Source organism: Microbacterium sp. RU1D, assembly GCF_900156435.1.
Taxonomy (GTDB): Bacteria; Actinomycetota; Actinomycetes; order Actinomycetales; family Microbacteriaceae; genus Microbacterium.
This window is the reverse complement of the sequence record NZ_FTPQ01000002.1, coordinates 512,437-724,189: the sequence shown is the minus strand read 5'-3', so window position 1 is coordinate 724,189 and position 211,753 is coordinate 512,437. Positions and strand designations below refer to the sequence as shown.

General features: G+C 71.2%; 195 protein-coding genes, 4 tRNA genes, 1 other RNA gene and 1 riboswitch (1 of these 201 cut by a window edge). Of the genes, 118 read left to right on the top strand and 82 right to left on the bottom strand.

Annotated features, from left to right (window positions below):
* Positions 1-574 precede the first annotated feature (574 nt).
* Positions 575-3,247, bottom strand: a complete 2,673-nt coding sequence (locus B0B15_RS12195; RefSeq protein WP_076676400.1) for a phosphoenolpyruvate carboxylase — start codon at positions 3,245-3,247, stop codon at positions 575-577.
* A 363-nt stretch (positions 3,248-3,610) separates the two neighbouring features.
* Between B0B15_RS12195 and B0B15_RS12190 the strand changes: the two genes are divergently transcribed.
* Both B0B15_RS12190 and hisS read left to right on the top strand, forming a co-directional pair.
* Complete coding sequence (locus B0B15_RS12190) at positions 3,611-4,228, top strand: MazG nucleotide pyrophosphohydrolase domain-containing protein (protein WP_256334294.1); 618 nt, start codon at positions 3,611-3,613, stop codon at positions 4,226-4,228.
* Positions 4,229-4,379: 151 nt separating this feature from the next.
* Positions 4,380-5,627 (top strand): histidine--tRNA ligase, encoded by a 1,248-nt coding sequence (gene hisS / locus B0B15_RS12185; RefSeq protein WP_218123567.1) that lies wholly within the window; start codon positions 4,380-4,382, stop codon positions 5,625-5,627.
* Between the two features lie 32 nt (positions 5,628-5,659).
* On the opposite strand, the gene B0B15_RS12180 is transcribed toward hisS, so the two are convergent.
* On the bottom strand, positions 5,660-6,517 hold the full coding sequence (locus B0B15_RS12180; RefSeq protein ID WP_076676397.1) for a helix-turn-helix transcriptional regulator: 858 nt from the start codon (positions 6,515-6,517) through the stop codon (positions 5,660-5,662).
* Between the two features lie 122 nt (positions 6,518-6,639).
* On the opposite strand from B0B15_RS12180, the gene B0B15_RS12175 reads away from it, so the two are divergent.
* From B0B15_RS12175 to B0B15_RS12125, 11 genes are all read left to right on the top strand, one after another.
* A complete protein-coding gene (locus tag B0B15_RS12175; RefSeq protein ID WP_076676395.1) occupies positions 6,640-8,082 on the top strand; it encodes an MFS transporter in 1,443 nt (480 codons plus the stop codon).
* A 127-nt stretch (positions 8,083-8,209) separates the two neighbouring features.
* Positions 8,210-9,013, top strand: coding sequence for an SGNH/GDSL hydrolase family protein (locus tag B0B15_RS12170; protein WP_306169555.1), 804 nt, complete (start codon positions 8,210-8,212; stop codon positions 9,011-9,013).
* A gap of 167 nt (positions 9,014-9,180) precedes the next feature.
* A complete protein-coding gene (locus B0B15_RS12165) occupies positions 9,181-9,972 on the top strand; it encodes a cytochrome c oxidase assembly protein (protein ID WP_256334290.1) in 792 nt (263 codons plus the stop codon).
* Positions 9,973-10,003: 31 nt separating this feature from the next.
* Positions 10,004-10,675, top strand: a complete 672-nt coding sequence (locus B0B15_RS12160; protein ID WP_076676391.1) for an O-methyltransferase — start codon at positions 10,004-10,006, stop codon at positions 10,673-10,675.
* 175 nt (positions 10,676-10,850) lie between these two features.
* Positions 10,851-12,131, top strand: coding sequence for a phosphopyruvate hydratase (gene eno, locus B0B15_RS12155; protein ID WP_076676389.1), 1,281 nt, complete (start codon positions 10,851-10,853; stop codon positions 12,129-12,131).
* Between the two features lie 221 nt (positions 12,132-12,352).
* Positions 12,353-12,964 (top strand): FtsB family cell division protein, encoded by a 612-nt coding sequence (locus tag B0B15_RS12150; protein WP_256714475.1) that lies wholly within the window; start codon positions 12,353-12,355, stop codon positions 12,962-12,964.
* Positions 12,965-13,065: 101 nt separating this feature from the next.
* Positions 13,066-13,584, top strand: coding sequence for a DUF501 domain-containing protein (locus B0B15_RS12145; RefSeq protein WP_076676387.1), 519 nt, complete (start codon positions 13,066-13,068; stop codon positions 13,582-13,584).
* A complete protein-coding gene (locus B0B15_RS12140) occupies positions 13,581-14,900 on the top strand; it encodes a S8 family serine peptidase (RefSeq protein ID WP_076676519.1) in 1,320 nt (439 codons plus the stop codon). The genes B0B15_RS12145 and B0B15_RS12140 overlap by 4 nt, the downstream gene beginning before the upstream one ends.
* 8 nt (positions 14,901-14,908) lie before the next feature.
* Entirely contained in the window at positions 14,909-16,291 is a 1,383-nt protein-coding gene (locus B0B15_RS12135; protein ID WP_076676517.1) for an NAD(P)/FAD-dependent oxidoreductase, read from the top strand.
* Between the two features lie 235 nt (positions 16,292-16,526).
* Positions 16,527-16,599 (top strand) — tRNA-Leu (locus tag B0B15_RS12130).
* Between the two features lie 102 nt (positions 16,600-16,701).
* Entirely contained in the window at positions 16,702-17,271 is a 570-nt protein-coding gene (locus B0B15_RS12125) for a LemA family protein (RefSeq protein WP_076676385.1), read from the top strand.
* A gap of 42 nt (positions 17,272-17,313) precedes the next feature.
* Here B0B15_RS12125 and B0B15_RS12120 read toward each other — a convergent pair whose 3' ends face one another.
* Entirely contained in the window at positions 17,314-18,555 is a 1,242-nt protein-coding gene (locus B0B15_RS12120; RefSeq protein WP_076676383.1) for a winged helix-turn-helix domain-containing protein, read from the bottom strand.
* 69 nt (positions 18,556-18,624) lie between these two features.
* Here B0B15_RS12120 and B0B15_RS12115 point away from each other — a divergent pair, with 69 nt between their 5' ends.
* Together B0B15_RS12115 and ilvA are read left to right on the top strand one after the other, a co-directional pair.
* Complete coding sequence (locus B0B15_RS12115) at positions 18,625-19,815, top strand: AI-2E family transporter (protein WP_076676381.1); 1,191 nt, start codon at positions 18,625-18,627, stop codon at positions 19,813-19,815.
* The gene (ilvA, locus tag B0B15_RS12110; protein ID WP_076676379.1) at positions 19,812-21,041 is read left to right on the top strand and encodes a threonine ammonia-lyase; all 1,230 of its coding nucleotides are present in this window, start codon (positions 19,812-19,814) and stop codon (positions 21,039-21,041) included. Before B0B15_RS12115 ends, ilvA begins: the two co-directional genes overlap by 4 nt.
* A 451-nt stretch (positions 21,042-21,492) precedes the next feature.
* Here ilvA and greA read toward each other — a convergent pair whose 3' ends face one another.
* Together greA and B0B15_RS12100 are read right to left on the bottom strand one after the other, a co-directional pair.
* Positions 21,493-21,984: a transcription elongation factor GreA gene (greA, locus tag B0B15_RS12105; protein WP_076676377.1), complete on the bottom strand. Its 492-nt coding sequence runs from the start codon at positions 21,982-21,984 to the stop codon at positions 21,493-21,495.
* A 106-nt stretch (positions 21,985-22,090) separates the two neighbouring features.
* The gene (locus tag B0B15_RS12100; RefSeq protein WP_076676375.1) at positions 22,091-22,486 is read right to left on the bottom strand and encodes a DUF4307 domain-containing protein; all 396 of its coding nucleotides are present in this window, start codon (positions 22,484-22,486) and stop codon (positions 22,091-22,093) included.
* Positions 22,487-22,554: 68 nt separating this feature from the next.
* Between B0B15_RS12100 and B0B15_RS12095 the strand changes: the two genes are divergently transcribed.
* The gene (locus B0B15_RS12095; protein WP_076676373.1) at positions 22,555-22,830 is read left to right on the top strand and encodes a hypothetical protein; all 276 of its coding nucleotides are present in this window, start codon (positions 22,555-22,557) and stop codon (positions 22,828-22,830) included.
* A gap of 101 nt (positions 22,831-22,931) precedes the next feature.
* On the opposite strand, the gene B0B15_RS12090 is transcribed toward B0B15_RS12095, so the two are convergent.
* Positions 22,932-23,624 carry a PAQR family membrane homeostasis protein TrhA gene (locus B0B15_RS12090; RefSeq protein ID WP_076676516.1) on the bottom strand — a complete coding sequence of 231 codons (693 nt, stop codon included), beginning with the start codon at positions 23,622-23,624 and terminating at the stop codon, positions 22,932-22,934.
* 165 nt (positions 23,625-23,789) lie between these two features.
* Between B0B15_RS12090 and B0B15_RS12085 the strand changes: the two genes are divergently transcribed.
* Both B0B15_RS12085 and B0B15_RS12080 read left to right on the top strand, forming a co-directional pair.
* The gene (locus B0B15_RS12085) at positions 23,790-24,563 is read left to right on the top strand and encodes an isoprenyl transferase (protein ID WP_076676514.1); all 774 of its coding nucleotides are present in this window, start codon (positions 23,790-23,792) and stop codon (positions 24,561-24,563) included.
* Between the two features lie 249 nt (positions 24,564-24,812).
* A complete protein-coding gene (locus B0B15_RS12080) occupies positions 24,813-26,174 on the top strand; it encodes an RNA 5'-3' helicase PhoH2 (protein WP_076676371.1) in 1,362 nt (453 codons plus the stop codon).
* A gap of 311 nt (positions 26,175-26,485) precedes the next feature.
* On the opposite strand, the gene B0B15_RS12075 is transcribed toward B0B15_RS12080, so the two are convergent.
* The 7 genes from B0B15_RS12075 to xseA form a co-directional block, all read right to left on the bottom strand.
* Complete coding sequence (locus B0B15_RS12075; RefSeq protein WP_076676369.1) at positions 26,486-27,142, bottom strand: response regulator transcription factor; 657 nt, start codon at positions 27,140-27,142, stop codon at positions 26,486-26,488.
* Entirely contained in the window at positions 27,139-28,554 is a 1,416-nt protein-coding gene (locus tag B0B15_RS12070; protein WP_076676367.1) for a sensor histidine kinase, read from the bottom strand. Before B0B15_RS12070 ends, B0B15_RS12075 begins: the two co-directional genes overlap by 4 nt.
* A gap of 46 nt (positions 28,555-28,600) precedes the next feature.
* Positions 28,601-29,995: a class II fumarate hydratase gene (locus tag B0B15_RS12065; protein WP_076676365.1), complete on the bottom strand. Its 1,395-nt coding sequence runs from the start codon at positions 29,993-29,995 to the stop codon at positions 28,601-28,603.
* A 75-nt stretch (positions 29,996-30,070) separates the two neighbouring features.
* Positions 30,071-30,727, bottom strand: coding sequence for a carbonic anhydrase (locus B0B15_RS12060; RefSeq protein ID WP_083708994.1), 657 nt, complete (start codon positions 30,725-30,727; stop codon positions 30,071-30,073).
* Complete coding sequence (locus B0B15_RS12055; protein WP_076676363.1) at positions 30,724-31,356, bottom strand: DUF4245 family protein; 633 nt, start codon at positions 31,354-31,356, stop codon at positions 30,724-30,726. Before B0B15_RS12055 ends, B0B15_RS12060 begins: the two co-directional genes overlap by 4 nt.
* Positions 31,356-31,583, bottom strand: a complete 228-nt coding sequence (locus B0B15_RS12050; protein WP_176776630.1) for an exodeoxyribonuclease VII small subunit — start codon at positions 31,581-31,583, stop codon at positions 31,356-31,358. The genes B0B15_RS12055 and B0B15_RS12050 overlap by 1 nt, the downstream gene beginning before the upstream one ends.
* Positions 31,584-31,593: 10 nt before the next feature.
* Positions 31,594-32,946, bottom strand: coding sequence for an exodeoxyribonuclease VII large subunit (gene xseA / locus B0B15_RS12045; RefSeq protein WP_076676359.1), 1,353 nt, complete (start codon positions 32,944-32,946; stop codon positions 31,594-31,596).
* A 124-nt stretch (positions 32,947-33,070) separates the two neighbouring features.
* On the opposite strand from xseA, the gene B0B15_RS12040 reads away from it, so the two are divergent.
* From B0B15_RS12040 to B0B15_RS12020, 5 genes are read left to right on the top strand one after another with little or no spacing between them, the layout of a single operon-like run.
* Positions 33,071-34,132: a 4-hydroxy-3-methylbut-2-enyl diphosphate reductase gene (locus tag B0B15_RS12040; RefSeq protein WP_176776629.1), complete on the top strand. Its 1,062-nt coding sequence runs from the start codon at positions 33,071-33,073 to the stop codon at positions 34,130-34,132.
* Entirely contained in the window at positions 34,129-34,719 is a 591-nt protein-coding gene (locus B0B15_RS12035; protein WP_076676357.1) for a DUF6264 family protein, read from the top strand. Before B0B15_RS12040 ends, B0B15_RS12035 begins: the two co-directional genes overlap by 4 nt.
* Before the next feature lie 55 nt (positions 34,720-34,774).
* On the top strand, positions 34,775-35,278 hold the full coding sequence (locus B0B15_RS12030; protein ID WP_076676355.1) for a sigma-70 family RNA polymerase sigma factor: 504 nt from the start codon (positions 34,775-34,777) through the stop codon (positions 35,276-35,278).
* Positions 35,275-35,976 (top strand): zf-HC2 domain-containing protein, encoded by a 702-nt coding sequence (locus tag B0B15_RS12025; protein WP_076676353.1) that lies wholly within the window; start codon positions 35,275-35,277, stop codon positions 35,974-35,976. Before B0B15_RS12030 ends, B0B15_RS12025 begins: the two co-directional genes overlap by 4 nt.
* 40 nt (positions 35,977-36,016) lie before the next feature.
* Positions 36,017-36,562 carry an MOSC domain-containing protein gene (locus B0B15_RS12020; protein WP_076676351.1) on the top strand — a complete coding sequence of 182 codons (546 nt, stop codon included), beginning with the start codon at positions 36,017-36,019 and terminating at the stop codon, positions 36,560-36,562.
* Between the two features lie 196 nt (positions 36,563-36,758).
* On the opposite strand, the gene fbaA is transcribed toward B0B15_RS12020, so the two are convergent.
* Complete coding sequence (fbaA, locus tag B0B15_RS12015; RefSeq protein ID WP_076676349.1) at positions 36,759-37,787, bottom strand: class II fructose-bisphosphate aldolase; 1,029 nt, start codon at positions 37,785-37,787, stop codon at positions 36,759-36,761.
* 178 nt (positions 37,788-37,965) lie between these two features.
* Here fbaA and glpX point away from each other — a divergent pair, with 178 nt between their 5' ends.
* Together glpX and B0B15_RS12005 are read left to right on the top strand one after the other, a co-directional pair.
* Positions 37,966-38,955 carry a class II fructose-bisphosphatase gene (gene glpX, locus B0B15_RS12010; protein ID WP_076676347.1) on the top strand — a complete coding sequence of 330 codons (990 nt, stop codon included), beginning with the start codon at positions 37,966-37,968 and terminating at the stop codon, positions 38,953-38,955.
* Between the two features lie 410 nt (positions 38,956-39,365).
* Entirely contained in the window at positions 39,366-39,578 is a 213-nt protein-coding gene (locus B0B15_RS12005) for a UDP-N-acetylmuramyl pentapeptide phosphotransferase (RefSeq protein ID WP_083708993.1), read from the top strand.
* 144 nt (positions 39,579-39,722) lie between these two features.
* On the opposite strand, the gene B0B15_RS12000 is transcribed toward B0B15_RS12005, so the two are convergent.
* Together B0B15_RS12000 and B0B15_RS11995 are read right to left on the bottom strand one after the other, a co-directional pair.
* A complete protein-coding gene (locus B0B15_RS12000; RefSeq protein ID WP_076676343.1) occupies positions 39,723-41,066 on the bottom strand; it encodes a DNA recombination protein RmuC in 1,344 nt (447 codons plus the stop codon).
* 142 nt (positions 41,067-41,208) lie between these two features.
* The gene (locus B0B15_RS11995; protein ID WP_076676341.1) at positions 41,209-41,802 is read right to left on the bottom strand and encodes a 3'-5' exonuclease; all 594 of its coding nucleotides are present in this window, start codon (positions 41,800-41,802) and stop codon (positions 41,209-41,211) included.
* Positions 41,803-41,945: 143 nt separating this feature from the next.
* On the opposite strand from B0B15_RS11995, the gene B0B15_RS11990 reads away from it, so the two are divergent.
* The 5 genes from B0B15_RS11990 to B0B15_RS11970 all read left to right on the top strand — a co-directional run bounded on the left by B0B15_RS11990 (position 41,946) and on the right by B0B15_RS11970 (position 45,985).
* Positions 41,946-42,695, top strand: coding sequence for a class I SAM-dependent methyltransferase (locus B0B15_RS11990; RefSeq protein WP_076676339.1), 750 nt, complete (start codon positions 41,946-41,948; stop codon positions 42,693-42,695).
* Between the two features lie 40 nt (positions 42,696-42,735).
* On the top strand, positions 42,736-43,809 hold the full coding sequence (ychF, locus tag B0B15_RS11985) for a redox-regulated ATPase YchF (protein WP_076676337.1): 1,074 nt from the start codon (positions 42,736-42,738) through the stop codon (positions 43,807-43,809).
* Positions 43,810-43,957: 148 nt separating this feature from the next.
* Entirely contained in the window at positions 43,958-45,001 is a 1,044-nt protein-coding gene (locus tag B0B15_RS11980; protein WP_076676335.1) for a hypothetical protein, read from the top strand.
* Position 45,002: 1 nt separating this feature from the next.
* A complete protein-coding gene (locus B0B15_RS11975; RefSeq protein WP_076676333.1) occupies positions 45,003-45,452 on the top strand; it encodes a hypothetical protein in 450 nt (149 codons plus the stop codon).
* Positions 45,449-45,985 (top strand): hypothetical protein, encoded by a 537-nt coding sequence (locus B0B15_RS11970; RefSeq protein WP_076676331.1) that lies wholly within the window; start codon positions 45,449-45,451, stop codon positions 45,983-45,985. The genes B0B15_RS11975 and B0B15_RS11970 overlap by 4 nt, the downstream gene beginning before the upstream one ends.
* A gap of 381 nt (positions 45,986-46,366) precedes the next feature.
* On the opposite strand, the gene B0B15_RS11960 is transcribed toward B0B15_RS11970, so the two are convergent.
* Positions 46,367-46,795 (bottom strand): class F sortase, encoded by a 429-nt coding sequence (locus B0B15_RS11960; RefSeq protein WP_256334289.1) that lies wholly within the window; start codon positions 46,793-46,795, stop codon positions 46,367-46,369.
* A 212-nt stretch (positions 46,796-47,007) separates the two neighbouring features.
* Positions 47,008-47,718 carry a CHRD domain-containing protein gene (locus tag B0B15_RS11955; protein ID WP_076676327.1) on the bottom strand — a complete coding sequence of 237 codons (711 nt, stop codon included), beginning with the start codon at positions 47,716-47,718 and terminating at the stop codon, positions 47,008-47,010.
* 179 nt (positions 47,719-47,897) lie between these two features.
* Between B0B15_RS11955 and B0B15_RS11950 the strand changes: the two genes are divergently transcribed.
* Together B0B15_RS11950 and B0B15_RS11945 are read left to right on the top strand one after the other, a co-directional pair.
* Entirely contained in the window at positions 47,898-48,470 is a 573-nt protein-coding gene (locus B0B15_RS11950) for a sigma-70 family RNA polymerase sigma factor (RefSeq protein ID WP_256334288.1), read from the top strand.
* Positions 48,457-49,152 carry an anti-sigma factor gene (locus B0B15_RS11945; RefSeq protein ID WP_076676325.1) on the top strand — a complete coding sequence of 232 codons (696 nt, stop codon included), beginning with the start codon at positions 48,457-48,459 and terminating at the stop codon, positions 49,150-49,152. Before B0B15_RS11950 ends, B0B15_RS11945 begins: the two co-directional genes overlap by 14 nt.
* 33 nt (positions 49,153-49,185) lie before the next feature.
* Here B0B15_RS11945 and B0B15_RS11940 read toward each other — a convergent pair whose 3' ends face one another.
* Complete coding sequence (locus tag B0B15_RS11940; RefSeq protein ID WP_076676323.1) at positions 49,186-50,502, bottom strand: D-alanyl-D-alanine carboxypeptidase family protein; 1,317 nt, start codon at positions 50,500-50,502, stop codon at positions 49,186-49,188.
* 173 nt (positions 50,503-50,675) lie between these two features.
* Here B0B15_RS11940 and B0B15_RS11935 point away from each other — a divergent pair, with 173 nt between their 5' ends.
* Complete coding sequence (locus B0B15_RS11935; RefSeq protein ID WP_076676321.1) at positions 50,676-50,846, top strand: CsbD family protein; 171 nt, start codon at positions 50,676-50,678, stop codon at positions 50,844-50,846.
* 98 nt (positions 50,847-50,944) lie between these two features.
* On the top strand, positions 50,945-51,913 hold the full coding sequence (locus B0B15_RS11930) for an aldose 1-epimerase family protein (RefSeq protein WP_076676319.1): 969 nt from the start codon (positions 50,945-50,947) through the stop codon (positions 51,911-51,913).
* A gap of 63 nt (positions 51,914-51,976) precedes the next feature.
* On the opposite strand, the gene B0B15_RS11925 is transcribed toward B0B15_RS11930, so the two are convergent.
* Complete coding sequence (locus tag B0B15_RS11925) at positions 51,977-52,387, bottom strand: glucose-6-phosphate dehydrogenase (protein ID WP_076676317.1); 411 nt, start codon at positions 52,385-52,387, stop codon at positions 51,977-51,979.
* Between the two features lie 176 nt (positions 52,388-52,563).
* On the opposite strand from B0B15_RS11925, the gene B0B15_RS11920 reads away from it, so the two are divergent.
* Both B0B15_RS11920 and B0B15_RS11915 read left to right on the top strand, forming a co-directional pair.
* On the top strand, positions 52,564-53,982 hold the full coding sequence (locus B0B15_RS11920; RefSeq protein WP_076676315.1) for an SPFH domain-containing protein: 1,419 nt from the start codon (positions 52,564-52,566) through the stop codon (positions 53,980-53,982).
* A gap of 13 nt (positions 53,983-53,995) precedes the next feature.
* Positions 53,996-54,829, top strand: a complete 834-nt coding sequence (locus tag B0B15_RS11915) for an Fpg/Nei family DNA glycosylase (protein WP_076676313.1) — start codon at positions 53,996-53,998, stop codon at positions 54,827-54,829.
* A gap of 61 nt (positions 54,830-54,890) precedes the next feature.
* Here B0B15_RS11915 and B0B15_RS11910 read toward each other — a convergent pair whose 3' ends face one another.
* Positions 54,891-55,439 (bottom strand): type 1 glutamine amidotransferase domain-containing protein, encoded by a 549-nt coding sequence (locus B0B15_RS11910; protein ID WP_076676311.1) that lies wholly within the window; start codon positions 55,437-55,439, stop codon positions 54,891-54,893.
* Between the two features lie 212 nt (positions 55,440-55,651).
* Here B0B15_RS11910 and B0B15_RS16520 point away from each other — a divergent pair, with 212 nt between their 5' ends.
* Positions 55,652-55,789 (top strand): hypothetical protein, encoded by a 138-nt coding sequence (locus B0B15_RS16520; protein WP_176776628.1) that lies wholly within the window; start codon positions 55,652-55,654, stop codon positions 55,787-55,789.
* Between the two features lie 47 nt (positions 55,790-55,836).
* Here B0B15_RS16520 and B0B15_RS11905 read toward each other — a convergent pair whose 3' ends face one another.
* Positions 55,837-57,321: an MDR family MFS transporter gene (locus B0B15_RS11905; RefSeq protein ID WP_091366468.1), complete on the bottom strand. Its 1,485-nt coding sequence runs from the start codon at positions 57,319-57,321 to the stop codon at positions 55,837-55,839.
* A gap of 195 nt (positions 57,322-57,516) precedes the next feature.
* On the opposite strand from B0B15_RS11905, the gene B0B15_RS11900 reads away from it, so the two are divergent.
* The gene (locus B0B15_RS11900; RefSeq protein ID WP_076676309.1) at positions 57,517-59,460 is read left to right on the top strand and encodes an ABC transporter ATP-binding protein; all 1,944 of its coding nucleotides are present in this window, start codon (positions 57,517-57,519) and stop codon (positions 59,458-59,460) included.
* Between the two features lie 135 nt (positions 59,461-59,595).
* Here the strand turns inward: B0B15_RS11900 and B0B15_RS11895 are convergent, their stop codons facing one another.
* The 6 genes from B0B15_RS11895 to B0B15_RS11870 are packed head-to-tail and all read right to left on the bottom strand — an operon-like array spanning position 59,596 to position 66,026.
* On the bottom strand, positions 59,596-60,492 hold the full coding sequence (locus tag B0B15_RS11895; protein ID WP_076676307.1) for a glycosyltransferase family 2 protein: 897 nt from the start codon (positions 60,490-60,492) through the stop codon (positions 59,596-59,598).
* Positions 60,489-61,619: a cysteine desulfurase family protein gene (locus tag B0B15_RS11890; RefSeq protein ID WP_076676305.1), complete on the bottom strand. Its 1,131-nt coding sequence runs from the start codon at positions 61,617-61,619 to the stop codon at positions 60,489-60,491. Before B0B15_RS11890 ends, B0B15_RS11895 begins: the two co-directional genes overlap by 4 nt.
* Positions 61,616-62,473 (bottom strand): carboxylating nicotinate-nucleotide diphosphorylase, encoded by an 858-nt coding sequence (gene nadC, locus B0B15_RS11885; RefSeq protein WP_076676303.1) that lies wholly within the window; start codon positions 62,471-62,473, stop codon positions 61,616-61,618. Before nadC ends, B0B15_RS11890 begins: the two co-directional genes overlap by 4 nt.
* Positions 62,467-63,960: an L-aspartate oxidase gene (gene nadB, locus B0B15_RS11880; protein WP_076676301.1), complete on the bottom strand. Its 1,494-nt coding sequence runs from the start codon at positions 63,958-63,960 to the stop codon at positions 62,467-62,469. The genes nadC and nadB overlap by 7 nt, the downstream gene beginning before the upstream one ends.
* Positions 63,957-65,288 (bottom strand): quinolinate synthase NadA, encoded by a 1,332-nt coding sequence (gene nadA / locus B0B15_RS11875; RefSeq protein ID WP_076676299.1) that lies wholly within the window; start codon positions 65,286-65,288, stop codon positions 63,957-63,959. The genes nadB and nadA overlap by 4 nt, the downstream gene beginning before the upstream one ends.
* A 12-nt stretch (positions 65,289-65,300) precedes the next feature.
* Positions 65,301-66,026, bottom strand: a complete 726-nt coding sequence (locus tag B0B15_RS11870; RefSeq protein ID WP_076676505.1) for an NUDIX hydrolase — start codon at positions 66,024-66,026, stop codon at positions 65,301-65,303.
* 229 nt (positions 66,027-66,255) lie between these two features.
* Between B0B15_RS11870 and B0B15_RS11865 the strand changes: the two genes are divergently transcribed.
* The 5 genes from B0B15_RS11865 to B0B15_RS11845 all read left to right on the top strand — a co-directional run bounded on the left by B0B15_RS11865 (position 66,256) and on the right by B0B15_RS11845 (position 74,293).
* Entirely contained in the window at positions 66,256-67,431 is a 1,176-nt protein-coding gene (locus B0B15_RS11865) for a MarP family serine protease (protein WP_076676297.1), read from the top strand.
* A 225-nt stretch (positions 67,432-67,656) separates the two neighbouring features.
* Positions 67,657-67,751: riboswitch (glycine riboswitch) on the top strand.
* Between the two features lie 157 nt (positions 67,752-67,908).
* A complete protein-coding gene (locus B0B15_RS11860) occupies positions 67,909-69,195 on the top strand; it encodes a glycine cleavage system aminomethyltransferase GcvT (RefSeq protein WP_076676295.1) in 1,287 nt (428 codons plus the stop codon).
* A complete protein-coding gene (gene gcvH, locus B0B15_RS11855) occupies positions 69,192-69,566 on the top strand; it encodes a glycine cleavage system protein GcvH (protein WP_076676293.1) in 375 nt (124 codons plus the stop codon). The genes B0B15_RS11860 and gcvH overlap by 4 nt, the downstream gene beginning before the upstream one ends.
* Positions 69,563-72,442, top strand: coding sequence for an aminomethyl-transferring glycine dehydrogenase (gene gcvP, locus B0B15_RS11850; protein ID WP_076676291.1), 2,880 nt, complete (start codon positions 69,563-69,565; stop codon positions 72,440-72,442). Before gcvH ends, gcvP begins: the two co-directional genes overlap by 4 nt.
* A 168-nt stretch (positions 72,443-72,610) precedes the next feature.
* Entirely contained in the window at positions 72,611-74,293 is a 1,683-nt protein-coding gene (locus B0B15_RS11845) for an ABC transporter substrate-binding protein (RefSeq protein WP_076676289.1), read from the top strand.
* A gap of 52 nt (positions 74,294-74,345) precedes the next feature.
* Here the strand turns inward: B0B15_RS11845 and B0B15_RS11840 are convergent, their stop codons facing one another.
* A complete protein-coding gene (locus B0B15_RS11840) occupies positions 74,346-75,221 on the bottom strand; it encodes a CPBP family intramembrane glutamic endopeptidase (RefSeq protein WP_083708992.1) in 876 nt (291 codons plus the stop codon).
* 164 nt (positions 75,222-75,385) lie between these two features.
* Between B0B15_RS11840 and B0B15_RS11835 the strand changes: the two genes are divergently transcribed.
* The 11 genes from B0B15_RS11835 to B0B15_RS11785 all read left to right on the top strand — a co-directional run bounded on the left by B0B15_RS11835 (position 75,386) and on the right by B0B15_RS11785 (position 90,070).
* Positions 75,386-77,005: a peptide ABC transporter substrate-binding protein gene (locus B0B15_RS11835; protein WP_076676287.1), complete on the top strand. Its 1,620-nt coding sequence runs from the start codon at positions 75,386-75,388 to the stop codon at positions 77,003-77,005.
* 163 nt (positions 77,006-77,168) lie between these two features.
* Positions 77,169-78,098, top strand: a complete 930-nt coding sequence (locus B0B15_RS11830; protein WP_076676285.1) for an ABC transporter permease — start codon at positions 77,169-77,171, stop codon at positions 78,096-78,098.
* Positions 78,088-79,035 carry an ABC transporter permease gene (locus B0B15_RS11825; RefSeq protein ID WP_076676283.1) on the top strand — a complete coding sequence of 316 codons (948 nt, stop codon included), beginning with the start codon at positions 78,088-78,090 and terminating at the stop codon, positions 79,033-79,035. The genes B0B15_RS11830 and B0B15_RS11825 overlap by 11 nt, the downstream gene beginning before the upstream one ends.
* A complete protein-coding gene (locus B0B15_RS11820) occupies positions 79,032-80,696 on the top strand; it encodes an ABC transporter ATP-binding protein (protein WP_076676282.1) in 1,665 nt (554 codons plus the stop codon). Before B0B15_RS11825 ends, B0B15_RS11820 begins: the two co-directional genes overlap by 4 nt.
* 38 nt (positions 80,697-80,734) lie before the next feature.
* Positions 80,735-81,283 carry a hypothetical protein gene (locus tag B0B15_RS11815; protein WP_256714474.1) on the top strand — a complete coding sequence of 183 codons (549 nt, stop codon included), beginning with the start codon at positions 80,735-80,737 and terminating at the stop codon, positions 81,281-81,283.
* Between the two features lie 220 nt (positions 81,284-81,503).
* Positions 81,504-82,484 carry an ABC transporter permease gene (locus tag B0B15_RS11810; RefSeq protein WP_076676278.1) on the top strand — a complete coding sequence of 327 codons (981 nt, stop codon included), beginning with the start codon at positions 81,504-81,506 and terminating at the stop codon, positions 82,482-82,484.
* Between the two features lies 1 nt (position 82,485).
* Positions 82,486-83,409 carry an ABC transporter permease gene (locus tag B0B15_RS11805; protein ID WP_076676276.1) on the top strand — a complete coding sequence of 308 codons (924 nt, stop codon included), beginning with the start codon at positions 82,486-82,488 and terminating at the stop codon, positions 83,407-83,409.
* The gene (locus B0B15_RS11800; RefSeq protein ID WP_083708991.1) at positions 83,402-85,594 is read left to right on the top strand and encodes a dipeptide ABC transporter ATP-binding protein; all 2,193 of its coding nucleotides are present in this window, start codon (positions 83,402-83,404) and stop codon (positions 85,592-85,594) included. The genes B0B15_RS11805 and B0B15_RS11800 overlap by 8 nt, the downstream gene beginning before the upstream one ends.
* Before the next feature lie 4 nt (positions 85,595-85,598).
* Positions 85,599-87,275 (top strand): ABC transporter family substrate-binding protein, encoded by a 1,677-nt coding sequence (locus B0B15_RS11795; protein ID WP_076676274.1) that lies wholly within the window; start codon positions 85,599-85,601, stop codon positions 87,273-87,275.
* 156 nt (positions 87,276-87,431) lie between these two features.
* A complete protein-coding gene (gene typA, locus B0B15_RS11790; RefSeq protein ID WP_076676272.1) occupies positions 87,432-89,345 on the top strand; it encodes a translational GTPase TypA in 1,914 nt (637 codons plus the stop codon).
* On the top strand, positions 89,345-90,070 hold the full coding sequence (locus B0B15_RS11785; RefSeq protein WP_076676270.1) for a creatininase family protein: 726 nt from the start codon (positions 89,345-89,347) through the stop codon (positions 90,068-90,070). The genes typA and B0B15_RS11785 overlap by 1 nt, the downstream gene beginning before the upstream one ends.
* Positions 90,071-90,079: 9 nt before the next feature.
* Here B0B15_RS11785 and B0B15_RS11780 read toward each other — a convergent pair whose 3' ends face one another.
* Together B0B15_RS11780 and B0B15_RS11775 are read right to left on the bottom strand one after the other, a co-directional pair.
* Complete coding sequence (locus B0B15_RS11780; RefSeq protein WP_083708989.1) at positions 90,080-91,483, bottom strand: amidohydrolase; 1,404 nt, start codon at positions 91,481-91,483, stop codon at positions 90,080-90,082.
* Positions 91,480-92,508 (bottom strand): LacI family DNA-binding transcriptional regulator, encoded by a 1,029-nt coding sequence (locus B0B15_RS11775; RefSeq protein WP_076676268.1) that lies wholly within the window; start codon positions 92,506-92,508, stop codon positions 91,480-91,482. The genes B0B15_RS11780 and B0B15_RS11775 overlap by 4 nt, the downstream gene beginning before the upstream one ends.
* A gap of 181 nt (positions 92,509-92,689) precedes the next feature.
* Between B0B15_RS11775 and B0B15_RS11770 the strand changes: the two genes are divergently transcribed.
* From B0B15_RS11770 to B0B15_RS11750, 5 genes are read left to right on the top strand one after another with little or no spacing between them, the layout of a single operon-like run.
* The gene (locus tag B0B15_RS11770) at positions 92,690-93,736 is read left to right on the top strand and encodes a BMP family lipoprotein (protein WP_076676266.1); all 1,047 of its coding nucleotides are present in this window, start codon (positions 92,690-92,692) and stop codon (positions 93,734-93,736) included.
* Entirely contained in the window at positions 93,736-95,268 is a 1,533-nt protein-coding gene (locus tag B0B15_RS11765) for an ABC transporter ATP-binding protein (protein WP_076676264.1), read from the top strand. The genes B0B15_RS11770 and B0B15_RS11765 overlap by 1 nt, the downstream gene beginning before the upstream one ends.
* Positions 95,265-96,353, top strand: a complete 1,089-nt coding sequence (locus B0B15_RS11760) for an ABC transporter permease (RefSeq protein WP_076676262.1) — start codon at positions 95,265-95,267, stop codon at positions 96,351-96,353. Before B0B15_RS11765 ends, B0B15_RS11760 begins: the two co-directional genes overlap by 4 nt.
* The gene (locus tag B0B15_RS11755) at positions 96,350-97,624 is read left to right on the top strand and encodes an ABC transporter permease (RefSeq protein ID WP_076676260.1); all 1,275 of its coding nucleotides are present in this window, start codon (positions 96,350-96,352) and stop codon (positions 97,622-97,624) included. Before B0B15_RS11760 ends, B0B15_RS11755 begins: the two co-directional genes overlap by 4 nt.
* Positions 97,625-97,628: 4 nt before the next feature.
* Positions 97,629-98,828 (top strand): amidohydrolase family protein, encoded by a 1,200-nt coding sequence (locus B0B15_RS11750; protein WP_076676258.1) that lies wholly within the window; start codon positions 97,629-97,631, stop codon positions 98,826-98,828.
* 4 nt (positions 98,829-98,832) lie between these two features.
* Here the strand turns inward: B0B15_RS11750 and B0B15_RS11745 are convergent, their stop codons facing one another.
* Together B0B15_RS11745 and B0B15_RS11740 are read right to left on the bottom strand one after the other, a co-directional pair.
* Entirely contained in the window at positions 98,833-99,201 is a 369-nt protein-coding gene (locus B0B15_RS11745) for a DUF2200 domain-containing protein (protein WP_076676257.1), read from the bottom strand.
* 51 nt (positions 99,202-99,252) lie between these two features.
* Positions 99,253-99,804 (bottom strand): helix-turn-helix domain-containing protein, encoded by a 552-nt coding sequence (locus tag B0B15_RS11740; protein ID WP_076676255.1) that lies wholly within the window; start codon positions 99,802-99,804, stop codon positions 99,253-99,255.
* Positions 99,805-99,870: 66 nt separating this feature from the next.
* Between B0B15_RS11740 and B0B15_RS11735 the strand changes: the two genes are divergently transcribed.
* The 6 genes from B0B15_RS11735 to B0B15_RS11710 all read left to right on the top strand — a co-directional run bounded on the left by B0B15_RS11735 (position 99,871) and on the right by B0B15_RS11710 (position 104,518).
* A complete protein-coding gene (locus B0B15_RS11735) occupies positions 99,871-100,599 on the top strand; it encodes an AzlC family ABC transporter permease (RefSeq protein ID WP_076676498.1) in 729 nt (242 codons plus the stop codon).
* Positions 100,596-100,910, top strand: a complete 315-nt coding sequence (locus B0B15_RS11730) for an AzlD domain-containing protein (protein ID WP_076676253.1) — start codon at positions 100,596-100,598, stop codon at positions 100,908-100,910. The genes B0B15_RS11735 and B0B15_RS11730 overlap by 4 nt, the downstream gene beginning before the upstream one ends.
* 58 nt (positions 100,911-100,968) lie before the next feature.
* Positions 100,969-101,367, top strand: a complete 399-nt coding sequence (locus B0B15_RS11725) for a DUF6113 family protein (RefSeq protein ID WP_076676251.1) — start codon at positions 100,969-100,971, stop codon at positions 101,365-101,367.
* 52 nt (positions 101,368-101,419) lie between these two features.
* Positions 101,420-101,740, top strand: coding sequence for a ferredoxin (fdxA, locus tag B0B15_RS11720; protein WP_076676249.1), 321 nt, complete (start codon positions 101,420-101,422; stop codon positions 101,738-101,740).
* 3 nt (positions 101,741-101,743) lie between these two features.
* Positions 101,744-102,847: a succinyldiaminopimelate transaminase gene (gene dapC / locus B0B15_RS11715; RefSeq protein ID WP_076676247.1), complete on the top strand. Its 1,104-nt coding sequence runs from the start codon at positions 101,744-101,746 to the stop codon at positions 102,845-102,847.
* A gap of 375 nt (positions 102,848-103,222) precedes the next feature.
* Positions 103,223-104,518, top strand: a complete 1,296-nt coding sequence (locus tag B0B15_RS11710) for a citrate synthase (RefSeq protein ID WP_076676497.1) — start codon at positions 103,223-103,225, stop codon at positions 104,516-104,518.
* A gap of 342 nt (positions 104,519-104,860) precedes the next feature.
* Here the strand turns inward: B0B15_RS11710 and dapD are convergent, their stop codons facing one another.
* Entirely contained in the window at positions 104,861-105,781 is a 921-nt protein-coding gene (gene dapD, locus B0B15_RS11705; protein WP_076676245.1) for a 2,3,4,5-tetrahydropyridine-2,6-dicarboxylate N-succinyltransferase, read from the bottom strand.
* Between the two features lie 43 nt (positions 105,782-105,824).
* Between dapD and dapE the strand changes: the two genes are divergently transcribed.
* From dapE to B0B15_RS11690, 3 genes are all read left to right on the top strand, one after another.
* Positions 105,825-106,901, top strand: a complete 1,077-nt coding sequence (gene dapE, locus B0B15_RS11700; protein WP_076676243.1) for a succinyl-diaminopimelate desuccinylase — start codon at positions 105,825-105,827, stop codon at positions 106,899-106,901.
* Entirely contained in the window at positions 106,898-108,121 is a 1,224-nt protein-coding gene (locus B0B15_RS11695; protein ID WP_256334287.1) for a hypothetical protein, read from the top strand. Before dapE ends, B0B15_RS11695 begins: the two co-directional genes overlap by 4 nt.
* A 128-nt stretch (positions 108,122-108,249) precedes the next feature.
* Entirely contained in the window at positions 108,250-108,423 is a 174-nt protein-coding gene (locus B0B15_RS11690) for a DUF3117 domain-containing protein (RefSeq protein WP_076490128.1), read from the top strand.
* Positions 108,424-108,597: 174 nt separating this feature from the next.
* Here the strand turns inward: B0B15_RS11690 and B0B15_RS11685 are convergent, their stop codons facing one another.
* Entirely contained in the window at positions 108,598-109,236 is a 639-nt protein-coding gene (locus B0B15_RS11685; protein ID WP_076676239.1) for an O-methyltransferase, read from the bottom strand.
* Positions 109,237-109,308: 72 nt separating this feature from the next.
* On the opposite strand from B0B15_RS11685, the gene B0B15_RS11680 reads away from it, so the two are divergent.
* The gene (locus B0B15_RS11680; protein ID WP_076676237.1) at positions 109,309-109,680 is read left to right on the top strand and encodes a twin-arginine translocase TatA/TatE family subunit; all 372 of its coding nucleotides are present in this window, start codon (positions 109,309-109,311) and stop codon (positions 109,678-109,680) included.
* Positions 109,681-109,865: 185 nt separating this feature from the next.
* Here the strand turns inward: B0B15_RS11680 and B0B15_RS11675 are convergent, their stop codons facing one another.
* Genes B0B15_RS11675 through B0B15_RS11665 form a run of 3 tightly spaced genes read right to left on the bottom strand, consistent with a single transcriptional unit; the run spans position 109,866 to position 112,884 of the window.
* Positions 109,866-111,014 (bottom strand): P-loop NTPase, encoded by a 1,149-nt coding sequence (locus B0B15_RS11675; RefSeq protein ID WP_076676235.1) that lies wholly within the window; start codon positions 111,012-111,014, stop codon positions 109,866-109,868.
* Positions 111,011-111,565 (bottom strand): DUF1003 domain-containing protein, encoded by a 555-nt coding sequence (locus tag B0B15_RS11670; RefSeq protein ID WP_076676233.1) that lies wholly within the window; start codon positions 111,563-111,565, stop codon positions 111,011-111,013. Before B0B15_RS11670 ends, B0B15_RS11675 begins: the two co-directional genes overlap by 4 nt.
* Positions 111,565-112,884 carry a magnesium transporter MgtE N-terminal domain-containing protein gene (locus tag B0B15_RS11665; RefSeq protein ID WP_076676231.1) on the bottom strand — a complete coding sequence of 440 codons (1,320 nt, stop codon included), beginning with the start codon at positions 112,882-112,884 and terminating at the stop codon, positions 111,565-111,567. Before B0B15_RS11665 ends, B0B15_RS11670 begins: the two co-directional genes overlap by 1 nt.
* Positions 112,885-112,955: 71 nt before the next feature.
* Between B0B15_RS11665 and B0B15_RS11660 the strand changes: the two genes are divergently transcribed.
* Both B0B15_RS11660 and B0B15_RS11655 read left to right on the top strand, forming a co-directional pair.
* Positions 112,956-113,768: a YflT domain-containing protein gene (locus tag B0B15_RS11660; protein WP_076676229.1), complete on the top strand. Its 813-nt coding sequence runs from the start codon at positions 112,956-112,958 to the stop codon at positions 113,766-113,768.
* A complete protein-coding gene (locus tag B0B15_RS11655; RefSeq protein WP_256334286.1) occupies positions 113,765-114,451 on the top strand; it encodes an alpha/beta hydrolase family protein in 687 nt (228 codons plus the stop codon). The genes B0B15_RS11660 and B0B15_RS11655 overlap by 4 nt, the downstream gene beginning before the upstream one ends.
* 196 nt (positions 114,452-114,647) lie before the next feature.
* On the opposite strand, the gene B0B15_RS11650 is transcribed toward B0B15_RS11655, so the two are convergent.
* The 3 genes from B0B15_RS11650 to B0B15_RS11640 form a co-directional block, all read right to left on the bottom strand.
* Positions 114,648-116,429, bottom strand: coding sequence for a gamma-glutamyltransferase family protein (locus B0B15_RS11650; RefSeq protein ID WP_076676494.1), 1,782 nt, complete (start codon positions 116,427-116,429; stop codon positions 114,648-114,650).
* Positions 116,426-117,874: an aminopeptidase P family protein gene (locus tag B0B15_RS11645; RefSeq protein WP_076676227.1), complete on the bottom strand. Its 1,449-nt coding sequence runs from the start codon at positions 117,872-117,874 to the stop codon at positions 116,426-116,428. Before B0B15_RS11645 ends, B0B15_RS11650 begins: the two co-directional genes overlap by 4 nt.
* Before the next feature lie 82 nt (positions 117,875-117,956).
* A complete protein-coding gene (locus B0B15_RS11640; RefSeq protein WP_076676225.1) occupies positions 117,957-118,988 on the bottom strand; it encodes an endonuclease/exonuclease/phosphatase family protein in 1,032 nt (343 codons plus the stop codon).
* 197 nt (positions 118,989-119,185) lie between these two features.
* On the opposite strand from B0B15_RS11640, the gene B0B15_RS11635 reads away from it, so the two are divergent.
* The gene (locus B0B15_RS11635) at positions 119,186-120,046 is read left to right on the top strand and encodes a PHP domain-containing protein (RefSeq protein ID WP_076676223.1); all 861 of its coding nucleotides are present in this window, start codon (positions 119,186-119,188) and stop codon (positions 120,044-120,046) included.
* A 76-nt stretch (positions 120,047-120,122) separates the two neighbouring features.
* On the opposite strand, the gene B0B15_RS11630 is transcribed toward B0B15_RS11635, so the two are convergent.
* Positions 120,123-121,577 (bottom strand): DEAD/DEAH box helicase, encoded by a 1,455-nt coding sequence (locus B0B15_RS11630; RefSeq protein WP_076676221.1) that lies wholly within the window; start codon positions 121,575-121,577, stop codon positions 120,123-120,125.
* Between the two features lie 149 nt (positions 121,578-121,726).
* Between B0B15_RS11630 and B0B15_RS11625 the strand changes: the two genes are divergently transcribed.
* Complete coding sequence (locus tag B0B15_RS11625) at positions 121,727-122,443, top strand: ferritin-like fold-containing protein (protein ID WP_076676219.1); 717 nt, start codon at positions 121,727-121,729, stop codon at positions 122,441-122,443.
* Positions 122,444-122,654: 211 nt separating this feature from the next.
* Here B0B15_RS11625 and B0B15_RS11620 read toward each other — a convergent pair whose 3' ends face one another.
* Both B0B15_RS11620 and B0B15_RS11615 read right to left on the bottom strand, forming a co-directional pair.
* Positions 122,655-122,939, bottom strand: coding sequence for a hypothetical protein (locus tag B0B15_RS11620; protein ID WP_076676217.1), 285 nt, complete (start codon positions 122,937-122,939; stop codon positions 122,655-122,657).
* A 10-nt stretch (positions 122,940-122,949) separates the two neighbouring features.
* Positions 122,950-123,174 carry a DUF3107 domain-containing protein gene (locus tag B0B15_RS11615; RefSeq protein ID WP_076676215.1) on the bottom strand — a complete coding sequence of 75 codons (225 nt, stop codon included), beginning with the start codon at positions 123,172-123,174 and terminating at the stop codon, positions 122,950-122,952.
* A gap of 213 nt (positions 123,175-123,387) precedes the next feature.
* Here B0B15_RS11615 and B0B15_RS11610 point away from each other — a divergent pair, with 213 nt between their 5' ends.
* Positions 123,388-126,531 (top strand): ATP-dependent helicase, encoded by a 3,144-nt coding sequence (locus B0B15_RS11610; protein ID WP_256334285.1) that lies wholly within the window; start codon positions 123,388-123,390, stop codon positions 126,529-126,531.
* On the top strand, positions 126,528-129,818 hold the full coding sequence (locus tag B0B15_RS11605; RefSeq protein ID WP_076676491.1) for an ATP-dependent helicase: 3,291 nt from the start codon (positions 126,528-126,530) through the stop codon (positions 129,816-129,818). The genes B0B15_RS11610 and B0B15_RS11605 overlap by 4 nt, the downstream gene beginning before the upstream one ends.
* 86 nt (positions 129,819-129,904) lie before the next feature.
* On the opposite strand, the gene B0B15_RS11600 is transcribed toward B0B15_RS11605, so the two are convergent.
* A complete protein-coding gene (locus tag B0B15_RS11600; protein ID WP_076676214.1) occupies positions 129,905-131,341 on the bottom strand; it encodes a phosphotransferase in 1,437 nt (478 codons plus the stop codon).
* 110 nt (positions 131,342-131,451) lie between these two features.
* On the opposite strand from B0B15_RS11600, the gene nudC reads away from it, so the two are divergent.
* Positions 131,452-132,375 (top strand): NAD(+) diphosphatase, encoded by a 924-nt coding sequence (gene nudC, locus B0B15_RS11595; protein WP_076676212.1) that lies wholly within the window; start codon positions 131,452-131,454, stop codon positions 132,373-132,375.
* The gene (locus tag B0B15_RS11590; RefSeq protein ID WP_076676210.1) at positions 132,372-134,123 is read left to right on the top strand and encodes an ATP-dependent helicase; all 1,752 of its coding nucleotides are present in this window, start codon (positions 132,372-132,374) and stop codon (positions 134,121-134,123) included. Before nudC ends, B0B15_RS11590 begins: the two co-directional genes overlap by 4 nt.
* 1,015 nt (positions 134,124-135,138) lie before the next feature.
* Here the strand turns inward: B0B15_RS11590 and B0B15_RS11585 are convergent.
* Positions 135,139-136,554: a zinc-dependent metalloprotease gene (locus tag B0B15_RS11585; protein WP_091366485.1), complete on the bottom strand. Its 1,416-nt coding sequence runs from the start codon at positions 136,552-136,554 to the stop codon at positions 135,139-135,141.
* 185 nt (positions 136,555-136,739) lie between these two features.
* Here B0B15_RS11585 and B0B15_RS11580 point away from each other — a divergent pair, with 185 nt between their 5' ends.
* Both B0B15_RS11580 and B0B15_RS11575 read left to right on the top strand, forming a co-directional pair.
* Positions 136,740-137,867, top strand: a complete 1,128-nt coding sequence (locus B0B15_RS11580) for a YlbL family protein (protein ID WP_076676206.1) — start codon at positions 136,740-136,742, stop codon at positions 137,865-137,867.
* Positions 137,868-137,910: 43 nt separating this feature from the next.
* Positions 137,911-140,853: a UPF0182 family membrane protein gene (locus tag B0B15_RS11575; RefSeq protein WP_076676204.1), complete on the top strand. Its 2,943-nt coding sequence runs from the start codon at positions 137,911-137,913 to the stop codon at positions 140,851-140,853.
* 389 nt (positions 140,854-141,242) lie between these two features.
* Here the strand turns inward: B0B15_RS11575 and B0B15_RS11570 are convergent, their stop codons facing one another.
* The 7 genes from B0B15_RS11570 to idi are packed head-to-tail and all read right to left on the bottom strand — an operon-like array spanning position 141,243 to position 146,821.
* Entirely contained in the window at positions 141,243-142,133 is an 891-nt protein-coding gene (locus tag B0B15_RS11570; protein ID WP_076676202.1) for a prenyltransferase, read from the bottom strand.
* Positions 142,130-142,447 carry a lycopene cyclase domain-containing protein gene (locus tag B0B15_RS11565; RefSeq protein ID WP_076676200.1) on the bottom strand — a complete coding sequence of 106 codons (318 nt, stop codon included), beginning with the start codon at positions 142,445-142,447 and terminating at the stop codon, positions 142,130-142,132. Before B0B15_RS11565 ends, B0B15_RS11570 begins: the two co-directional genes overlap by 4 nt.
* Positions 142,444-142,785, bottom strand: a complete 342-nt coding sequence (locus B0B15_RS11560) for a lycopene cyclase domain-containing protein (RefSeq protein WP_076676198.1) — start codon at positions 142,783-142,785, stop codon at positions 142,444-142,446. Before B0B15_RS11560 ends, B0B15_RS11565 begins: the two co-directional genes overlap by 4 nt.
* Before the next feature lies 1 nt (position 142,786).
* Positions 142,787-144,343 carry a phytoene desaturase family protein gene (gene crtI, locus B0B15_RS11555; RefSeq protein WP_076676196.1) on the bottom strand — a complete coding sequence of 519 codons (1,557 nt, stop codon included), beginning with the start codon at positions 144,341-144,343 and terminating at the stop codon, positions 142,787-142,789.
* Positions 144,340-145,209 (bottom strand): phytoene/squalene synthase family protein, encoded by an 870-nt coding sequence (locus B0B15_RS11550; RefSeq protein ID WP_076676194.1) that lies wholly within the window; start codon positions 145,207-145,209, stop codon positions 144,340-144,342. The genes crtI and B0B15_RS11550 overlap by 4 nt, the downstream gene beginning before the upstream one ends.
* Positions 145,206-146,273 carry a polyprenyl synthetase family protein gene (locus B0B15_RS11545; RefSeq protein ID WP_076676192.1) on the bottom strand — a complete coding sequence of 356 codons (1,068 nt, stop codon included), beginning with the start codon at positions 146,271-146,273 and terminating at the stop codon, positions 145,206-145,208. Before B0B15_RS11545 ends, B0B15_RS11550 begins: the two co-directional genes overlap by 4 nt.
* Entirely contained in the window at positions 146,270-146,821 is a 552-nt protein-coding gene (idi, locus tag B0B15_RS11540; protein WP_076676190.1) for an isopentenyl-diphosphate Delta-isomerase, read from the bottom strand. The genes B0B15_RS11545 and idi overlap by 4 nt, the downstream gene beginning before the upstream one ends.
* A 111-nt stretch (positions 146,822-146,932) precedes the next feature.
* Here idi and B0B15_RS11535 point away from each other — a divergent pair, with 111 nt between their 5' ends.
* Entirely contained in the window at positions 146,933-147,364 is a 432-nt protein-coding gene (locus B0B15_RS11535) for a MarR family winged helix-turn-helix transcriptional regulator (RefSeq protein WP_306169554.1), read from the top strand.
* Between the two features lie 76 nt (positions 147,365-147,440).
* Here B0B15_RS11535 and B0B15_RS11530 read toward each other — a convergent pair whose 3' ends face one another.
* The 5 genes from B0B15_RS11530 to B0B15_RS11510 all read right to left on the bottom strand — a co-directional run bounded on the left by B0B15_RS11530 (position 147,441) and on the right by B0B15_RS11510 (position 150,335).
* Positions 147,441-148,082 (bottom strand): formylglycine-generating enzyme family protein, encoded by a 642-nt coding sequence (locus tag B0B15_RS11530; RefSeq protein ID WP_076676188.1) that lies wholly within the window; start codon positions 148,080-148,082, stop codon positions 147,441-147,443.
* Positions 148,079-149,008, bottom strand: coding sequence for an SMP-30/gluconolactonase/LRE family protein (locus B0B15_RS11525; protein WP_076676186.1), 930 nt, complete (start codon positions 149,006-149,008; stop codon positions 148,079-148,081). The genes B0B15_RS11530 and B0B15_RS11525 overlap by 4 nt, the downstream gene beginning before the upstream one ends.
* Before the next feature lie 124 nt (positions 149,009-149,132).
* Positions 149,133-149,621, bottom strand: coding sequence for a cupin domain-containing protein (locus B0B15_RS11520; RefSeq protein ID WP_076676185.1), 489 nt, complete (start codon positions 149,619-149,621; stop codon positions 149,133-149,135).
* A gap of 66 nt (positions 149,622-149,687) precedes the next feature.
* Positions 149,688-150,038: a hypothetical protein gene (locus tag B0B15_RS11515; RefSeq protein WP_076676183.1), complete on the bottom strand. Its 351-nt coding sequence runs from the start codon at positions 150,036-150,038 to the stop codon at positions 149,688-149,690.
* A 223-nt stretch (positions 150,039-150,261) separates the two neighbouring features.
* Positions 150,262-150,335, bottom strand: a tRNA-Met gene (locus tag B0B15_RS11510).
* Between the two features lie 83 nt (positions 150,336-150,418).
* Here B0B15_RS11510 and B0B15_RS11505 point away from each other — a divergent pair.
* The 3 genes from B0B15_RS11505 (at position 150,419) to B0B15_RS11495 (ending at position 152,215) form a co-directional block, all read left to right on the top strand.
* Positions 150,419-150,916: a DUF6328 family protein gene (locus B0B15_RS11505; RefSeq protein WP_256334284.1), complete on the top strand. Its 498-nt coding sequence runs from the start codon at positions 150,419-150,421 to the stop codon at positions 150,914-150,916.
* Positions 150,913-151,719 (top strand): carbon-nitrogen hydrolase family protein, encoded by an 807-nt coding sequence (locus B0B15_RS11500; protein WP_076676181.1) that lies wholly within the window; start codon positions 150,913-150,915, stop codon positions 151,717-151,719. Before B0B15_RS11505 ends, B0B15_RS11500 begins: the two co-directional genes overlap by 4 nt.
* A gap of 73 nt (positions 151,720-151,792) precedes the next feature.
* Complete coding sequence (locus B0B15_RS11495; RefSeq protein WP_076676179.1) at positions 151,793-152,215, top strand: nuclear transport factor 2 family protein; 423 nt, start codon at positions 151,793-151,795, stop codon at positions 152,213-152,215.
* Between the two features lie 7 nt (positions 152,216-152,222).
* Here B0B15_RS11495 and B0B15_RS11490 read toward each other — a convergent pair whose 3' ends face one another.
* The gene (locus B0B15_RS11490; RefSeq protein WP_076676177.1) at positions 152,223-153,428 is read right to left on the bottom strand and encodes an aminotransferase class I/II-fold pyridoxal phosphate-dependent enzyme; all 1,206 of its coding nucleotides are present in this window, start codon (positions 153,426-153,428) and stop codon (positions 152,223-152,225) included.
* A 201-nt stretch (positions 153,429-153,629) separates the two neighbouring features.
* Here B0B15_RS11490 and B0B15_RS11485 point away from each other — a divergent pair, with 201 nt between their 5' ends.
* From B0B15_RS11485 to B0B15_RS11475, 3 genes are read left to right on the top strand one after another with little or no spacing between them, the layout of a single operon-like run.
* Complete coding sequence (locus B0B15_RS11485) at positions 153,630-155,240, top strand: S1C family serine protease (RefSeq protein ID WP_076676175.1); 1,611 nt, start codon at positions 153,630-153,632, stop codon at positions 155,238-155,240.
* 38 nt (positions 155,241-155,278) lie between these two features.
* Positions 155,279-156,658 (top strand): CDP-glycerol glycerophosphotransferase family protein, encoded by a 1,380-nt coding sequence (locus tag B0B15_RS11480; protein WP_083708988.1) that lies wholly within the window; start codon positions 155,279-155,281, stop codon positions 156,656-156,658.
* Positions 156,655-158,115 carry a CDP-glycerol glycerophosphotransferase family protein gene (locus B0B15_RS11475; protein WP_076676173.1) on the top strand — a complete coding sequence of 487 codons (1,461 nt, stop codon included), beginning with the start codon at positions 156,655-156,657 and terminating at the stop codon, positions 158,113-158,115. Before B0B15_RS11480 ends, B0B15_RS11475 begins: the two co-directional genes overlap by 4 nt.
* 48 nt (positions 158,116-158,163) lie before the next feature.
* Here B0B15_RS11475 and B0B15_RS11470 read toward each other — a convergent pair whose 3' ends face one another.
* Positions 158,164-158,505, bottom strand: coding sequence for a DUF7882 family protein (locus B0B15_RS11470; RefSeq protein WP_076676171.1), 342 nt, complete (start codon positions 158,503-158,505; stop codon positions 158,164-158,166).
* Between the two features lie 26 nt (positions 158,506-158,531).
* On the bottom strand, positions 158,532-158,699 hold the full coding sequence (locus B0B15_RS16515; protein WP_176776625.1) for a hypothetical protein: 168 nt from the start codon (positions 158,697-158,699) through the stop codon (positions 158,532-158,534).
* Positions 158,700-158,876: 177 nt separating this feature from the next.
* Between B0B15_RS16515 and B0B15_RS11465 the strand changes: the two genes are divergently transcribed.
* Complete coding sequence (locus B0B15_RS11465; RefSeq protein ID WP_076676169.1) at positions 158,877-159,350, top strand: MarR family winged helix-turn-helix transcriptional regulator; 474 nt, start codon at positions 158,877-158,879, stop codon at positions 159,348-159,350.
* A 55-nt stretch (positions 159,351-159,405) separates the two neighbouring features.
* On the opposite strand, the gene B0B15_RS11460 is transcribed toward B0B15_RS11465, so the two are convergent.
* The gene (locus B0B15_RS11460) at positions 159,406-159,741 is read right to left on the bottom strand and encodes a hypothetical protein (protein ID WP_083708986.1); all 336 of its coding nucleotides are present in this window, start codon (positions 159,739-159,741) and stop codon (positions 159,406-159,408) included.
* Between the two features lie 155 nt (positions 159,742-159,896).
* The gene (locus B0B15_RS11455) at positions 159,897-160,979 is read right to left on the bottom strand and encodes a glycosyltransferase (RefSeq protein ID WP_076676165.1); all 1,083 of its coding nucleotides are present in this window, start codon (positions 160,977-160,979) and stop codon (positions 159,897-159,899) included.
* A 42-nt stretch (positions 160,980-161,021) separates the two neighbouring features.
* Here B0B15_RS11455 and B0B15_RS11450 point away from each other — a divergent pair, with 42 nt between their 5' ends.
* The gene (locus B0B15_RS11450; protein ID WP_076676163.1) at positions 161,022-162,278 is read left to right on the top strand and encodes a CDP-glycerol glycerophosphotransferase family protein; all 1,257 of its coding nucleotides are present in this window, start codon (positions 161,022-161,024) and stop codon (positions 162,276-162,278) included.
* A 21-nt stretch (positions 162,279-162,299) separates the two neighbouring features.
* On the opposite strand, the gene B0B15_RS11445 is transcribed toward B0B15_RS11450, so the two are convergent.
* The 4 genes from B0B15_RS11445 to B0B15_RS16240 form a co-directional block, all read right to left on the bottom strand.
* Positions 162,300-163,652, bottom strand: a complete 1,353-nt coding sequence (locus B0B15_RS11445) for a maltokinase N-terminal cap-like domain-containing protein (protein ID WP_076676161.1) — start codon at positions 163,650-163,652, stop codon at positions 162,300-162,302.
* Positions 163,653-163,787: 135 nt separating this feature from the next.
* Entirely contained in the window at positions 163,788-164,726 is a 939-nt protein-coding gene (locus tag B0B15_RS11440; protein ID WP_076676159.1) for a hypothetical protein, read from the bottom strand.
* Between the two features lie 100 nt (positions 164,727-164,826).
* Positions 164,827-165,519, bottom strand: coding sequence for a phosphocholine cytidylyltransferase family protein (locus B0B15_RS11435; protein WP_076676157.1), 693 nt, complete (start codon positions 165,517-165,519; stop codon positions 164,827-164,829).
* Positions 165,520-165,544: 25 nt separating this feature from the next.
* On the bottom strand, positions 165,545-166,258 hold the full coding sequence (locus B0B15_RS16240; RefSeq protein WP_143016363.1) for a hypothetical protein: 714 nt from the start codon (positions 166,256-166,258) through the stop codon (positions 165,545-165,547).
* Positions 166,259-166,415: 157 nt separating this feature from the next.
* Here B0B15_RS16240 and B0B15_RS16025 point away from each other — a divergent pair, with 157 nt between their 5' ends.
* The 3 genes from B0B15_RS16025 to B0B15_RS11420 are packed head-to-tail and all read left to right on the top strand — an operon-like array spanning position 166,416 to position 169,942.
* Complete coding sequence (locus tag B0B15_RS16025) at positions 166,416-168,086, top strand: ATP-binding cassette domain-containing protein (RefSeq protein WP_256334283.1); 1,671 nt, start codon at positions 166,416-166,418, stop codon at positions 168,084-168,086.
* An 8-nt stretch (positions 168,087-168,094) separates the two neighbouring features.
* A complete protein-coding gene (locus B0B15_RS11425; RefSeq protein ID WP_256714473.1) occupies positions 168,095-169,624 on the top strand; it encodes a hypothetical protein in 1,530 nt (509 codons plus the stop codon).
* A gap of 51 nt (positions 169,625-169,675) precedes the next feature.
* Entirely contained in the window at positions 169,676-169,942 is a 267-nt protein-coding gene (locus tag B0B15_RS11420; protein ID WP_076676153.1) for a DUF3039 domain-containing protein, read from the top strand.
* A gap of 222 nt (positions 169,943-170,164) precedes the next feature.
* On the opposite strand, the gene B0B15_RS11415 is transcribed toward B0B15_RS11420, so the two are convergent.
* A complete protein-coding gene (locus B0B15_RS11415) occupies positions 170,165-171,490 on the bottom strand; it encodes a nicotinate phosphoribosyltransferase (protein ID WP_076676151.1) in 1,326 nt (441 codons plus the stop codon).
* Between the two features lie 260 nt (positions 171,491-171,750).
* Between B0B15_RS11415 and murI the strand changes: the two genes are divergently transcribed.
* The 4 genes from murI to B0B15_RS11395 all read left to right on the top strand — a co-directional run bounded on the left by murI (position 171,751) and on the right by B0B15_RS11395 (position 174,934).
* Entirely contained in the window at positions 171,751-172,569 is an 819-nt protein-coding gene (gene murI / locus B0B15_RS11410; RefSeq protein ID WP_076676149.1) for a glutamate racemase, read from the top strand.
* A gap of 35 nt (positions 172,570-172,604) precedes the next feature.
* Positions 172,605-173,330 (top strand): ribonuclease PH, encoded by a 726-nt coding sequence (gene rph, locus B0B15_RS11405; RefSeq protein WP_076676147.1) that lies wholly within the window; start codon positions 172,605-172,607, stop codon positions 173,328-173,330.
* Position 173,331: 1 nt separating this feature from the next.
* Positions 173,332-173,928 carry an RdgB/HAM1 family non-canonical purine NTP pyrophosphatase gene (gene rdgB, locus B0B15_RS11400; protein ID WP_076676145.1) on the top strand — a complete coding sequence of 199 codons (597 nt, stop codon included), beginning with the start codon at positions 173,332-173,334 and terminating at the stop codon, positions 173,926-173,928.
* An 88-nt stretch (positions 173,929-174,016) separates the two neighbouring features.
* Positions 174,017-174,934, top strand: coding sequence for a cation diffusion facilitator family transporter (locus tag B0B15_RS11395; protein WP_076676143.1), 918 nt, complete (start codon positions 174,017-174,019; stop codon positions 174,932-174,934).
* 79 nt (positions 174,935-175,013) lie between these two features.
* Here the strand turns inward: B0B15_RS11395 and B0B15_RS11390 are convergent, their stop codons facing one another.
* Positions 175,014-177,464, bottom strand: coding sequence for an ATP-dependent DNA ligase (locus B0B15_RS11390; protein WP_076676141.1), 2,451 nt, complete (start codon positions 177,462-177,464; stop codon positions 175,014-175,016).
* Positions 177,465-177,750: 286 nt separating this feature from the next.
* On the opposite strand from B0B15_RS11390, the gene B0B15_RS11385 reads away from it, so the two are divergent.
* Positions 177,751-178,602 (top strand): non-homologous end joining protein Ku, encoded by an 852-nt coding sequence (locus B0B15_RS11385; RefSeq protein WP_076676139.1) that lies wholly within the window; start codon positions 177,751-177,753, stop codon positions 178,600-178,602.
* Positions 178,603-178,773: 171 nt separating this feature from the next.
* Here the strand turns inward: B0B15_RS11385 and B0B15_RS11380 are convergent, their stop codons facing one another.
* Both B0B15_RS11380 and B0B15_RS11375 read right to left on the bottom strand, forming a co-directional pair.
* Positions 178,774-179,523, bottom strand: coding sequence for a DedA family protein (locus tag B0B15_RS11380; protein WP_371113256.1), 750 nt, complete (start codon positions 179,521-179,523; stop codon positions 178,774-178,776).
* Between the two features lie 48 nt (positions 179,524-179,571).
* A tRNA-Leu gene (locus tag B0B15_RS11375) sits at positions 179,572-179,653 on the bottom strand.
* 148 nt (positions 179,654-179,801) lie between these two features.
* Here B0B15_RS11375 and B0B15_RS11370 point away from each other — a divergent pair.
* A complete protein-coding gene (locus tag B0B15_RS11370) occupies positions 179,802-180,827 on the top strand; it encodes an NADPH:quinone reductase (RefSeq protein ID WP_076676137.1) in 1,026 nt (341 codons plus the stop codon).
* 75 nt (positions 180,828-180,902) lie between these two features.
* Here the strand turns inward: B0B15_RS11370 and B0B15_RS11365 are convergent, their stop codons facing one another.
* The 3 genes from B0B15_RS11365 to B0B15_RS11355 all read right to left on the bottom strand — a co-directional run bounded on the left by B0B15_RS11365 (position 180,903) and on the right by B0B15_RS11355 (position 184,873).
* Positions 180,903-182,693 (bottom strand): M20/M25/M40 family metallo-hydrolase, encoded by a 1,791-nt coding sequence (locus B0B15_RS11365; protein ID WP_076676135.1) that lies wholly within the window; start codon positions 182,691-182,693, stop codon positions 180,903-180,905.
* 173 nt (positions 182,694-182,866) lie between these two features.
* The gene (locus tag B0B15_RS11360) at positions 182,867-183,523 is read right to left on the bottom strand and encodes a YoaK family protein (RefSeq protein WP_076676133.1); all 657 of its coding nucleotides are present in this window, start codon (positions 183,521-183,523) and stop codon (positions 182,867-182,869) included.
* Between the two features lie 117 nt (positions 183,524-183,640).
* Entirely contained in the window at positions 183,641-184,873 is a 1,233-nt protein-coding gene (locus B0B15_RS11355; RefSeq protein WP_076676483.1) for an MFS transporter, read from the bottom strand.
* Positions 184,874-184,944: 71 nt separating this feature from the next.
* Between B0B15_RS11355 and prfB the strand changes: the two genes are divergently transcribed.
* The 4 genes from prfB to smpB all read left to right on the top strand — a co-directional run bounded on the left by prfB (position 184,945) and on the right by smpB (position 188,695).
* On the top strand, positions 184,945-186,054 hold the full coding sequence (gene prfB / locus B0B15_RS11350) for a peptide chain release factor 2 (protein WP_076676132.1): 1,110 nt from the start codon (positions 184,945-184,947) through the stop codon (positions 186,052-186,054).
* Positions 186,055-186,177: 123 nt separating this feature from the next.
* Entirely contained in the window at positions 186,178-187,215 is a 1,038-nt protein-coding gene (gene ftsE, locus B0B15_RS11345; RefSeq protein WP_076676130.1) for a cell division ATP-binding protein FtsE, read from the top strand.
* A complete protein-coding gene (gene ftsX, locus B0B15_RS11340) occupies positions 187,212-188,129 on the top strand; it encodes a permease-like cell division protein FtsX (protein ID WP_076676128.1) in 918 nt (305 codons plus the stop codon). The genes ftsE and ftsX overlap by 4 nt, the downstream gene beginning before the upstream one ends.
* 89 nt (positions 188,130-188,218) lie before the next feature.
* The gene (smpB, locus tag B0B15_RS11335; RefSeq protein WP_076676126.1) at positions 188,219-188,695 is read left to right on the top strand and encodes an SsrA-binding protein SmpB; all 477 of its coding nucleotides are present in this window, start codon (positions 188,219-188,221) and stop codon (positions 188,693-188,695) included.
* A 118-nt stretch (positions 188,696-188,813) separates the two neighbouring features.
* On the opposite strand, the gene B0B15_RS11330 is transcribed toward smpB, so the two are convergent.
* Positions 188,814-189,437, bottom strand: a complete 624-nt coding sequence (locus tag B0B15_RS11330; protein WP_256334282.1) for an SIMPL domain-containing protein — start codon at positions 189,435-189,437, stop codon at positions 188,814-188,816.
* Between the two features lie 194 nt (positions 189,438-189,631).
* On the opposite strand from B0B15_RS11330, the gene ssrA reads away from it, so the two are divergent.
* Positions 189,632-190,002, top strand: a transfer-messenger RNA (tmRNA) gene (gene ssrA / locus B0B15_RS11325).
* A 217-nt stretch (positions 190,003-190,219) separates the two neighbouring features.
* On the opposite strand, the gene B0B15_RS11320 is transcribed toward ssrA, so the two are convergent.
* On the bottom strand, positions 190,220-190,759 hold the full coding sequence (locus B0B15_RS11320) for a YaeQ family protein (protein ID WP_076676124.1): 540 nt from the start codon (positions 190,757-190,759) through the stop codon (positions 190,220-190,222).
* A gap of 100 nt (positions 190,760-190,859) precedes the next feature.
* On the opposite strand from B0B15_RS11320, the gene B0B15_RS11315 reads away from it, so the two are divergent.
* Positions 190,860-191,156 carry a hypothetical protein gene (locus B0B15_RS11315; RefSeq protein ID WP_076676122.1) on the top strand — a complete coding sequence of 99 codons (297 nt, stop codon included), beginning with the start codon at positions 190,860-190,862 and terminating at the stop codon, positions 191,154-191,156.
* Positions 191,157-191,302: 146 nt separating this feature from the next.
* On the opposite strand, the gene B0B15_RS11310 is transcribed toward B0B15_RS11315, so the two are convergent.
* Complete coding sequence (locus B0B15_RS11310; RefSeq protein WP_076676120.1) at positions 191,303-191,920, bottom strand: hypothetical protein; 618 nt, start codon at positions 191,918-191,920, stop codon at positions 191,303-191,305.
* Complete coding sequence (locus B0B15_RS11305) at positions 191,920-192,744, bottom strand: inositol monophosphatase family protein (protein ID WP_256334281.1); 825 nt, start codon at positions 192,742-192,744, stop codon at positions 191,920-191,922. The genes B0B15_RS11310 and B0B15_RS11305 overlap by 1 nt, the downstream gene beginning before the upstream one ends.
* A gap of 103 nt (positions 192,745-192,847) precedes the next feature.
* Between B0B15_RS11305 and B0B15_RS11300 the strand changes: the two genes are divergently transcribed.
* From B0B15_RS11300 to B0B15_RS11290, 3 genes are all read left to right on the top strand, one after another.
* Positions 192,848-192,923 (top strand) — tRNA-Lys (locus B0B15_RS11300).
* 319 nt (positions 192,924-193,242) lie between these two features.
* On the top strand, positions 193,243-193,776 hold the full coding sequence (locus B0B15_RS11295; protein ID WP_076676118.1) for an NUDIX hydrolase: 534 nt from the start codon (positions 193,243-193,245) through the stop codon (positions 193,774-193,776).
* A gap of 1,164 nt (positions 193,777-194,940) precedes the next feature.
* On the top strand, positions 194,941-195,855 hold the full coding sequence (locus tag B0B15_RS11290; protein ID WP_076676116.1) for an alpha/beta fold hydrolase: 915 nt from the start codon (positions 194,941-194,943) through the stop codon (positions 195,853-195,855).
* 59 nt (positions 195,856-195,914) lie between these two features.
* Here the strand turns inward: B0B15_RS11290 and B0B15_RS11285 are convergent, their stop codons facing one another.
* From B0B15_RS11285 to B0B15_RS11275, 3 genes are all read right to left on the bottom strand, one after another.
* Positions 195,915-197,147: an MFS transporter gene (locus tag B0B15_RS11285; RefSeq protein WP_076676115.1), complete on the bottom strand. Its 1,233-nt coding sequence runs from the start codon at positions 197,145-197,147 to the stop codon at positions 195,915-195,917.
* The gene (locus B0B15_RS11280; RefSeq protein ID WP_076676113.1) at positions 197,144-197,656 is read right to left on the bottom strand and encodes a MarR family winged helix-turn-helix transcriptional regulator; all 513 of its coding nucleotides are present in this window, start codon (positions 197,654-197,656) and stop codon (positions 197,144-197,146) included. Before B0B15_RS11280 ends, B0B15_RS11285 begins: the two co-directional genes overlap by 4 nt.
* Before the next feature lie 65 nt (positions 197,657-197,721).
* A complete protein-coding gene (locus tag B0B15_RS11275; RefSeq protein WP_076676111.1) occupies positions 197,722-198,534 on the bottom strand; it encodes an IclR family transcriptional regulator in 813 nt (270 codons plus the stop codon).
* A gap of 103 nt (positions 198,535-198,637) precedes the next feature.
* Between B0B15_RS11275 and B0B15_RS11270 the strand changes: the two genes are divergently transcribed.
* The 3 genes from B0B15_RS11270 to B0B15_RS11260 are packed head-to-tail and all read left to right on the top strand — an operon-like array spanning position 198,638 to position 201,248.
* A complete protein-coding gene (locus B0B15_RS11270) occupies positions 198,638-199,411 on the top strand; it encodes a CoA transferase subunit A (RefSeq protein WP_076676109.1) in 774 nt (257 codons plus the stop codon).
* Positions 199,411-200,064 (top strand): CoA transferase subunit B, encoded by a 654-nt coding sequence (locus B0B15_RS11265; protein WP_176776624.1) that lies wholly within the window; start codon positions 199,411-199,413, stop codon positions 200,062-200,064. Before B0B15_RS11270 ends, B0B15_RS11265 begins: the two co-directional genes overlap by 1 nt.
* Positions 200,061-201,248: an acetyl-CoA C-acetyltransferase gene (locus B0B15_RS11260; RefSeq protein ID WP_076676107.1), complete on the top strand. Its 1,188-nt coding sequence runs from the start codon at positions 200,061-200,063 to the stop codon at positions 201,246-201,248. The genes B0B15_RS11265 and B0B15_RS11260 overlap by 4 nt, the downstream gene beginning before the upstream one ends.
* Before the next feature lie 64 nt (positions 201,249-201,312).
* Here B0B15_RS11260 and B0B15_RS11255 read toward each other — a convergent pair whose 3' ends face one another.
* Positions 201,313-201,567: a cytochrome c-type biogenesis protein gene (locus tag B0B15_RS11255; protein ID WP_076676105.1), complete on the bottom strand. Its 255-nt coding sequence runs from the start codon at positions 201,565-201,567 to the stop codon at positions 201,313-201,315.
* Positions 201,568-201,781: 214 nt separating this feature from the next.
* Here B0B15_RS11255 and otsA point away from each other — a divergent pair, with 214 nt between their 5' ends.
* From otsA to serA, 9 genes are all read left to right on the top strand, one after another.
* Positions 201,782-203,269, top strand: a complete 1,488-nt coding sequence (gene otsA / locus B0B15_RS11250; RefSeq protein WP_256334280.1) for an alpha,alpha-trehalose-phosphate synthase (UDP-forming) — start codon at positions 201,782-201,784, stop codon at positions 203,267-203,269.
* Between the two features lie 52 nt (positions 203,270-203,321).
* Positions 203,322-204,101: a trehalose-phosphatase gene (otsB, locus tag B0B15_RS11245; protein ID WP_076676103.1), complete on the top strand. Its 780-nt coding sequence runs from the start codon at positions 203,322-203,324 to the stop codon at positions 204,099-204,101.
* Between the two features lie 143 nt (positions 204,102-204,244).
* Positions 204,245-205,963: a dihydroxy-acid dehydratase gene (ilvD, locus tag B0B15_RS11240; protein WP_076676101.1), complete on the top strand. Its 1,719-nt coding sequence runs from the start codon at positions 204,245-204,247 to the stop codon at positions 205,961-205,963.
* 44 nt (positions 205,964-206,007) lie between these two features.
* On the top strand, positions 206,008-207,816 hold the full coding sequence (locus tag B0B15_RS11235; RefSeq protein WP_076676099.1) for an acetolactate synthase large subunit: 1,809 nt from the start codon (positions 206,008-206,010) through the stop codon (positions 207,814-207,816).
* 1 nt (position 207,817) lies between these two features.
* Entirely contained in the window at positions 207,818-208,327 is a 510-nt protein-coding gene (gene ilvN, locus B0B15_RS11230) for an acetolactate synthase small subunit (RefSeq protein WP_076676098.1), read from the top strand.
* A gap of 170 nt (positions 208,328-208,497) precedes the next feature.
* On the top strand, positions 208,498-209,523 hold the full coding sequence (ilvC, locus tag B0B15_RS11225; protein WP_076676096.1) for a ketol-acid reductoisomerase: 1,026 nt from the start codon (positions 208,498-208,500) through the stop codon (positions 209,521-209,523).
* A 140-nt stretch (positions 209,524-209,663) separates the two neighbouring features.
* Positions 209,664-210,227, top strand: a complete 564-nt coding sequence (locus B0B15_RS11220) for a hypothetical protein (RefSeq protein ID WP_076676094.1) — start codon at positions 209,664-209,666, stop codon at positions 210,225-210,227.
* Positions 210,224-210,562, top strand: coding sequence for a bacitracin resistance protein (locus B0B15_RS11215; RefSeq protein WP_076676092.1), 339 nt, complete (start codon positions 210,224-210,226; stop codon positions 210,560-210,562). Before B0B15_RS11220 ends, B0B15_RS11215 begins: the two co-directional genes overlap by 4 nt.
* Positions 210,563-210,964: 402 nt before the next feature.
* Positions 210,965-211,753: the 5' end (the start) of a phosphoglycerate dehydrogenase gene (gene serA / locus B0B15_RS11210; protein ID WP_076676090.1), read on the top strand. Its footprint extends 816 nt past the window's final position; only the first 789 of its 1,605 coding nucleotides appear in the window; it begins with the start codon at positions 210,965-210,967; its stop codon lies beyond the right edge, outside the window.

Sequence of the window (211,753 nt, the reverse complement as noted above, 5' to 3'; positions counted from 1 at the left end):
AGGGGGGACCCTGTGGGAGAGTAGGACACCGCCGGACTTCCTTTAACGAAATGGCCACCCAACGCTGGGTGGCCATTTCGCATTTACGGGCACAATTCCCCGGGCTGAACGCCCGCCTTACGGTGCCGGTACGTCTCCCCGCTGCCGGGAGTGCGTGCCGGCGCTTTTTCGTTTGCGCGCGGATACTTCACCGTGGTGCGTGGAGAACGCGCTCATCCGGTCTAGTTCGGCGCACGCGGTACAGGCGGGGCGGCGTACACATTCTGGTCGGCCCCATGGCGAGCATTGCCGGTGCAGACGTCGGCGAATCGGTATTCCTCGCGACGGTCACGGGTAGCACCGCGGGAACTCGATTCTCCCCGGGTACGTCGTCGGGCTCGACCGCGAGACGCCCGACCTCATGGTGCAGCTCGCCGAGCGGTGCGGCGCAGCCTCTCTCGGCATACCGGTCACCGCGTCCACGGAACAGATCTCCTGATCAGGCGATCAGTAGCCGGCGTCGCGTCCGCCGTGGCCGGGGACGACGATGCGCCGACCCTCGAGAGAGTCGGCGCATCGTCGTGGTGAGGTCGGCTCAGCCGGTGTTCTGCAGACCGGCGGCGACACCGCTCACCGAGAGCAGCAGAAGTCGCTGGTGCTCGGCATCCGGGGTCGGGTTCTCGGCGTCGGCGTCGCGCAGGGCGCGCAGCGCCCGCAGCTGCAGGAGCGACAACGCGTCGACGTAGGGGCTGCGCATCTTGACGGCGCGCTGCAGGATCGGCTTGTTCCCGAGCAGGTCGCCGCCGGTGATGCGCTCGACCCAGGAGCGCGTGAGGAGCATCTCGTCCATGACGAGCTGCGCGAGGTCGTCCCGATCCCCGAGAGCGAGGTAGCGCCGGGCGATGCGTTCGTCGGCCTTCGCGAGGCTCATGGCGACGTTGTCGATCATCGTGCGGAACAGCGGCCACTGCTCGTACGCCTCACGGAGACGCAACTCGTCGCCGACGGCGTCGAGGGCGGTGCCCAGCCCGAACCATCCGGCGAGGTTGATGCGCGCCTGTGTCCACGAGAACACCCACGGGATCGCACGGAGGTCTTCGAGCGATTCCACCGAGAGTCCGCGACGGGCGGGGCGGGAGCCCAGGGCGAGATGCCCGAGCTCCTCCATGGGCGTGACCGTGGCGAACCACGGCGCGAAGCCCGGGGCCTTCACGAGCGCGAAGAACCGCTCGCGGGAGGCGACATCCATCGTCTGCGCGACGTCGGCGAATGCCTCCGCCGCCCCGCGGTTGCGTCGCTCGATGGAGGGCGAGGATGCCGTGAGCACCGCCGCGGCCACCTGATCGATGTGGCGCATCGCGATATCGGGGTCGCCGTACCGGGCGAAGATGACCTCGCCCTGCTCCGTGAGCTTGAAGCGGCCATCGACCGAGTGCGGGGGCTGAGCGAGGATCGCGGAGTTGGCCGGACCGCCGCCGCGACCCAGCGCACCGCCGCGACCGTGGAAGAGCGTGAGCTCGATGCCCTCGGCCTGCGCCCACGTCGAGATCTTGGCCTGCGCCTCGTAGAGGGCCAGGTTGGCGGCGACGGGGCCGACGTCCTTCGAGGAGTCGGAGTAGCCGAGCATGACTTCGAGGCGACGGCCGGTGGCATTCAGTCGGTTGACGAAGGCCGGGTGCGACACGATCTCGTCGAGGATCCCGGGAGCGGCCTGCAGGTCGGCGAACGTCTCGAAGAGAGGAATGACGTCGAGCACGGGCGGCTGCTCGCCGGGGCCCATCGCGTAGGCGGCGAGCTCGTGGACATTGGCGAGGTCCTGCGCGGACTGCGTGAACGACACGATGTATCGGCCGGCCGCGCGCGGTCCGAAGCGCTCCTGTACGTAGGCGATCGAGCGGAAGACCTCGAGCACCTCCTCGGTCAGCTCGCTGCGGGCGCCGCCTGCGCGCAGTTCGTCGAGCACCTTGCGGTGCACGGCCGAGTGCTGGCGCACCTCGAGTTCGGTGAGATGGAAGCCGTACGTCTCGACCTGCCACACCAGACGCTGCAGCGCGCCGTAGGCCTGGCGCGCGGCGCCCGCGGCGACGAGGGAGTCCTGCACGGTGCGCAGGTCCACGAGCAGGTGCTCGGGGTCGCGGTACGCCAGGTCGGCGTTGCGCGTGCGGGTCGCGGCGATCTTGCGGGCGAGCAGCAGCAGGATGCGACGGTGCGGCTCGTCGGGGGAGCGCTCGGCGATCTCGGCGGCGGCGTCCTCGTCGGCTGCGCGCAGGCGGTGCCACAGCGCGACGAGGGCGTCGCTGGGCGGGGTGGTCTCGGCATCCAGGGTCAGTCCCCGGCCTACGCGCTGCGTGGTGCGCTCGAGGCCCAGGAGGACGTGCTCACTCGCGATGGCGGCGGCCTTGCGCGTGACGGATGCGGTGACGAAGGGGTTGCCGTCACGGTCGCCGCCGACCCAGGAGCCCACGCGCACGAACGGCTTCACGATGGGGGCGCGTGCGCCGGCGTTCTCGCCCTGCAGGATGTCGTCGATGCGGCGGTACACGCGCGGGACGGCCGTGTAGAGCGTCTCGTCGAACACCGCCATGACCGAGCGCACCTCGTCGACGGGCGAGGGCTTCTCGCGTCGGAGCGGGGCGGTGCGCCACAGCGTGTCGATCTCCTCCAGCATGCGTCGCTCGGCGCGGCGGCTCTCGCTGTCGTTGCCGGTGGCGTCGTCGTGCTCGGCGAGCAGCTCGGACAGACGGCGGATGCTGGTCGAGATCGCCCGTCGGCGAGCCTCGGTGGGGTGGGCGGTGAATACCGGGTGGAACCGCAGGGCCTGCAGGCGAGCCAGCGCGGTCTCCTCGCCGACCTCGCCGGCGAGGCGCTCAAAGGCCGCGGCGATCGTGTCGGGCGTGCCCGAGCGCGAGGCCCGCTCGCCGCGCTCGCGCAGGACGCGCACCCGCTGGTGCTCCTCGACCAGGTTCACGAGGTGGAAGTAGGCCGTGAAGGCACGGGCCACCTCGTCGGCACGCTCGATCGAGAAGCCGTCGGCGATGGCCGCCGCACGCTCGAACGCCTCGGGCGTCTCGTCGGTGTAGGCCTGGATCGTCGCCGAGCGCAGACGCTCGACGTCGTCGTACAGTCCGGGGGAGCCGCTCTCCTGAAGCACGCGTCCCAGGAGGGATCCGAGCAGGCGCACGTCGGCGCGCATCTGCTCGGGGAGCTCCTGGCCTGCTTCGAAGCGGCCCACGAGGTCGATGGCCTCGGTCGGGGTCAGTTCACGCACACGCCCAAGATTATCGGCGTCCTGTGACGCGGAGATCACGTGTGACGCCGACTGCCCGCCTCGCCGGTCCTACCCCGGATATTCTCCGGCCTCCCGCCGGAACAGCCGCAGGAATTCGTGGTGCAGGCGACCGGCATCCCGATATCTCCGACGGGGGAGGCGCCCGCTTCCGAGCGGGGGACCGGCGCGCACGTTCCGCGGCGTCCGATCTTAGGTGCGGCGTCTCGGGAGGCGAACCGCCGAAGTCCGGCACGGGCCCGCCGCGCACGCGGCTGCCGGGGGATACTCGAGGCGAGCGGCGCGAACCGCGCTGCGAAGGGAGACACCGTGAGCGACGACGCCCTGCGAGAAGCCGCCGAGACCATGCGCGCCGTGCGCGAACGGTGCGTGTGGACGCAGCGGATCGACCACCGCGACCTCGTGCCCTACCTCGTCGAGGAGAGCGCCGAAGTCATCGACGCGGTGGAGGCCGGGACGCGCGCCGATCTGCGCGAGGAGCTCGGCGACCTGCTCTGGCAGGTGCTCTTCCACGCGGAGATCGCGGCAGGCGACCCGGACGACCCGTTCGACATCGACGACGTGGCCCGCGGACTCACCGACAAGATGGTGCGCCGGCATCCGCACGTGTTCGCGGGTGCCGTGGCATCCACCCCCGAAGAAGTCCTCGTGCACTGGAACGCGGCGAAGGCGGCCGAGAAGCGCGAGCGTACGAGCGTGCTCGACGGCGTCAGCGAGCACATGCCCTCGCTCGCGCTCGCGCAGAAGCTGGTCGGCAAGGCAGCGCAGGTCGGCGTGTCCGCCCCGCACCACCGGCTCGCGGATCCCGCGTCCGAGGCGGAGCTCGGCGACGCCCTGCTGGCGCTGGTGCAGCTCGGACGCGAGCGCGGGTGGGATGCCGAGCGCGCCCTGCGCGAGCGCCTGCGCACCGTCCGCGCGGAGGTGCGCGCGGCCGAGGCGAGCGCCGAAACCGCATCCGGTTGACGAAAGCGCACGCTGTTTCCGCCCATCGCCTACGGTTTCATCGATCCCGTACGATCTCGGCGCGAAGCGCGGTCGCTCGAGACCGCGCGCTCGGGGAGCCGCGCGAGCCTGGAACAATGGGAGCGTGGCATCCGTGAACCCGCCGCGCGGAATGCGCGACTTCCTCCCCGCCGACAAGGCCCGTCGCGAGCGTGTGCTCGCCGTCATCCGCGAGCGTTACCGCGCCCACGGCTTCGACGAGATCGAGACCCCGGTCATGGAGGACTACGACCGCCTCCACGCCGGCCTCGGCGGCGACAACGAGAAGCTGTCGTTCAGCATCCTGAAGCGGGGGATGGATGCCGAGGGCATCCGCGCGGCCGCCGACGATCCGGCGTCGCTGGCCGACCTGGGGCTGCGCTACGACCTGACCGTCCCGCTCGCGCGTTTCTACGCCACCCACCGGGCGCAGCTGCCGTCGGTGTTCCGTGCGATCCAGATCGCCCCCGTGTGGCGGGCCGAGCGGCCGCAGAAGGGGCGGTACCGCCAGTTCATGCAGTGCGACATCGACATCATCGGCGACGGCAGCGCCCGCGCCGAGGCCGAGCTCATGACCGCCAGCCTCGACGTGCTCGACGCCCTCGGCCTCGAGGGCGGAACGATCCGGGTGAACGACCGGCGCGCCCTCGACGCCATGCTCGACGCGTTCGGCTTCGCACCCGAGGAGCGACCGGGCGTGCTCATCACGATCGACAAGCTCGACAAGGTCGGCGCCTCGGGCGTGGTCGCGGAACTGCGTGAGCGCGAGGCGAGTCCGGCCGCCGTGGACGCCCTCGCGGCCTACCTGGAACGACCGGCGACCACCCCGTCTTTCGACGACGCCGGCATCCGCGCGGCGCTGCCGGACGGCATCCCGGACGAGGTGATCGCCCACCTCGTGTCGCTCGGCGAGACGGTGGCCGCCGCGCGCGGTGCGGACGCGCCCCTCGTCTTCGATCCGTTCCTCGTGCGCGGCATGGGGTATTACACCGGCACGATCTTCGAGCTCGCCCACCCGAGCGTCGACTACTCCCTCGGCGGCGGTGGTCGCTACGACGGCATGATCGGGCGCTTCCTCGGCCAGCAGGTGCCGGCGGTCGGTTTCTCGATCGGCTTCGAGCGGATCGTCGATCTGCTGCCCGACGACGCAGCCGACGGCGAGCGGTCCGTCGTGCTGGTGCACGACAAGGACGTCCCGTTGGACCGGCTGCTCGCGCTCAAGAGCCGTCTCGTCGCCGATGGCGCGCGCGTGCGCGTGGAGCAGCGGGTGAAGAACATGAAGGCGCTGCTCGAGCGCTCGGCCGCCGACGGCTACACGGCCTTCGCGCCCGTCGGGTCCGACACGACCGTCGACACCCTGGAACTCAAGCCCCTGTCCTGAGGCGGAGCCGAGGTGCCCGCCGGGGTCGCTGTTCAGGCCGCGGCGCTGACCAGGGCTTCGCGCGGGCTCTCGGCGGCGAGCCGCTCGAGACGCTCGGCGGTCGCGGCGTCGCGGGGCGAGAACCACACCATGCGCGAGCCGAGCCCCTCGTCGATCCAGAGGCTCGACATCTCGAGGTGCAGCTCGTCCACACGGGCGTGCACGAGGTGCTTGGGGGCGTTGCGTTCGCCGCCCACGTCTCCCAGCCGCCAGAGCTCGCCGAAGCGCGGCGACATCGCCTCGAGCTCGGCGACGAAACGCTGCCACGACGGTTCCTCGTGGTGCCGGCCGTAGGCGGCGCGAAGGCGTGCGGCGATGCGTCTCTGCGCGTGGTCGAGGTCGACGTGGGCCCGCTGCCACGCCGAGTCGGTGAAGAGGAGCACGGCGCAGTTGCGGCGCTCGGCGGGCATGTCGTCGAGGTCGTCGAACAGGAAGCGGTAGGAACGGTTGTAGGCGCGGATGTCGAACCGCGACGTCTGCACCGCCGCCGGGTAGGGCAGGAGCTTCTCGAGCAGGTCGAGGTGGGTCTGACCGACGCACATGCGGGCCGCGCGGTCGGGGAGGGGCAGGTCGGCCAGGGCGAACAGGTGGTCGCGCTCGTCGTCGCTGAGCAGGAGGGCCCGGGCGATGGCCGTGACCACCTGAGCGGATGCCGCGATCGGGCGCCCCTGCTCGAGCCAGGTGTACCAGGTGAGGCCCACTCCGGCGAGCTGGGCGACCTCTTCGCGCCGCAGGCCCGCAACCCGTCGGCGCGTCCCCTCGGGCAGACCGACGTCGGCGGGGCGAAGGCGCGCGCGGCGGCTGCGTAGGAACCCCGCGAATTCGGCGCGGGCGTCGTCGGACCGGGTCATGGCATCCTCCTCCGGCGATCCTAGAGCTGCGCACATCGTCCGCCGGTTCTCTGGGGAGTGCTGTCGGTACCAGGATGAAACGGCTCCTGGTACCAGGATGCGCGCGTCTCCATGCTGGCACCATGACCACCTCCGCACACCCCGCGACCGGCAGCGCCCCGGTGCCGATCCGTCCCCAGGTCGACGACGTGCCGACCTGGCGCTACCTCGGCTTCCTGCTCGGGCCGGGCGCCGGCACATTCGCCTTCAACGCCGTCACGGTGATCCTCCCCACGCTGCGGGAACAGTTCGGGGCGGGAGACGTCGCCCTCGAACTCGTCATCGCGGCATACGGCATCCCGTTCGCAGTCCTTCTGATCCTCGGCGGGCGGCTGGGGGACCGCTTCGGGCGCCACCGCCTGTACGCGCTCGGCATGGGGTTGTTCCTCGTGTCGGCGATCGCGTGCGCCCTCGCGCCCTCGATCGAGACGCTCATCGCCGCCCGGGTGGTCCAAGGCGTGGGTGCGGCGCTGTGCACGCCGCAGGTGCTCGGCACGATCCAGGCGACCTCGCGCGGGGCGGCACGCACCCGCGCCATCGCTGCGTTCGGGGCGAGCGGGGGAATCGGCGCGGCCGTGGGGCAGGTGGCCGGCGGCGCCCTCGCGGCGCTGTCGTTCGGTCCCGTCGAGGGGTGGCGTGCGGTCTTCGTCGTCGTCGCCCTCATCGCGGTCGCGGCGATCTCCTTCGCCCCTCTCGCACCGCGCTCCCGCTCGCACGAGGTGGTCGCGATCGACCTCATCGGGACCGCGGCCCTGGCCATCGGCATCCTCGCCGCCTCGGTCGCCCTGACCTTCGGGCCGGTGTGGAACTGGTCGTGGCCCGTCGTTGTCGCCCTCGTCGTCGCCGCCGTCGCGCTCGCGGCGATGTGGCGGCACCAGAACGGCATCGAACGGTCGGGACGCGTGCCGTTGCTGCCGCCGAGCGTGCTGCGCCTGCGTCCCCTGCAGCTGGGCCTGCTGGCGGCCGCGCTGTTCTTCGCCGGCTACTCGGCCCTGCTGTACGTCTTCCCGCGCGCCGTCGAGGCCGGGGGCCTGACCTCGCTGCAGGCGGGGCTCGCTCTCCTGCCCTTCGCGGTGGTGTTCGCGGTCATGTCGCTCGCCGTCGCGCGGGTGCAGAGCCGACTCGGCGACGCGACCCTCGTGCTGGGAGTCAGCCTGCAGATCGTCGCCCTCATCGCGATGGCGGCCACGCTCGGCGTCGCCTGGGGCAGCGGGATCGGACTCTGGCTGCAGCCGGCCCTGGTGCTGCTCGGCGCCGGCCAGGCCTTGATCTTCTCGCCGCTTACGCAGCTCGTCGTGCGCGAGGTCCCGGTCGAGGCGGCGGGGCTGTCGGGCGGGATGTTCAGCACCGCCCAACAGCTCGCGCTGTCGTTCGGCGTGATCGTCATCGGGGGTGTGGTGACCTTCACCGGCGCCGCCGGCCGCGACGAACTGATCGCCGGTCTCGCGCTCGACATCGGCCTCGCCGTGGCCGTGTTGGCGCTGGCCCTCGTGCTGCGGGCACGGAGCGCGCGCGCCGCCGGCTGAGCCGTCGGCTCGGGCTCCGGCATCCGGAGAAGACCCAGGATGCCGGGAGCCCGGCGTCGCCACGCCGTCACGGTGCGTCCACCCGGCGTTCACCGCGGGCCGGTCTCATCGGAGGATGCGTCGTCCGGTGACCGTGACCGCCGCCTCCGCCCTCGCGCTGCTGGGTGCCGCAGCGGTGGGGGCGCGCACCCTCGTCACGCGTCAGGCGGCGATCGCGCGGCGCCGCATCGGCAAGCCTCTCGGCGAGCAGGCGCTCGACGCCGATCGGGTCTGGCGCCGGAAGAAGCACCCCGGTCGACCGGTCGACCTGCTGCTGCTCGGGGACTCGATCGCCGCCGGCCTCGGCGCCGGGCACCGGCGCGACACGCTGGGGGCCCGGCTCGCGAAGGGCATCGCCCGTGCCGCGCAGCGACCGGTGCGGCTGCGCACCGCGGCGGTCGTGGGGTCGGAGACCTCGGCCCTCGCGGCCCAGCTCGCCGCGATGCCGGAGGGGTACGTCCCGGATGCCGCGGTCATCGTCGTCGGCGGCAACGACGTGACCCACCGCATCCCGGCATCCCGCGCCGCGCAGCAGCTCGCAGACGTCGTCCGGGAGCTGCGGGGACGTGGCGTGCCCGTCGTGGTGGGAACCTGCCCCGACCTCGGCTCGCTGCGAGCGATCCCGCAGCCGCTTCGCGCGCTGGCCGCCCGGTCGTCGCGGCAGCTCGCGGCGGCCCAAGCCGTCGCCGTCCACCGGGCCGGCGGGCGGGTGGTCGCTCTGGCGCGTGCGGTGGGACCCGTTTTCGCCGAGCGCCCGGATGAGATGTTCAGCGTGGACCGCTTCCACCCGAGCGCCCTCGGCTACCGCCGCACGGCGGAGGCGTTGCTGCCGGCGGTGCTCGCGGCGCTCGAGACAGAGCGGAGCACGTCTCCGCCCGTGCCGAACCCGTGACGACGCACGCGTGACCGATCCCACCGCCCGCTGCACGTCGCGGCGACACGGACGGGGGCCACGCCCGGCTGACCCATAGCTCCCCGCCGTACGGTGTCGCCACGCCTCCCATCGATGTCTTCCTCCGCACCTGGCGCGCCGACCCCCTCACGCTCGGCGTGCTGCTCGTGGCATCCGTGGCGTATCTCCTCGCCGTCCGCCGGGTGCGCGGCCGCGGGCAGTCGTGGCCGCTGCGCCGCACGATCGGGTTCTTCGCCCTCGGGCTGCTGCCGTACGCCGTCATCGAACTCGGCTTCCTGGGCGTGTACGCGGGACAGTTGCGCTGGGCGTTCTCGACCCGCATCGCCCTGCTGATCTTCGCCGTGCCCGCCGGGGTTGCGGCGGGGCGCCCGCTCGACCTCGTCCCTCGCGCAATGCGCGACCGCTTCCTGGCGTCTCGCCCGGCCCGCGTGTTCGGCAACGCGATGGTGGCCACCGTCGTGATCGCCGCCGTGTTCTGCCTCTTCCTCACGCCAGTGGCCGGCATCCTGCGCGTGAACCCTGTCGTCGAGGCGTCGCTCGGCATCGTCGTACCGCTCGTGGGGCTCGCGATGGTGCTGCCGATGATGGCGCTCGGCGCGGTGCACACGGGCACCTTCATCGCGATCGAATTCCTGCTCGCGTTCGTCGAACTGCTCATCGACTCCGTCCCCGGGCTGCTGATGCGCCTGAACGACTCCGTGCTGGATCTCGTCCCGGATGCCGCGCAGGCGGCGCCCTGGTGGCCGTCGCTGCTGCACGACCAGCACCTCGCGGGCGACATGATCTGGTTCATCGCCGAGTTCGCCGACGTGCCGATCCTCGTCATCCTCATGATCCGGTGGATGCGCGCGGATCGCGTCGAGGCGAAGGGGTTCGACGACCTCACCGACGAGGAGTACGACGCGATGACGCGCGCCCACCTCCGTGGCGAGCGTTGACCCGCACCCGACGCCGCGTCAGGCTGGGAGGGTGCCCTCCCACGATGACGTCGATGCGTTCCTGACCGAGACCCTCGTCGGCTCCGACCCCACGCTCGACGCCGCGCTGCGCGCGCAGCACGACGCGGGGCTGCCGGCCATCGAGGTCGCCCCCGTCAACGCCAAGTTCCTCCACCTCCTCACGCGCATCGCGGGCGCTCGCCGCGTGCTCGAGGTCGGCACGCTCGGCGGGTACTCCACGATCTGGTTCGCCCGCGCCGTGGGCACCGGCGGGCGGGTCGTCACGATCGAGGCCGAGCCCGCCAACGCCGACATCGCTCGGGCGAACCTCGAGCGCGCGGGGGTGGCGGGCCGGGTCGAGGTGCGCGTCGGGCGCGGAGCGGACGTGCTGCCCACCCTCGTCGACGAGGAGCCGTTCGACCTGGTCTTCATCGACGCCGACAAGGAATCGAACGAGACCTACCTCGACTGGGCCGCGCGCCTCGGCCGACCCGGCACGGTCGTCGTGCTCGACAACGTCGTGCGCGGGGGAGAGGTCGCCGACGCCGGCACATCCGACAGCAAGGTGCAGGGCGCTCGCCGCGGCATCCTGATGCTCGGCTCCGACCCCCGCTTCGACGCCACCGCCCTCCAGACCCTCGACCGCAAGGGATGGGACGGGGTCGCGGTGGCGATCGTGGTGGACTCATCCCCAGGTCGCTGAGCGTGTCGAAGGGACCGGGCGCCGATGCTCGCTCCGGTCGCTCCGACAGGCTCAGCCGCCTCGCGGCCGGCCCGCGCAGACCCGGCCCCACGCCCGCTGGACGAGATCACTAGACTCGATCACGGACCGACGACGTTCCGCCCTCTTCCACCCAAGAACCAACGAGGAGTCCTTCGTGGCACTTATCGAGGCTGTCAACGCGCGCGAGATCCTGGATTCGCGCGGTAACCCGACCGTCGAGGTGGAGGTGCTCCTCGACGACGGAATCGTGCAGCGGGCCGCCGTCCCCTCCGGCGCGTCCACCGGCGCGTTCGAGGCCTACGAGCTGCGCGACGGCGACAAGGGCCGCTACGGCGGCAAGGGCGTGCTGAAGGCCGTCGCCGCGGTCGTCGACGAGCTCGGCCCCGCCATCGAGGGCGTCGAGGCCAGCGAGCAGCGCATCATCGACGAGATCCTCATCGAGACCGACGGCACCGACAACAAGTCGCGCACCGGCGCCAACGCCATCCTCGGCGTCTCGCTCGCCGTGGCCAAGGCCGCCGCCGACAGCGCCGACCTGCCGCTGTTCCGCTACCTGGGCGGGCCCAACGCGCACCTGCTGCCCGTTCCCCTGTTCAACGTCATCAACGGCGGCGAGCACGCCGACAACGGCATCGACTTCCAGGAGTTCTTCCTCGCCCCCATCGGCGCCGAGACCTACGGAGAGTCGCTCCGCTGGGGCACCGAGGTTTACCACGTCCTCAAGGGCGAGCTGAAGTCGGCCGGCTACAACACCGGTCTCGGCGACGAGGGCGGCTTCGCCCCCGACCTGCCCAGCAACCGCGAGGGCCTGGACTTCCTCATCCGCGCCATCGAGAAGGCCGGTTTCACCCCCGGCAAGGACATCGCCGTCGGCCTCGACGTCGCCGCGACCGAGTTCTACAAGGACGGCGTCTACACCGTCGAGGGCAAGGAGTGGAGCGTCGACACGCTCGTCGACTACTTCGCCGACCTCGTCGCCAACTTCCCGATTGTCACGATCGAGGACGCGCTCGCCGAGGACGACTGGGACGGCTGGAAGAAGCTGACGGATGCCATCGGCTCCAAGGTCCAGCTCGTCGGCGACGACCTGTTCGTCACCAACCCGAAGCGCCTGCAGCAGGGCATCGACCTCGGTGTCGCCAACTCGCTGCTGGTGAAGGTGAACCAGATCGGCACGCTGAGCGAGACGCTCGACGCGATCTCGCTGGCCACCCGCTCGGGCTACACCTCGATGCTGTCGCACCGTTCGGGCGAGACCGAGGACACCACGATCGCCGACCTCGCCGTCGCCGTGAACGCGGGTCAGATCAAGACCGGTGCGCCCGCCCGCAGCGAGCGCGTCGCGAAGTACAACCAGCTGCTGCGCATCGAGGAGGACCTCGGCGACGCCGCGGTCTTCGCGGGCCGCTCGGCGTTCCCCCGTTTCAAGGGCTGAGCGTCCGACACACGAGGAGGGGGAGCCTACGGGCTCGCCCTCCTTCGTCGTCTCCGGGCATGCGGTCGCGTGCGGCGCCGGCGGCGCGTCTTCGCGCGGTCTGCCCCCGGCATCCGCTCGATGGCGGACGCGGCGTGGCCCGCCCGGAACGCCGAGACGCGCGACGTAGACTCGCCTCCGGTCCGGGCACGCGTGCACCGGACGCACGAGAGGGGATGGACGTGGACCGACCGACACTGCCGCCCCGCAAGACGCCCGCCCCCCGCCCGCCCGCGACCGCGAAAGCGCCTCGCCGTCAGCCCGCGGCGAGCCCCGCGCGGCGCTCGCCCGCCGACTCTCGCACCGCCACCCGACCCCGCGTCGACGTCCGCGAGTGGCTCGGCAAGGTGCGCATCTCGGGCTTCGTCGTGATCATGCTGGGCCTGGTCGTGCTGGGCACCTTCGTGCTCGTGCCGACCGTCGGCACCTACATGGACCAGCGTCAGCAGATCCAGGCGCTGCGCAGTGCCGTCGCCCTCAGTCAGTCGGAGGTCGCCGACCTTCAGACGCAGCGCGAGCGGTGGTCGGACCCCGCCTACATCCGCACGCAGGCGCGGGAGCGTCTGGGGTACACCTTCCCGGGCGAGGTCGTGTACCTCATCGACAACGACCTGCCCGCCTCGGCCACGCCGCAGGAGCAGGCCGACGTCAGCGAGGATGTCGGGCAGACCCGCACCGACTGGATGGCGCAGCTCGTGCGCTCGGTCGCCGCCTCCGGGGCCGCGCAGGTGGCCGTTCCCTCTCTCGAGATCGGCGTGCCCGATCCCGCCCCCTCGGACACGCCCGCCGGCTGAGGCGGAGTCGGACGAGCTCCGGGTGCCGCGCGCGCGGCGTCTCCTGACGCCTGCCGTCTCCACCGGGCGCGGTGTCAGACGTGCCGGGTACCCTGGCAGGGATGACTACCGCACCGCTTCCCCCCGCTTCCGACGCCGATCTCGCCGTTCTGCAGGCGCAGCTCGGCCGTGTCCCGCGCGGGGTCATCGGCATCGCCGCGCGGTGCGTGTGCGGCAACCCCACCGTGGTGGCCACGTCGCCGCGGCTCGACGACGGCAGTCCGTTCCCCACGTTCTACTACCTGACCCACCCCGCGGCGACCGCCGCGATGTCGGTGCTCGAGGCCGGGCACGTCATGAAGGAGTTCTCCGACGAACTCGCCGCCGACGAGGACCTGCAGCAGGAGTACCGCCGCGCGCACGAGGCGTATCTGCGCGACCGTGCCGCCTACGGCGAGCCCGAAGAGATCGCCGGTATCTCCGCCGGCGGCATGCCGACGCGCGTGAAGTGCCTCCACGCCCTCGCCGGTCATTCCCTGGCCGCCGGCCCCGGCGTGAACCCGATCGGCGACCGCGCCCTCGAGCGCGGCACGTGGTCGCCCGAGCGCTGCGCGTGCGAGAGCCCCGGGACCGACGGATGAAGCGCGTCGTCGTTGCCGTGGCATCCGTCATCCTGATGGCGGTGCTGACCGGCGCGACGGCTGCTCCGCAAGCGACGCCGGGACCGGTGCCGGAAGACCCCACCGACTCGGTGCGGGCATCGGAGTACTGGCTCGATCAGTACGGCGTGCGCGAGGCGTGGAAGACGACGCGCGGCGCCGGGCAGAAGATCGCCATCATCGATACCGGCATCGGGCGCGGACCCGCGGAGTTCACCGGCGCCGTCGCCGGCGGTACCGACGTCTCGGGCGTGGGCGCCTCGGACGGACGCACGCCGGTGGGGGCAGTGGATGCCAACCACGGCAGTTGGGTCGCCTCGCTCGCCGCGGCGCGGGGGACGGGCAACGGTCGCGGCATGATCGGGGTGGCGCCCGAGGCCGAGCTGCTGTCGATCTCGGTCGGCTTCGGCGCCTCCAGCACGAAGCCCTTCACCGAGCAGATCGCCGAGGCGATGACCTGGGCCGTCGACAACGGCGCGACCATCATCAACCTCTCGTTGACGACGAACACCCTCGACTGGGACACCAGCTGGGACACCGCGTTCGAGTACGCGTTCGACCACGACGTGGTCGTCGTCGTCGCTGCGGGCAACCGGGGGAGCGGCACCGATCGCGTGGGTGCTCCGGCCACCATCCCGGGAGTGCTCGCCGTGGGCGGTGTCGACCCGAACGGCACCGCCAGCAACAGCGCCTCCACCCAGGGCATCACCATCGGGCTCTCGGCCCCCAGCGAGCGGCTCATCGGCGTCTCCGCCGACGGCACCCTGGTGGGCTGGAACGGCACCAGCGGCGCGGCCCCGATCGTCGCGGGTATCGCCGCGCTGGTCCGCTCCGCCCACCCCGATCTCGACGCGAACAACGTCCTCAACCGGCTCATCGAGACCGCGAAGCCCGCGGCCGGGGCGACGAGCGTTCCCGACAAGCTCTACGGGTACGGACTGGTGGATGCCGCCGGCGCGGTGTCGGCGAGGGTCGACACGGTCAGCGAGAACCCTCTGGGCAGCCTGAAGGAGTGGATCCGCCTGTACCGGCGCGCCGATGCCGAGCCGGCACCGGAACCGACCGCGACCCCGGTCGTCATCCCGCCCCTGCCGCCGGTCGCCTCCGCGCCCGAAGCCGGTTCGCCTCTTCTGCCGTCACGCGATAGCGTGCTCTACGGATCGCTGCCGCTCGGGGGTGCCACGCTGGCCGCTATAATGATTGCGCTCGGCGTCAGTGCTGCTGCCCGGCGAATCCGACAGGCGCGCACCTCCCGCGAGCCGAGCCGCACCACAAACGAGGAGTCCCTCCCATCGTGACCACTACCGTGCCCAGAATCCTCATCGTCGGTGGGGGCTACGCAGGTTTCTACACCGCCTGGAAGCTCGAGAAGCTCCTCGGCCGTGGCGAGGCCGAAGTCACGCTCGTCGACCCGCTGCCGTACATGACGTATCAGCCGTTCCTCCCCGAGGTGGCCGCCGGCGAGATCGAGCCGCGCCACGTCGTCGTGGGCCTGCGCCGTCACCTCAAGCGCACCACCGTCATCGCGGGCAAGGTCACGGGCATCTCGCACGCGACCAAGACCGCCACGATCACGCCCATCGCCGGCGACGAGACCTTCGAGCAGGGCTACGACCAGATCGTCGTGACCGCCGGCGCCGTCTCGCGCACGTTCCCGATACCCGGCATCGCCGACAACGCCATCGGTCTGAAGACGATCGAAGAGGCCGTCGCCATCCGCGATCGCCTCACGTCGAACTTCGACAAGGCGTCGGTGCTGCCCGCCGGTGCAGAGCGCGACCGCCTCCTGACCGTCGTCGTGGTCGGTGGCGGCTTCGCCGGCATCGAGGTCTTCGCCGAACTGCGCGCCTACGCGTCGTCGCTGCTCAAGCAGTACCCCACCCTCACGTTCGACGACACGCACTTCCACCTCATCGAGGCCATGGGCCGCATCATGCCCGAGGTGTCGCAGAAGACGAGCGAGTGGGTCCTCGCCGACCTCGCGAAGAAGGGTGCGTTCGTGCACCTCGACACCCAGGTCAAGGGCGCCGTCGACGGTGTCGTCGAGCTGTCCACCGGTGAGCAGCTGCCCACCGACCTCATCATCTGGACCGCCGGCGTCATGGCGAACCCCACGGTGGTGCGCGGCAGCGACCTTCCCGTCGAGGAGCGCGGTCGCATCCGCACCCGTCCCGACCTGCGCGTCGGTACCGACGAGGAGATCGTCGAGGGCGCCTGGGCCGCCGGTGACGTCTCGGCCGTTCCCGACCTGTCGGGCGGTGGCGTGGGCGGCTTCTGCGTGCCCAACGCCCAGCACGCGGTGCGTCAGGGCAAGCTCATGGCGAAGAACCTCGTGGCCGTGCTGCGTGGCGAGGAGCCCAAGCAGTACAACCACAAGAACCTCGGTGCCGTCGCGGGCCTCGGCCTGTACAACGGTGCCTTCCAGTCGGGCAACATCGCCCTGACCGGCCTCATCGCCTGGTTCGCCCACCGCGGCTACCACGGTCTGGCCATGCCCACGTGGGAGCGCAAGTTCCGCGTGATCGGCGACTGGATGCAGAACGTCGTCCACGGGCGCGAGGTCGTGTCGCTCGAGGCCGTGCAGAAGCCGCGTGCGGCGTTCGAAGAGTTCGCCGCGCGCCCGCGCCCGGCAGCCCCCGCCGCTGAGGCCCCGGCCGAGAAGAAGGCCGAGCCCGTCGCGGCGAAGTAACCTCTTCGGTTTCGAGACCCCCGTGCCCCGTGAGGGCGCGGGGGTCTCGTCGTTCTCGGCGGCGAGCCGCTCGTGCGGTGTGGTGCGGTCGCGCCGGGTGCGGGACGGCCACGTCAGGGCGGGGCTTCCGCGCGGCGTCGTTCCACCACGCTGGCGGGGCGGGCATCCGCGCGGCGTCGCTCCACCCCGCGGGCGTCGCGGCGGGGGAGCCGGCCCGCGCTACGGTGGATGCCGGGCCCCCGTAGCCCAATGGCAGAGGCAGGCGACTTAAAATCGCTTCAGTGTGGGTTCGAGTCCCACCGGGGGTACGGCATCCATCGCATCCGCTGAGAGTCGCCGCCCGCCTCCGTAACCCCGCCCGGCCCGCAGTTACACTGAAGGGCAATCTCTCGAACGGAGTGTGGGGACTTATGTGGGAGTGGCTCGTACCGGTCATCGTGATCGTCGGCATCCTGGTCATCGCCGGCATCTACCTGTGGGCCACCTACAACGCCCTCGTCGCCCTCAACGTGCGCGTCGATGAGGCATGGAGCGACATCACGGTGCAGCTCAAGCGTCGCGCCGATCTGCTGCCCAACCTCATCGAGACCGTGAAGGGGTACGCGGCGCACGAGAAGGCCGTGTTCGAGAACGTCACCCGCGCCCGTGCCGAGACGCTGAACGTCGAGAGCCCCGCCGAAGCGGGCATCGCCGAGGGGCACATGCAGCAGGCGCTGAAATCGCTGTTCGCCGTCGCCGAGGCCTACCCGCAGCTGCAGGCGAGCCAGAACTTCCTCAAGCTGCAGCAGGCGATCGTCGACACGGAAGACAAGATCCAGGCGTCGCGCCGGTTCTACAACGGCGGCGTCCGCGAGCTCAACACCAAGATCAAGGTCTTCCCGAACAACCTGTTCGCCCGCCAGCTCGGATTCCACGAGCGCGAGTTCTTCGAGGTCATCGACGGAGCCGCGATCTCCGAGCCACCCCGCGTGCAGTTCTGACCGCGGAATGCGCTCCCTTCGTTCGTCGGAGGGGGCGCATTCTCAGGTGGAGCGCCCGTCGGGGTGGTCGTGCCGTTCCGCCGCGAGCGCTCCGGCGATCTCGTCGGCGGCGTCTCCCCACCGCGCCACCGTCACCCGCTCGAGGCCCTGCCACTGCGCGGCGGTCCGCAGCTCGGTGGCGACGCGCTCGGCGGCATCCGACGGGACACCGTGCTCCCACCACGCCGACTGCACCCGCAACGCGCTTGCGGCGCGATCGGCCTTGAGGTCGAGGCGGCCCACGACGTCGTCGCCGATGAGGACGGGAAGCGAGTAATAGCCGAATCGGCGCTGCGGCGCCGGAGTGTAGATCTCGATGCGGTAGTCGAAGTCGAACAGCCGTTCCGCGCGGTCGCGGAACCACACGACGGGATCGAACGGTGTCAGCAATGCGGAGGCGTCGACCCGGCGAGGGCGTGCGGCGTCGCGATGGAGCCAGGCCTTCGCGGGGCGCCCGGCGATGGTCCACCCCTCGACCTGAACCGGCAGGAGTTCGCCCGCGTCGACGAGGTCGTGGATCGCGGTCATGACCGCCGGCCGGTCGCGGATGCGCCAATAGTCGGCGAGGTCGGACGCCGTCGCGACGCCGTAGGCCACCGCCGCCCGGCGCACGAGCTCCGCGATCGCCTCGGCCCGGGGAACGGTGGTCTCGAGCGCCGAGGCGGGCAGCACATCGGATGCCAGTGCGTAACGGCGCTCGAACCCGCGGCGCCCCGCGATCGCGACCTCGCCGAACAGCCAGAGGCGTTCGAGGCCGTTCTTGACGTCGTCCCAGCCCCACCATGACCCGCGGGAGCTGCTGCGGGCGTCATGGTCGATCTGGGCGGGGCGCAGCGGCCCACGGTCGGCCAGTTCGTCGCGCAGCCACTGCAGCAGGGGCTGGTTCGCCTGCGCCCAGGCATCGTTTCCGTATTTGCGGCGCAGGTCCTCGCGGCGGAAGTGGAGCAGGGGCCAGTCGTCGACGGAGACGAGGGATGCCACATGCGCCCACGACTCGACCCAGCGCGGTCGGCGTGAGAAAGCGAGCGCGTCGAGGTGGGTCGTGTCGTAGGCGCCCAGACGAGCGAACAACGGCATGTAGTGCGATCGGGCGAAGACGTTGACCGAGTCGATCTGCAGGATGCGCATGCGGCGCAGCGCCGCCGTGATCTGGCGCGTGCCGACCGTCTCGGGTCGCGGGCGGGCGAATCCCTGGGCGGCGAGGGCGATGCGGCGCGCGTCGGCGCGACGGAGCGTCGTGGTCATGCCCCTCACCGTATCCACCGCCTCCGACATGCAGCGTTCGCCGGGGGAGTGCGGCGGTAGGCTGACGGGATGAGCGGAACCGATCCCGAACCTCGCGGATCCTTCCTCGACGCCCTCAAGCGTCGGACCGTCTCGAGCGACCTGCAGCCCCCGGTCCCGCCGGCGCTGCGACAGGCCACCGCCTACGCGTGGCGGCTGCTCGTGATCGCCGCCGCGCTCGGCGTCGTGATCTTCCTCGTCATCCAGTTGAAGCTGCTGGTGGTGCCCCTGCTGGTGGCGATCCTGGTGACCGCCCTGGTCTGGCCCGGGTTCTCGTTCCTCCTGCGCCACCGGTGGCCGAAGTGGCTCGCGATCGTCGTCACGGTGCTCGGCACCATCGCCATCATCTCCGGACTCGTGTGGCTGGCCGTCTGGCAGATCACGCGCGAATTCGGGTCCGTGCGCGAGCGCACCGTCGACGCCGTCTCGCAGTTCCGGCAGTACCTGATCGACGGCCCGCTGCACCTGAGCGCGCAGCAGATCGACGACGGTCTGCGCCAGGCCGGCACCTTCCTGCAGCAGCAGGCCGAAGTGCTGTGGACGGGTGCCCTCGCCATTGGAACGACGCTCGGCCATGTCGGCACGGGCGTGCTGCTGACCCTCTTCATCCTGCTGTGCCTGCTCGCCGACGGAGGAGGGATCTGGCGCTGGACCACCCGCCTGTTCCCCCGTGTCGCCCGCCCCGCGGTCGACGGCGCCGGTCGAGCCGGCTGGCGGACCGTGAAGAGCTACGCCCGCACGCAGCTCCTGGTGGCCACGATCGATGCCATCGGTATCGGTCTCGGCGCGTTCCTGCTCGGTGTGCCGCTGTCGATCCCGATCGGGGTCCTCGTCTTCCTCGGCGCCTTCATCCCCTTCGTCGGGGCCGTGGCCACCGGCGCCCTGGCGGTGTTCATCGCCCTGGTCTACAACGGGCCGCTCGTGGCACTCTTCATGCTGATCGTCGTGCTCGGCGTGCAGCAGATCGAGAGCCACGTGCTGCAGCCGATCCTGATGGGCTCCGCGGTCAAGGTGCACCCGCTCGCCGTCGTGCTCGTCGTCGCCGGCGGCGCGATGATCGGCGGCATCGCCGGGGCGCTGTTCGCCGTGCCGCTCGCGGCGTTCGTCAACGTCGTCGCCGTGTACCTCAGCTCGAAGGCCTGGCAGCACGACGGCCAAGTCCTGGCATCCCGAGATCTCATCTGGCAGACCGTCCCGCGAGAGCGCGGAAGGGGATCATGAACGACACTCCCACCCTGGCCGAGTTCGAGGATGCCGCGCAGGCTCTGCGCGGCATCATCACGCGGACGCCCATCGACGAGTCGCTGCACCTGACCGACCTGCTCGGCGTGCCCGTCAGCCTCAAGCTCGAGAACCTGCAGCGCACGGGCTCGTTCAAGATCCGCGGCGCCACCTACCGGCTCTCGCGCCTCACCGCCGAAGAACGGGCGCGCGGTGTCGTCGCCGCCTCCGCCGGCAATCACGCGCAGGGCGTCGCCCTGGCCGCGCAGCAGCTCGGTATCGCCGCGACCATCTTCATGCCGCTCGGTGTGCCCGTGCCGAAGCTGCTGGCGACGCGCGGATACGGTGCCGAGGTCATCCTCGAAGGCGCGACGGTCGAAACGCCCCTGCGGCTGGCCGCGGAGTTCGCCGAGCGCACGGGGGCGGTGCTGATCCACCCCTTCGACCACCGCGACATCGTCGTGGGGCAGGGCACGCTCGGACTGGAGCTCGTGGAGGACCTCCCCGACCTCGAGACCGTGATCGTCGGCATCGGCGGCGGCGGACTGGCCGCGGGTGTCGCAGCGGCGGTCAAGGCCCGCGCGGCCGCCGAGGGGCGCCAGGTTCGGATCATCGGTGTGCAGGCGCACAATTCGGCCGCCTACCCCTCCTCCCTCGCGGCCGGCTACCCGATGCAGGTCGAGACCACGCCGACCATCGCCGACGGCATCGCCGTCGCGCGGCCCGGTGACCTGCCGTTCGAGCTGATCCGGCAGTACGTCGACGAGGTCGTCACGGTCACCGAGGACGACATCGCCCGCGCCCTGCTCGTGCTCCTCGAGCGCGCCAAGCAGGTCGTGGAACCGGCGGGCGCCGTCGGCGTCGCGGCGATCCTCGCGGGCAAGGTGAAAGCCAGCGGTCCGACCGTCACGATCCTCTCGGGCGGGAACATCGACCCCCTGCTGCTGCAGAGGGTCGTGGCGCACGGTCTCTCGGCATCCGGACGCTACATGTCGTTGCGCATCCCGCTGCCCGACCGTCCCGGCCAGCTCGCCCGCGTGTCGGAGCTGCTCGCGCAGGTCGGCGCCAACGTCATCGAGGTGCTGCACACCCGCCACGGGCAGGGGCTGCAGATCAGCGAGGTCATCCTGCAGCTGAGCGTCGAGACCCGCGGTGCGGAGCACCGGGCGCTGGTCATCGAGACCCTGGAGGACGCCGGCTTCGTCGCGACCGTCGTCAGCGACTGACGCCGACGCGGCGGGGCCGCGCCCGTGCGCAGGAGGGCGCTCCGGGCGGAGGCGTCGGTCGCATGCTCGGGGATCTGCATAAGCTCAGTCGGCGGACCGTGGCTCCGGGTGAGGTTGTGCTGATTGCTGAGGTTGTGCGGCGCGCTGAGCGTGGCGGGCGTGGCCGCTCGGGGTCGCATCCTCGGAGATCTGCATAAGCCGCAGTCGGCGGACCGTGGCTCCGGGTGAGGTTGTGCTGATCGCTGAGCTTGCGGCTCGTTGAGCTTCGCGAGCGTGGCGGCCTCGAGGTCTCGTATCCTCCGTGATCCGCGCATCCTCGGTCAGGAAGCAGCAGGCGGCTGAGGCTCCGCGGACTGCTGAGGTCGTGCGGATCGACCGTGCGGATCCGCTGGACCGAAACGCCGCGAGCCGCCACCCCGGCAGCGGGGGAGCGGCTCGCGAACGGACGGGGCTACTGGCCCGAGTAGGTCTCGACCTTGACGATCTCGACCGAGATCTCCTTGCCGTTCGGTGCGGTGTACGAGCCCTTGTCGCCCTCCTTGAGGCCGATGATGGCGGCACCGAGCGGCGAGGCCTCGCTGTAGACGTCGAGCTCGGAGTTGGCGGCGATCTCGCGGTTGCCGAGCAGGAACTTCTCCTCGCCCCCCGCGACGACGGCGGTCACGACCGTGCCGGACTCCACGACGCCGTGGCTCTCGGGGGCCTCGCCGACCTTGGCATCCTTCAGCAGCTGCTGGAGCGTGCGGATGCGCGCCTCCTGCTTGCCCTGCTCGTCTTTGGCGGCGTGGTAACCGCCGTTCTCCTTGAGGTCGCCCTCTTCACGCGCGGCCTCGATGCGCTTGGCGATCTCTTCGCGACCGGTGGTCGAGAGCTGCTCGAGCTCGTTGGCCAGGCGGTCGTAGGCGTCTTGCGTGAGGAACGTCACCTGAGCGTCGTTGGACACGGTTACTCCTTCGTCGAGGCGCTGACGGCGTGCGGTGTCGGGCCGTCGGCGGGGGATATGTCGAACGCCCCGGCATCGAGCCGGGGCGCGTCGTGATTCCGCGAGTTTACGGCACCCAGCAAGCGTTGACAAAACCCGTGGTGGCCAGCGACAGCGTCGGAATCTCCTCCGTGAACGCGCGCGTGTGCTCCTCGGATGCCGGGTATTCGACCACGCGCCAGCCCACCGTGCCGTGCTCCTCGTCGCGGGCCTCGAGGGCGCAGGCGACGGGCCGGCCGATGGGCGCGGTGATCTGGAAGGTGGAGGTGACGGTGCGCTCGTCCACCACCGTGTAGCCCGTGTCTGTCGCCGTCACGGAGTTCAGGCTGCTCGACACCGTCGTCCAGCCCAGGAATCCGATGGCACCGAGGGCCAGGACGCCGACAACGGACCAGCCTACGATGCGTCGCCGCGGGGAGCGCGTGCGCCCGTAGCGTTCATCGAGTTCGGCCTGCGTCGTCATGCTCTCTCCGGGCTTTAGGCTGGACCTCCAGGCTACGCGCTTCCGCCCGGACCGAAGGACTCGACCCCATGCACCCCGTGATCGTCGCTCTCGCGACAACGCCAACTCCGGCCGTCACCCCCGACGAGTCGATCGTCACGCCCGGGCCGCTCGGATTCGCTGCGATCGCCTTCATCGGCATCGCCGTGTTCTTCCTGGTGTGGGACATGCTGCGCCGCATCCGCCGGGGCCGCTACCGCGAAGAGGTCAACGCGGAACTGGATGCCGAGGAGCAGGCGCGCGCAGCGCAGCGCGCCAGCGACATCGACGACGAGGACATCGACCCCGCCGCTCCACGTCGCTGACCGACGGCGCCGCGCCGCGGCATCCGGAGCTCCCTTCGCGTGAGTCGCCGACTCGTCGCTTCGCGAGGGTCGGAAGCGACGAATTTCGGCGACTCGTGCGGTCAGCCGCCGTGGTACGCCGGAGCGAGGGCGATGAGCAGGCACGCGGTCCAGTGGCAGAGGAACGCCAGAACCGTGCAGACATGGAAGATCTCGTGGAAGCCGAAGTGGCCGGGCCAGGGGTTCGGCTTCTTGAGGGCGTAGATGATGGCGCCCGCGGTGTAGAGCAGCCCGCCCACCACGACGAGGACCATCATGGCGACGTTCGCCGCGAGCAGGTCGCCGAGGTACATCACCGCCGCCCACCCCAGGGCGAGGTACAGCGCGACGTAGAGCCACCGCGGGGCGTTGATCCAGAACACGCGGAACAGGATGCCGAGCAGCGCACCGCCCCAGACGATCGACAGCAGCAGCACGGTCTTGGGCGTGGGCAGGGCCAGTACCGCGAGCGGTGTGTAGGTGCCCGCGATGAGCAGCAGGATGTTCGCGTGGTCGATGCGCTTGAGCACCGCGAGCGTCGTGGGCTTCCAGTGGAAGCGGTGGTACAGCGCGGAGTTGCCGAACAACATCATCGACGTCGCCATGAACACCGCCGCCGCCCACTTGCCCGGGGCGCCCTGCGCGAGGGCGATGAGCACGATGCCGGCGGCGATGGCGACCGGGAACGTCCCGGCGTGGATCCACCCGCGCCACGTCGGTTTGAGCTCCGCCTGTGCGCCCACGGCTCCCGCTTCGAGCAGGGGGAGCTGGGGCATCTCGGGGCCGTCGGCCGGGGTTCGGGAGGTCACTCTTCGACAGTACGTCCGCTCCCATGCCCCGGGAGGAACATGGGGACAGTGCTCACCCTTCCCCCAGGAAGCACCACCTGGATCCGATGCGGCCGGAGGCGCCCGACGCGGTAGCGTAGGCGGGTGGCGCACGTGTGGAGGAACGAGGGGCGGGGTCCGCTCTACCGTCTCTACATCTCGCGCCTGCGCCGCCGCATGCCGGCTACGGTGCCGCATCACGTGGCCATGATGATCGACGGCAATCGGCGGTGGGCCCGGCAGCTCGGATACGACAGTGCTGCGCACGGTCATCGGGCCGGAGCGGCGAAGATGCACGAGTTCCTCCGCTGGTGCGACGACCTCGGCATCGAGGTGGTCTCGCTCTACCTGCTCTCGAACGACAACCTCGTCAAGCGCGACAGCAAAGAGCTGCAGGACCTGCTCGAGATCATCGCCGAGCTCGCCGGAGAGCTCTCGCGCGAGCCGGACTGGCGGGTCAAGCACGTCGGGCGCGCCGAGGGGCTGCCGCCCGAGCTCGCCGAGGTGCTGCACGAGGCCACCGAGCGTACGCGCGGCCACAAAGGTCTGCACGTCAACCTCGCGGTCGGTTACGGCGGGCGGAGCGAGATCGTGGATGCCGTCCGCTCGATCATCGTCAAGCACGACGAGTCGGGCGGGTCGCTCGAGGAGCTGGCCGACAGCCTCACCCCCGAGCAGATCGGCGAGCATCTGTACACCGGCGGGCAGGCCGACCCCGACCTCGTGATCCGCACCTCGGGGGAGCAGCGGTTGAGCGACTTCCTACTCTGGCAGTCGGCGCACTCGGAGTTCTACTTCGTCGAGGCGCTCGGTCCGGACCTGCGCGAGGTCGACTTCCTGCGCGCGATCCGCGACTTCGCGGCGCGCGATCGCCGCTTCGGGCAGTGACCCCGTGCCGTGCGCGGCGGCGGGTCACGGCATCCGGGTCCGAACTATCTTCGGACGCGGATCACCGTGTTCGCGGTGTTCACGAACTCGTCATATTCGCGGCGTGTTAACGACCCCGGGCGGTGTCGGGGGGACGTACGGTGATCACATCGGACACGGAGTCCGGTCGAGTCGACCTTCGGATCGCGACTCGTGACCCACAGGTCGACTCGTGACAACCGGGTGCTACACCCGGGTCGGGAGTGGGTTGTGACTGCACGAGCACCGTACGACCAGCGTCACGTCGTCGAGAGCACCGAGTCCGGAACGGCCGTCGATCAGGCGCTGCGCACATACGTCTTGGACACCTCCGTCCTTCTGAGCGACCCGCGGGCGTTCTTCCGTTTCGCGGAGAACTCCGTCGTGATCCCCGTCGTGGTGATCATGGAGCTCGAGGGCAAACGTCACGACCCCGAGATCGGTTACTTCGCCCGGCAGGCCCTGCGCCACCTCGACGAGCTGCGCATCGAGCACGGCCGCCTCGACTTCCCCGTCCCCGTCGGCGACGACGGCACCCTCCGTGTCGAGCTCAACAACACCGACCCCGGCGTCCTCCCCTCCGGCATGCGCACGGGCGGCAACGACAGTCGGATTCTCGCGGTGGCGATGAACATCGCCAAGGACGGCGCCGAGGTCACCGTGGTCTCCAAGGACCTGCCGATGCGTGTGAAGGCGGCATCCCTGGGCTTGGCGACGGAGGAGTACCTCGCCGAGCAGGCGATGGACTCGGGCTGGACCGGAATCGCCTCGATCGACGTCTCGGGCGACGAGATCACCGATCTCTACGAGAGCGAGGTCGCCGTCAGCGACGCCGTGAGGGGAATGCCGGTCAACACCGGTCTCATCATCCACTCGGAGCGCGGGTCGGCCCTCGGACGCGTGACCGGCAAGGGGCAGTACCGTCTCGTGCGCGGCGACCGCGATGCCTTCGGCCTGCACGGGCGTTCGGCCGAGCAGCGGATCGCCCTCGACCTTCTCCTCGACCCCGAGGTCGGCATCGTGTCGCTCGGCGGGCGCGCCGGCACCGGCAAGTCGGCGCTCGCCCTCTGTGCCGCCCTGGAAGCCGTGCTCGAGCGCCAGCAGCAGAAGAAGATCATCGTGTTCCGGCCGCTGTTCGCGGTCGGCGGGCAGGAGCTCGGCTACCTCCCCGGCGATCAGGCCGAGAAGATGGGCCCCTGGGGTCAGGCGGTGTTCGACACGCTCGGTTCGGTGGTGTCGGGCAACGTCCTCGAGGAGGTGCTGGCGCGAGGGCTCCTCGAGGTGCTGCCGTTGACGCACATCCGCGGCCGCTCGCTGCACGACGCGTTCGTGATCGTCGACGAGGCGCAGTCGCTCGAGCGCAACGTGCTGCTCACGGTGCTCAGCCGCATCGGCCAGAACTCGCGCGTGGTGCTCACCCACGATGTCGGGCAGCGCGACAACCTGCGCGTCGGTCGGCACGACGGCGTCGCCTCGGTGATCGAGACGCTGAAGGGGCACGGTCTCTTCGGACACGTCACCCTCACGCGCTCGGAGCGGTCGGCCATCGCGGCGCTGGTGACCGAGCTGCTGGAGGCCGGCGAACTGTCGTAGGGCCTGATTTCTCAGGGCCGGGATGCCATGGCATCCCGGCCCTTCCTCATCTCGGGGGTCGTGAGCCGCCGCGGGCGCGCGCGTCGGAAGATGAGAGGCTTCTCATCCGCGGCTCGCCGCACTCTCACGAACGGCCGCCAGAGTGGAGTCATCGGCGAGGGAGACCTCGTCACCGCCCCGGCGGTTCCCCCAGGAAAATACGAGGTCCGTTCGCGCAGGTCACCGCTCTTCGGGTGAGTCGGAAGACCACCGACGCGATCTCCCCCCAACCCCCGGTCGATCCCCCGCCGGGGGTTTCGGGGGTTTCGGCGTCACTCCCAGCGGTATCCCGCTCCACGGACGGTGACGATGTGGGCGGGGCCGACCTTGGACCGCAGATAACGCACGTACACGTCGACCACGTTCGAGGTGGGGTCGAAGTCCAGGCCCCAAACGCGGCTGAGCAGCTGCTCGCGGGAGAGCACCTGGCCGGCGTGGCGGATGAACTCCTCGGCGAGGGCGAACTCCCGCGCGCTCAGGTCGACCTCCCGCCCGCCCACCGTCGCGCGGCGTGCGAGGACGTCGAGCGACACCTCGCCGTGCGCCACCGTGATGGTGCCGAGCGGGACGGGCTCGCGCAGCCGTGAGCGTACGCGTGCCAGCAGCTCGTCGAACTTGAACGGTTTCGCCACGTAGTCGTTGGCGCCCGCGTCCAAGCCGTCGACGGTGTCGCGCGTGCTCGTGCGCGCGGTCAGCATGATCACGGGCAGGGAGGATCCCTGCCCACGGAGGCTCCGTAGCACCTCGAAGCCGTCGAGGGACGGCAGGCCGACATCGAGCAGCACGAGGTCGACCTCTCCGGACAGGGCCGTGTCGAGCGCCTCGGCACCGTCGTCCACGATGAGCGTCTGGTAGCCGGCGGCCTCCAGGCCCTTCGCGACGAACGCCGAGATGCGCTCTTCGTCCTCGGCGATGAGGATGCGGGTCATTCGGCGGCCTCTCTCTGCATGACCACGTCGCCGGCGCGGACGGGCGTCGGCAGTGCGGGCGGCGACTGCGCTCCGTCGAGCGGGATGTGGAGCGTGAACGTCGCGCCGCCGCCGGGCGTGTCGCCGACGGAGCAGTGACCGTCGTGCGCCTTGGCGATGGCATCCACGATCGACAGGCCGAGGCCCGATCCGTCCACCCCTCGCCGCGTCGACAACCGGTCGAATCGGCGGAAGACCCGGTGCCGCGCGGCGGGAGGGATGCCGGGACCGTGATCGCGGACCCACAGGTGCGCGGCGGTGTCGTCCGCGGTGCTGCCGATCTCGATCGGCGATGCCTCGGGGGTGTACTTCGCGGCGTTGTCGGCCAGCTGCAGCCACGCCTGCACCAGCCGGTCGGCGTCGCCTTCGATGCGCACCCGCGCACGCTGGGCCACGCTCCACGGGTGACCGGGGAGGGCGCCGGCGAGCTCCGCCACCCGGTCGGTGAGGGCGGCGACGTCGATGACCTCGGCCGACAGGGCGTTCGCCTCGACATCGGCGAGGGTGTCGATGTCGTCGACGAGGCGGGTGAGGCGGTCGAGTTCGGCGATGCCGAGCTCTCGTGTCTCCCGGACGTCGTGCGGGTCGGCCGGATTCATCATCTCGAGATGGCCGCGCACGATGGTGATGGGGGTCTTCAGCTCGTGGCGCACGTCATCGAGCAGCTGTCGCTGCGCGTCGACCGACATGGACAGGCGGTCGAGCATCGAGTTGACCGAGGTCGTCAGGTCGGAGATCTCGTCGTTGCCGTGCGCGCGCAGACGCCTGCCCAGGTCGTCGATCGTGATCGAGTCCGCCGTGTCCCGGAGTCGTCTCAGCGGCGAGAACAACCGCCCGGTGACGAACCACCCGATCACACCGACGACGAGCAGCACGAGGAGCGCGGCCGTGGCATAGGTGGCCGAGGAGAGGGCGACCAGTTCCATGCGCTGGTCGACGGAGATGACCTGCACGGCATAGCCCCCGGGCGCCGGAGCGGCGGCGTACAGGACGGGGCCGCGGGCGCTGTCGAGACGCCCCGTGAGCAGACCGGCGGAGATCGCCCGATCGAGAGCGGCCACGAGCTCGGCATCGTCCGCCACGGCGAGTCCGGGCGGCGACGGGGTGGCGGCGAGGATGCGGGTGCCGTCGATGGCGAGCGTGCCGTCGGTGCGGCCGGGGATCGCCGCGGCGACGAGGACGGCTGCCGATTGGCTGCTCGTGGCGACGGTGGAGACGAAACCGTCGAGCTGCCGCTGGGCGTTGGCGAGTACGCGGTCTCGTTGCACCAGGAAGGTGACCCCGCCGGCGACGCTCATGCCGAGAAACACGACGCCGAGGAGCGCCGCGAGGAGTCGCACGCGCGTCGAGACAGGTCTCGTCGCGGGGCTCATCCTTCGATTATGGCGCGCCTCGGCGTCGGGGTCGGTGCGGGAGGGCTCAGCCCGCGTGCGTCATCGACAGCAGATCGAGCTTGGCGTCGAGCACCTCTTCGGTGATCTCGCCGCGCTCGACGTAGCCGAGGTCGATGACAGCCTCGCGGACGGTGATGCCCTTTGCCACCGAGTGCTTGGCGATCTTGGCTGCAGCCTCGTAGCCGATGACCTTGTTCAGCGGCGTGACGATCGACGGCGACATGCCGGCGAACGCCTCGGCGCGGGCGACGTTGGCCTCGAGGCCGTCGATGGTCTTGTCGGCCAGCACGCGCATCGCGTTGGACAGCAGGCGGATCGACTCCAGCAGGGCGGTGCCCATGACCGGGATGGCCACGTTCAGTTCGAACGAGCCCGAAGCGCCGGCCCAGGCGACGGTCGCGTCGTTGCCGATGACCCGCGCGCACACCATGAGCGTCGCCTCGGGGACGACCGGGTTGACCTTGCCGGGCATGATCGAGGACCCGGGCTGCAGGTCGGGGATGTGGAGCTCGCCGAGACCGGTGTTGGGGCCCGAACCCATCCAGCGGATGTCGTTGTTGATCTTCGTGAGCGACACCGCGATGGTGCGGAGGGCTCCGGATGCCTCGACGAGGCCGTCGCGGTTGGCCTGCGCCTCGAAGTGGTCCTTCGCCTCGGTGATGGGCAGTTCGGTCTCGGCCGCGAGCAGCTCGATGACCTTCTGCGGGAAGCCGAGGGGGGTGTTGATGCCCGTGCCGACCGCGGTGCCGCCGAGCGGGACCTCGCCGACGCGGGGGAGCACGGCCTGCACGCGCTCGATGCCCAGACGCATCTGACGGGCGTAGCCGCCGAATTCCTGCCCGAGCGTGACGGGGGTGGCATCCATGAGGTGGGTGCGGCCGGACTTCACGATGCCCTTCCACGCCTCGGCCTTGGCCTCGAGAGCGACCGAGAGGTGCTCGAGCGCGGGAACGAGGTCGGTGATGAGCGCCTGGGTCACGGCGATGTGCACCGAGGTGGGGAAGACGTCGTTCGACGACTGCGAGGCGTTGACGTGATCGTTGGGGTGCACGGTCGACCCCAGGATGCCGGTCGCCAGCGTCGCCAGCACCTCGTTCATGTTCATGTTCGACGACGTGCCGCTGCCGGTCTGGTATGTGTCGACCGGGAAGTGCGCGTCGTGGCGGCCCGTGACGACCTCGTCGGCGGCCTGGGCGATCGCGTCGGCGATGGCGCCGTCGAGGGTGCCGAGATCCTTGTTGGCCAGCGCGGCGGCCTTCTTGATGCGCGCCAGCGCCGCGATCTGCGTCGACTCGAGGCCCTTGCCGGAGATCGGGAAGTTCTCGACCGCGCGCTGGGTCTGCGCGGCGTAGAGGGCGTCCTTGGGCACCCGCACCTCACCCATGGTGTCGTGTTCGATGCGGTACTCGGTGTCGGTCACGTCGTCGTTCCTCCAGGTCGTTCGTTCGGTTCTCGGTGCAAGGCTCGCACGCGCGCGATTCGCGGCGCGCGCTTCTCAGATGCGCGGGTCGTCGACGTCGCCCACGATGACGACGGGGAAGGCTTCCCCCTCGTCGAGACGGTAGTTGGCACCCACGACGGCGGTGCGGCCCTCGGCCACGGCCTCGCTGATCAGCTCCGAGGCGCGCAGCAGGTCGGCCACGGTGTGGCGCAGGTGCTCCCGGCCGACGAGCTCGGGGTCGACGTGGTCGGGGAGGTGCCCGTCGACCGCGTTCTCGCGCTGCACGCGGCGGACGGCCGGCACGATCGGCGCGATCTGACGCCAGATGTAGGCGGGGAGGGTCGGGGCGTCGACGCCCGTGCTGTCGATGGCCGCGCCGACCGCACCGCAGGCGTCGTGGGCGAGGACCACGATGAGGGGCACCTCGAGAACGCCCACGGCGTATTCCAGGCTGCCGATCACGGAGTCGGAGATGACCTGGCCAGCGTTGCGAACGACGAACAGGTCGCCGAGGCCCTCGTCGAAGATGATCTCGGCGGCCAGGCGCGAGTCGGAGCAGCCGAACAGCGCGGCGGTCGGATGCTGAGAGCTCGCGAGCTCGGCGCGGCGCTCGACGTCCTGACGGGGGTGGGCGGGCTCGCCGGCGACGAAGCGCCGGTTGCCCTCTACCATCTGCTGCCACACCTGACGGGGGGTCATGCGCTCGCTCACGGGACCTCTCTCAACTGCTCGATCTGGGATGTGACGGAGGCGGCCGCCAGGGCCGCGGTCTCGGGGGCTGCGTCGCCGTAGACGAGCACGTAGTCGGGGCCGGCCGGGGTGGCCAGGGCGTAGTCGATGTTGCCTGTTCCGGCGGGGTTGGACGGGCGGTAGACGTTCCAGGTGATGCCGTCGATGTCGACGGTCTCGGTGCTGCGGGTGCCGTCGAGCACCTGCCCGACCCAGGCCTCACCGGCGTCGAATCCCTGCGCGACGCGCAGGAAGCCGGACTCGCCGGAGCGCACGTAGACCATGGTCCACGCTTCGGTGCCGCCGACGCCCTCGGTGGTGGCCTGGTTGACCCGCCACCCGTCGCCGAGCGACGGCGAGAGCACAGGGCGCCCGAGGTCCGCCTCGATGTCGGCCGCGAGGGCGGGGACGTCGGGGGCCGGCGGGGGAGTCGGCTCGCCACGGGGGACACCGGCGACGACGACGAACACGACGGCCACCGTGACGAGGAGGGCGGCGACGAGGTTGCGGAAGGTCTTGCTGGAGCGGTAGCGCCGGGAGGCCTCCGCCTTGCGGTCGGCGGTCTCTTGCGGGGTCTCTGGCCGGCCGAGGTGGGCGACGACGCGGGCCATCAGTCGTCCCCTTCGCCGCGCGCGGCGTCGAGGCGGCGCTTGGCGCCCAGAAGCCATTCCTCGCAGCGGGCGTAAAGCTTCTCGCCGCGCTCCCAGAGGGCCAGCGACTCCTCGAGTGTGGGGGCGCCCTGCTCCAGTTCGGCGACCACGCGGACGAGTTCGTCGCGGGCCTGCTCGAACGACAGGGAGGCGACGTCGGCGGCGGAGCCGGGGGTCGTCGCGGTCATGGCATCCATTCTAGGCGGCCCCGTCGGGAGAGCCGGTTCCGGTTGCCTCGTCGTCGAGGGGAGCGGGGGCGGGGGAGGAGCCGTGCGGGACGGCATCCGCGACGACGCCCTCCGAGGTGGCGGCGACCGTGCCCTGCTCGAGCGTCAGACGCAGGACGATGCCCGCCGGCGCGTCGGCCGCGTCGCGCAGCACCGCGCCGTCGGGCAGCTGCGCGATCGCGTATCCGCGGGCGAGGGTCGCGAGTGGCGACAGGGCCCGCAGGCCCGCGCTGAGCTCGCGCGTGCGGCGCCGCTCGCTCTCGAGGCGGCGGTCGACGATGTCGCGGCCGCGGTTGGACAGCATCCACAGCTCCTGCGCGCGCGAGGTGAGCATGGCGTGCGGGGTGCGCAGAGCCGGGCGCGAGCGGATCTGCTCCAGTTGGGCGATGTCGTGCACGACGCGCTGGGTGAGGCGCCCGGTCAGGCGCGCGCGCAGTTGGGCCACGAGCGCGCGCTGCTCGCTCACGTCGGGCACGACGCGCTTGGCGGCGTCGGTGGGCGTCGAGGCGCGCACATCGGCGACCTCGTCGAGCAGCGGACGGTCGTTCTCGTGGCCGATGGCGCTGACGATCGGGGTGGATGCCGCGGCCACCGCGCGCAGAAGGCGTTCGTCGCTGAAGCCGAGCAGCGTCTGCGGGTCGCCGCCGCCGCGGGCGATGACGATCACGTCGACGTCGGGGTCGGCATCCAGCGCCTTGAGCGCGGCGATGGTCTCGGGCACGCATCGATCTCCCTGCACCGCCGCGTGCTTCGTGCGGAAGTGCACGCGCGGCCAGCGCAGTTCGGCATTGCGGTGCACGTCTTTCTCGGCGTCCGAGTTCTCGCCGGTGATGAGGCCGATGCACTGGGGGAGGAAGGGGAGGCGCTTCTTGCGCGCGGGGTCGAAGAGGCCCTCCGACCGCAGCTGCACCCGGAGCCGCTCGAGACGTTCGAGCTGCTCGCCCAGTCCTACGTGGCGCATCGCCGAGATCGCGAACGAGAAGTCCCCGGTTCGGGGGAAATAGTCGGCCTTGACGCACGCCACGACGTGGTCGCCGACCTGCAGGTCCTTCGGCAGTCGCGCGAGCGTGCTGGACCAGATGCGGAACGACACCGTCGACTCGGTGCCGAGGTCTTTCAGGCGTCCGAAGACGTTGCCGCCGCGGCGGTTGAAGGAGGTGATCTCGCCCTCGACCCAGACGGAGCCCCAGCGCTCGATGAAGCCGCGGATGGTGTCGTTCAGGCGCGAGACGGAGGTGGGCGCGTCGGTGCGCGAATCGCGGGGATGGACGCTGTCGGCCGGCGGGGCCTCGCCGGGGACGGTCTCGGGCTGGAAGGAGGTCATGTCGCTCCCTCGGTTGCGCGCCGGCGGCGGGTGGGGCGGGGCGGGGGAAGGGTCATGGTATCCGTGCGGGTCGCAGTGGGGGAGGTTCGGCCGGCGTCCAGGGGCGCCCCGGTAGAATCGAGGGGTGAGCTCACCTGCCGTCCACCTGCCCGTTCCCCGTATCCCGGGTCGACGCGGGCGGCTCCAGGATATCCCCGTCAACGGACAGAAGAAGGTGCTGCTGGCCGCACCCCGCGGTTACTGCGCCGGCGTCGACCGCGCGGTGATCGCCGTCGAGAAGGCCCTCGAGCGCTACGGCGCCCCGGTGTACGTGCGCAAGCAGATCGTGCACAACATCCACGTCGTCACCGAGCTCGAGAAGAAGGGCGCGATCTTCGTCGAAGAGGTCGACGAGGTCCCCTCCGGCGCCCACGTCGTCTTCAGTGCGCACGGCGTATCTCCGGCCGTCGTCTCAGCGGCATCCGATCGAGGACTCCAGGCGATCGATGCGACGTGCCCCCTGGTCACGAAGGTGCACCGCGAGGCCGTCCGCTTCGCGCGCGACGACTTCGAGATCCTGCTGATCGGCCACGAGGGCCACGAAGAGGTCGAGGGCACCGCCGGCGAGGCTCCCGAGCACGTGACGGTCGTCAACTCGCCCGACCACGCCGACACCATCGAGGTGCGCGACCCCTCGAAGGTCGTATGGCTGTCGCAGACCACCCTCTCGGTCGACGAGACGATGGAGACGGTCCGTCGCCTGCGCGAGCGCTTCCCCGAGCTGCAGGACCCGCCCTCCGACGACATCTGCTACGCCACGCAGAACCGGCAGGTCGCGATCAAGAAGGTCGCCGTCGGCGCCGATCTCGTGATCGTCGTGGGCTCGGCCAACTCCTCCAACAGCGTGCGCCTGGTCGAGGTCGCCCTCGAGCACGGCGCCAAGGCCGCCTACCGCGTCGACTACGTCGACGAGGTCAAGCAGGAATGGCTCGAGGGCGTGCAGACCGTCGGCGTCACCAGCGGCGCCTCGGTGCCCGAGGTGCTCGTGACCGAGGTGCTCGAAGAGCTCGCCGGCGCGGGATACCGCGACGTCGAAGAGGTGCGCACCGCCGAGGAGGACCTGATCTTCTCGCTCCCCAAGGAGCTGCGTCAGGATGCCAGCGGCAAGCGCGACAGCCGAGCGCTCGGCGGCCGGGGTCGCGCGTGAGCGACGACTCCCGTCATGCGGCCGAGGGTGGGGCGGAGCGCCCTCGCCCGCAGTTCGGCGAGTACGCCACGGCCGAGGAGCAGCGCGCCCGCATCCAGCGGCCGGAGGTGACCGAGGCTCTCGAGGCGGGGGTCGCCCCGCAGCCGACGGCGCAGCCGCAGGCCGCCCCCGCCGCGGACGCACCCGCGCGCTTGGCCGCACCCGCGACGCGTGGCGCGCGCGTCGACCGCATCGTGACCTTCGGACTGCTGTTCTACGGCCTGTTCTCGGTGGTCACGACGATCGTGCAACTGCTGGACTTCCCCGAGTACGCCGAGCGCGGCGCCCAGATGCTCGGCGTGACGGCGACCTTCACCAACCTCTCGGCCGGATACGTGTGGGGAGCCGCCGCTGCCCTCGTCTACGGCATCGGCTGGCTCCTGACGGCGGTCGTCACCTGGCGACGGCTCCGGCGCGGACGCATCGCGTTCTGGGTCCCGCTCGTCGGGTTCGTCGCAACGGCGCTGATCGCCGGCATCTGCGTGACCATGGCCCTCGTCGGTGACCCGCAGTTCATGACCGCGATCATCGACAGCGTCCCGAACTGAACCACGAGGCCCGGCGTCCCGTGTCCCCTGTGAGCGAGGGAGAGGGGGTGCCGCGGTGAGAGACGATCACGCGCAGCTGACGGCGTTGTACGACGCGCACGCGACCCCTGTCTGGCGCTACGTCGTGAGCCTGACCGGCGATCACGCCGGGGCCGACGACGTCGTGCAGGAGACCCTGCTGCGCGCGTGGCGCACGCCGCGCGTGATGAGCGACGACCCGGCGTCCCTGCGGTCGTGGATGTACACGGTCGCCCGCAACCTCGTCATCGACGAGGCGCGCAGCGCACGGCGGCGGCACGAGCAGCCCGTCGACGAACTGCCCGAGTCGGTACGCGACGACGACACGGATGCCATGTTCGACGCGCTCCTCGTCGAGGAGGCGCTCTCGACCCTCACGCCCGACCACCGGGCGGTGATCGTCAGCGCCTACTACGGAGGGCGCAGCGTCGCCCAGACGGCCGAGGAGCTCGGCATCCCCGCGGGGACCGTCAAGTCGCGACTGCATTACGCGGTGCGAGCGCTGCGGCTCGCCCTGCAGGAGAGAGGGGTGACCCGGTGAACGTCGACCACGAGCGTCTGTCGAGCGGGGACGGCGCTTATGTCCTCGGAGCGTTGTCGGGACCGGACCGCGCGGAGTTCGAGGCCCACCTGGCTGAATGCGCGCAGTGCCGCACCGCCGTCGCCGAGCTCGCCCCGACGGCGGGACTGCTGTCGCGGCTGTCGGCGGAGCGTGCCCGCGCGATCGGCTCGACGACCGGTTCCGTGCCGCTCCCGGCCCCGGGCCCGGCGCTGCGGTCCCGCGTGCTCGACACCGCACGGCGTCGCGGGAGGCGTCGGCGCGTCGGCTGGGTGCTCGCGGCATCCATCGCCCTCGTCGCGATCGCCGTGCCCTCCGCCGTCGCGGTGACCAGCGCCGTGCAGTCCTCGGGCACGGTGTACGCGCTCGACGACGTCGCCGGAGCGCCGCTGGAGGCCTCGGTCAAGCTGACGTCGGCGCCGTGGGGCACGCGCATCGACCTCGTGTGCCAGTACACCGGCGAGGTGCTCGACGCTCCCCCCGGCGGGTGGCCCTACGCCCTCGCGATCACCGACGACTCGGGCACGACGAGCGTGCTGTCGACGTGGCGCGCGGGCCCCGGATCGACGACGGAGCTCAGCGCGGGCACCGACCTCGCGGCCGCCGACATCGGGTCGGTCGAGATCCGCACGCTCGATGGCGACACGGTCGTCATGCGACGCGAATTCCTCTCGCCCTGACGCGCGCGGGCGCACGGCGCCGACGCTCTAGCATCGATCCATGCCCCGTCTCGTCGCCGTCTGCGCCGTCCACGAATTGCACCCGGATGCCGGTTCCGTCGGCGTGACCGCGATCGACAAGCGCCCGCTCGACGGCGCCGTGCGGGTCGGTAAGCTCGGCGTCCGCGCCGACGTGCAGGCGAGCCGCAAGCACCACGGCGGCCCCGAAAAAGCGGTGTACGCCTACGCGGCGGAGGACGCCGCGTTCTGGGAGCGGGAGCTCGATCGCGAGCTGCACGCGGGGTGGTTCGGCGAGAACCTGCGCGTCGAGGGTCTCGACGTCAACAGCGCCCGCATCGGCGAGGTGTGGCGCATCGGCGACACCGTCGAGGTCGAGGTGACGATGCCCCGCACGCCCTGCGCGACCTTCGCGCGCTGGGTCGGTGGTGCGGCGGCGCGCGGTTGGGTCAAGCGGTTCTCCGACGAGGGCCGGCTCGGCGCCTACCTGCGGGTGCGCCGCGCGGGCGAGGTGCGCGCGGGCGATGAGATCAAGGTCGTGTCGTCGCCCGAGGGGGCGCCGACCGTGCTGGAGATGTACCGGAGCTGAGGTGCGCCAGCGGTCCGTCCGGGGCGGCCGGTGCGCGGCGGCGGGACGGATCGACGACGCGCCGTCGTCCGACGAGCGGGAGCGGCGTGTCGCCGTGCGGCTGCGCCGTCGTGCTCGGCGGGGCGGTGGGGCGTGGCATCCGGAAACGGCGAACGCCCCGGCACGGGGGCCGGGGCGTTCGCGGGACGACGGGGCGTCAGCTCTGGGACTGGCCGTAGGAGCCGAGCTGCTTGGTCGCCTCGACCACGCGGACGGCCATGGCCGACTCGGCCACCTTGCCCCAGGCGCGCGGGTCGTACTGCTTCTTGTTGCCGACCTCGCCGTCGAGCTTCAGCACGCCCTCGTAGTTCGAGAACATGTAGCCCGCGATGGATCGCGTGAAGGCGTACTGGGTGTCGGTGTCGATGTTCATCTTCACGACGCCGTTGCGCACGGCCAGGGCGATCTCTTCGTCGGTCGAGCCGCTGCCGCCGTGGAAGACCAGGTCGAGGGGCTTGGGGCCGGTGCCGAACTTCGCGGCGATGCCCTCCTGGATCTCGCCGAGCAGCTCGGGGCGCAGCTTGACGCCGCCGGGCTTGTACACGCCGTGCACGTTGCCGAAGGTGAGGGCCGAGATGTAGCGGCCGTTCTCTCCGAGACCGAGACGCTCGACGGCCTTGGTGACGTCGGCGACGGTGGTGTAAAGCGCCTCGTTGGAGCCCTCGTGCTGGACGCCGTCTTCCTCTCCGCCCACGACGCCGACCTCGATCTCGAGGATGGCGTGAATGTTGTTCAGGCGGGGGAGGAGCTCGGCGGCGATGTCGATGTTCTCGTCGAGGGGAACAGCCGAACCGTCCCACATGTGCGACTGGAAGATCGGGTTGCGACCGGCCTTGACCTCTTCTTCGGAGGCTTCGAGCAGCGGGAGGACGAAGCCGGGCAGGGCGTCCTTGGGGCAGTGGTCGGTGTGGAGCGCGACGGTGATCGGGTAGTTCTTGGCGACCTCGGTGACGTACTTCGCGAAGGCGAGCGCGCCGGTGGCGCGGGCCTTCACGGTGTGGCCGGCGAAGTAGTCGGCGCCGCCGGTGGTGACCTGGAGGATGCCGTCGGAGCCGGCCTCGGTCAGGCCCTGGAGCACCGAGTTGATGGTCTGCGAGCTCGAGACGTTGATCGCGGGGTACGCGAAGCTGCCGGCCTTGGCGCGGTCCAGCATCTCGGCGTACTGCTCAGGGGTGGCGACGGGCATGGAGGTGCTCCTTGGTCGTTGTCGGGACACCGTCACTCTAGCGAAGCCGCCGGATCGTGACGGTTCCCGCGCGACAGGAACCGAGCACTTCTGTCGAACCGTTAAGAATGCCGATTCCTTCGCGCTTGAGCGGCGGAAAACCGGCGATTGTGTCCCACCCGCTGGATACAGTGGGCCCATGGTGAGCCTGACTGCCGACATGAGCCCTCTGCACCCCGACCGCAACCTGGCTCTGGAGTTGGTGAGGGCGACGGAAGCGGCATCCATCCGTGCCGTCCCCTTCATCGGCCGAGGCGACAAGGAGGCCGCCGACGGAGCGGCCGTCGACGCGATGCGCGCGTTCTTCAGCACCGTCAACTTCGACGGGACGATCGTCATCGGCGAGGGTGAGAAGGACAACGCTCCCATGCTCTACAACGGGGAGCGCGTCGGCAGCGGCCGTGGCCCTCGCTGCGACGTCGCCGTGGATCCGATCGACGGCACGTCGCTGACCGCCGCCGGTCGTCAGAACGCGCTGTCGGTCATCGCCGTGTCCGACCAGGGCACGATGCTCGACGCATCGAGCGTGTTCTACATGGACAAGCTCGTCACCGGGCCCGCCGGTGTCGGCGTCGTCGACATCCGCCTGCCGATCGGTGAGAACATCCGCTTGCTGGCCAAAGCGCTCGGCAAGCCGGTCGACGAAATCGTCGTCTCGGTGCTGAACCGTCCCCGGCACGAGCAGCTCATCGCCGACATCCGTGAGGCGGGCGCCGGGACCCGCCTGATGAGCGACGGCGACGTCGCCGGCGGCATCAACGCCGCCCGGCACAACGCCCGCACCGACATGTGCGTCGGCATCGGCGGCAGCCCCGAGGGCATCGTCACCGCGTGCGCCATCAAGGCGCTCGGTGGTCACATCCAGGGCGTACTCGCTCCCCGCACCGACGACGAGAAGCAGAAGGGCCAGGATGCCGGCCTCAAGGTCGACGGCACCGTGTACGAGGCCGATGATCTGGTCACGGGTAAGAACACGATCTTCGTCGCCACCGGCGTGACCGACGGTCAGCTGGTGCAGGGCGTCCGTCGCGACGGCGACTTCATCTACACCGAGAGCGTCGTGCTCCGCGGGGCGTCGGGTACGCTCCGCCGCATCTCGTCGGAGCACCTCACGTCGAAGTGGCTGTGACGCACGGCCGCTGAGGCGGACGTCGGTGAGAGGCGGGTCGTCGCGGATGCGGAAGCGCCAGTCGCGGCAGTGGGCGAGGCGTCGGTCGCGGCGCTCGCTGGGGCCGGTCGCGGCGCCGGGCGGGACGTCGGTCGTAGCGCTGGCTGAGACCCGTCGCGGCGCTCGCTGGGGCCGCGAGACTGCACTCCGCTGACATCTCGGTTGCAGGCTGACAGCGGTTCGTCAGCTGGAAGCGGTTCGCGACGCGGGGAGGGGCATGCGGGGCGGCTGTCACGCGGGTGGCGGGCGTGCAGATACAGCCGGGCGTGTCGTGACGCAAGCGTGACCGGTATGTCCGGGGCGGTCTGGCAGAATCTCTTGAAGTGTCAACGGCGACGCTGTGTTCTTCCGAGACCCGAAGGGGGATCGTCATGGCAACAGCTCCGACGAATCAGACCGCACCTCAGACAGGTGCTCAGGCCGTCATCGCCAGCGCGGTCGACCCCGCTCGACGTCCCGATGTCCTTCTCCGTGTCCGCCGTGACGAGGGGCACGAAGTCAGCGCCTGGTGGATGGTCGGTGCTTTCGTCGCCGTCTCCGCCGCGGTGGTGAGCCTGCTCAGCTGGGTTCCGGGCGGGGCCTGAACCTCACGTCTTCCGAACCGGGTCGATCCGTCTGGGTCGGCCCGGTTTCGTGTGTGCGGACACGCATCGTACGGCACCCGACCGGTGGATGCCGCGGTGTCCGAGCGGTGGGTGCGACGACGCGCTGATCGCTCACGATTGTGCTCACGGGCGCGGCTCGTCGGTGAGTCCTGCGCGTTCGCGAACGCCACCGAGATCGGCGAGGGTCGACGGTGACTCGAGGTCGCTCGCGGCGATGCCCTCGGCGGGGCCGCCGCCGGCGGCGGCATCGATGTCGAGCATCTCCGGTGCCGTCCATCGGCGGGGCGTGGCGTCGAGCGCCGCGGGAGCGGTGACGGCGTCGAGCTTGGTCTCGTCGATGCCGGGGAACTTGCGCGCGGTGACGAGCACCCGCGATTCGAGCGAGCCCGCGAACCGGTTGTAGCTGTCGACCGTCTTCTCGATCGCGCGTCGCAGGTCGTTGGCGTGGCCCGCGAGGACGCCGACGCGCTCGTACAACTCGGTGCCGAGCTGGAACAGCGTGCGGGCCTCGTCGGACACGTCCTGCTGCGTCCACGTGAAGGCCACCGTCTTCAACACCGCCCACAGGTTGACGGGGGAGGCGAGAGCGACGCGGCGGGTGAAGGCGTATTCGAGGAGGGTCGGGTCCTCATCCAGCGCGGAGGCCAGGAGGGACTCGCTCGGCAGGAAGCACACGACGAACTCCGGGCTCGTGGCCAGGCCCGCCCAGTACGCCTTCTTCGCGAGCGCGTCGACGTGCGCGCGCACCGCACGCGCGTGCTTGGACAGCAGCGCGGCACGACGGACGCCCTCGTCGCCGTGCGCGGTGACCGCGATCGCGCTGGCCTGCAGGTAGGCCTCGAGCGGGACCTTGGCATCCACCGCCAGGGCTTTGCCGCCGGGGAGGCGCACCACCATGTCGGGACGACCCGCCCCGGCGTCGCTCGAGATCGACGCCTGCAGGTCGAAGTCGACGTAGCGGGTGAGTCCGGCGGCCTCCACGACGCGCCGCAGCTGCGTCTCGCCCCACACTCCGCGCGTGGTGCCCGAGCGCATGGCCGACGCGAGCGACTCGGTGGTGGCGCGCAGCGCCTCATCGGCCTCGCGGGACAGCCGCAACTGCTCGCCCAGGGCGGAGTACTGCTCGACCCGGTCGCGCTCGAGCCCGTCGACCTTACGCTGCATCGCATCGAGGGTCTCGCGGACCGGATCGAGGGCACGCAGCACGGTCTGCTCGCGGCGCTCGCGTTCTTCGCGCGCGGCCTGATCGGCGCGCGATTGGCCGACGAGTTCGCGGTACATCGCCGCCTGATGCTCGAGCTGCTGTTGCAGCCCGGCTCGGGAGGTCTCGGCGGCGACCGCGCGCGCCTCGAGGTCGCGCTGCGCGATCGCACCCCGCGCGGTCACGCGCGCGCCCCCGACGAACCACCCGCCGACGACGCCGAGCGCCAGGGCGAGGATCACGAGGACGAGGGTGATGGCATCCATGGGGTCAGCATGCACCACACCTCCGACATCGCCGGAAAGCCGGGCCGGGCGGGCACAGGCAGGGCTGCACGTCGGGCTCAGCGGCACTCACGTCCGCGGTCCGGTGCGGGCCGCCCGAGGTCGACGCGACGACTTTAAGGGCTCAGGCGACGGCGCGCTCGACCGGTTCGACGGAGATCTGCGAGATGCGCACGCCGAGGTGGGCCGCGAGGCCCTGCACGTCGTCGACCCCCGCCCGCCGTGCGCAGTCGATCGTGATCTCGGCGCACGCGACGGCGTCGGCGAGGGCGTCGTGGTGGGCGAAGGGGGAGCAGCCCGCCTCCGCGGCGACGAGGGGGAGCCGATATGAATCGAGCGTGTAGGTCTTGCGCGACATCTGCACGCTGCACAGGTAGCGGTACGGCGGGCACTCGTCTCCGGTCGCCGCGCACGCGCGACGCAGCACCGACATGTCGAACCCGGCGTTGTGGGCCACGAGCACGTCGGAACCGGCGAAGGCCGTGAGACGTGCGAGCTGGGCGCTCCATGACGGGGCGTCGACGACGTGGGCCGGCTGGATGCCGTGGATGCCGACGTTGATCGGGGCGAAGTGGTCGTGCCCGGGCGGCGGCTTGATGAGCCACGCCGCGGTGGCGACGACCCGACCGCCGCGGACACGGGCCAGGCCGACGGCGCAGGCGGAGGCGCCGCTGGAGTTCGCCGTCTCGAAGTCGATCGCGGTGAAATCCAGAGCCACGGATCCACCCTGCGCCGCGCGCCCCGCGTCCGAGGGGAGGCGCGCCGGGTTCCGCAACGCATCGGCACGAGGATTCGTTCGCGGAAGCTGTGCCGGCGGTGCCCCGACGTGCCGTGTCGGAGGGGCGGCGTAGGGTCGGGGGCATGACGGGGAGTGAGAAGTCGACGTCGTTCGGGCAGGCGGCATCCGCCTACGAATCGGGCCGCCCCGGGTATCCGGCCGAGGCGGTGGCGTGGCTGCTGGCGCCGGTCCGCGAAGAGGGGCGGGCCCTGCGCGTCGCCGACGTCGGAGCGGGCACGGGCAAGCTCACCCGCGCGGTCGTCGAGCTCGGTGCCGACGTGGTGGCGGTCGACCCGGATGCCGACATGCTCGCCGCCCTGCGCGAATCGGTGCGGGGCGTGCCGACGTTCGCCGGCACGGCGGAGCGCCTTCCGCTGCCCGACGCCGGTCTCGACGCCGTCGTGATGGGGCAGGCGTGGCACTGGGTCGACGTGGACGCGGCCTCGCGGGAGGTCGGCCGAGTGCTGCGCAGCGGCGGGGCTCTCGGGTTGATCTGGAACATCCGCGATGACGCCGTCGACTGGGTGCGACGCCTCACCGCGGCGATGGGCGGCTCGAACGCGGAGGTGCTGCTCGCCACCACCGGTCCGCGCGTCACCGAGCCCTTCGCCGAGCTGGAGCATCGCGAGTGGCGGTGGGAACGGCCGATCACCCTTCCCGTGCTGCGGGAGCTCGTGGCCTCGCGCAGTGACATCATCACGGCCGACGCGGCGACGCGCGCGCGCATCGACGCCGCGGTCGACGGGGTGGTGGCATCCGTCCCGGAGTTGGCCGACGGGGGCTCGGTCGCGCTGCCGTACGTCACCCACGCGTTCCGCGCACGGCGGCCGTGACGCGGGTGCGCACCGCCCGGGCCGGGTAACCTGGACTCCCGTGGCTCTTACCATCGGAATCGTCGGCCTTCCCAACGTCGGAAAGTCGACCCTCTTCAACGCCCTGACCAAGAACTCGGTGCTCGCCGCGAACTACCCGTTCGCCACGATCGAGCCCAACGTCGGGGTCGTGAACCTTCCCGATGCGCGCCTGCAGCAGCTGGCCGGCGTGTTCCAGAGCGAGCGGCTCGTGCCCGCCGCGGTGTCGTTCGTCGACATCGCCGGCATCGTGCGCGGAGCGAGCGAGGGCGAGGGTCTCGGCAATCAGTTCCTCGCGAACATCCGTGAAGCGGATGCCATCGCCCAGGTCGTCCGCGGATTCGCCGACGACGACGTGGTCCACGTCGACGGCGCGGTCAACCCCGCGAGCGACATGGAGACCATCAACGCCGAGCTGCAGCTCGCCGACCTCCAGACCCTCGAGAAGGCGATTACCCGCTACGAGAAGGAGGTCAAGGGCAAGAAGCTCGACCCCTCGGTGCTCGACGCCGCGAAGGCCGCCCAGGACGCGCTGCAGCGCGGCGTGCTGCTCTCGGCATCCGGTCTCGACCTCTCGCCGATCCGCGAGCTGGGTCTGCTGACCGCGAAGCCGTTCATCTTCGTCTTCAACGTCGACGAAGCGGTGCTCACCGACCATGCTCGTAAGGACGAGCTGTCGGCGCTGGTCGCTCCGGCGAAGGCCGTCTTCCTGGATGCCAAGATCGAGTCCGAGCTGATCGACCTCGACCCCGAGGATGCCGCCGAGCTGCTGGCATCCACCGGTCAGGACGAGTCGGGCCTCGACCAGCTCGCGCGCATCGGCTTCGACACCCTCGGCCTGCAGACCTACCTCACGGCCGGGCCCAAGGAGGCGCGCGCCTGGACGATCCCGCAGGGCGCGAAGGCGCCGCAGGCGGCCGGTGTCATCCACACCGACTTCGAAAAGGGCTTCATCAAGGCCGAGGTCATCTCGTTCGCCGATCTCGTCGAGCTCGGCTCGGTCGCCGAGGCCCGCGCCAAGGGCAAGGCACGCCTCGAGGGCAAGGACTACGTCATGCAGGACGGCGACGTGGTGGAGTTCCGGTTCAACAACTGAAGGAACGGATCGGCAACGCCGGCGACGAGCTCGGGAGCGCCGGAGGCCGAAGCTGACGTCATGTGTAGGCTGACGACACGCTTCGGGGGGAGATGCTCATGACGATCCAGGTCGACACATCGGTGGTTCGAGGGGGAGCGAAGCGTGCGTGCAGCTCGCCGACGACGTGAGTCGTGCGCTGCAGTACTTCGACACCCATATCGACAAGGCCCAGTCGTGGGCGGGCGGCACGTTGATCCAATGGCTGCTGTCGGAGCACAGCTCTTTTGCATCGAGGGTGGATTCCGGGCTCGTGCGATCCAAGGCGCTGATGGTCGCTTCCGGTGGGGCGCTGGACGATGTCGCTCGACGCTTCGACGAGAACGAGAACGACGCCCAGCTCAGCGTGGGAGACCTGTTCCATGACCTCGACCCCGACGTGGCGACGACGCCCATCGACGGGAGCACAAATCGCCAGGCCTTCCTCCTCGATTCGCCGGCGGCAGCGCTCGCGGCTCCCGAGTCGTCCGTATCGGACCCGGCGTTCACCGTCGTGTGGGACATCCTGAACTGGCCGGATTACATCTCGCTCTCCTACTGGGGCCGGCAGGTTCTCAACGCGCTGGTCCAACTCGTCGCGCCGTCGCTGACCGGGGGTCAGGACCTGTTCGAGTTCCTCGCCCAGAAGCTCAGCGGCGACTGGGACAAGGTGGCCCTGGCGGGGAGCGCCTTCGGTCACCTGGGGGAGTTCTTCGAGGGGCTCGGCGCCACGGTCCACAACCTCGCCGTCGACGTATTCGCCGGCTGGACGAGTGGAGAGAGCGCCGATCGCGCGGGTGAATACTTCGCGGAACTGACGGCAGCGTTCGCCGCCCAGCCGGAGGTCTACGGCGACCTCGCGTCGAAGTACTCCAGCGCGGCATGGGCGGCCTTCGGGGCGTGTCAGGCCTTGCTCTCGGCGCTCGACGCGGCCGTCGATGCGCTCATCGTCTTCCTGATGGGATTCGCGTCGATCGGCGAGGCCATCGCCGCGCTCTTCAGCGGGGGTGCAACGGCCGTGCCCGCAGTCGTCTCGGCAATCGTCGCGGTCGTGCAGGCGTTCTCGAGCGCGTGGGGCGTCATGATGACCACGCTCTCGGTGACGATCGCGGCCGGAGCGACCATCGGCTCCGCCACCACTGCCATCGAGTTCGTTCCTCTCCCGGAGGCCTGACGTGGAACTTCCCGACGTATCGGCTGCGCTGCTGCGCACCGCCGGCGACGACTTCGCCCGAGCCCTCCAGAAGCGGTTGATCGCGCTGGCGGACGCGACCGACGACGAGGCGTACGCCAGTCGACTCCGACTCATCGCCAGTGGCAAGCGACCGCTGCGGACGCTGTTGCACGATCCCCGATGGAGAGAGTCGATCGACCCTCGCCTCCCCGACCCCGCGGAGCTGCCCGCCGTCGATCCGGACCAGCGTCGCGCGCTCGACGAGGCTGTCGAACAAGCCCGTCGGCGCCTGCGGACACCGACACGGGACGAGGTGGCTTCCGATTTCGCGGATCTCATGCGCCGTGCTGCCGCCACCGCGGACGCGATTCGTGATGACGCGCGCGGCGGTTGGGATGTCGTCCACCACACGGGCGACGACCCGGACGAGTCAGCGATGGGCACGCGATGACCCCTGCGGCGACGGTGGTGGCGCGTTACGACGCGGTCAAGCGGGCTGCCGTTGAGCAGACCCTGCGAAAGGTCGTGCGCGGGCAGGGCGTCGCGGCATTGGCTCTCGCGGTGCTCTGGGGATTCGTCACGCTGCTGCCGATCGTGGCCGTGGCCGCGGACGGACAGGGGGCCGCCGCACTTCTGCTCGCTCTGACGCTTGCGGTCCCCCTCGCCATCGGCGCGCTGGGTGTGCGCCAGCTCCGGCGACGGCCGCGCATGCCCGAGGTCGCGGTCGCGATCACTCCCACGACCGTCCAGTTTCCCGCCCTCGAAAGACCGTCCGCTTTCGCTCCGGCGGTGCGCGCCGAGGAATGGCCCCGCGAGGGCACGCTCGCCGAGATCCGCCCGGCATCCGGCCTGCTTCAGACCGCTCTCGTCGTCTTCACGCGGCAGGACGGACGCAAGCGACGTCGTCGCACGGTCTCCGCCGAGAACCTCGACATCGACCCGCGGAACCTCGTCGATGCGCTCGGGGGGCCGCAGCCCACGTAGCACGTGTTCTGCGGGGGCGTTGCATTACTCGGCCCGACCTGGTCGTAGATGCATCGGCGTGTCAGGGTGCGGATCGCTCCGGCGGGTCGCGTACTGGAACACGTGTGGAGTCACGCCGCGGTCGTGGCCGACACCTCCGACGCCGTCGACGGGGTCGTCGTCGACCGCGTCGATCCGCTCCTCGCCGACGACGGCCCCGGTTTCGATGCGCGGGCGGTGCTCGACGCCCCGGCTGAGGGGCACCTCGGTCTGCGCGTGCTCCGCGATCTCGCCACGGACGCGGGCGCCGAGCGCATCTGGGCAGTGTGTTCCGGCAGATCGGCGTCGCCGACCGGACGAGCGCAGCCCTGTGGGCGCGACCATCTCGGTACGTGCCGGGCTTCAAACCCGCTCCGCATAGACCACGCGGTTGTCGACATAGTGCCCCGAATCGCGGTCGAAGACACCGCCGCACGTGATCAGTCGGAGTTCATCTCGCGCGGTCGCCCCGAAGACGCGCGCGGTGGGGAACGCCGCCTTGGGGTAGTCGGCCGCCTCGGTGACGCGGTAGGCGTGGATCCGGCCATCGGCATCCTGCACCTCGACGAGGTCCCCGACGACGAGATCCTCCAGATTCTGGAAGATCGCGGGCCCGGTGGGGGAGTCGACGTGCGCGGCGATCACCGTCGGGCCCGTGCCCCCGGGAAGTCCTCCGCCGCTGAACCAACCGACCTCGTCATAATCGGCGGGAACCTCCATGGCGCCGTCGCCGTCGATGCCCAGGTTGATCAGCGACTCGTCCAGGTCGATCGCCGGGATCGAGACGCGCACGGGAGGGGATGCAGCGGCAGAGGGAGCCGTCGCGGCCCGAGGGGGTGACGGCACCGGGGGAGACGCGGTCGTCATCTGGGGCGGCGGCTCATCGGCCGCGAGCGGGGAGCTGCAACCGGTGATGGTCATCAGCGCGCCCACGACGAGCACGCACGCGGTGCGCCGCGGCCGTCCCGAAAAGGACGAGCGCCGCGCACCGCGCCGTGCGTCGGTCACTTCGCCGACGACGCGTGACGGCGGCGTAGCGCGAGTGCACCCGCGGCCACGACTCCGAGACCGCCCGCAGCCGCGGCGAGACCCCACCCGCCGGCATCCGCCGTGGCGGAACCACCGGCGCCGGTGTCGACGCCACCGACGGGGATTGCGGACAGCTGCCCGCGGACGACGCCGGCCGCGAAGTCGACGGTGTGCGAGTCGCCGGTGAAGCCGGCGGGGTCGGCCTCGATCTGCTTCAGGGTGAAGCCCTCGCCGGTGTCGGCGCCGTTGGCGACCACGCCCGTGGTGAAGGGGCCCTGCAGGCACCCCGAGGAGGTGCGGGGTCCGTCGCCCACGGGGGTCGGGTTCGGGAAGGCGATCCGAGGCGGTCCGGGCTCGCCCACGGCCGCTTCGTGGATGTGCGTGGCGGTCTTTGCGGGGCTCTGGTAGTCGCCGGTGACGCCCTCGAGGCGGATGTCGTAGCAGATGATGTCGAGGTCGGAATTGATGCGGAACGTGAATGTGCCGGTGGCGCCCTCCTCGCCGGGGGCGGCGACGCCGTCGTTGTTGATCACCTGGTCGGGGGTGGCCATGACCGTGAACGCGCTCGTGAACTCGGCGGGTTCGGCGACCTCGGTCTCGGCGTGCGCCGGGACGCCGACGGCCAGGAGGGCGACGCCGGCCAGGGCGCCGATCGTGAGTGGGCGGGCGTACGTCTTCTTCGTCATCGTCGTGCCTTTCGATCGGGACGCGGAGTGTCCGGTTGCGGGGGAGTACGACCACCGGGGGCCGCGCGTTCACGGCATCCGGAAATTTCTTCCCGCACGTGAACGCCGGGACCGCCACGGGCGTACTCCCTCACGAGGACGTCGGCGGGCGACGGTTACCCTCGGAGAGGACGACACGGGTGACGGAGTCCGACTACACGGGACGCGAGGGGGAGTTGCGGATGCGCGCTTCTCGACGATCGAGCACACGCCCGGCATTCGACCTGCGCCGCGCGTTCGACGACAACGGCCATGCCCTGCTGGGGTTCGCGGTGAACGCCTTACGCGACCGGCCGTTGGCCGAGGACTGCGTGCAGGAGACGTTCCTGCGCGCGTGGCGGGCGCGCGACCGTTTCGACGCGCGGGCCGCATCCGAGCGAACGTGGCTGTTCTCGATCGCGCGCAACGTGATCGTCGACGCCCTCCGCGCTCGGGCGCGCCTGCCGGTGATCGGTGACCAGGGAGAGCTTGAGAGCCGGGCAGCGGAGGCGATCGACCCGCTCGATCGCCTGCGCATGCTCGAGGCGCTGTCGGTGCTCAGCGAGGCGCATCGCACCGCGGTCGTGGCAATTCACCTGCACGGTCGGTCGTATCAGGAGCTCGCGGATGCCACGGGCGTCCCCGTCACGACGTGGCGCACACGCACGTTCCACGGGCTCCGCGCCCTTCGCACGCACCTCGAGGAGATGGAGGAGACCGATGCGCACTCCTGATGATCGCTGGGCCGAACTGGCCGCCGCCGCGCTGGCGGGAGAGCTGACCGCGGCGGAAAAGGCGGAGTTCGACGACCTGCGTCGCTCCGATCCGGCCCGTGCCGAGGAGTACGCCGCACTCGACGGCATCGCCGGGCGGCTGCGTCAGGGCGACGTCGGGTGGGTCGTGCCGCGCGATGACGGAGACCTGTTCGCTCGGATCGAGTCCTCCCTGGGGGCCCCGGTTCCGGTGCCTCCTGTGTCGCCGCGGAAGCGAGAGCGCCGATGGGTGACACCGGTGGCCGCGGCCGCATGCCTGGTAGGGGGCGTCGTGCTCGGCGCCAACGGCGCGGGACTCTCCGACTCCTCGGCGCCGTCGGGCCCGCCTGGCACCCTCGGCGCCCTCGAGCGCGTCGCGGTGAGCGACGATCGCGACGGCGTGGACGTCTCGGCCGAGGTCGTCGCGCACACGTGGGGCACGGAGGCCTACCTCCAAGCGACGGGGCTCGATGCGGGAGCGACCTACGAGCTGGTCTTCGTCGGGGTCAACGGTGCGGAGTTCTCGGCGGGCGAGGTGCTGGGCTCCGAGGTGCCGATCGTCTGCCGTCTGAACGCGGCCGTTCTCCGGGGGGATGCCGTGCGCATGGAGCTGCGCGACACCGGCGAGGCCGTGATCGCGCACGCGGACCTGCCTGCGGTCTGAAGCTCCACGGCCGAAGTCGCGGCGCCCCCGACGTCAGCCCAGCTCGCCCGGATGGGTCAGGCGCCACAGCAGCGTGGGCTCTTCGATGGCGCCGGAGATCTTCACGTCGGCCGAGGTCGATTGCGGTCCGGCCGTCCAGGTGACCGTCCCGACCCTCTCGCCGTCGGCGTAGGTGCGCGGGGAGACGGTGTCGAGGGTCACGGTCACCGGGGTGTCCGACCATGTCCGCAGCTCGGCGTTCCTGGCGAGCACGAGGGAGGCGTTCGACCCCCACGGTGTCGTGATCGTGCCGATGGTGGCGCCCAGCGAGCCGACCGTCACATCGTGGAAACCGTCGCTGACGCTCTGCAGCAGACGCGCCACATCGGCGTCGGTGCTGTCGTGGGTGGCGCCTCCGAGGCGCACACCCGTGATCTTCAGCGGGCTGCCGATGCCGACGTCGAGGGACGCCGTGAACAGTAGGTTGAAAGTGCCGTCGCCGAGATTCCCGGTCTTCAGCCCGTTCACGCCGAGCGTGCCGAGGAGGTCGTTCGTGTTGGTCACGGTCCCCGCGCCGGTCACGCTGATCGAGCGCGTCGCCGTGATCGCGGCGATCGCCGGGTTCGCCGCCGCGATGCGGCCGAGGGCGACGAGGTCGTCGGGTGTGGAGGTGTTGCGCGCGTCGATGCCGGTGGCATCCACGATGCGCGTGTCGTTCAGGCCGTTGCGGCTCAACCACGACCGGGCCGCGTCGACGTAGGCGCCCTCCGACCCGAACCCCCAGCGGGCGATCGCGACCGCGTAGTTGCTGGCCGAAGGCAGCAACATCGTGGCCAGGGCGTCGTGCAGCGGCATGCGCGTACCGTCGGGCATCGCCGCGATCGTGACGCCCTGCACGTAGAAGCGGTCGTACAGGTCGGTGTCTGCCTCGGTGAAGGCGATGGTGGGCCCGGGATCGGAGGCATCACTCAGGGGGTGCGCATCGAGCACAACCAACGCCGTCACGAGCTTGGCGATGCTGGCGATGGGCCGTGCGTCGTCGCCGCCCGACGAGGCGAACACCCCGGCCGCGTCCGGCCCCAGGAACTGCTCACCGCCCTCGACGGCGAGACGCGCGGAGCCCGAGGAGGGCAGGACGAGGGATGCCACGGCCCCGGGGCTCACGGAGGGCGCCTTCGAGGTGACGGTCGGGGCGGGGAGGGCCGCCGCCGAGGCCCACCAGACGTACCCGCCGCCGCCGCCGAGGGTGGCCAGCAGAATCACCAGGAAGACGATCAGCGCGATGCGCCCGCCGCGGCCCGGGGGCGCCGGCTCGCGCGGCGCGTCTTCCAGCAGGCTCGAGAAATCGGCGAGCGTGTCGGGCGCGGTCACGAGGTGTGACCGACCGTCGCGAATGATGCTTCCCCCCGGCGCATTCTTCGAACCTAACCCGTCGACATGCCTCACGCGCACATGAATTTCAAGCCCCCCGGCCTGCTGCGACGGCGGATCTAGCGTTGATGCACATCGGGAGATACCCGGAAACCTATACGGGAGGTGCCGACATGGGACTCGACGACAAGATCAAGAACGCCGCTGAGAACATCGCGGGCAAGGCGAAGGAAGCCACGGGCAAGGCCACCGACAACGAGCGCCTCGAAGCCGAGGGCCACGCGGACCAGACCAAGGCCCACGCCAAGCAGGCCGGCGAGAACGTCAAGGACGCCTTCAAGTAAGTCGCCCTCCCCGAATGCCCCGATCCTCGCGGTCGGGGCATTCGTCGTTTGCGACACGGATGCCGGGGGCGGGCGCCCGCGTTCGCGATAATGGCGGAATGACCGCTGCCGTTCCCACCGAGACCCCCACGCTGGTCTCGGGCACCCCCGTCGTCCTGCGCGCCCACGGCTACGAAGCCGCGATCGCCAGTGTCGGCGCGTCCCTCCGCTCGCTCACCTTCCACGGCCGCGACCTCGTCGTCCCCTTCGAGGCCGACGAACTGCGTCCCGCCTACCGCGGCACGACGCTCGCGCCGTGGCCGAACCGCGTGGTGGACGGCATCCATCGTTTCGACGGCGAGGAGCACCAGCTGCCGCTCACCGAGCCGAACCGCGGCCACGCCCTGCACGGGCTGCTGTCGTGGGTCGACTGGAACGTGCTCGACGCCTCCGACGACGCCGTCACCCTCACCGCGACGGTGAACGCTCAGGCCGGATACCCGTGGTGGCTCGTGGTGTCGACCACGTTCCGCCTAGGCGCGGACGGTCTGACGCAGACCGTCCGGGCGACCAACCTCTCCGACACCCCGGCGCCGTGGGGGACCGGCCCGCACCCGTACCTCGTCGCGGGTCCGGCGTCGCTCGACGAGTGGACGCTCTCGCTTCCGGCCGACACCGTGCTGGAGGTCACGCCCGACCGGCTCGCACCTGTCGCCCTGGCATCCGTCGAGGTCGACGCCGAACGCTTCGACTACCGCCAGGAGCGCGTGCTCGGTGCGGTCGAGATCGACCACGCCTACACCGGATTGATCCGGGATGCCGACGGCCGCGCCACCGTGACGGTCACCGATCCCTCGGGTACGGGGGTCGCGATGAGCTGGGCTGCGGACTGCTCGTGGGTGCAGATCCACACCGCCGACCTGCCCGCCGGGCCCGGGACGCCCGGACATCGGGCCGGACTCGCGGTCGAACCCATGACCTGCGCGCCCGACGCCTTCAACGACGACGCCTACGACTTCGCCACGGGTGTCGTCTCGCTCGACCCCGGGGCCTCGCACGAGGCCGGCTGGACGATCTCGGCCCGCTGAGACTCCGGCAACGGAAGAACCGCCCCGGAGTGATCCGGGGCGGTTCTTCGTGGGGACGGTGGGTCAGACGACCTGCGCTCCGCACATGCCGCAGTCGCCGCCGGCCGAGACCTCGACGAAGCAGTCGGGGCACATCGCCCGCGTCGGCCGGTCCGTGATCGGCGTGGGCTTCGGGGTCGTGCTGCGCCGCTCGGCCTTGGGAGCCGCGGCGCGCGCGCGACGCATCTCGATGGTCGGGGCGGGCGGCGGGGGCGGGGCGGCCGGCTTGTGGGCCTCGCAGTAGAAGCGGACGAATCCGCCGTGGTGCTTCGGGTGGCGGTGCTTGACCGCCCACAGCTCGGTGCGCTCGTACAGCGGGCCGTCGGTGCCGCACGCGACGCAACGGGTGGCTTCGCCCGGTACGACGTCGGCGACGAGGACGGGGGCGTCGAAGCGGATGGCATCCCGCCAGTCCTGCGACGAAACGATCTTCATGGGGGACCCTTCTTCGGCGGTTCGGGCCGCCTCACCCTCAACGGTACGCTCCTCCCCAGCCCGTCGGGGACGCCGATCGTGCGCTGCGGGGCTGGACAGCGCCCGCGGGACCCCGGATAGGTTGGAGGGAATTCCCCCGCGCCGCCGTCCTCGGCGGTGCCTGTCGAAGGAGAACCATGGAATTTGCTGCTCTGGGGGCGATCGGCATCGTCGTGGTCATCGCACTCGTCGTCGTCATCGTCGTCTTCCTTATCATCGCGGGGCTGATCCGCGGCTGGTACCGGGTCGCCAAGGCCGACGAAGCTCTGGTGATCGTCGGTAAGCGTCAGAAGGGCGCGGACGGCGGGTCTTCCCGCATCACCGTCATCACCGGTGGCGGCGCGATCGTCAACCCGCTCACCCAGCGCGGCGAGATGATCTCGCTGCGCGCCCGTCAGATCAAGATGGAGCCGACCGCCCAGTCGTCCAACGGCGTCACCGTGAACGTCAGCGGTGTGGCCCTGGTGAAGATCGGGTCCGACCCCGAGTCGGTGCGCCGCGCGGCCGAGCGCTTCGCCTCGCAGGATAAGGCCATCGAGCAGTTCACGACCGAGCAGCTCGAGGGTGCGTTGCGCGGCGTGGTCGCGACGCTGACCGTCGAAGAGCTCATGCGCGACCGGCAGCGCTTGTCCGATCAGATCGCCGAGGGGATCAAGGGCGACCTGTCGTCGCAGGGTCTCATCCTCGACTCGTTCCAGATCCAGGGCGTCACCGACGGCAACGGCTACATCGCGGCCTTGGGCGCGACCGAGGTCGAGCGCGTCAAGCGCGAGGCGGAGGTCGCCCGCATCAACGCGGTGCGCGAGATCCGCGCGCGCCAGATCGCCACCGACGAGGCGAACCTCATCGAGCAGACGAAGCTCGACAAGAACAGCGCCGCGGCCAAGGCCGAGGTCGGCCGTGCCAACGCCGAAGCCGAGCAGGCCGAGGCCCTGACCCGCGCCGAGCGTCGTCAGGCCGTTCTGCAGCAGGAGGCGCAGAACACGCAGGCCCGCCTGGAGTCCGAGGTCTCGCGCGTCGCTGACGCCGACCTGTACCAGCGCCAGAAGGATGCGGACGCCGAGGCGTACGCGCAGATCAAGGCGGCCGAGGCGCGCGCCCAGATCGCCGAGCAGGAGGCCTCCGCCGTGCGCGTGCGCGCCGAAGCCGACGCACAGGCCGTGCGCCTGGCCGGTGAGGCCCGCGCCGAGGCCATCCGCGCCGAGGCCGAGGCGCTGTCGCACAACCAGGAAGCTCTGCTCGCCCAGCGTGCGCTCGAGGCTCTCGTGCCGATGATGGCCGAGTTCGCCAAGGGCTACGACCGCGTCGGCAACGTCACGGTGCTCGGCGGGGAGGGCGCGAGCGGACACCTCGCGACCGAGTCGGCGACGGGCCTGCGCTCGTCGTTCGAGGCGGTGAAGGCGGCGACCGGCATCGACCTGACGCAGATCATCCAGGGACGCGCCGTGGCCGACGCGTTCGCCGAGTCGGTGCGTCGTCCGGACGCCGACACGTCGTCATCCCCGGCACCCGCCGGTTCCGCCGCGACGCCCACGGCGTCGGAGCCCGGGGCCTGAGCGGTATCCGCCGATGCCCGAAGCCCCGGAGGTCGAGGCGCTTGCGCTGTTCCTGCGCGAGCGCCTGATCGGTCACGAGGTCGTCGGCACCGAGCTCGTCGAGGGGCGGGCGTGGAAGACACGCGCCCGCCCCCTCGACCAGCTGGTGGGTCGCCGGGTGACCGCGGTGGTCCGCTACGGCAAGCACATCGACCTCGACCTGGACGGCGTGCATCTCTCGCTCGGCTTCGGCCGGGCGGGGTGGGCGACGTGGACCGACGACGACGCAGACCCGGGGGAGCAGGCCGCCGAACCCGCGGCATCCCCGGTCGCCGCCGTGATCGCGCGCGTGGTCTTCGACAACGGCGTGCTGGGCATCACCGACGCCGGCGACTGGCTCTCGGCGCAGCTGCACCTCGTCGACGACCCGGCCGAGGTCCCGGCGGTCGCCAAGCTGGGCCCGGATGCCATCGACCCCGCCTTCTCGCGCGAGATGTTGCAGAAGGCGCTCGGCGGGCGACGCAAGCAGCTCAAGGCCCTGCTGCAGGAGCAGGAGACGCTGGCCGGGATCGGCAATGCGTACTCCGACGAGATCCTCTTCGCGGCGCGACTCGCACCGGTCGCTCACGCGTCGTCGCTGAGCTCGGACGAGGTGTCGCGGCTGTTCGCGGCGCTGCACGACACTCTCTCGGCGGCCGTGGCCGCGCGGCGGGGCGTGCCGATCGCCGAGCAGAAGGCCGCGAAGGTCGCCGCGATGCAGGTGCACGGACGCACCGGCGAGCCGTGTCCCGGCTGCGGCGGCGTGATCGAGGACGTCCCGGGGACCAAGGGCGGCGGCCAGTGGTGCCCGTCGTGCCAGGGCGGCTGATCGCGATTCGGGCACGCGAAAGGGCCCCGAACCAGAGTCCGGGACCCTTCGAGAAACGCGCTCAGGCGGTCTGGCCGGAGTGCTTTCCCTCGGCGACCTCTTCGAGGAGCTTCGCGTTGAACGCGGGGAGGTCGTCGGGATTGCGGCTCGAGACGAGGCCCTGGTCGACGTGCACCTCTTCGTCGACCCAGGTGGCGCCGGCGTTGCGGAGGTCGGTCTGCAGCGTCGGGTAGCTGGTCAGCGTGCGGCCCTTCAGCACGTCGGCCTCGGTCAGGATCCACCCGCCGTGGCAGATGACGGCAACGGGCTTCTTCTGGTCGAAGAAGTCGCGGGCGAAGGACACGGCATCCTTCACGATGCGGATGTCGTCGGCGTTCTGCACGCCCCCCGGAAGCACGAGGGCGTCGAAGTCGCCCGCGGAGGCGCCCGAGACGGCGAGGTCGACCTTCTGCTCGTGGCCCTTCTCGCCGCTGATGCTGCCCTCACTCGGAGAGACGAGCACCGCCTCGGCGCCGGCGGAGGTCACGGCCTCCCACGGGCTCGTGAGTTCGCTGTCTTCGTAACCGTCGGTGGCCAGGAATGCGATGCGCTTACCGCTGAGATCGGTCATGGATACGCCTCTCTTCGTTGTCGATGGGGTGCTCCCACGCTAGGAACGCGGCGTCGACCGGGGGCGGGGGTTGCGGATGCCGTGCACAGGGGTTAGCCGGGGTACGCCGAATCGGTAGGGGTTCACACGGGCGCGGGAGACGTAGACGTCGCGCGTTCGGAGCGAGGGACGCGGCGGCCCGCGCCCTCGCGCGCAGGCGTAGCATGGAGCGCATGTCCGGTGACACCACGTCCGACACGAAGCCCGCGTCAACGCCGCTGCTCACGCTGCTGAACGCCCCGGCGGTCGAGACCGACGACGACACCCCCGCCGCCTCGCAGTGCTGCGGCGGCGGTTCCTGCTCACTCTGATCCGAGCCTCCGCTCGCGCGGGCTGCTCTCGCCGCGGGCCGCGGCCGTCAGTGCGCGGCGACGGGAACCTCGGTCTCCTCCGACTCGGCCGGCTTGCGCACGAAGCACGCCAGGATGACGGCGGCGGACGCGATCACCGCGCCGACGAGGAACGACGCGTGGACGCCCGACGCCACCGCAGCGGCCTGGTCCGCGCCATCGGCGAGGGCGGCGCTGGAGAAGACGGTCATGATGGCCACGAAACCGGCCGTGCCGGCCGCGCCGGCGACCTGCTGAGCGGTGCCCACCACGGCACTGCCGTGCGAGTAGAGCCGACGGGGGAGCGAGCCGAGCGCGGAGGTCATCAGCGGCGTGAAGACGAGGCCGAGCCCGAGGTTCAGGGCCAGGTAGACCGTGACGATCCACCACACGGGCGTGCTCTGGCCGAAAGTGAGCGCCATGGTCCACAGCACCGCGGCCGCGATCAGCATCCCGGGGATGACGAGCGGAGTCGGCCCGAAGCGATCGAAGAGGCGGCCGACGATGGGCGCCATGACGCCCATGAGCACACCGCCGGGCAGCAGCATGAGACCCACGGTGAGGCTGCTGAGGCCGAGCGCCTGCTGCAGGAAGATCGGCAGCAGGATGAGCGAGCCGAACAGCGCGGCCATGACGATTGCAACGAGCGGAACGGCGAGCCGGAATGAGCCGCTCTGGAAGACCCGCAGGTCGAGCAGGGCGGAGTTCGCGCGCTGCAGGCGGAGCTGGCGCAGGACGAACGCGGTGACGAACACCGCGCCCACGGCGAGGGGGATCCAGACCGGAACGGAGGCGTGGCCGGACGCCGATTCGCCGATCGCGCTCAGGCCGTAGACCAGGCCGCCGAAGCCCAGGGCCGACAGGACGACGGACAGCACGTCAAAGCGTGCGTCGGGGCGGGTCTCGGTGACGTTTCGGACCCACCGGGCGCCGAGCGCGATGGAGACCAGCGCGATGGGCAGGATGAGCCAGAAGATCGCGTGCCAGGTGAGGGCCGAGAGGATGAGACCGGAGACGGTCGGGCCGACGGCGGGCGCGACGGCGATGACGATGGTGACGACGCCCATGACGCGGCCGCGCTTGTTGGCCGGGACGAGGTTCAGCACGGTGGTGAAGAGCAGGGGCATCATGACGCCGGTCCCCATGGCCTGCACGATGCGGCCTACGAGGAGCACCCCGAACGCCGGCGCGATCGCGGCGACGAGGGTTCCGAGGGCGAAGACGCCCATCGCGCCGAAGAACACGAGGCGGATCGGGAAACGCTCGAGGAGGAAGCCGGTCAGGGGGATCACGACGGCCATCGTCAGCAGGAACGCCGAGGTGAGCCACTGACCGGTGGCGGCGCTCACGCCGAAGTCGGACATGATCGCCGGGAGCGCGACCGACATGGTCGTCTCGTTCAGGATGACGACGAACGCGGCGACCACGAGAAGGGCGATGACCGGACCGGGGCGGTGCGACGGTGCCGACGCGGTCTCAGGTCGGGAGACGGGGATGGTGCCGGTGGCGGCCATGACGAGGTCCTTTACGTGCGGGGGGCTTCGTGGCGCCACGGAGGGCGACTGCGAGGGTCACAACGGGCGCGCGGCCCGGGATATTCCGACACCGAGACGATCGGATGGCAGGCGACCCGGAAGTGACCCTATCGGGCGGTTCCGACATCGCCGGTCCGCGGCTCGATGTCGGTGGGCGGACGTAGGCTGGCCGGCATGAGCATGGGCGGTGGGGGCGGGAGCATGTTCCGCGGCGTGGATGCCGACATGCAGCGCAAACGCAACGCTCAGGCGCCGCGGGTGGCGAACCTGGGCCGCCGGGTGGTCGAGCTCTTCCGTCCCTACCGTGGGCGCATCGCCTTCACGGCCCTGCTGGTGGTCGTCGGCGCGGCGGTCGCCGTCGTCCCCCCGCTTCTCGTGCAGCGCATCTTCGACGACGCACTGTTCCCCGTCGACGGCTCGAACCCCGATCTGCGCCTCCTCGCGATCCTCGTGAGCGTCATGATCGGCCTGTTCCTCGTCTCCGCCGCGCTCAACGTCGGCCAGACCTGGCTCACCGCCACCGTGGGCAACCGGGTCACCGGCGACCTGCGCACCCGTCTGTTCGACCACCTCCAGAACATGGAGCTCGGGTTCTTCACGCGCACGAAGACGGGCGTCATCCAATCGCGACTCCAGAACGACGTGGGCGGCGTCTCGGGCGTGCTCACGAATACCGTCACCAGCATCCTCGGCAACGCGGTCACCGTCATCGCGTCCCTGGTGGCGATGATCCTCATCGATTGGCGTCTCACCCTCATCGCCGTTGCGCTGATGCCGTTCCTCCTTTTCGTCCAGCGGCGCGTCGGCCAGGTGCGCGCGCGCATCGCCGGCGAGACGCAGGAGTCCCTGTCGGAGCTGTCGGCGATCACGCAGGAGACCTTGAGCGTCTCCGGCATCCTGCTGTCGAAGTCGTTCAACCGTCAGCGCACCGAATCGGCGCGCTTCGACGCCGAGAACGACAACCAGGTGCGGCTCCAGGTGCGTCGGGCGATGAGCGGTCAGGGATTCTTCGCCGTCGTGCAGGTGATCATGTCGAGCGTCCCCGCGGTCATCTACCTGGTGTCGGGCTTCCTCATCGGCGGGGGAGCGGGCGCGATCACGGCGGGCACCATCGTCGCCTTCACCACCGTGCAGGCGCGTCTGCTCATGCCGCTGATGGGGCTCATGCGCGTCGCGCTCGACGTACAGACGTCGTCGGCGCTGTTCGCCCGCATCTTCGAGTACCTCGACCTGCGCCCCGCCATCGTCGACGCGCCCGGCGCCCTGCCCGTCGCGGCCGCGCCCGGGCCGCTCGGCCGCATCGAGTTCCGCGACGTGGAGTTCCGCTACCCTGACGCGTCCGCGCAGGCGCGGCCGACGCTCGACGGCGTGTCGTTCACGGTCGAGCCCGGTCAGCACGTCGCGTTCGTGGGTCCGTCGGGGGCGGGGAAGACGACGATCCTCTACCTCACGCCGCGCATGTACGAGGCGACGGGGGGAGCGGTGATGTTCTCGGGGGCCGATGTGCGCTCGCTCGAGCGCGCCTCGATCATCGACGAGATCGGCATCGTGTCGCAGGAGACCTACCTCTTCCACGCCACCGTCCGTGAGAACCTCCGGTACGCGCGCCCCGACGCCACCGACGACGAGATCGAGGCCGCGTGTCGGGCCGCGAACATCCACCACGTGATCGCCGGCTTCGAGGCCGGATACGACACGGTGGTCGGTGAACGCGGATACCGTCTCTCCGGCGGCGAGAAGCAACGCATCGCGATCGCGCGCGTGCTGTTGAAAGACCCGCCCGTGCTGCTGCTCGACGAGGCGACGAGCGCCCTCGACACCGTCTCCGAGCGCATCGTGCAGGAAGCGCTCGAGACCGCCTCGCACGGCCGCACCACCCTCTCGATCGCCCACCGGCTGTCGACCGTGATCGGCGCCGACCAAATTCACGTGGTGGATGCCGGGCGCATCGTCGAATCCGGCACGCACAGCGAGCTGCTCGCCCGCGGCGGCCTGTACGCGAGCCTGGCCGCCGAACAGCTGGCGGCGTCGTTCGTACTCGCCGAGGAGCAGCTCGACGAGGCGGGCCTGGCGCGTGCGGCCCTCCCCGCCCGTCGCGCCGACGAGGCGCCGGCGTAGGTCGACCCGGCCGCGCCCCGGGAACAAGGGTGGCGTTTCGTCTCGACTCGCCGCGTTCCGGCATCCGGTGCCGACGTGTCGAGCCAGCGCTCCGCCGTTGTGCACGGGCCGGCCCGTGGGCGGTCGCCCCCGTCCTCAGCCGGGCAGCGACTCCACGAACGCCTCGAGCGCGATGCGGTACGTCGCGTCCGGATGCGTCTCGGCGATGCGCAGGAGCGGCGGCAGGTCGAGCGTGCGGATCAGTCGCCCCCGTTCCTCGACCGCGGCGTCGGCGCCCGCGGCCCGCAGCACGGCGATCCCTTCGCCGAGGGCCTCGAGGTAGTCGCGTAGCACGTCGACCTCGCCCAGGCGCTGGGTGATCGACCCGCCGTCGCGGCGCTGACGCCACTCGACGATGACGTCGGGGATCGCATCGAACGCCGCCGCAGAGGTGTACATGCGCTGCGCGAGCACCTGGTCCTCGTAATAGCGCCCCTCGGGGAAACGCAGCCCGTGCTCGCGCCAAAAGGCGGTGCGGCTGAGTTTGGACCACGCGACGATGTTCCCGGATGCCGCGGGGTGCTGCGCGAGCGTGGTCCGGGACCGCGCCGGGTCGGTGGCGGCTGCCACCCACGGCTGCACGTCGCCCGCGGTGTACCCGGAGCCCTCGGCATCCGGTCGCAGACGCACGTACGCGCCCACGACGAAGTCGCTGCCGGTGTGGTCGAGGGTGTCGGCGAGGCGGGTGAGGGCGTCCGGGCGGAGGATGTCGTCGGCGTCGAGGAACGCGGTGTACGGCGTCTCGACTCGCGCGAGACCGCTGTTGCGCGCGGCGCCGAGGCCGCGCTGCTCCGCGTGCCGCACGAGGTGGAACCGGGCATCGTCGGCTTCCGCATCGGCGAAGATCCGGGCCGTGTCGTCGTTCGAGGCGTCGTCGACGAGCACCGCCGTCCAGTGCGCGTGCGTCTGCGCACGGAGCGAATCGAGGGCTTCGGCCGCGTACTCGGCGACGTCGAAGCCCGGGACGATGACGGTGACCGGGGTGGAGCTCACCCGCGCGATCCTACGGCCGTCACGGCCGCGGCGACCGCATCGGCGACGGGATCGAGGGATGCCGTGATCCCGTGCGGCAGGGTGAAGCGCACGGCGGTGCGGGCCAGATCGTGGTCGAGGCCGATCGCGAGCAGTACGTGCGATGCTTCGTCGCTGCCGGCGGCGCAGGCCGAACCGCTCGAGGAGACCACCCCGCGGCGCTCGAGCTCGAGCAGGACGGTCTCGCCGTTCGTGCCGGGGAAGACGAAGCTCGCGGTGCCCGGCAGGCGCCGCGTCGGGTGACCGGTGACGCGCCCGTCGGGAACCAGCGCGAGGACGCGGGCGATGAACGCCTCGCGCAGCGCCGTCACCCGGGCGGCCTCTTCCGCTCGCTCCGCCTCGGCGAGGGTGAGGGCGGTGGCGAGGGCGACCGCTCCCGCGACGTCCGGCGTCCCCGAACGCCGCCCGCGCTCCTGCCCGCCGCCGTGCAGCAGGGGCTCGAAGGGCAGTCGCCCGCGCACGGCCAGGATGCCGGTGCCCTTGGGGGCGCCGATCTTGTGTCCGGCGATGGTCACGGCATCCGCTCCGAGCCCCGACAGGGGGAGCCACCCGGCGGCCTGCACGGCATCCAGGTGCAGGGGCACCCCGCGTCCGTGTGCGACGGCGGCGAGGGCGGCGGCATCCTGGACCGTGCCGATCTCGTTGTTGGCGTATCCGACGCTCACGAGCGCGGTGTCGTCGCGCAGGCTCGCGGCGAGGGCGTCGGGGGCGAGCGTTCCGGTGTCGTCGATCGGCGCGTGCGTCACCGCGACCCCGTGCAGGCGGGTGAGGTACTCGGCGGAGGCGAGCACCGACTCGTGCTCGATCGCCGTCGTGACGAGGTGCTTCCTTCCCGACCCCAACGTGATGCCCTTGATCGCCGCGTTGTTGGATTCCGTGCCGCCGGAAGTGAAGGTCACGTCCCCGGTGCGCATGCCGAGGACGGCGGCGACCCGCGCGCGGGCGTCGTCGAGGGCGGATGCCGCCGCCTCGCCGACCTCGTGACGGCTCGACGGGTTGCCGAAGTACCGCGTGAGGTACGGGGCCATCGCCTCGAGCACCTCGGGGCGCACGGGCGTGGTCGCGGCGTTGTCGAGGTAGAGGCTCACGCCGTCTCGATGCGGATGTCGAGGCCGAGGTCGAGGGCGGATGCCGAGTGCGTGAGCGCGCCGACCGAGATGACGTCGACGCCGGTCTCGGCGATGGCGCGCACGGTGTCGAGGGTGACCCCGCCGGAGGCCTCGACCTGTGCCACTCCGGCGATGCGGGCGACGCCGGTGCGCAGGTCGTCGAGCGAGAAGTTGTCGAGCATGATCGTCCCCACGCCCGCGGCCAGCACGGCGTCGATCTGCTCCAGTCGGTCGACCTCGACCTCGACGTGGGTGGTGTGCGGCAGCCGCGCGATCGCGCTCTCGAGGGCTTGGGTGACCGACAGACCGTTCGCGGTGAGAACGGCGAGGTGGTTGTCCTTGGCCATCACGGCATCCGAGAGCGAGAAGCGGTGATTGTGTCCGCCGCCGTCGCGCACCGCCTGCCGTTCGATCGCGCGGAGCCCGGGCGTGGTCTTGCGGGTGTCGACGATGCGGGCGCCGGTGTGCGCGACCTCGGCGACGTAGCGGCTGGTGAGGGTCGCGATGCCCGACATGCGCTGCACGAAGTTCAACCCGATGCGCTCGGCGGTCAGCACCGCCCGGGCGGGGCCCGTGACGACAGCGAGGGTGTCACCGGGGGAGAAGCGCGCGCCGTCGGCGACGCGCTGCTCGACGGTGACCGAGGGATCGGTGAGGGTGAAGGCCGCGGCGAACACCGCGGCCCCGCTGAAGACGCCGTCGACGCGCGCGACGAGCTCGGCGCGCGCGGTGGCGTCCTCGGGGATGAGGGTCTCGCTCGTGAGGTCGCCCCAGGGGGCGTCCTCCTCGAGAGCGGCGGAGACGACGCGGTCGATGGTGGCGCGGGTCAGCATGCGAGGACCTCCGAAGGTGCGGGGATGGATGCCGGTTGGACGGCATCGGAGCGATAGTGGGCGCCGACCGACCCGGTGCGCGCCCGCGCGGCATCCACCACGTGGGTCGCGACGAGGAGGAGGTTGTCGTCCTCCACGGCGGAGAGGCGGCCCGGGGAGCGCCAGGCCGCGAGCGTCGCCGCCGCACGGTCGAGCCCGGCCGCATCGCGAACGAGTCCCGCGTCGTCCCACATGAGCCGCTGCAGAGCCGAACGGGAGAACGCCGGGGCGTCGGTGTCGACCGCCACGGGCGCGGGCCGCGCGGGGACGGCCGGGGCGACGGGCCAGTCCCGGTCGCGGGCGGCGGCATCCCCGGCGCGCGCGCCGAAGACCGCACCCTCGAGCAGGGAGTTGGATGCCAGCCGGTTCGCGCCGTGCACACCCGTCCGCGCCGTCTCACCCACCGCGTACAGTCCCGGCACCGTGGTGCGCCCGTCGAGGTCGGTCACCACACCGCCCATGAGGTAGTGCGCCGCGGGGGTGACGGGGATGGGCACGTGCGCCCAGTCGAGCCCCCGCTCGCGCACGGCGGCGTCGATCGTGGGGAAGCGCCGAGCGAGGCGCTCGGGGCCGAGGGCGGTCGCATCCAGGCGCACCGGGTGGCCGTCCTGAGCGGCCATGGCGCGTGCGTTCGCGCGGGCCACGACGTCGCGGGGGGCCAGCTCCCCATCGGGGTGGGCGTCGAACGCGAAGCGGCGCCCGGCGTCGTCGATCAGGACGGCGCCCTCGCCGCGGACGGCCTCCGATACGAGGAACGGCGCCCCCGCGGCGAGCGCTGTCGGGTGGAACTGCACGAATTCGAGGTCGGCGACGGCGGCACCCGCTCGGATCGCCGCGGCGATGCCGTCGCCGGTGGCGCCGAGGGGGTTGGTGGTGTGGGCGTAGAGCTGACCCGCCCCGCCCGTGGCGAGCACCACGGCGTCGGCGGTGAGCCGCTCGCCGTCGGCGAGCTCGATGCCCGTGACTCGGCCGTCCTCGATGACGAGGTCGCGGAGGAGCGCGTGCTCGCGCACCGGGATCCCCGCCGCGCGGACGGCGTCGCCGAGCGCCGCTTGGATCGCGGCACCCGTCGCATCTCCGCCGGCGTGCAGGACGCGGGCGACGGCGTGCGCCGCCTCGAGGCCGCGGGAGAAGTCGCCGTCCGCCGTCCGGTCGAAGCCCACGCCGCGCGCGACGAGCTCGGCGATGCGCGCCGGGCCCTCGCCGACGAGCACGTCGACGGCGTCGGGGTCGTTCAGACCCGCGCCCGCGGTGATCGTGTCGGCGGCGTGCGAGGCGACGGTGTCGTCGGGGTCGGTGACGGCGGCGATCCCGCCCTGCGCCCAGCGCGTGTTCGTGTCGACGAGGGCGCCTTTGGTGACGACCGTGACCCGGCATCCGGCCTCGTGCGCGTGCAACGCCGCCGTGAGACCGGCGATGCCGCTGCCCACCACGACGACGGTGGTCACTTCACCGCGCCGTTCGGCTTCGCCGCGAGCATGCGCTCCAGCGCCACGGTCGCGGGTTCGGCGACCTCGGCCGGGACCGTGATGCGGTTCACGACCTCGCCCGCGACGAGCGACTCGAGCACCCACGCGAGGTAGCCGGGGTGGATGCGGTACATGGTCGAGCAGGGGCACACGACCGGGTCGAGGCAGAAGATCTCGTGCTGCGGGTACTGCGCGGCCAGGCGCTGCACGAGGTTGATCTCGGTGCCGACGGCGAAGGTCGTGGGCTCGGTGGCCGCGGCGATCGCCTTGCGGATGATGTCGGTGGAACCCGCCTCGTCGGCGGCATCCACCACGTCCATCGGGCACTCGGGGTGCACGATCACGCGCACCCCGGGGTGCTCGGCGCGGGCCTTGTCGATCTGGTCGACGGTGAAACGGCGGTGCACCGAGCAGAAGCCGTGCCACAGGATGACGCGGCTGTCGATCAGCTGCGCGTCGGACGAGCCGCCGAGCGGCTTGCGCGGGTTCCACATCGGCATCTTCTCGAGCGGCACGCCCATGGCCTTCGCGGTGTTGCGGCCGAGGTGCTGGTCGGGGAAGAACAGCACGCGCCGTCCGCGCGAGAACGCCCACTCGAGCACCGTCCGTGCGTTGGAGGAGGTGCAGACGATGCCGCCGTGACGGCCGACGAAGCCCTTGATGGCGGCGCTGGAGTTCATGTACGTCACCGGGACGACGGGGACGAGGCCCTCGGCATCCGGGGTCTCCAGACCGCCCAGCACGTCTTCGAGCTGCTCCCAGCACTCCTCGACCTGGTCGATGTCGGCCATGTCGGCCATCGAGCAGCCGGCGGCGAGATTCGGCAGGATGACCGCCTGCTCGGGACGCGAGAGCAGGTCGGCGGTCTCGGCCATGAAGTGCACACCGCAGAACACGATCGCCTCGGCTTCGGGGCGATCCTTCGCGGCGTTCGCGAGCTGGAACGAGTCGCCCACGTAGTCGGCGTGACGCACCACCTCTTCGCGCTGGTAGAAGTGCCCGAGCACGACGACGCGCTCGCCGAGCGTCGTCTTGGCCGCCCGGATTCGCGCGTCCAGCTCGTCGTCGGGGGCGTCGCGGTACTCCTGCGGCAGCTCGCCCTGGCGCGGGGCGCCGGTGGGGATGACGTCGCCCATCGATGAGCCCGGGCCGTAGCCGGGGCGCGTGTCGAAGTCCCAGGGGCCCACGGCGAGATCCGTCGTGCAGGTGGCATCGGTCGACGCACCCGCGACGATCGCCTGGATGGCGTGGTCGACGCTGGGGTCGATGGCGGGACGGGGCTGCAGGGTGAGGGGGGTGGCGGACATGGGCGTTTCCGATCAGTGACGGGACGGGAGCGGGCCGCGATCGGCGAGCTCCACGTCGCGGTTGTAGCGGTAGAGGCGGGCGGGGCGGTGGCTTCCGGTGCGGAAGCGCTCGGTGGGGATGAGGGTGTCGCTGGTGTCGACCTGCCGACGGAAGTTGGCCGGGTCGAGGCGTCTGCCGAGGATCGTCTCGGTGACCTCGCGCAGGTCGGCGAGGGTGAACTCGTCGGGGAGCAGCCCGTGCGCGATGCGGCTATAGCCGACCTTGTTGCGCAGGCGCCAGAGCGTGTACTCGACGATGTCGTTGTGGTCGAACGCGAGCGTCGGCAGGTCGGTCGCGTCGAACCACTCGACGTTCTCGGGGGCGTCGCCCTCTCTCGCGTGGGCGGCGACCTGCGCGTCGACCTCGTCCGAGCGCAGCAGCGCCCAGTAGACGATCGACACGACGCGCGTGGGGGAGCGGTCCACCGCTCCGAACGCGTACAGCTGCTCGAGATAGCTGGGCGTGAGGCCGGTGGTTTCTGCGAGGGTCCGGGATGCCGCCGCGTCCAGGCCCTCGGTGGCATCCAGCCATCCGCCGGGCAGCGCCCACCGGCCGTCGAACGGGTCGCGGGTGCGGCGGACGAGGGGGAGCGAGAGCACGGGCTCGTCGTCGGCGTCGCGGCGCACGCTGAAGATCACGGTCGACACCGCGACGCGCACGTCGGCGTCGCGGGACTCGGGCTGGGGGGTTCTTGTCATGGTGACCATATCTCCGCGACCGATCTTAGTGTCGTCTCGACCCGAAGGGCGAATCCGCTCATGATTCCGTGACAAACGCTGCTTCTGGCGAAACACGGCGAGACACCGCGTGTGTCGCGCGGAACGCCGTTCCTCGAGCGAGGCGGCCGAGAGACGGCCTGGGTCGCCGCGCGTCGAAAGGGTTCTCCCAGATGCGCCGCCTAGCCTCGAAGCGGACTCAGGAGGTCGGATGGCGATCATCGACATCGTTCTGATCGCCCTTCTGGCGATCGCTCTCATCGTGGGCCTGTCACGCGGTTTCCTCGCCACGATCGGCTTCTTTGCCGGCCTCGCCGCCGGCGCCGTCGCCGCGTACTGGGTGACGCCCTTCGTCGGACAGTGGGTCACGGACCCCGCGTGGCGTGGTCCCGCGATGATCCTCGCCGGCATCCTCCTGCTGATGATCGGCTCGGGCCTCGGCAGCGCCATCGGCGGGTTCTTCCGCCGCGGAGCCGACCGCATCAGACTGCGCGTGCCCGAGCGCCTGCTCGGCGGGGTGGTCAACGTCGCCGCCGCGGCCCTCACGATCTCGTTCCTCGCCGGATCCCTCACCCCCGTGGGCCTGCCCGTGGTCTCTGCGGCTCTCGGCTCGTCGACGGTGGTCCGCACGATCGACGACCTCACTCCCGCCCCGGTGCGCACCGCGCTCGCCGACCTGCGCGGAACGGTCTTCGCGGGCGGCATTCCCAGCTTCGGCTCGCTCATCCAGATCGGCCCCGTGCCCCGCACGCCCGAGATCGCGCTCGACGACCCCGCCCTCACCCAGGCGGCGCAGTCCGTCGCCCGCATTTCCGGCACCGCCTACGCGTGCGGCATCACCTCGAGCGGCTCGGGCTTCGTCGTCGCCGACGACCGCATCCTCACCAACGCCCATGTCGTGGCGGGCGTCGACACTCCTGTGGTCGAGCTCCCCGGCCAGCCCGCGCGCGAGGGCCGCGTCACCTACTTCGACCCGATCGACGACATCGCCGTGATTTCGGTGGACCAACTGGATGCCACGCCCCTGCCCATCGTGTCGGCGCTCGCCGTCGGAGATTCCGCCGTGGTGCAGGGCTACCCGGGCGGTGGTCCCTTCACCTCCGGCAGCGCGCAGATCCTCTCGGAGGGCACGGTGCCCGTTCCCGACATCTACAACGGGTCCTCCGCTCCGCGCGACATCTACGCGATCGCCGGGATCGTGCGCCCCGGCAACTCCGGCGGTCCCCTGCTCTCCACGGCCGGAGAGGTCGCCGGCATCGTCTTCGCCCGCTCCGACACCGACGACAACGTCGGCTACGCGATGACGCCCGCCGAGCTCCTCCCGGTCATGGCGCAGATCGACGCCCTGTCGACGCCCGTGGCATCCGGAAGCTGCACGCGGGGCTGATCCGCGACGACGGCGAGGGGCCGGCGCGAAATCCGGATCGGCGGATGTGGTGGGCCGGTCGAGGGTCTCAGCTTTTCCACGGCCCCCGGCAACTACTACATCGCCGGCGAATCCCTCTGCGTCCCGGGCGACGCCGACGCAATCCGCAAACAGGACAACGGCTGAACATCTCACGACGCCGAGCCGAGCTCCGCTAGGCTGACCCCACAAGTCCACACCGGCCCCATGATCGATGCGGGAGAGCTCCGGCGAACGCAGCCGGGCACCGAAGGAGCAAGCCTCCCCGCCAATCTCTCAGGTACGCGTACCGCGTCGATCGGGCCACTCTGGAAAGTGATCCGGGTGCACCGCGCCGGATCCGCCGACGGTGAAAGCTGCGCGTCCATGACGCGGCAGTGAAACTCTCAGGCCCATGACAGAGGGGGAGTTCTCCAGGCGCCGACCGGCGTCTGTCCGTCATCGCGAACGGCAGAACTCATGACCGAAACCCCCGCTCCACCGCGCACCTCGCCGCTGCATGATCGGCACGAGGCCCTCGGCGCCTCGTTCACCGACTTCGGCGGCTGGAACATGCCCGTGCGCTACACCTCCGACCTGGCCGAGCATCACGCGGTGCGTACCGCCGCGGGGCTGTTCGACATCTCGCACATGGCCGAGTTCCGCGTCGACGGTGCCCGCGCTGCGGCGTTCCTCGACTACGCGCTCGCCGGGCGCCTGTCGACCATGAAGATCGGCAAGGCCAAGTACTCGCTGGTCCTCGCCGCGAGCGGCGGGATCGTCGACGACGTCATCGTCTACCGCACGGGGGAGCAGAGCTTCCTCGTCATCTCGAACGCCGGCAACCGGGATGCCGTGGCGGCGGCGTTCGAGACCGCGCAGGCGACCTGGCGCCCCGCCTCGGACGCTTCGACGGGCTCCGCCGAGGCTGACTCAGGGGCCGAGGCTGGCGCCGCCACCCGTGCGGGCTCCGCGGCGGCTGCCGTCGCCGCAACCGAGGTCCCTGAGCTCGGCGAAGGGACCGGCGCCCGCCCCGTCGCCTTCGTCGCCGGCTCCACCGGCCTCACCGTCGCCGACGTCACCGACGACTACGCCCTCATCGCCCTCCAGGGCCCCGCGGCTCGTGGCATCCTGAACTCCACCCCGGGCGTCGAGGTCACCGGAACCGCCCTCGACGACCTCGGCTACTACGCCTGGACCGAGGGCACGTTCGACGGCGCCCCGCTGTTCATCGCGCGCACCGGGTACACCGGCGAAGACGGGTACGAGCTCATGATCCCGACCGCGCGGGCGGCCGCCCTCTGGGATGCCGCGCTCGCCGCGGGTGCCGACAGCGGTCTCGTCCCGTGCGGACTCGCGTCGCGCGACACCCTGCGTCTCGAAGCCGGGATGCCGTTGTACGGCCACGAGCTCTCGCGCGACATCGTCCCCGCTCAAGCCGGCCTCGGCCGCGTCGTCGCGGTCGACAAGGAGGCCTTCGTCGGAAAGAACGGCCTGTCGTCGGGCCCCGCCGACGCCCCCGTGCTCGTGGGCCTCGTGTCGGAGGGACGACGCGCCGGCCGCGCGGGCTACGCCGTGCTGCACGGTGACGACGTCGTGGGCGAGATCACCAGCGGCGCCCTCAGCCCCACCCTCGGCCACCCCGTCGCGATGGCGTTCGTCGCGCCCGTGGCATCCGAACTCGGAACCGAACTGACCATCGACGTCCGCGGAACGCGCATCCCCGCGACCGTCACCGCCCTTCCCTTCTATCGGAGAAACGCATGACCGACCTCACCGCCCTCAGCTACACGTCCGAGCACGAGTGGATCTCGATCGACGGTGACGTCGCCACCGTGGGCATCACCGACTTCGCCGCCGACAAGCTCGGCGACGTCGTCTTCGTCGAGCTCCCCGGCGCCGACTCCGCGGTGACCGCGGGCGACGTCTGCGGCGAGATCGAGTCGACCAAGTCCGTCGGCGAGCTCTACGCCCCGCTCACCGGCACGGTCGTCGAGATCAACGACGCCGTCGTCGACGATCCCTCGCTGGTCAACGCCGAGCCCTTCGCCGGCGGATGGCTCATCAAGATCCGCGTCGAGGGCGAGCTTCCGGCCGACCTCCTCGACCGCGCCGCCTACGAGGACCTCACCGCATGACCTCCGTCCTTCCTCTTCGCAGCGCCGTCGGCGCACCCGCCGCTTTCACCGACCGCCACATCGGCATCGACGCCGACGCGCAGGCCCGCATGCTCGAGGTCGTCGGCTACGACAGCGTCGAGGCGCTCGTGGAGACCGCGGTGCCGGCATCCATCCATGTCGCCCCGCGCGAGACGAGCGAGATCCCCGTCGCCGCGACCGAGGCGGAGGCTCTGGCGGAGCTGCGCGAACTGGCGACGGCCAACCGCTCGGCCCGTCCCATGATCGGCCTGGGCTACTACGACACGCTCACGCCGTCGGTGATCGCGCGGAACGTCCTCGAGAACCCGTCCTGGTACACCGCCTACACGCCGTACCAGCCCGAGATCTCCCAGGGCCGGCTCGAGGCGCTCATCAACTTCCAGACGATGGTCACCGACCTGACGGGCCTTGCCACGGCGAACGCGTCGATGCTCGACGAGTCCACCGCTGTCGTCGAGGGCATGCTCGTGGCCCGCCGCGCGTCGAAGGCGAAGACCGACGTCTTCCTCGTCGACGCCGACGCCCTCCCGCAGACCACGGCCCTTCTCCGCCACCGTGCAGCGGCCGTCGGGATCCGGATCGTCGAGACGTCATTCGAGGGCGAGCTGCCCGAGGCGTTCGGCGCGTTCGTGCAGTACCCCGGCGCCACCGGGCGTATCTGGGACTTCTCCGCCGTCGCCGAGGCCGTGCACGCCGTCGGCGGGCTCGTCATCGCCGCCGCCGATCTCCTGGCCCTCACGCTGCTGCGTTCGCCCGGCGCCCTCGGCGCCGACGTCGCGGTGGGCACCACGCAGCGCTTCGGCGTTCCGCTCGGCTTCGGTGGACCCCACGCGGGCTACATGGCCGTGCGCGCGGGTTTGGAGCGTCAGCTCCCGGGTCGCCTCGTCGGCGTGTCACAGGATGCCGTCGGCGCCCCCGCCTACCGCCTGTCGCTACAGACACGCGAGCAGCACATCCGCCGCGAGAAGGCCACGTCGAACATCTGCACCGCGCAGGTGCTGCTGGCCGTCATGGCCGCGATGTACGCGGTGTACCACGGGCCCGACGGGCTTCGCGCGATCGCGACGCGGGTGGCGCAGAAGGCCGATGTCCTGGCATCCGCCCTCCGCTCGTACGACCTCACCCTCGTGAGCGACGCGTTCTTCGACACCGTGCGCGTGCACGTGCCGGGGCGCGCGCAGGACGTGGTCGACCGCGCCCGCGAGCGCGGCTACCAGCTGCTCTGGGTCGATGACGCGACCGTGGGCGTCTCGGTGGATGAGACGACGACGGATGCCGACCTCTCGGCCGTCCTGGACGCGTTCGGCCTCGCCGCCGGAGACCTGCCGGAGGGAGAGGCGCTGCGCGATGTCGACGACACCCTGCACCGCGACGACGAGTACCTCACGCACCCCGTCTTCCACGCGCACCGCAGCGAGACGGCGATGATGCGGTACCTGAAGTCGCTCGCCGACCGCGACTACGCCCTCGACCGCGGCATGATCCCGCTGGGCTCGTGCACGATGAAGCTGAACGCGGCGACCGAGATGGCGGCCGTGTCGTGGCCCGAGTTCTCGCGCGTGCACCCCTTCGCGCCCGAGGCCGACGTGCGCGGCTACCTCGAGATGATCGAGCAGCTCGAGCGCTGGCTGGCCGAGGTCACCGGGTACGACGCGGTGTCGCTGCAGCCGAACGCGGGATCCCAGGGCGAGCTTGCCGGACTCCTCGCGATCCGCGGGTACCACCTCGCCAACGGTGACGCCGAGCGCACGGTGTGCCTCATCCCGTCGTCGGCGCACGGCACGAACGCCGCATCGGCGATCCTCGCCGGGATGAAGGTCGTGGTCGTCACGTGCGACGAGGCCGGCAACGTCGACCTCGGCGACCTGCGCGCGAAGATCGCCCAGCACGCGGCCGAGCTGTCGGCCCTGATGATCACGTACCCCTCGACGCACGGGGTGTACGAGCACGACGTGCTCGAGATCACGCAGGCCGTGCACGACGCCGGCGGTCAGGTGTACGTCGACGGCGCCAACCTCAACGCGCTCCTGGGCTTCGCCCGCTTCGGCGACCTCGGCGGCGACGTCTCGCACCTGAACCTCCACAAGACCTTCGCCATCCCGCACGGCGGTGGCGGACCGGGCGTCGGTCCGGTCGCGGCGAAGGCGCACCTCGCGCCGTTCCTTCCCTCGCATCCGTTCTCGCAGCGCGCCGAGCACGCGGGCGGCGTGTTCGACGGCGGCCCCGTGTCGGCCGCCCCGCACGGCTCCGCCGGCATCCTGCCGATCTCGTGGGCGTACGTGCGCATGATGGGCGCCGAGGGGCTGCGTCAGGCCACGGCCGCCGCGGTGCTGTCGGCGAACTACATCGCGGCGCGCCTTCGCGAGCACTACCCGGTGCTCTACGCCGGCGAGGGCGGCCTCGTGGCGCACGAGTGCATCCTCGACCTGCGCCCCCTCAAGGAGCAGACCGGCGTGACCGTCGACGACGTGGCCAAGCGCCTCATCGACTACGGCTTCCACGCCCCGACGATGTCGTTCCCGGTCGCCGGCACCCTCATGGTCGAGCCGACCGAGAGCGAGGACCTCGCCGAGCTCGACCGGTTCGTGGATGCCATGATCGCGATCAAGCAGGAAGCCCTCGCGGTGGCGGCGGGGGAGTGGCCCGCCGACGACAACCCCCTCGTGAACGCCCCGCACACCGCGGAGACCGTGGTGATGGGCGAGTGGGAGCACCCCTACTCGCGCGAGACTGCCGTGTACCCCGTGCGCTCGCTCATCCGCGGCAAGTACTGGCCGCCGGTGCGCCGCATCGACCAGGCCTACGGCGACCGCAACCTCGTGTGCTCGTGCCCTCCTCCGGAGGCGTTCGCCTGAGTACCGCCGCGACGGCGGACCCCGGCATCCGGGTCCGCCGTCGCGTCGTCTCCGCGCCCCACGGTTCCACCGGGGATCCCACAGGTGCCGTTTAGTAAAGTGCCCCCTGTGCACCACGCTGGGCTGAACGACGTTCCTCGACCGACTCGACGACGCGGTGCAGGACGGATGCTGGCGCTGCTCGCGGCCGCCGGTGTCGTGCTGGCCGGCTGTTCGGCGCCGGAGCCCGCCCCGGCACCCGTGGAAGAGGCGCCCACGAGTCTCACCCTCGGTGTCGTCGGCTCGCTCACCAGTTTCAATGCGGCCAGCGCCACGGGGAACACCCCCGCCAACCGGGCGTTGTCCGCGCTTCTCGACGAACGTCTCGGCTCGCTCGACGGCGACCTCCAGGTCGTGCCCAACGACGGTCTGGGGCGGATCACCCGCGTGCAGGGCGACCCGCTCACGGTGAGCTACGAGCTCTTCCCCGACCGCGTGTGGTCGGACGGCACCCCGGTCACCCTCGACGACCTGCTCTTCGGATGGGCCGTCACCTCGCATTACTTCGACGACGCGACCTACGACGCGACCGGCCAGGTCGTCTCGGGGACCCGGTACTTCGACACGGCCATGCCGGCCGACCCGAACGCGCGCACCGCCCGGCCCCGCATCGACCGGGCCGACGACACGCTGACCCTCACCTACGACCAGCCGTTCGCGGACTGGAACCGGCAGTGGCTGCTCGATCGACCGGTGCACGTCGTCGCGCAGCGCGCGGGCGTCAGCGAGAAGGACCTCCTCACCGCCATCCTCACCACTCCGGCCGGCGACCCCGAGGAGCCGCGGACGCCGAACCCCGTCCTGCTCGCCGCGGCGCAGACGTGGAACACCGGCTTCGATGTCGCGGCCGGGTCCACCCCCGACCCCGCGAGCGTCGTCTCGGCCGGACCGTGGACGGTGAGCGAGATCACAGCCGACACCGTGCAGCTCGTGCGCCGCGACTCCTACCAGGGCACCCACTTCCCGGGCCTCGAGGAACTGACCGTGCGGTTCTTCCCCGACCGCGCGGCGCAGCTGTCCGCCGTCGAGGCCGGTGTGGTCGACGTCGCGAACGTCGGCGACATCGACGTCGCCGAGAGCAAGACCCTGGCCGAAGCCGGGTACCAGGTGCAGGTCGGTCCGACCACGCAGACGCTGCACTTGCGTTTCGCCGACGGCACGGCATCCGATGTGCGTCAGGCGATGACGCTGGCCATCGACCGGTCCTCCCTCGTGCAGGACGTGCTGGGGGCCGTGCGCCCCGACGCGCAGCCGTTGCAGTCGTTCCTGTCGTCGCCCGCCGCCGGTTCGCTCTACGCCGACCTCGTCTCCGGCAACGGCGCCCCCGGCACCGGAAGCGACGTCGACGGCGCGCGGAACGCCCTGGGCGACCGGGCTGCGGTGCTGCGCGTGGCCTACGACACCACCGACGACGTCTCAGCGCAGGTGTTCCCGCGGCTGGTGTCGATGGGCGCCCGGGCCGGCATCGCCGTCCGTCTCGCGACCACGCCGGAAGAGGCGGATGCCACGCTGGCCTGGGTCGGCGAGGACGAGAGCCTCTACCGCTCGGCGCGGGACCGACTGGCCGAGGGCGTCGACGGGCCGAACACCGACGAGCTGTTCGAGCAGTTGACCGTGCACACCGACCCGGTCGACGTCCTCTCGGAGGCCAAGGAGATCGACCGCTCCCTGTTCGCGGCTTTCGCGGGCGTGCCCCTGCTCGAGCGCACCGGTGCGGTGGTGACCGCCGAGGGCGTCGGGGGAGTGGCATACACCTCCGAGCCCGACGGCGTGCCGCCGGCGTTCTGGACCTGGTCGCCGCCCCAGCGCTGATCACAGGACCCGGATGCCGCCGAGGCGGCGAGCCGTCCGCTCCGACGACGCCTCAGCCGGCGGGAGTGGGGGTCGCGCTCGGGGTCGGGGTGGACGCGGGCGGGGCGAAGATCCCCGGCCACCACGCCGCCGCCAGCGGATAGCCGACGAAAGCGACGATGTCGATCACGGTGTGGGCCACGACCAGCGGCATGACCCGCCCCCAGCGCTTGTAGCACCACCCGAACACGAGGCCCATCACGACGTTGCCCAGCGCCGACGGCCAGCCCTGGTACAGGTGATAGCTGCCGCGGAGGAGCGCGGTCGAGACGATGATCCCCGTCCACGACCATCCGAGCCGGCGGAGGCGGTCGAAGAGGTATCCGAGGAAGATGACCTCCTCGGTGAGCCCCGCGCGCAGCGCGGCCAGCACGAGCAGGGCGACGACCCACCACGAGGAATCCAGCGGTGCCGGCACGACCGTGATGCTCTGCCCGATCGCGCGCCCGATCGCGTAGACGCCGATGCCGGGTGCACCGATGAGCACGACCAGCAACAGCCCGCGGGCGAGGTCGGAGCCGAAGCGCCGGAAGTCGAGCCCGATGCGCCGCAGCGCGTTCTTCGCCGGCTCCCACAGCAGGTACAACGCCAGGGCGACCAGGGCGAGCGAGAAGAAGATGTCGAGGAACTGGTAGATCGCGTCCCACAGCGGCTCGGCGCTGCGCGAGGGGTTCAGCTGCGTTTGCTGCTGGGAGATCGGAGCACGGGTCGCTGCGCGGATGAACGAGACGATCGAGTAGATCGCCGACTGGCCCACGCTGACCAGCAGGACGAGGACGATCTCCCAGACCAGGCGCGTCCGCGGATACCGTTCGGACGGCCCGAGAATCGGAGGATATGTCCAGTCCGCGAGACCCCCGGGCCGCGACGACTTGTCAGATTGCCACATCTGGAGCCTCTCGAGTAAATCCTCTGTAACGTTTATCCAAGAAGTTTGGGGCACCTGGGTAAACGTGCCTAATGTGTTCTCATCCTGCCCGAACGGATTTCCCCGCGCCTTGTGCTGCGTGAAAACCCTGCACGGGCGATGATCATCCCTTCCCTGGAGGAACTGTGAAGCGCAACAAGATTGCCCTGTCCAGTCTCGCCCTGCTGGGAGCTGTCGGGCTCATGCTCGCCGGCTGCTCGGGCGGAGACAACGGCGGCAGCGGCTCGGCATCGGGCGGCGACGCCTCGGCCATCATCCGCACGAACGGCTCCGAGCCGCAGAACCCGCTCATCCCGACCAACACCAACGAGGTCGGCGGCGGAAAGATCCTCGACTCGATCTTCGCCGGTCTGGTCTACTACGACGCCGACGGCGCCCCGGTGAACGACATGGCCGAGTCCATCGTCACCAACGACGCGCAGAACCTCACCGTGACCCTGAAGCAGGGCCAGAAGTTCACCGACGGCACCGAGGTCAAGGCCGACAACTTCATCAAGGCGTGGAACTACGGCGCGCTGCTGTCGAACAACCAGCTCAACAGCTACTTCTTCGAGGACATCGTCGGCTTCAGCTACGACGAGGACTCGGAACTCACGGGTCTGCAGAAGGTCGACGACTACACCTTCACGATCGCCCTGTCCAAGCCCGCCGCCGACTTCGCGCTGCGCCTGGGTTACTCGGCCTTCTTCCCGCTGCCCGACTCGGCGTTCGACGACATGGCCGCGTTCGGTGAGAACCCGGTCGGCAACGGCCCGTACAAGCTCGCCAGCGACGGCGCGTGGCAGCACAACGTGCAGATCGACCTCGTCAAGAACGACGACTACCAGGGTGGTCGCACGGTCGAGAACGGCGGCCTCACGGTCGTCTTCTACGCATCCCAGGATGCCGCGTACGCCGACCTCCTCGGCGGCAACGTCGACGTGATCGACGCGATCCCGCCGGCATCGCAGGCCACTTTCGAGTCCGACCTGGGCGACCGTGCGGTCAACCAGCCGGCCGCGGTGTTCCAGTCCTTCACCATCCCGGAGCGCCTCGCGCACTTCGGCGGCGAAGAGGGCAAGCTGCGTCGCCAGGCGCTGTCGATGGCCATCAACCGCGACGAGATCACCCAGACGATCTTCCAGAACACTCGTACCCCGGCCAGCGACTTCACCTCGCCGGTCATCGACGGCTGGTCCGACTCGCTCGCCGGTGCTGACGTGCTGGAGTACGACGAGACCAAGGCGAAGGAGCTGTGGGCCCAGGCCGACGCCATCTCGCCGTGGACCGGCACCTTCCAGATCGCGTACAACGCCGACGGTGGACACCAGACCTGGGTCGACGCGGTGACCAACTCGATCAAGAACACCCTCGGCATCGACGCGTCGGGCGCTCCCTACCCGACGTTCAAGGAAGCCCGTTCGGCCATCACCGACCGCAGCATCCAGACCGCCTTCCGCACCGGTTGGCAGGCCGACTACCCCGGTCTGTACAACTTCCTCGGACCGCTCTACGCGACCGACGCCTCGTCGAACGACGGTGACTACTCGAACCCCGAGTTCGACAGCCTGCTCGCCGCCGGCATCGCCGAGACCGAGGTCGACGCGCAGAACGCCGACTTCCAGAAGGCGCAGGAGATCCTGCTCCAGGACCTGCCCGCCATCCCGCTGTGGTACTCCAACGTCACCGGTGGATTCGCCGACGGCGTGAACAACGTCCAGTTCGGGTGGAACTCGGTTCCGCTGTACTACGAGATCACGAAGTAACCCTTCCGATCTCTGGCCGCGAGGCGGTGACGGATTCGTCACCGCCTCGCGGTCTGCCAGCCAGGCCTCATCACGACGTGTGGTAGAACGGCACGGGCTCTTCTGAGCCCTGCCCCCCACGAGACGTCCGATGAGGCGTTTCCCACGTTCGAAAAGAGAGCGGATGCTCGGCTACATCCTCAGACGTCTGCTGCAGGTGCTTCCCGTGTTCTTCGGGGCCACGCTGCTGATCTACTTCATGGTCTTCGCCATGCCCGGAGACCCGATCCTCGGTCTCTTCGGCGACAAGACCCCCGCTCCGCAGGTCGTCGAAGCCCTGCGGGCGCAGTACCACCTCGACCAGCCCTTCATCGTCCAGTACTTCCTGTACCTCGGCGGCATCTTCCAGGGCGACCTGGGTACGACCTTCTCGGGTCAGTCCGTCAACGAGGTGCTCGCGCGCACGCTGCCCGTCACCGGGCGCCTGGCCGTGATGGCCCTCGCCATCGAGTTCATCCTCGCGATCGTCATCGGCACCATCTCGGCGGTCCGCAAGGGCAAGCTGTTCGACAATGTCGCGCTCGTCGTCGCGCTGCTGTTCGTCGCCCTGCCCATCTTCGTGGCCTGCTTCCTCGCGCAGTACTTCCTCGCCGTCCAGCTGGGGTGGTTCCGACCGACCGTGGGCGCGCAGAACGACTGGGGCGATCTGATCCTGCCGGCCCTCGTGCTCGGATTCAGCCTGTTCGCCACGAGCATGCGCCTCATGCGCGGTTCGGTCATCGACACGCTCAACCAGGACTGGGTCCGCACGGCCTACTCCAAGGGCCTCTCGCGTCGTCGCGTCATCCCCGTGCACGTGCTGCGCAACTCGCTCATCCCGGTCATCACCAACTCCGCCACCAACTTCGGTGTGCTGCTGGTCGGTGCCACCGTGACCGAGGGCATCTTCAACATCCCCGGCGTCGGCAACACGCTCTACCAGGCGACCATCCGCGGCGAAGGCCCCACGGTCGTCTCGTTCGTGACCGTCTTCGTCATCATCTACGTGCTGGTCAACCTCGTCGTCGACCTTCTGTACGGTCTCCTTGACCCGAGGATCCGCTATGTCAAGTAATCGATTCCCGGCGCCGCACTACGTCGCCCCCATCAAGACCGAGACCATCTCGGTGGACGCCGTTCGCGTCGCCGCCCGCAAGAGCAACCTCTGGCTCGACGCCTGGCGCGACCTGCGTCGTCGTCCCACGTTCTGGATCGCCCTGGCCGTCATGGCCGTCGTGATCCTCATGGCCGTGTTCCCGACCCTGTTCACGCAGGTGCCGCCGAACAACGACTGCCAGCTGTCGAACAGCAACGGCGGCCCGCAGGCGGGTCACATCCTCGGATTCACGTTCCAGGGCTGCGACACCTTCTCGCGCATCGTGTGGGGAGCCCGCACCTCGCTGTCGGTGGGTCTGCTCGCCACGGCGATCGGCACGATCATCGGCCTCATCATGGGCTCGCTGTCGGGCTTCTACGGCGGATGGCTCGACGCGGTGATCTCCCGCGTCGGCGACATCTTCTTCTCGATCCCCTACATCCTCGCGGCGATCGTCGTCATGAGCGTCTTCTCGCAGTACCGCAACGTGCTCACCCTGGCGTTCGCGATCGGCGGGTTCGCGTGGGCGTCCACGGCGCGTGTCGTGCGCGCCGAGGTCCTGCGCGTGCGTCAGGCCGACTACGTCGCAGCGTCGCAGGCCCTCGGGCAGTCGCGCTTCAAGACGCTGCTCACCCACGTCATCCCCAACGCCATCGCCCCTCTGCTGGTCGTGACGACCATCAGCCTCGCGGCGGCCATCGTGGCCGAGGCGACCCTGTCGTTCCTCGGTGTCGGCCTCGGCGGCGACACCATGTCGTGGGGTAACGACATCAGCCAGGCGCAGCAGTCGCTTCGCGTCGCGCCGGCCGCGCTGATCTGGCCGTCGCTGGCGCTGACCGTGACGGTGCTGGCGTTCATCATGCTGGGCGAGCTCATCCGAGACGCCATCGACCCGAGAGCGAGGGCCCGCCGATGAGCGACGCCACCATGACGCCTCTGCTGTCCGTGCGCGACCTCAAGGTCGCCTTCGAGGGTCAGGGCGGCTCCCGCCAGGTCCTGCACGGCGTGAGCCTCGACGTCTACCCCGGACAGACCGTGGCCATCGTGGGCGAGTCGGGTTCCGGCAAGTCGACCACCGCCTCCGCGGTGATCGGACTGCTGCCCGGCACCGGCCACGTGACCGGAGGCAGCATCACGCTCGACGGGCGTGAGCTGACCGACCTCACCTCGTCGCAGTTCGAGTCGGTGCGCGGCAAGGACATCGGATACGTCCCGCAGGACCCGATGTCCAACCTCAACCCGGTGTGGAGCATCGGCTTCCAGGTCAAGGAGGCGATCCGGGCCAACGGCATCGCCACCGGTCGCAAGGAGGTCGAGAAGCGCGCGATCGAGGTGCTCAAGCAGGCGGGTCTCGCCGACGCCGAGCGCCGTCTGCACCAGTACCCGCACCAGTTCTCCGGCGGCATGCGCCAGCGCGCGCTCATCGGCATCGGCCTCGCAGCCGACCCGAAGCTGCTGATCGCCGACGAGCCGACCTCGGCCCTCGACGTCACGGTGCAGCGCGTGATCCTCGACCACATGGCATCCCTCACCCGGGAGCGCGGCACCTCGGTGCTGCTCATCACGCACGACCTGGGTCTGGCCGCCGAGCGCGCCGACACCATCGTGGTGATGAACCAGGGCGAGATCGTCGAGTCGGGTCCGAGCCGCGAGATCCTCGAGAACCCGCAGCACCCGTACACCCAGCGGCTTGTCGCCGCGGCGCCGAGCATCGCCTCGCAGCGCATCCAGGCGAAGGCGGAGGACCGCGGCATCCTGCGCGAAGCCGACCTCGACGCACCGGCAACCGTGAAGGTGACCGACCTGGTCAAGGAGTACAAGATCCGCCAGGGCGGGTTCCGCAGCGAGCAGTTCCGCGCGGTCGACGGGGTCTCGTTCGAGATCCCTCGCGGCAAGACGCTCGCCCTCGTGGGCGAGTCGGGCTCGGGCAAATCGACGATCGCCAAGATGGTGCTCAAGCTCGAGGAGCCCACCTCGGGCTCGATCGAGGTCGACGGCGTCAACACGGGCAAGCTGAACGCGAAGGACACCTTCAACCTCCGCCGGCGCATGCAGCCGGTGTTCCAGGACCCGTACGGTTCGCTCGACCCGCTGCGCAGCATCGGCAACCTCATCGCCGAGCCGCTCAACATCCACAAGGTGGGCGACGGCGCGTCGCGGCGCGAGCGTGTGGAGGAGCTCCTCGAGCAGGTCGCCCTCCCGCAGGAGCTCGCCTCGCGCTACCCGAACGAGCTGTCCGGCGGTCAGCGTCAGCGCGTCGCGATCGCGCGCGCTCTCGCGCTGAAGCCCGACATCCTCGTGCTCGACGAGGCCGTCTCGGCCCTCGACGTGCTGGTGCAGGCGCAGATCCTCCAGCTTCTGGCGGAACTGCAGTCCGAGCTCGGCCTGACGTACCTGTTCATCACGCACGACCTCGCCGTCGTCCGCGTCGCCGCCGACCTGGTGTGCGTCATGGAGCGCGGCAAGCTCGTCGAGCAGGGCACCGTCGACGAGATCTTCGCGCAGCCGTCGCAGGAGTACACGCGGCGTCTGCTCGACGCGATCCCCGGCGCTTCGCTGCAGCTGGGCGGCGCGTGACGCGCGACGAGCGCTTCCGGGGCGCGGAGCACCCACGGGTGTTCCGCGCCCCGTCGTCGGTCGTCGGGCTCGTGCTCGGCGCCGCGCTCGGGGTCGTCCTGCTGGGGGATGCCGCGCTCCGCGCCGGCGTCGGCGAGATGCTGCTCCTCGCGCCGTGGGTGCTGTTGGCGGTCTGGGCCGTGTACGCCCTGCTGTTCGCGCCTCACGTGCGCGTCGACGCGAGCGGCATCCGGATCCACAATCCGCTGCGCATCACCGACATCGCCTGGGCGCGGGTGACCGACATCGACATGCGCTGGCAGCTCGAGGTGCGCACCGACGAACCGCGTGTCGCGAAGGCGTTCGGCGGCCCGGTGGCGGGCCGGCCCGGGCGTCCCGCGCTGCGGCACGACGACGAACGCGGGCGCCGCGAGCCGCCCGCCATCCGCGATCTGCAACTCATCCAGGACGCGTGGGAATCCGCGCGGGCGACCGCTCCGGCCGACGGGGCCGTTCGTCGTTTCTGGGACATTCCCGCGCTGATTTCCCTGGCGGTTCTCATCGTCTGGGTTATTATCGCTTTGTTCATTTCCGGCGGTGCCCGCTGAGCGCAGTGCTGCGCCAGCTCCCACCGCTCGTGACAAAGCGCCATGTAAGGGCTTTGTTACGGTCGTGAAAAGTGTGTTCCCCCGGCACACGTTCCGCGAGAAGCCGACGTAGGGTCTGTGAAGATCCTTAGCCAGGCGAAAGAATCGGCGGGGATCTCGACGGCGAGAGGACCACCACCATGCAGACCACCGACACGTTCCGGACGGGCTCGCGCGCGTCATGACGCTGTACGTTCTGCGGAGGTTCCTGAACTACGCCGTTCTGAGCCTGCTGGCCACCTGCCTCGCGTACGTTCTCGGCAGTGCCCTGCTGCGTCCCCAGGACCGCTTCTACGGCATGAACCCGCGTCCGCCGGAGGACTCGATCATCGCGAGCCTGAACGCGCTGGGCGCCAACCCCGACGTGCCGATCCTGGTCCGGCTGTGGAACTGGCTGGTCAACCTGTTCACGAAGTTCTCGCTGGGCTCGACCATCGGCGGTCAGGACGTCGTCGCCGAGATCTCGGCCCGCGCCGGCACGAGCCTGCGCCTGCTGCTCATCGGTTCGCTCATCGGCGCCGTCGTCGGCGTGCTCATCGGCGTGTGGGGCGCCGTGCGCCAGTACCGCGCGAGCGACCAGGTGACCACCTACGCCTCGTACCTGGTGTTCGCGACCCCGACGTTCGTCATCGGCGTCCTGCTGATGATCGCGGCGACCGGTTTCAACAACGTCCTCGGCACGCAGGTCATCCGCTTCACCGGCGAGTACACCGCCGGGATCGACGGGTTCTGGCCGGTCGTCGCCGACCGCGCCGTGCACCTGCTGCTGCCCACGATCGCCCTCGTCCTCATCAGCGCCGCCTCGTACTCGCGCTATCAGCGCAGCATGATGCTCGACGTGCTCGGCGCGGACTACATCCGCACCGCCCGCGCCAAGGGACTGCCGCGGACGCAGGCGCTGTTCCGCCACGGTGTGCGCATCGCGCTCATCCCGATGTCGACGTTCTTCGCGTACAGCTTCGGCACCCTGATCGCCGGGTCCACCATGCTCGAGATCGTCTTCTCCTGGCGCGGCATGGGGCAGTTCCAGCTCAACGCCGTCACCCAGCAGGACATCAACGCGGTGGCAGGCTCCACCCTGTTCGTCGCGGTGCTCGTGCTGCTGTCATCCACCCTGTCCGAAGTGCTCTACGCAGCCCTCGACCCGAGAGTGAGGAGCTGACATGACGATGCAGGAAGAGGCCCTCGACGGCACGCTCGTCGCCACCAGCCCGGTCACCCGCGAGCGCAAGCCGCTCTCGCGCGGCGCCCTCGTCCGCGCCCGACTGCGCAAGATGCCCCGGTTCTGGGTGGGCGCGAGCATCCTCGTGTTCATCGTGCTGTGGGCCTTCGTCGGACCGCTGCTGTACCCCTACGGGCCGAGCGAGCGCGACTTCCTCAACGTCGGCCTCGGGCCGACGCAGCTGCACTGGTTCGGCACGAACGGCATCGGCCAGGACATCTACGCCCAGACCCTCGTCGGGCTGCAGAAGTCGCTGATCATCGGCGCCCTCGCCGGCATCGGCGCGACGCTCATCGCCGCCGCGGTGGGATCGGTCGCGGGTTACCTCGGCGGCAAGATCGACGCGGTCATCGGGTGGCTGATCCACCTGCTGCTCGTCATCCCGTCGTTCTTCATCCTCGTGCTGCTGAGCCCGCTGACGCGCGGTCTCTCCTGGCTGGCGCTGACGTTCTTCCTCGCCGCGTTCAGCTGGATGATCCTCGCGCAGGTCGTCCGCAACCAGACCCGGTCGCTGCGCAACCGCGACTTCGTGCGCGCTGCGCGCTACATGGGCATGCCGACGCGCCAGATCCTCGGCCGCCACATCATCCCCAACATCGCGTCGCTGCTCATCATCGACGCGACGCTCGGCATCGTCGCGGCCATCATGGCCGAGACCTCGCTCAGCTACTTCGGTTTCGGCGTCCAGGCCCCCGACGTCTCGCTCGGCACGCTGCTGGCGGCCGGCACGTCGGCCGCGGTGACCCGTCCGTGGCTGTTCGTGTACCCCGCCGGCGTGCTGATCGTGCTGCTCCTGGCCATCAGCCTCATCGGCGACGCTCTGCGCGACGCCATCGACCCCACCTCGGGAGCGAACCGTGACTGACACCCGTTCCGCCACCCTGCTGTCGTCCACCGGGCGCACCCCGCTGCTGTCGGTCCGCGACCTCAGCGTCACCTTCCCGCAGCGCGAGGGCGGCGATGTGCGCGCCGTGCGCGGCATCTCGTACGACGTGCACGAGGGCGAGTTCCTCGGGATCGTCGGCGAGTCGGGCTCCGGCAAGAGCGTCTCGTCGCTCGCGGTCATGGGGCTGCTGCCCTCGAACGCGCGCGTCGAGGGCGACATCCTCTACGACGGACGCTCGCTGCTGTCGATGAACGACGCCCAGCTGTCGAAAATTCGCGGCGCCGAGCTCGCGATGGTCTTCCAGGACCCCCTCTCCGCGCTGACCCCGGTGTACACCGTGGGCGAGCAGATCTCCGAGGGTCTGCGCCTGCACGACCGCGCGCTGTCGGCCCAGGCCGCGCACGCGCGTTCGGTGGAGCTGCTGAAGCTCGTCGGCATCCCGGATGCCGAGCGCCGGGCGCGCGCGTACCCGCACGAGTTCTCGGGCGGCATGCGCCAGCGCGCGATGATCGCCATGGCGATCGCCAACGACCCGCGCGTGATCATCGCCGACGAGCCGACCACGGCCCTGGACGTCACCATCCAGGCGCAGATCCTCGAGGTGCTGCAGAAGGCGCGCGAGGTGACGGGAGCTGCCGTCGTGCTCATCACCCACGACCTCGGCGTCGTCGCCGGTCACGCGGACCGCGTCGCGGTGATGTACGCGGGCACGCTCGTCGAGCGCGGCTCGGTCGACGAGATCTTCCACGACCCGCACATGCCGTACACCGTGGGCCTGCTGCGCTCCGTCCCCAACATGCAGACCGCGGGGTCGCACCGGCTCGTGCCCCTCGAGGGGCGGCCGCCGTCCCTGGCGAAGCTGCCGAAGGGCTGCCCGTTCGCTGCGCGCTGCCCGATCGCGATCGACGCGTGCCTCGAGGTGGAGCCGGAGCTCGTGATGCACGGGTCCGACCCCGACCACGTCGCGGCCTGCATCCGCGCCGACGAGATCTCCTCGGGTGCGCTGTCGCGGCCCGACATCTTCCCGCGCCCCGAGGCGCTGGGCGAGATCCCCCCGCTGCGACCGGACGTCACCCCGGCCGTGGAGGTCACCGATCTCACGAAGCACTTCCCGCTGATGAAGGGCGCCGTCTTCCCGCGGCGCGTGGGGACCGTCCGCGCGGTCGACGGCATCTCGTTCTCGATCCAGCCCGGCCGCACCATGGGGTTGGTGGGGGAGTCCGGGTGCGGCAAGACCACGACGATCCTCGAGATCATGGAGATGGTGGCGCCCCAGAGCGGTAGCATCCGGATCAACGGAACGGATGTCGCCACGGTCAGCCGCAAGGACAAGGCGACGCTGCGCAAGGGCATCCAGATCGTCTTCCAGGACCCGATGGGGGCCATCGACCCGCGCCTGCCGGTCGGCGAGGTCATCACCGAGCCGCTGCTGGTGCAGGGCGTGCCGCGCGCCGAGCGCGACCGCAAGATGCGCGAGCTGCTCGACCTCGTGGGGCTCGACCCGACCATGTCGGACCGCTACCCGCACGAGTTCTCGGGCGGTCAGCGCCAGCGCATCGGCATCGCCCGCGCGCTCGCGACCGACCCCGCCGTCGTCGTTCTCGACGAGCCGGTCTCGGCCCTCGACGTGTCGATCCAGGCCGGCGTCATCAATCTGCTCGAAGACCTGAAGGAGCGGTTGGGGCTGTCCTTCCTCTTCGTCGCCCACGACCTCGCCGTCGTCCGGCAGATCGCCGACGACGTCTCGGTGATGTACCTCGGACGCATCGTCGAGCAGGGCCCCGTCGACGCCGTGTTCGACGACCCGCGGCATCCTTACACGAAGGCCCTCATCTCGGCGGCACCGATCCCGGACCCCCGCATCGAGCGCGCGCGCACCCGCATCCTGCTCGACGGCGACCTGCCGAGCCCCACGCAGGAGATCTCGGGATGCCGCTTCCGCACGCGGTGCCCGTTGTACCGCCTGCTGCCCGACGCCGACCGGCGCCGGTGCGACTCCGACGACCCCGGTCTGCGCCCCTCGGCGCGGTCCGAGGTGGCGTGCCACTACGCCGAACGCTCCGACCTCGTCCTCGAGACGGCGTCGGCCGCGTCCCCCCGAACGTCTGCGCTCGACGGCACCACGTCGTCGCAGACCCTCCCCGATCACCAACGAGAGGACTGATCACATGATCCGCAAAGCGAAGGCTCTCGGCGCACTCGCGCTGCTGAGCGCCGCCGCCCTGGCCGTCGCCGGGTGCGCGCCGGGCAACACCGCTGCACCCTCGGCGAACCCCGACGACCAGAACTCGCTGCCGTCGACCGCGTGGGTGCGTGCCGATGCGGCCGACGTGCAGGACGGCGGCACTCTGACGCTGGCCGTCTCGTCGCTGCCGGTGAACTGGAACATCTACCAGATCGACGGCAACGAGCGCGACACCAACGACATCTACGCCACGATGAGCGGCGGTCCGATCAAGATCAACGAGTCAGGCGAGCCCGTCGTCGACGAGAACTACGCCTCCTCGGCGGAGCTCGTGAGCGAAGACCCGCAGGTCGTCGAGGTCAAGCTCAACCCGGATGCCGTCTGGGAGGACGGCACGCCCATCACCGTCGCCGACTACCAGGGGATGTGGAAGGCCAACAACGGCTCCAACCCCGACTACATCGTCACCTCGACCACCGGGTGGGACCAGGTCTCCTCCGTCGAGCAGGGCGAGGACGAGTTCGACCTCAAGATCACCTTCTCGTCGGTCTTCGCCGACTGGCAGTCGTTGCTCAGCCCCGTGCTGAAGGCCAGCGTCACCGCCGACCCGACGACCTTCAACACCGGATACACGACGCAGGCCGTGCCGTCGTCGGGCCCCTTCAAGGTGAGCTCGATCGACGCCACCGGTGGCGTCGCGACGCTCGAGCGCAACCCCAACTGGTGGGGCGAGACCCCGAAGCTCGAGACCATCGTCTTCCGCGCCGTCAGCCAGGACCAGCAGGGCTCGTCCTTCAGCAACGGTGAGATCGACGCCGTCGAGATCTCGGCCAACGCCGACCTCTACCAGACCGCCCAGAACGTGCAGGGCGCGCAGATCGAGGCCTCGAACGGTCTGACGTGGACGCACATCACCATGCGCGCCTCGGACGGCCCGCTCGCCGACGTCAACGTCCGCAAGGCCGTGGCATCCATCGTCAACCGCGAGCAGATCGCCAACACGGCGAACTCGCCCGTGGGCGTTCCCGCCATCACGCAGGGCAGCTACATCTTCATGCCCGGTCAGGACGGCTACACCGACGAGGCCCTGCCCTACGACACCGACGCCGGAGCGCAGTACCTCGAAGACGCCGGCTACACCAAGGACGGCGACTCCTGGGTGAAGGACGGCACGCCGCTGTCGTTCTCGGTCACGGTTCCCGCCGACACGGCGACGAACATCCAGCGCGCCGAGCAGATCCAGGCCGACCTCAGCGAGTTCGGCATCCCCGTGGAGCTGAACTCGGTGCCCGTGGGCGGCTACTTCAGCGACTACATCATCCCCGGCGATTTCGAGATGGTCACCTTCTCGTGGGTCGGCACGGCCTACCCGATCTCGTCGACGCGTTCGCTGTTCACCCCCGTGGACTCGGAGCAGAACTTCACCGGCATCGCCGATGACCGCCTCGGCCCCCTGTGGGAGCAGGCGAACAACGAGCTCGACCCCGAGGCGCGTCTGGAGACCGCTCAGGAGATCGACAAGGTGCTGTGGGAGTCGGTGCCGATCATCCCGATCGCCCCGCTGCCCAACGTCTGGGCCGTCAAGGAGGGTCTCGTGAACTGGGGCGCCACCCAGTTCGAGACCGTCGACTGGACGATCGTCGGCTTCCAGAACAGCTGACGCACTCGATGAGAGGGGGCGGGGTCCTGCGGGATCCCGCCCCTTTCGCGTGTCCGCACGGTTCCTGAACGTGCGCTGCCGGGAGTGTCGGCGCGGCCCGGTAGACTAGGCGGGCCCGATTCCGGGCGCCACCCCGAATTTTCCTGGAGACCCTCCATGGCGCACGCCCTCCGTCCTGACCTCCGCAACGTCGCGATCGTCGCGCACGTCGACCACGGCAAGACGACCCTCGTCGACGCCATGCTCCGCCAGACCGGCTCGTTCGGCGACCACGCGCACGTCGAGGAGCGCGCGATGGACTCGAACGACCTCGAGCGCGAGAAGGGCATCACGATCCTCGCCAAGAACACGGCGATCACCTACAACGGCATCCACTCCGAGGTGCCCGTGACGATCAACGTCATCGACACCCCCGGTCACGCCGACTTCGGCGGCGAGGTCGAGCGCGGTCTGTCGATGGTCGACGGCGTCGTTCTGCTCGTCGACGCGTCCGAGGGCCCGCTGCCTCAGACCCGCTTCGTGCTGCGCAAGGCCCTCGAGGCCAAGCTCCCCGTCATCCTCCTGGTCAACAAGACCGACCGTCCCGATGCGCGCATCGCCGAGGTCGAGGAGGAGGCCCACGACCTGCTGCTGGGCCTCGCGTCCGACCTCGTCGACGACGTGCCCGACCTCGACGTCGACGCCCTGCTGGACGTGCCGGTCGTCTACGCCTCCGGCCGCGCCGGTGCCGCGTCGCTGAACCGTCCCGACAACGGTGCGCTGCCCGACAACGACGACCTCGAGCCGCTGTTCGCCGCGATCCTCGAGCACGTCCCGGCTCCGTCGTACGACGACGAGGCGCCGCTGCAGGCCTGGGTCACCAACCTCGACTCGAGCCCCTTCCTCGGCCGCCTCGCGCTGCTGCGTGTGTTCAACGGCACCCTCAAGAAGGGCCAGACGGTCGCCTGGGTGCGCTCCGACGGCACCACCAGCAACGCCCGCGTCACCGAGCTGCTCAAGACGCGCGCCCTTGAGCGCTTCCCCGCCGAAGACGCCGGTCCCGGCGACATCGTCGCGATCGCCGGTTTCCCCGACATCACGATCGGCGAGACCATCGCCGATCCGGAAGACGTGCGCCCGCTCAAGGCGATCACGGTCGACGACCCCGCCATCTCGATGACGATCGGCACCAACACCTCGCCCCTGATGGGCAAGGTCAAGGGCCACAAGCTCACGGCGCGCATGGTGAAGGACCGCCTCGACCGCGAGCTCATCGGCAACGTCTCGCTCAAGGTCGTCGACATCGGACGTCCCGACGCCTGGGAGGTCCAGGGCCGTGGTGAGCTCGCCCTCGCGATCCTCGTCGAGAACATGCGGCGCGAAGGCTTCGAGCTCACCGTCGGCAAGCCGCAGGTCGTGACCAAGCGCGGCGAGGACGGCAAGCTCAAGGAGCCCTTCGAGCACCTCACCATCGACGCCCCCGAGGAGCACCTCGGCGCGATCACGCAGCTCATGGCCGCCCGCAAGGGCCGCATGGACAACATGACCAACCACGGCACGGGCTGGGTGCGCATGGAGTTCGTCGTTCCCTCGCGCGGTCTCATCGGCTTCCGCAGCGAGTTCCTCACGATCACGCGCGGCACCGGCATCGCCAACGCCATCTCGCATGGCTACGACGACTGGGCGGGCTCCATCACGACCCGCCAGAACGGCTCGATCGTCGCCGACCGCATGGGCGTCGTCACCCCCTTCGCCATGATCGCCCTGCAGGAGCGCATGAGCTTCTTCGTGCAGCCGACCGAAGAGGTCTACGAGGGCATGGTCATCGGCGAGAATTCGCGCGCCGACGACATGGACGTCAACATCACCAAGGAGAAGAAGCTCACGAACATGCGTTCGTCGACCTCCGACTCCTTCGAGTCGATGACGCCCCCGCGCGTGCTCACGCTCGAGGAGTCGCTGGAGTTCGCCCGCGACGACGAATGCGTCGAGGTCACGCCCGAGAAGGTGCGCATCCGCAAGGTCGTGCTGGATGCGACCGAGCGCGGCCGCGCGGCATCCCGTCTGAAGCGTCAGGATGCCAACGCCTGATGCTCGAACTGGCCGGTGCCTCGTCCGCCGATGTGCGTGAACACGTCGCGGCGGGCGGGTGCCTGGCCGTGCTGGCCGTGGGCGCCCTCGAGGCCCACGGCCCGCACCTGCCCCTGAGCACCGACACGATCGTCGCCGAGCGCATCGCGCGGGCGGTCGCGGAGCGGTGCGACGGTGCGCTCCTCCCGGCGATCGCCTACGGCGAGACGTGGGCGACGTCGGGCTATCCGGGCACCATCTCGCTGTCGCCCGAGACGGTGCGGGCGCTCGCTCTCGACATCGTCCGGGGGGCGGCGGCATCCGGCCTGGATCGCGTCGTCATCGTCAACGGCGATTTCGGCAACCGCCTGCCGCTCGCGGCGGCCGCGCGCGACCTCGCCGCGGAGGGCCTGCGGGTCCTCGTGCTCGATCACCCCGGTCTCGCCGAAGCCGCCGACGCGGTGCGCGAGAGCGAACCCGCCGCGCCGGGGATGAACCACGCCGAGGAGATCGAGACCTCGATGGTGCTGGCATCCGCTCCCGAGCTCGTGCGGATGGAGCGCGCGGAGCCCGAGTACCCCGCGTTCCCGGTCGACTTCGGACTACGGCCCGTGCGTCTGCACGAGATCGGCGCGAGCGCGGTCTTCGGAGATCCCCGCCCGGCGACCGCGGAGAAGGGCGAGCGCCTCTTCGCCGCAGTGATCGACGCCGCCGTCGCGCAGGTCGAGCGCTTCCTCGCGGGCTGAGGCCGAGGCTCAGGGCGCGTAATCCTGGACGCGTCGTCCGTGCGAGCGGTCGGTCAGCGCTGGCAGACGCTCCGAGAGTTCCTCGACAGCCTCCTCGAGATCGATCGTCAGCAGCCGACGATCCCGGACGACGACCCGGCCGTCGACGATCACGGTCGTCACGTCTCCCTGGTGGGCGCTGAGGGCGAGCGAGTGCGCGAGGTCGTGCACGGGCTGCAGGTGCGGGGCGCGGAAGTCCACGAGCACGATGTCGGCGCGGAGCCCCGGCCGCAGGGCGCCGATCTCGCCGGCGAGCCCGAGCACCTCGGCGTTCTGACGCGTCGCAAGGTCGAGCAGGTGCGCAGAGGTCGCCCAGGTGGCATCCCCCGATGCGAACTTCTCGATCATGCCGAGCAGCCGCATGTTCTCCCACACGTCGAGCGTTATGCTGCCCGCGGCTCCGTCGGTGCCGATTCCGACGCTGATCCCGGCGTCGTGCAGCAGCCGCAGGGGAGTGGTGCCCTCCTGCCCGTGGAGCAGGTACGTCTTCGTGCACGAGGCGACGCCCACGCGGTCGGCCCAGGGGGCGAGCAGCCTCGCGTCCTCGGCGACGATGCCCGCGCCGTGGGCGATGAGCGCGCCGGCGGCGAGCACGCCGGTCTCGTGCAGGATGCCGATCGGGGTGCGGCCGTGGCGCGAGCGGCTGGACGCGGTCTGCGTGAGGTTCTCGGCGGCGTGGATGTGGATGCGCACGCCCAGCCGCTCGGCATCCCGGGCCGTCGCCCGCAGGTCGTCGTCGTCGACGGTGTACGGCGCGTGCGGGCCGAGGGCCGTGGTGATGCGTCCGTTCGCCGAGCCCGCGGCGTCGCGCGCGAAGGCCGCGCTGCGCTCGCGACCCGCCGCGCCCTCGGAGGAGAAGAAGGTGTCGGCGAGCAGGGCCCGGATGCCGGAGTCCTCGACCTCCTCCGCGATGGTCGACATGCCGAAGTAGTGGTCGGCGAAGGTGGTGACGCCGCCGAGGAGCAACTCGCCGATCGCGATGCGCGCGCCGAGGCGGATGTCGCGGTCGGTGAGGTTGACCTCCATGGGCCACACGTGGTCGTTGAACCACTCGGCGGTGGGCACGTCGGAGGCCGCGCCGCGGAACATGACCATCGGCGTGTGGGTGTGGCTGTTCACCAGGCCCGGGAGGGCGACGAGGCCGCGCGCGTCGATGACCTCGGCGTCGCTGTGCGACGCGGGGTCGACCTCGTCGTCGGGGACGATCCAGGCGATCCGTCCCGCGCTCACGCCGATGCTGTGGCCGGGAAGATCCCGCAGACCGCCCCTCGAGGCGGTGTCGGCGCGCGGCAGGTCGGGGTACCCCGGAGCAGGGCGGTGGGTCTCAGCGGCGACGCGGGCGTGACGGATGACGAGGTCCACGGGTGCGGTCATGTCTCCTCCTCGGGGGGTCGGGTGCTGGCGCCCACGACGAGGTCGGCGCTCAGTGCGGTGCGTCGCCGCGCGGCGACGCGGGAGCGCTGCGCGTGCTCGAGCATCTCGACGGCCTCGGCGCCCATCTGACGCCAGGGGTGCCGGAGCGAGGTCAGAGGCGTGCCCTGGGCATCGGGATACAGCTGCAGCAGGCTGGCGATCTGCACATCGTCCGGAACCCGGATGCCGCGCGCCCGCAGGACGGTGAGCACGCCGGTGGCCACATCGTCGTTGGCGCACACGAGCGTCTCGCCCCGGGCGACGGTGTCCCACAGCTCCTCCGCCGCGGTCACGCCGGCGAGCAGGTCGCTGCCGCGGTGCACCACGGCGCCTCGCGCGATGCCCCGCGCGGCACAGGCGTCCTCGACCGAGCGGATGCGCGTCGCGTCGGCGGGGGCATCGGGATCCAGACCGATCGTGATGATGCGCTGGGTGCCGGTGCGGGCGAGGTGGGTCGCGAGAAGTGCCGCCGAGGTCGTCTCGTCGAGGCTCACGGCGCTGGGGGTGTCGGGGTCGAGGAAACGACCCACCTGCACCATGGGCAGACCGTGCGACAGGCGCTGGGCGTGGCCCGAGGCTTCGATCGTGGGAGGACACACGATGAGCCCGTCGACCCGGCGGTCGAGCAGGTCGGCGACGCGCTCGTCGTGGTCGGCGCCGTCGGGGGCGACGTAACGGAGCAGGGCCCCGATGCCCTGGGCGTCGAGACTTTCGGTCACCGATTCGATGAGGGCGGACAGGAACACCGTGGCGTAACGGGGGAGGACGATCCCCACGCTCTGCGTGCGGTTCGAGCGGAGCGCGCTGGCGACGGCGTTATGGCGATAGCCGAGGCGCGCGGCGGCGGCGCGCACGCGCTTGAGGGTGTCGGGGGAGACGGGGCGTGATCCCGAGAGCGCGCGCGACACGGTCGCCGTGGAGACCCCTGCCTCGGAGGCCACGTCGGCGAGGGTGGCGAGCTCATCGGGCGGCGCAGAGTCGATCACCCGCTCATCGTACGCAATCGATTACCGGGTCAGCGGTCACGAAATCGAACGGCAACATGACGGAAATCGGCGGCAGCGTCGCCTGTGAGTAGGGTGGCTCTCGGTCGCATCCCCCTCATTCGTCCGACCAGTGTGCAATCGATTACATGACCTGCGCCCCACCCGAACCGAAGGAGTCCCCATGCCTCGCCCCCTCACCCGATCCCTGCTCACGATGGGCGGCGTCCTCACCGTCGCCGCTCTGGCGCTCACCGGCTGCGGGGGGAAGACCGCCGACACCGGCTCGGCCTCGGCCGCGTCCGACGGTCCGACGATCGCGCTGCTGTACGGCACTACCGGCGACTTCTCGTTCATGGACAGCGCCTACAAGGGGTTCACCGAGGCCCAGCAGGAAGAGTCCTTCGCGCCGCTGGAGCTCTCCAGCCCCAACACCGACGACTACCAGGACCGCGTCGACCTCGCGCTGTCGCAGAACGCCGCCCTCGCGATCGGCATCGGCTTCCAGTGGCAGCAGCCGATGTCCGAGACCGCCCACCCCGACACCGCGTTCGTGCAGGTCGACGCCGACACCGGCACGGTCATCGACGACGTCACCACGATCTCCTTCGCCGCCGAGCAGTCGTCGTACCTCGTGGGGGTCGCGGCGGCCCTGGCCTCAACCTCGCAGCACGTCGGCTTCGTCGGCGGAGTGGACCAGCCCAGCATCCAGAACTTCTACACCGGCTTCGAGGCCGGCGCGAAGTCGGTCGACCCGTCGATCGTCGTCGACAAGACCTACCTCGCGCCCCTCGGCGACTTCACCGGCTTCTCCGACCCGACCAAGGGCAAGGAGGCCGCGGCATCCATGTACGCCGGCGGCGCCGACGTCGTCTACGCGGCTGCCGGTGGATCCGGCCAGGGCGTCTACGAGGAGGCGGCCGCCAGCTCGACGGATGCCAAGAAGAACTGGGCCATCGGTGTCGACGCCGACGTCTACCAGACGGTCTCCGACACCATCAAGCCGTTCATCCTGACCTCGGCGATCAAGAACGTCGACGTCGCGGTGAAGACCTCGATCGCGGAGTTCCTGGACGGCTCGCTGGAGCCGGGCGAAGTGCGGTACGACCTGTCGAATGACGGCGTCGGCTACTCGACCTCGGGTGGCTTCCTCGACGCGTACGCCGACCAGCTCGCCGCGATCGAGAAGGACATCGTCGACGGCAAGATCACGGTTCCGACGGCCCTGTGATGACCGACGGGCAGGAGGTGCTGGTGCGCCTGAGCGGCATCGTGAAGCGGTTCGGGACGTTCACCGCGAACGACCGGATCGACCTGACGGTCCGCGCGGGAAGCGTGCACGCCGTGGTGGGTGAGAACGGCGCGGGCAAGTCGACGCTCATGAAGATCCTCTCCGGTGAGGAGAGCCCCGACGAGGGGACGATCGAGATCGACGGCGCTGCCGTGACGTTCCGCTCCCCGCGCGATGCGCAGGCGGCCGGCATCGGCATCGTGCACCAGCACTTCCTGCTCGCTCCCGCCCTGCGGGTCTGGGAGAACGTCGTCCTGGCCGATGAGCCCGGCCCGCCGGTGCTCATCGACGCCGCCCGCGCACGCCGAGAGGTAGGCGAGCTCGCCGAGCGCACCGGCTTCCCGGTCCCCGTCGACGCCGAGACCGAGGATCTCGGCGTCGGTACGCGCCAGCGCGTCGAGATCCTCAAGGTCCTGTACCGCGACGCGCGCATCATCATCCTCGACGAGCCGACGGCGGTGCTCGTCCCCGCCGAGGCCGAGGCCCTCTTCGCGGCGATGCGCGACTTCACGAGCGCCGGCGCGGCGGTCATCTTCATCTCCCACAAGCTCGACGAGGTGCTCTCCTTCGCCGACGACATCACGGTGATCCGCGCCGGTCGGGTGGTCGGCACCGCCGTGCCCGCCGAAACGACCGCGTCGCAGCTGGCGCGGCTGATGGTGGCATCCGAGATGCCCGTCGTGACCCCGCGCGAATCGCCGGTCTCGGAGCGGGTGGTGCTCGAGACGCGCGGGCTGACGGTCGCGGGAACCGAAGCCGTCCCGCTTCTCTCCGACGTCGCCTTCCGCGTGCACGCGGGGGAGATCGTCGGCGTGGCCGGCGTCGAGGGCAACGGACAGTCCGAACTCCTCGCCGCCCTCATCGGACGAGCGGATGCCACCGGCACGGTGCTCCTCGACGGTGACGACGTCAGCGCGGCGACGACCGTGCAGCGGCGCGCCCGCGGCATGGGCTACATCTCTGAGGATCGCCACCGCGACGGGATCGTGCTGCCGTTGTCCCTTCGCGACAACGCCGTGCTCGGCTACCAGCAGCTCGCCCCCGTGCGGCGCGGGCCCTGGTTCTCCCGCGCCGCGGCCGCGAAGGCGGCGGCCGAGATCATCGCGGCCTTCGACGTGCGCGGCGGGGGGCCCGCCACGAGAGCGGCGACCCTGTCGGGCGGGAATCAGCAGAAATTCATCGTGGGCCGCGAACTCCTGCGCTCCCCTCGCCTGCTCCTGGCCGCCCACCCCACGCGCGGCGTCGACATCGGCGCGCAGGCCGCGATCTGGAGCGAGCTCACCTCCGCTCGCGACCGCGGCCTCGCGACATTGCTCGTCTCGGCCGACCTCGACGAGATCCTCGCTCTGTCCGACCGCATCCTGGTGCTGCACCGGGGACGCATCGTGGCCGAGCTCGACGCCCGCGGCGTCGACGCCGGCACCGTCGGCGAGTACATGACCGGTGCGCGCGGCGGGGAGGAGGCCGCATGATCGCCCGCATCCTCCGCACCGCCGCCGGCCCGGTCATCGCGATCGTGCTCGCGCTGGTCGTCACGGCTCTGTTCCTCACCGTGTCCGGATACTCCGCGGCATCCGCCTTCGAGGTCATGTGGACCTACGGCACGACGCCGGAGTCCCTGGCATCCACCGTCAACAACGCCATCCCGCTGTACTTTGCCGGAATCGCGGCGGCCTTCTCGCTGCGCATGGGGCTGTTCAACATCGGCGTCGACGGCCAGTACCGCGTCGCGGCGCTCGTGGGCGCCGTCGTCGCCGCCTCGCTGCCGTTCCCGTTGTGGGTCACCCTCCCGCTGACGCTGCTCGCCAGTGCTGCGGCCGGCGCGGCGTGGGCCCTCGTCCCCGCCCTGCTGAAGGTGTACCGCGGGGTCAACGAGGTCATCACCTCGATCCTCATGAACGCGATCGCCACCACGGTCGTCGCGGTGCTGCTGGCCGACGTCTTCCGCTCCGGCGGGGGACAGAACACCGGCTCGGCGCCGATCGGCGAGAACGGCTCGATGCCCGCGCTCATCGACCTCGGCGGGCGCGTGCAGATCTCCGGCTTCCTCCCGCTCGCCGTGCTGCTCGGCATCGGGTTCTTCCTCCTGCACGAGCGCACCGTGTGGGGGTACACCGTGACGGTGGCGAACCTGTCTCCGGATGCCGCCGAGTCCGCCGGCATCTCGGTCCGGCGCCGCATCGTCACCTCGCTCCTGGCCTCCGGCGCCATCGCGGGCCTCGTGGGCCTGCCGCACGTGCTCGGAACCGCGCACCGGCTGGACGGCACGCTCCCCACCGATCTGATGTTCACCGGCTTGGCCGCCGCCCTGCTCGGCCGCTCCCATCCGATCGGCACGGCGCTGGGCGCCCTGGTGCTGGCGTTCGTGGAGCGCAGCGCCCAGGTGCTCGGCATCGTGAAACTCCCCACCGAGGTCGGAACGCTCTTCCTCGCGGTCGTGCTGCTGAGCTCGGCGCTCGGCTACTGGGTCGTGGAGAACGGCGAGCGTCGCCTGGCGCTCATGGCGGCGATCCGGCGTACCCGCGCCGGTCGTGCGAAGGAGGCGTCGACGAGATGACCGCAGCGACCACTGCCCCCGCGGCGTCCGCCGCCCCCTCCTCGGAGCGCCGGCGCGCGCGCAGCATCCTGTCCTCAGTGCTCCTCGGCTTCGGGCTCCTCCTCATCGCACAGTGGGTGTGCGATGCGCCCGGCCTGTCGTCCTCGTCGACGTGGGGTTCGGCCCTGCGGCTGACCGTCCCCATCGCCGTCGTCGCCGTCGGTGCGCTGTACTCCGAGCGTGCGGGCGTCATCAACGTGGGCCTGGAGGGCATGATGATCGGCGGCACGTGGGGGGCGGGCCTCTTCGGCTGGTTCGGCGGCCCGTGGGTCGCCCTCATCGGCGGTGTCGTCGGCGGGCTGGTCTTCGGGCTGCTCATGGCGGTTCTCTGCCTCGAACTCGGCCTGAACCAGCTCGTCGTCGGCGTCGCGATCAACGTGCTCGCCGCGGCCCTCGCCCGCTTCCTGTCCGACATCGTCTTCAGTGGGCTCGACGGCGGCAGCGTCGCGCGCTCGCCACGCATCGAGGGCAACGTCCCGCGGGTCAGCCTGCCGTTCCTCTCCGGCGGCTTCGGCACGCCCGACCCTCTGCGCGACCTGGAGGCCACCGGCATCCCGGTCCTCTCGCCCCTCGCGGGCATCGTCGGCGGCCTCACCCGTGACGTGTCCCTGGCCGCGATCATCGGCCTCGCCCTGATCCCTCTCACCGCGTTCGTGCTGTGGCGCACACGCTTCGGTCTGCGCATGCGGGCGTCGGGGGAGGAGCCGGCGGCCCTGCAGGCGCTCGGCGGACACGTGCACCGCACGCGCTACTCCGCCGTGCTCGTGGGCAGCGGTATGGCCGGCTTCGCCGGTGGCTATCTCGTCCTCATCTCGCAGGGCTACGTCGAGAACCAGGTCGCCGGTCGCGGCTTCATCGGCCTCGCGACCCTCATCTTCGGCAACTGGATGCCGGGAGGTGTCTTCGCGGGATCGGCCCTGTTCGGCTTCAGCGACGCGGTCGGGCTCGGCCGCCCGGAGACCTTCCGCGGGATGCTCTTCGTCCTCGGGGCCGTGTTCGTGGTCCTCGGCGGGGTGCGTCTGCGTCGCCGTCTCGGGGCCCGCGCGGCCGTCCCGTCGCTGATCCTCGGGGCGGTCCTGCTGGTCGCCGCCCTCGTCCTTCCCCTCCCGAGCGCGCTCGCGACGGCCGCCCCGTACCTCGTCACCCTCGCGGTGCTTGTGGTGGCGGGGACGCGCATGCGTCCGCCGCGCGCCCTCGGGAGATTCTTCCCCCGTCAGAACTCCTCGAGGTGATCGCATGAGCGTCAATGAAGTGTCCCGTGTCCACATCTGGGATGGGAGCGCGCATCGCGGCGTCGGAACGGTGAGCTGGAGCGCGGGCCGCATCTCCTCCGTCGACGTGGCAGACCCCGGCGGCGACGCGGAGCTGACGGTCATCCCCGGGCTGATCGACACGCACGTCCACCTGATCGGCAACGCCTCCGACACCCCGGCCGACTTCCTCTCGTGGCCGTTGACGACGCGCCCCGAGGAGCAGGTGCTGCACGGCCTCGCTCACGCGCGACGGGCGCTGACGGTCGGAGTCACCACGGTGCGGGACCTGGCCGCCGACGACATCCAGTTCTCGCTCGCCCGCGCTCTCGAGGCGGGAGTGGTCGAGGGCCCCCGCGTGCTCGCGCACGGCCTGGTCAACATGACCGGCGGCCACGGCGACCTCTTCACCCCGCCCGCGGTGGTCGACCGCAAGCCGGTGGCCGACGGCCCCGACGCGTGTCGCGCCCTCGTGCGGCGCTGGGCGCGCTCGGGTGCGGACGGCATCAAGGTCCCCGTCAGCGGCGGTGTGCTCTCCGTCGGCGATAAGGCATCGTGGCGCAATTACACGGATGCCGAGATCGCGGCGGTCGTCGACGAGGCGCACGCGCTGGGGATGCGCGTCGCCGCGCACGCCCACACCGAGGACGGGATCCGGCGCGCCCTCGCCCACCGCGTCGACTCCGTCGAGCACGCGACCAAGCTCACCGACGTCCTGGCCGCGCAGATGGTCGCGTACGGTACGACGGTCGCGCCGACGCTGCTCATCAACGACCGCATCGCAGACGGTTCGGTCGCGGTGGCCCCCGGTCAGCGCGAAATCGCGCAGGAGCTCGTCTCGGGGCGCGACCCCGTCTTCCGGGCCGCCGCCGCGGCCGGGGTGGAGTTCGTCCTCGGCACCGACGCGAACGGTTTCCACGTGGGCTTCGACGACCAATGGGAGGAACTGCGTGCGATGGCTCGGGTCTTCGACTGGGATGCCGCTCGCGCGCTTCAGGCGGCGACGTCGCGCGCGGCCGCGGCGATCGGCCGTGCCCGCGACCTCGGCCGTATCGCCGACGGTTTCGCCGCCGACCTGGTGGTGGTCCGCGGTCGGCCCTGGGAGGACACGGAGGCGCTCCGCGCCGAGTCGGTCGTCGCCGTCGTGGCGCGCGGTCGGCTGGTGGCGGGTTCGCTTCGCGAATAGGGGCTCACCCCGCGGGTGACGACACGCCCTCTCCGCCACGGAGGATCTTCGCGAGGGGGCGCCCCTTCGCCAGCTCGTCGACGAGCTTGTCGAGCACGCGGATGCGGTACATCAGCGGGTCGTCGATCTCCTCGACCCGGATGCCGCAGACCACGCCCGTGACCTGGCTCGCGTGCGGGCTGAGTGTCGCCTCGTCGAAGAACGCCCGGAAGCTCGTCGTGCCCTCGATGTGTCGCAAGAGGGCGGAGTCGTCGAACCCGGTCAGCCACCGGATGACGGCGTCCAGCTCCTCCTTCGTGCGCCCCTTTCGCTCGACCTTCGCCAGGTAGAGCGGGTACACCGAGGAGAACGCCATGTCGAAGACGCGGGACATGGCACCACCGTAGGGCGTCCGAGCGGTATCCGGGGCGACGGTTTCGGGTGGTCAGTGCGACTCGACCACGCACACCGCGCTCATCCCCGGGGTAAGGGCTTCGAACACGTGCGCGGCGTCACCGGGGTATGACAGATAGTCGCCGGGCGAGAGCTCGAAGGGTGCGTCGGCGGGACCCACTCGCCCGCGACCGCTCACCATCACGAGGTGCTCGACGGTGCCGCGCGGATGCGGGTCGGATACGCGCGGCGAGCCCGGCTCGGCGCTCAGCAGATAGATGTCGCGTCGGGCGCGCGGCGGGCTCGCCGACAGCAGGACGGCCAGGTAGTCGGATGCCGAGGACGGCACCGCTGCGGGTGCCTCCCCGGCGCGGATGAGGGTGGGGGAGCGGACCCCCTCGTCGACGAAGACGGCGAAGGGGACATCGAGTGCGGTGGCGAGCGCCCACAACGTCTCGACGCTCGGGTTGCCGCCGCCGTTCTCGAGGTGGGAGATCGTGGCTTTCGCGACCCCGGCGCGCCGGCCGAGCTCCGAGACGCTGAGGTCGCGTCTCTCGCGCTCACGGCGGAGCGTCATGGCGATGCGATCGCCGAGTTCGGTCATGCGTTCATTATGCTCGGCGATCGTTCGACTTGACGAACGATACGAGGATCGTTCACGATGATGATCATGCGTTCGCTTCCCCGAACACCCGAGGGTGTCGCGGCCCGGCAGGGCCTCGCGGTGACCCTCGCCACGAGTGCGTACGGCATCTCGTTCGGAGCCCTCTCGGTCGCATCCGGCCTCGATGTCTGGCAGACCTGCGTGTTGAGCCTGCTGATGTTCACCGGTGGGTCGCAGTTCGCTTTCGTCGGCGTGATCGCCGCCGGCGGTCTCGCTGCCGCTCCCGCGGCGATCGCCTCGGCGGTGCTGCTCGGGGTGCGCAACGCCGCGTACGCGATGCGGATGGCCCCGGTGGTGGCGGGGGGCTTCTGGCGCAAGGCCGGGGCGACGCAGTTCACGATCGACGAATCGGTCGCCGTCGGGCTCGCGCAGACCGACGCGCGTGCGCGGCAGGTGGGCTTCTGGGTGACCGGCGCGGGCATCTGGGTCGGCTGGAACGTCTCCACCCTCCTCGGCGCCCTCCTCGGCGACGTGCTGGGCGACCCCCGCGCCTACGGCCTCGACGCGGCCGCCGCGGCGGCCTTCCTCGCGCTCCTGTGGCCGCGGCTGCGTGGTCGACAGCCTCTCGCTGTCGCGGCCGCTGCGGCTGTCGTCGCGGCGCTGCTCACCCCGGTGCTCATGCCCGGCATCCCGGTCATCGCCGCCGCGGGGGTGGCCGTGGCCGTGGGTCTCTTCGATCCGCGTCGCCCGGCACCCGCCGTCTCGGGTGTCGCCGAAGAGAGCGGGATGCCGTGACCCTCTGGACTGCCGTGCTCCTGGCATCCGTTCTGTGCGTCGCGCTGAAGGGCGTGGGTTACCTCCTGCCCGCCCGATGGCTGGAGGCGCCGCGGCCGGCTCGCATCGCCGACCTGCTCACCGTCGCCCTGCTCGCCGCGCTCGTCGCCGTGCAGACGGTGGCGTCGGGTCCGGCGATCGTCCTCGATGCGAGGCTGCCGGCCGTGGGCGTCGCGGCTCTTCTGCTGTGGGCGCGTGCGCCGTTCCTCGTGGTGGTCGCCGCGGCGGCTCTGACCGCCGCTCTGCTGCGGCTGTGGGGGTGGGCTGCATGAGACGCCGCCCTCCGGCTGCTCCCTGCTGTCCCATAGCGCCGCCGCCTACACTGGCGCGGTGAGTTCTGGCATCCTGCGCGTCGTCGGTTGGGTCGTGGCGCTGCTCGTCGGCGCCTTCTACGGCGCGGCCGGCACGGTGGCGCAGGCGTTCCTGGTCGGGCCCGTCCCGGTCGGGCTGCTGCTGGCGACGATCGGCAGCGCCGCCCTGCTCGTCGCGCTGCGCGCTCTCACGGGAGATCGCGTGAACGCGCTGGCCGGCGGCATCGGCATCACGCTCGCGACCTACGTGTTCTCGCAGGTGGGCCCCGGCGGATCGGCGATCGTCGCCGCCCCGACAGCGGGGACCGAGTGGATCCCGCTCGTCTGGACGGTCGTGGGTCCGGCGCTCATGGTGCTCGTGGCGCTGTGGCCCGACTTCTCGAAGCTGCCGGCCCCGGCCCGCCCCAGCGGATCGTAGGCCCGCGGCTCGGCGGCGGGGCCGGGCGCCGGAGCGCGATTAGACTGATGCCGTGACTTACGTGATCGCCCTCCCGTGCGTCGATGTGAAAGACCGCGCCTGCATCGACGAGTGTCCGGTCGACTGCATCTACGAAGGCGAGCGGTCGCTCTACATCCACCCCGACGAATGCGTCGATTGCGGTGCGTGCGAGCCGGTCTGCCCCGTCGAGGCCATCTACTACGAAGACGACCTGCCCGAGGAGTGGTCCGACTACTACAAGGCGAACGTCGAGTTCTTCGACGACATCGGATCCCCCGGTGGAGCGGCCAAGGTCGGCGTGATCGCCAAGGATCACCCGGTCGTGTCATCGCTCCCCCCGCAGAGCCACTGAGCCGTGGGCGTCGCCGACCTCGCCGACTACCCCTGGGACGCGGTCGCCCCCTACGCGGAGCGCGCACGACGGCATCCTGACGGGATCGTCGACCTTTCGATCGGCTCGCCCGTTGACCCCACGCCCGCCGTTATCGCGGCCGCCCTCGCCGACGCGACCGACGCGCACGCCTACCCGCAGACCGCGGGGACGCCCGCCCTGCGCGAAGCCATCGCCGAGTGGTACCACCGTCGACGCGGAGTGCCGGGGCTCACCGCGGCCCACGCGCTTCCGACGGTCGGGTCGAAGGAGCTGGTCGCTCTGCTCCCGTTGCTGCTCGACCTCGGTCCGGGCGACGCGGTCGTGCACCCGCGCGCCGCCTACCCCACGTACGAGGTCGGCGCCCGGCTCGTCGGCGCGGATGCCGTGGCATCCGACGACCCCGCCGCTTGGCCGACGCACACGAAGCTGATCTGGATCAACTCGCCGGGCAACCCCGACGGTCGCGTGCTCACCACCGCCGAGCTGCGGGATGCCGTCGACCGGGCGCGCGAGCTCGGAGCCGTCCTCGCCTCCGACGAGTGCTACGCCGAGCTCGGCTGGGACGCGCCGTGGAACAGCCGGCCCGTGCCGAGCGTTCTCGATCCCGCCGTCGTGGGTGACGACCTCTCCGACGTGCTGTCGGTGTACTCGCTCAGCAAGCAGTCGAACCTCGCGGGGTATCGGGCGGCGTTCCTCGCCGGCGATCCGGCCCTCGTCGCGCGCCTGCTGACCGGCCGCAAGCACCTCGGTCTCATGCCGCCCGCTCCCGTGCAGCGCGCCATGACCGTCGCCCTCGGCGACGACGCGCACGTCGAGGCGCAGCGCGCGCTGTACGCCCGACGACGCGCGGCGCTCAAGCCCGCGGTCGAGGCCGCCGGTTTCACGATCGATCACAGCGAGGGCGGGCTGTACCTCTGGGCGACGGAGGGTCGCGACGCCTGGGAGAGCGTGGGGCGTCTGGCCGAGCTCGGCATCCTCGTGGGTCCCGGGCACTTCTACGGCGCGCACTTCCCGAATCACATCCGCTTCTCGCTGACGGCGACCGACGAGCGCATCGCCGCAGCCGCGGAGCGCCTCGCCCGTTGAGTCGCTCGTCCGCTGCGCCCGCCCGCGGCGGCGCGCGTCCGCTGAGCCGACGGCCCGCGAAGGCGCCCGTCCGCTGCGCCTGCCGCCCGCGAAGGCGCGCCCGCTCGCAGAGCGACCCCCGGGCCGTCGAGGGGCATCGCCGCCCATCCGGCGCGCTGATCAGGAGGATCCCTCCATTCGATGGGGGCATCCTTTGGCGGTGTCATCTGTACGACGGCGTGCCTACTAGGCTGTAGAGGCACAGCGTTCGGGGCATCCTTCGCGCGCGTGCCGACCCGGATGCCATACCCGTGGCATCCATCGGTCGAGAAGACCGCGGGTGCCGCAGCTCCCGCGATCGACCACATGGGCGACCAGAAATCGCAAGGAGGCGCGGTGAGCGACGCGGGCACGCAGCAGGACAAGGCCACTCTGACGGTAGGGGGCTCCACCGCCGAATTCCCGGTCCTGCGAGGCACCGACGGCGTCCCGAGCATCGACATCGCGTCGTTGACGAAGCAGACGGGGCACACCACCCTCGACTACGGCTTCGTCAACACGGCGTCGACGAAGTCGGACATCACCTTCATCGACGGCGACCAGGGGATCCTCCGCTACCGCGGCTACCCGATCGAGCAGCTGGCGAAGAACAGCACCTATCTCGAGGTCGCCTGGCTGCTCATCTACGGCGAGCTGCCCTCGGCATCCGAGCTGGCGTCGTTCGACGAGCGCATCCGCCGTCACACGCTCCTGCATGAGGACCTGAAGCGCTTCTTCTCGTCGCTCCCGCCGACCGCGCACCCCATGTCGGTGCTGTCGGCCGCGACCGCCGCGCTGTCGACGTACTACGAGGCCGAGTCCGACCCGCACAACCCCGAGCACGTCGAGCTCAACACGGTGCGCATGCTCGCGAAGCTCCCCGTCATCGCGGCCTATGCGCACAAGAAGAGCATCGGGCAGGCGTTCCTGTATCCCGACAACTCCCTGAGCTTCGTCGACAACTTCCTCAAACTGAACTTCGGCGTGCTGAGCGAGATCTACCAGGTCAACCCGGTCATGACGAAGGCGCTCGACCTGCTGCTCATGCTGCACGCCGACCACGAGCAGAACGCCTCGACGTCGACGGTGCGCCTGGTCGGCTCCACCGGGGCGAACCAGTTCGCGTCGATCTCCGCCGGCATCCAGGCCCTTTCCGGCCCGCTGCACGGCGGCGCGAACGAGGCCGTGCTGCAGATGCTGGGCCGCATCCGGGACTCCGGCGAGAGCGTCGAGCGCTTCGTCGAGCGGGTGAAGAACAAGGAAGAGGGCGTCAAGCTCATGGGCTTCGGCCACCGGGTCTACAAGAACTACGACCCGCGCGCCAAGCTCGTCAAGGAGGCCGCCGACGAGGTGCTCGAGGCCCTGGGCGTCAGCGACCCGCTGCTCGACCTGGCCAAGGAGCTCGAGCAGATCGCCCTGCAGGACGACTACTTCAAGGAGCGTCGCCTGTACCCCAACGTCGATTTCTACACCGGCGTCATCTACAAGGCGATGGGGTTCCCCACGCGCATGTTCACCGTGCTGTTCGCCATCGGGCGTCTTCCCGGCTGGCTGGCGCAGTGGCGCGAGGCCATCACCGACCCGCAGACCAAGATCGGCCGCCCGCAGCAGCTGTACACGGGCGCCGCGGAGCGGAACTACCCCGGCGTCTGACTCCGGCACCACGCGCGACGCCCCGTCCCTCTCGCGAGGGGCGGGGCGTTGCGCTGTGTGGGGGACAGTGCGCGCGGTGGCGTGCGGACCCGCGATAAACGCCGTCTGTGCCGAGACACGCGGTGATGCGCCGTGTCTCGACATGGACGGCGTTTATCGGTGCGGGGGAGGGGCCGTGACCTGCGACCGCGCGGCGCGGCGCGCGGCGCGCGGAGCCGGGTGCGGGGCGCCCGGGTGCGGGGCGCCCGGCTGCGGGGCGCGAAAAACGCCGTGCATGTCGAGACACGCGGCGAGGGCGAGAGTCTCGACAGGAACGGCGTTTATCGGTGCGGGGGCGGGGCGTCAGGCGTGCAGGGCCTCGTTCAGGGTCACGCCGACGCCGGCGCGAGCCGAGGCCTCGACGGCGCCGGTGAGGGAGTTGCGGCGGAACAGGATGCCGTCGCGGCCCGACAGCGCGCCGGCCTTGACCGTGTCGTCGCCGACACGCACCTTCGTGCCTGCCGTGACGTACAGCCCGGCCTCGACGACGCAGTCGTCGCCGAGCGAGATGCCGATGCCGGCGTTGGCGCCGAGGAGGGTGCGCGCGCCGATCGAGACGCGGTGCGTCCCGCCGCCCGAGAGCGTGCCCATGATCGAAGCGCCACCGCCGATGTCGGTGCCGTCGCCGATCACGACGCCCTGCGACACGCGCCCCTCGATCATCGAGGAGCCGAGCGTGCCGGCGTTGAAGTTGACGAAGCCCTCGTGCATCACGGTCGTGCCGGGGGAGAGGTGCGCGCCGAGCCGCACGCGCGAGGCGTCGGCGATGCGCACGCCCGCGGGCAGGACGTAGTCGGTGAGACGCGGGAATTTGTCGAGCCCCTGCACCTGGATGCCGTGGCGCTTCAGCTGCGGGAGGGTGCGCGCCGCGGTTTCGGGGCGCATCGGACCGGCGGTGGTCCACGCGACGTTGGGCAGGTGGCCGAAGATCCCGTCGAGGTTGATCTCGTTGGGGCGCACGAGAAGGTGCGACAGCGCGTGCAGGCGGAGGTAGGCGTCGACGGTCGAGGCGGGGGCTGCGTCGGCGTCGATCGTGAGCATCACCGTTTCGATCACTGCGTCGCGGCGCTCGTCGGCGCCGGCTGAGGTCTGCAGCGCCGCGGCGGCGGCATCCAAGTCGTCGGGGAGGCCCAGGACGGGCTGCGGGAACCAGGCGTCGAGCACCGTTCCGTCGGTGGTGCGGGTGGAGAGGCCGGCAGCGCTGATGCGTCGTTCATTGCTCACCGACCCAGGCTACCGGCGGGATCGCGTGTGAAAGGATCGGGGCATGACCGCGCTCGACCTGACCTCGTCCTCCGTCGACCTCACCCGGGTCATCTGCGACATCCACAGCGTCTCCGGCGACGAGACGACGCTGGCCGACGCGATCGAGTCCGCGGTCTCGGCGTACGACCACCTCGAGGTCATCCGCGACGGCGACACCATCGTCGCGCGGACCACCCTGGGCCGGGAGCGCCGCGTCGTGATCGCGGGCCACATCGACACCGTCCCCATCAACGGCAACCTCCCCACCGAGGATCGCGAGATCGACGGCGAGGCGTTCCTCTGGGGTCGCGGCACGGTGGACATGAAGGCCGGCGTCGCCGTGCAGCTCAAGCTCGCCGCCGAGCTCACCGCGCCCGGGGTCGACATCACCTGGATGTGGTACGACCACGAGGAGGTGGACTCCGCGCTCAACGGTCTCGGCCGTCTTTCGCGCAACCGTCCCGACCTCTTCGAGGGCGACTTCGCGATCCTCGGCGAGCCCAGCAACGGCGAGGTCGAGGGCGGATGCAACGGCACGCTTCGCGCGCTCGTCCGCACGACCGGCGTCCGCGCGCACAGTGCGCGCTCGTGGATCGGCGAGAACGCCATCCACAAGGCGGCGCCCATCCTCGCCCGCCTCGCCGAATACCGCGCCCGCGAGATCGAGGTCGAGGGCCTGGTGTACCGCGAGGGTCTCAACGCCGTGAGCATCACGGGAGGCGTCGCCGGCAACGTCATCCCCGACGCGTGCGAGGTCGAGGTCAACTACCGCTTCGCCCCCAGCCGTGACGCGGCCGCCGCCGCTCGCGTGGTGCACGACGTGTTCACCGGGTTCGAGGTCGAGATCGTCGACATCGCCGAGGGCGCGCGTCCCGGTCTCGACGCCGAGCTCGCGAAGGAGTTCGTGGATGCGGTGGGCGCGACGCCCAAGCCCAAGTACGGCTGGACCGACGTGGCGCGCTTCTCGGCCCTCGGCATCCCGGCCGTCAACTACGGCCCCGGCGACCCGCACCTGGCCCACCACGACGAGGAGCGCGTACCCGTCGCGCAGATCGACGCCGTCGAGCGGGGTCTGCGGGCCTGGCTGAGCGGGTCGTGACCGCAGCGGCCACGATCCCCGCTCCCGTGCGCGCATGGGAGCGGCTGCCCGTGGCGGCGCGCATCGCGGTCGTCTACGTCGCCGCGCGCATGGTGACGACCGGGTTCTTCCTGCTCGCCTCGGCCTTGTCGGGGCCGGGGTCGCGCTACGGCATCGCCCCGTCGCTCGGCGACCTCGCCCTCGGGTGGGACGCGCAGTGGTACTGGTTCGCGGCGGTGTCGGGCTACCCGGAGCACCTGCCGATCACCACGACGGGGCACGTGGCCGAGAACGCGTGGGCGTTCATGCCCCTTTACGCTTTCCTCGCGGCGGGCCTCGGGTTCCTCCTCGGCTCGTGGGGAGCGGGCGCTGTCGCCATCTCGCTCGCGTCGGGATACGGTGCGAGCGTCATGCTTCACGCCCTCCTGCGGGAGCGGATCGGCGGGTCGGCGGCGATGTGGGCCGTCGTGTTCTTCGCGAGCGGGCCGCTCGCGGCCCTGTTCCAGATCGGCTACGCCGAGTCGCTGTTCCTCTTCCTGCTCTTCGTCGCCCTGTGGTGCGTCCAGCGGCGCCGGTGGGGGTGGCTGTACTTGCTGGTGCCCGTGATGGGGTTCACGCGTCCCGGCATCCTGGCCTTCGCGCTCTTCCTCGGGCTCTACGGCATCCACCGCTTCGTGCGCCGACGCGCGGAGGCGCTGCGGACGGCAGAGGTCGTGCACATCGTGGCGCTGGGCGTGCTGTCGAGCGCGGTGGGGTTCGCGTGGCAGGCGATCGCGGCGGTGGTCACGGGCGATGCCGGTGCGTACCTGGCGACCGAGCTCGCGTGGCGCCGCAACTGGATCGCGGATGCCGGCGGTGGCTTCGTTCCCGTCGAGGGGTGGGTGCAGGGGGCGCAGTTCTGGTTCACCCAGTGGGGACCGGGGCCGGTGGCGGGCGTGATCGCCCTGGTGCTGCTCGTCGGCGGGGTGACCGTGGCTCTCGTGGTGCTGCCGCAGGTTCGGAAGCTCGGTGTCGAGGCGCGTCTGTGGACGGCGAGCTATCTGATCTACCTGCTGCTGGTGTTCTTCCCGCAGTCGAGCATCTTCCGGTTGCTCGTGCCCGTGTCGCCGCTCTGGGGGGCGTTGGCGGTGCCGCCCTCCCGCGCGTGGCGGCTCGGTGTGCTCGCCGTCGCGCTGCTCGGCCAGTGGTGGTGGATCTACAACATGTACGCGCTGGGGAACACGTTCTGGCAGATCCCCTGAGGCCGTCTCTCCGGCGACCCGGGCGGCACCGGCTCAGACGGCGCGGCGGGGTCCGAGGCGCGGTACGACGGGTGCGCGCGCCGACACACTAAACTAGTCGTCAGACCAACGAGGAAAAGGGGGCCGCGATGGCAGCCATGAAGCCGCGTACCGGCGACGGACCGATGGAGGCCGTGAAGGAGGGCCGCTTGATCATCGTGCGCGTGCCGCTCGAGGGCGGCGGGCGTCTCGTCGTCTCGGTGAACGACGCCGAGGCGAAGGAACTCTACGACGTGCTCGGTGGTGTCGTCGGCGCCGCTTGACGATCATTGCGCACGAAGGCCGATCCCCTCGGGGGTCGGCCTTCGTCGTTCCTCGGGGCGGCGAGGTCCTCGTTTCGGGGCGCTTCGCGGCGCGGGGCGGCGGGGCGCCGCTGCGTGCTCGTCACGACAGGATGCCGCGGAGCACGGCATCCGGAGCCGGATCGGGCAGCAGGCTCAGGCGCCGGTCGGGCGCGTCGTGAGCTGCAGGAGCCCTTCGCCCGTGGTGGAGAGGGCGCCGATGACCGCGGGGGAGGCCTGGACCTCCTGGATGAGCGAGCGGTAGGCGGTCGTGACCGCGTCTCGGCGCACGGGATCGGCCACCGCACCGCCTGCGAGCACGCGCGGGATGAGCACTGTGCCGCCGGCGCGCACGAGGCGCAGGCCGTGCTCGACGTATTCGATGACGCCCTCGGGGTCTGCATCGATGAAGACGATGTCGTAGGACGCCTCGTTCATGCGCGGCAGCACGTCGGAGGCTCGACCGGTGATGAAGCGGGCGCGGGCGGCCGGGATGCGCGCGTCGACGAAGGCCTGACGGGCGGCGCCGAGGTGCTCGGGCTCGCTGTCGATCGTCGTGATCGTCGCCCGCGGCGACCCGTGCAGCAGCCAGAGCCCGGACACACCGCCGCCGGTGCCGACCTCGACGATGTTGAGGGCACGGGATGCCGCGGAGATCACGGCCGCCTGCGCGCCGACGGCGGGGCTCACGGGTGCGGCACCGAGTTCGAGGGCGTGCGCCCGGGCGCGAGCGATGTGCTCGGGCTCGACCGTCGTCTCCTGCACGAACCGTTCGTTCGCCTGCTGACCGCTCACGTGGACCTCCTCGACTCAGGCTAGACGGCCGGACGGTGCTCCATCGCCAGGCGCGGCCGGTAATCTGGAGCCATGTTCTTCGGCCTCACGATCGAGAAGCTGCTGCTGATCGGCGTGATCGCCGCCCTGCTGGTGGGTCCCGAGCGGCTGCCGCGATACGCGGAGGCGCTCGCGAAGTTCACGAAGCGCGCGAAAGAGACGCTGCAGGGGGCCCGCACCCGCATGCGCGATGAGATGGGCCCCGAGTTCGACGAGGTGGACTGGAAGAAGCTCGACCCGCGTCAGTACGACCCGCGGCGCATCATCCGCGAAGCGCTTCTCGACGACACCCCGACCGCGACGATGCGGGCCGCCGGTGCCGCGGCCCTCGCGGCCAAGCCGAAGCCGACGGTGCCCCCGTTTGCGCCCGGCGAGCGTCCGCCGTTCGACGACGAAGCGACCTGAGCGGCGGATCGCGCGGGTGGTCCCTGAGCGTGTCGAAGGGACCGGTGTTAGGGCGGGGTTCGGAGGCTCCGACGGGCTCGGCCACGTGGCGGGGGTGCGGGGGCGCGGTGGGGTCGACGGGCTCGACCACCTGTCGTGGCGCGTCATCCGGTGGCTTCGACCGCTCTGCCCCCTGATCGCGACGGTCAGACGCTCAGGCGCAGGGGCTTGCCGGCGAGGCCGCGGGGGCGGATCGCGAGTGCCGCCGCGGCCGCGTCGATCGCGCGTGCGGCGGGGTCGTCGGGCTGCGACAGCACGACCGGGCGGCCGTCGTCGCCGCCGGAGCGCAGGGCCGGGCTGAGGGGCACGGATGCCAGCAGCGGCACCGTCGTCTCGTCGGTCGACAGCGCGCGGGCCACCTCGTCGCCACCCCCGGCGCCGAACAGGTCGAGCACCGTGCCGTCGGCCAGCGTCATGGCCGCCATGTTCTCGATCACGCCGATCGGACGCTGGCCGGTCTGCCGCGCCACGAGCCCCGAGCGCACGGCCACCTCGGCGGCCGCGGCCTGCGGCGTCGTCACGACGAGCACATCGGCGTGGGGGAGCAGCTGGCCCACCGAGATCGCCACGTCGCCCGTTCCGGGGGGCATGTCGAGCAGCAGCAGGTCGAGGTCGCCGAAGAACACGTCGGTGAGGAACTGCTGCACCGTGCGGTGGAGCATCGGACCGCGCCAGGCGACCGCGCCGGCGGCATCCTCTCCGGGGCGGCGGAGGAACATGCCGATCGAAATCACCTTCACCCCGTACGCGACGGGCGGAAGGATCAGGTCGTCCAGGCGCGTGGGCGCCGGCGGCAGCCCGTCCGCGTCGACGAGACCGAGCAGGCCCGGGATCGAGAACCCGTGCACGTCGGCGTCGACGAGCCCCACGCGCAGTCCACGCGCGGCGAGGGCGACGGCGAGATTCGCGGTGACCGTCGACTTGCCGACGCCGCCCTTGCCGCTGGTGACGGCGATGACGCGCGTGAGGGAGTCGGGCCCGAAGGGCATCTCGCGTTTCGCCCGGCCCCCGCGCAGCTTCTCGGTCAGAGCCTTGCGCTCGTCGGGCGACATGACGCCGACGCGCACGTCGACCGCGTGGATGCCGGAGACCGAGGCCGCGGCATCCCGGACGTCGCGTTCGATGCGGTCGGCGGCGGGGCACCCGACGATGGTCAGGGCGATGCCGACCTCGGCCACGCCGTCGCGCACGGCGACGTCGCGGAGCATGTCGAGTTCGCCGAGGGGACGTCGAAGCTCCGGATCGGTGACGCCGGCGACCGCGTCGCGGACCCGGTCGGCGAGGGCGCCGGTCACGGGGTGGACCGGCGTGCGTCGGGCCGGAGTTCGGCGCGCGGGGCGTCGTCGTGCTCGTCGAGCCGCTCGAGGGCGGCCTTGAGCTCGGCGCGCAACGTGTCCTTCGTGATGACCTCGTCGGTCAGGTCGCGTACGGCCATGCGCAGGGCGACGATCTCGCGGGCGAGGTACTCGGTGTCGGCGAGGTTGCGCTCGGCGCGCTGGCGGTCCTGCTCGATCTGCACGCGGTCACGGTCGTCCTGGCGGTTCTGCGCGAGGAGGATGAGGGGCGCCGCGTATGAGGCCTGCAGGGAGAGCACGAGCGTCAGCGCCGTGAAACCGATCGCGGCCGAGTCGAAGCGCCAGTCGTCGGGGGCGAGAGAGTTCCACCCCATCCACAGCACGCAGAACATCGTCAGCGACAGCAGGAACGTCGGGGTGCCCATCGCGCGTGCGACCCACTCGGTGAAGCGGCCGAAGCGGTCGCGCGAGGGCTGCGGGGTGCGAGGCGCCAGGACGCCGGTGCGCCCGCGGGGCGCATCGAGGGCGGGCGTCTTGTTGTTGCGTGCCATCAGCGCCTCCTCGGGGTCTGCGGGATCTGGGTGGGGATGCTCTGCGTCTGCAGGGGCCGGACCGTGGTCGGGGGTTTCGGATCGTCGCTGTCGTGCGTGCGCCAGTCGTCGGGCAGCAGGTAGTCGAGGACGTCGTCGACGCTGACGCAGCCGACCAGGCGGTGGGCCTGATCGACGACGGGCAGCGACACGAGGTTGTAACTCGCGAGCAGACGCGCGACCTCGGCGGCCGTGGCGTCGGAGGGGACCGGCTCGAGCGTGTCGTCGATGATCGCGCCGAGGCGCTCGTGCGGCGGGTAGCGCAGCATGCGTTGGAAGTGCACCGTGCCCAGGAGGCGCCCCGTGGGTGTCTCGTACGGGGGGAGGGTAATGAACACGGACGCCGCGAGGGCGGGGTGCAGTTCGTGGCGACGGATCAGGGCCAGGGCCTCGGCCACGGTGGCATCGGCCGACAGGACGATCGGCTCCGGGGTCATGAGGCCACCGGCCGTGTCGGGGCCGTACTGCAGCAGAGCGCGGACGTCGTCCGCCTCCTCCGGCTCCATGAGCTCGAGTAGCTGCTCCGAGCGCGACTCGGGGAGCTGACCGAGGAGATCGGCCGCGTCGTCGGGCTCCATGGCATCCAGGATGTCGGCGGCGCGCTCGTCGCCGAGCTGCTCGAGGATGTGCACCTGCTCGTCTTCGGGCATCTCTTCGAGCGCGTCGGCGAGGCGGTCGTCGCTGAGCTCTTCGGCGACCTCGATGAGGCGCTCCTCGGGGAGGTCGAGCAGGGTGTTGGCGAGGTCGGCGGGCTTGAGCTCGGAGTACGTCGCGACCAGCTGCTCGGCCGACTGCGCCTCTCCGGGCGTCTGGTTCTCGCGCACTTCGCTCCACGCGGCGAAGGTGGTCGCCCCCTTGGCGAAAGGCGATGCGCTCGTGCGCGGGCGGCGCAGGAACAGCTGCCCCACGTCCCACTCGCCGAGGCGGTTGCGCTCGATCGCGACGTCTTCGATGACCGCGCTGCCGGAGCCGTCGATCAGCCTGACGCGACGCCCCAGCATCTCGGCCATCACGCGCACCTCGCCGCCGCGCTGCTGGAAGCGGCGCACGTTGATGAGGCCGGTCGTGATGACCTGGCCTGCCTGAATGGAGGTGACGCGTCCGATGGACACGAACACATGTCGGCGCCCGGGAATCTCGACGACGAGGCCCACGACGCGCGGCGCGGCCGACGCGCGGTAGATCACCACGACGTCGCGCACCTTGCCCAGGCGGTCGCCCGCCGGGTCGAACACCGTGCAGCCCGCCAAGCGGGCGACGAAAACCCTTTGCGTGCTCACCGGTCCAGCGTAGTCCGCACCTCATGCGCAACACCTCGGAACGCCCCAGGCGCGCGTGACAGGATGGTGAAATGAGCATGTTCGCACAGCGCCCGGGTGCCGGTCGAGACGAGGTCGGCGAGAAGATCGCCTCGTTCCCGACATACGAGCAGGCCCAGAAGGCCGTCTCGTCGCTGATCGCCGGAGAGGTGCCGGCGCGCGACATCGCGATCGTCGGTTCGGGCCTGCGCTCGATCGAACGCGTCACCGGGCGTCTCGGCTACGCCACCGCGGCCCGGTCGGGCGCGCTGAACGGCCTCATGCTCGGGCTGCTCTTCGCCTTCATTTTCGTGCTGGGTCAGCCCACTCTGCAGATCTCCCTGTTCGTGGGCGTCCTGCTCGTCGGCATGGCGCTCGGCATGCTGCTCAGCCTCGGCACCTACTCGATCGTGCGGCGCCGCCGCGACTTCGCCTCCGTGATGCAGGTCGCCGCCGACCACTACGACGTGTGCGTCGCCGCTCCCAGCGTGCACAAGGCGCGGGGGATCGTCGGCCCGTCCGGCGCACCGCGCACCGTCGTGTCCCGTCCCACCGCGTCGCCAGCCGACCCGCCGCAGTACGGCGAACGCATCACGCCCGGGTCGACGGCGCCCACCGCCCCGCCGCGGCCGCCCGCCCCGATCGCGGCGCCCTCGAGCGACGAGCCGCCGCGATATGGCGAACGCATCGCACCGAAGCCGTCCGCGGCCGAGCCGCAGGACGACGGCGCACGGGGCGACGCAGCGGGGAACGCCGGCGCCGGGCACGACGGCACGCGGGGCGCGGGTGCGTCCGGTGAAGCGCCGACGGCGAGTCCGGCCGACGCGCCCGACACCACCGACGGCTCCCGTCCGACCGAACGGTGAGCGCCGGGACGGCTGCGGCAGCCGACGCGGTGCGCATCGCCGTCGCGCTGCCGACCGGCGCGACGGAGGTCTCGGGGCTATGGGCGCCGGCATCCGGAGCCGTCGCGACCATCGCGCTCGCGCACGGAGCGGGAGCGGGCATGGACCATCCCTTCCTCGCCGGGCTCTCCGGCGCCCTCGCCGCGGACGGTGTCTCGGTGCTGCGATTCGTCTTCCCCTACGTCGAAGCCGGGCGACGGATGCCGGGCCCCGCCGCGCACGCCGTGGCGACGTGGGCGGGGGTGCAGGCCTGGCTGGCCGTGGCTGCGCCCGGGCCGTTCGCGGCCGTGGGCAAGTCGTACGGCGGACGGATGGCATCCGTCGCCGCCGCCGACGGCGTCATCTCTCCCGCGGGGCTCGTGTACCTCGGATACCCCCTGCACGCGCCGGGGCGGTCCGACAAGCCCCGGGCGGCGCACCTGCCCGGGATCGGGATGCCGCAGCTGTTCGTCGAGGGGGAGAACGATGCGTTCATCGACCCGCGCGCGCAGTTCGACGAGGTCGTGGCGTCGTGCCAGGACGCGCGGGTGGAGTGGATCGCCGGCGGGAACCATTCGTTCGAGGTCAAGGGTGCGCGGCGCCCGGCTGAAGAGATCGGCGCGGGGTTGGCGCCCGTCGTCGCGGGGTTCGTACGAGCGCTCTGACGACGCCTCGCCTACAACCGCGTGGGCGCTGAGCGACGGGCGGCGTTGGCCGCCCCGGTCAGCGACCTGCCGCGTAGCCCTGCGCGCCGCGTGGGCGCTGAGCGACGGGCGGCATCGGCCGCCCCGGTCAGCGACCCGCCGCGTAGCCTGCGCGCCGCGAGGGCGCTGGGCGATGGGCGGCATCGGCCGCCCCGGGTTACCGACCTGCCGCGTAGCCCTGCGCGCCGCGGGGGTTCGCCGCGGCCCAGAGCGAGCCGGACGCGTCGCGTCCGACGGCGGTCACGCGACCCAGCGACCAGTCGCCCATGCGGCGCACGGAATGTCCGCGCTGCTCGAGCCCCGCGATGACCGCGTCGCCGAGACGGTCCTCGACGGCGACGCCCGCGGGCACCCACGTGCGCGGCCAGAACGAGTCGAGGAGCGCCGTCGTGTGCAGGTTCGGGGCGTCGATGGCCTGTTGCGGGCTGTATCCACCGACCAGCAGGCGCAGCAGCACGGTGAGCTGCCACTGATCCTGCTGATCGCCGCCTGGGGAACCGAGCGCGATGACCTCGTCGGCGCGCGAAACCAGCGTCGGGGTGAGCGTCGTGCGCGGACGACGCCCGGGGGTGAGGGATGCCGGGTGTCCCGGCTCGAGCCACGTCGCCTGCAACCGGGTGCCCAGGCAGAAGCCCAGCGACGGGACGGTGGGGGAGGACTGCAGCCACCCGCCGGACGGCGTCGCCGACACGACGTTGCCCCAGCGGTCGATCACGTCGATGTGGCACGTGTCGCCGCGGGTCTGGCCCGAGCGATCCACAGTGGGCTCTCCGGTGGAACCGTCGACGGACCCGTGCTCGGTGCGCAGCGGAGGGCTCACCGGCGGGCGGCCGTCCGGCGAGCCCGGCCGCCATCGCGTCGAGGCCTCCGCGCCGATCATCGCGCGCCGGGTCGCGACGTACTCGTCGGCGAGCAGCGCGTCGATCTCGACGGCGCCCCCGGCGTCTCCGAACCACGCGTCGCGGTCGGCGAACGCGAGTTTCTGCGCCTCGAGCACGAGGTGCGCGCCCTCGATGGTCGCGGGGTCGAGTTGCGCGTCATCCGCGCCGTCGAGCAGCCGTAGCGTGTGCAGGAGCGCTGGCCCCTGCGACCAGGTGCCGGCCTTGTGCACGTCCCACCCGCGGAAGCGCGTGGTGACCGCCGGCTCGTACCCGGCGCGCCAGGAGGCGAGGTCGTCGGCCTCCAGGATGCCGGGGTGATCGGCGCCGTCGGCGTGTCGATGCGGTCGCGCGATGAACGCCGCCGCCTCCGGCAGCACCTCCGTCATCCATCTCTCCCGGGCGGCGTCGATGCGCGCCGTCCGGTCCGGAAGGGAAGCGCCGACGCGGACGAGGGAGTCGAGCACGTCGGCCCACGCCGGGTTGGTCACGAGGGTGTCGGGCGCGGGCGGGCCGCCGGTCGGCATCCACCGCTCGGCGGAGGTGGGCCAGTGCGCGCGGAACAGGTCCGCGACCCGCGCGATCGTCGCGGCGGCTCCGGCCACGAGCGGGTGACCGTCGCGGGCGTAGCCGACCGCGTAGGCCAGGACGTCAGCCAGCTCCCACGTGCCGTGGTCGCGCAGCAGCAGCAGCCACGCGTCGACCGCGCCGGGAACGGCGGCGGCGAGCCCGCCGGCTCCCGGCACGAGGTCGAGGCCGCGAGCGCGGAAGTGCTCGATCGTCGCCCTCCGCGGCGCCGGCCCCTGCCCCATCAGCACGGCCGGGACCGACGCCCCGGCCGGCCGGACGAGCGCGACGAGGTCGCCGCCCGGACCATTCAGGTGCGGCTCGACGACGTGCAGCACGAAGGCACCGGCGACGGCCGCGTCGAACGCATTGCCGCCGCGCTCGAGCACGGCCTGCGCGGTGGCCGTCGCCGTCCAGTGCGTGGAGGCCGACATCCCGAAGGTGCCGCGAAGCGTCGGCCGCGTGGTGAAGGGCGCCGGGGGCGTGAACGTCATCGCGACTGCCGGGCGATCCACTCCTCGACTTCGTCGGCCGTGCGGGGAATGCCCGCGGACAGGTTGACCGGGCCGTCTTCGGTCATGACGATGTCGTCTTCGATGCGCGCACCGATGCCGCGGTACTCCGCAGGGACGGTGAGATCGTCGATCTGGAAGTACAGGCCGGGCTCGATGGTGAAGACCATGCCGGGCTCCAGCAGGCCGTCGTAGTACATGTCGCGACGCGCCTGCGCGCAGTCGTGCACGTCGATGCCGAGGTGGTGGCTCGTGCCGTGGACCATGTAGCGGCGGTGCTGACCGCCCGAGTCGGCGTTCAGGGCCTCTTCGGCCGTCACCGGAAGCAGGCCCCACTCCGCGACGCGCGCCGCGATGACCTCCATGGCCGCCTCGTGCAGTCGGCGGAAGGGGACACCGACCCGGGCAGCCGCGAACGAGGCGTCGGCGGCCTCTCGCACCGTCTCGTAGATGCGGCGCTGGATGTCGGTGAACGTTCCCGAGACGGGGAGGGTGCGCGTGATGTCGGCGGTGTAGAGGCTGTCGACCTCGACGCCCGCGTCGACCAGGATGAGGTCGCCGGGCTTGACGGCGCCGTCGTTGCGCGTCCAGTGCAGATAGCAGGCGTGGGGGCCCGACGCGGCGATGGTGTCGTAGCCCACGCTGTTGCCGTCGGAGCGGGCGCGCTGGTGGAACACGCCCTCGACCACGCGCTCACCGCGCGGGTGCTCGATGATGCGCGGCAGCTCGGCGACGATGTCGTCGAAGCCGCGGCCGGTGACCTCGACGGCCAGCGCCAGCTGCGCCAGCTCGTACTCGTCCTTGACGAGGCGCAGCTCCGAGACGAAGCGGGTGAGCTCGTCGTCGACGCCGACCGTGCGGTCGTCCTCGCCCGGGGCGAAATCGTCGAGGTGGGCGGTGGCCAGGCCCAGATCGGCGGCGACGCCGTCGAGCGCGGGCCGGGGGCCGATCCAGAACTCGCCGATCGTGGCATCCGAATAGAACTCGGCCGTGGTGCGGTCGGCGCGCTCGCGGAAGTACAGCACGGCCTCGTGACCCTCGTCGCGCGGCTCGAAGACGAGCACGGCGTCGGGCTCGGCGTCGCTGCCCCAGCCGGTGAGGTGCGAGAACGCGGAGTGCGCGCGGAACGGGTAGTCGGTGTCGTTGCTGCGCTGCTTCAGACCGCCGGCGGGGACGACGACGCGCTGGCCGGGGAAGGCGCGCGACACGCGCGCGCGGCGGCGCGCAGCCCAGGCGGCCTGCTCGCGGGGCTCGGGGAGCACAGCGGGGTGCTCGGCCCAGCCCGTCGAGATGGTGTCGAGGAAGCCGCGGGGAAACGGCGCCTTGCGATTGCTGGGCGCGTCGAGGGCGACCTCTTCGGTCTGCGGCTCGGCGGTGGTGGGCTCGGCGGCGGGTGCGGTCGTGTCGCTGGTGGAGGGGGCGTCCATCGTTCCAGTCTCGCACCCGTCGCCGCGTCGCGCACGGATGCCACAGGACCGACGCGCGGATGAGGGCGGGGGAGGAGCCGTCTCAGCCCTCGGTGCGCTCCAGCTGCACGACGATCGGCCGGTGATCGCTGCCCGAGCCGTCGAGCGAGCGCATGACGACGGAGCCCGACACAGTCCAGTCGGGTGTGGCCATGACGTGGTCGATGGGAGCGCCCAGCAGTGCCGGGGCATCGGTGGGCCAGGTGCCCACCCCGCCGTTGCCGCTCTCGGACGCCGCGTCGTGGCAGCGGCCGAGCGTGCCGCCGTCGACGCCCATGCCGGTCATGTGGTCGAGGGTGGCGTTGAAATCGCCCGCAAGGATGACGTTGTCGCTCGCGCACTGATCGGCCAGCCACTGCAGGTCGCTGCGCCACTGCGGCATGTATTCCTGGCGAGGGGCGACCGCGTGAGCGGCGACGATGATCGGACCGTCGCCCGAGACGGGCATGGCCACGGCGCTCGGCACCGTGGAGGTGTTGCTCGAGCCGTCGAGGGACGACTGGATCACGGAGTAGTCGCCCAGCTCGGGGCGGATCAGAACGGTCGTCGAGGTGGCATCCCAGCCCGTGATGCCGTATTCGCCGTACTCCGCGTGATGCGCCCACATGGGCTGCCCCATGTCGCGCATGAGAGTGGCGACTTCGGCTCCGGTGTCGATGGTCGTCTCGGGCAGGGTGACGACGTCGGCCTGCATACTCACGGCGAACAGCGCGATGGACTCCGCGGAGGTCGCCGAGCCGGCCGTGTTCCAGGTCATCACGCGCAGACTCGTGTCGGTCTTCGCCGGCAACCCTTCGGTGCCGAGCCCCCGATGCGACAGCACGGCGACGTTGACGCCGCCCGCGATACCGAGGATCAGCGCGAGCACGAGGGCGAGCGCGCGGATCGGCCGGATGAGGGCGAACAGCAGCATGAGCAGCGTCGCGGCCACGAGCACCGCCGCCAGCGCGGCACGGAACGAGATGATCTGCGCGAAGGGGAACGTCCGCTCCAGACCGAAGGCCGACGGCCAGGTGAGCACCGCAGCGCTCGCCGCGAAGACGAGCGCGACGAGGAATCCGAGCAGCCGACGCACCCACCCGACCCTAGGCGAGCCGTCTGTGAGATCAACGGATGTCGGCAGGGTGATGGCCGAGCGTGGCGGCGCTCGCGGGGTCGTGTGTCGAAACGGCCGATGTCGGCGACCGCGCGGTGGCGCTCGGGACGGCCTGCGGTCCGTACCGAGGGGGTGGATGCCGCGCCGGGCGCGAGACGGAGCGCTACGCTCGACGGGTGCCACGCGATCGTCGATTCCACGGACCGGCCGATCTGCACCTGCACTCCTCGCACTCCGACGGCACCGAGCCGCCTGCCGAGGTCATGGCCGCCGCGCACCGGCACGGGGTGCGCACCGCCGCACTCACCGACCACGACACGACGTCGGGGTGGGCCGAGGCCGCCGAGGCCGCCACCTCACTCGGGATGACATTCGTCCCGGGCATGGAGCTGTCGGCCCGCCACCGGTGGCGAAGCGTCCACCTGCTGGCCTACCTCGTCGATCCCGACGACGCGGCGCTTCGCGCGATGACCGATCGCATCCGTTCGTCCCGGCTCGACCGCGCGCAGATCATGGCGGAGCGCATCTCCCACGACTACGACATCGCGTGGAACGACATCGTCGCCCAGACGAGCGACGGAGCCACCGTCGGACGCCCCCACATCGCCGACGCCCTCGTCGCCCGCGGCATCGTGGCCGACCGGACGGAGGCCTTCGCCGGCATCCTGCATCCCTCAGGTGACTACTACGTGGCCCTCTATGCGCCCGACCCCGTGACCGCCGTGGAACTGGTGGTGGGAGCCGGCGGCGTGCCGATCGTCGCGCACCCCGCGGGGCGTGCCCTGCTGCCCGACGGCGTGCTGCGCGCGATGCTGGATGCCGGTCTCGCCGGGTTCGAGCTCGCCCACCGCGAGAACCTGCCCGAGCCGACGGCCGTGCTCGCCGCCCTGGCCGCCGAGCGCGACCTCCTCGTGACCGGGTCGAGCGACTACCACGGCCTGGGCAAACCGAACGTGCCGGGGGAGAACACCACCGCCGACGACATGGTCGCCCGCCTGTTCGCGCGCGGCCGCGGCACGGCGCCGATCTTCCCGTAGCCGGCCTCACGGGCGCGGCGAACGACGAACGGCGCCGCACCCGGTCGGGGTGCGGCGCCGTCGAGACGTCCGCGCGTCAGGCCACGGGTGCGGTCGGGGCGCCGGAGCTGCCCCCACCGCTGCGGCGACGACGACGGCGGCGCGGGGCCGCGTTGCCGTCGTGGTGCTCCTTGCCGGCTCCGTCGTGCGTGCCGGCGCCGCCCTCGGCGCGCGGGGCGGCCTCGCCGCCCGTGTCGCCGGTCGACGACCCGCCGCGACGACGGCGACGACGCGGGGCGCGGTCGCCCTCGGCATCCGGGGCCTCGTTCTTCTTCTCGACCTGCTTGGGCGCGACGGCCTTCGGCGCCGTGACGAGACGCCCCTTGGTGCCCTCGGGGATGTCGAGGTCGGTGTAGAGGTGCGGGCTCGACGAGTAGGTCTCGGTGGGCTCGGGCTGACCGAACTCGAGGGCGCGGTTGATGAGGGCCCACTTGTGCACGTCGTCCCAGTCGACGAACGTCACGGCGATGCCGGTGCGACCCGCGCGGCCGGTGCGACCCGCGCGGTGCAGGTACGTCTTCTCGTCGTCCGGGATCGTGTGGTTGATCACGTGGGTGACGTCGTTGACGTCGATGCCGCGGGCGGCGACGTCGGTCGCGATCAGCACGTCCTTCTTGCCGGCCTTGAAGGCGGCCATCGAGCGCTCGCGCGCCTCCTGGCTCATGTCGCCGTGGACGGCGGCGGCGTTGAAGCCGCGGTCGCCGAGCTCGTCGACGAGCTTCTGGGCGGCGCGCTTGGTGCGCGTGAAGATGACGGCCTTCTCGCGTCCCTCGGACTGCAGGATGCGGGCGATGACCTCGTCCTTGTCGAGCGAGTGCGCGCGGTAGACGAGGTGCTTGATGTTCGCCTGCGTGAGCCCCTCGTCGGGGTCGTTGGCGCGCATGTGGATCGGGTTCGACATGAAGCGGCGCGCGAGGGCGACGATGGGTCCGGGCATGGTCGCCGAGAACAGCTGGGTGTGACGCACAGCGGGGACCTTGGAGAAGATCTTCTCGATGTCGGCGAGGAAGCCGAGGTCGAGCATCTTGTCGGCCTCGTCGAGCACGACCTCGGTCGCGTGCGACAGGTCGAGCAGGCGCTGATTGGCCAGGTCGATGAGGCGGCCGGGGGTCCCGACGACGATCTGCGCGCCGGCCCTGAGCTGGTCGATCTGCCCCTCGTAGGCCTTGCCGCCGTAGATGGCGACGACGCTCGTGGAGCGGTTGCTCGTGAGCATGTCCATGTCTTCGTAGACCTGCACCGCGAGCTCGCGCGTAGGGACCACGATGAGCGCCTTCACGCCGGGCTCGGGATCGAGACCGAGGCGCTGGACCACGGGGATGCCGAAGCCGAAGGTCTTTCCGGTACCGGTCTTGGCCTGGCCGATGATGTCCTGTCCGGGAAGGCCCAGGGGGATGGTCTGCTCCTGGATCGGGAAGGCATCGACGATGCCCTTCGCTGCCAGGGCATCGACGATGTCCTGATCGATGCCGAGCTCGGCGAATGTCGTCATGTGCGTGCCTGTTCCGGCGGCGAGAGACCGCCTGGGGGAGTCGTATCCACGCCTCACTCGTCCACAGGCGCGGGGTCCCGATCCATCGCCGGGACCCGACCACTCTACCCGGCGTGTCTCCGCGGGCCCCGACGCCTAGGCTGTCGTACGTGTTCGCGTGGTTACGTCGTCGTCAGCGCCCGGTGGGTCGCACGCTGCAGTTGCGTTCGCGCGGAGACCTCGGCGAGGCCATGCGCGTCGACTTCGCGGAACTCGCGCCCGAGGTCGAGACTTTCCTCGGTCAGGCGGCCTACCTCCAGCTGGGATTCTTCGAGACGCTGAGCGAGCTCATCGCCCTCACCCCCGAGCTGGCGGAGAAGGAGTCCCTGTCGCGAGCGGCGGGCGCGGCGCTCATCAAGCACCAGGAGCTCGTCGCCCTCATCCGCGAGCGCGGCGCCGACCCGACGCAGCTGATGCTGCCCTTCCGCGAGTCGCTCGACGCGTTCCGCCGCAACACCCACGGCGTGCGCCCGCAGGAGACCATGCTCACCGTGCACATCACGGCCGGTCTCCTCGACGACTTCTATCTCGCTCTGTCGTCGAGCTACGGCGAGACGGGGCGCCGCGTCGCCCGCATCTTGCAGGCCGACGACGACCGCCAGGCCATCGTCGACATCCTGGGCGCCACGATCCAGAGTGACGAGGAGTGGCGCTGGCTGCTCGCCCTGTGGGGGCGGCGCCTGGTCGGCGACACGCTCCTCGTCGCGCGCGCGGCGCTGCGGCACGGGCAGCTCGACCGCGCCGAGGAGGCCAAGGTCGAGCCCGTCTTCAGCGAGCTGATGGGTGCCCACGCCCGTCGGATGGATGCCATGGGGCTCGCGGCCTGAGCGCACGGCATCCTGGGTGCGGGCCAGCGGGTTCAGCGCGGGGCATCCGCGGTGCGGGCTCGTGGCCTGAGTCCACGGCATCCGGGGTGCGGGCTCGCGGCGTGAGAGCGGGGTGATCCGGGGTCGCGCCGGCTCGCACGGCTCCTCGGATGCCGGAGGCTCCGTGTCGACGGCTGCGTGCGCCGCGAGGCCGCTCATCCTGGGTGCGGGATCAGACGGGCAGGCGCGCGCGGTCCGCGGCGTCGCGCGCGCTGCGCGAACGGGTGGTGAGCGACACGAGCGAGAGCGTCGTCGCAGCCGACGCCACCACGGCGAGAACCCAAGGGAGCGGCGAGTCGCCGAGTCCCATCCAGGTCAGCGCGGTCCACACGATGCCCGCCGACGCAGCGCCCGTGAGCGGAGCCAGCGCCGCACCGCGAAGGTGACGACCGGGGAGCGCGACGTGCGCGATCAGGCCGATCACCGCGCCGATCAGGAGACCGAGCAGGATCTGCACGGCGGGTGGGTCAGGCGACGAACCCGACGCGACGCGACTCTTCGGTACCGAGTTCGACGAAGGCGAGGTTGGCGGTCGGGACGAGGTAGGAGTTGCCCTTCACATCGGTGAACGTGACGTGGCTGGCGGAGCTGTCGAGGGCCGAGGCGACGGTCGACTTGACGGCGTCGGAGCTCTCGTTGGTCTCGAAGTTCAGCTCGCGGCCGGTGTTGGTGATGCCGATGCGGATCTCCACGATGCGTCCTTTCCCCGCGGGCCGCGGTCGGCCCGGCGCGTGATTCGACTCTAGGGCAGGGTTCCGACACGACAGCCCGTCGCGCGGGTCGCTTCGCGGATGGCGAACGCCGGTCCTCCTCGTGCGTCCGCGCAGCGTCGCGCGCGGCGCGCATCGACGGCGCACGCCCGTCGTGCCCGACCGATGTCGGAGGTCGCGATTAGCGTGGTGCACATGCAGATGACGGATGCCGCCGCCCTCGGCGTCGCGCGGGAGCACGACGCTCTCGACGCCGACCAGCGCGCCGTCGTCGCCTGGCCCGCAGCGGCGAGCGGTGTGGTGGTCGGCGCACCGGGCTCGGGCAAGTCGACCACCCTGCTCTCGCGCGTGCGCGAGCTGGTGGCATCCGGCATCGATCCCGACGACCTGCTCGTGCTCACCCCCACGCGACCCGCGGCGACGGCGCTGCGCGATCCTCTCGCGCTCGCGGTCGACCGCGCCACCTCGGGCGCTCTGGCGCGCTCCGTCGCGTCGTTCGCGTTCCACCTCGTGCGCGGTGCAGAGGTGCGCCGGGGCGGCGAACCGCCGCAGCTGCTCACCGGCGGCGACGAGGATCAGATCATCCGCGACCTCCTCGAGGGCGACGCGCTCGACGAGCTCGACGGCGTCTCGCGGTGGCCCGAGTGGCTCGGACCGACGATCCGCGCCACGCGCGGTTTCCGCGGCGACCTGCGCGCCTTCCTCGCCGAGTGCACGGAGCTGGGCCTCACCCCGAGCGACCTGATCCTGCTCGCCGAGCGACACGAGCTGCCGGTGTGGGCGTCGCTGGCGTCGTTCGCCGAAGAGTACCGAGCGGTGCGGGCGGCCATGCGCGGCGCGCACCGCGACGCGGCCGACCTGGCGCGGGAGGCCGTGGCCGTCCTCGAAGCCGCGCGCTCCGACCGCGAGCTTCTCGGGCGATTCTCGTCGCTGCGCTGCATCCTGGTCGACGACGCCCAGGAGCTCACCGCCGGCGGGATCGATCTGCTGCGGTCCTGTCGCGCGCTCGGCATCGGCGTCGTCGCCTTCGGCGATCCCGACGTCGGTTCCGGCGCCTTCCGCGGCGCGACGCCGGAGAACTTCGCGCGGCTCGCCCGCGAGCTCGGTGCGACCGCGGCGCTCGGGACGCCGCACCGCGGCACGCCCGAGCAGGTCGATCTGGTGCGGCAGGTGGCATCCCGGATCGGGGCGGCCGGCGTCGTCGCGCACCGACGCGCGCCAGACGGGGCGCCCGCGCAGGGGTCGGTGCGCACGTACCTGTTGCGCTCGCCCGCCGAAGAGGCCGACGCGATCGCCCGCATCCTGCGCGAGCGGCACGTCCTCGACGGAGTGCCGTGGAGCTCGTGCGCGGTCATCGCCCACGACTCCCGGCAGGTGGCGACCCTCGAAGCCGAGCTCGCCGCCCGCGAGGTGCCCGCCCGCGCCAGCGGACCCGGTCTGGCGCTCGGGGTGCAACGGCCGGTGCGCGACCTGGTGCGCGTGGTGGAGTTGGGCATGAAGGATCCCGACGAGTGGGTGGCCGACGAGGTGGTCGACGCCCTCCTGGGTACCTTCGGCGGTCTCGACGCCATCGAGCTGCGGCGTCTGCGCACGGCGCTGCGCCACGACGAGGTCGCCGCCGGGGGGACGCGCGCCGCGACCGAGCTGCTGGTGTCGGGCGTGCGCTTCCCCCTCGAGCTCGCCGTGATCGACTCCCGCGAGGCGCGTCGGGCGGTGCGCCTGGGGGAGACGCTGGCCGCCCTGCGGGGCCAGGCCCTCCAGCAGGCCACCGCGCACGAGCTCCTCTGGACGGCGTGGGAGCGCAGCGCGCTCTCCCGCACCTGGCGCGAGGCCGCGCGCGGGCAGGGGCCGATCGCCGAGCAGGCCGATCGCGACCTCGACGCGATCGTGGCCCTCTTTCAGGCCGCCAAACGCTTCACCGAGCGCGAACCCGACGGCGAGGCCTCGGGATTCCTGCGGTCGGTTCTCGACAGCGACGTCGCCGAAGACCGCATCGAGCAGCCGGCCGTCGTCGACACCGTGCGCGTGCTCACCCCGGCCGCGGCCGCCGGGACGGCCTTCGACACCGTCGTCATCGCCGGGGTGCAAGACGGCGTGTGGCCGAACACGCGGCTGCGGGGCGGGCTCCTCGAGACGTGGCGGTTGGCCGACGCGGTGCAGACCCCCGACCTCCCCGCCGCCGGCATGCTCGATCGGCGCCGCGCCGCGATGCACGACGAGCTGCGGCTGTTCGTGCGGGCCATCAGCCGTGCCGACGGCCTCCTCGTGGTGACGGCCGTCGACGACGACGACACGGGACCGAGCGTCCTGTTCGAGATGCTCCCCACCCCCGAACCGGCCGCGGCCATCCCCGAGCACCCCCTCTCGCTCCGTGGGCTCGTCGCACGTCACCGCCGGTCGCTGACGGCGCCGCGCGTCCCCGCGGGCGAGCGGGCGCACGCGGCCGGCCAGCTCGCGATCCTCGCGGGCGCGGGCGTCGCCGGTGCCGCCGTCGAGCAGTGGTACGGCGTGGCACCGCCCAGTTCCACGGCGCCGTTGCGCGACCTGGAGCGCGAAGACGTGCGCGTGTCGCCGTCGCGACTGCACGCGCTCGAGGAGTGCCAGCTCGACTGGGTCATCGCCGATCTCGGCGGCGATCGTGGCGGCACGACGGCGGGTATCGGAACGATCATCCATGCGGCGCTCGAGACCGCGGCATCCTCGTCCGAAGACGACCTGTGGGCCGTGGTCGACGAGCGGTGGGGCGAGCTCGTCTTCGACGCGGTGTGGCGGGAGCGCGCGGAGCGCACACGGGCCCGCGATCTCGTGCGGCGACTCGCCGCGTACCTGCGTCGCTTCGACGACGCGGGCGGTCGACTCATCGGCGCGGAGCGGCATTTCGAGGTGCCCATTCCCATCCCGGATGCCGGTGAGCACGGCGCCGTGCTCAGCGGCGACATCGACCGGGTGGAGCTCACACCGTCCGGAGAGGTCGTCATCGTCGACCTGAAGACGGGCAAGAGCGAACCGCAGACCGACGCCAAGGTCGCCGACAACCCGCAGCTGGCGGCGTACCAGCTGGCGTTCTCGTCGGGCGCGATCGAACAGGTGGCGGGAATGGACTCCGGCGGGGCGAAGCTGCTCGTGCTGCGGCCCACGGCCGCGACGAAGGACTACGCGGAGCCGACGCAGAAACCCTTCGACGACGAGCAGCGCACCGCCTTCGTGGCGCGCGTGCAGGGCGCGGTCGAGATCATGCGCGGCACGTCGTTCGCCGCTCCCTACGAGGTGCATTGCCGCGACGAGTTCTCGTACGGCCTGTGCCGCATCCACACGGTGTCGGCGGTGAGCGCGTCATGAGCGAGCTGCTGTCCGCGGCCACCATCGCCGCGGCCCTCGGCCAGTTCCCGCCCACCGTCGAGCAGACGGCGGTGATCGAGGCTCCGCTCGAGCCTGCGCTGGTTGTCGCCGGCGCCGGCAGCGGCAAGACCGAGACCATGGCCGGGCGCGTCGTGTGGTTGGTCGCCAACGCCCTCGTCCGCCGCGACGAAGTGCTGGGCCTCACCTTCACGCGCAAGGCCGCGGGTGAACTGGCCGAGCGCATCCAGCGCCGTCTGCAGCGCCTGTCGGAGTTCGAGGTGCGGGGGTTGCTTCCCTTCCTCCCGCGTCTGCACGCGGACGGGCGGCTCGCGGTGTTCGCGGAGCTCGCCGCGCTCGAGGGGGCGCGGGGCGACGCGGCCCGTCGCGAGGCCCTCGACGCGCTCGCGGTCGAGACCGGTGCCGACGTGCCCGATTCGCACGACGGCGATCAGCTGCTGCATCGGCCGACCGTGTCGACCTACAACAGCTTCGCGGACTCGATCGTGCGCGAGCACGGCCTGCGCATCGGACGGGACGCCGAGGCCGCGGTGCTGTCGGAGTCGGCGGCGTGGCTGCTCATGCGGCGCGTGGTGTTCGCCTCGGACGATCCGCGCCTCGAAGAGCGCCAGGAGTCGCCCCGCACCCTCATCGACGCGGCGCTGCGCATCGCCCGTGACGGCGTCGACAACCTCGTCGACCTGGACGAGCTTTCCGCGTTCCCGGAGCAGTTCGCACGGATCGTCGAGCGGCCGTCGACCTCCGCGCGGGTGAGCGTCTACAAAGAGGTGGGGGATGCCGCGGCGAAGGTCTCGGCGCTGTCGCTGCTGGCGACGCTCGCGGCGGCCTACGACCGTGAGAAGGCCCGGCTCGGGGTGATGGACTTCGCCGACCAGGTGGCCGGTGCCCTGCGGATCGCGCGCGAGCACCCCGCCGTCGTGGCCGAGCTGCGCGCCCGCTACCGCGTCGTGCTGCTCGACGAGTACCAGGACACCTCCGTCGTGCAGACCGACCTGCTGGCGACGCTGTTCGGCGGCACGGCCGTCATGGCCGTGGGCGACCCGCATCAGGCGATCTACGCGTGGCGCGGTGCGAGTGCGGGAAACCTGGGCGGCTTCCCCGAGGCGTTCGCCCCCGGGGCGGAGTGCCGGCGTTTCGCTCTGCTGACGAGCTGGCGGAACAGCGCCCGCGTGCTCACCGCGGCCAACGCGGTGCTCGCGCCCCTGGCGCCCCGCGCCGCGGTGGCCGTCGAGGAGCTTCGATCGCGGCCCGGCGCCCCGGAGGGGCTCGTCGAGACGGTCTTCGAGAACGACCTCGACGCCGAGGCCGACCGCGTGGCGGCGTGGTTCGTGGGCGTGCGCGCCGCACGCGCCGCCGAGGGCCGCCCCACCACCGGGGCGGTGCTGTTCCGCAGCAAGAAGCACATGGTGCGCTTCGGCGACGCCCTCGGGCGACGCGGCATCCCGCACCGCATCCTCGGGCTCGGCGGGCTCCTCACCACGCCCGAAGTGGTCGACGTGGTCTCGGTGCTCCGGGTGATCAGCGACCCCGAGGCGGGTTCGGCGTTGATCCGCGTGCTCTCCGGCCCCCGGTGGGCGGTGGGGCTCGCCGACCTGCGCGCGCTGGCGCAGCTGGCCAAGCGCCTCGCGACGCACGACGTGGCGCTGCAGCCGCTGGCACCCGAGGTCGTCGACCGGCTGAGGTCCACACCGGGGGCCGACCGCGCCTCCCTCGTCGACGCGCTCGACTTCGTCGCCCGGCAGAGCGACGGTCACGGCTGGCTGGCCGACATCACCCCCGGCGGGCGCGCACGCCTGCGCGAGGCGGGGGCGGTGTTCGCGGGGTTGCGCCGCAGCGTCGGCGCACCGGTGCCCGAGCTCATCCGGCTCATCGAGGCCGAGCTGCGGCTCGACATCGAGCTCGCCGCGAACGAGGCACGCGGTCCCGCCCGCATCGCCTCGGCGCAGCTGCGCGCATTCGTCGACGAGATCCGCGGGTTCCTCGCCGCCGATGAATCCGGCTCCGTATCCAGCCTGCTGGCGTGGCTCGACCATGCCGAACAGGCTGACGAGTTCGCCCCTCGCACCGAACCGCCCGAAGACGACGTCGTGCAATTGCTCACCATCCACGGCTCGAAGGGCTTGGAGTGGGATGCCGTGGCAGTGGTGCGGCTCGTGACGGACGAGCTGCCGTCGCTCCCGCGCGACACCAAGGGGTGGCTGGGGTTCGGCATCCTCCCGTCCGAGTTCCGTGGCGATGCGGCCTGGCTGCCGGTGTTCGGGTGGCGGGGTGCCGAGACGCAACAGGATCTGAAAGCGGCGATCGACGCTTTCGTCGCCGACAACCGTGCCCGGCAGGTCGATGAGGACCGGCGCCTGGCGTACGTGGCGTTCACACGGGCGCGGGACCACCTGCTGCTGTCGGGATCGAGCTGGTCGGGGACCAAGCGCCCGCGACGCCCCAGCGTGTTCCTCGACGAAGCCATGGAAGCGCTCGGGATCGATCTCGTCGTCGACGGGCCCGGCGACGACCCCTACGACGGCGAACGGCGACTGCTGCACTGGCCGCTCGATCCGCTGGGTTCACGTCGAACCGCGGTCGCCGCCGCCGTGACGCAGGCTCAGGCGGCGCGGGCACAGCAACCGCCGGCGACGGCCGACCCCGACCTCGAGCTGCTCCTCGCGGAGCGGGCCGACAGGCTGCGCCCGGTCCACGCGCCCGCGCCGACACGCATTCCGGCGTCAAAGTTCAAGGACTTCGTCGCCGATTACGGCGGCGCAGTCGAGGATCTCCGGCGCCCCATGCCCGAGCGCCCCTATCGACAGACGCGCCTCGGCACGCTGTTCCACGCCTGGGTCGAGCAGCGCTCGGGGCTCGTCGGCGCAGGAATCGGGCTCGATGACGAGGCGCTGTGGGACGACGACGAGGGCGGCGCATCGGCCGCCGACGCGGCCGAACTGCAACGCCTCCGCGAGTGCTTCGAACGATCGGAGTGGGCGTCGCTGCGCCCCCTCGAGGTCGAGACCGAGATCGACTACGTCACGCGCAGGCTCGATGGTCGCGATCATGTCGTCATCTGCAAATTGGATGCCGTGTACCGACGCGGCGACCGATACGAGATCGTCGACTGGAAGACGGGTCGCCCGCCCGCGAGCGAGGCCGAGCGCCGCTCCCGCATGGTGCAGCTGGAGCTGTACCGGGAGGCCTACCACGCCAAGCACGGCATCGACCTCGATCGCATCGACGTGGTGCTGTTCTACGTCGGCGACGAGCTGGTGCTGCGCGGCTGACGAGCGTTGCCGCGGGGCCGACGTGCGGGTGCCGCAGCGCGGGAACAGGCGCCCGACCCGTTCTGCCCGGGCGCGTGCGACGGAGCTCAGACGGTGTCGTCCGACACGCCCCAGCGCCGGAGAGCCGCACGGCTCGCGCGCGCGGCGTCTTCCTCGTCGTCGACCGCCGTTGAGGTCGACTCCTCGGAGGTGCGGGGCTGGCGGAGCGGGGTCTCCCCGTCGGTGTCGGGAGTCGCGGAGGCCCCGGCGACGTCCGACGTCCGAGACGCCACCCCCGACATCGATTCGCGCGCGCCGTCGTCCCACCCGTCGAGGTCGAGCGGCGCGGTCTCCTCCGGATCGACGTCGTCGCGCGTCGGCAGCTGGTCGACGTGGATCGCGCCGGTGTCGGCATCCGGATCCGCCGTGTCGAGGGCCTCGGCGAGCGCTTCGGCCGCGGCCACGCGGTCGCGCTCGGCGGAGAGGTAGAGCGAGAGGGCCTCGGGGTCGTAGGCGTCGGTTTGCATGGACGTATCAACGACGGCGGGGGCGGCGACGGGCGGGACGGACTCGACGAGGGCCAGAGCGTCATCGATGTCGCTGCGCGAGTCGGGCACGATGTGGTCACCGCGCACACCGTCGGCGAGGGCGTCGAGCAGGGCGACGGCGTCGGCGACGACGTCGCTCTCGCCGGCGTCGTGGCCGTGGACGAGCCAGCGGGCGAACTCCAGCTCCGCGTAGAGGCGGGCGCGCTCGCGCAGGAGCGGGTCGGGGGAGCGTTCGCCGGCGGCGGCGTATCCGGCGTGCACGTCGTCGGCGGCCAGGGGGGACGATGCCAGCCAGCGCAGGTCGACGGCGGGATCGCCGACGCTGAGCCCCGCCCAATCCAGGATGCCGACCACGTGGGGCGCGTCGTCCTCGTCGTCGACGAGCACCACGGAGGAGCTGGTGGCCCCACCGAGGATGACGGCGGATTCGAAGCGCCAGAGGTCGTCGACCTCGAGCGCCCGGCGCCAGCGCATCATGAGGTCGTCTCCGACCCGCCCGGTGGCGTCCGCACGGTCGAGCAGGCGCTCGACGTCGTCGCGGACCCGCTCGGGGGAGCGGACGGGGAGGCCGTCGGTGCGCACGATCGACACGGGGAGCGCGTGCACGGCCGCCAACGCCCCTCCGATCGCGGGAGCGTAACCCGGGCCTTTGGGCAGGTGCGCCGGGTCGATCCGGTAGCCGTCGATGTGGTCGACGACGAGGACGCGCTGCATACCGGACCCGGCCTCGCCGAGCACCTCGGGTACGGAGAACGGCAGGAGCGCCCGCACACCCGCGGTGAGGGCGTGCAGCGCACGCGACTCCGCGGCGAGATCGGCGGCCGCTTCGTCGTTCGCCGGCATACGCACGACGACCTCGCGACCGTCGTCGGTTCGCGCCAGGGCGGAATCGAAGCGCCCGCCGCTGTTCTCCGTCAGCGCGCTGACGCTGGTGATGGCGGTGCGCGGGAGGGCCGCCGTCGCCGACGCGGCTAAAATGAGGGGCGAGCGTGCCATGCCCCCCAGGGTAGGTCGGGCTTTCACCCGTCCGCCCGCGCCACGCCCTTCTGCGGCGAGGTCGGGCCGTCGATCCGCCCGTCCGCCGCCACCCATCAGAGAGGTGTCCGATGCCGCTTCCCGCGCCTGCCCCTGCCGAGGTCCCGCCCCCGCTGCGCGTCGACCGCTCCGGAGCGGAGCGCGACGACGACGGGCTGCTCGATCGTGCATGCGCCGACGCGACGACCCGGGTCCTGCCGGTGCGGCGCGACGCCGCACCGGTCCGTGCCGGGCGTCTCGCGCTCGTGGAGGTGGGTGGGCTGGCGGCCGCTTCCGTGCCCGTGCACGAGTGGGCTTTCCTCGGACGCGGCGCCGATGGGGCTGCCGTCCTGCTCGCCGTGCTCGCCGACGACGCGCCCGAGGACCTCGTTCCGGATGCCGAGTGGGCGGCGCTGCGCGCGGCCGGTGGCGACCTGCCGGCGTCGGAGGCGGAGGTCTTCACGAACGCCGTCGCCCTGGCGGGGTGGTTGCGCGATGCGCCCTTCTGCCCCGCGTGCGGGTCGCGTACCGAGACCCGGCACGCCGGATGGTCGCGCCACTGCCCGGCGTGCGGGCGCGAGCACTTCCCGCGCACCGATCCGGCCGTGATCGTGCTCGTGCAGTCGGCGGAGTCGGAGGACTGGATCCTGCTCGGCGCGAACGCCGCGTGGGGCGGCGACCGGTACTCGTGCTTCGCGGGGTTCGCCGAAGCGGGGGAGTCGCTGGAGGACGCCGTGCGTCGCGAGGTCGGAGAGGAGTCCGGCGTGCGGCTCGACGACATCGAGTACCGCGGCTCCCAGGCGTGGCCATACCCCCGCTCGCTCATGCTCGGCTTCCGCGCGCGCGTCGTCGCGGATGCGGAGGCGCGCGCCGACGGAGAGGAGATCGTCGAGGTCCGCTGGTTCGACCGCGAGGAGATCGGCACGGCCCTGCGCGGTGAGGGACCGGTCCAGCTCCCCGGGCCGGCATCCATCGCCCGGAGACTGATCGACGACTGGTTCCGGGGCCTCGCGTGACCGGGCCCCTCGACGGTCTCGACGAGCACCAGCTGGAAGCGGCGCGGGCCCTGCGGGGGCCGGTGTGCGTGCTGGCGGGGGCCGGAACGGGCAAGACGCGCGTGATCACGCGCCGCATCGCGCACGGCGTCGACACGGGCGCGTACTCGCCGCAGAGGGTGATGGCGGTGACCTTCACCGCGAAGGCGGCGGGTGAGATGCGTGGACGCTTGCGCGCTCTCGGGGTGTCGGGGGTTTCGGCGCGCACGTTCCACGCGGCCGCGCTCGCGCAGGTCAACTTCTTCTGGCCGACGCTCGCGGGCGACCAGGCGCCGTCCATCATCGACAACAAGGTGCGCATGCTCGCGCACGCCGCCGATGGAGTGGGATTGGCCCCCGACACCGCGACCCTCCGGGATGTGGCGGCGGCGATCGAGTGGCGCAAGGTCACCCTCCGTTCGATCGACCAGTACGCGGCCGACCGGCCCGACGGCGTCGGGCGACTCGGCGTCGATCAGGTGGTCGCTTTGCAGCGGGCGTACGAGAAGCTCAAGGACGAGCGCCGGCAGATGGACTTCGAAGACGTCCTGCTGACGTGCGCGGGCATGATCGAGGCCGAGCCGCGGGTGGCGGCGGCGGTGCGGGAGCAGTACCGCCACTTCACGGTCGACGAGTACCAGGACGTCTCGCCCCTGCAGAATCGCGTGCTCGAGCTGTGGCTCGGCGATCGGCGCGATCTGTGCGTCGTCGGCGATGCAAGCCAGACGGTGTACTCGTTCACGGGTGCCGACGCGCGATATCTGCTCGACTTCGAGCGCACGCACGAGGACGCCCGGGTCGTGCGCCTCGAGCGCAACTACCGCTCCGCCGCGCCCGTGCTCGCCGTCGCCAACGACCTCATGCGCGGTCGTGCGGGGGCGCTCGAACTGGTCGCCGCGCGCGCCGACGACGCCCCCGTCCCGACGGTGCGCGCCTTCGACGACGACGAGGCCGAGGCCGCCGCCGTCGCGCGTTCGATCGCGGAGGCACTCGGCCGCGGCGTCGACCCGCACGACGTCGCCGTCCTGTACCGCTCGCACGCGCAGTCCGCGGCGGTGCTGACGGCTCTCGCGGCCGTGGGGATCGCGGCGTCCGTTCTGGGCGGCCGCAAGTTCTTCGACCTGCCCGAGGTGCGGCAGGCTCTGATGGCGCTGCGGGCGGCGTCGGTGGCGCCGATGCAGACCGGGTTCCTCGGGACGGTGCGCGACGTGCTGCGCAGCGTCGGGCTCACCGACGACCCGCCGGAGGCGGGCGGTGCGCTGCGCGAAGCGTGGGAGGCGCGCGCGGCGTTGCTGCGCCTCGCCGAGGAGGCGCCCGAGGGCACGGATCTGCGCGGCTTCACCGACGACCTGCAGGCGCGTGCGCGCGATCAGCACGAGCCGACGACGCGCACGGTCACGCTCGCGACGTTGCACGCCGCCAAGGGTCTGGAATGGGATCACGTGTACCTCATCGGGGTCAGCGAGGGGCTGCTGCCCATCTCGTACGCGAAGACGTTCGAAGCGGTCGACGAGGAGCGTCGTCTCGCCTACGTCGGGGTCACGCGTGCAGCGCGGACCCTGTCGGTGAGCTGGGCTCGCGGTCACGGGCGGATGGAGCGGACGCCGTCGCGCTTCCTTCGGGAGATCGGCAGTGGCAGTCTGCGCTCGGTCGATGCAGCTCCCAGACCCGCGGGAACGAATCGACGCCGAGCCGCACCGACCTCGTCGTCTGCCCGCTCGGAGCGCTGAGCAGGAAGCGCGCGGCTCGTCCGGCCTCGGCGGCGAGGGCGACGTCGACGTCGGGCCGGGCGCGCCCGACCAACTGCGCGGCCACGACGGGCCACTGCGGATCGTCGCGGCGGCGCTCGGCGTCGAGGCAGGCCAGGCACGGCGTGCGTCCGGGGCGCACCACCGGGCCGATGCGTGCCCGTCCGCCGTCGAGCACGAGCGGGAGGTGGGTGACGTCGTCGCGCATGTACGTCGCCGCCCGGCGCGGTTCGACACGGTAGGCGCCGAGGATGACGACCGCACAACCCGGGGGCGCGCCGACGTCGGAGGACGCGACCCAGGGGAGCACGCGGGTGCGCGCGGGGAGGGCGGCCAGGACCGCGCGGACGACACGTGGTGGGAGGTCGTCCGCGGTCTGCACCGCGATCGGGGGATGCCGTTTCCGTGGGCGGAGCGCGGGAGCGACGGCGGAGAGGAGCTCATCCACGGCGCCGTCGGGTGCCCCGTGCACGCGGGCGAGATTGCGGACGGCCGCTCGCGTCGTGCCCTCGGCGAGAGCGGCGACGACGACATCGACCCACTCGGCGGCGAAGGGGGCGAGAGCGAGCGCCGGAGCGCCGAACTGCACGCGTCCGTCGTCGCGCCAGAGAGGGACGGCGGAGGGGGAGAGGCGGATCATCGCCCGATCATCGCGCAGCGCGCGTCCCCGGATGCCGTTGTCCACATGCGCCGGATCACGCAACGCGGTTGGGGAGGAGGCGCCCCGCCGTCAAGCCCAGCGCCATCGGGCCCGGCACTGTCGGGGCCCCGCAGTCGGGCCCGGCACCGTCGGGCGCCCCGCAGTCGGGCCCGGCACCGTCGGGCGCCCCGCAGTCCGGCCCGGCACCGTCGGGCGCCTCGCAGTCCGGCCCGGCACCGTCGGGGGCCCCGTGGTCGGACCCGACGCCCGCGGCGGCCCGGCCTCCCGATACTCCACGACCCGGCGGCGGAGACAGCCGTGGCGAGGAGCATCGGCCCCTCGCCACGACTTCCGGCGTCACACCGGTCGCTGGTCTTCCGGTGCGGCGTCGTCGTCGGGGTCCTCCCACGGCGCCGCGTCATCGGCGTCCGTCGTGCTGCGCCCGTCTTCGTGATCGGAGGCGTCGGCGCCGGCGGCATCCGGTCGTCCGCCGTCGGCCTCCTCGGCGAGCAGCTGCGCGAGCGCGTCGTCCATGGCGTCGGCCGGCGCGGCCTCGCCTCGCGAGGCGGCGGTGACGCGTGCGATGAGGGCGGCCGGGTCGTCGATGTCGTCCGACGAGGGCATGAGGTCGGGGTAGTCCCACAGGGCGTCGCGTCCTTCGACGCCGACCGCCGCGGTCACCGCGCGCCACATGGCGGCGGCTTCGCGCATGCGACGGGGGCGCAGCTCGAGCCCCACGAGCGAGCCGAGGGCCTGCTCGGCGGGACCGCCCACCGCGCGGCGGCGCCGCACGGCCTCGGCGATGCGGGCGGCCGAGGGCAGACGCGAGGTGGCGTCCTCGGTCACGACGTCGACCCAGCCCTCGATGGTCGCGAGCAGGCTCTCGAGCCGCGTGAGCGCCGCCGTCTGCTCCTCGGAGCGCTCGGGCAGCAGGGCACCGCTCTCGAGAGCGCCGCGCAGCTCGTCGGGCTGCGACGGGTCGAAGCGCGAGGCGAGCTCCTCGAGCGCGTCGGTGTCGACGCGGATGCCGTGCGCGAAGTCGCGCACCTGCGAGATGACGTGCAGGCGCAGCCACCGCGCGTGCCGGAACAGGCGCGCGTGGGCGAGTTCGCGCGTGGCGAGGTACAGCGCGAGCTGGTCGTCGGGGATCTCGAGGTCTCGACCGAAGTCCGCGAAGTTCTGCGGCAGGATCGCCGCGTCGCCGTCGGGCATGAGCGGGATGCCGACGTCGCCGCCGCCCACGACCTCGGTCGACAGGCGTCCGACGACGTGGCCCAGCTGCGTGGCGAACAGCGATCCGCCGACGGTGCGCATGAGCCGGCCGGCCCCGGCGATCATGTCCTGCATGTCTTCCGGCGCCTGCTGCCCGAGGGCGGCGGTGAGCGCGTCGGCGATGCTGGTGGCCACGGGCTCGGCGAGCTCCTGCCACACCGGCAGGGTCGCGCTGACCCACGCGCCGCGCGTGACCGCCCGCGGGGGGCGCGGCAGGTCGCTGATCGTGGTCGCCTCGCCCAGCCAGAGGCCGGCGAGGGTGAACGCCTGATCGAGGTCGGTGCGCTGACCGGTGGTCACCCCGAGCCCGTCCTGGTTGGCGATGTGCAGGGCCTGCCGCTCGGCGAGGCTCCAGTCGACGCCCTCCTGGGTGCCGTTGAAAGCGCCCTGCAGCTGGTTCATCACCTGCTGCAGCATCGCGGGGTCGATCTGCATGCCCGACAGGCGCGAGAGCTGCTCGGGATCGATGCCGCTGGTGTCGCCCGACATGAGGCGGCGCATGAGCTCCTGGAACTCCTCCTCGGGGCTCCGGTCGCCTCCACGATCGTCGTCTGCCACTTCAGCCGCCTTTCAGCCAGGTCTGGGGGAACGAGATCTACGCTAGTCGCACGTTTCCCCGTAACCGTCGGCCCGGCCCCTCGCCGCTTACGCCGCGCGCGAACGACCCCGACGAAGGACTCCCCACTGTGACGCTGTTCGACGAGAACGTCTCCCTCGTGCCCGCGCCCCGGCAGCGCTGGCGCCGCGGCACCGTCATCGGGGCATGGGCGCTCGCCGTGGCCTTCGTCATCCTGCTCGTGATGACCCTGCTGCCCTCGGCGTACGTCATCCAGCAGCCCGGTCCGGTGTTCAACACACTCGGTTCCACCACGACCGCCGACGGCGAAGAGGTCCCGCTCATCACGGTGCCCGACGAGAAGGACAGCACGACCACAGGTCAGCTCGACCTGCTCACGGTCCAGGTCAGCGGCAACCGCGAGCGCACGCCGTCGTGGTTCGAGCTGGCGCTGGCGTGGTTCGACCGCTCCCGCGCCGTCGTGCCGATCGACCGCATCTTCCCGGCGGGACAGACCACCGAGCAGCGCAACACCGAGAACGCCGCCCTCATGAGCGACTCGCAGCTCGAAGCCAGTGCCGCCGCTCTTCGCGAGCTGGGCTACGACGTCCCCGGCGAGATCGCCGTCGGCACGGTCGACGACGCCGGCGCCGCCGCGGGCGCGCTGCAGGCGGGTGACGTCGTCACCTCGGTCGACGGTGTCGCCGCCGCGAACGTCGACGCGGTCCGCGGCGCGGTGCAGGCCGCCGCGGGCGCACCGGTCACCGTCGGCTACACGCGCGGCGACAGCCCGGCCACGGTGACGGTGACGCCGAAACGGACCGAGGTCGACGGTCAGGAGCAGTGGCTGCTGGGCATCGGCCTGCAGGAGTCGTTCGATCTGCCGGTCGACGTCAAGATCCAGCTCAACGACGTCGGCGGACCGAGCGCGGGCATGATGTTCGCACTCGGCATCATCGACAAGATGAGCGACGGCGACCTCACCGGCGGTCAGCACATCGCCGGCACCGGCACGATCGACGCGGACGGCGACGTGGGCCCCATCGGCGGTATCCGTCAGAAGCTCTACGGCGCACGGGATGCCGGGGCGACGGTGTTCCTCGCCCCCGAATCGAACTGCAACGAGGTCGTCGGCCACGTCCCCGACGGCGTCCGGGTGTTCTCGACGTCGACGCTCGCGCAGTCGATGACGGTGCTGCAGACGATCCGCGAGGGCGGCGATCTCGACGCACTGCCCACGTGTGGTTCGGGAACGTAGCATTCACGGCGAACCCCCGGAAGGCCGCACCTAGGATGAAGGGGTGACCACGACCTCAGCGCCGAACCAGGCCACGCCCCCGAACCGCTCTCGACGGATCATCTCGATCACCCTGGCGGTGATCGCAGCGCTCGTCGTCGCGTTCTTCGTCTTCGCGAACCTGTACTCCGATTGGCTGTGGTTCTCGCAGCTCGGGTTCACGGGCGTGCTGACCACCCAGTGGATCGCGCGGACGGTGATGTTCGTCGTCGGCTTCCTCGCGATGGCGATCCCGGTGTGGGGCGTCATCCAGTTGGCATACCGGCTCCGCCCCGTGTACGCGCGACTGAGCTCGCAGCTCGACCGCTACCAGGAGGTCGTCGAGCCGCTGCGCCGTCTGGCGATGTGGGGCATCCCGATCTTCTTCGGCTTCTTCGCCGGTTTCGCCGCCTCCGCGCAGTGGGAGACCACGTGGCTGTGGGCCAACGGCGTCGCCACCTCGACGACCGACCCCCAGTTCGGCCTCGACACCGGTTTCTACCTGTTCGGGATGCCGTTCTACGCCGCCGTGCTGGGCTTCGCGTCCGCCGTCGTGCTGGTGTGCCTGCTGCTCACCGGTGTCGTGTCGTACCTGTACGGCTCGGTGCGCATCGGACAGCGCGAACTGCGCATCTCCAAGGCCGCCCGCATCCAGCTCGCGGTGCTCGCGGGTCTGTACCTGCTCTTGCAGGGCGCGAGCCTGTGGCTCGACCGCTTCCGCCAGCTCGTGGAGCCGTCGGAGCGCATCACCGGTCCCGGCTACGTCGGTGCGAACGCCGTCATCCCCGGCCAGACGATCCTCGCGATCGCGGCCATCATCGTGGCCCTCGCGTTCTTCGTCACGGCGTTCATCGGTCGTTGGCGCTACCCCCTCATCGGTACCGCTCTGCTGGTCGTGTCGGCCATCGTGGTGGGCGCGGCCATCCCGTGGGCGGTGACCACCTTCCAGGTGCGCCCCAACGAGCTCGCCCTCGAGAGCCAGTACTTCCAGCGCAACCTCGACGGCACGAAGGCCGCCTACGGTCTCGACAAGGTCGAGAAGGAGGACTTCAAGGCCTCCACCGAGGCCGAGGCCGGCCAGCTGCGCAACGACGCGGAGTCCACCGCTCAGCTGCGCATCATGGACCCCGCCATCATCGGCCCGACCGTCCGCCAGCTCGAGCAGTACCGCGCGTATTACCAGTTCCAGAACCCGCTCGACGTCGACCGGTACACGATCGACGGCAAGACGCAGGACACCGTCGTGTCGCTGCGCGAGCTGAACATCGGCCAGCTCGGCGACGCGAACTCGTGGCAGAACACGACCCTCGTCTACACGCACGGGTACGGCATGGTCGCGGCCGCCGGTAACGAGCGCACGGCCGACGGCGACCCGGTGTTCCTCGAGCAGGCCATCCCGGGCACCGGCTTCCTCACCGACCTGAACTACGAGCCGCGCGTGTACTTCGGCGAGCAGTCGCCGCCGTACTCTATCGTCGGCGGCCCCGAGGGCGGCGAGAACATCGAGCTCGACTACCCGCTCGGCGCCGACGGCGGCACCGAGACCCGCACGACGTTCTCCGGCGACGGCGGACCCAGCGTGGGCAACGTGTTCAACCGCCTCATCTACGCGCTGAAGTTCCAGTCGGAGCAGATCCTGTTCTCCGACTACGTCAACGCCGACTCGCAGATCCTGTACGACCGCAACCCGAAGGACCGCGTCCAGAAGGTCGCGCCGTACCTGACGCTCGACAGCGACCCGTACCCCACCGTGGTCGACGGGCGCATCAAGTGGGTCATCGACGGCTACACCACGAGCGCGAACTACCCGTACTCCTCGGGCGTCTCGCTCTCGCGGGCGATCGCCGACTCGAACAATCCGGCTCCGACCTATGCACTGGATGACATCAATTACATCCGCAACTCGGTCAAGGCCACGGTCGACGCGTACGACGGTTCCGTCGAGCTCTACGCGTGGGATGACGAAGACCCGCTGCTGAAGGCCTGGCAGAACATCTACCCCTCGTCGCTCAAGCCGTGGAGCGAGATGTCGGGCGACCTCATGAGCCACGTGCGCTACCCGACCGACCTCATGAAGGTCCAGCGTTCCATGCTCGGCGTCTACCACGTCGACGACGCCCGGTCGTTCTTCCAGCAGGACAACCGCTGGACGACCCCGAACGACCCGCAGGATCCGGCGACCTTCCAGCCGCCGTATTACCTGACGATGAAGATGCCGAGCCAGGACGCCCCGTCGTACTCGATGTTCACGAGCTTCATCCCGGCATCCCAGGGCGGACAGGCGCGCAACGTTCTCACCGGCTATCTCGCGGTCGACTCGAACGCCGGCGACGAGAAGGGCGTGAAACGCGAGGACTACGGCCGATTGCGCATGCTCGTGATCGATTCGGCGACCACGGTTCCCGGGCCCGGTCAGGTGCAGAACACCTTCGACTCCGATACGAACGTGTCGTCGCAGATCAACATCCTGCAGCAGGGTCAGTCGCAGGTGCTCAACGGCAACCTGCTGACGCTCCCGGTCGGCGGTGGTCTGCTCTACGTGCAGCCGGTGTTCGTGCAGTCCTCAGGTGACACCAAGCTGCCGCAGTTGCGACGCGTCCTGGTGGCGTTCGGCAACGAGATCGCCTTCGAGAACACGCTGAGCGAGGCGCTCGACACGCTGTTCGGCGGTGACTCGGGGGCGAGCACCGGTGACTCGACGGTGACGCCGACCGATCAGACCGGCGACGGCACGACGACGAATCCGACGGCCCCGGCCGGGGATTACGCCGCCGCGTTGCAAGAAGCCCGAGACGCGTTGAACGCGCGTCAGGCGGCGTTGACCAGCGGCGACCTCGCCGGTTTCGCGACGCAGGACGCCCGCCTCACCGCGGCCGTGCAGCGCCTGCTCGACCTCGAGAGCCAGGGCCAGGGCGGAACGGCGACGCTGTCGCCGACCCCCGCGCCCGAGGCCACGCCCGCGGGCTGATCCGCCTCACCGACGCCGGCGTCCCGCATCGCGCGGGGCGCCGGCGTCGTCGTCTCACCCCGGGCTTTCCCGAGGATCTCCCGTGCGGCGCCGCCACCCGGCCCTCGCGTGTTCGCGTCCCCGCCCAGCCGAGGCCTCACATCCTCGAGTGTCCAGGACACGCCGCCGCCCTGCGCGGAGGGCGGCGTGTCCTGGACAGTCAACGGTCTCGCGCAGCCTCGCACGGGCTCGTGCGCGGTTGGGACGGATGGCCGCGCCGGGCCCGCGCGAGTGTCCAAGACGTGCCGCATTCCCTCGTAGCGGGCGGCGTGTCCTGGACAGTCAACGGTCTCGCGCAGCCTCGCACGGGCTCGTGCGCGAGATGCCGGTCGCCTCACGCATCCAGCGCGTCAGGCGCTGAGGAACCACCACCAGATCAGCAGCATCGTCGTGCCGAAGCCGGCGATCTGGTTGAGCCAGAGGAAGCGGTTCCATCCGGCGGTGGCGCGATCGCTCTCGGCATCCGTCACGTTCCGGAACGGCCAGCACACCACGAGGTAGGGGATGACGAGGAGCGCGGCCAGCGGACCGGGCCACGCCGTGAACAGCATCGCGACCCCGGCCAGCGCGTACGCGGTCAGGGCGAAGCGCACGGTCCAGCGGGCCCCCCGGGCGGTGGCGATCGACGAGATGTCGGCGGCGCGGTCGGCCTCGACGTCCTGCACGGCGCCGAAGGCGTGCGAGGCGACGCCCCACAGCGCGAACGCCACGAACACGAACACGAGCTGCCACGTCCACACGGCCCCAGCGAGCACGAGTCCGTACACGGCGGGGGAGAAGAAGTGGATGCTGCTGGTCATCGAGTCCAGGAACGGGCGTTCCTTCAGCCGGAGCGGCGGCGCGGAGTAGAACACGACGAAGAACAGGCTCAGCGCGAGCACGAGCCACGACAGCGGCGACCCGATGATCACGAGGTACACCACGAACGGCAGGCACGACAGCGCGGAGGCCCAGAGCGTGATGGGGTGCATGCGCTTGGCCAGCACGGCGCCGTGCGTGCCGCCCTTACGAGGGTTGCGCAGGTCGGACTCATAGTCGAACACGTCGTTCACGCCGTACATCGCGAGGTTGTACGGCACGAGGAAGAACACGATGCCGACGATCAGCGGCGCATCGATCTGCCGCGTGGTCAGCAGGTACGCGGCGGCGAAGGGGAATGCGGTGTTGATCCAGCTGACGGGCCGCGACGACACGAAGAGTTCGCGCACCACGCGGCCGGGGGTGAGGGCGGGCGTGGTCATGCGGTGTCCTTCTGCGGGGTGCGGGGCGTGAGCAGGGTGTACAGCGCCGGGAGCAGGAACGCCGCGCAGAGGGGGTACGCGAAGTCCTCGATCGGTGCGAGTCCGAGGCGGAGCCCGCTCAGGTGCTCCTGAGGATACGAGAACAGGTCGACGGCGATCATGAGGTTGTCGAAGACGAGGGTGAGGCCCACCAGCACGAGGGCGGTGAGGCCGGAGGATGCCATGCGTTCGCGGAACCGCGGCCGCCGCACCGTCGCGAGCGTCACGAGGGCCGTGGCGACGACGAAGGGGACGACGATGAGCGCGTAGGTCACGACGACTCCCGCGCGAGGGATCGCGCCCGGGCCCGCGCGCGGCGCTCGAACACGGCGAACATGACCACGGCCAGATAGCTGAGGAAGAGGAGGAAGAACACTTCCTCCACGGGCAGGTGCGGCGCGAGCATCACGCCGACGAACAGCGGGCTCTCACCCTTCACGAAGACCCCGGTGACGATGCCGACGAGGTCCCACGCGAGGAAGAACGCCGTCCCGGTGAGCACGGTCACCGTGGTCCGCGCGGGGGCGACCCGGAGCGCGAGCGAGTACTTCCAATCGATGAGCATCATGCCGGTCAACGAGAAGAGGATCGCACCCAGGTAGATCCCGGGCACGTCAGACCACCGCGCGCGCGGGTTCCGCCAGGGGTCCGGGGGTCTTGTCGCCCGTCATGCGCTTGACCACCAGTTCGGCCGAGATCAGGCACATGGGCAAGCCGATGCCGGGTAGCACGGAGGTTCCCGCGTAGTACAGGTTCGACACCTTGCGCGAGCGGTTCTTCGGGCGGAAGATCGCGCTCTGGTTCAGCGTGTGCGCGAGTCCCAGGGAGTTGCCGTGCCAGGCTTTGAGGTCGTGCGCGAAGTCCTCGGGCGCGATGGTCTTGCGCACGACGATCCGCTCGGCGAGGTCGGGGATCCCGGTCCACTCGCCAATCTGCGCGATGACGCGGTCGGCGGCCTGTTCGATGCGCTCGTCTCCCGCGCGGTCGACGCCGCCCCGACCGCTGACCGGGTCGGCCGGCACCGGCACGAGCACGAAGAGGTTCTCGTGGCCCGCGGGTGCGACGGAGTCGTCCGACGCGCTCGGGCGGCAGATGTAGATGGAGGCGGGGTCGGGGATCTTCTTGTTCTCGCCGAAGATCGCGTCGAAGTTCGTGTGCCAGTCGTCGGTGAAGAGCAGGGTGTGGTGGGAGAGCTGCGGCAGCTCGCCCTTCACGCCGAGCAGCAGCAGGAGGGCGCCGGGGCTCGGGACCTTGTCCTTCCACCACTTCTCCGGGTATTGGCGGTCCTTCGCCTCGAGCAGGTCGTTCTCGGTGTGGTGCAGGTCGGCGCCCGAGACCACGGCATCCGCCGAGATCACCCGTCCGTCGGACAGGCGCACGCCCCGTGCGACTCCCGACTCGGTGATGATGGCATCCACGGGCGAGGAGGTCTCGATGCGCACGCCGCGCTCGCGGGCGAGCTTCTCGATCGCCCGGATGATCTCGGTCATGCCGCCCTTGGGGTACAGCACGCCGTCGCCCAGGTCGAGGTGGCTCATGAGGTGGTACAGGCTCGGCACCTCGAAGGGCGAGCCGCCGAGGAACACCGCGGGGTAGGCGAGGATCTGCTGCAGGCGCGTGTTCTTGAAGTCGTCGGTCACGCGCTTCCACAGGGTGCGGGTGAGCAGAGGGATGAGTGTGGGCAGGCGCTTCACGAGAGCCGGGTCGCGCAGTCCCTTGGTCGACGAGTAGGGGTCGTAGAGGAACTTCGACGTCGACAGCTCGTAGGCGTCCTTGGCGGAGTCCAGGTAGGCCTCGAGGTTGTCGCCCGAGCCGGGCTCGTGCTCCTCGAACAGCGCGCGCACCGCCTCGCGGCCCGAGACGATGTCGATCGGCTCGCCCTTCCCGGGGGGGCCGTAGACCCGGTATGCGGGGTCGAGACGCACGAGGTCGAGCTGCTCGTCGGCGCTCGTGCCGAGGAGCCGGAAGAAGTGGTCGAACACCTCGGGCATGAGGTACCAGCTCGGGCCGGTGTCGAAGCGGAAGCCGTCGCTCTCCCACGATCCGGCGCGGCCGCCGAGCGCGTCGCGCGCCTCGAAGAGCTGGACGTCGTGACCGCGATCGGCCAGGAGGGCGGCGGTGCCGAGTCCGGCGATTCCGCCACCGACGACGACGATGCGCTGGGCGCTCATGAGCGTGAACCTTTCGGGGGACGCCCGAGGAGGGCGCGGGCGGCGAGGGTGGCTTTGACACCGTCGGGAACGCGGACGCGGGGTGCGTCCGTGGGGGAGAGCCGCAGGCGTCGCGACAGCTCCGCGAAGAGATCGTGCGCGCAGGTGACGGCCGCGCGGCAGTCCGGCGGGAGGTGCGGGATGACGGATGCTGCGGCGGCGAGGTCGGCGTCGATGCGGTCGAGCACGGCGACCCGGCGCTCGTCGTCGGCCGCGCCGTCGAGATAGTCGCGGCCGAGGCGGTCGGCGTCGTCGGCGAGGTCGCGGAGGAAGTTGACGTCCTGGAACGCCGCCCCGAGCCGCCGGGCGCCGTCGACGAGGTCGGCGGCGGGTCGCGCGGGTGCCGACATGCCGGCGTTCAGGAACACCTGCAGGCACATGAGCCCGACGACCTCGGCCGAGCCGTAGACGTAGGCGTCGTGCGAGAGGTCGTCGTGGGCGGCGGTGTCGAGGTCGGTGCGCATCGAGGCGAAGAAGGGGGCGATGAGGTCGTCGCCGATGCCGCACTCGCGCGCCGTCCGGGCGAAGGCGTGCACGACGAGGTTGGCGCTGAACCCGGTGGCGATGGCCTCGGACACCTCGGCCTCGAGTCCGTCGAGCACCGCGCGCTCGCGGTCGGGCGAGAGTCCCGCGTCGTGGGCGGGACCGTCGACGATCTCGTCGGCGACGCGCACGAGGGCGTAGATGTTGCGCACGTGCGGCCGCGGACGGGGTCCGAGCAGACGCGCGGCGATGCCGAAGGAGGTGGAGTAGCGGGAGATGACGGCGGCGGCGACGTCGTCGGCCGTCTGCGAATACAGTTCCAGACCCGTGGGGGCGTTGCTCACGGAATGCGCTCCTGGACGGCCTCGACCAGCTCGATGAGCATCAGCCGGCACTCGGTGGGCAGTGTCGAGGCCTCCACGATCGCGACGGCCTCCTCCAGCGTCTCGCACACGAGCACCTCGAGCCGCGAGCGCGCGCCGGATTTCGCCAGCGCGGTCTGCGCGGCGCGGATGGCCACGGGGCCGGTGTGCGCCTGTGCCAGCGCGGCGCTGACCTCGGGCCAGTCCGCGCTCTCGCGCGCGAGCGAGATGAGGTGCGTCTTCTTCGCCTCGCGCAGGTCGCAGCCCTCGTCCTTGCCGGAGGCCGCGGCCGTTCCGAACGCGCCGATGAGGTCGTCGACGAGCTGATACGCCAGGCCCAGGCGCTCGCCGAACCGTTCGAGCGCCCATTGCGTCGAGCGCTCGGCGCCCGCCATGACGGCACCGGCTTGCAGGGGAGCGGAGAACGAGTAGACGGCGGTCTTGTCGTGCGTGGTCCGAAGGACGGTGTCGGGATCGACCTCACCCGGCGAGACGGCGTTCTCGACGTCGGCGAGCTCGCCCGCGGCGGAGACGAGCACCGCGTCGTCGACCAGCTGCAGCAGCTGTTGGCGGAGGGATGCCGGGATCTCGGCGACCGCGATCATGCGCCCGGCCTCGTGCAGCAGCAGGTCTCCGGCGAGGATCGCGGCCGCATCTCCGAGGAGCGCCGCGCCGCCGGCATCCGCACCCTTGTCGAGGCCGCGTCGGCGGAACTCGCCGCCGATGTTGGGCACGCCGCGGCGTTCGACGTCGTGGTCGATCACGTCGTCGTGCACGACGAAGGCGGTGTGGAGCAGTTCGAACGCGGCGGCGACCTCGAAGAGGGCGGGGCGCGCGATGGCGGGGCCGTGCAGTGTCTCGAAGGCGGCGACGACGAGCAGCGGACGGAACCGCTTGCCCCCCGATGCGGCTCGCCGGATGGAGGATGCCAGGGCTCGCGCGCCGTCGCCGAGCGGGGCCACCCGCCGGTCGAGGCGTTCGAGGGCGAAGTCGATGGCCGCGTCGATGCCCTGTCGGGCGAGGGGGGTGGAGTCGAGGGTGATCACGACGCGCGCCTCACGGCGGGTGGGGTCTCGAACAGGTGAAGCTGCTGCGCCTGGAGCACCAACCACGGGCTGAACGCCCACGGTGTGGCCTCGAGGGATGCCGCGAGGTCGATGGGGTCGACCCAGCGGTACTCGGCGACTTCGTCGGGGTTGGGCTGGGGCTCGTCGTCGGTGCGGGCGACGTAGACGGGGCAGATCTCGTGCTCGACGATGCCGCTCGCGTCGACGGCGCGGTAACGGAAGAGGGGGAGGGCGAGCTCGAGGTCGCGGACCGTCAGGCCCACCTCGAATTCGGCGCGACGATGAACGGCGGAGAGCACCGGCTCGGCGGGTCCGGGGTGACCGCAGAAGGAATTCGTCCAGACGCCGGGCCACGTCTTCTTGTGCAGCGCGCGGCGCGTGACGAGGACTTCGCCGCGGCTGTTGACGACGTGGCATGAGAACGCGAGGTGCAGCGCGGTGTCGGTGCCGTGCACGCTCGCCTTGGGCGCCGTGCCGATCTCGTTTCCGAAATCGTCCAGGAGGACGACATATTCGGTCTCGCTCATCGTGCCTCCCGTTTGCTAGTTTAGCTAGCGATGTGAGCCCGACTATACCCAGCGCGAAAGGGGGTGTCCACTGTGGACAGGACCGTGTCGACCTCTGGTACGAGGCCCGCAGTGACGCAGACTCTCCGCGCCGTGCAGACGCTCAGCGATGCCTTCGACCGCATGCACAGCGGCATGAAGGGCGACATGTCGATGAATGCCAGCGACCTGGCGACATTGCGCATGTTGACCATCCGCGAGACGCGCGGGCAGATGGTGAGCCCGCACGATGTCGCCACGCATCTGCGCATCTCGACGGCGTCGACGACGAAGCTCATCGACCGCCTGGTCGCCTCGGGCCATCTCGAGCGGCGGCCGCACCCGTCGGACGGGCGGGCGCGCGTGGTCGTGCTCACCGACAAGTCGCGGCGGGAGTTCTTCCAGCACTTCGGAGCCCACCTGGGGGCGATGCGCGACACCGCCGCGCAGTTCGACGACGCCCAGCTCGCAACGGTGGCGTCGTTCATGGAGCAGCTGACCGAGGCGATCTCGACCGACGACTGAGCGCGGGTACGCACCCCGAGCCGGTCGGTGGGCCCTGAGCCCGTCGAAGGGTCCGGTCGCTCCGCCTCTCCACGTCTCAGCCGCGGGCCACCCGCACGCCGACGTCGTCGAAGGCGTCGCGCGGACGCCCTCCGCGGCGGGCCGTCGCGCGGACGACCGCCGGGGCGTCCGACCACCCGCCGCCACGGAACACCCGCGCATCGCTCTCGCCGTCGGGGTCGTACAGGTCGCTGCACCACTCCCACACGTTGCCGAGGGTGTCGAAGAGGCCGTGCAGGTTCGGCATCCGGGCTCCGACGTCGACCGGCCCGCTGAGCCCGTCTCCGGCGGTCCACGCGACCTCTCGCACGGGTCCGTAGGCGGTGCCGGTCGAGCCGGCGCGGCAGGCGTACTCCCACTCGTCCTCGGTGGGCAGGCGGAACCCGTCGGCGTCGGGATCCGGCGTGACGACCTCGCCGTCGAAGGAGTACAGGGGGTCGAGCCCCTCCCATTCGCTCAGCGCGTTGCAGAGGCGGATGGCCCGCAGCCAACTCAGCTGGGTCGCCGGTCGACGCGGATGACTCGCTGGGATGCCGAGCAGTTCGGCGAGCTGCTCCTCGGTGAGGGGGTAGACGCCGATCTCGAAGGCCGCGACCTCGATCTCGCGCCGCTCGGCGCCCCGCTGGTCGCCGCGCAGTACGCGGCCCGCGGGGATCCGGGCCATCTCGACCTCGTTCACGCGAGCTCCACCATCCACAGGTCGCTGTCTCCGGTGAGGAACAGACGCTTCTCGTCGGCGTCGAACGTGCAGTTGCTCACGACGTGCGGGGTGGGGATCACCCCGAGTCGCCGACCGTTCTCGTCGACGATGACGACTCCCGCCTCGCTGGAGATCCAGAGCCAGTCGCGGCTGTCGACGGCGAACCCGTCGGGGATGCCGGCATCCACCGTCGCGAAGGTGCGCGGGGCGCCGAGCGTCTCGCCGTTCCAGGAGCAGGCGACGACGCGGGGGAGGGCGGTCGCGTTCGACTCGGAGACGTAGAGCGTGCGCTCGTCGCGGCTGAAGGCGAGGCCGTTGGGCTGATCGAGGTCGATCATGCGCTCGAGACCGGTGTCGTCGCGCCACCGGTACACGCTCTGGTGCGCCAGCGCGGGTTGCGCGGGGTAGCCCTCGCGCGGGTCGGAGATGCCGTACGTGGGGTCGGTGAACCAGATCGCCCCGTCGGATGCCACGACGAGGTCGTTCGGCGAGTTCAACGGTTCGCCCTCGTACGCGTCGACCAGCAGCCGGGTGCCGTCGGCGTCGGTGCGGCTGACGCCGCGACGGCCGTGCTCGGCCTGCACGAGGCGTCCCCGGGCGTCGAAGGCGTTGCCGTTGGCGAAGTCGCTGCGATCGCCCACCGTGGCGATGCTGCCGTCTTCGCGCCGGGCGAGGGTGCGACGGCCGATGACGTCGCTGAAGACGAGTGCGTTCCCCGCCGGCCACCACGCCGGGCCCTCGGCCCACGTCGCGTCGGCGTAGAGCGACAGCAGGCGCGAAGACGCGGGAAGCACGTCGGCGAGGCGGTCGTCCCAGCGGCGCGGCGGGGCGACGTCGACCGGCTCGGGGGAGCGGGGGCCTTGCAGCACCTGGCCGTCGAGGAGGATGCGCTCGTTTCCTGGCATGTGTCCAGTCAAACCGACCGGTGCGCAGGGCCGAGGCGGGTTTACCCTCGAACGGTCGCCGTGGGACGCGGCGGCGTCGTCGCGCGGGCGAGGCGGGCCCGCCTCCCCGAGCGTCCGGGCGCGCTCAGCCGAACGGGTGGGCGGTGGGCGCCGCGGGCGACGTGTCGAATTGGATCAGCACCTGCAGGCACGGCTCGTCGCCGACCGTTCCCGAGAGGTGCCCCGTCCGGCCGTCGATCTCGGCGGTGTCGGTGTCCTGCCCGAAGTGGATGTCTCCGGGGCCCATCTCGACCCGCGATCCGTCCTGCGTCTCCAGGAACCAGCGCCCGCGCAGCGGGATCACCCACTGGGCATGCGGAGAGGGATGCCACTGCCCCACCCATCCGACCGGCAACGCCGCGAAGAGCACGGCCGAGACGGCGCCCGGGAATGGGCGCATCCACTGCGGATCCGCGCCGCCGCCCACGCTCTGCAGCCCGAACCCGCGGAGCACGGACTCATCGAGGCGGCTCCGGCCGTCGAGACCGGTCCACATGTGGACGAAGGGCAGCGAGGGAGGAGCGGAGGCGTCCCGACCGTCGTTGTCGAGCGGGGCCGTCGTCGTGGTGTGCATGACAGCGAGTCAAGCGCGGCGAGCCTGCACGGCGGTCCTGCTTGACGCCGACCGGCGGGCGGGGTGCTACTTCGCGGACTTCGCGTCTTTGCGCGCCCGTCGCACGGTGACGGAGACGACGACAGCCGCCGCCGCGAGGGCGAGCGCGCCTCCGCCCACCCAGAACCCGAGCAGCGTGGACGCGTCGACGCCCGACGAGCTCAGGGCATGAGTCGTCGGCGTGGGAGCGGTCTCCGCCCCCTGGGCGGTGACCGTGAGCACCTCGACGGCCGGGCGCGGCGACCCGACCGCGGTCCCGGATGCCGTCGACCCGACGTGCGCGCTTCCGGCTGAAGCGAAGGCGCCGACCGGCGCGCCCAGTGCGAACGAGGTTGCGAAGGCCAGCGTCAGAACGCCGCGCGTGAACGTTCGTCTCACGAGTGCCTTCTTTCGATGGGGCGCGACCGGGGGCGCGCGGTGGCCTGTCGGATCTCCACACATCGTTGAGCGAAGTCAATCAATCGCCCCAGTATCTCCCGGGTGCCGGCGATGCACAACAGAGCACCCGGGACGACGCCCGAGACGCGAACTGCGGAGAGGGGCGATGCGACCCGGGAAAGGCAGAAGGCCCCGGATCTTGCGATCCGGGGCCTTCTTCTTGTTGCGGGGACAGGATTTGAACCTGCGACCTCTGGGTTATGAGCCCAGCGAGCTACCGAGCTGCTCCACCCCGCGGCACAAGAGAAAACATTACGCCGAGATGAACGACATGGCAAATCCGGACGCACCGCCCGGGAGTGTCGCGCCACAATGGGCTGGTGAGCACCACCTTCGACGATTTCGCCGACGGGCGCCCGGAGAGCCCTGCGGAGCGCGCCGACCGCAACTGGAACGACATCCTGCAAGAGCTGCGCGTGCTGCAGACGGGCACGCAGATCCTGACGGGTTTCCTCTTGGCTCTCGCTTTCCAGTCCTCGTTCGCCGACCTGTCTGCGACGCAGCGCATCTTCTACCTGGTGCTCATCTGCCTCGCTGCGCTGAGCGCCGTGGTCGCGCTGGCGCCGGTGGCCCTGCACCGGGCGGTCTTCCACCTCCAGGTCAAACCGTCGCTCGTGAGGTTCGGGCACAACGCCCTCCGCGGTGCGCTGGCCCTCGTGTCGTTGCTGCTGGTGGGCGTAGTGGTGTTCGTCTTCGACGTCGTCGTGAGTCTCGGGGCGGCGGTGACGGCCGGTGTCGTGCTCGGACTCGTGATCCTCGTACTGTGGGTCGTGGTGCCGGTGATCGTCCGACGCCGGGGGAGAGGGGCCGCACGATGAGTCAGGACACCGTCGGCATCGCCGTGGCGCAGTTCGCGCCCGCCGCGTCGCGCGAGGCCAACCTCGCCGACATGGCGGATGCCACCCGCACGGCCGCCGGGCGCGGAGCCCGCGTGGTGGTGTTCCCCGAGTACTCCAGCTACTTCGTCGACCCGTTCGACGCCTCCCTCGCCGAGAACGCCGAAGACCTCGACGGGCCGTTCGTGACGGCCCTCACCGCGCTCGCCGCCGAGCTCGACGTCGTCGTCGTCGCGGGACTGCTGGAACGGGCCGACGACGGCCGGCGGGTGCGCAACACCGTCGTCGCGGTCGCGGGCGACGGCATCCGGGCGGTGTACCGCAAGCTGCACCTGTACGACGCCTTCGGTCAGCGGGAATCCGACTGGGTGGAGCCGGGCGAGATCGCCCCTCCGCAGACCTTCGAGACCGCGGGCCTGCGTTTCGGGCTCATGACCTGCTACGACCTGCGGTTCCCCGAGGTCGCGCGCACTCTCGCCGACGCCGCGGTCGACGTCGCTCTGGTGCCCGCCGAATGGGTCCGGGGACCGCTGAAGGAGCATCATTGGCGCACGCTCCTGCAGGCGCGCGCGATCGAGAACACCTTCTTCGTCGCCGCCGCCGATCACTCGCCGCCTCTCGGTGTCGGCCACTCGATGGTCGTCGACCCGCAGGGCGTCGCGATCGCGCAGATCGGCACGGCCACCGATGTCGCCGTCGCCCACATCGACCCGGATGCCATCTCGCGGGTGCGCCGGGTGAACCCCGCGTTGGAGCTGCGTCGCTTCCGGGTCACCCCGCGCTGACGACGCCGTTCACCCGGTCGGTGGACCCCGTCGTCTCCCGGGCGTCGTCGGGGGTCTCCCTAGGCTTCTCGGCATGACCGACGCGACGCCCGCCCTCTCGGCCCCGATCGCCTGCGTGGAGCGCCTGCTGGCCGCGCTCACCGTCGGCGACCTCGGAACGGCCGTGAGCGTGTTCGCCGGTGAGGCGCGCGTGGTTCGGGTGCGGTACGCCGAGGGTCGGGTCGCCGGCGGCGAGACGCTCGCGGTCGGGCGGGCCGAGATCGAGCGATGGCTCGCGGAGATCATCGCGCGCGACGTCTCCGTGCGCATGACCGAATATCACCTCGAGGGTGAATCGCTCGTCGTACGCACCGCGTGGGCGATGCGCGGCTTCGACGGCGAGCGCGTCCAGTCGTCGAGCCTCGGCGTCTACGACATCGTCGACGGGCGCATCGCGCTGCTGCGGGCGACCTCGCGGGAGGAAGAGGGCGCGGGGCGACCCGTGGCCCGGGTCTGACGCGTTCTCACGCGCGCGTCATCCCCGCGAGCCGCTCCGCCGCGTCGGCGAGCACCTCGACTCTCTTGCACGCCGCGAAACGCACGAGCGTGGCGTACCGGTCGCGGTGCGCGGGCGAGACGAACGCGGTGAGCGGGATGCCGACGACCCCCGCGCGGGCGGGCAGTTCGCGGCAGAACGCATCCGCGTCGGTGGCGCCGAGAGGGGCGGCATCCACCACCGTGAAGTACGAACCGCCCGGGGTCGACACGTCGAAGCCCGCGGCGCGCAGACCGGTCCCCAGTAGTGCGGCCTTGGCGGCCATCTCGGAGGCGACGGAGGCGAAGAACGCGTCGGGCAGGCGCAGCCCCACGGCGATCGCGGGCTGGAACGGTGAGCCCCCCACATAGGTGAGGAACTGCTTGACCGCCAGCACGGCCGACACCAGTTCGGCGGGACCCGTGATCCAGCCCGTTTTCCAGCCGGTGAGCGAGAAGGTCTTGCCGGCCGACGAGATCGACACGGTGCGTTCAGCGGCGCCCGGGAGGGTCGCGACGGGCACGTGGGGGCCGTCGAAGACGAGGTGCTCGTAGACCTCGTCGGTGACGATGATCGCGTCGTGGCGGTGCGCGAGCCGCACCACCTCGTCGAGCACCTCGCGCGTGAACACAGTGCCCGTGGGGTTGTGGGGGTCGTTCACGAGGATCACGCGCGTGCGGTCGGTGACGGCGGATGCCAGCTGCTCGAGGTCGGGCTGGAAGTCGGGCCAGCGCAGCGGCACCGGCACGAGTGTCGCGCCGGAGAGGGCCACGCACGCGGCGTAGGAGTCGTAGTAGGGCTCGAACACCACGACCTCGTCGTCGGGGCCGTCGACGAGGGCGAGCAGAGTGGCGGCAAGCGCCTCGGTGGCCCCCACCGTCACGAGCACCTCGCGCGCGGGATCGAGGTCGATGCCGTAGAAACGCCGCTGATGTTCCGCGACGGCGGCGAGCAGGTCGGGGAAGCCGCGGCCGGGGGCGTACTGGTTCACCCCGTCGGAGATGGCCCGGCGTGCCGCGTCGAGCACGGCCTCGGGGCCGTCTTCGTCGGGGAACCCCTGCCCGAGGTTGAGGGCGCCGGTGGAGGCGGCGAGCGCGCTCATCTCGGCGAAGATCGTGGGGACCGGGGAGCCGTCGGTGGCGAGGAGTCCCGCGCCGCGGGCCGTGCGCTGCCAGGCGCCGGGGATCTGCTGCATGCACCCAGGATGCCGCACGCGGCGATGCGCAAGCGGGAATGCCGTCACACCGCGACGTGCTACACCTCGAGAGGGGGCGTTGCGCGCCTTCGACCTCTCGCGGTGGCTTGCTGCGAGACCCATAGAGGCGACTCACGCTCGTCATAGGTGGCCCACAGGATCCGCGGTCATCGTAGAAGCGCCTGGAAGAAGGAGCATCCCATGAGCGACACCACGGACGACCGTCCCGAGGGTAACGACAACAGCCACAACGCTGAGGCGCCCACGTCGTCGCAGCACCACACCCCGACCTCCGCCGGCGCCGACGCCGCGCAGACTCCGGCGGCATCGTCCGCCGACGCCGCCGCGCCGCGTGCCGACACGCCCCCCATGCCGACCCGCTCGCCCGCCGCGGCGGCCGCGGCGTGGCCGCCGCCCGCCGCCGGCAGCGTCCAGCCCGGCATCCCGGCACAGTCCGGCGCACGCGCCCCGTACGGCGCGCCCGGCCAGCCCGGCTACGCCTCCGCCCCCTCGGGTGCCACGGCGCCCACCGGTCAGGCCTTCGGCCCCACCGCCACCGACGCCCACCCCACGCTGACGGTGAACGATTCGGCCCCCACCGCCCCGCGCAAGAACAGCGCGGCGCCCCGTATCGCGGCCCTGCTGGTCGCCGCGGCCCTCGTCGGCGGAGGCGCGGGCCTCGGCGGCGCGTACGCGGGCGTCAACCTGTGGGGCGGCTCCGACGCCTCCACGGTGTCGGGACCGACCGCGATCACGGTCAACGACCCCAGCAGCGTCAACGACACCGCCGCGGTCGCCTCGAAGGTTGTCCCGAGCGTCGTGACGATCAGCGCGACCGGCACCTCGGCCGGCGGCACCGGGTCGGGCGTCATCCTGAGCGCGGACGGCTACGTGCTCACCAACACGCACGTCGTCACCCTCGACGGGCAGACCGGCGACGCCAAGCTCTCCGTCACCACCTCCGATGGACGCGTCTACGCGGCCACGGTGGTCGGCACCGACCCCACTTACGACCTCGCGGTCATCAAGCTCGAGAATGCCTCGGGTCTGACCCCGATCGAGTGGGGCGACTCCTCGAAGCTCAACGTCGGCGACGCCACCACCGCGATCGGTGCGCCCCTGGGCCTGCCGAACACGGTGACCACCGGCATCGTCAGCGCGCTCAACCGCTCGATCCAGGTCGCCTCGTCCGCCGCCCCCTCCGACGGGTCCGACGCACAGGAGACCGAGCCCGGTCAGGAGAGCCCCTTCCGGTTCGACTTCGGTCAAGGACAGCAGTCGCAGACCGCGACCGAGACGATCAAGATCGCCGTCATCCAGACCGATGCGGCCATCAACCCCGGCAACTCCGGCGGGGCGCTCGTCGACGACGAGGGCAAGCTCATCGGCATCAACGTCGCGATCGCGAGCGCGGGCGGATCGTCGTCATCGGGCTCGCAGTCGGGCAATATCGGCGTCGGCTTCTCGATCCCCTCCGACGTGGCCAAGCGCATCTCCGAGGAGATCATCGACAACGGCTCCGCGACCCACGGCCTGCTGGGTGCATCGGTGCAGGATGCCAGTGGCATCCAGGGTGCGACCACGACGGGCGCGTACGTCGCCGAGGCCGTCTCGGGCGGCGCGGCGCAGGCCGCGGGCCTGACCAAGGGCGACATCATCACGAAGTTCAACGGCATTCCCGTGACGAACTCCATCGACCTCACCGCGCAGGTGCGCGCGCTCGCCGCGGGTGCCACGGCGGAAGTCACCTACCTGCGAGGCGGCCAGGTGGAGACCGCCGAGGTCACTCTCGGCGCCATGTCCCAGGGCTGACCCCCGGACTGGACGCCACCCCGCGATAGGCTCGCGGGGTGGCGTCCTTCTCGTTCGGTGCGGGGAACGCCCGGAAACTCCGCCGCATCCCGCTCTACCTCGCCGGCCGTCTCGTCACTGCCCTGGTGCCGCGTTCCGGTGACGAGTGGGTGTTCGGGTGCGCGGTCGGACTCGCCGACGGCGCCCTGGCGCTGCACGCCGTGGCGGCCGCCCACGGCGAGCGCACGACCTGGCTCGTCGCCGACGCCGATCAGGCTCGGGATGCCGACCGCCTCGGCATCCGGTGGGTGCGGCGCGACAGCGCATCGGGGTTCTGGCGCACGGCGCGGGCCCGCGTGATCGTCGTGACGCACGGGTTCGGCGACGTGCAGCGCTACGCCACGACGGGGGCCGTGGTCGTGCAGCTGTGGCACGGCATCCCGCTGAAGCGCATCGGTCTGGATTCGGCCGAGACCACGCGCAGCCCCGTGCTGCCCGGGCTGCTCTCGCCAGCGCTGCGGATGCTGTACCGGCGCACGACCCGGCGCATCTCACTGCTGCCGGCGGCCTCCCATCTCGTGCGCGGGCGTCTCGAGAGTGCGTTCTCGCTCACCGACGACCGGGTGCCGGTGACGGGTGAGCCGCGCGTCGACGTCCTGTCGGTCGGAGATGCCGCGTCCCGACGCGCCGCGGCGCGTGACAGTCTCCAAGACCTGCTCGGGATGCCGCTCGATCGGCGCCGCGTCGTGCTGTACGCGCCGACGTGGCGCGACGGGGAGCCGGATCCGGCCGTCCCCGACGGGGAGGAGTGGCAGCGCATCGTCGCGACGCTCGAGGGCGCCGACGCCATGCTGCTCGTGCGGTCGCACCCCCTCGGTGCGGGCGATTACCGCCCCCCGCACGACACGGACCGGGTCGCCGCCCTCCGCAGCGATCTCGTCGCCGACGTCACGCCGCTGCTGCCCGGGCTGGACGTGCTCGTCACCGACTACTCCTCGCTCGCCTTCGACGCCGCGCTCGTGCCGCTGCCGGTGGTGTTCTTCGCTCCCGACCTCGAGGCCTACACCGCGCGGCGCGGGCTCTACGGCCGCTACGCCGACGTCTCGGGCGCGGCTCCGGCCCGCTCGTGGGGCGACGCCCTCGCGCAGATCACCGCCGTGCTCGGCGACCCCACCGCGGCGCTCGACGCGTCGCGCGAACGCAGTGCGCGCGTACACGCCCACCGCGACGGGCGCAACGCCGAACGCGTGTACTGGTCCGTGCGGCGGCTGCTCGAGGAGCGGGGAGCGGGGCGGAGGAAGGGATCCCGGTCCCTTCGACAGGCTCGGGAACCTCGCCGGGCGCAAGAACCTCCCCGGGCAGGGGAGCTTCGCCACGAGCACGCACCCGCGCCCACGCCCACGATGGACGACCCCTCACAGAAGGACGACCGCCCATGACCCACGCTCGCCTGTTCGACGACGCCGGGGCACCCGCGCTCGAGATCAGCGGAGAGGGGCCGCGCCCGGCATCCGTCGCCCTCGAGGGGGCCCGAGCGCGCTCGGACGCCCGCCTGAACGGCCGCGGACGCACCTGGCGCGCTGTCGTCCCCCTGCACGCCGCGCGCTGGGGCGGCGCCGACCTTCCGCTGCCCTCCGGGCGCTACCGCCTGCGGATCGACGCGGGTGCGGCGACGGATGCCGATCCCTCGGCCCTGTCGATTGCCGAGACCGGCCTCACGGGCCTGCGGGCCTCTCTCGAGGGCGGGGTGGTCACCGTCGCCGCACCCGTCGATCCGGTCTACCGGGCGGGGGAGGGGCGCGCCGCCATAGAACGCCGCTACGCCGCCGGGCGGCGCGAGCCGCTCGAGAACGCCGTGTTCTTCGAGAGCTTCTACGGCCGCACGGCCGGGTGCAACCCCCTCGCGATCGACCGCGAGCTGGCGCGCGTAGCGCCGGCGGTCACTCGGTACTGGAGCGTCGTCGATCTGTCGGTCGAGGTGCCCGAGGGGGCGATCGCCGTCGTCGAGGGGAGTCCCGACTGGTGGCGGGCCCGAGGCGCGGCACGCCTCCTGGTGGTCAACGATTGGCTCCGCCGGCGCTTCGTGCGCCGCCGCGGGCAGCGCGTCCTGCAGACCTGGCACGGGACGCCGCTGAAACGTCTCGCTCTACACCGCCCCGGCTTCGACCCGCGCCGCGCGCTCGCCGTCGTGCGGGAGAGCAGACGGTGGGACGTGCTGCTGGCACAGAGCCCGTACGCCGCGCGGGTGCTGAGCAAGGCGTACGCGTTCCTCCGGCGGCCCGTCTGGGTCGAGGGCTATCCGCGCGACGACGTTCTGTTGCACGACGACGGGCTCGAGACACGGCGGCGTCTCGGCATCCACTCCGAGGAGCGCGTGCTGCTGTACGCCCCGACGTGGCGCGACGATCGCGAGCGGATCGTCGACTTCGTCGATCCGTCGGCGCTCGCGCGGGCGGCGGACGCCGTCGTGCTCGTGCGGGGGCACACGCGGACGCTGCAGCCCGGTGCCGACCTCGACGGACCGCGGGTGATCGACGTGACGGGCTTCCCCGACACCGCGCGGCTGCTCGCGGCAGCCGACGCCCTCGTCACCGACTACTCATCGGTGATGTTCGATTTCGCCCTCACGAGAAAGCCGATGTACTTCCTCGTCCCGGATCTCGAGCGCTACCGCGGCGAGATGCGCGGCTTCTACTTCGACCTGCTCGAGCTCGCTCCGGGACCCGTGGTGCGCACGCAGCACGACCTCGAGCGAGCGCTCGCCGACGTGGATCCGTCGATCTTCGCGGAGCGGTACGACCGGTGGCGGGCACTGTTCGTGCCACGGGATGACGGCCGCGCGGCGGAACGAGTGGTGGCGCGAATCCTCGACCAGGGGTTCGTGGATCGCGACTGACCGGCCGGCGAGCGAACTGCCCACGGTCGATCGGCCCGCCTCGCGGGGTCAGGCGGCGGCGAGCAGCTGCACCCGGTGCGCGTCCTCCTGCTGCTGCCACGTCTCGGCGTTGAGCAGCAGGCCCGACGACATCGAGGCCTGATCGGCGAGCTGACGGAGGTAGCCGCCCGAGAGGCGGGCCGCCTCGGCGGATGCGAACTGGAAGCGCATCGAGATCGACGGCTGCATCCAGAGGGTCGTTCGTGCGTGACCGGCAGCGGTGTCGGTCCACGTGATGGTGAACGACTCGCCCCGGCGGAGCTTGGTCGACAGGACGACCTGCAGGTACTGGAGCAGACGGTCGTCGATCTGGATCGGCTGCGTGTCGGCGCTGTAGAAGAGCGTGCCCATGAGAGTGGTTCCTCGGGTGAAAGGTCTTAGAAGACGAGCGGAAGCACGACGGCGGCGCTGAGGCCGCAGGTCGCGATGCTGGCCCACACGACGACCGCCGTCAGGCGCGCGGACGAGGCGGCGCCCGCGGTCGGGATGAAGGTGGAACGGTGCCGCAGCGGTGCGGTGGCGGTGAGCGCGGTGGTGGTCATCATGGCGTTCCCTTCTTCGTGGGGGACGAGGTGTTCAACCCCGGTGATCAGTAGCCTATCAGCTAATTAAGCGTGTTAAACATCACGAGGTCAAACATTCACCGAAAATGACAGTCAGTCGAGGAACTTTCCTTCGTTAGCTATAGTGGCGGGATGCGCCGAGTGGAGAAGGGTGGGTCGATGGAACCGGAAACGGGTGACTCCTCGCCCCTCATGGAAGCGCTCACCTACTACTCACGGGAGCGGGAAGCGGCGGCCGCGAAGGCGCGCAAGCAGCTCGGCGTCAACGAGCTCGACGCGAAGGCGCTCGCGATCGTCGGCGCGACCCCCGGGATGCGTCCGTCGGAACTCGCAGCGACCCTGGGCGTCACCTCGGCGGGCATCACGACGATGGTCGAGCGCCTCGTGCGGCGTGGGATCCTGCGGCGAGAACTCGACGACACCGACCGCCGCGTCAACCACATCCACCTCGCGATCGACCTCGAGAAGGAACCCTGGTCGCAGCTGGCCCGATTCGACGACGCGTGCCGCCGAATCATCGGGAGCCTCGACGCCCGCATCGAGGCCGACCTCGCCGACTTCCTGTGGAAGACGACGACCGCGGCGACCGAACAGGTCGCGCGCGTCGACGCCGACTCGTCCGCCGCGGCCTGAGCGACGCGTCCACGGGCATCGGCCCGGGCCGCGGACGGCGACGTTCGCGCTCCGGTCAGCCGCCGTCGACGACGGCGCGTTCGGCCATGTGGGCCAGCGACTTGCGCTGCAGGAACGCGCAGAGGTCGGCCGCGTTCGCGAGCTCGCGGCAGAGGTCGTGAACGCTCTCGGGCGACAGCTCCGTCACCTCGGGTTGCGCCTCGAACGTCACGCGCCAGTCCGGCGCGCCCGCGGCGATGGGCTGGAGATAGACCGACGTCGTTGCATTGGCCAAGGGGAAGATCACGAGGCCGCTGTCGAGCCCGTCGATGGGCTCCTGGTCGGCGACGTACGCCGCGCACTCGCCTCCGGCCGCGGTCGTCGCGTACTCCTCGAGCCAGGCGTCGAGCACTTCTCTGCTGCGGAACGGCAACGCGCGACCCCCGATTCCCCGTGACGGACACCTGCCGTCGCCTGCATGGTACGTGAAAGTGGCCCTAGTCCAACAATCGAGGTCCTTTGCGGTGCCGACAACCCCGGCATCCCTCCGCCGAACGGCCAGGCGGATTAGGGAAGAGGCGTGTTGCGGCCGTCGAGGCGCGAGGTGTCCACGGTGTCGCGCGCCCCGCGGACCAACGCCCACAGGAAGCCCGCTCCCCACGACACGTGCATCGACGGCAGGACGGCCGCCGTCCACACCTTGTCGCGCCACCCGCGACCGCCGCCGCGTCCGAGGGCGCCGACGGCCACGAGCGTCGCGTACGCGGCCACCGGCAGATGCAGCATCGACCGCAGCCCTGCGCGGCGACGGGCGACCTGCGACGCGCCCACCCCCAGCGAGACCGCGGCCGCCACGAGCAGCGCCGGGGGAGCGAAGAAGCGCACCGGCGTACCGCGCGGGTAGCGCCGCACCAGCTCGCCGCGCCAGGCGCCGGTCGCGCGGAACTGGCGCACCAGGCGGGTCCAGCTCTCGCGCGGCCAGTACACGACCGACAGGGCCGGGTCGAACCAGACGCGGTAGCCCGCGCGTCGGATGCGGAGGTTCAGCTCCCAGTCCTCGCCGCGGCGGATGCTCTCGTCGAACAGCCCGACCTCTTCGAGCACGCTGCGACGCATGACCCCGAGGTACGCGGACTCGGCCGGGCCCTCGGCGCCGCCGCCGTGATAGGCCCCGCCGCCGAGTCCGACCCGGGAGTTGTAGGCGCGCGCGACCGCCCGCTGGAACGGCGCGCGGCCGTCGGCGCGCATCACACCGCCGACGTTCGCGGCACGCACGCGACGAAGCGTATCCAGGGCGCGGCGGGTGTACCCGGGTGACAGCTCGGAATGCGCGTCGACCCGCACGATCGTCGGGTACCGGCTCGCGCGGATGGCGAGGTTGAGACCCACCGGGATGTCGGCCGCGGGATTGTCGACGAGGACGATGCGCTCGTCGGCATCCGCCAGCTCCCGCGCGATCGCATCGGTGCCGTCGCTCGAGGGGCCGAGTGCGAGCACCAGCTCCACCGGGCCCGGGACCTCCTGCGACAGGGTGGATGCCACGGCACGGCGGAGGTACCGCTGCTCGTTCAGCACGGGCATGACGAAGCTCACGCCGGCATCGTCCGGGGGAACGGGCGCGTCTCTTCCGCCGGGGGTCGGGAGGGGCATCCCTCGATCCTGTCACGCGAGCCTGGCCGGTACCCTGGAACGATGCCTCTCGCCCGCGACGTCCAGCTGGCCGTGGGGCTGCTGCGCAAAGCCCTCGCCACCCGCACCGCCCGCCGCGACCTGCACCGCGCCCTCGAGGCGCGCGGCCCTCTGCCCGCCGGGCGGTTCCGGATCGCCGTCTACTTCGCCGACGGCGCGGTGAACATGTACCAGATGCGGCAGTGGTACGCCCCCCTGCAGGAGCTCGCGAAGACCTGGCCGGTGGTCGTCATCAGCCGCGCGATCCGCGGGGCCGACGCCCTGTTGAAGGACGACGCGCTCCCCGTCGCCTTCGCCCCGACCGTCGCCGCGGTGGAGGAGGTGCTCGCCGAGCAGGACATCCGCGTCGTCCTCTACGTCAACCAGAACACCCGCAACTTCCAGATGTTCCGGTACGGGCACCGGTGGCACGTGTTCATCAACCACGGTGAGAGCGACAAGATGTACATGTCGACGAACCAGTTCAAGGCGTACGACTACGCCCTCGTCGCCGGCGACGCCGCCCGGAACCGGCTGTCGCGCGTGCTCTGGGACTACGACCTCGACCGCCGCACGTTCTCGATCGGCCGTCCGCAGGCCGACCACTACTCGGGCAACCTGCCGTACGAGCCCGACGACCGCACGGTCGTGCTCTATGCGCCCACGTGGGAGGGCGACCGGCCCTCCGCGCACTACGGCTCGATCGCGACGCACGGCGAGGCGCTCGTGACGGCCCTGCTCGCCACGGGGCGCCACCGCGTCATCTACCGCCCGCACCCCCGATCGGGTGTCGTGGATGCCGCCTACGGCGCGGCGAATGCGCGGATCGTCGCGGCCCTCGCGGCGGCGAACGCGGCGGACCCCGCGTCGCACCACGTGCACGACACCGGTCCCGACCTCGGGTGGCAGCTCGCCGCGGCCGACCTGGCGGTCGTCGACATCTCGGCGATGGTCTACGACCGACTCGCGGTCGGCAAGCCCCTGATGATCACGCGGCCGCTTGATCCCGAGGCGCTCGTCGACGACAGCGGATACCTTTCCGCTTGCGAATGGTTGGATGCCACGGCATCCGCCTCGATCGTGGCCGAGGCCGACCGGGTGCTGGGCGACCCCGACGCGGTCGGACGACTCGCGCACTGGGTGCGGCAGTACTTCGGCGACACGACACCCGGTGCCGCCACCGCGCGCTTCGAAGCCGCGATCGGCGAGCTGATGCAGCGCTGGCAGCAGTGGCACGACCGCCCGGCCGCCGCGGACGACGTGGAGGTCGAAGACGGCTGACGCGGGCCCCGGCGCCGCCGCTCAGCTGAGAGGCGCCAGGCGTCCGATCGCGGCGAGAGGGATACCGACCCAGTCCGGGCGGTTGCGCGTTTCATAGATGGCCTCGTACACGGCCTTGTCGAGCTCGAACGCCGCGAGCAATGCGTCATCGACCGCGCGGTCCGGCCCCGCCGTCTCGGCGTAGCCGGCGAGGAAGGCCTGCTGCGCGGCGATGACCCACGCCCGCACGGCGGCGCCGTCGTCATCGGCGACGGCCCCGGAGACGTAGTCGAACGAGCGCAGCATGCCGGCGACGTCGCGCACGGCGACGTCGGGCTGGAGGCGCTCCGCGATCGGCCGCAGCGGCTCGCCCTCGAAGTCCAGCAGCACCCAGCCGTTCGCGGCCGTGTCCAGCACCTGCCCGAGGTGCAGGTCGCCGTGCACACGCTGCAGCGCGGGCCACGGGGCGACGGCCGCGGCGGCGTAGACCGCGCGGATGCGATCGGCGTACGGGGCGAGCGCGGGGACCTCGGCGAGGGCGATCGACAGGCGCCGTTCCCACGCCCCGGCCACCGCGGCGCGGTCGGTCTCGTCGGGCTCGCGCGTGGGGAACTGCGCGGCGAGGGCCACGTGCATCCCCGCGACGCTCGCGCCGAGCGCGTGGGCGCGCGCGGCGAAGTCCTCGCCGGCGGCGGCGGCGTCCAGCGCCACGCGCCACGCGTCCTCGACGCCCTCGAAGAACTCCTGCGCGAACGCCAGGGAGCCGCTCACGGGCACGCCCTCGGGGGTGACCCACGATCCGCGCACTTCGCCGATCGCGGCCGGGACGAACGCAGCGCCCCCCGCGGCCAGCGCCGACTGCAGTTCCACGTCGGGGTTGATGCCGGGGTTCACCTGGCGGAAGAGCTTGCAGATCACCGGGATGCCGGCATCCGCCGCGCCATCCTCCGTGTCGGGGCGGAAGATGAGCGACGTGTTCGACTGCTCGCCGCTGAGCACTTTGGCCGTCGCGCGGGGAGCGGGGGCGCGGCCGTTCGACGACGCGAGCGCGATACCGAGGAACCCGTTCTCGGGGACGCCGACCTCGCCGCCCACCGTGACCCAGGAGTACAGCTGATCGGTGAAGGCGGGGTCGGTGGTGGCATCCGCCCACACCTCGCCCTCGACGGCGGGCCCGATGAGGCTCCCCGGCGGTACCGACCCGTCGGCGCGCCGCACGACGGGCACCTGGTAGACGATGGCGGGGTGCACGGCTTCGTCGCGGACGAGGAGCAACCGCGTGTCGGCGTCGAGCGTCCAGTCGGCGACGACGGTGAGTTGCGGGTCACGGCCCTTCGTGCCGTACCAGCGCTGCCGCGGCATCCAGACGGCGAGGAGATCGAGGAGGTCACCCATGCGGCGAGGCTAACGCGCCCGGCTCCGCGACACGCGGGCCTTGCGCGGGAACCGGTGTCGGTGAGAAGGGATGCCGAAGCCGAGGTACCGCGGCGGGCGGGGCGTCCTGCGCCGGGTGGTGGCGTTCGGCCGCGGTCAGTCGCGGATCGCGTCGGCGTCGTGACCTCCGGGCTCGGTCCCGGCATCCGTGTTCCTGCGCCGGCGGGGGAGGGCCTGACGCATTCTCGAGCCGGCCGTGCCGACCGCCGCGGCGACCGAATCGCCCGCGCGTCGCAGTCCGCCGAACGCCGTCTGCTCGAGGGGCTCGGCGCCCGGGCGCGGTTCCAGGTCGGCGGGGAGCGTGCGCGGCGGAGCGCCGAAGGCGCGTCGGGCGTTGACGAGCACCCGGCGTCCGAGGATGTTGTTGCCGGCTCCGCCCACCACGGCGCCGACGCCGAAGGGGAGGGCCTTGCCGAGCCAGGAGGCGCCGCCGCGCGTGGCGAACTGTCGCACGAACATCGTTTTGAGGCGGTCGACCAGCGGCCCGACGGCCGCGCGCGGGAGGGTCTTCGTGACCATCTCGCCCCAGGAACCGGAGCGGGTCGCGCCACGATCGGCGGCCTGTCGGGCGAGCTGCGAGACGAGGTCGACGCCCTCCTTCCCGAGAATGAGGGCGAGCACCAGCGCGCGGGCGCGGTCGGGGTCGTCGATCGCGACGCCGTGCACCTCGGCGACCGACTGCGCGTACAGTGCGGTGGCCTCCAGGAAGCCGAGAGTCTCAGCGCCACTGAGCGCGAGGGTGACCCCGGTACCGACGCCCGGGACCACCGCGGTCGCACCGACAGCCGCTCCGCCGGTCGTGACGGCGGCGAGGTAGCGGCGTTCGAGGATCTTCAGGATCTCGTCGACCGAGGCGTCCGGATGCCGGAGGCGGATGCCGCGCAGATGGGCGATCACGACGGGTCGCTGCACAGCCAGCACGCGGTCGAGCATGCGGATGGTACGCGGGTGTTCCTCCGAGCCCACGGGGGGCAGCCCGCCCATCCAGGGGGCGTCGTTCGGGAGGGAGTGGATGCGGTGCACCTTCTCAGCCATGCGCTCATCCTCTCCCGCGCGGCTGAACGACGGGGGAGAGGATGCCGTCCGGCGCGCCGATGCGCCCTGCCGGCAGCGTCGTCGGGAGGGCGCCCCGGACTCAGACGAAGAGGTTGGCCCGCTCGAGGTCTTCGGCGAAGTCGACCTCGACGGCGTACAGGTCGGAGATGTCGAGCGGCTCGACGCGCAGCCCGTCCTCGGCGATCGCGAGTTCGATGCCCCGCTCGAAGTAGTCCTGGTCGTCGACCCGCTGCAGGTGGCGCTGCAGCGTCTTCTTGTCGCGCGAGGAGATGTAGTTGATGCCCACGGCTTCGCCGATGCCGCCGACCACGACCTTCGACAGCTCGTGGATGAAGCCCTCGGCATCCACCGTGTACTTGACCTCTTCGTCGCTGACCTTGGCCGTGTCGACCGTCACGAACGAACGGTCATCGGTGACGAGGTGTGCGGCGCGGCGGAGGACGTGCGGATCGAAGACGACGTCGCCGTTCATCCACAGCACGCCGCCGCGACCCGTCTTCGCGAGGGCGCGCAGCAGGCTCTTCGACGTGTTGGTCTGGTCGTAGCGGTCGTTGTACACGTAGTCGACCCGCGGGAAGGCGTCGACGATGGTCTCGGCGCGGTATCCGACGACGGTGGTGATGCGCGCGCCGGCGCCGAAGGCGGCGTGGATGTTGTCGTGCTGCTGCTGCATGATGCTGCGGCCGTCGGCGAGGGCCGTGAGCGGTTTCGGCAGGCTGCGGCCGAGCCGCGAGCCCATGCCCGCGGCGAGGATCACGATCTGAACTGTCAAGGCTGGCTCCTGGGGGGATGAGTCGTCATGTCCGGTTCACCGGAATGTCACGCCTTCGTGTTCGATCAACTGTAGCGAGGAGGCCCTGAAAGATGGCATGATTCGCCCCGGTCGTTGTGCTTTCGTGATCCCGGTGGATCACTGCGCCGCGCGACTCGCCTGCGGGCACTGTCGGAGGTCGTTGGTAGTTTGGTGCGATGACAGCCTCGCTGCCGGAATCCCCTGAACCATCGTCCTCTTCCCCCGAGGTCGGTTCGGAGAGCGTCGAACCGGCTGCGTCGACGCCGGCGAAGTCGCGCACGCCGCGGGCTCCGCGAACCTCCGCGCCGCGCACGACGACGACGCCGCGGTCGACGACGCCGCGTGCTCCGCGACGCGCTCCCGGCGCCGCCGCGGCGGCGAAGACCGGCGACGCCGTCGAGAACATCGACGAGTCTGCGGCTTCCGCGCCGAAGCCTCGAGCGCCCCGCACCCCTCGCGCGAGTGGTGCCGCGACGACGTCTTCTGCGCCGCGGACGCCCGCGGCGAAGAAGCCGGCCGGCACGGCGAAGTCGACGACGGCCTCGTCGACGACGGCGAAGTCTGCGACGACGAAGCAGGCAACGGCGAAGTCAGCGACGGCGAAGGCCGCGACGGCGAAGTCTGCGACGACCAAGCCCGCGACCGACAAGCCCGCCGCCAAGAAGCCCGCCGCCAAGAAGGCCGCCGCGAAGCGTCCGGCCGCGAAGACGCCCGCCACGCCCGCCGGTGCCGTCCCCTCCGCCGACGAGACCGCCGAGCTCGTCGGAGAGCCGACCACGGCCGGCGCGCCGACCGACGCGAGTGCACCGGAGCGAGACCGGTCCGCCGAGCCCGCGCGCGAGGCGGACGCGCCCGTCGTCCTGTCCGACGACATCGTGATCCCCCCGCGACCTCCGCTGCCTGCTCCGACTCCGGATGCCGCCGGCGACCCGGTTCCGGATGCCGCTGGCGACGGCGCGGACGGCGAGGTGGCGCAGCCTCTCGCGTCCTTCCCGGCCGACGGAGCGGGTGCGCCTGCTTCGGAGACCGTCGAACCCGGCTCCGCCGGAGCGGAGACGGCTGCCGTCGATGAGTCCGTGCCCGCCGACGGCGCTGAGCCGGTGTTGGCGGATGCGACGGCCGCCGAACCGGCGCCCCACGACGCCATGCCGTCCGACGCCACGTTCCGCGAGGCGCCGCCGTCCGACCCGGCGGCGTCCGACCCCACGCCCGCCGATGTCGCGGTCGAGGAGCCGGTCGTCGAAGAACCCGTCCGCGCGGGATCCGACGGCGACGAGCTCGTCGCAGGGGAACCGCTCGCTGCGGGACCCGCCGACGACGACGCCTCGAGCGAGCAGACGGCGACCGCAGAGGCAGCCACCGACGACGGTCCGGTCCGCGACGAGCCCGTCCGCGACCACGGCGAGGCAGAGCAGGGCGCCGCCCTGTCGTCGGATGAGTCCACTCTCGTGCTGGATGTCCCGGAGGTTCCCGCGGGAGAGGCGGCCGACGGCGAAGATCCGACGCCGCCCGAGGTGCGCGTCGAAGAGCTGACCGCCGCGGAGGAATCCTCCGACGACGAGCCGGTCGTGGACGAGTCCGCTTCGGACGCGTCTGCTTTGGACGAGACCGCTCAGAACGAGTCTGCTCTGGACGCGCCCGCTCTGGACGAGCCCGCTTTGGACGAGCCCGCGACCGGCGCTGAGCCTCCCGTCGTGCAGGACGAGGACTCCGCATCCGCCGCCGCGACCGCGTCCGATCGGTCCACCGCCGACCAGCCTTCGTCCGCCGCGGACGATGCCTCCGCCGTCCCGGTGCTGGCCCTGCGGAACGTCACGAAGTCGTTCGGTGAGCTCCGCGCCGTCGATGCGATAGACCTGACCGTGCCCGCCGGCTCGTTCTACGGGCTGGTGGGCCCCAATGGTGCGGGCAAGACCACCACTCTCTCGATCATCGCTGGCCTGCTCCGCGCGGACGGGGGCTCGGTCACGATCAACGGCGTCGACGCGAGCAGGCGTTCGCGCGAGGCGAAGAAGCTCATCGGGGTACTGCCCGACCGGCTCCGCACCTTCGATCGCCTCACGGGTCGTCAGCTGCTGTCGTACTACGGTGCCCTCCGCGGCCTGCCCGCTCCGCTCGTCGAGAGCCGTACGGCCGACTTGGCCCGGGCGTTCGACCTGGTGGACGCGCTGGCCCGGCCCGTATCCGACTACTCGGCGGGCATGACCAAGAAGGTGATGCTGGCGGGCGCGATGATCCACTCACCGCGGCTGCTGGTGCTCGACGAGCCCTTCGAGGCCGTCGACCCGGTCTCCAGCGGTGTGATCCTCGACATCCTCGGGTCGTACGTCGACCACGGAGGAACCGTGATCCTCTCCAGTCACGGCATGGAGCTCGTCGAGCGGGTCTGCTCGCGCGTGGCGGTCATCGTGTCGGGGCAGGTCCTGGCCGAGGGCACCGTCGACGAGGTGCGCGGCGAGGCGACGCTCGAGCAGCGCTTCCGCGAGTTGGCCGGTGGACTGGGCGACGTGGAGGGCCTGGAGTGGTTGCACACGTTCTCCGCCTGAGGCTGGCGATGATGTGGGGCGCCCTCCGGGGCGACCCGCGCGAGGTCGCGCGCCGTGCCGTCGGCGTCGTGGTGCTGATCGGCGCGACTATCTTCGCCGCGGTGAGTGCCGCGGGCCTGGCCGACTCCGACCGACTCACCACGGCCGTCGTCACCGTGCTCGCCGGTTCCGCCGTCACGCTCGGCTTCGCGGTGGGCCCACCGGTCACCGCCTCGATCGACCCCCTCGATCCGCGCCGCTTCGCCGTCGTCGGGCCCGAGCCGCGGCCGCTCGCGGGCGCTCTGCTGCTCGCCGGGTTCCTGAGCGTCCCGGTCGCGGTCGTCCTGGTCCTCGGGATCGGCCTCGCCGTCGCCTGGAGCGCTCACGATGCTCCCGTGCTGGCGAGCGCGGCATCCGTGATCCTCGGTCTCACGACGTGCGTGCTCCTCGCCCGGGTCAGTATGGCCCTCGGTGCGCTGGTGCAGCGGCCGCGGAGGTCGCGGGAGCTGATGGGCGTGTATCTCGTCGCCGTGCTCGTGGTCGTCGTGCCCGTGGGCGTGTTCCTCGGCTCGCTCGAGTGGCGCGGCGCGGTTCCGACGCAGTTGGCGTCCGCGGCCGAGATCCTCGCGTGGACGCCGATCGGTGCCGCCTGGGGCATCGCGGTGGCCCCCTCCGTGGGCGCGGCCGTCGGCAGCCTCGTCGTCGCCCTCGTGACCGTCGCCGTCCTGGGCCTGACCTGGTTCGCCCTGGTGACCGTGCTGCTCACGACCACCCGCCGTCCGGTGGCCGTCCGCGAGCGAGGCGGGCTCGGGTGGTTCGCGATCCTCCCCGGAACGCCCGGAGGAGCGGTTGCCGCGCGCAGCCTGTCGTACTGGCTGCGCGATCGCCGCTACATCGTGAACGTGGTCATCGTGCCGATCGCCGCGGTCGTCTCGACCGTGCCCCTGCTCGTCGCCGGCGTGCCCTTCGAGCTCGCGGTGCTGCTGCCCGTGCCGATCATGGCCCTGTTCTTCGGCTGGCTTCCGCACAACGACCTCGCCTACGACTCCACCGCCCTCTGGATGCACATCGCCAGCGGCATGCGCGGAGCCCCCGACCGCATCGGCCGGCTCGTCCCGGTGCTGCTCATCGGCATCCCGGTTCTCGCGGTGACCCTCCCGCTCGCCGTGGTCGCCCACGGTCGCTGGGCGATCCTTCCGGCCATGATCGGCGTGTGCGCCGCGCTGTTCCTCGCCGGGCTCGGCCTGTCGAGCGTGTCGTCGGTCGTCGCCCCCTACGCCGTGTCGCGTCCGGGCGACAGTCCGTTCCAGCAGCCGCAACGCACCGACTCGGGCGGTGTCGTCGCCCAGGGCCTGGTGATGGCGGGAGCCATCGCCGCGGCTCTGCCGTCGATCCTGCTGACGTGGGCGGCGATCGGGGGCGACACCATCGATGCGATGTTCGCCATGTGGGTGGGGATCGGAGTGGGCGCCGCCGTCCTGGTCGTGGGCGTCGCGATCGGAGCGCTGCTGTTCGAGCGCCGCGCGACGCGGCTCATGGAGTTCGCCGAGGCGACCTGAGCCGGAACCCGATCGAGCCGTGAGCCGGGGTCGCGGCTACACTGGCTCTCCATGAGCACGCCTCTCGACAGACCGGACAGCGGGGGTCTCGCGACCCTCGATCGCGAGCTCGAAGAGCTCATCCGCGAAGAGAACATCGAGCCCGGCGATCACGAGCGCTTCTCGCACTACGTCAAGAAGGACAAGATCCTCGAGTCGGCGATCACCGGCAAGCCGGTCCGCGCGCTGTGCGGCAAGAAGTGGACGCCCGGCCGCGACCCGGAGAAGTTCCCGGTGTGCCCGCAGTGCAAAGAGATCTACGAGTCGCTCGTCAACTGAGTCCCCCGGCCCCTCCGCGCAGCCGCGCGTGAGGGGCCGTTCTTCTCCGTCCGGACGCGCTCGACGCGCGAACCCCCGGACGCGAACCCCGGGCCGGCGCACACCCCGGCCGCGCCCGAACCCCGGCCACGCGAAAACCCCGGCCAGGCGCACACCCCGGCCGCGCCCGAACCCCGGCCGCACCGAACCCCCGGCCGCACGCGAACCGCACGCGCCCCGACCTCAGCGCGCCTCGCGGTACTCCGTGGGCAGGGCGGGGTCGGCCTTGCTCAGCGCGAGCGCCCGCACGGGCAGCTCCTCGCGCACGCGCGCGTGGTGGGATCGCGCGGCTTGCACGCCGGTGGCGCCGAGGGCGTCGGCATCCGCTTCGCCGTCGCGCATGAGGGTCGTCTGCAGGGCCCGCGAGTCGGGGTGCTCGGCCGCCGTCGACAGCTCCTCGAAGCCGTCGCTCACGACGATGAGTTCCGAGGTCGCGGTGCCCGCGTCGAGCGTGCGGAAGGCGGCCTTGCGCCCTCCGTGCGACGCCTTCTGCGCGGAGGCCTTCGCCACGCCCACCCACGAGCCGTCAGCGGCCTCGCGCGCCACGAGCTTGAAGACCAGTCCCGCAGTCGGGACGCCCGACCCGGTCGCGACCGACGTACCCACGCCGTAGGAGTCCACCGGGGATGCCGCCAGCGCGGCGAGGGCGTACTCGTCGAGGTCGCTCGTCACGGTGATGCGGGTGTCGGTGGCGCCGAGCTCGTCCAGCTGCGCCCGCACCTCGCCCGCCACGATGGGCAGATCGCCGGAGTCGATGCGTACGCCGCCGAGTCCGCTGCCGGCGACGCGCACGGCGGTGCGCACGCCCTCGGCGATGTCGTAGGTGTCGACGAGAAGGGTCGTCCCGCTGCCGAGCGCCTCCACCTGCGAGCGGAACGCGTCCTCCTCGCTGTCGTGCAGCAGCGTCCACGCGTGCGCGGCAGTGCCCATCGTGGGCACGCCCCAGCGGCGACCGGCCTCGAGGTTGCTCGTCGCCGAAAAGCCGGCGATGTAGGCGGCGCGGGCGGCGGCGACCGCCGCCTCCTCGCTCGCGCGGCGCGAGCCCATCTCTGCGAGCGGGCGGTCTCCGGCGGCCACGCTCATGCGCGCCGCGGCGGTCGCGACCGCCGAGTCGTAGTTCAGGATGCTGAGTGCCAACGTCTCCAGGAGCACCGCCTCGGCGAAGGTGCCCTCGATGGTGAGCAGCGGGGAGCCCGGGAAGTAGATCTCGCCTTCGCGATAGCCGGTCACCGACCCCGTGAAGCGGTAATCCGCGAGGAAGTCGAGGGTGGGGGCATCCACGACTCTCTCGTCCCGGAGGTAGCGCAGTTCGTCGTCGCCGAAGCGGAAGTCCTGGATGGCGTGGAGCAGGCGGCCCGTGCCGGCGACCACGCCGAACCGGCGACCGCCCGAGAGACGCCGCCCGAACACCTCGAAGACGCATCGGCGCTGGGCCGTGCCGTCGCGGAGGGCCGCGTCGAGCATCGTGAGTTCGTAGCGGTCGGTGTGCAGGGCGGTGCTGCGGCTCATCGCGCCAGCCTATTGCGGCACTCGGGTGAAGCCCGCGCGTTCCGTCGGTGGTTGACAGGGGCATCCCGGCACACCTCCTGCACCTCGTGCGGGATCGGGCTCGGGGCGGGTGGGAGGCGCCGTCATCGCAGGAGGTGTGCGCGCCTCACCGCCCATGCCGCGCCGCGATCCGCCCGCCCCCTCCCTGCATCTGCGTAGCCCGAGGTCCGGAGCTCGGCGCACCCGAGCTCGACCTCGCCCGCCCGGTAGGCTTGATCCCCATGGATGACGCGCCGATCGGGATCTTCGACTCGGGAGTCGGCGGTCTCACCGTCGCCCGGGCCGTGTCAGCGCAGTTGCCGCGCGAGTCCATCCTCTACATCGGCGACACCGCCCGCTCGCCCTACGGGCCGAAGCCCATCGCCGACGTGCGCAAGTACTCGCTCGAGGTGCTCGACACCCTCGTCGAGCAGGGCGTGAAGATGCTCGTCATCGCCTGCAACACGGCATCCGCCGCCATGCTGCGCGATGCGCGCGAGCGCTACGACGTTCCCGTGGTCGAGGTGATCGGCCCCGCCGTGCGCACGGCGATGTCGACCACCCGCAACGGCCGTATCGGCGTCATCGGCACGACCGGAACGATCGGCTCCCGGGCGTACCAGGACATGCTCGAGGTGAACGAGCGCCTCACCGTGTTCGCGGAGGCGTGCCCACGGTTCGTCGAGTTCGTCGAGGCCGGCGTCACCGACTCTTCGGAGGTGCTCGCCACCGCCGAGCAGTACCTCGCCCCGCTGCGACACGCAGACGTCGACACGCTCGTGCTCGGCTGCACCCACTACCCCTTCCTCGAGGGGGCGATCAGTTACGTCATGGGCCCCGACGTCAGCCTCGTCTCGAGTGACAGCGAGACCGCGAAAGACGTTTTCCGCCAGCTCGTGTCCCGCGACCTTCTGGCGAGCCCGGATGCCGTGCCGAGCCATCGCTACGAAGCCACGGGCTCGTCGGCCGACGATTTCCTGCGCCTGGCGCACCGCCTCATGGGCCGGGAGGTGCGCGAGGTACAGCTCGTGCAGACCGGCGCCATCGACCTGCCGCGCTGAGGCGCGGCATCCATTCCCGTCCTGAGGAGGACCCCATGACCCGCACAGACGGCCGCGAGAACGACCAGCTGCGCCCCGTGACCATCGAGCGCGGCTGGTCGGCGCATGCCGAAGGTTCTGCGCTCATCACGTTCGGCGGCACCAAGGTGCTCTGCACCGCGTCGTTCACGAACGGCGTGCCGCGCTGGCTGACCGGCAAGGGCAAGGGCTGGGTCACGGCCGAGTACGCGATGCTGCCGCGCGCGACGAACAGCCGCAACGACCGCGAGAGCATCAAGGGCAAGGTCGGCGGTCGAACGCATGAGATCTCGCGCCTGATCGGTCGTGCCCTCCGGGCCGTCGTCGACACGAAGGCGCTCGGCGAGAACACCATCGTCATCGACTGCGACGTGCTGCAGGCCGACGGGGGCACCCGCACCGCCGCCATCACCGGCGCCTACGTCGCCTTGGCGGATGCCATCGCCTGGGGCCGTGAGAAGAAGTTCATCGCGCAGCGGTCCGAGGTGCTGCGCGACTCGGTCGCCGCGGTGTCGGTGGGCATCATCGACGGCGAGCCGATGCTCGACCTCGCCTATGTCGAGGATGTGCGCGCCGAGACCGACATGAACGTCGTCGTCACCGGCCGCGGCCTGTTCGTCGAGGTGCAGGGCACCGCCGAGGGCGCGCCGTTCGACAAGGCGGAGCTCGACCGGCTGCTCGAGCTGGGCGTGAACGGCTGCGCCGACCTGCGCGGCATCCAGACCGCGGCTCTCGAGGCCTGAGATGGCCCGCGTCGTCCTCGCCACGCACAACCCGCACAAGGTCGAGGAGTTCCAGGCGATCGTCGCGGCCGTCCGCCCCGACCTCGAGGTCGTCGGCTACGACGGGCCCGAGCCGGTCGAGGACGGCGTCACCTTCGCCGCCAACGCGCTGATCAAGGCGCGGGCGGCGGCGGCGCACACGGGACTTCCGGCCCTGGCGGATGACTCCGGCGTCGCCGTCGACGTGCTCGGGGGGTCGCCCGGTGTGTTCTCGGCCTATTGGGCCGGGCACAAGAAAGACGCCACGGCGAACCTCGAGCTGCTGCTCGACCAGTTGTCCGACGTCGCCGACCCGCACCGCGCGGCGCAGTTCGTCTCGGTGATCGCGCTCGTGCGCCCCGACGGCACGGAAGACGTCGTCGAGGGACGCTGGCCCGGTCGCCTGGCGACCGCGCCCGCAGGCCCGGGCGGCTTCGGCTACGACCCGATCTTCGTCCCCGACGGCCAGCCCGACGGCGCCGAGCGCACCGTGGGGCAGTGGAGCGCCGAGGAGAAGAACGCCGCGTCGCACCGGGCGCGGGCGTTCGTCGAGCTGGCGCCGTTGCTCGCGAATCTGTGAGCCCGCGCGACGGGCGCTGACACCGGTTCTCATTCCCGACTTCCGCGGAAACACGCGGGTGGACGCCTCGCCGCCCTAGCCTGGACACATGCACGATCACGCCCCCTCCGGCGGCATCCGGGATGCCGGCAACCGGCGTCTGCTCGCCACCGCCCTCGCCCTGACGGCGACGGTGATGCTCGTGCAGATCGTCGGGGCGGTCCTGTCGGGCTCGCTCGCGCTGCTCGCCGACGCGGCGCACATGTTCACCGACGCGGCGGCCCTCGTGGTCGCGCTCGTGGCCACGACGATCGCGGCGCGGCCCGCCGACGACCGCCGCACGTTCGGGTACCAGCGCGCCGAGGTGCTCGGGGCGCTGGTGAACGGCGTCATCCTGATCGTCCTGTGCGCGTGGGTGGGCGTCGAAGCCGTGCAGCGCCTGCTCGCGCCCGCCGAGGCGGAAGTGCGGGGCGGCCTCATGCTCGTCGTCGCGGTGGTCGGCATGATCGCGAACGCGGTGTCGATGTGGCTGCTGAGCCGCGCGCAGAAGCGCAGCATCAACGTCCGCGGCGCCTATCTCGAAGTGCTGGGCGACCTCGTGGGCTCGATCGCGGTGATCATCGCCGCGATCGTGATCGTCACGACCGGCTTCACCCAGGCGGATGCCATCGCCTCGCTGCTGATCGCTGTGCTCATCGTGCCGCGGGCCATCGGCCTGTTGCGCGAGGTCGTGGTGGTGCTGACCGAGTCGGCGCCGGTGGGGTTGCAGGTCGCCGAGATCCGCGAACACCTCCGCGGCGCCGACGGCGTGGTCGACGTGCACGACGTGCACGTGTGGCAGCTCACCCGCGGGGCGCCCGTGTTCAGCGCGCACGTGATCGTGGAGGATGCCGCACTCACCGACGGTCGCGCCGCGGCGATCCTCGCGTCGCTGCAGACGTGCCTGGCCGACCACTTCGACGTCGAGCACTCGACGTTCCAGCTCGAGCCCGCCGGCCACGTGGAACACGATTCGCGCCACGCATAGCAGCCGGTCCCGGTGGCTTCGACGAGCTCAGCCACCTTCCGGCGGAGATCCCTGAGCCCGTCGAGGGGACCGGGCGCCCTCACGCCTCCCGCACCACCTCATCGCGGCTCTTGTCCGGCCGCAAGCCGCGCCACCGCGCCTGGCGCAGGATGCCACCGGGCGTGAACTCCGCGAACTCGACCTCTCCGACGAGCTCCGGCCGTACCCACAGGGCATCCCGCGCGTCCGCCGCCGGCACCCCGACGAACGGGTCGACGTCGGCGCGCAGCGGTTCGAGCAGCTCGGTCAACCGCGCGAGGGTCTGCTCGCCGAACCCCGAGCCGACGCGACCCGCGTACCGCAGACCGTCCGCCGAGGGGACGCCCACGAGCAGCGAGCCGATCGTGCCCGACCGGTTCCCTCTGCCCGGGCGGATCCCCCCGATCACCACTTCCTGCGTCCGGGAGTGCTTGACCTTGAGCCACTGCTCCGACCGCGCACCCCGGCGATAGGTGGAGCCGGGGTCCTTGACGACGACCCCCTCGAGGCCGAACCGGCCGCTGGTGGACACCGCGGCATCCACGTCGTCGAAGACCGGCGGCACCACGATCGGCGCCCCGGCCTCCGCGGTGAGGTCCTCGAGCACTTCGCGACGACGGGAGAGGGGGAGGGATGCCACGTCCCGCCCACCCGCCGACAAGACGTCGAACAGGTACAGGTGCACGGGCGTGCGCGTCGCCTCCCGCTCGATCTCGCGGGGCTGCGCGAGGTTCATCCGCTTCTGCAGGAGGGGGAAGCTCGGCCGCCCCTTCTCGTCGAGGGCGACGATCTCGCCGTCGAACACCGCGGGGTCGCGGCCCAGCCCCAGATCCACGGCGGTGAGTTCGGGGTAGGCGGCGGTGAGGTCGTTGCCGTTGCGCGAGCGGAGCCTCAGGCGGTGCCCGTCCCAGATCCCCAGACCCCGGATGCCGTCCCACTTCATCTCCACCCACGGGGTGCCGCCCCAGCGGGCCGCGGCGGTGCGCGCGATCCCCGGCGTGGCGGAGGTGGCGAGCATCGGCCGGAGCTCCGCGACGGAGGGGGCGGTGCTCGCCGCGCGTCCGTCGGGGGCGTCGGCGGTCGCGGGGGGAGGGGCGGGAGGCCCGTGATCCTGCGCCACCACGGGCGCTCCGTCGCCCTGCGGGTGACCGTCGGCATCCGTCTTCATCCGGTGCAGCAGCCACTGCGACTTCTCGCCGTGGCCCTCGGTGCGGATGAGTGCGAGGCGGACGCGTCCGAGCGGTCCGTCCTCTCTCCCGGTGAGGGTGGCGATTACCTCGTCGTCGCGCCACTTCTCGAGGGCGTAGGTGCCGGTGTCCCACACCGTCATGGTCCCGGCGCCGTATTCGCCACGGGGGATCTCTCCGGCGAAGTCCAGGTACTGCAGCGGGTGGTCCTCGGTCATGACGGCGAGGCTGTTCTTCGCCGTGGTGGGCGGCACGCCCTTCGGCACCGCCCAGCTGACCAGCACCCCGTCGCGTTCGAGACGGAGGTCCCAGTGCAGCCGCGAGGCGTGATGCTCTTGGATGACGAAACGGGGGAGCCCGTCACCGCCCGGGGCGCCGTGCGGGAGGTCGGGCACGGGCTCGGGCGTGCGGCCGGCGGATCGCTTCGCGATGTAGGCGCGAAGGGGTCCGTGCACCTGGTCCACGGCGGCGAGCGGGTCGTCGGGCCGCTCGAGCACCTCGGTGAAGAGCAGGTGCCGCAGCCCGGGGTCGTCGAGCTCGGCCCAGGTGCGCGGGGCCGCGACGAAGGGCTGCGGGCGTCCGCGCAGCGAATAGGGCGCGATCGTGGTCTTCGAGCCGTTGTTCTGGCTCCAGTCGATGAAGACTTTCCCGGGGCGCGCCGCCTTCGTCATCTGGCTGACCACGAGATCGGGGTGGTCCGCCTCGATCGCCCGCGCGAGTTCCTTGGCCACGGCACTCGCGGCATCGCTCGACTGCCGCCCGTCGAGGCGCGCGTAGAGGTGGATGCCCTTGCTGCCGCTGGTGACCGGCAGGGGATCGAGCCCCATGTCCTGCAGGATGGCGCGCGCCCACCGCGCGACCTCGGCGCATTCCGCGAGACCCACGCCCGGTCCGGGATCGAGGTCGAGCACCAGACGGTCGGGGTTCTGCCGCTCACCCTCGCTCGAGAACCGCCACTGCGGCACGTGCAGTTCGAGGCTCGCCACCTGCGCGAGGTAGACGAGGGTGGGCAGGTCGTCGACGAGAGGGTAATCCTTGGCGCCCGACGAGTGATCGATCGGGAAACGCCGCACCCACGCCGGCGCACCGGGCTCGAGCGCTTTCGCGAAGAACGGTTCGCCGGGCTCCGACGCCGTGCCGACGCCGTCGGGCCAGCGCTTGCGGGTGAGGGGACGGTCGACGACGTGGGGGAGCAGCAGCGGCGCGATACGCGAGTAGTAGTCGATCACCTCGCCCTTGGTGGTCCCGGTCTCGGGGTACAGCACTTTGTCGAGGTTGGACAGGCGCAGGCGGCGTCCGCCGATGCGCACCGTCTGTTCCGTCATCGCCCCAGCGTAGGGCGGGGGAGGCTCCGCATGCCCAGGGGGTTGCGGTGGGCGCCCGCTCCCGGTGGCCTCGACGGGCTCAGCCCCTGTGTCGGAGATCCTGAGCCCGTCGAAGGGACGCGGGCTCGCGCTCAGCCGTGCGTGTCGGATTTCCCTGAGCCCGTCGAAGGGTGCGGGACCGGGCCCAGTCCCGGATCGGAGGTGCCCGAGCTCGTCGAAGGGACTGGCCGCGGACGCCGGCGCAAGGGTCTCGGCATCCACGGTCCTTTCGGTGTTCACTGTTCCCATGCGATCGATCTGGAAGGGCGCCCTGACGTTCGGCCTCGTCAACGTCCCGGTGAAGGTGTACTCCGCGACGGAGGACCACGACGTCTCGCTGCACCAGGTGCACAACAAGGACGGCGGGCGCATCCGCTACCAGCGCATCTGCGAGATCGACGGTGAGGTCGTGCCCTATCAGGACATCGACCGCGCGTACGACGACGGAGAGCAGACGGTCGTGCTCACGAAGGACGACCTCGCGTCGCTGCCGAGCGAGCGCAGCCGCGAGATCGAGGTCGTGGAGTTCGTCCCCAGCGACCAGGTCGACCTGCTCACCCTCGACAAGGCCTACTACCTCGAGCCCGACTCGTCGTCACCGAAGGCGTACGTGCTGCTGCGCAAGACGCTCGAGCAGACCGACCGCACGGCCATCGTCCGCTTCTCGCTGCGGCAGAAGACCCGCCTGGCGGCCTTGCGCGTGCGCGGTGACGTCCTCGTGCTTCAGACGCTCCTGTGGGCCGACGAGGTGCGCGAGGCTGCATTTCCGGCGCTGGACGAGAGCGTGCGCATCTCGGCGAAGGAGTTGGAGATGTCGGCATCGCTCGTCGACAGCTTCTCGAAGGACTTCGATCCGGAGGAGTTCACCGACGAATACCAGGAGGAGCTGCGCACCCTGATCGACGCGAAGCTCGAGCAGGGCGACGCTCTCGACACGGATGCCACCTTCGGCAAGGCCGAGGACGACGACGGCGGCGAGGTGATCGACCTCATGGAGGCCCTCCGCGCGAGCGTCGAGCGCACGCGCGCGGCTCGCGGCGAGAAGGACGCGCCCGCGAAGAAGGCCCCGGCGAAGAAGAAGACGTCGAAGGCGTCGTGACCTGGGCCACGGGATCCGGCCACGCGAAGCGGGGACCGGTCCCTTCGACGGGCTTAAGGACGGGGCTTGGGGCCGCCGAACCAGGGCCAGGGGCCTGCGGCACGGGGAGCGAGGCCCGCGGCACGGAGGTGGCTGAGCCCGTTGAAGCCACCGGGATGCGGCGCCCGCGAATCAGCGGGTCGGCTGGTCTCCGTCTTCGAGCGTCTTCGGGTCGAGTGTGAGCGATTCGGCCTCCGCGGGGGTGACCTCGCCCTCGCGCTTGGCGGTGGCGCGCTCGCGGAAGTAGTGCACGACCACGAAGCCCACGGTTCCGACGACCACCGCGAGGAGGATGACGTCGATGTACTCGGCGACGAATTCGCCAACGCCGGGAATGAGGCTCAGGACGTATCCGAACACGGTCAGGCCGAAACCCCACAGCACGGCGCCGATGAAGTTGTAGACGGTGTACTTCCACTTGTTCATGTGGCCGACGCCGGCGGCGATCGGGGCGAAGGTGCGCACGATCGGCACGAAACGCGCCAGGATGACGGTCAGTCCGCCGAAGCGCACGAAGAACGCGTTGGTGCGCTCGACGTTCTTGCGGCTGAAGAGCCCGGAGTCCTTGCGCTCGAAGATCGCCGGACCGGCCTTGTGCCCGATGACGTATCCCACCTCACCGCCGAGGAACGCGGCCAGACCGATCAGGAGGCCGGTCACCCACACGTTCACACCGAACACGCCGGCCGGCGGATGCGTCACCGGATTCGACAGGATGCCGGCCATCACCAGCAGAGTGTCGCCGGGAAGGAGGAAGCCGATGAGCAAGCCCGTCTCGGCGAAGATGATGAGGCAGACGATGGCCAGAGCCCAGGGGCCGGCCGCGTCGATGATCGTCGCGGGGTCGAGCCACGGGAGCAATGAGGCGGTGGTGTGGATCACATCGGTCCCGTTCGGGTCGGAGAGGTTGTGCTGGCGAAACGAAGAACGTGCGGAAGGGGGGACTTGAACCCCCACGCCCGAAGGCACAGGAACCTAAATCCTGCGTGTCTGCCGATTTCACCACTCCCGCGAGTGGGATCAGTCTAAGCGCGCGCACAGGCGGGCTCGATGTGAACGAGCCGTCAAACCCCCGCGATCTCACCCGCGATCGTCACGGCGCAGAGCGCCCGTCGACACGACCACGGGAATGCTCGGGCGTCGACGCCGTTCAACCCCGTATGAAGGCGATCACGTATACCCAGCCCGGTGACTCCTCCGTCCTCTCGCTCGTCGAGCGACCCCTGCCCGAACCGGGCCCCGGCGAGGTGAGGGTGCGCATCACGGTGTCGGGTGTGAACCCCACCGACTGGAAGGCCCGCGAGAGCGCCGGTCGCCCCCTCCCGTTCGACGAGATCACCCCGAATCAGGACGGCGCGGGGGTCGTGGATGCCGTCGGCTCGGGCGTCGACGGCCTCGAGGCGGGACAGCGCGTGTGGGTGTACCTCGCCGCGCATCAGCGCCCCACCGGGACAGCCGCCGAGTACGCCGTGCTCCCGGCCGAGCGCATCGTCCCCCTCGCCGACGGTGCCTCGTTCGAACTCGGCGCGAGCCTGGGTGTGCCGGCCATGACCGCCCACCGTGCGCTCACGGTGCACGAGGACGGCCCGTCGCGCCTCGCCCCCGGCGCACTCGCCGGCCGCACCGTGCTCGTGCAGGGCGGCGCCGGCGCGGTCGGTCACGCGGCGATCCAGCTCGCGGTGTGGGCCGGCGCGACGGTCATCGCCACCGTCAGCAGCGACGAGAAGGAAGCGCTCGCCCGCGCGGCAGGCGCCCACCACGTGCTGCAGTACCCGAGCGCGTCGCTGGCGGACGGCATCCGCGAGATCGCCCCCGACGGGGTCGAGCACATCGTCGAGGTGGCCATCGCCGACAACGCCGCCCTCGACGCCGAGGTCGTCGCCAACCACGGCACGATCGGCTACTACGCCGACAACGGCGGCGACACCTTCTCCGCCCCCGTTCGCCCCAGCTTCGCGAAGAACGTGCGCTGGCAGGGAGTGCTGCTCTATACGGTGGGCGAGCGCGCACTCGCCGCGGCGGCGGAGGACGTGGCGGCGGCCGTTGCCGACGGCGCGCTCCCGGTGGGTGAGGCCGCGGGGCTCCCGCTGACGTGGTTCGACCTCGCCGACACCGCGGCCGCGCACGACGCGGTCGCGCAGGGCGCGACGGGCAAGGTGCTCATTCGCGTGGCCGAGGGCGAGTGAGCCCTCCCTCGCGCTGACCGTTGGACGACGAACCGCCGGGACCCGATCGGGCCCCGGCGGTTCGCGTCGCGCGGGTTACTGCTGGGTGCGACGGCGGGCGATCGCCGTGCCGGCCGCGATCACCAGGCCGAGCGCCAGCATTCCGACGCCGATCGCCGGCATCGGCGAGCCGTCGACGCTGCTGCCCGTGTTCGCGAGGTCTCCGCCGCTCGGGCCGCCGGCGGGACCACCGGTGACGCTGGGCGCGGGGCTCGGCGCCGTGGTCGGCTCGGCGGTGGGCTCGGCCGTCGGCTGCGCGGTGGGCTCGGCCGTGGGCTCGGCGGTCGGCTCCGCGGTGGGCTCGCTCGTCGGCTCGGGCGAGGGTTCGACCGCGGCGTCCCACGCGAGGGCGAACGCGGCGTGACCGATGGCGGGCGCGAAGATGTCGATCGCGCCGCGGTTGACGTTCGCGAGGGTGTCATCGACCGTGTGGTAGTTGCGGTCCATGAAGACGCCGGCCGTCCCGCCGAACAGGCGCGCCTGCTCCTCGGTCTTGATGTCGTCGGCGCCCGAGAACAGACCGCCCGCGGGGATGCCGTTGACGATGAACGCCTGGTAGTCGCTGCGGCCCGAGTACTCGGTGTCGATCCACGGCTGGTCGATCTGATCGAAGTAGTCGGTGTAGATCTGCTCGATCTCGGCCGAGCCCTCGGGGATCTCGACGGGAGCTTCGTACGACGACTCGTTCGCGTCGTAGACGCCGACGGTGAAGTTCTCGGACCCGATCATGTCGTAGTTCAGGTAGGCCGAGATGCGGTCGAGCTCGGCGGGGTCGTTCGCGACGAGATCGTCGACGTATGCCGTCGATCCGACCAGGCCGACCTCCTCCGCGCTCCAGAGAGCGAGGCGGACGCGCTTGTCGTTGGGTGTCTCGGATGCCGCGATCTTCTCGGCCAGGGCGAGGATCGCGGCGGAGCCGGAGGCGTTGTCGTTGACGCCGGGCCCCTCGGCCACGCCATCGAGAGGCGCGCCGATCACGACGGTGTCGTCGGGGTCGCCCGCGATGCTGTCGGCGATGACGTTGAAGGACTCGGTCACGAGGAACTGCTTCTCGATGACGGCGGTGCCCTCGACGGGAGCGTCGGCGGGGGCGGCCGCGATCAGCGCGGCGACGGCGTCACCGCTGGCCTGCGGCAGTGTGGCGGCGGGGGAGTCGTCCTCGTTGCGGGGGCCCGAGGCGACGTTGGTGAGCTGGTCGTCCGGAGACACGCCCTCCTCGGCGGGACGCTCGTTGTTGTAGACGAACACCGCTCCCGCCTCGGCGGCCGTGGCGTTGTCGATCTTCGCCTCGAAGGTGCAGATCCCGCGCTGGATGAGCACGATCGCGCCCGCGGGGACGCCGGCGAAGTCGCCGGGCTCGCACCCGAGGTGAGCGCCATCGGCGTCGGAGGGCAGCGCGAGCGCGGCGGTGTAGTCGCCATCGATGCCCTCGCTGAGGTCGAAGTGCGACCCGGTGTAGGTCGTGCCGGCCACGGTGAGCGACGCCTCGCCGAACTCCGAGGTCGGGACCTCGAACGTCTGGCGCGACACGGTGAACGCGCCGGTCGCCTCGAGCACCTGCTCCGCGTAGCGCGCGGCGGCCTCGTAGCCCGGGCCGTTCCAGACGCGATACCCCTCGGTGCTGAACGACTCGCTGATGTCGGACAGCTCGGTCAGATGCGTCATCACGTCCGCCCCGGTCAGCCCGAGGTCGTCGGGCGCGGCGGCGGGGGCCGCGAAGGCTGCCGGACCGACGAGCAGCCCGCCGCCGACGAGGGCGGTGGTCGCGAGCCAGGTCGACGCCCGTCGGGCGCGTGAGGGAGGGGATTGCAGGGTGTTCCGGTGCACGGCGAAAGAGCCTCTCCGCGGGCGACGATGCCCGCCTCATCCAGGGGGGAATGACGTATCACCCAGAGGGGGCGGACACGAGTCGATTCTCATAGGCAGTTCGTGGAAAGCGCAATGATGGCTGCAATCTTCACAGCTCCGAAACATACGAGTCACACCCGCGGAAGAGGCCCTCAGCCCGCGTCGGCGCCCGCGACCCGGCGCGCGCGCGACGCGATGATGCCCGCCGCCGCCAGCATCGCGCCCGCGGCCGCAGCGAGCGCCGCGGGGCTCCCGAGGCGATGGGTGAACGCGCCCACCACGGCGCCCGCGACGAGCGACACCCACAGCAGCAGCGGCCGTCGCCACGCCGTCCGCGAGCGACCCGCGAGCAGGGAGGCGAGCGCAAGGCCCAGGCTCACGAGCGTGCCCGTGGAGTACGTAATGGCGATACGTGCCCGGTCGTCGGCGAGGAACAGCGTGTTGAGGGCGCCCATCGCCGCCGCGAGGACGCCCGCCCGCCAGAGCGTCGCGGGTCCCGCCAGGGCGAGGACGGCGACGATCGCCACCGCGAGGCCCGACCCCGCGATGACGAAGGCCTGCGCGCGTCGGGAGCGCGGGCGCACGAGCCCCCCGACCGTCACGCCCACGACGAAGGCCCCGATGATCCCGGCGGGCACGGCCGCGAGGGCGAGGGATGCCGGAACATCGACCGCGGCCTGCGTGGAGTTGCCGCTCATGAACGACACGAACAGTCCTCCGGTGTCGAGGTAGCCGACCGCGTCGACGAACCCCGCAACCCCCGCCAGGACCGCCGACAACGCCAGGGCCCCGCGTCCGACGTTCTGCACCGTGCCTCCTCGCCTCGGTCGAGGGGTCGAGGCGCTTCATCGTCGTCCCGGAACCGGGCCCCCGGCAACTCCGTCCACCCGTCGCATCCGCCGCCGCCGGCGCGGAGGCACCCGGCGTCAGTGCGCTCGCGGGACGTACCGCGGCACCCACCGGATGAAGCCCGCCGCCCCCAGCACCGCGACGACGCCCATGGCGCCGACGCCGACCGACAGCGACGCCAGCGCGGTGAGCGCCGACACGATCAGCGGAGCGACGGCCCCGCCGGCATCCGTCAGCGTGCGCCACGACCCGAGGAATGCCGCGGGCTCGTTCGGCGGCGCGATGTCGGCCCCGAGGGTGAGCAGGATGCCGCTGGACAGGCCGTTGCCGACACCGAGCACCGCGGCGAACATGGCGTACCACATCGCCGCCGACGGCAGATCGTGGGTGAACGACAGCGCGAAGAACCCCGCGCCCATCAGGATCATCGCGGGCAGAGCGGCCCAGAGCCGCCCGAAGCGGTCCATCACCTGTCCGCTGGCGTAGAACAGGGCGAAGTCGATCGCGCCGGACACCCCCACCACGACGGCGATCGTGCCGGCATCCAGCCCGAGTGACACACCCCACAGCGGCAGGACCACCTGTCGGGCCGACCGCACCGCCGACAGTGACGACGCGGCCAACCCGAGCCGCGCGAGCACGCCTCGGAACCGCCACATCGTGCGGAACACCCCGACGCGCTCCACGGTCGGGATCGATCCCGTCACGGGTTCGCCGGTGTCCTCCGCCTCGCGCGAATCGCCGTCGACAGAGCGTGCGTTCGCGCCCACCGGCACCGCCTTCTCGGGGTCGGGACCGAAGAACACGAGCAGGATCGTGGCGACCTGGCACACGGCGAAGAAAACGATGGATGCCGTCTCGTCGCCGAAGACGCCCAGGAGCGCAGCCGAGATGAACGGGCCCACGAACATCCCCAGGCGGAACGTCCCGCCCAGCAACGACAGCGCCCGCGCCCGGAAGCCGAGCGGCACGCGCGTGGTCATGAAGGAGTGGCGCGCGAGCGCGAAGGCCGCGGCGCAGAAGCCGATGAGGAACACGGCCCCGGCGAAGAACGCCAGCGACTGCGCGAACACGATCCCGGTCAGCCCCGCGAGCACGATGATCCCGGCGACGCCCATCGTGAGGCGCTCGCCGAAGCGGGCGACGGCCCAGCCGGCGGGGATGTTGCCGCACAGCTGCCCCACGACGAGGGCGGCGGCCACGAGCGCGGCGACGGCGACGTCGGCCCCGAGACGGTTGGCGATCACCGGGATGAGGGGGATCACAGCCCCCTCGCCGAGCGCGAAAAGCAGGGTGGGGCCGTAGATCATCGGTGCGAAGCGCACCAGCACGTTCCGGGGAGAGTCGGCTGTCACCGTCTCCACGATAGGCTTGATCCCAAATGCTCGAACTCGATTTGACCGCCGACATCCAGGCGCTGCGCTCGACCTTCGCCGATATCCAGGCCGTGGTCGACGTCGACGCACTCACCGCCGACATCGAACGCCTCAGCGAAGAAGCGGGCGCCCCCGACCTGTGGGACGACGTCGACAACGCCCAGAAGGTCACCAGCCGACTCAGCCACCGCCAGGCCGAGCTCAAGCGCATCACCGAGATCGAGCAGCGGCTCGACGACCTCGAGGTGCTCGTCGAGCTGGCCAACGAGATGGACGACGAGGACTCCGCCGAAGAGGCCCGCAAGGAACTCGCCTCGCTGCGCGACGTCATCGGCCAGCTCGAGGTGCAGACCCTCCTCGACGGCGAGTACGACGCGCGCTCCGCGGTCGTCACGATCCGCTCGGGCGCCGGCGGCGACGACGCGACCGACTTCGCCGAGATGCTGCTGCGCATGTACCTGCGCTGGGCCGAGCGTCACAAGTACCCCGTCAAGGTCATGGACACGTCCTACGCCGAAGGCGCCGGCATCAAGTCGGCCACCTTCGAGATCGACGTGCCCTACGCCTACGGAACGCTGTCGGTCGAGGCCGGCACGCACCGGCTCGCGCGCATCAGCCCGTTCGGCGGCGCCGACAAGCGTCAGACCAGCTTCGCCGCGGTCGAGGTCATCCCCGTCATGGAGGAGGCCGTCGAGGTCGAGGTCCCCGAGGGCGACATCCGGGTCGACGTGTTCCGCTCGTCGGGCCCCGGCGGACAGTCCGTCAACACGACCGACTCGGCCGTGCGTATCACTCACATCCCCACGGGCCTGGTGGTGTCGATGCAGAACGAGAAGTCGCAGATCCAGAACCGCGCGGCCGCCATGCGCGTGCTGCAGACGCGTCTGCTCCTGCTCAAGCGCGAAGAAGAGGCGGCCAAGAAGAAGGAGCTCGCCGGCACGATCACGGCGAGCTGGGGCGACCAGATGCGCTCCTACTTCCTCTATGGTCAGCAGCTCGTCAAAGACCTGCGCACCGGCTACGAGGTCGGCAACCCCGCTGTCGTCTTCGACGGCGACCTCGACGGTCTGATCGCCGCCGGCATCCGCTGGCGCAAGCGCAAGGACGACGACTGATCGTCCCCGTTCGAGGAGAGTCCTGTGGATCCCGCTGACCCGGCATCCATAGGACTCTCTCGGTTTGGCGACACGGCGCGTCCTGACGGGCTGTTTCGCGCCCGCGCTTAGGCTCGTCGAGCCATGATCCGGTTCGAGAACGTCACCAAGAGGTATCGCGGCACCGCGAAGCCCGCCCTGAACGCCGTCGACTTCGAGGTGCAGCGCGGGGAGTTCGTCTTCCTCGTCGGAGCCTCGGGTTCGGGCAAATCGTCGTGCCTGCAGCTGATCCTGCGGGCGGAGACCCCCAGTGAGGGGCGCGTGGTCGTGCTCGGCCGCGACCTGCGCACGCTGTCGAACCGCAAGGTCCCGTACTTCCGCCGGCACATCGGTTCGGTGTTCCAGGATTTCCGCCTGCTGCCCAACAAGACGGTGCATCAGAACGTCGCGTTCACGCTGCAGGTCACGGGAGCTTCGCGCGGTTTCATCCAGCAGGCCGTGCCCGAGGTGCTGGCGCTCGTCGGTCTCGACGGCAAGGAGAAGCGCCTGCCCCACGAATTGTCGGGTGGTGAGCAGCAGCGCGTCGCGATCGCGCGGGCCCTCGTCAACCGTCCGCAGGTGCTCCTCGCCGACGAGCCGACCGGAAACCTCGACCCCGGCACCTCGATCGACATCATGCGCCTGCTCGCGCGCATCAACGCCGGCGGCACCACGGTCGTCATGGCCACGCACGAGGCCGGTTTCGTCGACCAGATGCAGCGCCGCGTGATCGAGCTGCGCGGCGGAGAGATGGTGCGCGACGAGCGTCACGGCGGCTACGGTGACACCGCCAGCCTGCCGCGCCTGGCGCCGGAGGTCGAGAAGGGCGCCGCCGCGGTGGCCGCCCTCACCGCCGTGCTCGAGGTGCAGCGCGAGGTCACGGGCGTGACCGGCCCTGTCGAACCGCTGCCGCCGGTGAACGCCAGCCTCCACGCCCCCGCCCCCGCGCCCGCAGCGGCCCCGGATGCCGAGGCCCCCGCCCGCGCGGTGACCACGCCCGCCGCGGAGCCCGCGCGCGAGCCCGGCACGAACACGCGCTCCATCCCGGTCACGACCCCCGACGTCGAGGCCCTGGGCCTCGCCGACCGCCTCGGTCTCGGGAAGAAGACCGATCGCAACGACGAAGTGGGACCCACGTCATGAGGTTCGGGCTCATCCTCTCGGAGGCCTTCACGGGCCTCCGTCGCAACGCCTCGATGGTGATCTCGGTCATCCTCGTGACCTTCGTGTCGCTGACCTTCGTCGGCGCGGCCATGCTCATGCAGATGCAGATCGGCAAGATGCAGTCGTACTGGGCCGATCGCGCCCAGGTGGCGGTGTCGATGTGCGCGACCGTGTCCGATGTCGACACGTGCACCACGGGCCAGGCCGCCACGCAGGAGCAGATCGACGCGGTGACCGCGAAGCTCGACGGCGACGCCCTCGCCCCGCTGATCCGCGATTACACCTACTCCACGAGCGAGCAGGTGTTCGAAAACGCCAAGGGCCTCCTGCCCGACGACATCATCGGCGTCGTCAGCGCCGATCAGTTCAACGCGACCTTCAGCATCAACCTCGTCGACCAGAACCAGTCCGACGTCATCATCGAGGCCTTCAGCGGCCAGGCGGGCGTCGAAGAGGTCACGAACCAGATGCAGTACCTCGAGCCGTTGTTCCAGGCGCTGACCGTCGCCACCTACGTCGCGGTCGGGATCGCCGGTCTCATGCTGATCGCCGCCGTGCTGCTGATCGCGACGACGATCCGTCTCTCGGCTTTCGCGCGTCGTCGGGAACTCGGCATCATGCGTCTCGTCGGTGCCTCGAACCGCTTCATCCAGACGCCGTTCGTCGTGGAGGGCGTCCTGGCCGCTCTGGTCGGTTCCGCTCTCGCGAGCGTGGCGGTGTGGGCGATCGTCGGCGTGGGGGTCAACCAGTACCTGCGCGACCGCATCGGGTTCATCACGTCGTGGGTGGGCGTCGGCGACGTCGCCTTCGTCATCCCGGTCATCGTGGTGATCGGCGTGATCCTCGCCGCCCTCAGCGCGAGCTTCGCGATCCGTCGCTGGCTGCGCGCCTGAGCGCCGGGGCGCCGCGGCGGCGGCCCTGCGGCCGTGGAACCTGTAGACTGTAGGGCTCTGTGTGCCCATGATCATGAGGAGGTGGCACCATGCCTCGTGAGCAGGGTGAGAAGCTCATCGCGTCGAACAAGAAGGCGCGCCACGACTACGCCATCGAGAAGACCTACGAGGCCGGCCTCGTGCTGACCGGTACCGAGGTGAAGTCGCTGCGCCAGGGGCGCGCCAACCTCACCGACGGCTACGCGTACATCGACGGAGGGCAGGCCTTCCTCGACGCCGTCCACATCCCGGAGTACTCGCAGGGTCACTGGACGAACCACTCCGCGAAGCGCACGCGCAAGCTGCTGCTGCACAAGGAGGAGATCGTCAAGCTCTCCCACGCGGTCGCCGCCGGGGGATACACCCTCGTGCCGCTGCGCCTGTACTTCCTCGACGGTCGCGCCAAGGTCGAGATCGCGGTCGCCAAGGGCAAGCGCGAGTTCGAGAAGCGCCAGACGATCCGCGAGCGCGAGGACAAGCGCGAGGCCGAACGCGCCATGCGCACCAAGAACCGCCTCGGCGAGTAGGTCGCGTTACTCCGGAGCGCCAGGACAAGCGCGCGGCCGAGCGTGCCATCCGCACCAGCAACCGCCTCGGCGAGTGCGTTCCCTCACTCCGCGCGGAAGCGCCCCTCGACGACCGAGGTCACGACGATCTCCGGCGGCTGCAGGCTGAACGACGACCCCGCGGTCGACGAGCGGCCATCATGCGGGCCCCCGTCGCGGCGAAGGGGCTTTCGGGGCGCGCTCCGAGCAGTCCGGCATCCGCCATCTCGACGGCGGAGACGGATGCCAGTCCGAGCGCGTCGGCGTAGGCGGCGGCGCGCTCGACGGCCACGTGCACGGCTTCGGCGGCGACCTCGCGCTCCGTTCGCGTGCGGGTGTCGGGGGAGAGGCGCCAGTCGACGGCCGTGACCTGCACGTCGTCGGACTCGGTGACGTCGCCGAGCCACCACGACAGGGCACCGGCATCGACGAAGGTGGCCGAGAGCTCCACGCTGGCGTGGTGCACGAGGGGGAGTTGCGCTCCCTCGGCGTTCCACGGCCGGTCCGACCAGACCGAGACGCGCGCGCTGGACCACTCCGACACCTCGCCTGATCTCAGGTGGGCCACCAGGCCGTCCTGCACGACCGAGGCACGCTCCTGCGCCTGCTCGACGACGGGGCCGCGGGAGGGACCGTCGACGGATACGGTGACGCGCACCGCGGCTTCCTCGGCGCGGACGCGGGCGTTGCTCTCGCCGCGGACGGTGATGACGACGTCGCTCATGCGGTGAGCCTACGGGACGACGTCGAGAGGGCGACGGGCGCGACGAGTCGGTGCGGGCGCTCTGTGCGACGGGTCGTCGCCCTCGGGGAATTCGAGAGCCGTCGATGCGTTGTAGACTGTGATGCTCGGGTGCTTCGGCTCCCGGGTGTGGCAACTCAACAGCGTGACAACGGCCGCTCCTTCACGGAGTTCCCGGGGCTGATCGGTTTCGACAGCGTCTGCGAACCCGCGAGAAAGCGGGCCGAGGATGTGGGGTTATCTCGTTAACGCTCCCTGCAAAACAATAAGTGCCGAAACCAAGCGCACTGACTTCGCCCTCGCTGCGTAAGCGAGCCCGATAGTCCGTCAGACCGTGTGTGACCCCGCCACGGATCCTGGCGTCATCTAGGGGTCTTGCTGCGTGACGGCGTCTGGACGTCACGCGGGACTTTTCCCAGGCTGGGCTCGTCGACTTAGGTGTCTGTGACAAAGGTCGGAGCCGAGCAGAACGTCTGCACAGACTGCGCCCGGAGAAAACGCGGAGACCCAGCGTTGGACGGGGGTTCGATTCCCCCCAGCTCCACGAGCCGTTGTCACGACGAGTCATCACCAAAGCCCTCGCTCCCGCCCGTTTCGGCGGGGGCGGGGGCTTTCTCGCGTGTCGGACTGTGCGGGGTTCGGTGCGCCTGTCATCCCGCACTGCGCCGGTCAGCCCGCGCCAGACTCGCCGGCCTGCACTGCGCCGGCCCGCCCGCACTGCGCCCGTCAGCCCGCGCTGCGCCGGTCAGCCCGCGCTGCGCCGGTCAGCCCGCGCTGCGCGTGTGGATGTCGCTCTCGCCCGAGACGCCATTGAGCTCGAGGTAGATGCGTCCCTCGGTGCGCGTCAGCGTGGCGCTGCTGCGTCGATCGATCGCCTCCGACATCCGTTCGACGAAGCCGGGGTCGAAGCTGTGCAGCAGCACCTCGTCGGCGCGGTGGATGCGCTTGCCCGCCCACGCGGCGGCGACCTTCTCGGGGTCGCGGTGGGTGTAGATCGCGACCCGCTCGGCCTTCATGCTGCCGGTGTGCAGGCGGGCGGCATCCGGGGCTCCGACCTCCACCCACGCGACGAGCGCGCCGGTGAGATCGCGCACCATGACGGCCGGTTCGTCGGTCGCGGCGACGCCCTCGCTGAAGGCGATGCCCTCTTCGAACTCGAGGCAGTACGCGAGCACGCGGGTGAGCATGTACGGCGCGGTCTCGGACGGATGCCGCGCGACCCGCAGCGGCAGTTCGTCGTAGACGCCGCGATCGACGTCGGAGAGCTGCACCGTGAAGGTGTGAATGGTCGCGCCGATAGCCACGAGGATCGAGCCTACGCGAGAGCGTGCACCGCCCGTGCCGGGAGCGCGGCGCCCGCGGGGAGCGTTGCCCCGACACGTCGACGCCGCCTAGCGTCGAGGGATGCCAGATCCCCGCGCCCTCCGCATCGACGTCGGTCCGTTCCACCTCCTCCCGACGCCCGACGCGTCCACATGGACCGCCGTGCAGGAGCGCGGCCGGGACGGCGCGGCATCCGGAACCGGGGGCGCTGAAGGCGGGACCGGCACCGTCACGGCCGGCTGGACGGACTGGGTCGCGTTCGCGCAACGGGTGCTGCAGGCCGACGCCTTCTGGCGGGACGTGGAGGCGCGGGGCGACGCGTGGGACGAGGGGTTCTCGGCGGCGCGCGACGCGGAGGCACGCAACCCGTACCGGTGACGGCGGGCCGAGCCGACGACCGACCGCGCGGGCTGCCGGTTCGCCACCCGTGCCGGTGACGGCGAACCGGGCCGGCGACCGGCCGCGCGGGCTGCCGGTTCGCCACCCGTGCCGGTGACGGCGGACCGGGCCGGCGATCGGCCGGGCTAACGCGGGGTCTGGACGAGGATGAGGCTCTGCCGGGTGTCGGCGAGCTTCACGAAGCCGTCGCCGAAGAAGTACGTCAGGCCGTAGCCGTCGGCGCCCCGCCCGTTCAGCCACTCGGGATTCTCGGTGACGTAGGTGCCGTCGGCATCCTTCTCGACTTTCCAGCCGGCCGCGACGAGATCTTTCTGCGCCGAGCGCGCGGTGTCGTCGTCGATCGGCGCCCAGCCGAAGATCTGCACACGGTCGGAGGCGATCTTCGTGTCGCCCCACTTGCACTGGATGCCGTCGTCGAGCGCCGTGGCGCCGATGCGGAACTCATCCTCCTGCGACGTCCAGCCGATGCTCCGGAAATCGTCGGCGGTGGCCTGCGGGATGATGTTCTCGCACGTGGGGTCGGGCGGGGGAGTCTCCTCGGCGGTGGGCGAAGCCGACGGCTCCGAAGTCGACGCGTCCGGTGCGGCGGCGGTCGGCGTCGGCTGGTCACCCGCGGTCGCGGGGGCAGGAGCGGGCGACGTGCAGCCCGCCAGCGCCAGGGTCGCGACGACACCGACGATCGCGATCGCGGAGACGCGCGAGCGAGGGGGTCGGATGGGTGTTTCGGTGGTGGAGCGAGTCATCACGATCCGTCTCCCTCGTGCAGCAGCGCGAGGAACGCGTCGTGCAGCACACCGTTCGTGGCCACCGAGGACTCGGCATCCAGGCGGTCGGTTCCGTCGAACGCGGTGAAGCGTCCGCCGGCCTCGCGCACGATGGGCGCGATCGCCGCGATGTCATACTCCTTCACGCCGAACTCGGCGACCAGTTCGAGCCGCCCCTCGGCGAGCCACATGTATGGCAGGGCGTCGCCGTAAGCGCGGTCGCGCCAGACGGCGCGGGCGAGGCGCTCGAGCGTGGAAACGAGGTCGACGTCGTCCCACTGCTCGATGCTCTGGAAGCTGATGCTCGAGGCCGCGAGGTCGTCGATCTCGGACACCTGGATGCGGCGGGTGTCCCCGGTGGCGGTGGTCGTCCAGGCGCCCTGTCCCGTCGCGGCCCACCAGCGGCGGCCGATCGCGGGCTGGCTCACCACACCCACGGTGGGGACGCCGTCGACGGTGAGGGCGATCAGCGTCGCCCACACGGGGATGCCGCGCATGTAGTTGTGTGTGCCGTCGATGGGGTCGATCACCCAGCGTCGGGAGGTGTCGCCGGAGCTGCCGTACTCCTCGCCCAGGATCCCGTCGGCGGGGCGCTCGGCATCCAGGATCTCGCGGATGGCGCGCTCGGTGGCGAGGTCGGCCTCGGTGACGTGCGTGCGGTCGGGCTTGGTGTCGATGCGCAGATCGACGGCGTCGAAACGCTGCATGGCGACCGCGTCGGCGGCATCGGCCAAGCGGAGGGCGAGTGCGAGATCGTCGGTCGGGTCCGCGGGGGTCGCGGCGGGCTCTTCGATGCGGGACACGGCACCAGGATAACCGGCGTTCCTGGCTCGATTTGGTGTGGTCGTGTCACCCCTGGTAATGTCATTCCTCGGCGCGGAGAGCGAAACTCCGGCCGAACGGAACGCACCTCTAGCTCAATCGGCAGAGCAACTGACTCTTAATCAGTGGGTTCTGGGTTCAAGTCCCAGGGGGTGCACCACCTTCGAGATCCCCTTCACCGCATCGCGTGTGGAGGGGATATCGCGTTCTCCACGCGGGCCGCTTTTCGCCGACGCGGGTGCATTCCCGGAGGAGTCGCCCGCGGGTGAGAAGGCTGCATGCGACCTCGCTCATTTCGTGGCGATCTTTCTGCGGTTCCGGCGGAGGCGGTGTGCAGCCCGTGACCCTCGGCGCGGGCACGAGCAGGTGTGCGCGGACCGGATCCTGCGCATCCCCGGGGCGATGCGCGCCCGCGCGCCGGACGGTGAGCAGGATGGACGCATTGCGCGCATTCCGCGCGCCAGGATCGGGGAAGCGACATGGCCGACGACGAGATCTGGGACGTGACCGACGTGCAGGGCACGCCGACCGGTGGCCTCCACCGCCGCGGCGACGGGCCGGTGCCGGCCGGCTCGTTCCACATCGTGGCTTCCGTGTGCATCGTGTCCGGCACCGGGCGGGTGCTGGTGAGCAGGCGCGCGGAGGGGAAGGACTATCCCCTGGCGTGGGAGTTCCCGGCGGGGAGCGCGCTACGGGGCGAGTCCAGCCGCCGCGGGGCTGTTCGCGAGGTCGACGAGGAGGTGGGGATCACCCTCGCGCCGGATGATCTCGTGCTCGTCGGCCGCGTCGTGGAGGAGCGCGCTCTCTTCGATCTCTGGGCGGCCGCCGTCGAGGGGGAGCCGGCGCCGCGGATCGATCCCGAAGAGGTCCTGGATGCCGAATGGGCCACGCTCGACGAGGTGCGGCGACGGTGGCAGGACGGTCTCTTCGCCACGCCGTGGAACGCGCGCTTCGCTCAGTTCTGGGACGTGCTGGTGACGCGGGTCGCGGAGGTTCGCGGTGCGGAGATCTGACGGGGCTGCGCGCGCGGGGATGCGGGGCGCGGGGTGCCAGGCTCAAAGGATGAATGCGTGGCATCACGGGCTCACCGTGTCTGAGCCGGGTTCCGCTCGGCACGCCCTGCCTGAGCCAGTTCTGCTCGGCACGCCCTGTCTGAGCCAGTTCTGCTCGGCACGCCCTGCCTGAGCCAGTTCTGCTCGACGCACCGTGTCTGAGCCAGTTCTGCTCGACGCACCGTGTCTGAGCCACTTCTGCTCGACGCACCGAGTTTCAGCAGGGCGGCGGATCGACCCCGACCTCGTGACCCAGGGGTGAACGCCTCGCGGCGGACGGCCGCGATACGCCGGCGTCGCCCATCGGCCCACGCGGCGTCGAGGGCCGGGTCGGCGCCGACCCACGGTTCTGGAGCGACGGCGGCGTCGCGAAGGACCATGGCGATGAGGCGGTACTCCTCGGCGGTGTGGCGGCGTCGCTCGACGGAGGCCGCCTCGAGAGAACGGAGCCGGGCATCGGCGACGTCACGGGGGTCGGATGAATTCTCCGATCGTGGCGTGGTCGGGGTCCTGGTGCCGGCTTCGCGACCCGCGCTGCCCTCGTCGGCCTGTGCGTGCCCGGCGGAAGGCCACGGCTCGAGCCAGAAGTCATGACTGGAGACGCCGATGTCGGCAGACGATTCCTCGTCGCCGAAAACCGGCTCGAGAAGTCCGACCTCGATCGCCCAGGCACTGCCAGCCCGCGCGTCGAGGTCGTCGACGGTCGGGGGCGGGGTATCGCGGTGGATCGCCGCTGAAAGGGCCTGCGCCGCGAGAGCGCCGACGCGAAGCGCGCCGGTCCGTGAGACCGGGGACCACCGGCCGGTCTCAGCGACGGAAGTGTTCATATCCGAACGCTAACGCCGACCTCCGACATCGCCGGAAAGGCCCGATCGCACGGTCGAATCGTGCGTGGTGACACCGCCGAGCCCGGCTGGTCTGCCGTCGTGCGAGAACGGTTCCGCGACACCGCCGAGCACGACGGCCGCGCCGCTGTGGGAAATTCTCACGGCGAGCTGGCCTGCCCGTCTCGGGCCCGTGAACACGCACGCCAGCGCCGCGCGGGACCGCCAGCCCCAACGTTCTCCACACCCCGGCGTCCGCGCCCCCCCCCCCCCCCCCCCCGCATCGTGCGACCATTCCTGCATGCCCGCCGACCGCAACGACGACGCGTTCTCAACACCCGCGCAGGAGCACGTGACCACCGACGTCCCCGTCACCGGAGGTGCCCTGCGCCTCAGCGAATGGCATCCGGATGCCGAGGGCGTGCCGTGGCTGCTCGTGCACGGGGTCACCGCGTCGCACCTCGCATGGGCGTGGGTCGCCCGCGAGACGGAGGCGCGGCTGATCGCCCCCGACCTGCGCGGCCGCGGCCGCAGCGCGGCGTCTCGACGGCGCCCCGGCCTGGCGCAGCACGCCGACGACCTGGCCGCCGTCCTTGACGCCTCGCGTGTCGACCGCGCGATCGTCGTCGGCCACTCCATGGGGGCGTTCGTCGCGGCGGTGCTCGCAGATCGACATCCGGATCGGGTCGAGCGGGTCGTGCTCGTCGATGGCGGGCTGCCCCTCGACCTGCCGGTCGGGATGGACCCGCGCGAGGCGGTGCGCCACGTGCTCGGACCGACCGCCGCGCGACTCGACATGCGGTTCAACAGCGTCGCCGAGTACCGAGACTTCTGGCGCGCGCATCCGGCGTTCGCCGGCCGGGAGGATCCGCTCCTCGACGCCTACTTCGCCTACGACCTCGTGGGGCATGAGCCCGACCTGCGTCCCGCAACACGGTTCGCCACCGTCGAGGCGGACTCGCTCGATCAGAACACGGGAGCGGCGATCGCGACAGCACTCGAAAGGATGCCACGCCCCACCCGGCTGCTGGCGGCCGAGCGGGGGCTGCGCGGGGAGGTCCCGCCGCTGTATCCCGACCTTTTGGCACTCGAGAGGGCCCATCCGCGACTGCGCGCGGCGACCCGGGTTCCGGGCGTCGACCATTACTCGATCGTCATGTCCACCGAGGGGGCGCGCGCGGTCGCTGAGGAGGTGCGGCGCGACGGAGGCCCGTAGACGACACGCGAACGGCCGCCCCCGCCGAGGCGCGGAGCGGCCGTCGTTGAACGCGTGCGTTACGCGGCGTCGCCGACCAGCACGGCTGCGCCTTCGTCCGCGGCATCCGGGTGGCTGTGGTCGACGTGCGCGAGCAGGCGGCGGCCGATCAGGATGCACGCCGCCGAGATCGCGACCGACACCGCGGCCATGACGTAGGGAACGCCGGCGCCGTAGGCGTGCCACAGGAGGGCGGCCAGCGGCGGGGCGACCGCGCCGCCGAGGAACCGCACCGCCGAGTAGGCCGAGGACGCCACCGAACGCGGCAGATCGGTGGCTTCCATGACCGCCTCGGTGAGCGCGGTGTTCACCACACCCAGCACGAGACCGCCGACGATGATGCACACCACCAGCGCGGTGGCCGACGACACGATGAACGCGGCGACGAGCAGGTCGACCGCCAGCAGCGGGAGCGCGATCAGCAGCACGGTCGTCAGCCGGAGCCGACGGAGGAGGATCGGGGCGACCCACACGCTCGTGATCGCGAGCCCGACACCCCAGCCGAAGAACGTCAGGCCGATGCCCATCGCCCCGAACCCGAGCGGGAAGGGCGAGAAGGCGAGGAGGGTGAAGAAGCCGATGTTGTAGAACAAGGCCGTGGCCGCGAGGATCGCGAGCGCCGGGCGGCCGAGCGCCTTGAACGGTGCGCTGAACGGCAGCGGGTTACGCGCCGGGGCCGGCCCCCGCAGCAGCACGAGCACCGCGACGAACGCGATCGCCATGAGCGCCACGACACCGAAGAACGGTCCGCGCCAGCTGACCTCGCCCAGGATGCCGCCGAGCAGCGGCCCCACGGCGATGCCGAGGCCGAGGGCGGCTTCGTACAGGACGATCGCGGCCGAGCTGCCGCCCGAGGCGGCGCCGACGATGGTCGCGAGGGCGGTCGAGATGAAGAGCGCGTTACCGAGCCCCCACCCCGCGCGGAAGCCGATCACGGCGTCGACGCTGCCGCTGATGGCGCACAGGAACGAGAACACGACGATGAGCCCGAGCCCCACCAGCAGCGTGGCCTTGGCGCCGATGCGGCTGGAGATCCAGCTCGTCACGAGCATCGCGAGACCCGTCACCACGAGGTAGCTGGTGAACAGCAACTCGGTCTCCACGGGTGTCGCCTGCAGCGAATCGGCGATGGCGGGGAGGATCGGGTCGACGAGACCGATCCCCATGAACGCCACGACGCACGCGAACGCGACGGCCCACACTTGAGCGGGCTGTTTCCAGACACTGGGTGCTGCTGCGGTACCGGTGCTCACCGGACGGCCTCCTTCTGCTTCTTGGAAATCTGTACGGATCCGGATGGGGATTCGGATGCCGGGGACGCGGCCGCCGCGACGGACGGGTGGGGTGCCATCCCGACACGCGACGACAGCGCCGCCGCGGCGACACCGACCGCCTCCCACTCGTCGGCCGAGAGGTCGGCGACGTGCGGCGAGAGGGCGGCGCGGAACTGCTCGTACCACCGCTCCAGGGCCTCGAGGCCCGCCTCCGTTGCGGCGACGACGCTGACGCGGGAGTCACCCGGATGGGCGGCGCGGGCGACGAGTCCCGCGGCATCCATCTGGTGCACGAGACGCGTCATGCCGGGCTGGCTGATGCGACTCAGGGTCGCCAGATCACCCAGCCGCTGCGGGCCGTGGTCGCGCAGCAGCGTCAGGGTGCGCCACTGTGCCGCCGGGGCGTCGTTCTGCGTGTCGAGCGCCGCGATGCGGGTTAGAGCGTGCACCGCGAGCAGGAGTCTCTGCAGGTCGTCGTCACGGGTCATGACGATAAGTATACCCCCGTTATATAACGAGGGTATCTATTTGGTGGAAGGGCGCCGTCGCGACGTCACCGCCCCGCGATCCGCGTCGACAGTTGGTGCGCGTGCGCGAGCAGGATCCGCCCCAGCTCCGCGAGGCGCTCGCCGCCGAAGCGGAACTCGACCCCCGTGAGGCTCAGCGCCCATTGCGGGTCGCCCGCGCGGGTGAACACCGCCGCTCCCACGCCCCAGCTGCCTTCCACGATCAATCCGGGATTGACCGCGTAGCCCCGGGCCTGCGTGTCGGCGATCCGGGTGCGCAAGCGCGCCGGGGCGTGCGACGCGCCCCATCGCTCGGCCAGCTCGGGATGCCGCTCCAGGTACGCGTCCACATCCTGGGGTGGCAGGAAAGCGAGGATCGCGAGTCCCGCCGACGCCACGCCGAGCGGGAAGCGCACCCCCTCCGACAGCACGAACGAGCGGATCGGGAAGCTCCCGTCCTCCCGCACGAGGCACACGGTCTCGTCGCCGCGGCGCACCGAGAGGAACGCGCTCTCCTCCGTGCGGACGGCGAGGGAGCGCACGATGTCGCGCGCCGTGGCGGTGATGTCGAACCGGGATGCCGCGACGCTTCCCATGAGATAGAGCTCCGGCCCCGGCAGCCAGTGCCCGGTCGCCTCGTCGCGGTCGACGAGCCCCTCGACGCGCAGCGCGCTCAGCAGACGGTGGACGGTCGGGCGGGTGAGGTCGGCGTCGCGCGCGAGGTCGCCCACGGACGCGCCCTCGTCGCCCGCGGCGGTCACCAATCGCAACAGGCGCGCGGCGCGCGCGATGGCCTGGGCTCCGGGAACAGAACCCCCCGCCGCGCCGGCGCGGGGGGAGGGAAGCGATGCGTTGTCCACAATGTGGACACTAGGCCGGTCGGCATCCACATGACAAGCGCCGGGTCGCGGAGGCGGGCGCGGGGAGCGCACGGTGGGATCGGGCAGCTACGAAGGAGTCCGCGTGATCGACAAGACCTGGCCCTCGGCCGCCGAGGCCGTCGCCGACATCCCCGACGGGGCATCGCTCGCCGTCGGCGGTTTCGGTCTCTCGGGCAATCCCATCGCCCTCATCGAGGCTCTGCTCGCGCAGGGGACGAGTGACCTCTCCGTCGTCTCGAACAACTGCGGCGTCGACGACTGGGGTCTCGGCATCCTGCTCGGCGCCCACCGCATCCGCAAGATGACCTCGTCGTACGTCGGCGAGAACAAGGAGTTCGAGCGGCAGTTCCTCTCGGGCGAGCTCGAGCTCGAACTCACCCCCCAGGGCACCCTCGCCGAGAAGCTCCGCGCCGGCGGATCGGGGATCGCGGCCTTCTACACGCAGACGGGCGTCGGCACCCAGGTCGCCGAGGGAGGACTGCCCCGCCGGTACGACGGCTCGGGCGTCGTGGCCGTGGCCTCGCCGGTGAAGGACGTCCGCACGTTCGAGGTGCACGGGCAGTCGCGCGAGTTCGTCCTCGAAGAGGCGATCACCACCGACTTCTCGCTCGTCCACGCCTGGAAGGGCGACCGCCACGGCAACCTCGTGTTCCGGAAGGCCGCCCGCAGCTTCAACCCCCTCGCCGCGATGGCCGGTCGCACCTGCATCGTGCAGGTCGAGCACCTCGTCGAACCGGGGGAGATCGACCCGGATGCCGTGCACCTGCCCGGCGTCTACGTGCACCGCATCGTCGAGGTCGGCCCCGACATCGCCAAGCGCGTCGAGAAGCGCACCGTCCGAGAGGAGAACCGCTGATGGCCCTTTCCCGCATCGAGATGGCGTCCCGCGCCGCCCGGGAGCTCGCCGACGGCGCGTACGTCAACCTCGGCATCGGGCTCCCGACGCTCGTCCCCAATCACGTGCCCGACGGCGTCACCGTGGTGCTGCAGTCCGAGAACGGCATCCTCGGTGTGGGTCCCTACCCGACCGAGGACGCCGTGGATGCCGACCTCATCAACGCCGGCAAGGAGACGGTGACCACGTCGCCGGGGGCCGCGTTCTTCGACTCCGCGCTGAGCTTCGGCATGATCCGTGGCGGGAAGATCGACGCCGCGATCCTCGGGGCGATGCAGGTGTCGGCAGCCGGAGACCTGGCGAACTGGATGATCCCCGGGAAGATGGTCAAGGGCCCCGGCGGCGCGATGGACCTCGTGCACGGCGCCGCACGCGTGATCGTGCTGATGGAGCACGTCGCGAAGGACGGCACACCGAAGATCGTCGACGCCTGCTCGCTGCCGCTCACCGGTCGCGGCGTCGTCGACCGGATCATCACCGACCTCGCCGTCATCGACGTGACGGAGGATGGACTCGTGCTCGTCGAACTCGCCCCCGGGGTGGGCGTCGACGAGGTGCGGGCCGCCACCGAGCCGCCGCTGACCGTCAGACTCACCGAGGAGCAGAACGCATGACATCCGAGAACGACGTCGTCATCGTCGCCGCCGCCCGCACCCCGCAGGGGCGCCTGAAGGGGCAGCTCGCGCCGCTCACCGCGGTGCAGCTCGGCGCCGCGGCCATCCGCGGGGCGCTCGAGCGCGGCGGCATCCCCGCCGAGGCCGTCGACGCGGTGCTCGTCGGGCAGGTGCTGCAGGCCGGGGCGGGGCAGAACGCCGCGCGCCAGGCCGCGATCGCCGCGGGCATCGGGTGGGACGTGCACGCCGCGACGATCAACAAGGTGTGCCTCTCCGGGCTCACGGCCGTCATCGACGCCGCGCGCCTGCTGCGCCTGGGCGACGCCACCGTCGTCGTCGCCGCCGGCATGGAGTCGATGACCCGCGCACCGCACCTGCTCATGAACTCCCGCGAGGGGTACGCCTACGGATCCGTCGAAGTGCTCGATCACATGGCCTTCGACGGCCTGACCGACGCCTACGATCGCGAGAGCATGGGCGCCTCCACCGAGCGGGCCAACGCCCGCTACAAGGTGACGCGCGGGGCGCAGGATGCCGTGTCCGCACGGTCCCACCAGCGCGCCGCCGCCGCGCAGGCGGCCGGCGTGTTCGACGCCGAGATCGTGCCGGTGTCGATCCCGCAGCGCAAGGGCGGGCCGGTCGTCGTCACCGCCGACGAGGGCATCCGCGCCGACACCACGGTCGAGACGCTCGCGAAGCTGCGACCGGCCTTCGCCGAGGGAGGGTCGATCACCGCGGGCAACGCCTCGCAGATCTCCGACGGAGCCTCCGCGGTCGTCGTCACCACGCGTGCCGTCGCCGCGGAGCACGGCTGGGACGTGCTCGCGGTCGTGGGCGCCTCCGGTCAGGTCGCCGGCCCCGACAACTCCCTCCACGCCCAGCCCGCGCGGGCGATCGAGAAGGCGCTGCAGAAACAGGGGATCGCGGCATCCGACCTCGACCTCGTCGAGATCAACGAGGCGTTCGGCGCGGTCGTCGCGCGCTCCCAGGCCGAGCTCGGCCTCTCCGACGACGTCGTCAACCCGCACGGCGGGGGCATCGCCATCGGCCACCCGATCGGCGCCTCGGGCAACCGCCTCGTCGTGCACGCCGTCCACGAGCTGGTGCGCCGGGGAGGGGGAACGGCGGCGGTCGCGCTGTGCGGCGGGGGCGGACAGGGCGACGCACTCATCCTTACCCGCTGACACCCGCAGACGAGAAGACGGATGCCACGACCGTCAGGCCGTGGCATCCGTCGATGTCAGGGGATCAGCGCGCGAGGCGCTTCTTCAAGAGCTTGTCCTGCTTCTTCGAGATGGGGGAGTCGCCCGCGATGACGCGACCGCGACGCGCACGACGGGTGTCGACGACGGCGCCGATCGCGAGGGCGAGCGTGATGCCCCAGCTCAACCACGCGAGCGCCGTGCGCCACGTGAACGGCTCGTCGTTCTTGAGGCCGCGCAGGAGCGTGACGCCGCCGGTGATGGCGCTGAGGAGACCGGTTCCGAAGATGTACTGCCGCATGCGCCCAACCTACCGAGGAGCGGGGGCGGATGCCGCTGCTTGACAGCGCCCCCGATCCCGCCGATAAACGCCGTTCATGTCGAGACTCGCGGCTGCTCGCCGTGTTCCGGCATGCACGGCGTTTATCGAGAGAGCGTCCCTGCGCTGAGCGTCCAGCCCCCCGTGAGGGCGAGTCGTCCGCTGTTAGCCTGAGGACGATCCCCGAGGAGGACCTGTGACCCAGGCCGATTTCGTCGTCGTCGCCAACCGCCTGCCCGTCGACCGCACCCCCGATGGTGAGGGGTGGCGGCGCTCGCCCGGCGGTCTCGTCACCGCCCTCGAACCCGTCATGCGCCGCGCCGAGGGCGCGTGGGTCGGCTGGGCCGGCCAAGCCGACGCCACCGTGGACCCGTTCGACTTCGAGGGCACGCACCTCGTGCCCGTGACCCTGTCGGCGTCCGACGTCGAGCTCTACTACGAGGGTTTCTCGAACGACACCATCTGGCCGCTGTATCACGACGTCATCGCGGCCCCGACGTACAAGCGCGCCTGGTGGGACGCCTACGTCAAGGTCAACCGGCGCTTCGCCGACGCCGCCGCCGAGGTCACGGCCGAGAACGGCATCGTCTGGGTGCAGGACTACCAGCTGCAGCTCGTACCCAAGATGCTGCGGGAGCTGCGCCCCGACCTCACCATCGGTTACTTCCACCACATCCCGTTCCCCGCGTACGGCCTCTACGCCCAGCTCCCGTGGCGCAAGCAGGTGCTCGAGGGGCTTCTCGGCGCCGACGTCATCGGTTTCCAGCGCGTGGCCGACGCGGGCAACTTCGCCCGGGCCGTGCGGCGCCAGCTGCGGTACGAGACCAAGGCCAGCGGCATCCTGGTTCCCGAGGGCGAGACGACGCGCGTGGCACTCGCCAAGGCGTTCCCGATCTCGATCGACGCCGACTCCTACATCGAGCTGGCGCAGAAGCCGGAGATCCAGCAGCGCGCGAGGGAGATCCGCGAGGGTCTGGGCAATCCGCGCAAGATCCTCCTCGGCGTCGACCGCCTCGACTACACCAAGGGCATCCGCCACCGCCTCAAGGCCTGGGGAGAGCTGCTCGAAGACGGCCGCGCGACCGTCGAGGACGCCACCCTCGTGCAGGTCGCGAGCCCGAGTCGCGAGCGCGTCGACGCGTACGTGCAGTTGCGCGACGAGATCGAGATGACCGTCGGTCGCATCAACGGCGATCACGACACCACCACGCACACAGCCATCCGCTACCTGCACCAGTCCTACCCGCGGGAGGAGATGGTGGCGCTGTTCCTCGCCGCCGACATCATGCTCGTCACGGCGCTCCGCGACGGAATGAACCTCGTCGCGAAGGAGTACGTGGCCAGCCGCGTCGACAACCGCGGCGTGCTGCTGCTGAGCGAGTTCGCCGGCGCCGCCGACGAGATGGGCAGCGCCCTGCTCATCAACCCGCACGACATCGACGGCATGAAGGATGCCATCGTGCGCGCGCTCGAGATGCCCGCCGCCGAGCAGGGCCGCCGCATGCGGGCGCTGCGCAAACGCGTGCGCGACCACGACGTCGAGGACTGGTCGGAAGACTTCCTCGAAGCGCTCTCGGTGTTCCACGAGAAGGCCTCCACCGCCGCGGCCGCCGCCGAGGTCACCCGCGACGACGACGGGTCGGCCCCCGAGCACGAGCCGATCGACGAGACGGACGCCGGATGACCGGGCCGGAGGCGCTCGCTCCCGTCAGCGCCGAAGAGGGGATGGATGCCGCATGACCGCCGCCGACGCCGCCGTGGAGGCGGTCGCGACCACCGCGTCGCTGCTGATCGCCCTCGACTTCGACGGCACGCTCTCGCCGCTGGTGGACGAGCCGATGTCGGCGCGCATGACGCCGGACGCCCGCGCCGTGCTCGACGACCTGGCGGGCCTGCCGGCCACGACCGTGGCCCTCGTCTCGGGTCGCACGCTCGCCGACCTCCGCGTGATCGCGGAGCATGACGAGTCCTCGCCCTGGTGGCTGATGGGCTCGCACGGGGCCGAGTCGTGGGAGCCGGGCGCCGGTGCCGTCGCGTCCGACGACGATGCTGACGAGCGCGCGCTGCGCGACCGTCTCGCCGCGGAGATCCGCCGCGCCGTCGCCGACCTCCCCGGCGCGCGCGTCGAGCCCAAGCAGTTCGGTCTCGGTCTGCACACGCGGACGGCGGATGCCGAGACCGCTCGCGCCGCGCGGGAGGTGACCGACGGCATCCTGACCGCCGAAGCGCCGTCGTGGCGGCGCCGCACCGGTCACGACATCCTCGAGTTCTCGTTCCGCCACGAGGGCAAGGACTCCGCCGTGGCCCACCTGCGCGAGCGGCTGGGAGCGACTGCCGTTCTGTTCGCCGGAGACGACGTCACCGACGAGGACGCCCTGCGATCGCTGCAGGCGGGCGACCTCGGTGTGCGCGTCGGCGGGGGAGAGACGGCGGCGACCCTGCGGGTCGACGACATCGCGGCCTTCGTGGCCGTTCTCGAGCAGGTGGCCCGCCTGCGGCGCGCGCACACGGGCTGACGCGGGAGCATGGCCGACGTCTCCGCTCCGCGGTTCGATTCGATCCGGATCGAGGTCAGTCGGCGGCGCCCCGACCCGCTATGAATGCACCGTTCACCGCCCGGTCGGCGTCGGGCCCGTGTCGCTCGCAATAGACTTCGAGAATGCCCGCACCGCAGAATCCGAACACCGGCGAGTTCGACATCAAGCCCCGCAGCCGCGTCGTCACCGACGGCATCGAAGCCACCACCTCGCGCGGCATGCTCCGCGCGGTCGGCATGGGCGACGAGGACTGGGACAAGCCCCAGATCGGCATCGCGTCGAGCTGGAACGAGATCACCCCCTGCAACCTCAGCCTCGACCGCCTCGCGCAGGGCGCCAAGGAAGGCGTCCACGCCGGTGGGGGATACCCGCTGCAGTTCGGCACCATCTCCGTCTCCGACGGCATCTCGATGGGCCACGAGGGCATGCACTTCTCGCTCGTCTCGCGCGAGGTCATCGCCGACAGCGTCGAGACGGTCATGATGGCCGAGCGCCTCGACGGCTCCGTGCTGCTCGCCGGCTGCGACAAGTCCATTCCGGGCATGCTCATGGCATCCGCCCGTCTCGACCTCTCGAGCGTCTTCCTCTACGCCGGCTCGATCGCTCCGGGCTGGGTCAAGCTCAGCGACGGCACCGAGAAGGACGTCACGATCATCGACTCGTTCGAGGCCGTGGGCGCGTGCCTCGCGGGCAAGATGAGCGAGGCCGACCTCAAGCGCATCGAGTGCGCCATCGCGCCCGGCGAGGGCGCCTGCGGCGGCATGTACACCGCCAACACGATGGCCTCCGTCGCCGAGGCGCTCGGTCTCAGCCTCCCCGGCTCCGCCGCCCCGCCCTCGGCCGACCGCCGTCGCGACTACTTCGCCCACCGCTCCGGCGAAGCCGTCGTCAACCTGCTGCGTCAGGGCATCACCACGCGCGACATCCTCACCAAGGAGGCGTTCGAGAACGCCATCGCCCTCGCCATGGCGCTCGGCGGTTCGACCAACGTCGTCCTGCACCTGCTCGCCATCGCGAACGAGGCCGAAGTCGAGCTGAACCTCCACGACTTCAACCGCATCGGCGACCGCACCCCGCACGTCGCCGATATGAAGCCCTTCGGCCAGTACGTCATGAACGACGTCGACCGCCACGGCGGCATCCCGGTCATCATGAAGGCGATGCTCGACGAGGGCCTCCTGCATGGCGACGCGCTCACCGTGACGGGTAAGACGCTCGCCGAGAACCTCGCCGATCTGAACCCCGACCCCGTCGACGGCAAGGTCATCCACTCGTTCGACGACCCGATCCACGCGACCGGTGGCATCACGATCCTGCACGGCTCGATAGCCCCCGAGGGCGCCGTCGTGAAGTCGGCCGGCTTCGACGGAAACGTCTTCGAGGGTCCGGCTCGAGTGTTCGAACGCGAGCGCGGGGCGATGGATGCCCTCGAGGCGGGCGAGATCGCCGCCGGCGACGTCGTCGTCATCCGCTACGAGGGCCCCAAGGGCGGCCCGGGCATGCGCGAGATGCTCGCCATCACGGCGGCCATCAAGGGCGCGGGCCTCGGAAAAGATGTACTACTCTTGACGGACGGTCGATTCTCAGGCGGCACAACCGGACTGTGCATCGGCCACATAGCTCCCGAAGCGGTGGACGCAGGTCCCATCGCCTTCGTGCGCGATGGTGATCTGATACGGGTCGATATCGCCGCTCGCACTCTCGACTTGATCGTCGATGAGGCCGAGCTGAGTTCCCGCCGCGAAGGCTGGGAACCGCTTCCCCCGCGCTATACCCGTGGCGTTCTGGCCAAGTACTCCAAGCTCGTGCACTCCGCCGCGGAGGGCGCGGTCACGGGCTGACGGCCGTCCCCTTCTCACCTTCCTACGGTTCTCGAGGTACTCCCATGTCCATCGATTCCCCCACGGCGGCCGTGCCCCGGCCGCCCGCACGCACTGCTCCAGCGCCCGTGATGACGGGAGCGCAGGCGGTCGTCCGTTCCCTCGACCTGCTCGGCGTCACCGACGTGTTCGGTCTCCCGGGCGGAGCGATCATGCCGGTCTACGACCCGCTGATGGATGACGAGCACGTCCGCCACATCCTCGTGCGCCACGAGCAGGGCGCCGGCCACGCGGCGGAGGGCTACGCCGCCGCGTCGGGCAAGGTCGGCGTCGCGATCGCGACCTCGGGCCCGGGTGCAACCAACCTCGTCACCGCCATCGCCGACGCTTACATGGACTCGGTGCCGCTGGTCTGCATCACCGGGCAGGTGTTCTCCACCCTCATGGGCACGGACGCCTTCCAGGAGGCCGACATCGTCGGCATCACCATGCCGATCACCAAGCACTCGTTCCTGGTCAAGACCGCCGAAGAGATTCCCGGCGCGATCGCGGCCGCGTTCGAGATCGCCTCGACCGGCCGCCCGGGGCCCGTGCTGGTGGACATCACGAAGGACGCCCAGCAGGCCGAGGCGCCCTTCGTGTGGCCGCCCAAGGTCGACCTGCCCGGTTACCGTCCCGTCACCAAGGCCCACGGCAAGCAGATCCAGGCCGCGGCGCAGTTGCTCGCCACCGCGCAGAAGCCCGTGCTCTACGTCGGCGGCGGGGCGATCCGTGCCGACGCCTCGGCCGAGCTCAAGGTGCTCGCCGAGGCAACGGGTGCACCCGTGGTGACCACGCTCATGGCCCGCGGCGCGTTCCCCGACTCGCACGAGCAGCACCTGGGCATGCCTGGCATGCACGGCACCGTTCCCGCGGTGCTCGCCCTCCAGGAGAGCGACCTCATCGTCTCGCTCGGCGCTCGCTTCGACGACCGCGTCACGGGCAAGGCGTCGCTGTTCGCGCCCCACGCCCAGGTGGTGCACGTCGACATCGACCCGGCCGAGATCTCGAAGATCCGCACGGCCGACGTGCCGATCGTGGGCGACCTCAAAGAGGTTCTCGTCGACCTGGATGCCGCCTTCCGCGCCGCCGACGCGGAGCACCCGCACGACTACACCGAGTGGTGGACCTACCTGAACGGCCTTCGCGAGGAGTTCCCGCTCGGATACACGCCCACCACCGACGGTCTGCTGTCGCCGCAGCACGTCATCCAGCGCATCGGTGAGCTGACCGGCCCCGAGGGCGTCTACGCCTCGGGCGTGGGCCAGCACCAGATGTGGGCCGCGCAGTTCATCAAGTACGAGCGCCCGAACTCTTGGCTGAACTCGGGCGGCGCGGGCACGATGGGCTACGCCGTTCCCGCGGCCATGGGCGCCAAGGTGGCCCAGCCCGACCGTGCGGTCTGGGCGATCGACGGCGACGGCTGCTTCCAGATGACCAATCAGGAGCTCGCGACCTGCGTCATCAACGACATCCCGATCAAGGTCGCGATCATCAACAACTCGTCGCTCGGCATGGTGCGTCAGTGGCAGACGCTGTTCTTCGACGGACGCCACTCCAACACCGATTTGAACACGGGCCACGGCACCCGCCGCATCCCCGACTTCGTCAAGCTCGGTGAGGCCTACGGCTGCCTCGCGATCCGCGTCGAGAGGGAAGACGAGATCGACGCCGCGATCCAGCTCGCGCTGGACACCAACGACCGCCCGGTCGTGATCGACTTCGTCGTGAGCGCCGACGCGATGGTGTGGCCGATGGTCCCGCAGGGCGTCAGCAACAGCTACGTCCAGTACGCGCGCGATCACTCGCCCGCCTTCGCCGAGCAGGAGGACTGAGATGTCCCGTCACGTCCTGAGCCTCCTCGTCGAGGACAAGCCCGGTCTGCTCACCCGTGTCGCCGGTCTCTTCGCCCGTCGCGGCTTCAACATCGAGTCGCTCGCGGTGGGCGTCACCGAGGTGCCGGGTCTGTCGCGCATCACGGTCGTCGTCGACGTCGAGGGGCTGCCGCTCGAGCAGGTGACCAAGCAGCTGAACAAGCTCATCAACGTCATCAAGATCGTCGAGCTCGACCCCGCGGCATCCGTCCAGCGCGAGCACGTTCTCGTCAAGGTGCGCGCCGACAACGCCAGCCGTTCCAACGTGCTCGAGGTGGTCAACCTCTTCCGCGCGTCGGTCGTCGACTACGCCCCCGACGCCATGGTCATCGAGATCACCGGCGACTCCGGCAAGGTGGGTGCCTTCTTGAAGGCCATCGAGCCCTTCGGCGTGAAAGAGCTCGCGCAGTCGGGCCTGCTCGCCGTCGGTCGCGGCGGCAAGAGCATCACCGAGCGCGTCCTGCGCGGCTGAACCCGTCGGTCCCTCAGCCGGTCGGTCCCTCAGCCGGCCCAAGGGGCCGACTCCCCGAATCCCGTCGGACCCCGACCCTGTCGAAGGGTCCGACATCCCAACCTCACTCGTCCCACAACCCCCGGTCCCTTCGACAAGCTCAGGGACCTGACTCAAGGAGAAACATCCTCATGGCAGAGATCTTCTACGACGACGACGCCGACCTCTCGATCATCCAGGGCAAGAAGGTCGCGATCGTCGGCTACGGCTCGCAGGGTCACGCCCACGCGCAGAACCTCCGCGACTCGGGCGTCGAGGTCGTCATCGCGCTCAAGGACGGCTCCAAGTCGGCCGCCAAGGCGCAGGAAGACGGCTTCGAGGTCAAGAACGTCGCCGACGCCGCCGAGTGGGCCGACCTCATCATGATCCTCGCGCCCGACCAGCACCAGCGCTCGATCTTCGCCGACTCGATCAAGGACAAGCTCACCGAGGGCAAGACGCTCGCCTTCGCGCACGGCTTCAACATCCGTTTCGGCTACATCGACGCCCCCGAGGGCGTCGACGTCATCCTCGTCGCCCCGAAGGCCCCCGGCCACACCGTGCGTCGCGAGTACGTCGCCGGTCGCGGCATCCCCGACATCATCGCCGTCGAGCGCGACGCCTCGGGTTCGGCCTGGGACACCGCGCTGTCGTACGCCAAGGCTATCGGCGGCACCCGCGCGGGTGTCATCAAGACGACCTTCACCGAAGAGACCGAGACCGACCTGTTCGGCGAGCAGGCCGTGCTCTGCGGTGGCATGAGCCACCTCGTGCAGGCCGGTTTCGAGACCCTCGTCGAGGCGGGCTACCAGCCGCAGATCGCGTACTTCGAGGTGCTGCACGAGCTCAAGCTCATCGTCGACCTCATGTGGGAGGGCGGCATCGCCAAGCAGCGCTGGTCGATCTCCGACACCGCCGAGTACGGCGACTACGTCTCGGGTCCCCGCGTGATCTCGCCCGACGTCAAGGAGAGCATGAAGGCCGTCCTCTCCGACATCCAGTCGGGCGCGTTCGCCGAGCGCTTCATCGCCGACCAGGACAAGGGCGCCCCCGAGTTCCTCGAGCTGCGCGAGAAGGAGCAGGGTCACCCGATCGAGGCGACCGGCAAGGAGCTCCGCGGCCTCTTCGCCTGGAAGCAGCAGGACACCGACTACGTGGAGGGCTCGGCCGCTCGCTGAGCGTCCTCCCGCGAACGCCCCGTGGCTCCGGCCGCGGGGCGTTCCGGCGTTTCGAGGCGTGTCCGGTTCCGGATGCCGTGCACCCGGCGTGATCGGCGGGGCGCGACGCGGGCGCGGGGGAGCGCCGCTACCGTGGAGCCGTGAGCACTCCGCGCGATGACGACGCCCTCTCGTGGGGCGGTGACGACGACCCGACGCTCGACGTCGGCGACAAGCGCACGCCCGAGCCGCGTTCGTCGGATCCCGTGCCGCCCGTGTCGGGCGAGCCCGAGCCGCTGCAGCCCGAGCCGCTACAACCGGCCCCCGCCCCGGAGCCGCTGCAGCCCGCCGAGACCACGGCGCCGGTGGCCCGGCATCCGGAGCCCGTGGCGACCGCGAGCGACGAGGACGAGGCGGACGCCGACTCCTCGGGGCCGCTCGGCAACGTCGGTCTCGTGGGCATCGGCATGGTGGCAGCGACCTTCCTGCTCTTCGCTCTCGGCTGGCTCCTCGCGGGGCTGCGACTGCGCGGACTCGGGCTGCCCATCCCCGACATCACCGTGATCGCTCTGACCGTGGGAGCGGTGCTCGCCCCGTTGGTCTGGTTCGTCGCGGTGCTCGTGCTCACCCGTTCGTGGCGCACCTGGCAGCGGTTCCTGCTGCTGATCGTGGGGATCGTCCTGCTCGTCCCCTGGCCGTTCCTCTCGGTGGGAGCCCTCGCATGACCGCCGCCGCCCGCACGCGCGTGCTGCCCACGTGGCTCGTCGTGACCATCGCCGGCGTGTTCGGCCTGTTCTACGCCTACGTCGTGTGGGGTGCGGTCGCGCTGCTGATCACGCAGGTCACCGGCCCGCTCGGACTCAACGCCCTCGGGTGGGTCGTCTACATCCTGCCCATTGTCTTCCCGCTCCTCGCCTTCGGCGTCGCCTTCGCGATCGGCGCGCGTCGGGCGGCGGGGGAGTTCGCTCTGGCCCTGCTCGCGGGTCTCACGCTCTCCGCGGCGTTCTGGTTGGCGATCGTCGGCTACGGCGCGACGTCGTACGGGCTGTACGGGGGCTGAAGGACGGGTCTTCCGGCGGACGCGAGCCGGGGGAGGCGTCGCGGGCTGCGGGTCAGGCGTCGACGACGGCTCGCCGGGACTGCTTCTAACTGACGTTTCGGTTGCAAGCTGCCGCCGAGTCGTCAGCGGGATGCCGTGTCGCGGCGCACCTGCGGGGCGACGGCCGGGCGGGCGGTCGAGCGGCGGGGTTCCGGCATCCGTCCCCTGCGCGTACCCCGCGACGGTGAGACGGCGCAGCGCGGCGCCGCTCCGGGGACCCGGGCGTCCCGCGTCATACGGTCGGGAGCCCGCACACCGCCGCGCTAGGCTGACACACGGCCCGCACGGGTCGTGCGCCCGGTTCGCGCCGGCGGTGCGCGGCGGTGCGCGCCGGTCCCCAGCACCGTTTCGAAGGACGCATCCGTGACGAAGCCCGTCGTGCTCATCGCCGAAGAACTCTCTCCCGCCACGATCGACGCGCTCGGCCCCGATTTCGACGTGCGCAACGTCGACGGGACCGACCGCCCCGCGCTGCTCTCGGCTCTCGCCGAGGCGCACGCGGTGCTCGTGCGCTCGGCCACCCAGATCGACGCGGAGGCCCTCGCGGCGGCGCCGTCGCTGAAGGTGGTCGCCCGCGCCGGTGTCGGCCTCGACAACGTCGACATCAAGTCGGCCACCGCCGCCGGCGTCATGGTCGTCAACGCGCCGACCTCGAACATCATCTCAGCCGCCGAACTGACCGTGGGTCACGTCCTCAGCCTCGCGCGCCGCATCCCCGCCGCGCATGCCTCGCTCGCTCAGGGCCTGTGGAAGCGCAGCTCCTTCACCGGCACCGAGCTGTTCGAGAAGACGATCGGCATCATCGGCCTCGGCCGCATCGGCGCCCTCATCGCCGCGCGCCTGCAGGCTTTCGACATGCGCGTCATCGCGTACGACCCCTACGTCACGGCCGCTCGCGCGCAGCAGCTGGGTGTCACCCTCGTCTCGCTCGACGAGCTGCTCGAGACGAGCGACTTCGTCACGATCCACATGCCGAAGACGCCCGAGACCACCGGCATGATCGGCGCCGACCAGTTGCGCCGCATGAAGAAGACGGCGTACGTCATCAACGTCGCCCGGGGCGGCCTGATCGACGAAGACGCGCTGTTCGACGCCCTCACCACCGGTGAGATCGCCGGTGCCGGCCTCGACGTGTTCTCGACCGAGCCTCCC

Bases quoted from the DNA above. Each gene is read 5' to 3' on its own strand.
- B0B15_RS12190 (WP_256334294.1), top strand. From the start codon at position 3,611: ATGCGCGCCGTGCGCGAACGGTGCGTGTGGACGCAGCGGATCGACCAC.
- hisS (WP_218123567.1), top strand. From the start codon at position 4,380: ATGCGCGACTTCCTCCCCGCCGACAAGGCCCGTCGCGAGCGTGTGCTC.
- B0B15_RS12180 (WP_076676397.1), bottom strand. From the start codon at position 6,517: ATGACCCGGTCCGACGACGCCCGCGCCGAATTCGCGGGGTTCCTACGC.
- B0B15_RS12175 (WP_076676395.1), top strand. From the start codon at position 6,640: ATGACCACCTCCGCACACCCCGCGACCGGCAGCGCCCCGGTGCCGATC.
- B0B15_RS12145 (WP_076676387.1), top strand. From the start codon at position 13,066: ATGACTACCGCACCGCTTCCCCCCGCTTCCGACGCCGATCTCGCCGTT.
- B0B15_RS12140 (WP_076676519.1), top strand. From the start codon at position 13,581: ATGAAGCGCGTCGTCGTTGCCGTGGCATCCGTCATCCTGATGGCGGTG.
- B0B15_RS12125 (WP_076676385.1), top strand. From the start codon at position 16,702: ATGTGGGAGTGGCTCGTACCGGTCATCGTGATCGTCGGCATCCTGGTC.
- B0B15_RS12120 (WP_076676383.1), bottom strand. From the start codon at position 18,555: ATGACCACGACGCTCCGTCGCGCCGACGCGCGCCGCATCGCCCTCGCC.
- B0B15_RS12115 (WP_076676381.1), top strand. From the start codon at position 18,625: ATGAGCGGAACCGATCCCGAACCTCGCGGATCCTTCCTCGACGCCCTC.
- ilvA (WP_076676379.1), top strand. From the start codon at position 19,812: ATGAACGACACTCCCACCCTGGCCGAGTTCGAGGATGCCGCGCAGGCT.
- B0B15_RS12100 (WP_076676375.1), bottom strand. From the start codon at position 22,486: ATGACGACGCAGGCCGAACTCGATGAACGCTACGGGCGCACGCGCTCC.
- B0B15_RS12095 (WP_076676373.1), top strand. From the start codon at position 22,555: ATGCACCCCGTGATCGTCGCTCTCGCGACAACGCCAACTCCGGCCGTC.
- B0B15_RS12090 (WP_076676516.1), bottom strand. From the start codon at position 23,624: ATGCCCCAGCTCCCCCTGCTCGAAGCGGGAGCCGTGGGCGCACAGGCG.
- B0B15_RS12075 (WP_076676369.1), bottom strand. From the start codon at position 27,142: ATGACCCGCATCCTCATCGCCGAGGACGAAGAGCGCATCTCGGCGTTC.
- B0B15_RS12070 (WP_076676367.1), bottom strand. From the start codon at position 28,554: ATGAGCCCCGCGACGAGACCTGTCTCGACGCGCGTGCGACTCCTCGCG.
- B0B15_RS12055 (WP_076676363.1), bottom strand. From the start codon at position 31,356: ATGGCCCGCGTCGTCGCCCACCTCGGCCGGCCAGAGACCCCGCAAGAG.
- B0B15_RS12050 (WP_176776630.1), bottom strand. From the start codon at position 31,583: ATGACCGCGACGACCCCCGGCTCCGCCGCCGACGTCGCCTCCCTGTCG.
- xseA (WP_076676359.1), bottom strand. From the start codon at position 32,946: ATGACCTCCTTCCAGCCCGAGACCGTCCCCGGCGAGGCCCCGCCGGCC.
- B0B15_RS12020 (WP_076676351.1), top strand. From the start codon at position 36,017: ATGCCCCGTCTCGTCGCCGTCTGCGCCGTCCACGAATTGCACCCGGAT.
- fbaA (WP_076676349.1), bottom strand. From the start codon at position 37,787: ATGCCCGTCGCCACCCCTGAGCAGTACGCCGAGATGCTGGACCGCGCC.
- glpX (WP_076676347.1), top strand. From the start codon at position 37,966: ATGGTGAGCCTGACTGCCGACATGAGCCCTCTGCACCCCGACCGCAAC.
- B0B15_RS12005 (WP_083708993.1), top strand. From the start codon at position 39,366: ATGGCAACAGCTCCGACGAATCAGACCGCACCTCAGACAGGTGCTCAG.
- B0B15_RS12000 (WP_076676343.1), bottom strand. From the start codon at position 41,066: ATGGATGCCATCACCCTCGTCCTCGTGATCCTCGCCCTGGCGCTCGGC.
- B0B15_RS11990 (WP_076676339.1), top strand. From the start codon at position 41,946: ATGACGGGGAGTGAGAAGTCGACGTCGTTCGGGCAGGCGGCATCCGCC.
- B0B15_RS11970 (WP_076676331.1), top strand. From the start codon at position 45,449: ATGACCCCTGCGGCGACGGTGGTGGCGCGTTACGACGCGGTCAAGCGG.
- B0B15_RS11955 (WP_076676327.1), bottom strand. From the start codon at position 47,718: ATGACGAAGAAGACGTACGCCCGCCCACTCACGATCGGCGCCCTGGCC.
- B0B15_RS11945 (WP_076676325.1), top strand. From the start codon at position 48,457: ATGCGCACTCCTGATGATCGCTGGGCCGAACTGGCCGCCGCCGCGCTG.
- B0B15_RS11935 (WP_076676321.1), top strand. From the start codon at position 50,676: ATGGGACTCGACGACAAGATCAAGAACGCCGCTGAGAACATCGCGGGC.
- B0B15_RS11930 (WP_076676319.1), top strand. From the start codon at position 50,945: ATGACCGCTGCCGTTCCCACCGAGACCCCCACGCTGGTCTCGGGCACC.
- B0B15_RS11925 (WP_076676317.1), bottom strand. From the start codon at position 52,387: ATGAAGATCGTTTCGTCGCAGGACTGGCGGGATGCCATCCGCTTCGAC.
- B0B15_RS11920 (WP_076676315.1), top strand. From the start codon at position 52,564: ATGGAATTTGCTGCTCTGGGGGCGATCGGCATCGTCGTGGTCATCGCA.
- B0B15_RS11915 (WP_076676313.1), top strand. From the start codon at position 53,996: ATGCCCGAAGCCCCGGAGGTCGAGGCGCTTGCGCTGTTCCTGCGCGAG.
- B0B15_RS11910 (WP_076676311.1), bottom strand. From the start codon at position 55,439: ATGACCGATCTCAGCGGTAAGCGCATCGCATTCCTGGCCACCGACGGT.
- B0B15_RS16520 (WP_176776628.1), top strand. From the start codon at position 55,652: ATGTCCGGTGACACCACGTCCGACACGAAGCCCGCGTCAACGCCGCTG.
- B0B15_RS11905 (WP_091366468.1), bottom strand. From the start codon at position 57,321: ATGGCCGCCACCGGCACCATCCCCGTCTCCCGACCTGAGACCGCGTCG.
- B0B15_RS11900 (WP_076676309.1), top strand. From the start codon at position 57,517: ATGAGCATGGGCGGTGGGGGCGGGAGCATGTTCCGCGGCGTGGATGCC.
- nadC (WP_076676303.1), bottom strand. From the start codon at position 62,473: ATGCTGACCCGCGCCACCATCGACCGCGTCGTCTCCGCCGCTCTCGAG.
- nadA (WP_076676299.1), bottom strand. From the start codon at position 65,288: ATGTCCGCCACCCCCCTCACCCTGCAGCCCCGTCCCGCCATCGACCCC.
- B0B15_RS11870 (WP_076676505.1), bottom strand. From the start codon at position 66,026: ATGACAAGAACCCCCCAGCCCGAGTCCCGCGACGCCGACGTGCGCGTC.
- B0B15_RS11865 (WP_076676297.1), top strand. From the start codon at position 66,256: ATGGCGATCATCGACATCGTTCTGATCGCCCTTCTGGCGATCGCTCTC.
- B0B15_RS11860 (WP_076676295.1), top strand. From the start codon at position 67,909: ATGACCGAAACCCCCGCTCCACCGCGCACCTCGCCGCTGCATGATCGG.
- gcvH (WP_076676293.1), top strand. From the start codon at position 69,192: ATGACCGACCTCACCGCCCTCAGCTACACGTCCGAGCACGAGTGGATC.
- gcvP (WP_076676291.1), top strand. From the start codon at position 69,563: ATGACCTCCGTCCTTCCTCTTCGCAGCGCCGTCGGCGCACCCGCCGCT.
- B0B15_RS11845 (WP_076676289.1), top strand. From the start codon at position 72,611: ATGCTGGCGCTGCTCGCGGCCGCCGGTGTCGTGCTGGCCGGCTGTTCG.
- B0B15_RS11840 (WP_083708992.1), bottom strand. From the start codon at position 75,221: ATGTGGCAATCTGACAAGTCGTCGCGGCCCGGGGGTCTCGCGGACTGG.
- B0B15_RS11830 (WP_076676285.1), top strand. From the start codon at position 77,169: ATGCTCGGCTACATCCTCAGACGTCTGCTGCAGGTGCTTCCCGTGTTC.
- B0B15_RS11825 (WP_076676283.1), top strand. From the start codon at position 78,088: ATGTCAAGTAATCGATTCCCGGCGCCGCACTACGTCGCCCCCATCAAG.
- B0B15_RS11820 (WP_076676282.1), top strand. From the start codon at position 79,032: ATGAGCGACGCCACCATGACGCCTCTGCTGTCCGTGCGCGACCTCAAG.
- B0B15_RS11810 (WP_076676278.1), top strand. From the start codon at position 81,504: ATGACGCTGTACGTTCTGCGGAGGTTCCTGAACTACGCCGTTCTGAGC.
- B0B15_RS11805 (WP_076676276.1), top strand. From the start codon at position 82,486: ATGACGATGCAGGAAGAGGCCCTCGACGGCACGCTCGTCGCCACCAGC.
- B0B15_RS11795 (WP_076676274.1), top strand. From the start codon at position 85,599: ATGATCCGCAAAGCGAAGGCTCTCGGCGCACTCGCGCTGCTGAGCGCC.
- typA (WP_076676272.1), top strand. From the start codon at position 87,432: ATGGCGCACGCCCTCCGTCCTGACCTCCGCAACGTCGCGATCGTCGCG.
- B0B15_RS11785 (WP_076676270.1), top strand. From the start codon at position 89,345: ATGCTCGAACTGGCCGGTGCCTCGTCCGCCGATGTGCGTGAACACGTC.
- B0B15_RS11780 (WP_083708989.1), bottom strand. From the start codon at position 91,483: ATGACCGCACCCGTGGACCTCGTCATCCGTCACGCCCGCGTCGCCGCT.
- B0B15_RS11770 (WP_076676266.1), top strand. From the start codon at position 92,690: ATGCCTCGCCCCCTCACCCGATCCCTGCTCACGATGGGCGGCGTCCTC.
- B0B15_RS11765 (WP_076676264.1), top strand. From the start codon at position 93,736: ATGACCGACGGGCAGGAGGTGCTGGTGCGCCTGAGCGGCATCGTGAAG.
- B0B15_RS11760 (WP_076676262.1), top strand. From the start codon at position 95,265: ATGATCGCCCGCATCCTCCGCACCGCCGCCGGCCCGGTCATCGCGATC.
- B0B15_RS11755 (WP_076676260.1), top strand. From the start codon at position 96,350: ATGACCGCAGCGACCACTGCCCCCGCGGCGTCCGCCGCCCCCTCCTCG.
- B0B15_RS11750 (WP_076676258.1), top strand. From the start codon at position 97,629: ATGAGCGTCAATGAAGTGTCCCGTGTCCACATCTGGGATGGGAGCGCG.
- B0B15_RS11745 (WP_076676257.1), bottom strand. From the start codon at position 99,201: ATGTCCCGCGTCTTCGACATGGCGTTCTCCTCGGTGTACCCGCTCTAC.
- B0B15_RS11740 (WP_076676255.1), bottom strand. From the start codon at position 99,804: ATGACCGAACTCGGCGATCGCATCGCCATGACGCTCCGCCGTGAGCGC.
- B0B15_RS11735 (WP_076676498.1), top strand. From the start codon at position 99,871: ATGCGTTCGCTTCCCCGAACACCCGAGGGTGTCGCGGCCCGGCAGGGC.
- dapE (WP_076676243.1), top strand. From the start codon at position 105,825: ATGACCGCGCTCGACCTGACCTCGTCCTCCGTCGACCTCACCCGGGTC.
- B0B15_RS11690 (WP_076490128.1), top strand. From the start codon at position 108,250: ATGGCAGCCATGAAGCCGCGTACCGGCGACGGACCGATGGAGGCCGTG.
- B0B15_RS11680 (WP_076676237.1), top strand. From the start codon at position 109,309: ATGTTCTTCGGCCTCACGATCGAGAAGCTGCTGCTGATCGGCGTGATC.
- B0B15_RS11670 (WP_076676233.1), bottom strand. From the start codon at position 111,565: ATGGCACGCAACAACAAGACGCCCGCCCTCGATGCGCCCCGCGGGCGC.
- B0B15_RS11660 (WP_076676229.1), top strand. From the start codon at position 112,956: ATGAGCATGTTCGCACAGCGCCCGGGTGCCGGTCGAGACGAGGTCGGC.
- B0B15_RS11650 (WP_076676494.1), bottom strand. From the start codon at position 116,429: ATGACGTTCACGCCCCCGGCGCCCTTCACCACGCGGCCGACGCTTCGC.
- B0B15_RS11645 (WP_076676227.1), bottom strand. From the start codon at position 117,874: ATGGACGCCCCCTCCACCAGCGACACGACCGCACCCGCCGCCGAGCCC.
- B0B15_RS11630 (WP_076676221.1), bottom strand. From the start codon at position 121,577: ATGACGACATTCGCCGAGCTCGGCATCGATCAGGACATCGTCGATGCC.
- B0B15_RS11610 (WP_256334285.1), top strand. From the start codon at position 123,388: ATGCAGATGACGGATGCCGCCGCCCTCGGCGTCGCGCGGGAGCACGAC.
- B0B15_RS11605 (WP_076676491.1), top strand. From the start codon at position 126,528: ATGAGCGAGCTGCTGTCCGCGGCCACCATCGCCGCGGCCCTCGGCCAG.
- B0B15_RS11600 (WP_076676214.1), bottom strand. From the start codon at position 131,341: ATGGCACGCTCGCCCCTCATTTTAGCCGCGTCGGCGACGGCGGCCCTC.
- nudC (WP_076676212.1), top strand. From the start codon at position 131,452: ATGCCGCTTCCCGCGCCTGCCCCTGCCGAGGTCCCGCCCCCGCTGCGC.
- B0B15_RS11585 (WP_091366485.1), bottom strand. From the start codon at position 136,554: ATGCGCCGCCTCATGTCGGGCGACACCAGCGGCATCGATCCCGAGCAG.
- B0B15_RS11570 (WP_076676202.1), bottom strand. From the start codon at position 142,133: ATGACCACGCCCGCCCTCACCCCCGGCCGCGTGGTGCGCGAACTCTTC.
- crtI (WP_076676196.1), bottom strand. From the start codon at position 144,343: ATGAGCGCCCAGCGCATCGTCGTCGTCGGTGGCGGAATCGCCGGACTC.
- idi (WP_076676190.1), bottom strand. From the start codon at position 146,821: ATGAGCGAGACCGAATATGTCGTCCTCCTGGACGATTTCGGAAACGAG.
- B0B15_RS11525 (WP_076676186.1), bottom strand. From the start codon at position 149,008: ATGCCAGGAAACGAGCGCATCCTCCTCGACGGCCAGGTGCTGCAAGGC.
- B0B15_RS11520 (WP_076676185.1), bottom strand. From the start codon at position 149,621: ATGCACACCACGACGACGGCCCCGCTCGACAACGACGGTCGGGACGCC.
- B0B15_RS11500 (WP_076676181.1), top strand. From the start codon at position 150,913: ATGAGTCAGGACACCGTCGGCATCGCCGTGGCGCAGTTCGCGCCCGCC.
- B0B15_RS11495 (WP_076676179.1), top strand. From the start codon at position 151,793: ATGACCGACGCGACGCCCGCCCTCTCGGCCCCGATCGCCTGCGTGGAG.
- B0B15_RS11490 (WP_076676177.1), bottom strand. From the start codon at position 153,428: ATGCAGCAGATCCCCGGCGCCTGGCAGCGCACGGCCCGCGGCGCGGGA.
- B0B15_RS11485 (WP_076676175.1), top strand. From the start codon at position 153,630: ATGAGCGACACCACGGACGACCGTCCCGAGGGTAACGACAACAGCCAC.
- B0B15_RS11475 (WP_076676173.1), top strand. From the start codon at position 156,655: ATGACCCACGCTCGCCTGTTCGACGACGCCGGGGCACCCGCGCTCGAG.
- B0B15_RS11470 (WP_076676171.1), bottom strand. From the start codon at position 158,505: ATGGGCACGCTCTTCTACAGCGCCGACACGCAGCCGATCCAGATCGAC.
- B0B15_RS16515 (WP_176776625.1), bottom strand. From the start codon at position 158,699: ATGATGACCACCACCGCGCTCACCGCCACCGCACCGCTGCGGCACCGT.
- B0B15_RS11465 (WP_076676169.1), top strand. From the start codon at position 158,877: ATGGAACCGGAAACGGGTGACTCCTCGCCCCTCATGGAAGCGCTCACC.
- B0B15_RS11455 (WP_076676165.1), bottom strand. From the start codon at position 160,979: ATGCCCCTCCCGACCCCCGGCGGAAGAGACGCGCCCGTTCCCCCGGAC.
- B0B15_RS11450 (WP_076676163.1), top strand. From the start codon at position 161,022: ATGCCTCTCGCCCGCGACGTCCAGCTGGCCGTGGGGCTGCTGCGCAAA.
- B0B15_RS11445 (WP_076676161.1), bottom strand. From the start codon at position 163,652: ATGGGTGACCTCCTCGATCTCCTCGCCGTCTGGATGCCGCGGCAGCGC.
- B0B15_RS11440 (WP_076676159.1), bottom strand. From the start codon at position 164,726: ATGGCTGAGAAGGTGCACCGCATCCACTCCCTCCCGAACGACGCCCCC.
- B0B15_RS11425 (WP_256714473.1), top strand. From the start codon at position 168,095: ATGATGTGGGGCGCCCTCCGGGGCGACCCGCGCGAGGTCGCGCGCCGT.
- B0B15_RS11420 (WP_076676153.1), top strand. From the start codon at position 169,676: ATGAGCACGCCTCTCGACAGACCGGACAGCGGGGGTCTCGCGACCCTC.
- B0B15_RS11415 (WP_076676151.1), bottom strand. From the start codon at position 171,490: ATGAGCCGCAGCACCGCCCTGCACACCGACCGCTACGAACTCACGATG.
- murI (WP_076676149.1), top strand. From the start codon at position 171,751: ATGGATGACGCGCCGATCGGGATCTTCGACTCGGGAGTCGGCGGTCTC.
- rph (WP_076676147.1), top strand. From the start codon at position 172,605: ATGACCCGCACAGACGGCCGCGAGAACGACCAGCTGCGCCCCGTGACC.
- rdgB (WP_076676145.1), top strand. From the start codon at position 173,332: ATGGCCCGCGTCGTCCTCGCCACGCACAACCCGCACAAGGTCGAGGAG.
- B0B15_RS11395 (WP_076676143.1), top strand. From the start codon at position 174,017: ATGCACGATCACGCCCCCTCCGGCGGCATCCGGGATGCCGGCAACCGG.
- B0B15_RS11390 (WP_076676141.1), bottom strand. From the start codon at position 177,464: ATGACGGAACAGACGGTGCGCATCGGCGGACGCCGCCTGCGCCTGTCC.
- B0B15_RS11385 (WP_076676139.1), top strand. From the start codon at position 177,751: ATGCGATCGATCTGGAAGGGCGCCCTGACGTTCGGCCTCGTCAACGTC.
- B0B15_RS11370 (WP_076676137.1), top strand. From the start codon at position 179,802: ATGAAGGCGATCACGTATACCCAGCCCGGTGACTCCTCCGTCCTCTCG.
- B0B15_RS11355 (WP_076676483.1), bottom strand. From the start codon at position 184,873: ATGATCTACGGCCCCACCCTGCTTTTCGCGCTCGGCGAGGGGGCTGTG.
- prfB (WP_076676132.1), top strand. From the start codon at position 184,945: ATGCTCGAACTCGATTTGACCGCCGACATCCAGGCGCTGCGCTCGACC.
- ftsE (WP_076676130.1), top strand. From the start codon at position 186,178: ATGATCCGGTTCGAGAACGTCACCAAGAGGTATCGCGGCACCGCGAAG.
- ftsX (WP_076676128.1), top strand. From the start codon at position 187,212: ATGAGGTTCGGGCTCATCCTCTCGGAGGCCTTCACGGGCCTCCGTCGC.
- smpB (WP_076676126.1), top strand. From the start codon at position 188,219: ATGCCTCGTGAGCAGGGTGAGAAGCTCATCGCGTCGAACAAGAAGGCG.
- B0B15_RS11330 (WP_256334282.1), bottom strand. From the start codon at position 189,437: ATGAGCGACGTCGTCATCACCGTCCGCGGCGAGAGCAACGCCCGCGTC.
- B0B15_RS11315 (WP_076676122.1), top strand. From the start codon at position 190,860: ATGCCAGATCCCCGCGCCCTCCGCATCGACGTCGGTCCGTTCCACCTC.
- B0B15_RS11310 (WP_076676120.1), bottom strand. From the start codon at position 191,920: ATGACTCGCTCCACCACCGAAACACCCATCCGACCCCCTCGCTCGCGC.
- B0B15_RS11295 (WP_076676118.1), top strand. From the start codon at position 193,243: ATGGCCGACGACGAGATCTGGGACGTGACCGACGTGCAGGGCACGCCG.
- B0B15_RS11290 (WP_076676116.1), top strand. From the start codon at position 194,941: ATGCCCGCCGACCGCAACGACGACGCGTTCTCAACACCCGCGCAGGAG.
- B0B15_RS11280 (WP_076676113.1), bottom strand. From the start codon at position 197,656: ATGACCCGTGACGACGACCTGCAGAGACTCCTGCTCGCGGTGCACGCT.
- B0B15_RS11265 (WP_176776624.1), top strand. From the start codon at position 199,411: ATGGCCCTTTCCCGCATCGAGATGGCGTCCCGCGCCGCCCGGGAGCTC.
- B0B15_RS11260 (WP_076676107.1), top strand. From the start codon at position 200,061: ATGACATCCGAGAACGACGTCGTCATCGTCGCCGCCGCCCGCACCCCG.
- B0B15_RS11255 (WP_076676105.1), bottom strand. From the start codon at position 201,567: ATGCGGCAGTACATCTTCGGAACCGGTCTCCTCAGCGCCATCACCGGC.
- otsB (WP_076676103.1), top strand. From the start codon at position 203,322: ATGACCGCCGCCGACGCCGCCGTGGAGGCGGTCGCGACCACCGCGTCG.
- ilvD (WP_076676101.1), top strand. From the start codon at position 204,245: ATGCCCGCACCGCAGAATCCGAACACCGGCGAGTTCGACATCAAGCCC.
- B0B15_RS11235 (WP_076676099.1), top strand. From the start codon at position 206,008: ATGTCCATCGATTCCCCCACGGCGGCCGTGCCCCGGCCGCCCGCACGC.
- ilvN (WP_076676098.1), top strand. From the start codon at position 207,818: ATGTCCCGTCACGTCCTGAGCCTCCTCGTCGAGGACAAGCCCGGTCTG.
- ilvC (WP_076676096.1), top strand. From the start codon at position 208,498: ATGGCAGAGATCTTCTACGACGACGACGCCGACCTCTCGATCATCCAG.
- B0B15_RS11215 (WP_076676092.1), top strand. From the start codon at position 210,224: ATGACCGCCGCCGCCCGCACGCGCGTGCTGCCCACGTGGCTCGTCGTG.